The 230,686-nt window shown below is 36.9% G+C and carries 235 protein-coding genes, 3 tRNA genes, 1 other RNA gene, 4 pseudogenes and 4 riboswitches; of the genes and pseudogenes, 192 read left to right on the top strand and 51 right to left on the bottom strand.

Translation table 11 applies throughout. The features are described from left to right. From cysT to ACLHDF_RS17925, 9 genes are all read left to right on the top strand, one after another. The coding region (gene cysT / locus ACLHDF_RS17885) for a sulfate ABC transporter permease subunit CysT (protein WP_413920050.1) at positions 1-569 on the top strand (569 nt) is incomplete at its 5' end. A 12-nt stretch (positions 570-581) separates the two neighbouring features. Further along, a complete protein-coding gene (gene cysW / locus ACLHDF_RS17890) occupies positions 582-1,448 on the top strand; it encodes a sulfate ABC transporter permease subunit CysW (RefSeq protein WP_413920051.1) in 867 nt (288 codons plus the stop codon). Between the two features lie 19 nt (positions 1,449-1,467). After that, positions 1,468-2,541, top strand: coding sequence for a sulfate/molybdate ABC transporter ATP-binding protein (locus ACLHDF_RS17895; protein WP_413920052.1), 1,074 nt, complete (start codon positions 1,468-1,470; stop codon positions 2,539-2,541). A 107-nt stretch (positions 2,542-2,648) separates the two neighbouring features. Beyond that, positions 2,649-3,644: a ketoacyl-ACP synthase III gene (locus ACLHDF_RS17900; protein WP_413920053.1), complete on the top strand. Its 996-nt coding sequence runs from the start codon at positions 2,649-2,651 to the stop codon at positions 3,642-3,644. A gap of 82 nt (positions 3,645-3,726) precedes the next feature. Then, complete coding sequence (locus ACLHDF_RS17905) at positions 3,727-4,395, top strand: response regulator transcription factor (RefSeq protein ID WP_413920054.1); 669 nt, start codon at positions 3,727-3,729, stop codon at positions 4,393-4,395. Next, a complete protein-coding gene (locus ACLHDF_RS17910; protein ID WP_413920055.1) occupies positions 4,392-5,756 on the top strand; it encodes an ATP-binding protein in 1,365 nt (454 codons plus the stop codon). Before ACLHDF_RS17905 ends, ACLHDF_RS17910 begins: the two co-directional genes overlap by 4 nt. An 85-nt stretch (positions 5,757-5,841) precedes the next feature. Continuing rightward, positions 5,842-6,777, top strand: coding sequence for an ATP-binding cassette domain-containing protein (locus ACLHDF_RS17915; protein ID WP_413920056.1), 936 nt, complete (start codon positions 5,842-5,844; stop codon positions 6,775-6,777). Beyond that, positions 6,752-7,459, top strand: coding sequence for an ABC transporter permease (locus tag ACLHDF_RS17920; protein WP_413920057.1), 708 nt, complete (start codon positions 6,752-6,754; stop codon positions 7,457-7,459). Before ACLHDF_RS17915 ends, ACLHDF_RS17920 begins: the two co-directional genes overlap by 26 nt. Then, the gene (locus ACLHDF_RS17925; RefSeq protein WP_413920058.1) at positions 7,460-8,194 is read left to right on the top strand and encodes an ABC transporter permease; all 735 of its coding nucleotides are present in this window, start codon (positions 7,460-7,462) and stop codon (positions 8,192-8,194) included. It abuts the gene before it with no gap. A 31-nt stretch (positions 8,195-8,225) separates the two neighbouring features. On the opposite strand, the gene ACLHDF_RS17930 is transcribed toward ACLHDF_RS17925, so the two are convergent. Beyond that, positions 8,226-9,065 carry a YitT family protein gene (locus ACLHDF_RS17930; RefSeq protein WP_221782907.1) on the bottom strand — a complete coding sequence of 280 codons (840 nt, stop codon included), beginning with the start codon at positions 9,063-9,065 and terminating at the stop codon, positions 8,226-8,228. A gap of 248 nt (positions 9,066-9,313) precedes the next feature. On the opposite strand from ACLHDF_RS17930, the gene ACLHDF_RS17935 reads away from it, so the two are divergent. From ACLHDF_RS17935 to ACLHDF_RS17985, 11 genes are all read left to right on the top strand, one after another. Then, on the top strand, positions 9,314-9,667 hold the full coding sequence (locus ACLHDF_RS17935; protein WP_413920059.1) for a YolD-like family protein: 354 nt from the start codon (positions 9,314-9,316) through the stop codon (positions 9,665-9,667). A 127-nt stretch (positions 9,668-9,794) separates the two neighbouring features. Continuing rightward, positions 9,795-9,935: a hypothetical protein gene (locus ACLHDF_RS17940; protein ID WP_013056833.1), complete on the top strand. Its 141-nt coding sequence runs from the start codon at positions 9,795-9,797 to the stop codon at positions 9,933-9,935. Between the two features lie 381 nt (positions 9,936-10,316). After that, the gene (locus ACLHDF_RS17945; protein ID WP_413920060.1) at positions 10,317-11,069 is read left to right on the top strand and encodes a DeoR/GlpR family DNA-binding transcription regulator; all 753 of its coding nucleotides are present in this window, start codon (positions 10,317-10,319) and stop codon (positions 11,067-11,069) included. Continuing rightward, complete coding sequence (gene pfkB, locus ACLHDF_RS17950) at positions 11,066-11,980, top strand: 1-phosphofructokinase (protein WP_413920061.1); 915 nt, start codon at positions 11,066-11,068, stop codon at positions 11,978-11,980. Before ACLHDF_RS17945 ends, pfkB begins: the two co-directional genes overlap by 4 nt. A 12-nt stretch (positions 11,981-11,992) precedes the next feature. After that, entirely contained in the window at positions 11,993-13,864 is a 1,872-nt protein-coding gene (locus ACLHDF_RS17955) for a fructose-specific PTS transporter subunit EIIC (RefSeq protein ID WP_413920062.1), read from the top strand. A 195-nt stretch (positions 13,865-14,059) separates the two neighbouring features. Further along, complete coding sequence (locus ACLHDF_RS17960) at positions 14,060-15,442, top strand: aspartate kinase (protein WP_413920063.1); 1,383 nt, start codon at positions 14,060-14,062, stop codon at positions 15,440-15,442. 114 nt (positions 15,443-15,556) lie between these two features. Then, positions 15,557-16,042, top strand: coding sequence for a YusW family protein (locus ACLHDF_RS17965; protein WP_413920064.1), 486 nt, complete (start codon positions 15,557-15,559; stop codon positions 16,040-16,042). 172 nt (positions 16,043-16,214) lie between these two features. Further along, a complete protein-coding gene (locus ACLHDF_RS17970; protein WP_413920065.1) occupies positions 16,215-16,349 on the top strand; it encodes a hypothetical protein in 135 nt (44 codons plus the stop codon). Between the two features lie 143 nt (positions 16,350-16,492). Then, the gene (locus tag ACLHDF_RS17975) at positions 16,493-17,083 is read left to right on the top strand and encodes a superoxide dismutase family protein (protein WP_413920066.1); all 591 of its coding nucleotides are present in this window, start codon (positions 16,493-16,495) and stop codon (positions 17,081-17,083) included. A 117-nt stretch (positions 17,084-17,200) separates the two neighbouring features. Then, positions 17,201-17,461, top strand: a complete 261-nt coding sequence (locus ACLHDF_RS17980; RefSeq protein ID WP_413920067.1) for an NAD(P)-binding protein — start codon at positions 17,201-17,203, stop codon at positions 17,459-17,461. A gap of 496 nt (positions 17,462-17,957) precedes the next feature. Next, a complete protein-coding gene (locus ACLHDF_RS17985) occupies positions 17,958-18,491 on the top strand; it encodes a hypothetical protein (RefSeq protein WP_413920068.1) in 534 nt (177 codons plus the stop codon). A gap of 136 nt (positions 18,492-18,627) precedes the next feature. Here ACLHDF_RS17985 and ACLHDF_RS17990 read toward each other — a convergent pair whose 3' ends face one another. Continuing rightward, complete coding sequence (locus tag ACLHDF_RS17990) at positions 18,628-19,860, bottom strand: helix-turn-helix domain-containing protein (RefSeq protein ID WP_413920069.1); 1,233 nt, start codon at positions 19,858-19,860, stop codon at positions 18,628-18,630. Positions 19,861-20,167: 307 nt separating this feature from the next. Between ACLHDF_RS17990 and ACLHDF_RS17995 the strand changes: the two genes are divergently transcribed. Genes ACLHDF_RS17995 through ACLHDF_RS18005 form a run of 3 tightly spaced genes read left to right on the top strand, consistent with a single transcriptional unit; the run spans position 20,168 to position 22,676 of the window. Beyond that, complete coding sequence (locus ACLHDF_RS17995) at positions 20,168-20,947, top strand: SDR family NAD(P)-dependent oxidoreductase (protein WP_413920070.1); 780 nt, start codon at positions 20,168-20,170, stop codon at positions 20,945-20,947. A 12-nt stretch (positions 20,948-20,959) separates the two neighbouring features. After that, positions 20,960-21,262 carry an ArsR/SmtB family transcription factor gene (locus ACLHDF_RS18000; protein ID WP_413920071.1) on the top strand — a complete coding sequence of 101 codons (303 nt, stop codon included), beginning with the start codon at positions 20,960-20,962 and terminating at the stop codon, positions 21,260-21,262. A gap of 13 nt (positions 21,263-21,275) precedes the next feature. After that, positions 21,276-22,676: an aldehyde dehydrogenase gene (locus ACLHDF_RS18005; RefSeq protein ID WP_413920072.1), complete on the top strand. Its 1,401-nt coding sequence runs from the start codon at positions 21,276-21,278 to the stop codon at positions 22,674-22,676. Positions 22,677-22,702: 26 nt separating this feature from the next. Here the strand turns inward: ACLHDF_RS18005 and tenA are convergent, their stop codons facing one another. Then, positions 22,703-23,392 carry a thiaminase II gene (gene tenA / locus ACLHDF_RS18010; protein ID WP_413920073.1) on the bottom strand — a complete coding sequence of 230 codons (690 nt, stop codon included), beginning with the start codon at positions 23,390-23,392 and terminating at the stop codon, positions 22,703-22,705. Positions 23,393-23,487: 95 nt separating this feature from the next. Beyond that, positions 23,488-23,586: riboswitch (TPP riboswitch) on the bottom strand. 226 nt (positions 23,587-23,812) lie between these two features. Here tenA and ACLHDF_RS18015 point away from each other — a divergent pair. From ACLHDF_RS18015 to ACLHDF_RS18025, 3 genes are all read left to right on the top strand, one after another. Further along, complete coding sequence (locus ACLHDF_RS18015) at positions 23,813-24,559, top strand: TspO/MBR family protein (RefSeq protein WP_413920074.1); 747 nt, start codon at positions 23,813-23,815, stop codon at positions 24,557-24,559. Positions 24,560-24,865: 306 nt separating this feature from the next. Then, the gene (locus ACLHDF_RS18020) at positions 24,866-25,048 is read left to right on the top strand and encodes a hypothetical protein (protein ID WP_251396572.1); all 183 of its coding nucleotides are present in this window, start codon (positions 24,866-24,868) and stop codon (positions 25,046-25,048) included. Positions 25,049-25,218: 170 nt separating this feature from the next. Further along, positions 25,219-26,553 carry a sodium-dependent transporter gene (locus tag ACLHDF_RS18025; protein WP_413920075.1) on the top strand — a complete coding sequence of 445 codons (1,335 nt, stop codon included), beginning with the start codon at positions 25,219-25,221 and terminating at the stop codon, positions 26,551-26,553. A 29-nt stretch (positions 26,554-26,582) separates the two neighbouring features. Here the strand turns inward: ACLHDF_RS18025 and ACLHDF_RS18030 are convergent, their stop codons facing one another. Beyond that, positions 26,583-27,158: a cell wall hydrolase gene (locus tag ACLHDF_RS18030; protein WP_413920076.1), complete on the bottom strand. Its 576-nt coding sequence runs from the start codon at positions 27,156-27,158 to the stop codon at positions 26,583-26,585. Positions 27,159-27,410: 252 nt separating this feature from the next. Between ACLHDF_RS18030 and ACLHDF_RS18035 the strand changes: the two genes are divergently transcribed. The 5 genes from ACLHDF_RS18035 to ACLHDF_RS18055 all read left to right on the top strand — a co-directional run bounded on the left by ACLHDF_RS18035 (position 27,411) and on the right by ACLHDF_RS18055 (position 32,301). Next, a complete protein-coding gene (locus tag ACLHDF_RS18035; RefSeq protein ID WP_413920077.1) occupies positions 27,411-28,442 on the top strand; it encodes a LacI family DNA-binding transcriptional regulator in 1,032 nt (343 codons plus the stop codon). Between the two features lie 88 nt (positions 28,443-28,530). Then, positions 28,531-29,256 carry a ThuA domain-containing protein gene (locus ACLHDF_RS18040; RefSeq protein WP_413920078.1) on the top strand — a complete coding sequence of 242 codons (726 nt, stop codon included), beginning with the start codon at positions 28,531-28,533 and terminating at the stop codon, positions 29,254-29,256. A gap of 32 nt (positions 29,257-29,288) precedes the next feature. Further along, positions 29,289-30,314 (top strand): Gfo/Idh/MocA family protein, encoded by a 1,026-nt coding sequence (locus tag ACLHDF_RS18045; protein WP_413920079.1) that lies wholly within the window; start codon positions 29,289-29,291, stop codon positions 30,312-30,314. A gap of 12 nt (positions 30,315-30,326) precedes the next feature. Further along, positions 30,327-31,331 carry a Gfo/Idh/MocA family protein gene (locus ACLHDF_RS18050; protein WP_413920080.1) on the top strand — a complete coding sequence of 335 codons (1,005 nt, stop codon included), beginning with the start codon at positions 30,327-30,329 and terminating at the stop codon, positions 31,329-31,331. A gap of 1 nt (position 31,332) precedes the next feature. Beyond that, the gene (locus ACLHDF_RS18055; RefSeq protein ID WP_413920081.1) at positions 31,333-32,301 is read left to right on the top strand and encodes a sugar phosphate isomerase/epimerase family protein; all 969 of its coding nucleotides are present in this window, start codon (positions 31,333-31,335) and stop codon (positions 32,299-32,301) included. Positions 32,302-32,369: 68 nt separating this feature from the next. Here ACLHDF_RS18055 and ACLHDF_RS18060 read toward each other — a convergent pair whose 3' ends face one another. Continuing rightward, positions 32,370-32,978: a DNA-3-methyladenine glycosylase gene (locus ACLHDF_RS18060; RefSeq protein ID WP_413920082.1), complete on the bottom strand. Its 609-nt coding sequence runs from the start codon at positions 32,976-32,978 to the stop codon at positions 32,370-32,372. A 472-nt stretch (positions 32,979-33,450) separates the two neighbouring features. Between ACLHDF_RS18060 and ACLHDF_RS18065 the strand changes: the two genes are divergently transcribed. Beyond that, a complete protein-coding gene (locus ACLHDF_RS18065; RefSeq protein ID WP_413920083.1) occupies positions 33,451-34,962 on the top strand; it encodes a UDP-N-acetylmuramoyl-L-alanyl-D-glutamate--2,6-diaminopimelate ligase in 1,512 nt (503 codons plus the stop codon). Between the two features lie 104 nt (positions 34,963-35,066). Here ACLHDF_RS18065 and ACLHDF_RS18070 read toward each other — a convergent pair whose 3' ends face one another. Continuing rightward, positions 35,067-35,573 carry a hypothetical protein gene (locus ACLHDF_RS18070; protein ID WP_413920084.1) on the bottom strand — a complete coding sequence of 169 codons (507 nt, stop codon included), beginning with the start codon at positions 35,571-35,573 and terminating at the stop codon, positions 35,067-35,069. A 172-nt stretch (positions 35,574-35,745) separates the two neighbouring features. Between ACLHDF_RS18070 and ACLHDF_RS18075 the strand changes: the two genes are divergently transcribed. From ACLHDF_RS18075 to thiE, 5 genes are all read left to right on the top strand, one after another. After that, the gene (locus ACLHDF_RS18075; RefSeq protein ID WP_413920289.1) at positions 35,746-36,207 is read left to right on the top strand and encodes a GNAT family N-acetyltransferase; all 462 of its coding nucleotides are present in this window, start codon (positions 35,746-35,748) and stop codon (positions 36,205-36,207) included. A gap of 256 nt (positions 36,208-36,463) precedes the next feature. Beyond that, complete coding sequence (locus tag ACLHDF_RS18080) at positions 36,464-37,063, top strand: TetR/AcrR family transcriptional regulator (protein ID WP_413920085.1); 600 nt, start codon at positions 36,464-36,466, stop codon at positions 37,061-37,063. 96 nt (positions 37,064-37,159) lie between these two features. Next, complete coding sequence (locus ACLHDF_RS18085) at positions 37,160-38,371, top strand: MFS transporter (protein WP_413920086.1); 1,212 nt, start codon at positions 37,160-37,162, stop codon at positions 38,369-38,371. A 194-nt stretch (positions 38,372-38,565) separates the two neighbouring features. Then, positions 38,566-38,674, top strand: a riboswitch (TPP riboswitch). A gap of 73 nt (positions 38,675-38,747) precedes the next feature. Then, entirely contained in the window at positions 38,748-39,554 is an 807-nt protein-coding gene (thiM, locus tag ACLHDF_RS18090) for a hydroxyethylthiazole kinase (protein ID WP_413920087.1), read from the top strand. Positions 39,555-39,567: 13 nt separating this feature from the next. Then, a complete protein-coding gene (gene thiE / locus ACLHDF_RS18095) occupies positions 39,568-40,212 on the top strand; it encodes a thiamine phosphate synthase (protein ID WP_413920088.1) in 645 nt (214 codons plus the stop codon). A 30-nt stretch (positions 40,213-40,242) separates the two neighbouring features. On the opposite strand, the gene ACLHDF_RS18100 is transcribed toward thiE, so the two are convergent. The 3 genes from ACLHDF_RS18100 to ACLHDF_RS18110 form a co-directional block, all read right to left on the bottom strand. After that, positions 40,243-40,671, bottom strand: a complete 429-nt coding sequence (locus ACLHDF_RS18100) for a pyridoxamine 5'-phosphate oxidase family protein (protein ID WP_413920089.1) — start codon at positions 40,669-40,671, stop codon at positions 40,243-40,245. 146 nt (positions 40,672-40,817) lie between these two features. Beyond that, a non-coding RNA gene (gene ssrS / locus ACLHDF_RS18105) (6S RNA) lies at positions 40,818-40,995 on the bottom strand. A gap of 109 nt (positions 40,996-41,104) precedes the next feature. After that, positions 41,105-41,467 (bottom strand): hypothetical protein, encoded by a 363-nt coding sequence (locus tag ACLHDF_RS18110; protein ID WP_413920090.1) that lies wholly within the window; start codon positions 41,465-41,467, stop codon positions 41,105-41,107. Positions 41,468-41,552: 85 nt separating this feature from the next. On the opposite strand from ACLHDF_RS18110, the gene ACLHDF_RS18115 reads away from it, so the two are divergent. Further along, the gene (locus ACLHDF_RS18115) at positions 41,553-42,005 is read left to right on the top strand and encodes a helix-turn-helix transcriptional regulator (protein WP_413920091.1); all 453 of its coding nucleotides are present in this window, start codon (positions 41,553-41,555) and stop codon (positions 42,003-42,005) included. 27 nt (positions 42,006-42,032) lie between these two features. Here ACLHDF_RS18115 and ACLHDF_RS18120 read toward each other — a convergent pair whose 3' ends face one another. Both ACLHDF_RS18120 and ACLHDF_RS18125 read right to left on the bottom strand, forming a co-directional pair. Then, positions 42,033-43,223, bottom strand: a complete 1,191-nt coding sequence (locus ACLHDF_RS18120) for an anti-sigma factor (RefSeq protein ID WP_413920092.1) — start codon at positions 43,221-43,223, stop codon at positions 42,033-42,035. Continuing rightward, positions 43,220-43,714, bottom strand: a complete 495-nt coding sequence (locus tag ACLHDF_RS18125; RefSeq protein ID WP_413920093.1) for an RNA polymerase sigma factor — start codon at positions 43,712-43,714, stop codon at positions 43,220-43,222. The genes ACLHDF_RS18120 and ACLHDF_RS18125 overlap by 4 nt, the downstream gene beginning before the upstream one ends. Before the next feature lie 421 nt (positions 43,715-44,135). Between ACLHDF_RS18125 and ACLHDF_RS18130 the strand changes: the two genes are divergently transcribed. From ACLHDF_RS18130 to ACLHDF_RS18145, 4 genes are all read left to right on the top strand, one after another. Next, positions 44,136-44,366, top strand: a complete 231-nt coding sequence (locus ACLHDF_RS18130) for a YkvS family protein (RefSeq protein ID WP_013056869.1) — start codon at positions 44,136-44,138, stop codon at positions 44,364-44,366. A gap of 131 nt (positions 44,367-44,497) precedes the next feature. After that, the gene (locus ACLHDF_RS18135) at positions 44,498-45,412 is read left to right on the top strand and encodes an ATP-binding protein (RefSeq protein ID WP_413920094.1); all 915 of its coding nucleotides are present in this window, start codon (positions 44,498-44,500) and stop codon (positions 45,410-45,412) included. A gap of 11 nt (positions 45,413-45,423) precedes the next feature. Beyond that, complete coding sequence (locus ACLHDF_RS18140) at positions 45,424-47,340, top strand: vWA domain-containing protein (protein ID WP_413920095.1); 1,917 nt, start codon at positions 45,424-45,426, stop codon at positions 47,338-47,340. Positions 47,341-47,438: 98 nt separating this feature from the next. After that, positions 47,439-48,350 carry an EamA family transporter gene (locus tag ACLHDF_RS18145; RefSeq protein WP_413920096.1) on the top strand — a complete coding sequence of 304 codons (912 nt, stop codon included), beginning with the start codon at positions 47,439-47,441 and terminating at the stop codon, positions 48,348-48,350. A 36-nt stretch (positions 48,351-48,386) separates the two neighbouring features. Here the strand turns inward: ACLHDF_RS18145 and ACLHDF_RS18150 are convergent, their stop codons facing one another. Next, the gene (locus tag ACLHDF_RS18150) at positions 48,387-51,491 is read right to left on the bottom strand and encodes a glycoside hydrolase family 2 TIM barrel-domain containing protein (protein WP_413920097.1); all 3,105 of its coding nucleotides are present in this window, start codon (positions 51,489-51,491) and stop codon (positions 48,387-48,389) included. Between the two features lie 129 nt (positions 51,492-51,620). Between ACLHDF_RS18150 and ACLHDF_RS18155 the strand changes: the two genes are divergently transcribed. From ACLHDF_RS18155 to ACLHDF_RS18170, 4 genes are all read left to right on the top strand, one after another. Further along, on the top strand, positions 51,621-52,448 hold the full coding sequence (locus tag ACLHDF_RS18155) for an AraC family transcriptional regulator (RefSeq protein WP_413920098.1): 828 nt from the start codon (positions 51,621-51,623) through the stop codon (positions 52,446-52,448). Between the two features lie 146 nt (positions 52,449-52,594). After that, the gene (locus ACLHDF_RS18160) at positions 52,595-53,071 is read left to right on the top strand and encodes a site-2 protease family protein (RefSeq protein WP_413920099.1); all 477 of its coding nucleotides are present in this window, start codon (positions 52,595-52,597) and stop codon (positions 53,069-53,071) included. 159 nt (positions 53,072-53,230) lie between these two features. Continuing rightward, entirely contained in the window at positions 53,231-53,713 is a 483-nt protein-coding gene (locus ACLHDF_RS18165) for a GNAT family N-acetyltransferase (RefSeq protein WP_413920100.1), read from the top strand. Positions 53,714-53,731: 18 nt separating this feature from the next. Further along, a complete protein-coding gene (locus ACLHDF_RS18170; RefSeq protein WP_413920101.1) occupies positions 53,732-54,517 on the top strand; it encodes an ABC transporter ATP-binding protein in 786 nt (261 codons plus the stop codon). 1 nt (position 54,518) lies between these two features. Here the strand turns inward: ACLHDF_RS18170 and ACLHDF_RS18175 are convergent, their stop codons facing one another. The 3 genes from ACLHDF_RS18175 to ACLHDF_RS18185 all read right to left on the bottom strand — a co-directional run bounded on the left by ACLHDF_RS18175 (position 54,519) and on the right by ACLHDF_RS18185 (position 57,337). Next, the gene (locus ACLHDF_RS18175) at positions 54,519-54,713 is read right to left on the bottom strand and encodes a hypothetical protein (RefSeq protein ID WP_413920102.1); all 195 of its coding nucleotides are present in this window, start codon (positions 54,711-54,713) and stop codon (positions 54,519-54,521) included. 101 nt (positions 54,714-54,814) lie between these two features. Further along, the gene (locus ACLHDF_RS18180; RefSeq protein WP_413920103.1) at positions 54,815-55,357 is read right to left on the bottom strand and encodes a GNAT family N-acetyltransferase; all 543 of its coding nucleotides are present in this window, start codon (positions 55,355-55,357) and stop codon (positions 54,815-54,817) included. A gap of 102 nt (positions 55,358-55,459) precedes the next feature. Further along, positions 55,460-57,337: a prenyltransferase/squalene oxidase repeat-containing protein gene (locus ACLHDF_RS18185; protein ID WP_413920104.1), complete on the bottom strand. Its 1,878-nt coding sequence runs from the start codon at positions 57,335-57,337 to the stop codon at positions 55,460-55,462. Positions 57,338-57,479: 142 nt separating this feature from the next. Here ACLHDF_RS18185 and ACLHDF_RS18190 point away from each other — a divergent pair, with 142 nt between their 5' ends. The 3 genes from ACLHDF_RS18190 (at position 57,480) to ACLHDF_RS18200 (ending at position 60,426) form a co-directional block, all read left to right on the top strand. After that, on the top strand, positions 57,480-58,520 hold the full coding sequence (locus ACLHDF_RS18190) for a C45 family autoproteolytic acyltransferase/hydolase (protein WP_413920105.1): 1,041 nt from the start codon (positions 57,480-57,482) through the stop codon (positions 58,518-58,520). Between the two features lie 11 nt (positions 58,521-58,531). After that, on the top strand, positions 58,532-60,034 hold the full coding sequence (locus ACLHDF_RS18195; RefSeq protein ID WP_413920106.1) for an NAD(P)H-hydrate dehydratase: 1,503 nt from the start codon (positions 58,532-58,534) through the stop codon (positions 60,032-60,034). Positions 60,035-60,147: 113 nt separating this feature from the next. Next, positions 60,148-60,426, top strand: coding sequence for a hypothetical protein (locus ACLHDF_RS18200; RefSeq protein WP_413920107.1), 279 nt, complete (start codon positions 60,148-60,150; stop codon positions 60,424-60,426). A gap of 39 nt (positions 60,427-60,465) precedes the next feature. On the opposite strand, the gene ACLHDF_RS18205 is transcribed toward ACLHDF_RS18200, so the two are convergent. The 3 genes from ACLHDF_RS18205 to ACLHDF_RS18215 form a co-directional block, all read right to left on the bottom strand. Beyond that, the gene (locus ACLHDF_RS18205) at positions 60,466-61,356 is read right to left on the bottom strand and encodes a PhzF family phenazine biosynthesis isomerase (RefSeq protein WP_413920108.1); all 891 of its coding nucleotides are present in this window, start codon (positions 61,354-61,356) and stop codon (positions 60,466-60,468) included. A 165-nt stretch (positions 61,357-61,521) separates the two neighbouring features. After that, entirely contained in the window at positions 61,522-62,163 is a 642-nt protein-coding gene (locus ACLHDF_RS18210; protein WP_413920109.1) for a hypothetical protein, read from the bottom strand. 162 nt (positions 62,164-62,325) lie between these two features. Beyond that, positions 62,326-63,099, bottom strand: a complete 774-nt coding sequence (locus tag ACLHDF_RS18215; RefSeq protein WP_413920110.1) for a sulfite exporter TauE/SafE family protein — start codon at positions 63,097-63,099, stop codon at positions 62,326-62,328. A gap of 122 nt (positions 63,100-63,221) precedes the next feature. On the opposite strand from ACLHDF_RS18215, the gene ACLHDF_RS18220 reads away from it, so the two are divergent. Next, positions 63,222-63,989 carry a TrmB family transcriptional regulator gene (locus ACLHDF_RS18220; RefSeq protein ID WP_413920111.1) on the top strand — a complete coding sequence of 256 codons (768 nt, stop codon included), beginning with the start codon at positions 63,222-63,224 and terminating at the stop codon, positions 63,987-63,989. Positions 63,990-64,280: 291 nt separating this feature from the next. On the opposite strand, the gene ACLHDF_RS18225 is transcribed toward ACLHDF_RS18220, so the two are convergent. After that, complete coding sequence (locus ACLHDF_RS18225; protein ID WP_413920112.1) at positions 64,281-64,907, bottom strand: FMN-dependent NADH-azoreductase; 627 nt, start codon at positions 64,905-64,907, stop codon at positions 64,281-64,283. A gap of 198 nt (positions 64,908-65,105) precedes the next feature. Between ACLHDF_RS18225 and ACLHDF_RS18230 the strand changes: the two genes are divergently transcribed. The 3 genes and pseudogenes from ACLHDF_RS18230 (at position 65,106) to ACLHDF_RS18240 (ending at position 66,857) form a co-directional block, all read left to right on the top strand. Continuing rightward, entirely contained in the window at positions 65,106-65,291 is a 186-nt protein-coding gene (locus tag ACLHDF_RS18230) for an SDR family NAD(P)-dependent oxidoreductase (RefSeq protein ID WP_413920113.1), read from the top strand. After that, a pseudogene (locus ACLHDF_RS18235) lies at positions 65,239-65,784 on the top strand (winged helix-turn-helix domain-containing protein); the annotation flags it as partial. The gene ACLHDF_RS18230 and the pseudogene ACLHDF_RS18235, both read left to right, overlap by 53 nt. After that, positions 65,781-66,857, top strand: coding sequence for an ATP-binding protein (locus tag ACLHDF_RS18240; protein WP_413920114.1), 1,077 nt, complete (start codon positions 65,781-65,783; stop codon positions 66,855-66,857). The pseudogene ACLHDF_RS18235 and the gene ACLHDF_RS18240, both read left to right, overlap by 4 nt. Here the strand turns inward: ACLHDF_RS18240 and ACLHDF_RS18245 are convergent. After that, positions 66,848-68,133: pseudogene (locus ACLHDF_RS18245) on the bottom strand (PLP-dependent aminotransferase family protein). The gene ACLHDF_RS18240 and the pseudogene ACLHDF_RS18245 sit on opposite strands and share 10 nt — an antisense overlap. Before the next feature lie 103 nt (positions 68,134-68,236). On the opposite strand from ACLHDF_RS18245, the gene ACLHDF_RS18250 reads away from it, so the two are divergent. The 5 genes from ACLHDF_RS18250 to ACLHDF_RS18270 all read left to right on the top strand — a co-directional run bounded on the left by ACLHDF_RS18250 (position 68,237) and on the right by ACLHDF_RS18270 (position 71,389). Further along, positions 68,237-68,845 carry a LysE/ArgO family amino acid transporter gene (locus ACLHDF_RS18250; protein WP_413920115.1) on the top strand — a complete coding sequence of 203 codons (609 nt, stop codon included), beginning with the start codon at positions 68,237-68,239 and terminating at the stop codon, positions 68,843-68,845. Positions 68,846-68,916: 71 nt separating this feature from the next. Further along, entirely contained in the window at positions 68,917-69,345 is a 429-nt protein-coding gene (fosB, locus tag ACLHDF_RS18255; protein WP_413920116.1) for a metallothiol transferase FosB, read from the top strand. A gap of 115 nt (positions 69,346-69,460) precedes the next feature. After that, complete coding sequence (locus ACLHDF_RS18260; RefSeq protein WP_413920117.1) at positions 69,461-69,658, top strand: hypothetical protein; 198 nt, start codon at positions 69,461-69,463, stop codon at positions 69,656-69,658. Between the two features lie 831 nt (positions 69,659-70,489). Then, positions 70,490-70,633: an anti-repressor SinI family protein gene (locus ACLHDF_RS18265; protein ID WP_413920118.1), complete on the top strand. Its 144-nt coding sequence runs from the start codon at positions 70,490-70,492 to the stop codon at positions 70,631-70,633. Between the two features lie 423 nt (positions 70,634-71,056). Continuing rightward, positions 71,057-71,389, top strand: coding sequence for a helix-turn-helix domain-containing protein (locus ACLHDF_RS18270; RefSeq protein WP_413920119.1), 333 nt, complete (start codon positions 71,057-71,059; stop codon positions 71,387-71,389). Between the two features lie 340 nt (positions 71,390-71,729). Here ACLHDF_RS18270 and ACLHDF_RS18275 read toward each other — a convergent pair whose 3' ends face one another. Beyond that, entirely contained in the window at positions 71,730-71,876 is a 147-nt protein-coding gene (locus tag ACLHDF_RS18275; protein WP_413920120.1) for an anti-repressor SinI family protein, read from the bottom strand. A gap of 24 nt (positions 71,877-71,900) precedes the next feature. Continuing rightward, positions 71,901-71,999: riboswitch (cyclic di-GMP riboswitch) on the bottom strand. 420 nt (positions 72,000-72,419) lie between these two features. On the opposite strand from ACLHDF_RS18275, the gene ACLHDF_RS18280 reads away from it, so the two are divergent. From ACLHDF_RS18280 to ACLHDF_RS18450, 35 genes are all read left to right on the top strand, one after another. After that, positions 72,420-73,679: a fibronectin type III domain-containing protein gene (locus ACLHDF_RS18280; protein ID WP_413920121.1), complete on the top strand. Its 1,260-nt coding sequence runs from the start codon at positions 72,420-72,422 to the stop codon at positions 73,677-73,679. A gap of 18 nt (positions 73,680-73,697) precedes the next feature. Next, positions 73,698-76,439: a hypothetical protein gene (locus tag ACLHDF_RS18285; RefSeq protein WP_413920122.1), complete on the top strand. Its 2,742-nt coding sequence runs from the start codon at positions 73,698-73,700 to the stop codon at positions 76,437-76,439. 463 nt (positions 76,440-76,902) lie between these two features. Beyond that, positions 76,903-77,631, top strand: a complete 729-nt coding sequence (locus ACLHDF_RS18290) for a YveK family protein (RefSeq protein ID WP_413920123.1) — start codon at positions 76,903-76,905, stop codon at positions 77,629-77,631. Continuing rightward, positions 77,621-78,280: a CpsD/CapB family tyrosine-protein kinase gene (locus ACLHDF_RS18295; protein WP_413920124.1), complete on the top strand. Its 660-nt coding sequence runs from the start codon at positions 77,621-77,623 to the stop codon at positions 78,278-78,280. The genes ACLHDF_RS18290 and ACLHDF_RS18295 overlap by 11 nt, the downstream gene beginning before the upstream one ends. Positions 78,281-78,562: 282 nt before the next feature. Beyond that, positions 78,563-78,727, top strand: coding sequence for a hypothetical protein (locus tag ACLHDF_RS18300; protein ID WP_413920125.1), 165 nt, complete (start codon positions 78,563-78,565; stop codon positions 78,725-78,727). Between the two features lie 16 nt (positions 78,728-78,743). Further along, the gene (locus ACLHDF_RS18305; RefSeq protein WP_413920126.1) at positions 78,744-80,576 is read left to right on the top strand and encodes a polysaccharide biosynthesis protein; all 1,833 of its coding nucleotides are present in this window, start codon (positions 78,744-78,746) and stop codon (positions 80,574-80,576) included. A 43-nt stretch (positions 80,577-80,619) separates the two neighbouring features. After that, positions 80,620-81,771 carry a glycosyltransferase family 4 protein gene (locus ACLHDF_RS18310; RefSeq protein WP_413920127.1) on the top strand — a complete coding sequence of 384 codons (1,152 nt, stop codon included), beginning with the start codon at positions 80,620-80,622 and terminating at the stop codon, positions 81,769-81,771. Continuing rightward, positions 81,756-82,874, top strand: coding sequence for a glycosyltransferase family 1 protein (locus ACLHDF_RS18315; RefSeq protein ID WP_413920128.1), 1,119 nt, complete (start codon positions 81,756-81,758; stop codon positions 82,872-82,874). Before ACLHDF_RS18310 ends, ACLHDF_RS18315 begins: the two co-directional genes overlap by 16 nt. Then, positions 82,871-83,755, top strand: coding sequence for a glycosyltransferase family 2 protein (locus tag ACLHDF_RS18320; protein ID WP_413920129.1), 885 nt, complete (start codon positions 82,871-82,873; stop codon positions 83,753-83,755). Before ACLHDF_RS18315 ends, ACLHDF_RS18320 begins: the two co-directional genes overlap by 4 nt. A gap of 50 nt (positions 83,756-83,805) precedes the next feature. Continuing rightward, positions 83,806-84,879: an EpsG family protein gene (locus tag ACLHDF_RS18325; protein ID WP_413920130.1), complete on the top strand. Its 1,074-nt coding sequence runs from the start codon at positions 83,806-83,808 to the stop codon at positions 84,877-84,879. Between the two features lie 70 nt (positions 84,880-84,949). Then, on the top strand, positions 84,950-86,032 hold the full coding sequence (gene galE, locus ACLHDF_RS18330; RefSeq protein WP_413920131.1) for a UDP-glucose 4-epimerase GalE: 1,083 nt from the start codon (positions 84,950-84,952) through the stop codon (positions 86,030-86,032). Between the two features lie 9 nt (positions 86,033-86,041). Beyond that, positions 86,042-86,194: a hypothetical protein gene (locus tag ACLHDF_RS18335; RefSeq protein ID WP_413920132.1), complete on the top strand. Its 153-nt coding sequence runs from the start codon at positions 86,042-86,044 to the stop codon at positions 86,192-86,194. A 45-nt stretch (positions 86,195-86,239) separates the two neighbouring features. Further along, a complete protein-coding gene (locus tag ACLHDF_RS18340; protein ID WP_413920133.1) occupies positions 86,240-86,839 on the top strand; it encodes a sugar transferase in 600 nt (199 codons plus the stop codon). Between the two features lies 1 nt (position 86,840). After that, positions 86,841-87,464 (top strand): acetyltransferase, encoded by a 624-nt coding sequence (locus ACLHDF_RS18345; RefSeq protein ID WP_413920134.1) that lies wholly within the window; start codon positions 86,841-86,843, stop codon positions 87,462-87,464. 22 nt (positions 87,465-87,486) lie between these two features. Next, entirely contained in the window at positions 87,487-88,671 is a 1,185-nt protein-coding gene (locus tag ACLHDF_RS18350) for a DegT/DnrJ/EryC1/StrS family aminotransferase (RefSeq protein WP_413920135.1), read from the top strand. A gap of 20 nt (positions 88,672-88,691) precedes the next feature. Next, positions 88,692-89,042 (top strand): helix-turn-helix domain-containing protein, encoded by a 351-nt coding sequence (locus ACLHDF_RS18355; RefSeq protein ID WP_413920136.1) that lies wholly within the window; start codon positions 88,692-88,694, stop codon positions 89,040-89,042. Positions 89,043-89,085: 43 nt separating this feature from the next. Next, positions 89,086-90,198 (top strand): glycosyltransferase family 1 protein, encoded by a 1,113-nt coding sequence (locus ACLHDF_RS18360; protein ID WP_413920137.1) that lies wholly within the window; start codon positions 89,086-89,088, stop codon positions 90,196-90,198. A gap of 14 nt (positions 90,199-90,212) precedes the next feature. Continuing rightward, positions 90,213-91,391, top strand: coding sequence for a glycosyltransferase (locus ACLHDF_RS18365; RefSeq protein WP_413920138.1), 1,179 nt, complete (start codon positions 90,213-90,215; stop codon positions 91,389-91,391). A gap of 76 nt (positions 91,392-91,467) precedes the next feature. After that, positions 91,468-92,481 (top strand): polysaccharide pyruvyl transferase family protein, encoded by a 1,014-nt coding sequence (locus ACLHDF_RS18370; RefSeq protein ID WP_413920139.1) that lies wholly within the window; start codon positions 91,468-91,470, stop codon positions 92,479-92,481. Continuing rightward, positions 92,478-93,743: a peptidase gene (locus ACLHDF_RS18375; protein WP_413920140.1), complete on the top strand. Its 1,266-nt coding sequence runs from the start codon at positions 92,478-92,480 to the stop codon at positions 93,741-93,743. The genes ACLHDF_RS18370 and ACLHDF_RS18375 overlap by 4 nt, the downstream gene beginning before the upstream one ends. 17 nt (positions 93,744-93,760) lie before the next feature. Beyond that, complete coding sequence (locus ACLHDF_RS18380) at positions 93,761-95,314, top strand: lipopolysaccharide biosynthesis protein (protein WP_413920141.1); 1,554 nt, start codon at positions 93,761-93,763, stop codon at positions 95,312-95,314. Positions 95,315-96,679: 1,365 nt separating this feature from the next. Beyond that, on the top strand, positions 96,680-98,617 hold the full coding sequence (locus ACLHDF_RS18385) for a lasso peptide isopeptide bond-forming cyclase (protein WP_413920142.1): 1,938 nt from the start codon (positions 96,680-96,682) through the stop codon (positions 98,615-98,617). A 14-nt stretch (positions 98,618-98,631) separates the two neighbouring features. Then, the gene (locus ACLHDF_RS18390; RefSeq protein ID WP_318618549.1) at positions 98,632-98,757 is read left to right on the top strand and encodes a paeninodin family lasso peptide; all 126 of its coding nucleotides are present in this window, start codon (positions 98,632-98,634) and stop codon (positions 98,755-98,757) included. Positions 98,758-99,470: 713 nt separating this feature from the next. Then, positions 99,471-100,415 carry an aldolase gene (locus ACLHDF_RS18395; RefSeq protein WP_413920143.1) on the top strand — a complete coding sequence of 315 codons (945 nt, stop codon included), beginning with the start codon at positions 99,471-99,473 and terminating at the stop codon, positions 100,413-100,415. After that, the gene (locus ACLHDF_RS18400; protein WP_413920144.1) at positions 100,408-100,713 is read left to right on the top strand and encodes a lasso peptide biosynthesis PqqD family chaperone; all 306 of its coding nucleotides are present in this window, start codon (positions 100,408-100,410) and stop codon (positions 100,711-100,713) included. Before ACLHDF_RS18395 ends, ACLHDF_RS18400 begins: the two co-directional genes overlap by 8 nt. A 31-nt stretch (positions 100,714-100,744) precedes the next feature. Further along, a complete protein-coding gene (locus ACLHDF_RS18405) occupies positions 100,745-101,227 on the top strand; it encodes a lasso peptide biosynthesis B2 protein (RefSeq protein ID WP_318618552.1) in 483 nt (160 codons plus the stop codon). Further along, positions 101,220-102,401, top strand: coding sequence for a nucleotidyltransferase family protein (locus ACLHDF_RS18410; RefSeq protein WP_413920145.1), 1,182 nt, complete (start codon positions 101,220-101,222; stop codon positions 102,399-102,401). The genes ACLHDF_RS18405 and ACLHDF_RS18410 overlap by 8 nt, the downstream gene beginning before the upstream one ends. A gap of 11 nt (positions 102,402-102,412) precedes the next feature. Beyond that, on the top strand, positions 102,413-104,212 hold the full coding sequence (locus ACLHDF_RS18415; protein ID WP_413920146.1) for an ABC transporter ATP-binding protein: 1,800 nt from the start codon (positions 102,413-102,415) through the stop codon (positions 104,210-104,212). A gap of 112 nt (positions 104,213-104,324) precedes the next feature. Beyond that, positions 104,325-104,528, top strand: a complete 204-nt coding sequence (locus tag ACLHDF_RS18420) for a hypothetical protein (protein WP_318618555.1) — start codon at positions 104,325-104,327, stop codon at positions 104,526-104,528. A gap of 110 nt (positions 104,529-104,638) precedes the next feature. Next, complete coding sequence (locus ACLHDF_RS18425) at positions 104,639-105,424, top strand: hypothetical protein (protein ID WP_413920147.1); 786 nt, start codon at positions 104,639-104,641, stop codon at positions 105,422-105,424. Further along, complete coding sequence (locus tag ACLHDF_RS18430; protein ID WP_413920148.1) at positions 105,421-105,690, top strand: PqqD family protein; 270 nt, start codon at positions 105,421-105,423, stop codon at positions 105,688-105,690. Before ACLHDF_RS18425 ends, ACLHDF_RS18430 begins: the two co-directional genes overlap by 4 nt. After that, positions 105,680-106,138: a signal peptidase I gene (locus ACLHDF_RS18435; RefSeq protein ID WP_413920290.1), complete on the top strand. Its 459-nt coding sequence runs from the start codon at positions 105,680-105,682 to the stop codon at positions 106,136-106,138. Before ACLHDF_RS18430 ends, ACLHDF_RS18435 begins: the two co-directional genes overlap by 11 nt. A 15-nt stretch (positions 106,139-106,153) precedes the next feature. Next, positions 106,154-107,965, top strand: coding sequence for an ABC transporter ATP-binding protein (locus tag ACLHDF_RS18440; RefSeq protein WP_413920149.1), 1,812 nt, complete (start codon positions 106,154-106,156; stop codon positions 107,963-107,965). A gap of 18 nt (positions 107,966-107,983) precedes the next feature. Beyond that, positions 107,984-109,087, top strand: coding sequence for a nucleotidyltransferase family protein (locus ACLHDF_RS18445; protein ID WP_413920150.1), 1,104 nt, complete (start codon positions 107,984-107,986; stop codon positions 109,085-109,087). Between the two features lie 74 nt (positions 109,088-109,161). Further along, positions 109,162-110,097, top strand: a complete 936-nt coding sequence (locus ACLHDF_RS18450) for a metallophosphoesterase (RefSeq protein WP_413920151.1) — start codon at positions 109,162-109,164, stop codon at positions 110,095-110,097. A gap of 76 nt (positions 110,098-110,173) precedes the next feature. Here ACLHDF_RS18450 and ACLHDF_RS18455 read toward each other — a convergent pair whose 3' ends face one another. After that, the gene (locus tag ACLHDF_RS18455; RefSeq protein WP_413920152.1) at positions 110,174-111,325 is read right to left on the bottom strand and encodes an FAD-dependent monooxygenase; all 1,152 of its coding nucleotides are present in this window, start codon (positions 111,323-111,325) and stop codon (positions 110,174-110,176) included. A gap of 345 nt (positions 111,326-111,670) precedes the next feature. On the opposite strand from ACLHDF_RS18455, the gene ACLHDF_RS18460 reads away from it, so the two are divergent. The 8 genes from ACLHDF_RS18460 to ACLHDF_RS18495 all read left to right on the top strand — a co-directional run bounded on the left by ACLHDF_RS18460 (position 111,671) and on the right by ACLHDF_RS18495 (position 120,455). Further along, entirely contained in the window at positions 111,671-112,066 is a 396-nt protein-coding gene (locus ACLHDF_RS18460) for a hypothetical protein (protein WP_413920153.1), read from the top strand. A gap of 224 nt (positions 112,067-112,290) precedes the next feature. After that, entirely contained in the window at positions 112,291-113,043 is a 753-nt protein-coding gene (locus ACLHDF_RS18465) for an NUDIX domain-containing protein (protein WP_413920154.1), read from the top strand. A gap of 70 nt (positions 113,044-113,113) precedes the next feature. Then, a complete protein-coding gene (locus ACLHDF_RS18470) occupies positions 113,114-113,662 on the top strand; it encodes a cysteine hydrolase family protein (RefSeq protein WP_413920155.1) in 549 nt (182 codons plus the stop codon). A gap of 23 nt (positions 113,663-113,685) precedes the next feature. Continuing rightward, on the top strand, positions 113,686-115,155 hold the full coding sequence (locus ACLHDF_RS18475) for a nicotinate phosphoribosyltransferase (RefSeq protein WP_413920156.1): 1,470 nt from the start codon (positions 113,686-113,688) through the stop codon (positions 115,153-115,155). 15 nt (positions 115,156-115,170) lie between these two features. Further along, a complete protein-coding gene (gene nadD / locus ACLHDF_RS18480; RefSeq protein WP_413920157.1) occupies positions 115,171-115,851 on the top strand; it encodes a nicotinate (nicotinamide) nucleotide adenylyltransferase in 681 nt (226 codons plus the stop codon). A gap of 34 nt (positions 115,852-115,885) precedes the next feature. Then, positions 115,886-116,707 carry an ammonia-dependent NAD(+) synthetase gene (nadE, locus tag ACLHDF_RS18485; RefSeq protein WP_413920158.1) on the top strand — a complete coding sequence of 274 codons (822 nt, stop codon included), beginning with the start codon at positions 115,886-115,888 and terminating at the stop codon, positions 116,705-116,707. 160 nt (positions 116,708-116,867) lie between these two features. After that, positions 116,868-117,305, top strand: a complete 438-nt coding sequence (locus ACLHDF_RS18490; RefSeq protein WP_413920159.1) for a S1 domain-containing RNA-binding protein — start codon at positions 116,868-116,870, stop codon at positions 117,303-117,305. Positions 117,306-118,043: 738 nt separating this feature from the next. Next, positions 118,044-120,455, top strand: coding sequence for a S8 family serine peptidase (locus tag ACLHDF_RS18495; RefSeq protein WP_413920160.1), 2,412 nt, complete (start codon positions 118,044-118,046; stop codon positions 120,453-120,455). A gap of 39 nt (positions 120,456-120,494) precedes the next feature. Here the strand turns inward: ACLHDF_RS18495 and ACLHDF_RS18500 are convergent, their stop codons facing one another. Then, positions 120,495-121,271 (bottom strand): 3-hydroxybutyrate dehydrogenase, encoded by a 777-nt coding sequence (locus tag ACLHDF_RS18500; RefSeq protein ID WP_413920161.1) that lies wholly within the window; start codon positions 121,269-121,271, stop codon positions 120,495-120,497. A gap of 82 nt (positions 121,272-121,353) precedes the next feature. Beyond that, entirely contained in the window at positions 121,354-121,635 is a 282-nt protein-coding gene (locus ACLHDF_RS18505; RefSeq protein ID WP_413920162.1) for an acylphosphatase, read from the bottom strand. A 140-nt stretch (positions 121,636-121,775) separates the two neighbouring features. Between ACLHDF_RS18505 and ACLHDF_RS18510 the strand changes: the two genes are divergently transcribed. Beyond that, the gene (locus ACLHDF_RS18510) at positions 121,776-122,993 is read left to right on the top strand and encodes an MFS transporter (protein ID WP_413920163.1); all 1,218 of its coding nucleotides are present in this window, start codon (positions 121,776-121,778) and stop codon (positions 122,991-122,993) included. Between the two features lie 132 nt (positions 122,994-123,125). Next, positions 123,126-124,136 carry an LLM class flavin-dependent oxidoreductase gene (locus tag ACLHDF_RS18515; RefSeq protein WP_413920164.1) on the top strand — a complete coding sequence of 337 codons (1,011 nt, stop codon included), beginning with the start codon at positions 123,126-123,128 and terminating at the stop codon, positions 124,134-124,136. Between the two features lie 683 nt (positions 124,137-124,819). Here the strand turns inward: ACLHDF_RS18515 and ACLHDF_RS18520 are convergent. After that, positions 124,820-125,005 (bottom strand): type Z 30S ribosomal protein S14, encoded by a 186-nt coding sequence (locus ACLHDF_RS18520; RefSeq protein ID WP_413920165.1) that lies wholly within the window; start codon positions 125,003-125,005, stop codon positions 124,820-124,822. A gap of 214 nt (positions 125,006-125,219) precedes the next feature. Here ACLHDF_RS18520 and ACLHDF_RS18525 point away from each other — a divergent pair, with 214 nt between their 5' ends. The 8 genes from ACLHDF_RS18525 (at position 125,220) to ACLHDF_RS18560 (ending at position 131,743) form a co-directional block, all read left to right on the top strand. Then, complete coding sequence (locus ACLHDF_RS18525) at positions 125,220-125,375, top strand: hypothetical protein (RefSeq protein ID WP_413920166.1); 156 nt, start codon at positions 125,220-125,222, stop codon at positions 125,373-125,375. 316 nt (positions 125,376-125,691) lie between these two features. Continuing rightward, on the top strand, positions 125,692-125,871 hold the full coding sequence (locus ACLHDF_RS18530; RefSeq protein ID WP_413920167.1) for a DUF3954 domain-containing protein: 180 nt from the start codon (positions 125,692-125,694) through the stop codon (positions 125,869-125,871). Between the two features lie 513 nt (positions 125,872-126,384). Then, positions 126,385-126,891 carry a CBO0543 family protein gene (locus ACLHDF_RS18535; protein WP_413920168.1) on the top strand — a complete coding sequence of 169 codons (507 nt, stop codon included), beginning with the start codon at positions 126,385-126,387 and terminating at the stop codon, positions 126,889-126,891. 1,177 nt (positions 126,892-128,068) lie between these two features. Then, positions 128,069-128,317: a hypothetical protein gene (locus ACLHDF_RS18540; RefSeq protein WP_413920169.1), complete on the top strand. Its 249-nt coding sequence runs from the start codon at positions 128,069-128,071 to the stop codon at positions 128,315-128,317. Positions 128,318-128,422: 105 nt separating this feature from the next. Beyond that, positions 128,423-128,917 (top strand): hypothetical protein, encoded by a 495-nt coding sequence (locus ACLHDF_RS18545; protein ID WP_413920170.1) that lies wholly within the window; start codon positions 128,423-128,425, stop codon positions 128,915-128,917. A gap of 503 nt (positions 128,918-129,420) precedes the next feature. Next, positions 129,421-130,050 carry an alpha/beta family hydrolase gene (locus tag ACLHDF_RS18550; RefSeq protein ID WP_413920171.1) on the top strand — a complete coding sequence of 210 codons (630 nt, stop codon included), beginning with the start codon at positions 129,421-129,423 and terminating at the stop codon, positions 130,048-130,050. Between the two features lie 27 nt (positions 130,051-130,077). Then, the gene (locus ACLHDF_RS18555) at positions 130,078-130,794 is read left to right on the top strand and encodes an AraC family transcriptional regulator (protein WP_413920172.1); all 717 of its coding nucleotides are present in this window, start codon (positions 130,078-130,080) and stop codon (positions 130,792-130,794) included. Between the two features lie 64 nt (positions 130,795-130,858). Continuing rightward, positions 130,859-131,743 (top strand): DMT family transporter, encoded by an 885-nt coding sequence (locus ACLHDF_RS18560; RefSeq protein ID WP_413920173.1) that lies wholly within the window; start codon positions 130,859-130,861, stop codon positions 131,741-131,743. Between the two features lie 37 nt (positions 131,744-131,780). Here the strand turns inward: ACLHDF_RS18560 and ACLHDF_RS18565 are convergent, their stop codons facing one another. Then, positions 131,781-133,400, bottom strand: a complete 1,620-nt coding sequence (locus ACLHDF_RS18565; RefSeq protein WP_413920174.1) for an ABC-F family ATP-binding cassette domain-containing protein — start codon at positions 133,398-133,400, stop codon at positions 131,781-131,783. A 501-nt stretch (positions 133,401-133,901) separates the two neighbouring features. Here ACLHDF_RS18565 and ACLHDF_RS18570 point away from each other — a divergent pair. Genes ACLHDF_RS18570 through ACLHDF_RS18580 form a run of 3 tightly spaced genes read left to right on the top strand, consistent with a single transcriptional unit; the run spans position 133,902 to position 137,808 of the window. Beyond that, on the top strand, positions 133,902-135,479 hold the full coding sequence (locus ACLHDF_RS18570) for a spore germination protein (RefSeq protein WP_413920175.1): 1,578 nt from the start codon (positions 133,902-133,904) through the stop codon (positions 135,477-135,479). 3 nt (positions 135,480-135,482) lie between these two features. After that, a complete protein-coding gene (locus ACLHDF_RS18575; protein ID WP_413920176.1) occupies positions 135,483-136,610 on the top strand; it encodes a spore germination protein in 1,128 nt (375 codons plus the stop codon). Further along, a complete protein-coding gene (locus ACLHDF_RS18580; RefSeq protein ID WP_413920177.1) occupies positions 136,594-137,808 on the top strand; it encodes a Ger(x)C family spore germination protein in 1,215 nt (404 codons plus the stop codon). The genes ACLHDF_RS18575 and ACLHDF_RS18580 overlap by 17 nt, the downstream gene beginning before the upstream one ends. 154 nt (positions 137,809-137,962) lie before the next feature. Here ACLHDF_RS18580 and ACLHDF_RS18585 read toward each other — a convergent pair whose 3' ends face one another. After that, positions 137,963-138,403, bottom strand: coding sequence for a YtoQ family protein (locus ACLHDF_RS18585; RefSeq protein ID WP_025752263.1), 441 nt, complete (start codon positions 138,401-138,403; stop codon positions 137,963-137,965). 179 nt (positions 138,404-138,582) lie between these two features. Between ACLHDF_RS18585 and ACLHDF_RS18590 the strand changes: the two genes are divergently transcribed. The 3 genes from ACLHDF_RS18590 to ACLHDF_RS18600 all read left to right on the top strand — a co-directional run bounded on the left by ACLHDF_RS18590 (position 138,583) and on the right by ACLHDF_RS18600 (position 141,860). After that, the gene (locus ACLHDF_RS18590; RefSeq protein WP_413920178.1) at positions 138,583-139,497 is read left to right on the top strand and encodes an ABC transporter ATP-binding protein; all 915 of its coding nucleotides are present in this window, start codon (positions 138,583-138,585) and stop codon (positions 139,495-139,497) included. After that, positions 139,490-140,257, top strand: a complete 768-nt coding sequence (locus ACLHDF_RS18595; RefSeq protein ID WP_413920179.1) for an ABC transporter permease — start codon at positions 139,490-139,492, stop codon at positions 140,255-140,257. Before ACLHDF_RS18590 ends, ACLHDF_RS18595 begins: the two co-directional genes overlap by 8 nt. Before the next feature lie 101 nt (positions 140,258-140,358). Beyond that, positions 140,359-140,465, top strand: a riboswitch (SAM riboswitch). 84 nt (positions 140,466-140,549) lie between these two features. After that, positions 140,550-141,860, top strand: coding sequence for a Na+/H+ antiporter NhaC family protein (locus ACLHDF_RS18600; RefSeq protein WP_413920180.1), 1,311 nt, complete (start codon positions 140,550-140,552; stop codon positions 141,858-141,860). Between the two features lie 39 nt (positions 141,861-141,899). Here the strand turns inward: ACLHDF_RS18600 and ACLHDF_RS18605 are convergent, their stop codons facing one another. Next, the gene (locus tag ACLHDF_RS18605) at positions 141,900-142,028 is read right to left on the bottom strand and encodes a hypothetical protein (protein ID WP_413920181.1); all 129 of its coding nucleotides are present in this window, start codon (positions 142,026-142,028) and stop codon (positions 141,900-141,902) included. Positions 142,029-142,152: 124 nt separating this feature from the next. On the opposite strand from ACLHDF_RS18605, the gene ACLHDF_RS18610 reads away from it, so the two are divergent. The 18 genes from ACLHDF_RS18610 to ACLHDF_RS18695 all read left to right on the top strand — a co-directional run bounded on the left by ACLHDF_RS18610 (position 142,153) and on the right by ACLHDF_RS18695 (position 158,518). Then, positions 142,153-143,112: a LacI family DNA-binding transcriptional regulator gene (locus ACLHDF_RS18610; protein WP_413920182.1), complete on the top strand. Its 960-nt coding sequence runs from the start codon at positions 142,153-142,155 to the stop codon at positions 143,110-143,112. An 84-nt stretch (positions 143,113-143,196) separates the two neighbouring features. Further along, on the top strand, positions 143,197-143,445 hold the full coding sequence (locus ACLHDF_RS18615) for a transcriptional regulator SplA domain-containing protein (protein WP_016764006.1): 249 nt from the start codon (positions 143,197-143,199) through the stop codon (positions 143,443-143,445). Positions 143,446-143,555: 110 nt separating this feature from the next. Beyond that, positions 143,556-144,584: a spore photoproduct lyase gene (splB, locus tag ACLHDF_RS18620; protein ID WP_413920291.1), complete on the top strand. Its 1,029-nt coding sequence runs from the start codon at positions 143,556-143,558 to the stop codon at positions 144,582-144,584. Between the two features lie 151 nt (positions 144,585-144,735). Continuing rightward, positions 144,736-145,179 carry a hypothetical protein gene (locus ACLHDF_RS18625; RefSeq protein WP_413920183.1) on the top strand — a complete coding sequence of 148 codons (444 nt, stop codon included), beginning with the start codon at positions 144,736-144,738 and terminating at the stop codon, positions 145,177-145,179. A gap of 100 nt (positions 145,180-145,279) precedes the next feature. Then, a complete protein-coding gene (locus ACLHDF_RS18630) occupies positions 145,280-145,516 on the top strand; it encodes a hypothetical protein (RefSeq protein ID WP_413920184.1) in 237 nt (78 codons plus the stop codon). Between the two features lie 173 nt (positions 145,517-145,689). After that, on the top strand, positions 145,690-147,345 hold the full coding sequence (locus ACLHDF_RS18635; protein ID WP_413920185.1) for a DUF2339 domain-containing protein: 1,656 nt from the start codon (positions 145,690-145,692) through the stop codon (positions 147,343-147,345). Between the two features lie 127 nt (positions 147,346-147,472). Continuing rightward, positions 147,473-149,554, top strand: a complete 2,082-nt coding sequence (locus tag ACLHDF_RS18640) for a DNA topoisomerase III (RefSeq protein ID WP_413920186.1) — start codon at positions 147,473-147,475, stop codon at positions 149,552-149,554. An 83-nt stretch (positions 149,555-149,637) separates the two neighbouring features. After that, the gene (locus ACLHDF_RS18645) at positions 149,638-149,889 is read left to right on the top strand and encodes a YrvL family regulatory protein (RefSeq protein ID WP_413920187.1); all 252 of its coding nucleotides are present in this window, start codon (positions 149,638-149,640) and stop codon (positions 149,887-149,889) included. A gap of 443 nt (positions 149,890-150,332) precedes the next feature. Beyond that, positions 150,333-151,667: an FAD-dependent oxidoreductase gene (locus ACLHDF_RS18650; protein ID WP_413920188.1), complete on the top strand. Its 1,335-nt coding sequence runs from the start codon at positions 150,333-150,335 to the stop codon at positions 151,665-151,667. A gap of 471 nt (positions 151,668-152,138) precedes the next feature. Then, positions 152,139-152,408, top strand: a complete 270-nt coding sequence (locus tag ACLHDF_RS18655; protein WP_413920189.1) for a hypothetical protein — start codon at positions 152,139-152,141, stop codon at positions 152,406-152,408. A 209-nt stretch (positions 152,409-152,617) separates the two neighbouring features. Then, positions 152,618-153,757, top strand: a complete 1,140-nt coding sequence (locus ACLHDF_RS18660; protein ID WP_413920190.1) for a zinc-dependent alcohol dehydrogenase — start codon at positions 152,618-152,620, stop codon at positions 153,755-153,757. Between the two features lie 214 nt (positions 153,758-153,971). After that, complete coding sequence (locus ACLHDF_RS18665; protein ID WP_413920292.1) at positions 153,972-155,366, top strand: phospholipase D-like domain-containing protein; 1,395 nt, start codon at positions 153,972-153,974, stop codon at positions 155,364-155,366. Between the two features lie 242 nt (positions 155,367-155,608). Further along, positions 155,609-155,682: transfer RNA gene (locus tag ACLHDF_RS18670), tRNA-Trp, on the top strand. A gap of 26 nt (positions 155,683-155,708) precedes the next feature. After that, positions 155,709-155,790: transfer RNA gene (locus ACLHDF_RS18675), tRNA-Leu, on the top strand. Between the two features lie 23 nt (positions 155,791-155,813). After that, positions 155,814-155,885, top strand: a tRNA-Gly gene (locus ACLHDF_RS18680). A 214-nt stretch (positions 155,886-156,099) separates the two neighbouring features. Next, positions 156,100-157,500, top strand: a complete 1,401-nt coding sequence (locus ACLHDF_RS18685) for a Na+/H+ antiporter NhaC family protein (RefSeq protein WP_413920191.1) — start codon at positions 156,100-156,102, stop codon at positions 157,498-157,500. A 190-nt stretch (positions 157,501-157,690) separates the two neighbouring features. After that, positions 157,691-158,203 carry a GNAT family N-acetyltransferase gene (locus ACLHDF_RS18690; RefSeq protein WP_413920192.1) on the top strand — a complete coding sequence of 171 codons (513 nt, stop codon included), beginning with the start codon at positions 157,691-157,693 and terminating at the stop codon, positions 158,201-158,203. 192 nt (positions 158,204-158,395) lie between these two features. Continuing rightward, positions 158,396-158,518, top strand: a complete 123-nt coding sequence (locus ACLHDF_RS18695) for a YjcZ family sporulation protein (RefSeq protein ID WP_013083059.1) — start codon at positions 158,396-158,398, stop codon at positions 158,516-158,518. A gap of 73 nt (positions 158,519-158,591) precedes the next feature. Here the strand turns inward: ACLHDF_RS18695 and ACLHDF_RS18700 are convergent, their stop codons facing one another. After that, positions 158,592-159,530, bottom strand: a complete 939-nt coding sequence (locus tag ACLHDF_RS18700; protein WP_413920193.1) for a VanW family protein — start codon at positions 159,528-159,530, stop codon at positions 158,592-158,594. A gap of 178 nt (positions 159,531-159,708) precedes the next feature. On the opposite strand from ACLHDF_RS18700, the gene ACLHDF_RS18705 reads away from it, so the two are divergent. Together ACLHDF_RS18705 and ACLHDF_RS18710 are read left to right on the top strand one after the other, a co-directional pair. Beyond that, positions 159,709-160,524: a hypothetical protein gene (locus ACLHDF_RS18705; protein ID WP_413920194.1), complete on the top strand. Its 816-nt coding sequence runs from the start codon at positions 159,709-159,711 to the stop codon at positions 160,522-160,524. 387 nt (positions 160,525-160,911) lie between these two features. Further along, positions 160,912-161,145, top strand: a complete 234-nt coding sequence (locus tag ACLHDF_RS18710; protein WP_413920195.1) for a hypothetical protein — start codon at positions 160,912-160,914, stop codon at positions 161,143-161,145. Between the two features lie 110 nt (positions 161,146-161,255). Here the strand turns inward: ACLHDF_RS18710 and ACLHDF_RS18715 are convergent, their stop codons facing one another. From ACLHDF_RS18715 to ACLHDF_RS18740, 6 genes are all read right to left on the bottom strand, one after another. After that, positions 161,256-161,549, bottom strand: a complete 294-nt coding sequence (locus tag ACLHDF_RS18715) for a hypothetical protein (protein WP_413920196.1) — start codon at positions 161,547-161,549, stop codon at positions 161,256-161,258. A 68-nt stretch (positions 161,550-161,617) separates the two neighbouring features. After that, positions 161,618-161,929, bottom strand: coding sequence for a DUF3231 family protein (locus ACLHDF_RS18720; RefSeq protein ID WP_413920197.1), 312 nt, complete (start codon positions 161,927-161,929; stop codon positions 161,618-161,620). Between the two features lie 501 nt (positions 161,930-162,430). Next, positions 162,431-162,688 carry a hypothetical protein gene (locus tag ACLHDF_RS18725; protein ID WP_413920198.1) on the bottom strand — a complete coding sequence of 86 codons (258 nt, stop codon included), beginning with the start codon at positions 162,686-162,688 and terminating at the stop codon, positions 162,431-162,433. 242 nt (positions 162,689-162,930) lie between these two features. Next, complete coding sequence (locus tag ACLHDF_RS18730; RefSeq protein ID WP_013056955.1) at positions 162,931-163,257, bottom strand: general stress protein; 327 nt, start codon at positions 163,255-163,257, stop codon at positions 162,931-162,933. Between the two features lie 174 nt (positions 163,258-163,431). After that, a complete protein-coding gene (locus tag ACLHDF_RS18735; protein ID WP_413920199.1) occupies positions 163,432-163,641 on the bottom strand; it encodes a hypothetical protein in 210 nt (69 codons plus the stop codon). Between the two features lie 280 nt (positions 163,642-163,921). After that, positions 163,922-164,341: a hypothetical protein gene (locus ACLHDF_RS18740; RefSeq protein WP_413920200.1), complete on the bottom strand. Its 420-nt coding sequence runs from the start codon at positions 164,339-164,341 to the stop codon at positions 163,922-163,924. 292 nt (positions 164,342-164,633) lie between these two features. On the opposite strand from ACLHDF_RS18740, the gene recQ reads away from it, so the two are divergent. The 9 genes from recQ to ACLHDF_RS18785 all read left to right on the top strand — a co-directional run bounded on the left by recQ (position 164,634) and on the right by ACLHDF_RS18785 (position 176,699). After that, positions 164,634-166,769: a DNA helicase RecQ gene (recQ, locus tag ACLHDF_RS18745; protein WP_413920201.1), complete on the top strand. Its 2,136-nt coding sequence runs from the start codon at positions 164,634-164,636 to the stop codon at positions 166,767-166,769. Positions 166,770-166,881: 112 nt separating this feature from the next. Beyond that, positions 166,882-168,258 (top strand): sigma-54 interaction domain-containing protein, encoded by a 1,377-nt coding sequence (locus ACLHDF_RS18750; RefSeq protein WP_413920202.1) that lies wholly within the window; start codon positions 166,882-166,884, stop codon positions 168,256-168,258. 218 nt (positions 168,259-168,476) lie between these two features. Next, a complete protein-coding gene (speB, locus tag ACLHDF_RS18755) occupies positions 168,477-169,460 on the top strand; it encodes an agmatinase (RefSeq protein ID WP_413920203.1) in 984 nt (327 codons plus the stop codon). An 82-nt stretch (positions 169,461-169,542) separates the two neighbouring features. Continuing rightward, positions 169,543-170,991, top strand: coding sequence for an aldehyde dehydrogenase family protein (locus ACLHDF_RS18760; RefSeq protein WP_413920204.1), 1,449 nt, complete (start codon positions 169,543-169,545; stop codon positions 170,989-170,991). 20 nt (positions 170,992-171,011) lie between these two features. Beyond that, complete coding sequence (locus ACLHDF_RS18765; protein ID WP_413920205.1) at positions 171,012-172,373, top strand: purine-cytosine permease family protein; 1,362 nt, start codon at positions 171,012-171,014, stop codon at positions 172,371-172,373. 71 nt (positions 172,374-172,444) lie between these two features. Then, positions 172,445-172,570 (top strand): hypothetical protein, encoded by a 126-nt coding sequence (locus ACLHDF_RS18770; protein ID WP_413920206.1) that lies wholly within the window; start codon positions 172,445-172,447, stop codon positions 172,568-172,570. 57 nt (positions 172,571-172,627) lie between these two features. Beyond that, positions 172,628-175,240 carry a helicase-related protein gene (locus ACLHDF_RS18775; protein WP_413920207.1) on the top strand — a complete coding sequence of 871 codons (2,613 nt, stop codon included), beginning with the start codon at positions 172,628-172,630 and terminating at the stop codon, positions 175,238-175,240. 62 nt (positions 175,241-175,302) lie between these two features. Continuing rightward, positions 175,303-175,494: a hypothetical protein gene (locus tag ACLHDF_RS18780; protein ID WP_413920208.1), complete on the top strand. Its 192-nt coding sequence runs from the start codon at positions 175,303-175,305 to the stop codon at positions 175,492-175,494. 281 nt (positions 175,495-175,775) lie between these two features. Continuing rightward, complete coding sequence (locus ACLHDF_RS18785; RefSeq protein WP_413920209.1) at positions 175,776-176,699, top strand: 1,4-dihydroxy-2-naphthoate polyprenyltransferase; 924 nt, start codon at positions 175,776-175,778, stop codon at positions 176,697-176,699. Positions 176,700-176,740: 41 nt separating this feature from the next. On the opposite strand, the gene ACLHDF_RS18790 is transcribed toward ACLHDF_RS18785, so the two are convergent. Continuing rightward, positions 176,741-177,916: an alanyl-tRNA editing protein gene (locus ACLHDF_RS18790; protein ID WP_413920210.1), complete on the bottom strand. Its 1,176-nt coding sequence runs from the start codon at positions 177,914-177,916 to the stop codon at positions 176,741-176,743. A gap of 110 nt (positions 177,917-178,026) precedes the next feature. Here ACLHDF_RS18790 and ACLHDF_RS18795 point away from each other — a divergent pair, with 110 nt between their 5' ends. The 3 genes from ACLHDF_RS18795 (at position 178,027) to ACLHDF_RS18805 (ending at position 182,027) form a co-directional block, all read left to right on the top strand. Next, complete coding sequence (locus tag ACLHDF_RS18795; protein ID WP_413920211.1) at positions 178,027-180,168, top strand: YhgE/Pip family protein; 2,142 nt, start codon at positions 178,027-178,029, stop codon at positions 180,166-180,168. 64 nt (positions 180,169-180,232) lie between these two features. Then, complete coding sequence (locus ACLHDF_RS18800; RefSeq protein ID WP_028413413.1) at positions 180,233-180,610, top strand: PH domain-containing protein; 378 nt, start codon at positions 180,233-180,235, stop codon at positions 180,608-180,610. A 217-nt stretch (positions 180,611-180,827) separates the two neighbouring features. Beyond that, the gene (locus ACLHDF_RS18805) at positions 180,828-182,027 is read left to right on the top strand and encodes an MFS transporter (RefSeq protein ID WP_413920212.1); all 1,200 of its coding nucleotides are present in this window, start codon (positions 180,828-180,830) and stop codon (positions 182,025-182,027) included. A gap of 70 nt (positions 182,028-182,097) precedes the next feature. Here the strand turns inward: ACLHDF_RS18805 and ACLHDF_RS18810 are convergent, their stop codons facing one another. Continuing rightward, on the bottom strand, positions 182,098-182,970 hold the full coding sequence (locus tag ACLHDF_RS18810) for a selenium metabolism-associated LysR family transcriptional regulator (protein WP_413920213.1): 873 nt from the start codon (positions 182,968-182,970) through the stop codon (positions 182,098-182,100). 335 nt (positions 182,971-183,305) lie between these two features. Here ACLHDF_RS18810 and ACLHDF_RS18815 point away from each other — a divergent pair. The 5 genes and pseudogenes from ACLHDF_RS18815 to ACLHDF_RS18835 all read left to right on the top strand — a co-directional run bounded on the left by ACLHDF_RS18815 (position 183,306) and on the right by ACLHDF_RS18835 (position 187,050). Continuing rightward, a pseudogene (locus tag ACLHDF_RS18815) lies at positions 183,306-183,695 on the top strand (GntR family transcriptional regulator). Beyond that, positions 183,688-184,585 (top strand): annotated as a pseudogene (locus tag ACLHDF_RS18820) (ABC transporter ATP-binding protein). Before ACLHDF_RS18815 ends, ACLHDF_RS18820 begins: the two co-directional pseudogenes overlap by 8 nt. Before the next feature lie 178 nt (positions 184,586-184,763). After that, positions 184,764-185,351 (top strand): hypothetical protein, encoded by a 588-nt coding sequence (locus ACLHDF_RS18825; protein WP_413920214.1) that lies wholly within the window; start codon positions 184,764-184,766, stop codon positions 185,349-185,351. 87 nt (positions 185,352-185,438) lie between these two features. Further along, positions 185,439-186,569 carry a DUF6449 domain-containing protein gene (locus ACLHDF_RS18830; RefSeq protein ID WP_413920215.1) on the top strand — a complete coding sequence of 377 codons (1,131 nt, stop codon included), beginning with the start codon at positions 185,439-185,441 and terminating at the stop codon, positions 186,567-186,569. A gap of 16 nt (positions 186,570-186,585) precedes the next feature. Then, complete coding sequence (locus ACLHDF_RS18835; protein WP_413920216.1) at positions 186,586-187,050, top strand: RNA polymerase sigma factor; 465 nt, start codon at positions 186,586-186,588, stop codon at positions 187,048-187,050. Positions 187,051-187,110: 60 nt separating this feature from the next. Here the strand turns inward: ACLHDF_RS18835 and ACLHDF_RS18840 are convergent, their stop codons facing one another. Further along, positions 187,111-187,689, bottom strand: coding sequence for a DedA family protein (locus tag ACLHDF_RS18840; RefSeq protein WP_413920217.1), 579 nt, complete (start codon positions 187,687-187,689; stop codon positions 187,111-187,113). 164 nt (positions 187,690-187,853) lie between these two features. On the opposite strand from ACLHDF_RS18840, the gene ACLHDF_RS18845 reads away from it, so the two are divergent. Both ACLHDF_RS18845 and ACLHDF_RS18850 read left to right on the top strand, forming a co-directional pair. Further along, entirely contained in the window at positions 187,854-189,062 is a 1,209-nt protein-coding gene (locus tag ACLHDF_RS18845) for a DNA polymerase IV (protein WP_413920218.1), read from the top strand. Positions 189,063-189,218: 156 nt separating this feature from the next. Continuing rightward, complete coding sequence (locus tag ACLHDF_RS18850) at positions 189,219-189,638, top strand: organic hydroperoxide resistance protein (RefSeq protein ID WP_413920219.1); 420 nt, start codon at positions 189,219-189,221, stop codon at positions 189,636-189,638. Positions 189,639-189,699: 61 nt separating this feature from the next. Here the strand turns inward: ACLHDF_RS18850 and ACLHDF_RS18855 are convergent, their stop codons facing one another. Beyond that, positions 189,700-190,149 (bottom strand): MarR family winged helix-turn-helix transcriptional regulator, encoded by a 450-nt coding sequence (locus tag ACLHDF_RS18855; protein ID WP_013083086.1) that lies wholly within the window; start codon positions 190,147-190,149, stop codon positions 189,700-189,702. A gap of 144 nt (positions 190,150-190,293) precedes the next feature. On the opposite strand from ACLHDF_RS18855, the gene ACLHDF_RS18860 reads away from it, so the two are divergent. The 4 genes from ACLHDF_RS18860 to ACLHDF_RS18875 all read left to right on the top strand — a co-directional run bounded on the left by ACLHDF_RS18860 (position 190,294) and on the right by ACLHDF_RS18875 (position 192,477). Further along, positions 190,294-190,503, top strand: a complete 210-nt coding sequence (locus ACLHDF_RS18860; RefSeq protein ID WP_413920220.1) for a cold-inducible protein YdjO-related protein — start codon at positions 190,294-190,296, stop codon at positions 190,501-190,503. 290 nt (positions 190,504-190,793) lie between these two features. Then, positions 190,794-191,615 carry an MBL fold metallo-hydrolase gene (locus tag ACLHDF_RS18865; RefSeq protein ID WP_413920221.1) on the top strand — a complete coding sequence of 274 codons (822 nt, stop codon included), beginning with the start codon at positions 190,794-190,796 and terminating at the stop codon, positions 191,613-191,615. Between the two features lie 176 nt (positions 191,616-191,791). Further along, positions 191,792-191,998, top strand: coding sequence for a zinc ribbon domain-containing protein (locus ACLHDF_RS18870; RefSeq protein ID WP_413920222.1), 207 nt, complete (start codon positions 191,792-191,794; stop codon positions 191,996-191,998). Between the two features lie 2 nt (positions 191,999-192,000). Further along, positions 192,001-192,477 carry a GNAT family N-acetyltransferase gene (locus ACLHDF_RS18875; RefSeq protein WP_413920223.1) on the top strand — a complete coding sequence of 159 codons (477 nt, stop codon included), beginning with the start codon at positions 192,001-192,003 and terminating at the stop codon, positions 192,475-192,477. A gap of 20 nt (positions 192,478-192,497) precedes the next feature. Here ACLHDF_RS18875 and ACLHDF_RS18880 read toward each other — a convergent pair whose 3' ends face one another. After that, positions 192,498-193,511, bottom strand: coding sequence for a LysM peptidoglycan-binding domain-containing protein (locus tag ACLHDF_RS18880; RefSeq protein ID WP_413920224.1), 1,014 nt, complete (start codon positions 193,509-193,511; stop codon positions 192,498-192,500). Between the two features lie 320 nt (positions 193,512-193,831). On the opposite strand from ACLHDF_RS18880, the gene ACLHDF_RS18885 reads away from it, so the two are divergent. The 3 genes from ACLHDF_RS18885 to ACLHDF_RS18895 all read left to right on the top strand — a co-directional run bounded on the left by ACLHDF_RS18885 (position 193,832) and on the right by ACLHDF_RS18895 (position 197,670). Further along, positions 193,832-196,363, top strand: a complete 2,532-nt coding sequence (locus ACLHDF_RS18885) for an AAA domain-containing protein (RefSeq protein ID WP_413920225.1) — start codon at positions 193,832-193,834, stop codon at positions 196,361-196,363. 99 nt (positions 196,364-196,462) lie between these two features. Further along, positions 196,463-196,855, top strand: a complete 393-nt coding sequence (locus tag ACLHDF_RS18890) for a B12-binding domain-containing protein (RefSeq protein ID WP_413920226.1) — start codon at positions 196,463-196,465, stop codon at positions 196,853-196,855. A 374-nt stretch (positions 196,856-197,229) separates the two neighbouring features. Then, a complete protein-coding gene (locus ACLHDF_RS18895) occupies positions 197,230-197,670 on the top strand; it encodes a hypothetical protein (RefSeq protein WP_413920227.1) in 441 nt (146 codons plus the stop codon). Here ACLHDF_RS18895 and ACLHDF_RS18900 read toward each other — a convergent pair. Beyond that, positions 197,667-201,227 carry a CheR family methyltransferase gene (locus ACLHDF_RS18900; RefSeq protein ID WP_413920228.1) on the bottom strand — a complete coding sequence of 1,187 codons (3,561 nt, stop codon included), beginning with the start codon at positions 201,225-201,227 and terminating at the stop codon, positions 197,667-197,669. The two genes, ACLHDF_RS18895 and ACLHDF_RS18900, sit on opposite strands and share 4 nt — an antisense overlap. A 450-nt stretch (positions 201,228-201,677) precedes the next feature. Between ACLHDF_RS18900 and proC the strand changes: the two genes are divergently transcribed. The 5 genes from proC to ACLHDF_RS18925 all read left to right on the top strand — a co-directional run bounded on the left by proC (position 201,678) and on the right by ACLHDF_RS18925 (position 206,057). Then, complete coding sequence (gene proC / locus ACLHDF_RS18905; protein WP_413920229.1) at positions 201,678-202,520, top strand: pyrroline-5-carboxylate reductase; 843 nt, start codon at positions 201,678-201,680, stop codon at positions 202,518-202,520. 94 nt (positions 202,521-202,614) lie between these two features. Beyond that, positions 202,615-203,721 carry a glutamate 5-kinase gene (gene proB / locus ACLHDF_RS18910; protein ID WP_413920230.1) on the top strand — a complete coding sequence of 369 codons (1,107 nt, stop codon included), beginning with the start codon at positions 202,615-202,617 and terminating at the stop codon, positions 203,719-203,721. Between the two features lie 114 nt (positions 203,722-203,835). Further along, positions 203,836-205,098: a glutamate-5-semialdehyde dehydrogenase gene (locus tag ACLHDF_RS18915; protein WP_413920231.1), complete on the top strand. Its 1,263-nt coding sequence runs from the start codon at positions 203,836-203,838 to the stop codon at positions 205,096-205,098. Positions 205,099-205,459: 361 nt separating this feature from the next. Next, positions 205,460-205,657, top strand: coding sequence for a cold-shock protein (locus tag ACLHDF_RS18920; RefSeq protein WP_013056990.1), 198 nt, complete (start codon positions 205,460-205,462; stop codon positions 205,655-205,657). Between the two features lie 37 nt (positions 205,658-205,694). Then, positions 205,695-206,057 carry a VOC family protein gene (locus ACLHDF_RS18925; protein WP_413920232.1) on the top strand — a complete coding sequence of 121 codons (363 nt, stop codon included), beginning with the start codon at positions 205,695-205,697 and terminating at the stop codon, positions 206,055-206,057. Positions 206,058-206,079: 22 nt separating this feature from the next. Here the strand turns inward: ACLHDF_RS18925 and ACLHDF_RS18930 are convergent, their stop codons facing one another. Further along, complete coding sequence (locus tag ACLHDF_RS18930; RefSeq protein ID WP_413920233.1) at positions 206,080-206,685, bottom strand: RraA family protein; 606 nt, start codon at positions 206,683-206,685, stop codon at positions 206,080-206,082. A 569-nt stretch (positions 206,686-207,254) separates the two neighbouring features. On the opposite strand from ACLHDF_RS18930, the gene ACLHDF_RS18935 reads away from it, so the two are divergent. Both ACLHDF_RS18935 and ACLHDF_RS18940 read left to right on the top strand, forming a co-directional pair. Beyond that, a complete protein-coding gene (locus ACLHDF_RS18935) occupies positions 207,255-207,710 on the top strand; it encodes a hypothetical protein (RefSeq protein WP_013056993.1) in 456 nt (151 codons plus the stop codon). Next, a complete protein-coding gene (locus ACLHDF_RS18940; RefSeq protein WP_013056994.1) occupies positions 207,698-207,997 on the top strand; it encodes a YxcD family protein in 300 nt (99 codons plus the stop codon). The genes ACLHDF_RS18935 and ACLHDF_RS18940 overlap by 13 nt, the downstream gene beginning before the upstream one ends. A gap of 47 nt (positions 207,998-208,044) precedes the next feature. On the opposite strand, the gene ACLHDF_RS18945 is transcribed toward ACLHDF_RS18940, so the two are convergent. Beyond that, complete coding sequence (locus ACLHDF_RS18945; RefSeq protein ID WP_413920234.1) at positions 208,045-210,216, bottom strand: MMPL family transporter; 2,172 nt, start codon at positions 210,214-210,216, stop codon at positions 208,045-208,047. 207 nt (positions 210,217-210,423) lie between these two features. On the opposite strand from ACLHDF_RS18945, the gene ACLHDF_RS18950 reads away from it, so the two are divergent. The 3 genes from ACLHDF_RS18950 (at position 210,424) to ACLHDF_RS18960 (ending at position 212,650) form a co-directional block, all read left to right on the top strand. After that, a complete protein-coding gene (locus ACLHDF_RS18950; protein ID WP_413920235.1) occupies positions 210,424-211,284 on the top strand; it encodes a dimethylarginine dimethylaminohydrolase family protein in 861 nt (286 codons plus the stop codon). Positions 211,285-211,409: 125 nt separating this feature from the next. Continuing rightward, complete coding sequence (locus ACLHDF_RS18955; RefSeq protein ID WP_413920236.1) at positions 211,410-211,613, top strand: small, acid-soluble spore protein, alpha/beta type; 204 nt, start codon at positions 211,410-211,412, stop codon at positions 211,611-211,613. A 188-nt stretch (positions 211,614-211,801) separates the two neighbouring features. After that, positions 211,802-212,650 (top strand): YihY/virulence factor BrkB family protein, encoded by an 849-nt coding sequence (locus ACLHDF_RS18960; RefSeq protein WP_413920237.1) that lies wholly within the window; start codon positions 211,802-211,804, stop codon positions 212,648-212,650. 32 nt (positions 212,651-212,682) lie between these two features. Here the strand turns inward: ACLHDF_RS18960 and ACLHDF_RS18965 are convergent, their stop codons facing one another. Next, positions 212,683-212,958 carry a hypothetical protein gene (locus ACLHDF_RS18965; RefSeq protein WP_413920238.1) on the bottom strand — a complete coding sequence of 92 codons (276 nt, stop codon included), beginning with the start codon at positions 212,956-212,958 and terminating at the stop codon, positions 212,683-212,685. A gap of 192 nt (positions 212,959-213,150) precedes the next feature. Here ACLHDF_RS18965 and ACLHDF_RS18970 point away from each other — a divergent pair, with 192 nt between their 5' ends. From ACLHDF_RS18970 to ACLHDF_RS18990, 5 genes are all read left to right on the top strand, one after another. Further along, on the top strand, positions 213,151-214,083 hold the full coding sequence (locus ACLHDF_RS18970) for an alpha/beta hydrolase (protein WP_413920239.1): 933 nt from the start codon (positions 213,151-213,153) through the stop codon (positions 214,081-214,083). Positions 214,084-214,487: 404 nt separating this feature from the next. Further along, a complete protein-coding gene (locus tag ACLHDF_RS18975) occupies positions 214,488-214,991 on the top strand; it encodes a tyrosine-type recombinase/integrase (RefSeq protein ID WP_413920240.1) in 504 nt (167 codons plus the stop codon). Then, the gene (locus ACLHDF_RS18980) at positions 214,985-215,488 is read left to right on the top strand and encodes a tyrosine-type recombinase/integrase (RefSeq protein ID WP_413920241.1); all 504 of its coding nucleotides are present in this window, start codon (positions 214,985-214,987) and stop codon (positions 215,486-215,488) included. The genes ACLHDF_RS18975 and ACLHDF_RS18980 overlap by 7 nt, the downstream gene beginning before the upstream one ends. A 155-nt stretch (positions 215,489-215,643) precedes the next feature. Beyond that, entirely contained in the window at positions 215,644-215,811 is a 168-nt protein-coding gene (locus tag ACLHDF_RS18985; protein ID WP_413920242.1) for a phage holin family protein, read from the top strand. Positions 215,812-216,027: 216 nt separating this feature from the next. Further along, on the top strand, positions 216,028-216,255 hold the full coding sequence (locus ACLHDF_RS18990; protein ID WP_413920243.1) for a hypothetical protein: 228 nt from the start codon (positions 216,028-216,030) through the stop codon (positions 216,253-216,255). Between the two features lie 15 nt (positions 216,256-216,270). Here ACLHDF_RS18990 and ACLHDF_RS18995 read toward each other — a convergent pair whose 3' ends face one another. Both ACLHDF_RS18995 and ACLHDF_RS19000 read right to left on the bottom strand, forming a co-directional pair. Beyond that, the gene (locus tag ACLHDF_RS18995; protein ID WP_413920244.1) at positions 216,271-216,744 is read right to left on the bottom strand and encodes a hypothetical protein; all 474 of its coding nucleotides are present in this window, start codon (positions 216,742-216,744) and stop codon (positions 216,271-216,273) included. Further along, positions 216,737-217,027, bottom strand: a complete 291-nt coding sequence (locus tag ACLHDF_RS19000; protein ID WP_413920245.1) for a hypothetical protein — start codon at positions 217,025-217,027, stop codon at positions 216,737-216,739. Before ACLHDF_RS19000 ends, ACLHDF_RS18995 begins: the two co-directional genes overlap by 8 nt. A 106-nt stretch (positions 217,028-217,133) precedes the next feature. On the opposite strand from ACLHDF_RS19000, the gene ACLHDF_RS19005 reads away from it, so the two are divergent. Further along, on the top strand, positions 217,134-217,325 hold the full coding sequence (locus tag ACLHDF_RS19005) for a hypothetical protein (protein WP_413920246.1): 192 nt from the start codon (positions 217,134-217,136) through the stop codon (positions 217,323-217,325). Between the two features lie 72 nt (positions 217,326-217,397). Here ACLHDF_RS19005 and ACLHDF_RS19010 read toward each other — a convergent pair whose 3' ends face one another. Next, positions 217,398-217,643: a hypothetical protein gene (locus ACLHDF_RS19010; protein WP_413920247.1), complete on the bottom strand. Its 246-nt coding sequence runs from the start codon at positions 217,641-217,643 to the stop codon at positions 217,398-217,400. Between the two features lie 239 nt (positions 217,644-217,882). On the opposite strand from ACLHDF_RS19010, the gene ACLHDF_RS19015 reads away from it, so the two are divergent. The 3 genes from ACLHDF_RS19015 to ACLHDF_RS19025 all read left to right on the top strand — a co-directional run bounded on the left by ACLHDF_RS19015 (position 217,883) and on the right by ACLHDF_RS19025 (position 220,975). Then, on the top strand, positions 217,883-218,272 hold the full coding sequence (locus ACLHDF_RS19015; RefSeq protein WP_413920248.1) for a hypothetical protein: 390 nt from the start codon (positions 217,883-217,885) through the stop codon (positions 218,270-218,272). Positions 218,273-219,371: 1,099 nt separating this feature from the next. After that, positions 219,372-219,629 (top strand): hypothetical protein, encoded by a 258-nt coding sequence (locus ACLHDF_RS19020; protein ID WP_368895586.1) that lies wholly within the window; start codon positions 219,372-219,374, stop codon positions 219,627-219,629. Positions 219,630-220,084: 455 nt separating this feature from the next. Then, positions 220,085-220,975, top strand: a complete 891-nt coding sequence (locus ACLHDF_RS19025; RefSeq protein ID WP_413920249.1) for a transcriptional regulator — start codon at positions 220,085-220,087, stop codon at positions 220,973-220,975. A 269-nt stretch (positions 220,976-221,244) separates the two neighbouring features. Here the strand turns inward: ACLHDF_RS19025 and ACLHDF_RS19030 are convergent, their stop codons facing one another. From ACLHDF_RS19030 to ACLHDF_RS19045, 4 genes are all read right to left on the bottom strand, one after another. Continuing rightward, on the bottom strand, positions 221,245-222,435 hold the full coding sequence (locus ACLHDF_RS19030) for a tyrosine-type recombinase/integrase (protein ID WP_413920250.1): 1,191 nt from the start codon (positions 222,433-222,435) through the stop codon (positions 221,245-221,247). 148 nt (positions 222,436-222,583) lie between these two features. Beyond that, positions 222,584-223,276, bottom strand: a complete 693-nt coding sequence (locus ACLHDF_RS19035) for a DUF3862 domain-containing protein (protein WP_413920251.1) — start codon at positions 223,274-223,276, stop codon at positions 222,584-222,586. A 174-nt stretch (positions 223,277-223,450) separates the two neighbouring features. Continuing rightward, a complete protein-coding gene (locus ACLHDF_RS19040; RefSeq protein WP_413920252.1) occupies positions 223,451-223,960 on the bottom strand; it encodes an ImmA/IrrE family metallo-endopeptidase in 510 nt (169 codons plus the stop codon). 298 nt (positions 223,961-224,258) lie between these two features. After that, entirely contained in the window at positions 224,259-224,618 is a 360-nt protein-coding gene (locus tag ACLHDF_RS19045; RefSeq protein ID WP_275799651.1) for a helix-turn-helix domain-containing protein, read from the bottom strand. Between the two features lie 160 nt (positions 224,619-224,778). On the opposite strand from ACLHDF_RS19045, the gene ACLHDF_RS19050 reads away from it, so the two are divergent. From ACLHDF_RS19050 to ACLHDF_RS19095, 10 genes are all read left to right on the top strand, one after another. Further along, positions 224,779-224,994: a helix-turn-helix transcriptional regulator gene (locus tag ACLHDF_RS19050; RefSeq protein ID WP_413920253.1), complete on the top strand. Its 216-nt coding sequence runs from the start codon at positions 224,779-224,781 to the stop codon at positions 224,992-224,994. 204 nt (positions 224,995-225,198) lie between these two features. Beyond that, the gene (locus ACLHDF_RS19055) at positions 225,199-225,471 is read left to right on the top strand and encodes a helix-turn-helix domain-containing protein (protein WP_412033975.1); all 273 of its coding nucleotides are present in this window, start codon (positions 225,199-225,201) and stop codon (positions 225,469-225,471) included. 161 nt (positions 225,472-225,632) lie between these two features. Beyond that, positions 225,633-226,145, top strand: coding sequence for a helix-turn-helix transcriptional regulator (locus ACLHDF_RS19060; RefSeq protein ID WP_413920254.1), 513 nt, complete (start codon positions 225,633-225,635; stop codon positions 226,143-226,145). 13 nt (positions 226,146-226,158) lie between these two features. Further along, the gene (locus ACLHDF_RS19065; protein WP_413920255.1) at positions 226,159-226,437 is read left to right on the top strand and encodes a hypothetical protein; all 279 of its coding nucleotides are present in this window, start codon (positions 226,159-226,161) and stop codon (positions 226,435-226,437) included. Continuing rightward, positions 226,430-226,567, top strand: coding sequence for a hypothetical protein (locus ACLHDF_RS19070; protein WP_354328608.1), 138 nt, complete (start codon positions 226,430-226,432; stop codon positions 226,565-226,567). Before ACLHDF_RS19065 ends, ACLHDF_RS19070 begins: the two co-directional genes overlap by 8 nt. A gap of 197 nt (positions 226,568-226,764) precedes the next feature. Next, entirely contained in the window at positions 226,765-226,983 is a 219-nt protein-coding gene (locus tag ACLHDF_RS19075) for a YqaI family protein (protein ID WP_413920256.1), read from the top strand. 102 nt (positions 226,984-227,085) lie between these two features. Beyond that, the gene (locus tag ACLHDF_RS19080; RefSeq protein WP_413920257.1) at positions 227,086-228,024 is read left to right on the top strand and encodes a YqaJ viral recombinase family protein; all 939 of its coding nucleotides are present in this window, start codon (positions 227,086-227,088) and stop codon (positions 228,022-228,024) included. 13 nt (positions 228,025-228,037) lie between these two features. Continuing rightward, the gene (locus ACLHDF_RS19085; protein WP_413920258.1) at positions 228,038-228,973 is read left to right on the top strand and encodes a recombinase RecT; all 936 of its coding nucleotides are present in this window, start codon (positions 228,038-228,040) and stop codon (positions 228,971-228,973) included. Between the two features lie 179 nt (positions 228,974-229,152). Beyond that, positions 229,153-229,908 (top strand): DnaD domain-containing protein, encoded by a 756-nt coding sequence (locus ACLHDF_RS19090; protein WP_413920259.1) that lies wholly within the window; start codon positions 229,153-229,155, stop codon positions 229,906-229,908. A 73-nt stretch (positions 229,909-229,981) separates the two neighbouring features. Then, positions 229,982-230,677, top strand: a complete 696-nt coding sequence (locus ACLHDF_RS19095) for an ATP-binding protein IstB (RefSeq protein WP_413920260.1) — start codon at positions 229,982-229,984, stop codon at positions 230,675-230,677. Positions 230,678-230,686 lie beyond the last annotated feature (9 nt).

The following is a 230,686-nucleotide window of genomic DNA, read 5'->3' on the forward strand; positions in this document are numbered from 1 at the left end:
TGAGATATCATTTTCCCGGAAAGAGGTTTATTGACGGACTTGTGGATTTACCGTTTGCCTTACCAACAGCTGTTGCAGGCATTGCCTTGACTACCCTTTACGTCCCTAAAGGATGGATTGGTCAATTATTTACGTTTAAAATCGCATTTACGCCTATCGGAATTATTATCGTTCTTACGTTTATAGGTCTGCCGTTTGTGGTCCGAATGGTGCAGCCGGTATTGCAAAACTTTAATGCAGAGATAGAAGAAGCATCCGCTAGTTTAGGAGCCAGTCGAATGCAAACATTCGGAAAAGTTATTTTCCCGGAGCTGGTGCCTGCTATTTTAACTGGTTTTTCTCTTTCATTCGCAAGAGCGCTTGGAGAATACGGTTCGGTTGTTTTTATTGCTGGAAATATGCCGATGAAAACTGAAATTACGCCGCTTATTATTATGACAAAACTCGAGCAGTACGATTATGCTGGCGCTACTGCTATTGCATCAGTCATGCTCGTTGTATCATTTTTTCTGTTATTACTTATTAATATTATTCAATGGTGGACAAATCGTAAATTTGTACATAGTTAAGGAGGGATGACATTGGCAGGACATGTTCCAATGCAGCATGCAAAAACGACTGTTAAACTTAATCATTCTAGTTTAAAAGAGCCCAAAGTCGTCCAGTGGCTGCTTACATTTATTGCACTGGCTTTTTTAGCTCTATTCTTAGTGCTTCCGCTCATCACCATTTTTATGACAGCTTTTCAAAAAGGGTGGGAAACGTATCTCGCTACGATTACAAATCCGGATGCTTTGGCTGCTATTAAACTAACGCTAATTGTGGTGCTTATTACTGTTCCTTTAAATGCCGTTTTCGGCGTGGTAGCTGCATGGTTAATTACAAAGTTTGATTTTAAAGGAAAGAATATTTTAATTACGCTTATTGATTTACCATTTGCTGTTTCACCTGTTATTGCTGGATTGGTTTTTATTTTATTATTTGGTGCACAAGGGTTATTCGGAGAATGGTTGTTTAATCAAGATATTAAAATTGTCTTTGCTATTCCCGGTATTATATTAGCTACTCTTTTTGTAACGATTCCGTTTGTTGCCAAAGAATTGATTCCACTCATGCAAGCTCAAGGGTCAGCCGAAGAAGAAGCGTCGTTAACGTTAGGAGCCAGCGGTTTCAAAACCTTTTTCTTGGTGACATTACCTAATATTAAATGGGGATTATTATATGGCATCATTTTATGTAATGCGCGCGCAATGGGAGAGTTTGGAGCTGTTTCTGTTGTATCGGGGCACATTCGAGGAGTGACAAATACGATGCCTCTTCATATTGAAATTCTCTACAATGAATATCAATTTGCAGCAGCGTTTGCGGTAGCATCTTTAATGTCAATTTTAGCTATTTTTACATTAATTATAAAAAATATTATTGAGTGGAAAGTCAAACATATTTAAATAAGAAGGAGCTTATGAGATGAGTATCCATATTAAGCACGTATCAAAGAACTTTGGTGATTTTAAAGCGCTGGATTCTATTAACATTGATATTCAAACGGGCGAATTAGTAGCTTTACTCGGTCCGTCCGGTTCTGGAAAAACATCTTTGCTTCGTATCATTGCCGGTCTTGAACATCTTGATCAAGGAGCTATTTTATTTGATGGAAAGGAAATTACGCACATAAATCCAAAAGAGCGAAATGTAGGGTTTGTTTTTCAACACTATGCTTTGTTCAGGCATATGACTGTGTTTGATAACATTGCGTATGGTTTAAAAGTACGACCTAAAAAAACAAGGCCTTCTAAAACAGACATTAACAGGAGAGTAACCGAGCTGCTGCAGCTTGTTAAACTAGAGCCGCTTGCAAATCGCTATCCCTCTCAATTATCGGGCGGACAGCGTCAGCGAGTAGCGCTTGCTCGAGCGTTAGCAGTAGAACCGAAAGTACTACTATTAGATGAACCTTTTGGAGCTTTGGATGCGAAAGTTCGCAAGGATTTACGCAGATGGCTGCGTAAATTGCATAATGACTTTCATATTACGAGCATTTTCGTTACGCATGATCAAGAAGAAGCTTTAGATGTGGCCGATCGTATTGTTGTGATGAACAACGGAAAAATTGAGCAGATTGGAAGTCCTGAGGAAGTATATGATCATCCTAACAGTCCATTTGTGTACGATTTTTTAGGGAACGTCAATTTATTCAAGGGCCGCATTCATAAAGGCAGACTAAAACAAGGAAGCTTTGAAATGGATGTTCCAGAATTTAGCGGAAGAAATGAAGAAGCAGCTGTTGGTTATGTGCGACCTCATGATATTCACCTTGAAAAGGTAAACACAAGCGCAGATGCCGTTTCTGCAACCGTTAGCCATATTCATGTGATAGGACCTATCGTACAAATTGAATTAGAAAGAGAAGATGCAGAAGAATTTTTAGAAGCTGAATTAAGCAAAGAGCATTATAAAACACTCAGCCTTCAAGTCGGAGATCAGGTGTATGTAAAGCCTAAGCAGCTAAAAGTATTTATTCCAGAAGATTATTCTATTTGATAAAAAGCGTAAAGGGTATGCCTTTGCGCTTTTTATCTATTAAAAATTAGTACCAGATATTAAAAGTAGGTGTTATAATTAAGTATCAACTTATTTGAGGTGGAGAAATGATACAATCAAAAGCTAGAATCACAGGCATGGGGACGTATACACCAAAGCAAAAATTAACGAACGACCATTTAAAAGAAATGGTTGATACAAATGACGAATGGATTGTGCAGCGTACGGGAATGAAAGAACGACGAATTGTGGGGGAAGGCGAATACACGTCTACGCTTGCCATTCGAGCAGTTGGAAATTTGCTTAACCGATATGCTGTAGAAATAAAAGATGTAGATGCAATTATTGTTTCGACAACAACGCCGGATCACTTTTTTCCTAGCGTAGCATGTCAGGTTCAAGAATATTTTCATATTGAGCAAGCTGCAGCATTTGACTTAAGCGCTGCATGCGCCGGGTTTACATATGGCCTTCATATGGCCAATGGCTTAGTGACAGCAGGACTGCATAAAAAGATTTTAGTTATCGGTGCGGAAGTTATGTCGAAAATTACAGATTATACGGACCGGGCAACATGCGTACTGTTTGGTGATGGAGCGGGAGCCATGCTTGTAGAGTACGATAAGCATAACCCAAGTTTCTTAGGATGTCACTACGGAACAGACGGAAGCGGAGGGGGAAATTTATATCGTTCTAACTTATCTAACACTCTTTCAGGAAAAGAAATTAACTCGAGCGGGAATTTAGTTCAAAACGGGCGTGAAGTATATCGTTTTGCCGTCCGAACGGTTCCAAAAGGAGTAGAAGCCTTATTGCAAAATACACCTATTTCTCTTTCTGATGTAAATTGGTTTATTCCGCACAGCGCAAACCTTCGAATGATTGAAGCTATTTGTGCTAAAACAGGTGTTTCAATGGATAAAACGTTAACGAGTGTGCAATACTGCGGAAATACATCTTCAGCTTCTATTCCGCTTGCTTTAAACGAAGGAATACTGACAGGAAAAGTACAGGATAATGACCTCCTTATTCTCTATGGATTTGGGGGAGGATTAACGCACTGCGGCTTGTTAATTAAATGGACGTGTAAAGAAAAAAGCTAAAAGGCATCGCCTTTTAGCTTTTTTGTCTTTTACTGCTAAGAAGAATTCGATAAAATGGAAAAAGAAGTAAAGGGGTGTGCATATGAATTACGTTTTATACATTGAAGACAATGAAGAAATTGGATTAATGATTCAAAATGAGCTTAAAAAGAAAAACTATGAAGTTACTTGGTTACAATCAGGAGATATCGCCAGTCAGTTTATTGAACAAGCGGATATTGTCATTTTAGATGTAATGCTTCCTGGATTAGATGGATTTACAGTGGGAAAAAAGCTTAAAAAACTAGCACCTGATGTCCCAATTTTAATGCTATCGGCTCGTACAGCTTTAGAAGATAAGATTATGGGGCTAGAGTTTGCCGATGACTATGTCACAAAGCCCTTTCATCCAGAAGAGCTGCTTGCAAGGCTTGAAGTATTGTTAAGAAGATTTTCAAGAAAGAAAGAAGAGCTTTTTTTAAAACATTTGCATATTTCGATGAGAGACTATCGCGTGATGAATAGAGAGACAAGTGAAGAAATTAGTTTAACAGGTAAGCAATTTCATATTTTTACTTATTTCCTTCAGCATTTAAATCAAATTTTAACAAAAGAACAAATTTATGAAGGGGTATGGAAAGAGCGTTATATAGAAGGTGATAAAACATTAATGGTACATATTCGCTATTTGCGAGAAAAATTGGAGAAAAATGCAGCTAAGCCTGAAATTATTGAAACAATACGAGGGATTGGCTACAGGGTGAAGCAATGAACGTTAAACAGTCTCTTATCACGAAGTATATCTTAATTATGATTGCAGCTGTACTAATTATACCGGTATCATTTTTTGCAGGCTCATGGCTGATCACCGTTCCTTTTATGCATATTCAAGGATTATTAAATGAAGAGTATAAAGGAAAAAGCTACTACGAACAAATGTGGAATGAAGAAGCCCAAAAGCTAGAAGGAGCAAATGAGAAAACAATTAATCAAAAGCTAAAATTATTAAAAGAAAAATACCCTGAAGCTTCAATGTTCTGGGTAAACGAAGCTGGACAAACGCAACTTCCCCTTCCTTACCATAAATCACTTCCGAAGCAATGGTCATCTTCTTATACGGCTGAATTTATAAAAATTCGATATGGAAACGACCCGTATACGGTTCTTGCCTTTATCGGAACAGATAAAAAGCAGGGTTTTATGGTAGTTGAAGTCCCGGAAAAAGCCGTTGAGCTGCCTATTCAGAAGCTAGATCCAGCCTACTATAATATTTATTTAGGGTTTGTTTTTATAATTGTGCTTTCTTTTATTGTGCTTTCTCTACTGTTTTTCCTTCGAATTCGAAAAAGGCTGCGATCGTTACAAGCTGCTATGAATATCAAAGACGAACGAGGAATTCCTTTACCTGTTGTATCTGGGTTCACGGATGAGATTGGGCAGCTAGAACAATCGTTTAATCAAATGGTTAAACAGCTTCATGAAAGCCGGGACCGGGAGCAGCAAGAAGAACAGCTGCGGCAAGACTTAATTATGAGTCTATCGCATGACTTAAGAACACCGCTCACGACTGTTCGAACTCATATTTATCAGCTGAAAAACGAAGAAATGGCCTTGAACGTTCAACAATCTCTTGAAGTAATTGATACGAAAGTAGAATTTGTCAGCAGTTTAATAGATAATTTATTTTCCTATACGCTGCTGTTAAATGGAAAATATCCGTATCGAGAAGAGGAGATCGATATGGTTCGATTTCTTCGAAAAAGCATTGCACAGTGGTATCCACTATTTGAAGAAGAGCATATGGAAGTGGATATTCAACTGCCTTCTCAGTCCATATATTGGCGCGGAGATGTTCAGTGGTTAGAAAGAATAGTAGATAATTTATGTCAAAATGTCATTCGTCATGCCAAAGAAGGTCGCTTTATTGGTTTTTGTCTTGTTCAAGATAACGGTTCATCTTCTCTTATCATTTTTGATAAAGGGTCAGGCTTTAAAAAGAATAGCCATACGAAGCAAAACGGTGTAGGTCTAGCGATTGTGGATGCGATGATTAAAGAAATGGGGTTAACGTGGTCAATTCATTCTACAAAACATGGAACGGATATTCAAATTGTGTACAAAGCGAGTGATTAATTCACTCGCTTTTTTAAACGAATTTTAACCTTTCTTTTCCTTCCTCTTAACTTTGGCTGTTTATAGTAAAGGAGAGGTGATAAAAGTGGAAATTGTTAAAACGACTCAGCTGATAAAAGTATTTAAAGGAGCAGAAGCTGTAAATGAAGTGAATTTATCCATTAAAGAAGGAGAAATCTACGGGTTTTTAGGACCCAACGGAGCAGGGAAGACGACAACGATTCGAATGCTGCTCGGGCTAATGAAGCCAACAAGAGGGGAAATCGAGCTGTTTGGAGAAAGAATAAAAAATCACAGGCAGCATATTCAAGCCTTAAAAAAGATAGGTTCACTTGTAGAGAGCCCTTCCTATTATGCGCATTTAACTGCAAGAGAAAATCTAGAGGTACTTCGCAAAATACTGGGTGTAGCTAAAGACAGAGTGGAAGAAGTACTAGATATCGTAAAATTAACGAAAGAAGCAAATCGTCCAGTCAAAGGCTTCTCTCTTGGGATGAAGCAGCGTCTTGGCATTGCTTCTGCCCTTCTCGGAAATCCTCGTTTATTGATCTTAGATGAACCAACCAACGGACTAGATCCTGCAGGAATTCAAGAAATTCGTTCGTTAATCAAAGAAATGCCAAAAAAAAATGGAGTTACCGTGTTAATTTCAAGTCATTTACTTTATGAAATTGACCACTTAGCGACTCAAGTAGGCATTATTACAAAGGGAAAAATGCTATTTAATGGATCAATTGAATCGCTTCGCAAAAAGGCCAAACATCAAGTGGCATTTACAATAGGAGAGATAGAAAAAGCAAAAACGATACTATTAACCAACGGATTTGTACCTACTATCGATAGAAACAGTCTCCTTCTAGAGTATATTGATCATGAGCAAGTGGCACATCTCGTTTATCAGCTCGTGCAAGAAAATGTCTCTATCTATCGCGTTGAAGAAAAAACAAAATCACTAGAAGATATCTTTTTAAAGCTGACGAGCGAGGAGAATGGATATGTTCACAAAAATACTGCAGGGTGAGTGTATAAAGTTAAAAAGAAAATGGCTCTGGTTTTTACTATTTTTAGGTCCAGCGGGTGTAATTGGCTTAACGCTAGTTGATTATAGCGTTCGATATGAATATCTAATTCAGCAAAATCCGAATGTGTGGGAAGGTCTTTTGCATGAACTAAACATCACGCTTCCAATAGCTTTTTTACTGGGAGGAACGATTCTTGCTTCAAATGTAGCGCATATTGAATATCATAGAAGCTCATGGAAGCAGCTGCTGAGCTTACCTGTGAGCAGACTGAGTGTTTATACAGCAAAATTTGTAGTAGTTATGTTTATGCTACTTATCGCTTCTGCTGTTCTATTAATCGGTATAGTTGGGCTAGGGTGGTGGTTAGGATTTGGTCTGCCTCCTTCTTGGAAAACTCTTTTTGTTTATACCTTTTATCCGTTCTTTTCGGCTATTCCGTTTGTAGCTATTCAAATATGGCTATCTATGCTTTTTAAAAATCAAAGCCGTTCTCTTGCACTAGGTATTGTGATGAGTGTGACAATGAGTGGTATGAGAGAATTGCCGAGCTGGTTTTTCTGGCAATGGCCAATGCTAGTGTTTTCCGATTATCGGAATACGTATATGATAACAGGTGTAATTATCGGCTTTTTTTTATATGCTGCAGGTGCTCTTCACTTTATCAAAAAGGATGTGGCCTAAATGTTGTGGCCATTATGCAAGATAGAATGGTTTAAATTGTTTAAAACAAAAGCCTGGACTTACCTTTTTGTTAGTCCCATTCTTATCGCTGCTATCCTTTTTGTAGGTGATCAGGCAATGCCAAGCGGGAGGATGAAATGGTTAATGGCAGATGCTTTGATTGCCAATGTTCACGGCTTACTGTTTTATCCGTTAATTGGCGGGTTAGTAACATCGTTCATCTGTCGGTACGAACACGAAGCGGGAGGGTGGAAGCAATTATTATCTCTTCCTGTGACAAGAACATCAGTATACGGAGCAAAATTGATTACAGCAGCAGCTTTCATGGGAATTCTTCAAGTGCTTGCATTTGTTGTTTTATTAGGAGTTAGCATGTTGAAAGACTATCCAAATGCTATTCCACTAAAAATGATAGCTGGAAATATGCTAGGCGGCTGGGTTGCAGTGTTGCCAATTCTAGCGTTTATGCTAGCTGTGTCAATGGCACTTTCTAGTTTTGGAGCATCTTTAACAGTCAACGTCATTTTAACACTACCGAATTTATTCGTTGCTAATTCTGAACGATTTGGCCCCTGGTACCCATGGACTCAGCCAATGTATGGAATGTTAGGTGTAACCGGAAAAGCATCATGGGGGTTGATGCTGACTACACAGAATTTCTTAGTGGTTGTTATAAGCAGCTTTCTGCTTTTTGTAGCAGCAGGTTTACTGTATTTTCAGCGCAAACATATATAATAGAAAAAACCCGCTTTTTTACAGCGGGTTTTCAACTGGCTTTTGGAATGGTAAAACCTACTCCAAAGACGTCGCGCACGTCGTGTACGACCACAAAAGCTTGTTCGTCGACTTTATGAATAATGCGCTTTAATTCTAGCAGTTCTTGTTTGTTCACAACTACGTACAATACGTCTTTTGCTTCTTTTGTATAGCTTCCATGAGCAGAAAAAACAGTGACGCCGCGCTGCATCTTTTTATTGACTTGTTCGGCTACTTCAGCTGAACGATGTGAAATAATAGTGATTGCTTTGCGAGGGTTGAGTCCTTCAATGATATAATCCAGCACCTTCGTTCCGATGTAAAGAGAAATAACCGTATACATCGTCTTTTCTCCACCGATGACAAAATAAGCGCTTGCTACAACTAATAAATCAATTGCTAGCATCGTTTTGCTAATATTCCAGTCTAGATATTGATTAGCTAAGCGGGCAATAACTGCAGAGCCTCCGGAAGTTCCGCCGCCTCTAAACACAAGTCCGAGTCCTACACCAGCAAAAATACCAGCAAAAATAGCCCCCAGTAGCGTATCGTCAAGAGGATTTCCCAGCCCTTCAGTTATATGTAGGAATAGAGACGTGAAAATAATACATATAATTGTGTAAACAATCACACGTTTATGAAGCAATTTGTATCCGATCAGTACCAGCAAACCGTTTAATATAAAGTTTGTGATACCCGGAGACCACCCTAATACATAATAGGTAATCATTGTGACACCGGTTACGCCGCCTTCTGCTAATTCATTTGGAATAGCAAAGTAATTAATGGCCAGTGCGAAAATGAGGCTCCCTAGAATAATGAGTATAATTTCTTTTATTTTATTAATCATGAACGTTACCTCCAATCATCAAAAACTCCGAAAACACAGTCATGACAATGTATTATACCAACTCTAGAGACCGAATTAAAGATGAGATATTATTATTTTTTTAAAAATCAGTTTCTGCTAGTAACATAAAATCTTTTGACAGTTTTTATGGAGTATGAAAAAATGAATTGTTTGCTTTTATTTTGATTAAAAAGTTTTGCAATGAGAATGTTCGTTCGGTAAAATAGAAGCAAGAGTCAAGGGGGAGAATGAACGTGTATCAAGATGAATTAAAACAGTATGCGAAGCTAGTAATGCCCGAGCATTTAGAGAAAATGAAGAAAATGTACAGTCCCGAGGCGCATAAGCAGTCCTTAGGGTTGAAAAAAGAAAAGATTAAGCATATTGAAAATGTCATTATGAACAGTTACTCGGAGCATCATCCAGTAACGCTTCACGTCTATGAAGCAGGACATATTCAAAGGTATGAACGAGTGACGATCGATAAAGTCTCGCTGCAGTCGAATACGCTGATGGTCACAGGCCCTTTTTATACATATTCGATTCGAGCGGATGCAGTAATTGAAGCAAATGTATGGGAAGATGAAAGCTACTCTAGCTAAGAGTAGCTTTTTTGTTCGTTTTGTATCTTTTTTTTAACGCTTGCATACAATACATAAAAGCATATTCCGCGAGTAGTAACAGTAACTTCTAGCTACTAGGAAATTTTAATTAAAGAAGGGATATTGTATGCAAAATGAAAAAACTCAAGTAAGAGAAATCGAATTAACGCAGTTCATTAAAAAAAGACTCGTTCGTTTTATCTCAAGTTTAGCTATTTCTTCTGCCCTTGCTTCCATATTATATATGCTTCTGTTTTTATTTAAATGAGGAGTCACTTCGAGTTGTCCAAAAAGATGGACAACTTTTTTGGTGTATAGGCTCTCATTAGATTAGGACAAGCTAAGCTTGATTCAGTCAGGAAATATTTAATCGGTCAAGAAATAGTCAAAAACAGTCATAGCTAACTGAGTAGAAGAAACCCTTTACATATAATGAGAAAAGTAGACAAATTCTTGAATTACCAGCTTATTTCCTTTTGCATTAACTATTGTTAAAACAAATACAAATCTAATTGTTCGTTCAAAAAACTTTATTTTGTAATTAAAAAATGAATGTTTTTGATTTTTTATGATTGATTTTGAGTGTAAACCATGATAAAGTAAGTACATGAAATAAATGAAAACGCTTTTTTGAAAAAGGAGCTAGAACATGTTAACGCCGGAGAGACATCAACTAATCTTAAAACTTTTAAAAGAGAAAGAACTTGTAAAAGTACAAGAGTTTATCGAAGTTACAGGCGCTTCGGAATCCACAATTAGAAGAGACTTAAGTCAACTAGAAGAAGAGCAAATGCTCAAACGTGTTCACGGTGGCGCTTCGCTTGTTCGCAGTAAACGAATCGAACTGAGCGTTATCGAAAAATCTGCTAAAAATGTTCAAGATAAACGAAACATTGCAGAGTATGCGGCTTCAATTATAAATGAAGGTGACTGTATCTTTTTAGATGCAGGAACTACAACGTATGAAATGATTCCGTTTTTAAAACAAAAAGATGTAGTCGTGGTGACAAATGGTTTAATGCATTTAAACCCGATGCTAGAACAAGGTATCACCCTCTATTTAATTGGAGGATCTGTTAAACATAAAACGGGCGCTTTAATTGGCAATGGAGCCCTTTTAAGCCTTGAGCAGTATCGTTTTGACAAGTGCTTTATGGGAGCAAATGGAATTCATCATCAATATGGGTATACAACTCCTGATCCAGAGGAAGCATTGATCAAGCAAACGGCGATGAAGCTGTCTAGAGAATCTTATATTTTGTCAGATTCTACTAAATTTTTTGAAACAAGCTTTGCGAAAATAGCCGATTTACATGAAGCAAAAATTATAACAAATGACGTACCTAGCGATGTACTTATACAGTATGCAAACAAAACAGACATAAAGGTTGTGAAATCATGATTTATACATGTACGTTGAACCCATCCGTTGATTACGTAGTACATGTTTCAGCATTCGAAGAAGGCGGGCTTAACCGCACAACGAATGAAGCGAAGTTTCCAGGAGGAAAAGGCATTAACGTCTCTCGTGTTTTAAAACGATTAGGTGTTGATAATAAAGCTCTCGGTTTTGTAGCTGGCTTTACAGGAACCTATATCGAAGACTATTTGAAAGCCGAAAATATCGAAACAGCTTTTACAAGAATAGATGGAGATACGCGTATTAACGTAAAGTTAAAAACAGAAAAAGAAACAGAAATTAATGGTCAAGGACCCGCTATTACAGACGAAGCGCTTCAGTCTTTATTGGCTCAAGTAAAGCAAATGACTGAAGGCGATATCTTCGTATTAGCAGGAAGTATACCGAAAACGCTTCCAAATTCTATTTATGAAACGTTAACTGAACTAGCAGCGGCGAACGGAGTAAAAGTAGTAGTAGATGCAAGTGGAAAAACCTTGCTAGACGTTGTGTCTCACAAGCCGTTTTTTATCAAACCGAATCATCATGAACTTGCAGAATTGTTTGATGTAGAAGTAAATAGTGCAGAAGATGCACTAGTATACGGTAAAAAGTTGGTTGAAAAAGGAGCGCAAAACGTCGTTGTATCCATGGCAGGCGATGGAGCACTTCTTATTAACGAAAGCGGTGTCTACAGTGCCACAGTCCCTAAAGGAACGGTGAAAAATTCCGTTGGAGCTGGCGATTCACTTGTAGCTGGGTTTATTGCTTCTTACGTAAAACAAGGTGATTTATTAGAAGCTTTTCAAACAGGAGTAGCTTCAGGAAGTGCCACAGCATTCTCACTTGAATTATGTACAGCAGAAGATGTAAAGACGCTTCGTGAACAAGTGTCAATCACAAAGGTAGAGTAGGGGGAAACGAGAATGAGAATTACTGAATTACTAAAAAAAGATACAATCATTCTTGATTTAAAAAGCACATCAAAAGCTGATGTTATTGATGAATTAGTTGGAAAATTAGACGAAGCTGGTCGCTTAAGCGACCGAGCTGGCTATAAAGAGGCAATTTTAAACCGTGAATCTCAAAGTACAACGGGAATTGGGGAAGGCATTGCCATTCCACATGCGAAAACAAGCTCGGTAAAAACACCGGCCATTGCATTTGGACGCTCAACAGAAGGTATTGATTATGAGTCATTAGACGGACAGCCTGCACACTTATTCTTCATGATTGCAGCGAGTGAAGGAGCGAATAATGCTCACTTAGAAACATTATCTCGTTTGTCTACGTTATTAATGGACGAATCGTTCCGAAAAACGTTGCTAACAGCGTCATCAATTGATGAAGTCATTAAAGCAATTGATGATAAAGAAACTGAAAATGAAGCGCCGGAAGAAGAAGTAGATACAGCTTCAGATCAATTAGTGCTTGCTGTAACGGCTTGTCCAACAGGAATTGCACACACATATATGGCAGCGGACAGCTTAAAAGCAAAAGCGAAAGACATGAATGTGACAATCAAAGTTGAAACAAACGGTTCAAGCGGTGTTAAAAACGCGTTGACGAAGGAAGAAATTGAAAACGCTACCGCTATTATTGTTGCAGCAGACAAGCAAGTAGAAATGGAACGTTTTGCAGGAAAAAAAGTCATTCAAGTTCCAGTAGCTGAAGGAATTCGCAAGCCTGAGGAATTGATTAACCGCGCGTTAAAAGGAGATGCTCCTGTATACAGCGGCGGCGGTGGCAGCAAAGAAGGCGGAGCAAGTAAAGGATCAGAGCGTACAGGGTTTTACAAACACCTAATGAGCGGTGTATCAGCAATGCTTCCGTTTGTTGTAGGGGGCGGGATCTTAATTGCCATTTCATTTATGTTTGGTATTCACTCGGCAGAGCCGAAAGATCCAACGTACAATGCGTTTGCAGCGGCGCTAAAAACAATTGGCGGAGATAATGCATTCTTCTTACTTGTACCGGTACTAGCAGGGTTCATCGCAATGAGTATTGCTGATCGTCCTGGTTTAGCTCCTGGTATGGTTGCAGGTCTTTTAGCAGCTTCTGGCGGCGGCGGTTTCTTAGGTGGTTTAATCGCTGGTTTCTTAGCGGGTTATGTAGTAGTAGGATTAAAGAAATTATTCAGCGGTTTACCGCAAGCGCTTGATGGAATTAAACCAGTTCTTCTTTATCCGCTATTTGGGATTTTTATCTCAGGACTGATTATGCTTTATGTTGTAAATGAACCAGTCAGTGCAATTAACAAAGGCTTAACGCACTGGTTAAGTGGATTTGGTACAGGTAACTTAGTATTATTAGGTATTATTTTAGGCGGTATGATGGCAATTGATATGGGTGGTCCTATTAATAAAGCAGCCTTTACATTTGGTATTGCAATGATTGATGCTGGAAACTATGCACCTCATGCAGCGATTATGGCAGGCGGTATGGTTCCACCATTAGGTATGGCTATTGCGACAACATTATTCAAAAATAAATTTACTCGCCAAGAGCGTGAAACAGGTAAAACATGTTATGTAATGGGTCTTTCGTTTATCACAGAAGGTGCGATTCCATTCGCAGCAGCTGACCCAGGCCGCGTTATTCCTGCATCGGTTATCGGTGCTGCAGTAGCAGGTGCTTTAACAATGATGTTCCACATCGGTTTACCAGCACCACACGGCGGTGTATTCGTTATCGGAATTGTACAAGGAAACCCTCTTTTATATGCACTAGCAATCTTAATTGGTGCAATTGTAACAGCGGTTCTTGTAGGTGTATTAAAAAAGCCAAAAGCAGAATAACAAATAAAGACTGATTTTACATGACGTAAAATCAGTCTTTTTGTGTTTTTGTGGTAGACATTTGTTCTTTATGGGAGTACAATTACGTTAGTATTCCTTTAATTTTTAGAAAAGTTAGATAGATAAGCTTTTCTACTTGATAAAATATGTTACAATAATCGAATATTAAAAACAAAGTAAGGAAGTGTCTCAAACATGAAGGTTGCGAAGTTTGGCGGGAGTTCAGTTGCAAGCGCAGAGAAGTTTAAACAGGTTGCGCATATTGTAACGTCTGATAAAGAGAGAAAGCTAGTAGTTGTATCAGCTCCAGGCAAGCGATACGGAGAAGATACGAAAATGACAGATTTGCTAATCGCACTTTCTGCCAAAATACAGCTCGGAGAAGATTATGTAGATGAGTTTGGGCAAGTAATTGATCGCTATCGTGAAATCGTTGTTGACTTGTCTATACCTGAGACGATTATCACTGACATTATTACGAATTTACAATTACTTATTGATTTACATAAAAACGATCCGTTTCGCTTATTAGACTGTCTAAAAGCAAGCGGAGAAGATAATAATGCGAAGGTAATGGCTGCTTATCTAAATCATTTAGGGTTTGAAGCTCATTATGTAAATCCGAAAGAAGCAGGTATTTTTGTTTCCGATGAACCAGGAAGAGCAAGAGTGCTTCCGCTGTCTTATGAAAAACTGCCGAAGCTAAGAGAGCGTTCGGGTATTCTGGTGATTCCGGGATTCTTTGGCTACTCTGAAGAAGGGAACATGGTTACGTTCTCGCGCGGTGGGTCAGACATCACGGGTTCAATTGTAGCAGCTGGAGTGAAAGCTGATTTGTATGAAAACTTTACTGACGTAGATGCTATTTACAGCGTGGATCCAAGACTTGTGGAAAAGCCTAATGAAATGAAAGAAGTAACATACAGAGAAATGCGTGAACTATCCTATGCAGGTTTTTCGGTATTCCATGATGAAGCGTTAGAGCCGGTCTATAAATTAGGCATTCCTGTATGTGTAAAGAATACAAATAACCCTGAAGCAAAAGGTACATTTATTGTAGCTGAGCGTCCTCACGGGGATACGCCGGTGGTTGGAATCGCTGGGGACAAAGGCTTTTGTAACATTCACGTGAGCAAATACTTATTAAACCGCGAAATTGGTTTTGGTAGAAGATTGCTTGAAATTTTAGAAGATGAAGGTATTTCATACGAGCATACTCCTTCAGGAATTGATAATATCTCTGTCATTATGCGCGAGCACCAGCTTACACCCGATGTGGAAAAGCGTGTATTTGCTCGAATTGAAAACGAACTTGAAGTAGATGAAATCTTTATTGAACGTGATCTTGCTATGGTTATGGTAGTAGGAGAAGGAATGAATAGCACAGTAGGAATCGCGGCAAAAGCTACAGAAGCTTTTGCACGTGCTGAAGTGAATCTTGAAATGATTAACCAAGGTTCTTCTGAGGTAAGCATGATGTTTGGTGTAAAAGCAGACGCCTTGGATCGTGCTGTTCAAGCTCTTTATAATACGTATTTTAACAGCATGTACAGTATTTCTTATTCTAATGTAAAATAAACAGGACGAAAAACCCCGCTTTTTTTAGAGAGCGGGATTTTTTAGTGAAGGCGTATAAAAGTTGAATTTGTGGACATAAAGGGAAGGAAGAGTGAAGTAAAAGGAGGAAATACAGTGAAGAAACGACTCTTTTTCATATTCATTTTCCTTGTAGGTATTAGCGTACTTTCAGCATGCCACAATGATGATGCAGCACCGGCAAGAGAAGCTCAAAATAAACAAGGCGTGACAAATGGCGGAACACCGATGAGCTATGATACTCAAAGTGAAAACACATCTTTTAACTTTTCAAAATTTGATTTAGAAGTGGACTATAAGGGTCTCAATAATGACTATGAAGCCGATTATGAAAATGAAAATGATGAGATAGAGGCAAAAGTGGATGATAATATTAACGATGAACACTTGAACGGAGACGAAGCATTTAATAAATTATCTTCAAAATTTAAAAAGTTAAATTTTGATCAACGCACGCCCAATGAAGATGTAAAAAAGGAAGTAATCGATGCGTTTGGTCTAAAAAAAGATTTTCAATCTTTTGAGCTAGAAGTTCGCTTTTCGAACGGAACGGAAAAAGAATACAATTTTAAACAAAAGTAAGACGTTAAAGCTAAGAAAAAAGTGAAAACACGAGCGAGGCTGGGATAAAGGTATTTTAGTTAAAGGAAAATCCGAACGGTGAATCGAGATTCTTGATTAAGAATCAAACTCGCTCGGATTTTTTTATGGTGCTGGTTAACGTAGGTTTCATGTATTCAGTTGCTTCTAGCGGTTGATTGGAGGGCAAGGCGAAGACTCCTGCGGGAAAAGCGGAAGAGGTGAGATCCCACAGGAGCGCAAGCGACGAGGAGGCTCATCGGCCGCCCGCGGAAAGCGACGTTTTGTACGGAAATCAACAGCGGTGTAACAAGCAATCCCTACTAGCTCATTTATCCCATTTGTTCGTCTTTAGATTGGATTGATGAGTTATGTCTCAATCTCATTTTTGATGTCTAAAAAAAGGAGAATAGTGAAAGGATGGTGATAAATAAGCAAAAGGAGGAATCACGGATGCAAAAGTGGATAATGAATGGATGCGTAGTCTTTATCCTATTACTGCTGGGAGCATGCAGCATGGTAAAAGAGCAAAATAACGCTCATGAAAACCATCTGAAAACAGAGGAAGTGAAAGAAACAAGCGAAGTATCAGTAGAACCTGTTAAAGTGGATTTAACGAATACATCGGGCAAAAAAGTAGGAGAGGCTACACTGTCAGAAGCAAAGAACGGTGTGCAAATTAAATTGACTGCTCAAGGACTTTCACCGGGAAGACACGGATTTCATATTCATGAAATAGGAAAATGCGAGGTGCCGGATTTTAAAACAGCTGGTGCCCATTTTAATCCTTTTAAACGTGAACACGGTTTTAAAAATACAAAAGGTCCGCATGCAGGTGATTTGCCTAATCTAGAAGTTGCACCAAATGGCAAAGTAAATACAGAAATTTTTGCTTCTCTGGTCACGCTGCAAGAAGGAAAGCCAAATTCTCTTTTGGATATGGATGGATCCGCATTAGTAATACATGATAAAGTCGACGACTACACAACTGACCCTTCAGGAAACTCAGGAGATCGAGTTGTTTGTGGAGTAATTACAAAATAAGCCAAGAAGCTGTGAGATCATTCACGGCTTTTTTATTGCAGTAACGAGACGCTTCTAAATTGCGGTGAGCTTCTTTTTTTTTGCACAATAGAAGAAAGAGCTAAAGAAGGTGAAGACATGCATAAGCAAGTTGTGGTAATAGGCGGAGGAATAGGTGGGTTAACAGCGGGAGCGCTTCTGCCTAAACATGACTATGTAGTGCCGGTTTTAGAAGCTTCTCGAGAGTGGGGAGGCTGTGCCGGCAAATTTCAGCGCCATTTCTATACGTTTCCTGTTGGAGCTACGCTTGGAATGGGGTTCGAGAGCGGAGGGATACATGAACGAATCAACGCGTACCTTGGCCTAAAATTGAAAAGATTTCTCTTGAGAAAATCATGAAAGTTCATCTTCCCCATTGTACACTGATTTATTATCAAGACCGATATGAGCATATTTCCTATCTTCAAAAAGAATTTTCTCATAAAGCGAAGAATATTAGGAGCTTTTATGAAAATGTTTTTACAATTGCCAAAGAAATTCGCAAGCTCATGCAGTATATCTTCCGGTTCTTCCTCCTCTGACAATCGGTGAGTGGAGCAGAGTGGTAAGTTCGTTAAATCTTGGGTCTGTAAAGCTGTTGTCTTATTGTTATCAATCGTTTAGTTATTTACTAAAAAAACACAGTTTGGTAGACGAAACGGACTTTCTTCATTTTATTGATGGGCAATTAATAGACAGCATGCAGACAACAAGTGAGAACTGTTAACGTGCATCAGACGTTCTATGCAACACGCCGATTCAAAGTTTAAAGTCTTTATTACATGATGAGGATTACCAACATATCCATAAGCGGGCAAAAGAAAAAGGCGAGCTTCCGCAGTGGGGAACGTTTTCGATGTATTTTGCGATTGATGAGAAGCATATACCGCAAAAGGTAGAGATATTTCAGCAAATACTTCAATCCGAACAAGGTGAGATGACGGAAGGAAATCATTTATTTGTCTCCGTTTCTCATCCTGATGATCGTTTTCGCGCGCCTGAAGGTAAACGTACAATTACAGCTTCTACTCACATTGAGCTTAGCAAGTGGGGTAACAAAGACGACTATGATATTCAAAAACAAGTTCTTGAGAAAAAGATGATAGTAGGAATTAAAACGATTATTCCTAACATTGAAGAAGCAAAGCATCAAATTTCAGGAGCTCCTAAGGCATTGGAAAGGTTCACTTCCCGGCCGAACGGCGGAGTGGGAGGCTTTCCGCAAACGCTAGATCATGCTTTATTTAACAGTATTTCGCATCGATCTGGTTTACAAGAGCTGTGGCTATGCGGAGATACAGTATTTCCAGGAGCGGGCACTATAGGCGTATCCGTAAGCGGCTATCATGTTTTTCAAAGTATAACGTCTCATCACCACAAATTACCTTAACAGCTTTTACATACATTTAAAAATGAAGAGAAGAGTTGGAATGGCACGCCTTCGAGAAATAAACGTACCTTATTTATAAAATCTATTGTTCATACCATCAAAAAACACCGGCCCTATTACCATAGAGCCGGTGTTTTCAGGAGAGAAACAGCTTCCACCACTTCCGTTTTCGCTTCATGTCAGCAGCGGCGGTTTGCCTAAAGGTTTGGACAAAATCACTAAACATTTCTTCGCGTTCAGCTACGCTTTGACGATGAAGCTTACGTTCTTTCTCCATTTCTTTTAAATAATAGACTCGCTCTTCATTCATCGAATCAATTAAATCACGAAGTTCTTCTGTTGTATTGGTTGATGAATTGTTTAATTTTTCAACCATAAATTTTACTTGGTTCATAGCAACAGTAGAATTGCTTGAGAATCGATCTAATAAGTACTGCATTTCTTTAGAGGATTCATCGGTATTCTCCATTACATCTTTCATGAATAAGCGCATATCCTCCGTTTTTTCTTCAGCAATTGTTGAATAATCTTCAATCAGAGAAGTAACTTCATCAAATGCTTTTTCGTTAGAACGGATAATTTTTTTAGACATATTTTCTACATCTCTTGCGCTGCGTTCTGAAGACTCAGAAATGTATGCGCCGACCGATTCCACCATTTCTACAGTTTGAGTAGCGCTTTTTTCGAGCTCTCTTTTCACTTCTCCGACAATTTCTTCGCGAACTTCATTTCGCATTCCTTCGCGCATTTCTTTTAACAAATCAGCTTTAAACGTATCAAGTACCTCAAACACATCTTCATAGCGGCGAACAGCTTCTACTAATTCCCCTTGAAGCATCTCTTTTTCATTCACAACAAGGTCGTTTGGTTTCGGCTCTTCAATAGAAGCAGAAATGGCCTGCTTTTCTGCTTCGGTAGCTAATCGTGCTTCAGGTATAGGAGGGGTCTTCGCTTGCTTATTTTCTGAAATGCTTTCCTGCTGTTCGGCAGCTTTTTTCTTTTCTTGCCTCATTTGTTTATTGGAATGTTCTTGAAAATCAATGACGTTTTCTTTTTTAGCTGTTTTCAACTGTGCCGGTTCTTCCTCTTTTGAAACCGCTGCCTCTGATTCCATCACTAAATGCTCCTGTTCTTCTTGCTCCTTGATAAGCAGCTGAACATACTCTTTCACTTCATCTAACGTACATTGTTCATCAAACAGCTGTTTAATATCATTAAACAATTCAATTTGTTCCTCTGTATAGACACGGGCTCCATCTACTCGTTCAATTGTTAAATAGCTGCCCAATAATTTTTCCCATTGTTTTAGCGTTTTCTTTTCTACCTCTAATTGATCACTTACTTTTTTAATTGTATATGTCTCCATCATTTTTCATTTCCTCCTTTATCTATTTTCATCCAACTATGTAATGGATTATTTGTTGTATGTTGTATTCACCATATCTTCACTTGTTTTCCTGCTAGGTGACAAAGGTTGTCAAAACTAGACGACATTAGCCTTCTATGTAAAGAAAGCGCATATTTTGTAAAAAAATGTACGGAATGCGGAGATAGAAAAAATGGCAAATACAATAGAAAAGGAGAATATAGAAAACAGTTGACGGGAAAAAATGAATCTTATAAGATAAGTTTAAATGTTTAAGTGCTTGAACGTATAAACCTAAGGGGTGAACACTATGTCACAGCATTATGCGCTCATCACCGGTGCTTCGGGAGGAATAGGAAAAGAGTTAGCTTATCAATTTTCCAAGGATGGGTACCCTTTAATTTTAGTTGCCAGAAGCACTGATAAACTAAAAGCTATTAAAGAGAATTTAAAATCTGCTTATGATATTGAAGTGATAACGCTTGTAAAGGATTTATCGAAAGAAGAAGATATACAGTCACTCTATGACGAGCTTAAAAGCAAAGAAATATACATTGATTATTTAGTGAACAATGCTGGCTTTGGGCTATATGGGAAATTTGTTGACACAGCTTTAAATGAAGAATTAAACATGATTGACTTAAATATTCGAGCATTAACTCATTTAACAAAATTATTTTTACCTGATATGGTCAAAAGAAATCACGGGAAAATTTTGAACATTGCGTCTGTTGCTGCATTTATGCCGGGTCCGCTTATGACGGTATATTACGCAACGAAAGCGTACGTATTATCTTTTACCGAGGCCCTTGAAAATGAATTAAAAGGTACCAATGTAACAGTAAGTGCTCTATGCCCAGGTCCAACTAAAACTGGTTTTAGCGACCGAGCCCAGCTAAGCAACTCCAAGCTCTTTCAAAGCGGTGCAATGGGTGTAGAAACAGTTGCTAAAGTCGGCTATAAAAAATTTATGAAAGGGCAGACGGTTATCGTACCAGGAGTACAGTTTCGTCTCGCCACGTTCGTTCCGCGCTTCGTGCCAAGAAAGTGGCTTGCATCCATTGTCCGCAGAACACAAGAAATTAAATAGAGGAGAATATACATGAGTGAAAAAGCAGTCGAGTTATTTCGTGCCAGCATTCCTATTTTTCAAGCGCTAAGCGATTCAGCAAGACAAGATATTATTTTGCTGCTCGCGGAAAAAGAGCCTTTAACCGTTAATGAAATTGCAAACGAGTCTACACTATCACGACCGGCAATTTCGCATCATTTAAAAATTTTACGGGATCAAAAGCTTGTACAAATTGAACAAAAAGGAACGCAGAGATATTATTCATTAGCTTTAAACGAGGCAGTCGCGCTATTAAAAAGCTTGCTTGCTACAGTTGAAGCCGAATGTTTATAGGGAGATGAAAGGGATGAACCACGAGCAATTCTATATCACAGATGAAACGGTCATTGAGCATATTGTCTCTACACAAAAGCAATATTTCTATGCACAAAAGACAAAGAGTATGGACAGCCGTATTCAAGCGCTAAATAAGCTCAGAGACGTAGTCAAACAAAACGAGCAGAGAATTATGGATGCTTTAAAACACGATTTAAATAAATCTGAAGTAGAGGCTTACACGTCGGAAATTGGGATTTTACTAGAGGAAATTCGATTTACGCTTAAACATTTAGCAAAATGGATGAAGCCTAAAAAAGTAAAAACCGCTTTAACACACGTTGGTTCCAAAGGGAAAATCGTTCCGGAACCGTACGGAGTCGCTTTAATTATTGCCCCGTGGAACTATCCGTTTCAATTAGCGCTGTCTCCTTTAGTAGGAGCGATTGCCGCTGGAAACACGGCGATTATTAAACCGTCTGAATTAACCCCTAGCATATCTCGCGTTATACAAGAATTACTAGCTGAAGCGTTTGATCCAGCATTTGTAACGGTAATTGAAGGCGCTGTAGAGACCACAAGCTTGCTTTTAAAACAGCCGCTTGATTATATTTTCTTTACGGGAAGTGTAAATGTAGGGAAAATTATTATGCAGGAAGCAGGTAAGCAGCTCATCCCCGTCACGCTTGAGCTAGGCGGGAAAAGTCCGTGTATTGTACACGAAGATGCAAACCTAGATCTTGCAGCAAAGCGGATTATGTTTGGTAAAGGAATAAATGCAGGACAAACGTGCGTTGCTCCTGATTATTTACTCGTTCATAAAAAAGTGAAAGCGCAGCTAGTGGAGAAACTTCGCGAAGCGATTTCTCAATTTTACGGTAGTAATCCGCTTGAAAGCGACCGCTACGGCCGCATTGTCAGTGAGCGCCATTTTACTCGGTTAGTTGAGTTTTTAAAAGAAGAAAACGCTGCAATTGGAGGTGGATACAATAAGGACACGCTAACAATAGAACCTACGGTGTTAAGTGAAGTAAGCTGGAAATCAGACGTCATGCAAGAAGAAATCTTTGGACCGATTCTTCCTTTGATTGAATATGAAACGTTAGATCAAGTCATTCACAAAGTTCAAGAAAAAGCTAAGCCGTTAGCTCTTTACTTATTTACAGAAAGTGAAGGTGTAAAAAACGTCATAACGGAGCGTCTTTCATTTGGAGGAGGCTGTATAAATGATACGCTTATGCATATCGCTACGCCATATTTACCGTTTGGCGGAGTAGGAGAAAGCGGCACGGGTCAATATCATGGAGAAGACAGCTTCCGGACATTTTCTCATTTTAAAAGCATACTGTCTCAAACAACCAAGTTTGATTTGGCATTCCGCTATCCTTCGGAGAAACAAAACTTGAAAATGATTAAAAAATTATTAAAATAAAAAAGCCTCCCGTGAGGCTTTTTTTATTATTTTGAAAGTGAAAGCTGAGAAAGCGGCCATTTTTCTTGCGTATAAGCCATTTCCCAAAACAAATACTCGAGTTCACAGCTTTTAATGAAATGATCTTTCATACGATTACGTTCTTCTTCAGTCGCTTGTTCTGCGAGTTCATCAAGCTTGTTACAAAACCATTGCGTTGTATCGTTCATTTCTTCATTATTATAAAACTGAATCCATTCATAAAAAGGATGAGAAGGAGATGGATTTACTTGTTCCGTAATGCGTTGTCCTATTTCAACGTACGTCCATGGACATGGAAGAAGCACAGCAATGATTTCCGCTAAGCTGCCTGTATGCGCAACGCTCATCATATGGTTAATGTAGTGGCTGGCCGTCGGTGAAAGCGTCTCAGTGTGAAGGTCTTCATAGCGTACACCTGCTACTTCACAAAAATTATTGTGAGGGTGTACTTCACTATGTAATACCGTAGAAATGCCGGCATTAAAGGCTTCCATTTCGGTACGTGTGCGGCATTTTGTTAAAGCAGCGCCGTAAATGCGGACAAATGCTGTTAAGTATTCGTAGTCTTGAGAAACGTAGTGAATAAGCGCTTCTTTTGGCACGTTTCCTTCAGCGATTCCTTTAATAAAAGGATGGTTAAAAATCGCTTCGTAAATATAGTTTGCTTCTTGTCTTAATTGAGATGAAAATGACATCAAAATCCTCCTTTAATATGAGGAAGTCACAAACAAGCATATAAAGGAAATAAAAAACACTCCGTTTATAAACGGAGTGGCAAAGGACAGTAAAAAACTGAACATTGCCACTTTCCTACGCTGGTATGAGCCAGATCAGGTTCAAAGGGATCAAGAAAACTTGTCTCAGCCGGTGGGCACCCCTAGTGGACTTCCTGTTAATCTATGTTTAACTTACCATATATTCTGAAAAATAGAAAGCATTATGGGAGATTGTACAATAACTGTTTTTATTCTTTAAAGAGGTACCTTCTTTAAGCTATTTTTAATCGTTTTTGTTTAAAAATGCATATTTTTAGGGAAGAAGAGGTATTAATGAAGGAAAGAGCCGTTTTCGTCTCCGAAACATTCCCATATAAATAGAAGAAAGGAGAGAATAAAATGGCAAAATTTCGTTTGTATGCTGTATTAAATGTAGTAGGCTTGCTCATTACACTGATTGTGAATTATTTAGCAAATGCCATTCCGATAGGAGGTAAAACAACAGCAGAGGCTTCTGCACAAGTTCCTACATTGTTTACACCAGGCGGTTATGCCTTTGCTATTTGGGGCGTCATTTATTTATTATTAGCTATTTGGGTTGTACGCCAATTCTTTGCAAGAGAAGATCAAAAGGAAATATACGCACGTATCGGCATTTGGTTTTTTCTAAACTGTTTGTTAAATAGTGCATGGATTTTTATTTTCCAAAATGATTACTATAAGCTGTCACTTTTAGTTATGCTCTTTATTTTAGGTACATTAATGATTGTGTACTCCATTATTCAGCATTCTCGGATGACGACGTGGTTTATGCGCTTGCCAATTTCTCTTTATCTTGGCTGGATTTCTGTTGCGACTATTGTTAATGTGTTTGTCGTATTTCAAGCGAATGGAATACAGCACTTGCTTGGTCTAAATGAGTTAGCTTGGACGATTATTATGCTGCTAGTGGGAGCTGCACTGGGCAGTACGTTTACATTAAAAAACCGAGACGCTGTTTATCCGCTTGTTTTTATTTGGGCTTATGTTGCCATTGCGGTGAAACAAAGTGGAAATCAGCCGATTGTCATTACCGTCATCATTTCAGTTGTTTTATTAGCAATTGCTATTATTGTAGGGTTGATTAAACGCTATAGACGTTTTTAAAAAGAAGCTCTAGCTTTTTTATAAGCTAGAGCTTTTTATGATGCTCTTTTGATTGTAAAAAAGCAGCTGTAAAAGCAATTAAGCTAATTAAAATACCAAAAGGAACAACAATTGGTACGAATGATAAGATAAATGTCATAAGTGTAACCTCCATGTTGCATCGGTGCATAATGAAAAATTCAACTTTTTTAAATTGAAGTTCCGCTATTATAGTATGCTAGGCTTTATGTTTGGAGCCTATATGTTTAGAAATAAATGAAAAAGGCAAAACACGTTACATATAGGTTAGATATAGGAGGAGTTAAAGTGGAAACATATATCGTGGCTTACACAGATAAAGATGATATGGAATATAAACAAGTAACGTGCGAGAGTTATGAGGATGCAGAGCGTACGGTTCTTCGTTTAGAAAGAGAAGGGCATATGCATATTGAAGAAATATCAAATCACGAAGCTTATCGTGGAGATGAATCATCGTACAGAGAATAATAGTTGAATAAAAAGACCGAGCCTAAAATGAAGAAGCCGCTGCTTCTTCATTTTTTTTTATACATATCATTTTATAGAAAAAAGTAAAACGGGAATGATTTTCTTCTGCATTTATGGTACAGTACTAATCAGGTGAGTTTTGAGTTTAGAAGAGGAGAGAGTAACATTATATGAGTAAAGGAAATCAGTGGTCTTCACGCCTCGGTTTTATTTTAGCATCTGCTGGGGCAGCAATTGGTCTAGGAGCGATATGGAAATTTCCATACGTAACGGGAACCAGTGGCGGTGGAGCGTTTTTTGCGTTGTTTATTTTATTTACGATTTTTATTGGACTGCCTCTGCTGTTGGCAGAATTTGTCATTGGAAGACATGCAGGAAAAGAAGCGATTAGTGCTTATAAGGCAATTGCTCCAAAGTCCGCTTGGGTATGGATTGGCAGGCTAGGAGTACTCAGCTGTGTCGTGTTGCTTTCCTTTTACAGCGTCGTTGGCGGCTGGGTGATTTTATATACGATTATGAGCGTAACCGGTATGCTAAGCGGAAAAGAGTACGGGCCGCTCTTTAATGCCGTCATTAGTCAACCTTATGTTGTATTAGGCGCACAGGCGCTGTTTTTATTAATTACAGTGTTTGTTATTTCAAAAGGCGTACAAAAAGGAATAGAGCGTGCTAATAAATACATGATGCCGCTATTATTTATCTGTTTTATCATTATTGTTGTTCGCTCTTTAACATTAGACGGGGCTTTAGAAGGAGTGAAGTTCTTTTTAAAACCGGATTTTTCAGCCATTACAGGGTCATCTATTCTTTATGCGCTTGGCCAGTCGTTTTTCTCGCTTTGCGTGGGGTTATCCTGCATGGTGACATATAGCTCTTATTTAGGGAAAAAAGTAAGCTTGACGCGTTCTGCAGGCACCATCGCAATTTTGAACTTATTTGTTTCACTGCTAGCGGGCTTAGCTATTTTTCCGGCTGTTTTTTCGTTTGGATTAAAGCCAACCGAAGGGCCTGGACTTTTGTTTGTTGTTTTGCCAACAGTATTTGAGAAGATGCCGTTTGGTACCGTCTTTTTAGCACTGTTTTTAATTTTATTTCTGTTTGCTACGCTTACGTCTGCTTTTTCACTGCTAGAAATTATTGTAGCTGCTTTAACCAAAGACGATCAAACAAAACGAACTCGCTACGCTTCTTTATCAGGGGTTCTTGTGTTTATAGTAGGCATTCCATCAGCACTTTCGTTTGGTGTGCTAAAACACATCTCGCTTTTTGGCAGAAGTATATTTGACGTAGCTGACTTTTTTGTGAGCAATTTAATGCTGCCTCTTGGAAGTCTAGCCATTGCAATTTTTGTGACGTTTAAAATGAAAAAAGAAGCCGTGTATGAAGAGTTTATTTCGGGAAGCACAACAGGCGCTAAGTTATTTAACGCATGGTTCTTTTTAGTTAAATACGTATTGCCTATTATTATTATAGCTGTACTATTAAGCTTACTTGTTGCATATTAAAAAAAGCACTCATCTGAGTGCTTTTTTGTTTATTTTGCAAAAACGTGATGTCCGATTGTGATCGTAACCTGTTTTTGACGAAGCCATTGGTCGCTTGTTTTATCTGGATTAAAGAAAAATAATGAACCTTTTCCTTGACCTCTAAAAGCTAGTGCTTCATTTACAGCTTTTTTCGCTTCGGCATCCGCTGCTTTATTAATTTCTCCGTTTTGTACAGGTGTAAACTGTGTACCTTGATAAATCACGTCGTGAATAGAGTTTGGGAAAGAATCGCTATCCACTCGATTTAAGACGACTGTCGCTACAGCCACTTTACCAGCGTAAGGTTCACCTTTTGCTTCAGCTTGTACAAGGCGAGCTAACAACTCTTTATCACTTTCACTAATAGAGTTAGGGATTGTTAATGTTTCATTTGCATTAATAGAGTCGGTAGATTTGTGGTTCGCTTCTTTTAATTGTTTAACAGTAACGCCGTATTCAGCGCCAATTTTGTAAAGAGTCTCTCCAGCTTTTACACGATGAGTTGTTTCATCTGCATTTGCCCCGTGACTCATTCCGAACATAGGAACTGCTAGTGCTCCAATAATTGCTAGTTTCTTAAACATAAAGTAAGTACCTCCTGAAATCCTTTTGAACGCCCCTTATATTATACGGATCAGTGCGTGCTGTGCACCGAGCTTTATATGTACGTTTCAAAGATTAACAGGTGTCAATACATCTTGTCACTGCGTAAAACATACCAATCTAGGAAGATATTATAATAGTTAACAGATAATTTGAAAAATACATTGACTGATAATAAAGTAGTGAATTATAATGAACGAGTAAATAGTTAACCGTTTAACTGGAGAGATTTTATGGGAGAAAAGATAACGATTCGTGATGTAGCAAAGCGTGCAGGGGTGTCTGCAGCTTCAGTATCTTACGTCTTAAACGGAATTAACAAAGTATCCGATGAAACAAAAGAGCGAATTTTAACAGCGGTAAAAGAATTAAACTACGAACCGAATTTAACCGCCGTTAGTCTTTCGAAACAAAAGTCAAATATGATTGGCGTTATGTTTCCACTTACGGATGATTCGCTTTCTACTATATTTAAAGATAACCATTATTACAGCGAAATGATTAGTGGGATTGAATATGTTATCCGTAAGCATGGTTATGACTTAGTCATATCTGGAGTGAGTAGCCCAGCTGATTGCCTAAAATGGATTCGAACGAGAAATATTGATGGTCTTCTGTTTTTAGGAGTCTTCCCGCATCGATTGTATGAAAAAATGAAAGCGTTATCGAATCCCGTTGTGCTAGTAGATACATACGAAAGGTACGAACGTGATTATCATCATATTTCTGTAGACGATGAGTATGGAGGATATCTAGCTACAAAACATTTAGTGGATTTGGGGCACCAAGAAATTGCCTTTGTCGCTCATCACCTCGTCAATAGTCCAGTGGATAAGAAGAGGTATATAGGCTACGAGAAAGCGTTAAAAGAAGCGGGCATTACACCATCAAAGACGTTTGTTTTTGAAGCGAACGAAAGCTCATTTGATAACGGATACAATTTAGGAAATAAGCTGCTGCAAGATCATAAGGATATTCGGGCGGTTTTTGCATCCTCTGATACGCTGGCGCTTGGAATTATGAAAGCGCTACAAGAAAAGGGGAAAAGAATTCCGGGGGACTACTCAATCGTAGGGTTTGATGACATAACGTTTAGTAGCTATGCATCTCCAAGTTTAACAACAATCCGTCAAGATGTATTTAACAAAGGAGTAGTAGCCGCAACGTCTGTTATTCAAGCAATTGAACGCCGTTTCAGCACGCTGCAGCATGTAAAATTATCGGTTGAACTTATTATTCGAGATTCAACTGCTAAGCGCTGGTGAACCACAGTAAGTTAACCGGTTAACCAAAGTTTAGTATTCATAAAAAAAGGGGATATAAATTAGCATTTACAAAAAAGGGGATATGAAAATGATTAATGTTACAGTATGGAATGAAAATCGTCATGAACAGAAAAATCCGGTTGTAAGAGAAATTTACTCTGAAGGCATCCACGGTGCCATCGCTTCTTTTTTAGAAGAAGGAGGATTTCGTACGCACACTGCAACTTTAGACGAAGTAGAACATGGCTTGACTGATGAAGTATTGAATCAAACGGATGTTTTAGTTTGGTGGGGACATTTAGCACATGACGAAGTAAAAGATGACATCGTTGAGAAAGTAAAGCAGCGCGTACTAGACGGTATGGGGCTTATTGTCTTACACTCAGGTCACTTTTCTAAGATTTTTAAGACGTTAATGGGCACAAGCTGCGACTTAAAGTGGCGTGAAGCGGATGAAAAAGAGCGTTTATGGGTAGTAGAACCAAGCCATCCAATTGTTGAAGGCATTGGTGAATTCATCGAGCTTGAGCGTGAAGAAATGTACGGAGAGCACTTTGATATTCCAGCGCCTGATGAACTGATTTTTACAAGCTGGTTCGAAGGCGGAGAAATTTTCAGAAGCGGCTGTACGTATAAACGAGGAAACGGAAAAGTATTTTATTTCAGACCTGGACATGAAACATATCCAACATATCATAACAAAGACATTCAGCGTGTCATTATGAATGCTATTAAATGGGCGAAGCCAGCAGAGAGAAAACGCCCTGTTTACGGTAATGCGCAACCGCTTGAATCAATCGCTGTTAAAAACTAATTAATGATGCTTAAGCAAAGGGGATAGGAAAGATGGCAAAAGTAAAAATCGGAGTTATTGGGTGTGGAAGCATTGCGCAACACCGTCACTTACCAGAATATAAAATGAACGAACAAGTAGAATTAGTAGCCGTCTGCGATATAAATGCAGAACGTGCAAACAGTGTAGCACAGCAGTACGGTGTAAAAGCTTACACAAACTATGAAGAACTTTTAGCAAGCGGTACAGTGGAAGCAGTGAGTGTATGTACACCGAACTATCTTCATGCACCTATTTCGGTTGCAGCTTTAAACAGCGGAGTTCATGTCCTATGTGAAAAGCCGATGGCAACATCAGAAGAAGAAGCGAAAGCGATGATTGAAGCAGCAAAAACAAACGGTAAAAAACTAATGATCGGACATAATCAGCGCTTTGTAGCTTCCCATCAAAAAGCTCGTGAACTTATTGAAAAAGGGGAAATCGGTAAAGTTTACAGTTTCCGTACGGCTTTTGGCCATGGGGGTCCTGAAGGTTGGAGCGTGGACGGAAAAGAAAGCTGGTTCTTCAAAAAAGACGAAGCATTTATTGGTGCTATGGGAGATTTAGGTGTTCATAAAACCGATATGCTTCGCTACATATTGAGTGAAGAAATTGTAGAAGTTGGTGCATTTGTGGAAAGCAATGCAAAAGACTTTGCAAACGTAGACGACAACGCTGTGTGCGTATTAAAAACGGAAAGCGGGATTATCGGTACGCTTGCGGCAAGCTGGGCTTACAATGGAAAAGAAGATAACTCTACGATTGTTTACGGCGAGAAAGGGATTCTTCGTTTAGAAGATGATCCGACGTATTCATTAGTTGCACAATATGCAACAGGTGAAGTAGTAAACTATGAATTAGGAAAAATTCAGTCAAACGATGAAGGCGGACAAAGCAATTCTCACGTGATTGAACAATTTCTAGAAGCAGTTGTAGAAGATAAAGATTCTCCTGTTCCTGGTGAAGAAGGATTAAAATCACTTGCTGTTATTTTAGCAGCTTTAAAATCAAGTCAAACAAAACAAATTACGCGCGTGTAAGAGGTGGAAAACGTGAGAATTGGCATAATCGGAGCAGGAGGGATTGCTGTAAGCAGACATATCCCAGCATTCAAACAACTAGGTGATGAATGTGTGATTTGGGGGCTTAGCGATATCAATAGTGAAAGAGCCACAGAGGTAGCCAATGAACATAACATCCCTCACGTATTTGTTGATTATAAAGATATGTTTAAAGAAGTGGATGCTGTATGTATTTGTACACCAAATAAATTTCATGCCGAGTTTGCAGTAGAAGCGCTAAAAGCAGGCGTTCACGTCCTATGTGAAAAGCCAATGGCGATGTCTAAAGAGCAAGGTGAAGAAATGCTTGCTGCTGCTAGAGAGTCAGGTAAGCAGTTAGCGATTGCGTATCATTATCGATTCATGAAAGAAGCGCAGGCCGCAAAAAAAATGATGACAGAGATAGGACGCCCTCTAGTTGCACGTGTCAGAGCCATGCGTCGCCGAAAAGTTCCCGGTTGGGGCGTATTTACGAACAAAGACCTTCAAGGCGGAGGCAGCTTAATTGATTACGGCTGCCACTTGCTTGATTTAACGCTTTGGCTAATGGGAAATCCAAAGCATACTGAAGTGCTTGGAAGCACGTATAATGAACTGAGTAAAACGCCTAATCAATTAAATCAATGGGGAACATTTGATCATGAAACATTCAGCGTGGATGATCATGTAACGGCCTATATTAAATTTGAAAATGGAGCGTCGCTTCTTTTAGAAACTTCTTGGGCAGCTAATATCAAAGATGATGAAGAGCACGTAAGCATATCAGGAGTAGATGGAGGTTTAAGCGTATTTCCTTTTGAACTATACACGTCTAAAAACGGTATGCTCATGAACAGTACGTCACCTTGGATGGATGGAGAAAATGATTACAGCTTAAGTCAGGCTAAAAATTTCATTGAAGCGTGTAAAGGAAATGCTGAATTAGTAGTAAAGCCAGAAGAAGCGCTTCAAGTCTCAGCAATTATTGACGAAATATATCGCACAGGGGGAAACTAAAATGAAACTTGGAGTATTCACAGTCTTATTTGCGGATCTTTCTTTTGAAGAGATGTTAGATAAAGTAAAAGCAGCAGGTCTTCATGCTGTTGAAATCGGAACGGGGGGCTATCCTGGAAACAGTCATTGTCCGCTAGATGATTTGCTTGAAGATGAAGGAAAAAGAGCAGCGTATATGAAGCAGGTAAAAGACCGAGGGCTTACAATCAGCGCGTTTAGCTGCCACGGTAATCCCATTTCACCTGAGGCAAGCTTTGCAAAAGAATCTGACGAAACGCTTCGCAAAACTATCCAACTAGCATCATTGTTAGATGTCCCAGTTGTTAACTGCTTCTCTGGAACAGCAGGAGATCACGAAGAAGCCAAGTATCCAAACTGGCCTGTTACACCTTGGCCTAATGAATATGGAGACGTATTGAATTGGCAGTGGGAAAATAAGCTTGTTCCTTATTGGAAAGAAATTGGAGAGCTAGCGGAGCAGCATAATGTGAAAATCGGTTTAGAACTTCACGGTGGATTTTTAGTACATACTCCGTATACCCTACTAAAGCTTCGCGAAAAAACAAGTCCAGCCATTGGCGCTAATCTTGATCCAAGTCATTTATGGTGGCAAGGAATCGACCCGGTAGGAGCGATTAAAATTTTAGCAAAAGAAAATGCGATTCATCATTTCCATGCAAAGGATACGTACTTGGACCAAGATAATATTAATATGTATGGCCTGACGGACATGCAGCCATACGGAGAAGTTCAAACTCGTGCATGGACATTTAGATCAGTAGGATGCGGACATGATGTAAAAGAGTGGTCCGATATGATGAGTGCACTTCGCACATACGGATATGATTATGTAGTCAGCATTGAGCATGAAGACCCAATCATGTCGATTGAAGAAGGATTTAAACGTGCAGTTACGAACTTACAAAGTGTATTAGTTGAAGAAACTCCGTCACAAATGTGGTGGGCGTAAACAAAAAGAAGCATCTCTAAAAAGAGGTGCTTCTTTTATGTGCGTTAATATATCAATTAGCCTTTTCTTTACCTGAATTTCGATACAAATGGGTGATTGGTAACCCAAAAGCGCCAAGGGTAATCCTTCGCTTCACCAGAATTATCAATGCCAACGCGAGGTCCGGCGGAAATCTCTGAAGGAGTGAAGCCGCGAGCAATATAAAGAGGAGGATTAGTTAAATCATGGCCGTACAAATCCATTGAAACTCCTAGTGCTTTTGTTAGTTTCCCAGGACCGTTTGTCCAATTTATTTCGTTTTCCATCCCTCGACGTCTCGTTTTCATCAAATCTTTGCCGCTAAATGGCTCAATGGCACGAATGAGGACACCTTCTGGACAATCGATGTCGCTGCTTACAACATTGAGTAAACAATGTGTATGCATCGTATGCGTATAGGCATGGCCAGGAGGACCGAACATTACTTCCGTTCTTTTTGTACGCCGGTTATTAAAGCTATGAGCTGCTCGGTCAAAAGGCCCTTTATAAGCTTCCGTTTCTACAATAAAACCAGATGCAGTTCCTTCCGGCGTTTCGTGAACAAGAAGACATCCTAACAGCGACTGAGCTAATTCAAGTGTAGGCTGCTGATAAAATAAAAGAGGAAGTGGTTCAATCGCTAAAAGAGAACGCGTCATTTGGTATAGTCCATCCTTTCAAAGCAGAGTCATTCACGCTTTTATGCGCTCCTTTTATTATGATGTTTTCTTTATTATTTTGCAAAGAGAGGGACTGATTAATAAAGTAATCTCCCTTCCGTTACGCTCGGGCATTTTCTCCAGCATGCTTCAACTTGTCTTATAAAAGCACTTTATTTTAAAGAATGGTTTCGTTTTGCACAGTTAAGGGGAATGTCTTACTACAATACTTTACTTTTGCTGCTGGTACGATAGACAATAAGCAGTTCATCCATATTTTACATGCTTTTAGTTTTAAAAAATAGTGATCTGTCTTTTCTTTATTTTCGTTCTACATATGAAAGCAAAATAAAAATAGTGAATTGTAGAAAAGTCTTTATAAATGGAAATAAAGAAAAAATATCCTTCAAAGAGTATTTAAGGAATTTTAGAACATATTAAAAATAAAATTTATACACTGTGAGGAATAGCTATGAACATCCACTTTGATACATTAACGAACTTATCAATTAACTATATTTTCGGACCTGCATCTCAGACGATTACCCATCTAACATATCATTCAAAGCAGGTTCACGACGGATCAGTATTTTTTAGTATAAAAGGTGAAAATGAGGATGGACATCAGTATATTAAAGAAGCTATAGCTAGAGGGGCAGTAGCGGTATTTGGAACAAGTGTTGAGGAGCTTCGTCTTTTGAGCACCCGGTATTCTCACTGTACGTTTTTAGCAGTTAAAGACGTTCGCAAAGTAATGGCTTCTTTTTCTAAAATGTATTTTGATCATACAGATGAAAAAATCGAGACAATTGGCGTTACGGGGACAAATGGTAAAACAACCGTAGCAGCTTACGTAAGGTCGCTTTTAACTCTTCTAAAATTGCCGACAGGATCGATTGGAACGACCAGCATTTGGTCATCGAAGGAGAAGTTAGTTTATAAAAAAAGTACGCCTACAACACCTGAATCGACAGACTTGCACAAAATTTTTTATGATTTGTATACAAGAGGCGATGAAGCGGCAGTGATGGAAGTATCTTCAATTGCTATTGATCAACAGCGAATAGAAAATATTTATTTTGATGTAGCCATTCATACAAACTTATCAGAAGAGCATTTAGAGTATCATAAAACGTTTGAGCACTATAAAAAATGCAAGATGAAATTATTTCAACAGGCAAAACACGCCGTTATTAATATAGATGATCAGGACATGGGGAAAGATTTAAGTAAAGCATTTAAAGGACCTAAAGTCACGTATAGCTTATTGAACAATGCGGAAGCAACTCTGCAAGCAAAGAACATTAATGGCAAAGAAGGAGGATCTTTCTTTGATTTACTCTATAAAGGGCAGTCATACAAAGTAGCAGTACCTGTATATGGTGATTATAATATTGCTAACGTGCTAGCGGCCGTGGGCACAGCTCTTCACTTTGAATATCACATTGAAGATATTATTAGCCTGCTTCCTCAATTGGAAAGTCCAGAAGGACGCTTTCAAGTGATAGAAGGTCCGAATAACCAAAAAGTAATACTGGACTACGCTCATACGCCTGTTGCTCTTACTCGCTTAGTAGAAGAAGTAAAAAAGATGGATTATAATCAGCTGATTGTCATGATTGGAGGGATTGGCATTCGAGATTTTAATAAAATGCCCAAAATGGCACATGCTATTGAAGGGAAAGCTGATGAAATTATCGTAACGGTGGATCACCCAGGTCATCATGATCCGAACAAAATCGTAGATCAAGTGATAACGGGTTTTTCAAATCCGAGCGCAAGCAATATTCACAGAGCTCCCACTCGAACAGAAGGAGTATTAAAGTCGCTTTCTTTAGGAAAGCCGAATGATATTATTTTACTTACAAGCGGCTGTATTAACGGCTGTATTAACGGTGCTCAGCTTGTAAAAGGAAACGAAATTCCGCATTCAGATGAAGAAATTATCGCTTCTTATTATGCGTCTTTAAGCAATATTTCTTAATGTTTATCTTCATTTATCAAACGTGTATCAAACGTGGAAAAAATGAAATACCATACAAAAGAAGGCCTCTTACTATTTTTAGAGACCTTCTTTTTGCATCAAAACTATAGGCTGTTTTCCGGCTGTGTTTTTGGTTCTTCAATTTTTACATCATGTTCTTTAGCCAGTTTTTTAATAGCTGCATTGTAATCGCGTATGCCTTTTCGGGCTTCATCAAGCATAGCATTTGCCTCAGCAATAAGGTTGTGGTCCTGCTTTTCTAAAGCGCTGACAATTTTAATAAAAGCATTATACTGAGTATTGGCAGCTTTTATATAGCCTTCATGAACCTTTCGAAGATCGTCGGTTTCTACATCGATATTTTCCAGTTCGTCAACAAATTTACGATAGGTAGGGATCACTTCACTCGTCATCGTATCGTACATAACAGCGTCACTTGTGTAGTTAGCGCCTGTAACAGAATCGTATGCGTCAATCGCTTCTTTTTCAAGCTGAGCGGCTTTTTTTAGATCTTGATTGTTATAGTCAATTAAATCATCTTGAACAGGGTCACTAAAGCAGGCAGACAATAAAAACAAAAGAGGGATAAGACAAAATAAAACTTTCTTCAACGAATTTCACCTCCGTTTAACAATGTATGAAAGATCTGCTTGGCAAAGTCGGGTTTCATACACGGAGAAAAAGAAGAAAATGTATAAAGGATTTTTGAAGGTAGACAGTGAATCTATTCATCAAGAGAGTTTTAGTTTACTGCTGTATGATAGAAGAAAGGAAGAAAAGATGATTAAAATAAAGAGAGACAATTTAACGAACAATGAAGTTATTGAATTAGTAAGTTCTCACCTCCAAGGAATGAACTTACATTCGCCGCCTGAAAGTATTCATGCTCTAGATATCGAAAGCTTAAAACAACATGATATTACGTTTTGGAGCGTGTGGGAAGGCAGTCAGCTAGCAGGGTGCGGGGCTATAAAAGAGCTAGATGAGCATCACGGAGAAGTTAAATCGATGCGAACAGCCACCGCTCATTTGCGAAAAGGAGTTGCTAGAGAACTGCTGCAGTACATAATAAATGAAGCACAAAAACGAGGATATCGACGCTTAAGCTTAGAAACAGGATCTGCACCTGCTTTTGAACCGGCTAGAAAGCTGTACGCCAGTTTTGGATTTTACCAATGCGAACCGTTTTCTACCTATAAAGAAGATCCATATAGTGTATTTATGACAAAAGAATTGAATGATTAAAAGACAGGAAAGAAGGCGCAGATGAGTTTTTTATTTGTACGCAAGCTGTGCGGGCAAGCAGCTGTCATTTATCCTGTTAGCAAGTAAGCTTTTTAGGCAAAGCCTTTTTAAAAGGCTTTGTTTTGTCATGATCCATATAAGAAGGTATAACCTCGGTTTTTTCACTAGACAAAAAGGTTTTTCCTATGTAGTATAAGTGTCAGATAATACAAAACGAATGTTCAGTATAAAAAATGTGCAGGGCGGTGGAAATAGCTTGAACAAAAAAAAGCTTCAAAGTGAACAAACAAAAAGAAAAGTGGCAGATGCTGCTAAAGCATTGTTTTCTCAAAAAGGCTATAAAGCTACGTCTATTGAAGAAATTGTAGAAGCTACTGGAAGCAGTAAAGGGAATATTTATTATCACTTTAAAAGTAAAGAAGGGCTGTTTCTTTATTTAATAGACGAATGGGATCTTGAGTGGGAACGAAACTGGAAGGAAAGAGAGTCTCTTTATAAAACAACAAGAGATAAGCTTTTTGGAATTGCGGAGCAAATTATTTTAGATGATTTAAATCATCCTCTTACGAAAGCCGCCGATGAATTTTTTAACAACGAGGAAAAGGGCAGCGATATCGAAGAGCGAATTGATGAGATGGTGAAACGGCACGTAGATTTTAACCGTAAACTTTTGCAAAAAGGCATCGACGAAGGTGAGTTTTCTCATAAAAATGCAGAACAGCTTGCGGTGGTTTTAGAAGGGCTGTTTGTTGGAATGAGCCGCATGTCTCGAAAAACGAGCACGGAAAATGCTCTGCAGCTTTACCATTCAGCAATTGACGTATTTTTAAACGGAATTATAGCAAGGTCTTCTTAAATGATCGGGGATGCTTATTTCGGCAATGAGTAATCCCTCATTATTTTGCATGTTTATAGACCGAACGTTCAGTATTTTTATAATCAGGAGGTTTATATGTCATTATTGTTAAGAAATCGAGCGGCAATTTTGCTGCTCATGCTGAATATTTTTATTATCTTTACGGGAATTGGTCTCGTTATTCCGATTATGCCAACATATATGACGGAGCTTCATATCAGTGGCAGCGTGATGGGGCTTTTAGTAGCGGTGTTTTCGTTAACTCAATTTCTATTTTCACCTTTAGCGGGCCGGTTATCGGATTCGTTAGGGAGAAAGAAAATTATCGTAGCGGGAATGATTGTTTTTGCCCTGTCTGAATGGTTCTTTGGTTCAGTGAGTACACCTCTTTTATTATTTGTATCCAGAATGTTAGGCGGGGTCGGGGCCGCGCTTATTATGCCTGCTGTTATGGCCTATACAGCGGACGTGACGTCTGCTAAAGAACGCGCTAAAGGAATGGGCTATGTGACGGCGGCAATTACAACAGGATTTATTATAGGCCCTGGTATCGGAGGCTTTTTAGCTGAGTACGGCGTGCGCGTACCGTTTTATATGGCCGCGGTAGCAGGTGGCTTAGCCGCAGTGATTACACTAATTGTTTTGCCAGAGTCCCGTTCTGTACAAGATTCTGTAAGCAAAGAGAGTCCAAAACAAGAGCGCCTGCTGCTGCAGCTTATGAATTCCTATAAAGAACCTTATTTTTTAAGTTTAATTATCGTTTTTGTCACATCGTTTGGATTATCTAATTATGAAACAATTTTTTCACTATTTGTTGATCATAAATTTAGCTTTACACCAAAAGATATTGCGTTCGTCATTACGTTCGGCTCTATTGCAGGAGCTGTGGTGCAGGTTACGATTTTTGGCTGGATTTTAAATAAGTTTGGTGAGAAAAAAGTGATTTCGTTTTGCTTGATGATGACAGGACTTTTTATTTTACTTACGCTATTTGTGCATACGTACTGGCTTATTATTGTTGTGACATTTATTGTCTTTTTAGCAACAGATATTTTACGTCCGGCAATCAGCACGCAAATGTCGATGATGGCACAAGACGATCAAGGGTATGTAGCTGGACTAAACTCTGCTTATACAAGTCTTGGGAACATTATTGGACCGGTTGTAGCAGGCTTTCTATTTGATATAAACATTAATTATCCATACGTATCAGCTGCGCTTGTTCTGCTGCTTTGTTTTCTTCTATCATTAAGAGCGGGTAAAGACCGAAAAACAGCTGTGAGAAATCAAGCGGTTCAAGAGAAATAAGCAGAAAGAAAAAAGCGCTGAAATTCCTTGAAAATAGAAGAACTCTAGTAGTGTACCGGAGGTCTTTTAATTATTGCTTTTAGTAAAGGTGTAAAATTTATAACAGCACTCAGCCTATAGACAAACTTTATTTAATAGGCAAGACAGCGAAATGGTTGCAAATAAAAAAGGTTAATAGTAAACTTTAAACGTAATAAGAATAGTTTGGGAGCTTGCGCGGGGCAGGCTGAGAGTACAGGGACGCCTGTTGACCATTTGAACCTGTTGGATAATGCCAGCGCAGGGAATGTGAGTACATACCAAAGCACTTTGCGCATGCAAGGTGTTTTTTGTCTTTTTTTGCAGGGTTAAAACTAAATGAAAAGAGTGAGAGAACATGGATATTAGTAAAATTTCAGCTCAATTAGAAAAAGTAAGAGACTCAAGCCCGCTTGTTCATAATATTACGAATGTTGTGGTAACTAATTTTACAGCAAATGGACTGCTTGCACTAGGAGCTTCACCTGTTATGGCTTATGCGAAGGAAGAAGTGGCTGACATGGCTCGAATCGCTGGAGCGCTTGTCTTAAATATGGGTACACTGACGGCTCGAGAAGTGGAAGCGATGAGACTGGCAGGGAAATCAGCAAACGAAAATGGTGTGCCGGTTATTTTCGATCCTGTAGGAGCAGGAGCGACGCCGTTTCGTACAGAAGTGGCGCGTCAGCTTGTAGAAGAATTAAATATCGCAGTTATTCGCGGTAACGCTGCTGAAGTTGCAAATGTAGTAGGCGAGTCATGGCTCATTAAAGGTGTTGATTCATTAGGAGGTCAAGGAGATGTCATTGAACTTGCTGAGAAAGCAGCTAGCAAATTGAATACAGTGATCGTTATCACGGGTAAGCAAGATGTAATCACAGATGGAAATACAACGTATACAGTAGACAACGGTCACCCGTTATTTACAAAGGTGACGGGTACCGGATGTTTGCTGACATCAATTATAGGAGCTTTCGCCGCTGTAGAAAAAGAATATGTTGAGGCAAGCGTTGCTGCTTTAAGTTTTTATGGAGTGGCAGGTGAAATTGCCGCCGCGAAAAAAGGTGAAGAAGGCCCGGGAAGCTTTCAAATTGAGCTGTTAAATCAGCTTCATCTCCTATCTGGACAGGATATAGAATCTTTTGCAAGAGTACATCAACGTTAAAAGGAGCCAGAAAATGACAAACGAAGAAATCAAAAAGCTGCTTGGAGTTTATTTTATAATGGGCAGCAATAACTGTACAAAAGATCCGCGAGAAGTGTTAAAAGAAGCAATTGAAGGCGGTATTACCGTGTTTCAATTTCGCGAAAAAGGTGAAGGCGCGCTGAGGGGAGAAGCGAAATATCAGCTCGCGAAAGAACTGCAGCAAATTTGTCAACAGCACAACATTCCTTTTGTTGTGAATGATGATCTTGATTTAGCGATTCGCTTACAAGCAGATGGCGTTCATATTGGACAAGAAGATGAAAAAGCTCATATTGTTCGAGAGAAAATAGGAAAAGGAATTGTCGGCGTCTCGGTTCATAATATACAAGAGCTGAAGCAGGCCATGAAAGACGGAGCGGATTATGTAGGAATGGGACCTATTTTTCCTACTTCCACAAAAAAAGACGCAAAAGCAGTGCAAGGTACAAAATTAATTGAAGAAGTGCGAAACCAAGATATTGGCTTTCCAATTGTAGGAATCGGTGGTATCACGCCTGAAAATGCTAGACAAGTAGTAGAGGCAGGTGCAGATGGAGTTTCTATTATTACCGCAATTAGCTTAGCAGCGTTTCCAAAAGAAAAAGCAGCTCAATTAAAAGCAGCAGTAGGAAAATAAAAAAGCGCACATTGTGCGCTTTTTTTGCTATTATAACTGAACAGTTTGAGGAGTTTCTTCGCCTTCATTCATAAAGCGAATTTCGTTCGGCGTAATTTCAAGAACAACATACTCAGGGTCATTTGGACCGTCAAACCACTCTTTCATATGGTCGTTCCATATACGTTCTTTTAACTGGTTACCCGTACGAAGAACAGCTGTACCAGATAATTCTAAGTATTGATCGCCATATCCTTCGCCGCTGTAGCCCAATAGTACGTGTACGTTCGGATTGGCTTCGATTTCTTCCGCCTTATGTGTATTAATATTTGTTGGTGTGTAAAGAGCGATACCATCTTCATCGCTGAAAAATGTCATATAGCGAGAGTGGGGTTTATTGTTTACAACTGTGGCTAATGTTCCTACACGATTTCCTTCTAATACTTCATTTACTTTTTTTGCAATTTTTTGTTCATTCATTTTATCCATCTCCTTTATTACTTTTTATATTCCTCCATCGAAGATAAATAAAACATACATGTCTAAAAAAAATATAATTTAACAATAATTTTATTATGTAAACTAATAAAAAAGAAAATAAAAAAGCTAGCTACAGCTAACTAAAAAATAAGCCCGCACTGCCGTAACCCTAAGTGTCTTAAATACCCAGATCTACTAGGTGGGTGCCCTCATAGCCGGGTTTAGCGTCCCAAGAAGGGCATGCTATCTGCAGCTAAATTTTGAGCTCCCTTATAACACTCAAAGGTTTAAGACAACATGAGTATACGCACAGCGCAGGTATGTATAACAAATGTAAATAAAATGCCGATATATAAATGTTTTCTAATTAATCAACTTTCATCGTACAAGAAATGATTATAAAGGAATAATGAATGGAACGCAAGACTTTTATTTAAAGTTTTTCTTCTCTAACATCTTGGCGGTTAAGCAGCAGCAAAATAAGAAAGGGACCGGCAACCGGAATGAAACATAAGAGAAGATGAGACCGGGACGCTATCTTTTCTTTTGTCATAACGGCGTAAGAAAGCCACGTTAAAACAAAAAAATCAGCGGTCATCACGCTAACAAGCTGTGACTGCGTAAAAGCTTCTCCATAAGCTTTTATTGAACCCATAGACAGTCCGTATACATAACACGCAATAGTGATCGCTAAGCATAGTCCAGTCCATTGATAAGAAGAAATGATAGCAATGAAACGCGAAGGAATACGTGAACGAGTTCTAACTTCTTGTCCTTTCCAGTGGTAATAGAGCAAAAGAGAAACGCTTGAAACTCTTCTTTAATTAGGTGTAATATTACACTAAAGACATGTGCGTGTACAGAAAGAAAGGGCTGTAAAAATGAATAAACAAGAAGTGATTAAATCAGTATCGGATAAAATGCGATTGATTCGTTTAGAAAGAAACTATTCACAAGACAGAATGGCTGAAGTCATTGGTATTTCTAAAAAAACATTGGTGCAAATTGAAAAAGGACGCACGGAAGCTGGGTGGACAACGACTGTTGCAGTATGCGGCTTGTTTCGTGACAGTGAAATTCTTCAATCAGTTTTAGGAGACGTTCCTTTAGAAGTAGTAGAAATCGTTGCTCATAACGGTGTATCTTCTCCAAAGGATAAAACGCTTGGAGGAAGGGTATGGTGGAAAGAGATTCAAAAAGAAGGTTCTTTTCGGCTGCAGCAAAATATGATTAGTCAGCACTACCGTATTTTAGATGACCAAGACTATCGATGGTTCAGTTCATTTGATAGAAGTGAAACGGTAGAAAGGTTTGAGGAATTAACGAAGGAATAAAAACAAGCACTTGCTTTCAAGTGCTTGCTACTGATTCATTAACGTACCGGATGAAGGGCGACTGAACCAATTCCAAAGCTCTACATCTCCAAGTGACGCATACGTGATAGACGGATCATTTTTTAATTTCAGAAGCTTTTTTGTAGGTCCTGTAATCACAACGCCGTACACGCCGACTCCATGTTTTTTTACATAAGAATATCGCTGCTTTAGCAACAAATCGGAATGGTCTAGCTGACGAACTTTTTGGACCGTTTCTTCATTATCGGCTAATAGTTTCATCATATTTAAAACGTTCGACTTGCTAGTAGAGTGCGTTTGATTTTCATTGTGATCGTAAGGTAAGTCTAAAAACTCTGGAAAGCCAAACGTTGATGTTAAGTCAATTAATGGTTCATCTTTTGTGCTTGTTTTTTGTTCGTTCCCCGTATTAAGCGCATACCAAGAGGTAGAAAAATCACGACTGTCGATGGCGCTCATTTTTTGCTGAACTTCTTTTAGTGAATACGTATCATCAAAAGAAATAGCGACTTCGCTTACCGTTCCTTTTGGTAGATTTTCTAACGCTTTCCATGTTTCGTTCGTCCATTCCTTATACTCTTGCGCATGCTGCTTTAGTTTTTGGGGATCAGGATAGACAAAGGAAAGGTTGAGATCATATTTACCGCCAGAAAATTCTTTTTCTACACCGCTTGTTTTATCAAACAGCTGATGAAATGTAAACGTCCCAATCGCCTGCTCTTCACGTCCAATTTGCTTGTAAGCTTCCATTTGCGACTGCATACGGAAAAAGGACTGTGTATCAGAAGTCGTTTCACGTATATGAACGTTTGGAAAAGCAGATTCGATAGCCGCTTGATTCACGCTGTTTATGTATTCGGTTTTTGATTGATGGTAATATACAATAGATAAAAAGCTGCCAATGATCCATAGCAGAACTACAGAGCTAATGACAGTTGTCACATTTGAAAGACGCTGCTTCCATTTGGCAATATAAATGGACTTTTTCACTTTTTTATTATCCAACATCGTATCGTCACTTGGTGGAGTAGTTGATGGATTTGATGACAACGGTTCATCTTCGGTTAGCAAGTGCTCTAAATAAGCTGAGCATACTTCACAGTTTTCCGTATGTTCTTCAAGTGTTTCTGCTTCTTTGTCTGTCAAAGTGCCGTTTTTATATTTTTCCCATTGATGCTTCATATCTTGACAGCTCATCCGTCCTCTTCCTTTCTTTTTTTCAATTGTTGACGACCACGATACAAGTCCATTTTCACTTTTGACAGAGTAAAGCCAGTCATTTCTGCAATCTCTTCATATGTGAAGCCATGATAATCTCGTAACAATACAATATTCTGCTTAGCCGGAGGCAAAGCAGATACATCAGAAAGCCAGCTGTCGATTTCACTTTGAATCATCACTTGCTCTTCAGCACTCGGCTGAGGAGTAAAGTGCCATTCTTCTATTTCAACAGTAGGGCGTTTTTTTTCTTTTCGATACCAGTCAATAAAGGCGTGATAAGCAATTTTGAACAGCCAAGGCTTCACTTCCTCGCCTTTATATGTTTCTAAATGTAAAAGTGCTCGGTAAAAGGTCTCCTGCATTAAATCTTCCGCTGATTCTTTTCTGCGAGTAAGAGAGAGAAGATAGCGCAGCAAATCATGCATATGCTGTTTATAAATGTGTTCAAAGTTATGCTGGTGTGCCATTTTCTCCCCCTTTCATTTAATCAACGCAATTGATGGATAAAAGTTTCGGTTTTTTTATCAAAAATCGTATGTAATAGATAAAAGATGCCTAAAATACGATATATAGCTTATCATACTAAAAAGAAAATCATATGAAATTCGACATAATTCCGTTTATTTTTTCATTTTTTTAAAAAACTAAAGGGTAATTGGTGTTCGAAGGAAACAGAAAATGTTATGATAGAACAAGGATGTGCTCTTACAAAAAACAGCTACATACATAATAAAAAATACAGCGTTTGTTTGCAAAATAAAAATGGACAAACACATGGTGTTTAACCATGGATGTTTGTGGGAAAATAAACTAAGTATTTTCAACAAAAAGTAAATAAAATTGTGTTTTCACTTATAAAAAACACGGTAAATTGGAAAAGGTGGGGTCATGATGGACGTAGAAAATACACAAGGTACAGAAGAACAAGCACCTAAAGTCAAGGCAGCTAAAGTTGGCGATACTATTCAGCCTAAAAAAGGCGACTATAAAGGATTCAAAGGAATTGTTATGGTAGTGCGAGACAATTCGGTTATCGTAGATTTTGGGAAAGATGCTGAAACTGGCGAATCCATGAAAACAGTCGTTAATCATAAAAACTATAAAATCGTAAAAAAGTAGGTGAATAACCTACTTTTTTTTACTGAATATATGTTTAAAGACTGCGATTTTTCTATCGGAAACCCACGAAAAATGCGTAGGTAAAGCAATTCTTTGAGAAGAAGAATATTTTTTAGTAAACTATAGAAAGTATGCAGAAAGAAAGGATTTTTGTTATGTCAATTCAATTATCACAATTATCATTACCAAAAGAGGTTCTTTCGCTTTTAGCGAATCGTAAATATGAAAATCTGTCCGATGCTGATCAGCTATTAATTGGAAAAGGCGGCTATACAGCAGAAGAAGCAGATATTTTAGAAGATGCCATTATTGCCTTAGCACTAGGGAAAAACGTACTTTTAAAAGGACCTACAGGTTCAGGTAAAACAAAGCTTGCTGAAACGCTGTCACATTTATTTTCTCAGCCTATGCACAGCGTTAACTGTTCGGTTGATTTAGATGCAGAAGCGTTGCTCGGATTTAAAACAATTTCTGAACAAGAAGGTAAAACAGGTATCGAGTTTGTTGAAGGACCTGTTATTCAAGCAATGAAAAAAGGCCATTTATTATATATTGATGAAATTAACATGGCTAAACCTGAAACGCTTCCTATTTTAAACGGGGTACTTGATTACCGAAAAATGATTACTAACCCATTCACTGGAGACGTAGTACGCGGTCAGCAAACGTTCGGCGTAGTAGCGGCTATTAATGAAGGGTATGTGGGGACTGTTCCATTAAACGAAGCGTTAAAAAATCGTTTTGTTGTTATTGAAGTGCCGTATATTCAAGGAAGCAGCTTAAAACAAGTTCTGATGTCTCAGTCTCAGTTAAAAGACGAAAAATTAATTGATAAATTTGTCACGCTCTCTGCAGATTTAATTACTCAAGTTCAAAGCGGCCATGTATCAGAAGAAGCTGCGTCTATTCGTGCGCTTATCGATACGTGTGATTTAGCTCTTTATATGCCGCCTCTTCGCGCGATTAAACGCGGTATTATTGAAAAGCTAGAAGATGAAAGGGAAAAAGCCGCCATTCAAAATATTGCTGAAACATTATTTGAGTAAGGAGTGGCGCTATGCGATTTATTAAATTTAACGACAAAAATGTAGATTCCTTTCTCTATATGGAGCTGGCAGATTTAACGAAAACATTAACAAAAAATGATGAAATTGAAGTAGAGTATCGCGTTTCTTCTTATTATGACCCTGTACACGGTATTATTTATCTCAGTCACTTTTGGGATAATCGTCCAGAAGAAGACAAAGTGTATGGCTTAAAAAGTGATGTGTTTTTAAGAAGTATTGGAAGCTATAAGCATTCAAACTTTAAAGAGATTAATGCATACTTAAAGAAAATAAATAAAACGTCTGTACCTAGCTTAGCTAGGCAGCTGTTTATGCTGTTTGAAGATATTCGCTTAGAAGAATTATGTAAACGTGAACGTCCTGGAACGAAAAAAGCCTTCGCAGTCAGAAGACAGCTCTATAGAAAATATTTTGCTACGCAAATGAGCGCGAACTTAACAAAAAGTGTTTATACGGATGCACTGTTTAACGGTATCTATTTGCTATTGACGACTGAAAATCCGTTTGAAGAAATTCCGTCAATGAGTGAGTCGATTAACTTAGCAATGCCTTTTATTCGCAGACAGCTAACAAATGTATATGAAGCTAAAACAACAAAAGACGTATCGCGCATTTGTCTTGAACTTGTAGATGTTTTTGATGATATTATCGAAAAAGATATGCTTAATACTTATTTCTTCTTGGCTGAACTCCAGTATGATCAGTTAGAAGAAGGGTTAACATTTGAAGAATTAAAACGCAAAGATTCATTAGTGAACGATGATATTTTAGAGCATGAAAAAGACGGAGACGAAGATATTCACGAAGAGAAAATGGAAATGTGGCATAGAGAGACAAGCGAAGCGACGCAAAGTTTTCTACAGTTTGATATGGATCAAGGTTCAAAAACAGACATGCTAGGCGATGGTGTTCGTGAAGGCGACGATGGAGATCAAGCAATGGGAATGGTGCAAGGATCTTCTCAAAAAACATCGCGAAACGATTATTCTCAAATCGAAGCCATGGAGCAAACGCATCCCGAAAAAGACGGGGAAGCAGATTATGAGTATGGGAAAGAAAATAAGCATGCCTATGCTGTTTTCGTAGATTCTAAACTTCCGAGCGACGATCACGTTGTTCAGTATGATGAGAATAAAAAAATCATTGCATCGTATCAAAAGAAATTAAAGCAAATGATTGAAAAAACGCTTGAACATAAAAAGACGCTTCCTAGAAGCGAGCTGCACTTTGGCCGATTAAATAAAAAACTTCTCAAGCTCTGGACGGATGATAACCCTCGGTTGTTTTATAAAAAAGACGAAGATTCTGCCCAAATTGATGCTGTCTTTTCTCTTTTAGTTGACTGTTCTGCATCGATGTACGACAAAATGGATGAAACGAAGCTTGGGATTACACTATTTCATGAAGCGTTAAAATCTGTTATGGTGCCTCACCAAATTGTAGGTTTTTGGGAAGATACAAATGATGCTACCGAAACGAGCCAACCTAACTACTTGCAGACGGTTATGGACTTTCAAGCATCATTAAAGCGTAAAAGCGGTCCTGAAATTATGCAGCTTGAACCTGAAGAAGACAACCGTGATGGATTTGCCATTCGTCATATGACACGCCGCTTGCTTCAGCGTTCTGAGCAACAGAAATTTTTACTTGTGTTTTCAGACGGTGAACCAGCCGCTATGGGATATGAACAAAATGGCATTGTAGATACGCACGAAGCGGTCTTAGAAGCGCGCAAGCACGGAATTGAAGTCATCAACGTTTTCTTATCTAACGGTGAAATTGACGAAGGACAGAAGAAAACCATTCAAAATATGTACGGGAAATATAGTATTCTAGTACCAAACATCGAAGAACTTCCCGATGTGCTATTTCCTTTACTCAAGAAATTACTTCATAAAAGTATTTAAAAAAGTCGAAGCATAGTGCTTCGACTTTTTTTGCTATTGACCGTTAACGAGGAGCGCGGTAAGTTAAATATATATATATAAGAGAGAAGGAATGGCAAGTGGAAGGAGTTCAAACGTCATCTAAAAGAGCATGGGGGTTGCTGCTTGTAATCATCGGCGCTACGATGTGGGGAGTATCTGGCACGGTAGCTCAATATTTATTTCAGCATAAGGGCTTTAACGCAGAGTGGCTGGTCGCCGTTCGTATGCTAGTATCCGGATTGCTGCTTTTGGCAATAGCCTCTAAGCAGCGCAATATTTTTGCGATTTGGAAAACAAAAGAAGAGAGGACTTCACTGCTTTTGTTTGGTGTAATCGGTATGCTCGGCGTGCAGTATACATACTTTGCAGCTATTGAGGCAGGAAATGCTGCTACAGCTACAGTGCTTCAATATACGTCGCCAATATTTATTATTGGCTATTTAGCCGTGCAAGCAAGAAAGTGGCCCGTGAAAGTAGAAATGATTTCTGTTGTGCTCGTCATAACGGGGACATTTTTTCTTGCAACAAGTGGAAATTTCAACGAGCTGTCTATTACAGGGTGGGCATTGTTTTGGGGGATTGGAGCAGCTGTAACGTCTGCTTTTTATACGCTTCAGCCTAAACGTCTTCTTGCGAAATGGAGCTCAATTGAAGTAGTAGGTTGGGGAATGGTGATAGGCGGCGTAAGTTTTTCATTTATTCATCCACCGTGGCATATAGCCGGTGAGTGGTCGCCGTTGTCTCTGTGTGCGGTGCTATTTGTGATTATCTTCGGCACGCTCATTGCATTTTATTGTTATTTAGAAAGTTTGAAGCACATTAGCGCTTCTGAAGCAATTGTTCTTGCGTCAGCAGAGCCTTTATCGGCAGCGGCGCTCTCTGTTCTGTGGCTTCATGTGACATTTGGATGGACGGAGTGGTTAGGTACAATTCTTATTATCGCTACGGTATTTTTGCTTTCTCAGCGAAAACCAGAGGCTACATCATAAGTAAAAAGGACTTTCCAACGAAAGTCCTTTTTACTTTTATAGAGGTTTTAGCGTAAATGTATTTGTGTAGGAGCGGTTAGCATATAGTGTGTAATCGGGGTGTGTTTTAGCTCCCCAGCTGTCGTCTCCGCCAACGCCCATTTGCTTGTAGTTAACCCGCACGGTTACTAAATCGCTTGACGGTAATTTGTAAAAATGATCGTAAGCTTCCAGCTCAAAAGGTGAGTAAGGTAAAGCGTTCAGCTCAACTGTTGGCAGACCTTTTAGCAAAAAGCCGCGTCCTTGCTTGTTTGTAATAGTGGCCCATCTAACGTCCGTTTTATTTCCACATTCTTGAGGACGTAAATACGGTGTAACTTGCTCTTTTACACGGCCTTTATGAAGGCCGAGCTTTGCTCCAGTTTTACGATCCCAATAATTTTCATGAGGGCCTCTTCCGTACCATGTTAAAGCATCAAAAGACTCATCCATCGTAAACAGCATGCCGATTTCCGGAATTTCTGGCATTGTCTCAGAAGGTGTTAAAGATTGTTCAATCTTCATTTCACCATCGTTATACAGCGTATACGTTACATAGCAAGAAGGAAGAGAGTTGCCTAAAGACAGCTCAACCGAAATGATAACAAAGTCAATTTGCGGCTGAACACTTACTTTTTGCACATGCTGATCTAAACTTGCTTGACGCCACGTTTGACATCTTTCATGTAATTTGTTTCCGAGGTCATTATCGGTTACGGCACGCCAAAAGTTCGGACGGAAACCCGACGCAAGCAGCTCGCTATGCTCATAGCTGTAAGAGATAAACTGCCCTTTTTGTTTGTCAAACATAGCCGTGAAGTTAGCGCCTGTAACTGTAAGCGTTTGTTCATTTTGGTCAACGGTTAAAGCAGGATAAACAGCTTTTACGGAAGGTACAGCGGCTTGCGCAGGCAGTACAAACTGTTCGTGCGCTACTTCGTATCCAGCTGAAGCCCAAGCCGTATCTTTGGCTAATATCAGAGAAAGAGTTAAAACAAATTCATCAGTTTCATTTTCTTGCTGATAAAGAGGATAAGAAAGCGTCATTTCATCTGTATCATCAGGAGCTACATCTAAAAGAGACGCATGTTTTTCAATGAGTTCACCGTTTTTTTCAACAGTCCAAACAAAATCATATGCATTCAAGTTTGTAAACAGGTGTTTATTTTGAACAGCAAACTTTCCTTTTGCAGCGTCGATTGCTGTCCACTTTACAGGCTGATAGCATTTTTTTACTTCTGCAATTTTAGGGCTAGCTGTCCCATCAGCAAAGATTAAGCCGTTTCCGCAGAAATTCCCATCGTTAGGAGTATCGCCAAAATCTCCGCCGTAAGCTAAGTAAGGTGTACCGTCTTCTGCTGTTGTTTGAAGAGCTTGATCTTTCCAGTCCCATATAAAACCGCCTTGCAAGATTGGATATTGATCAAACAGCTCCCAGTATTTGTACAGATTTCCGCAAGAATTACCCATTGCATGACTGTATTCACACAAAATATAAGGTTTTTTTGGATTCATTAATGCATAGCGTTCTACATCTGCTGGCTTAACGTACATCGTGCTTTCTATATCAGAAGCATCATAGTCACGGTGATGGAAAATTCCTTCATAATGAACAAGGCGCGTGGAATCTTTTTCTTTAAAAAAAGTATACATATGCTTAAAATTTTCTCCGCCAAATGATTCATTGCCAAGCGACCAAATAATGATAGAAGGGTGGTTTTTATCACGTTCGTACATAGAACGACAGCGATCTAATACGTTTTCTTTCCACTCAGGCTTGCTTCCTGGAACAGCTTTTTGTTCACCTTCTTGTAAATAAGTCCACGTGCCGTGCGTTTCTAAATTGGTTTCGTCAATCACATACAGTCCGTATTCATCACATAGTTCATACCATACTGAATCATTGGGATAATGAGATGTACGTACCGCGTTAATATTGTGCTGTTTCATAAGCAAAATGTCGTGAATCATATCTTCTCGCGTGATGCCTGCCCGTCCTTTTACTGAATCAAATTCGTGGCGATTCACTCCGCAAAGTACGATGCGCTTGCCGTTGATTGTCATAAGTCCATTCTTTAGTTCAAACGTACGGAAGCCGACTTTACAGCTTTCTGTTTCAATAACGGAACCAGCAGAATTCTTTAAGCTAAGTACAAGCGTATACAAATTAGGGCTTTCTGCGCTCCATTTTGCAGGGTTTTTAATGTGTGTACGCAAGGAAATTGTATGGTGGTCGCTCACACTTAGATTTGTTTGCAACGGAGCTTGGAGTACTTCTTGATGATTCGCGTCATACAGCATGGCTTCGAATGTTAGGTCTTGAGTACCTTGCTGAAAGTAATTCAAAACATCAGCTGAAACGGTGAGTTCACCATCCTGGTAGTTGTCATCAAGCTGCGAGCGAACGCTAAAGTCATAGATGTGAACCGGTGGAGTAGAATAGAGGTACACATCTCGGAAAATACCGCTCATTCGCCAAAAGTCTTGATCTTCAAGCCAGCTTGCATCACTCCAGCGATATACTTCTACTGCTATCGTGTTTTCACCTTCTTGAAGGTAAGAAGTGACATCAAATTCAGCTGGAGTAAAGCTGTCTTCGCTGTATCCAACAAACTCACCGTTGACCCATACGTAAAAAGCAGATTCGACGCCTTGGAAGCTGATGTACACCGGCTGGTCTTTCCATTCTGACTTAGGTGTAAATGTACGAATATACTGACCTACAGGGTTATATTTAGTCGGTGCAAAAGGAGGTTCGAGCTCTTCGTTTTCAACCCAAGGATACGTCACGTTTGTATATTGAGGATAATCATATCCCTGTAATTGCCAGTGTGAAGGAACTGAAATGGAGTCCCATTTCTCATATGAAAACTCGGGAGCGAAAAAGTTTTTGACACGGCCATCTGCGTTTTCAGCAAAATGAAAATACCAGCTGCCGTTTAAGCTTTGATAGTAAACAGAAGATTTTCTATCATTTTTTAAGGCTTCTTCGACCGTTTGATAAGGCATAAGTAAAGCGTGTGCTTTAGAACGGTTTAACTGAAAAATCTCAGGGTTGTTATTCCATTCAGGATATCCGTTTGCAGGTGCTGTATAATTAAATTTCTTGCCGGTTTTTAACATGTCGATCCCTCATCTCTAAAGTGCTAGTTTATTATTTTATATAAAAATGATAACGTTTTCTGAAAACCTTATCAATCTAATTATTTTCATGATAATATAACTATATTCACATAAAAAGGGGGAAGTAATATGGACCGTATGTACTTTCCGGCTCTTTCAGATGAAGATATGAAACTGCCATTTTATGTTACAAGCGCTGGAAAATGGAGACATCAAACGCATATTAAACGTCAGGGAGAGTTTCCTGATTATCAATGGATTCAATGTATAAAAGGGAGAGGAGAGCTTCGTGTAAATGAAGAAGTTTATATTATAAAAGAAAATGAAGGGATGTTTCTGACTCCGCATGTTCCGCATGAATATTACCCCATTACAAGCGAATGGCAAGTATGCTGGGTTTCTTTTAACGGCAACGTGATTGATGATATCATGCTTTCTCTTCAATTTACTACTTCTGGAAAAATCGTCCTTACACATGCTAAAAGTCTTTACAGAATGCTTCAAGAGCTAATGAATCGATTAGAAGAAAATCATACATCTAGCACCATGCACTGCTCTGAACTAATATATAGTGTCATTTTGAAACTTAGGCAAGACAGCGTATATATAGAAAGTAAAAGTCGTTTGCAGCAAATTACTCAGTTAAACCCAGTTCTTCGTTATATCGAGAAATACTATCATCAACCGTTAACGCTAGAAGTATTGGCGAAGCAGCTCAGCGTAACGGAGCAGTATACGTGTTTGCTTTTTCAACAATCTCTTGGTATCCGCCCTTTTGAATACGTAACGCGTGTACGCATTCAAAAAGCAAAGAAACTGCTGCTTAAAAACAACCATGTCTCTGTACAAGACATAGCAAGGCAAGTGGGGTATGAACATCCAAGCTATTTTATCAAGCGCTTCAAAGAACAGGAGAACGTTACTCCAACTGTTTTTCGGAAAATGTATTTTTCATAAGTTACATACATGAATTTTTACCTAAGATATAAGACCTGCGGTTGACGCTAGTCATTTTGTATGAGTTTTAAAAAAGAATTTAAATAGAGTTTTAAGTGAAAATGGGGAGGAAAAGTAGAGAAAGGAAGCAAAAAGGAGGGATAAGCGTGTTTGGGTTAAATGATCTTCCAAAGTTTGTGTGGTCATTCTGTCTTGTATTGCCGCTTGTATCATTTGTTCATCAGCTGGGGCATTCCGTCATGGCAATTCTTTTCGGAGGGAAGGTCGATTTTACTATAGGGAGAGGGAAAACTATTCTTAAAATGGGGAAGTTTAAAATTAAGTCAGTGTATTTTTTAGACTCGTTTTGTAAATATGAAAATCTTAAGAACGACAGTCGCTTTTCTCATGCAGTGGTGTATGCGGGTGGTGTGCTGTTTAATATTCTTACTATTTTTATAATAAATGGATTAATTATGGCTAATATTCTGTCTGAAGATATATTTTGCTATCAATTTGTTTATTTTTCAGTCTATTATGTTATTTTCTCACTGCTGCCAATTCAATATACAGAGACATCTGCAAGCGATGGACGTGCTATATATAACGTATTACGGTACGGGAAAACGTGTGATCCAGATTAAAGGGCTGTGTGTAGCAGCCTTTTTTGGTGCATTTTTTTCTGTTCCAACTAAAGAAGGAAAGGAAAACTTTACGAAAAGAAAAGAGTAGCGGATAATAAAGATATTACGCTATGAAATGTTAGAAAGGAGAGGGTTCATACGATTATTGAGACAGAACGAATGAAGCTGCGAGTCATGACTGAAAGCGATGCAGGCAATTTACTAAAAATCTTTGGAGATGCTGAAGCGATGAAGTATTATTCTTCTACTAAAAATGAACAAGATACACGTCGCTGGATTCAATGGATGAAGCAGCATTATCAAACGTATGGCATTAGCATGTGGGTCGCTGAGGATAAGCAGAAAGGAGAGTTTCTAGGGCAGTGCGGCATGGTTCTTCAAAAAGTAGACGGCGAGGTAGATCCAGAACTTGGCTATTTATTTTTACGCAGCCGCTGGGGAAAAGGATATGCAAGTGAAGCAGCAAAAGCCTGCCTAGATTACGGCCTCCATACGCTGAAATTTCAGAAGATTATATCATTAATAGACCCTGCCAATTCCCCATCGATTAAAGTGGCTGAAAGAATTGGTATGAAAACAGAAAAGCAAGTTAACAAATGGAAGAAATCTCTAGTCTGTTATAGTATATATAATGAAAAATGAGAATAAAGGAGTGTTAGCGTGATTAATATTAAGAATATTTCGGTAAAAAGAGCAGAAAAAGAAATTTTAAAAAACGTGTCGTGGTCAGTTAAAAAAGGAGAACATTGGTGTTTGCTTGGGTTAAATGGTTCCGGAAAAACAACGCTTTTAAATACAATCAACGGATATGTCTGGCCTACAAAAGGTCAGGTAGAAGTCCTTTCAAAGAGATTTGGAGAAACAAATCTATCCGAGCTCAGAAAAGAAATTGGATGGGTAAGCTCTTCACTTCAACAGCGGTTTCGAGATGATGACACGGTTTTAGAAATGGTTTTAAGCGGAAAGTTTGCATCTATTGGTCTATATGAACAAGTGGAGCAAAAAGATATGAACCAAGCCTTAGAATTAATGCAGCTGCTAAAGTGTGAAAACTTACAAAATCAGGCGTACGGAACGCTTTCTCAAGGAGAGCGTCAGCGAGTGCTAATCGCTCGAGCTCTTATGGCTTTACCAAAGCTTTTAATACTTGATGAGCCATGTACAGGTCTAGATATAATGGCTCGAGAACAGCTTCTTCAGCTGATTGCAAAAATGGCAGAGCAGCCAAAAGCTCCTACGCTTATCTATGTTACCCACCATGTAGAAGAAATTTTGCCGTGCTTTACCCATACGCTTTGTATGCGTCAAGGAGAAGTGTTTTCCTCTGGAAAAACGAAAGACCAGCTCACTGAGCCGCATCTTTCTAAATTTTTTAATCACTCCGTAGAGATTCAGCAGCAGAAGGAACGTACTTGGCTATCACTAAAAGAACCGGTAAAAAGCTGATTTAGCGTCGAGAAATCTTCTTACATACCATGGGGAAAAGAACGCTGCTTGCAATGGAAACAAGCTCATTGTGGAGATGATGTTTACATGCTACATAGATAGTGGTGCTGCAAATAATATCAATCAGTAAAAAAGCAGCGACGTCATTTTTATCAATGGTTACAAACACAAAAGAAGAGGAATCATAAGTTGTCATCGTTAGCTCCTTTGGCTATATAGTTATGTTACTTTATTCACAAAAGGCTTGGGCTATACGAACTTTTAAAAAAGTAAAATGATAACAGCTGATTCTTTCTTCTACAACTGGTAATACTCTTGTTCGAGTATACTCATGATAATATCTGTCTGAAATGCTTCTTCAATAAAAGCACCTTCACGCTCCATTCCTTCTTTTACAAAGCCACATTTTTCATAACAAGCGATGGCTCTATGGTTGTACTCGAGCACCCGTAAATCAATTCTGTGCAAGTTAAGGTGTTCAAAGGCGTAGGCAAGTACCAATTTTGTAACTTCAGTGCCGAGCCCTTGATTCCAAACGGAAGAATCAAATAAACCAATTGCATACCGTGCGCGCCGGTCGTATTCGTTAACGGTCAGCCGGGCTTCTCCAATAAAACGCTGCTGATATTCAATACACCAATTCAGCTTTTGTGACTTTATGTACTCGATGTGCCGCTCGGCATCTTGTAGTGTAAGAGGTTTTAAGTTTCGAGTATCGCCTCCGTACATACGAATAAGTTCTTTTGTCTGCTTGCATGCTAAATAATCATTCACGTCCCTGTCTTTTGGTTTTCTTAGCAGCACATTTTTTCCTTTTAAAAGTGGTGAAACATTAATCATTTCATGCATCCTTTCTTTATTAACATTTAAAAAGTATTCCACTTGTTTCCTGAAAAAACCTGCTTTTATGTATAAAAAGGAACAGCTGTAGGCGCTGTTCCTTTATGAAGAATGTTTTTTTACGTAGTGGGCAAGTGCAAGAAGAGGAAAAATATCATTGTAGCTGTGATACTTAATATAAAATTGTCCAGGAAGACCAATTCCCGTTGGGTAATGAATTTGCTGCTCTGTGAGATTTGGATTCATCAAAAATACAATTCCTTTTTCAACGGCTCGATCTTTTAATGGACATACTGTCAATAAAGCATCAAGAGCCCAAGCCGTTTGAGAAGGAGTGCTAAACGATAAAGGCACATATTTTTTCAGAGAAGCGCTATAGCATGATTCTCCGAATCCACCGTCTTCTTGTTGAATGCTTTTAAGCCAGTTAATAGCTTTAATGATACGCGGATCAGAAGCAGAAACTCCTACAGCACGCAGTCCTGTAATAGCGGCCCAAGTTCCATAAATATAGCAAACTCCCCAGCGGCCGTACCAGCTCCCATTATCCAATTGATGATCAAACAGCCATTTTACTGCAGCTTTAATCGAAGGATGAGACTTATTCATACCGGCAAAGTTCCCTAGACACTCAAGCACTCGACCGGTTAAATCAGCAGTAGCCGGGTCCGTCGCTGCATCTTTTGCATTTTCAAGCGGCAGATAAGTAAATAAAACCGAATCGGTATTTTTTTCAAATGCAGCAAAACCGCCGTCTTTGTTTTGCATGGACAACAGCCAGTTGATGCCTCTTTGCCAAGACTCCAAATAATTTGTCTCCGTTTGAGCTCTTCTAGAAAGGGCTCTAATAGCGGCTGACGTATCGTCTAAGTCAGGGTTATTCGTATTAATGTCGGAAAAACCCCAGCCTCCAGGTACTGTATTTGGGTTATGAAACTGCCAATCTCCAAGCTTTGTATGCTGTCTTTTCTTTAAGTAGCCGGTTGTGCCTTTAATCATAGGATGTTGCTGCGGTACACCTGCTTCCTGTAGAGCGTAAGATAGCAGCGCCGTGTCCCAAACGGTTGACGTTGAGTTTTCTACATGTGCGTGGCCGCTGCATGTACTAATTAGTGAACAAATACCGTCGATTGCTTTTTTAATCACAAACGAATCTTTTTTATAGCCAAGAGCGAGAAGACCGTAAATCATAAAAAAAGTAGAAGTGGCGTAGCTGTAAAGGGTTCCATCCTTTTCAATTCTTTCTAGCATGTAACGCTCGGCTGCTTGATAACCAAGCTTGTGGATGTAAGAAGGTAAAGAAGCCAGCTGCTTTAAATGGTCGACTAAAAAAATAGAAGCACGTGATTCTTGAGTAGTTTCATCCGATTCCTGTTTCTTTGTTCTTACATCTAAATGAGAAAGAGAAGGTGTATGCCTAGAGGTAAGTGAAAATTTTTTATTGCCTGCTACCATCATCGGAACGAAGTGAATTCTGGCATAGGTGCTTAATTCATAAAAGTTAAGTGGTACATAGGTAGGCACGAGCAAAAGAGAAAGCGGCAGGTAAAACAGCTTCGGCCATTCATATACGCCGTTAACAGAAAGCATCCATCTTGTTAGAAAATGAGCGCGAGAGATGCCTCCTGAATCAATAATATACCTTTCTGCTTTTCGTAACACCCGGTCGTTTTTTTGGTAATAACCTGAATATAAAAGGGCTGTATAAGCTTGAATAGTGGCCGATAAGTTATGTTCTTCATCATCAAACAACGTCCAAAGACCATCTTCGTTTTGAAGGGAAACAATTCGTTCGGTTAACTGTTTAATCAACACTTCTTTATCTAAATCAAAGGTGCGAAGAAGCATAATTAAAAACGAATCAGGCATAACGCCTGTTTCAAAACAGTAGCGAAATGACCCGTCATTTTTTTGTGTTGGGCGCAGATAGGCGATTCTTCGCTGAATCTCTAGCTGAACTTCCTTTAGCAATATGATCACCTCTTATGATAATGCTTTTCAATCTTTCGACCTGTTTCTTTATAACTGTATTCAAAGGAAGAGAGTTCTATGAGAGGAGAAAGTTGCAAAGAATAGAGCGCTTGCTGCACAATAAAGATACTGGGAAATTGGAGTGATACAAGTGAAAGAAATACAGGTAGAAGTCATTCAAGGGCGAGGTTCTTACCGAGAGCTTGGTGAAATGCAAGGGAAATTGCATAAAGGAACAAGGCTGTTTGAAAATCATCAAAAAAGAAGAAAACGTTCATTACGAAGCTATCAAACGATAGCAAAAGAAGTTCGTCATTATTACGACTTATTTGCCCCTGGACTGTGGAGTGAGCTAGTGGGCTTAGCAGAAGGCTTAGAGTGGCGTCTTGAAGATGTTATTCATGAGTACAGCGGGTATCAGCAAGAGTGGAAAAAAACGGGGTGTTCTGCTCTTATGCAGCACGGCGTGTACGTGCGAAATTACGATTATCATCCGAAGACGTACGAAGGTCGATTTTTGCTTTTTCAGCCAAATGAAGGATATGCAAGCGTCGGGTTTGGAACGAGAATGGTTGGGCGAATGGATGGAATGAATGAAAAAGGATTAGCAATTGGCTATCATTTTGTCAATCGCCGCCGTCAAACGAACGGATTTATCTGCTGTACGCTCGCTCGGTTTATTTTAGAAACATGCCAAACGACAGAAGAGGCTGTTGCCGTTTTGGAAAGAGCACCGCACCGTCATGCGTTTAATTATTCAATTTATGACCGCAACGGGCAGGGAGCGGTAGTGGAGGCTTCTGGACGAGGTGTTTACGTACAAAGAGGAACGATGATGGGATGTACGAACCATTTTGATCAGCTGGTCGAAGAAAATCGTCATCATTTGATAGAGTCAAAAGAAAGGCTCGATCATATTCGAGATCATATCGAAAAAAAGCTATCGCCTCTTGAAGCTTTCTCTTTATTTAATGAAGATGAATACGGTATTTTTAAAGAAGATTATCGGAACTCTGCCGGAACGCTTCATACAGTGGCGTATGTACCGGAGACACTGCAAGTCATTGTGGGGATTGGACGAAAAGCAAAACCTCTTATTTTCTCGTTTGAAGATTGGGTGAAAGGAGAACAATTAACTATAACGAAAATAAAAGGAACGGTAAATACAGACGAACCATTTCCGTTTCAGTAAGGAGCAGCATAATGAGAATTGTAACGAATCAAGAGATGTATCAAGTAGATGATTATATGATGAATACAATTGGGATGAGTGAAGAGTCCCTTATGGAAAATGCCGGACAAGCTGCTGCAAACGTGCTGAGTGAGCGAATAGAAAAATATGAAAAAATAGGGCTGCTTATAGGAACGGGAAACAACGGAGGAGACGGCTTTGTTATTGCCCGTGCGCTGAAGTCAAAAGGATATGAAGTTGATGTCTGGGTAGTTCCTGTGCGGGAAAAAATAAAAGGCGCAGCCAAAAAAGCAATGATCATCTATGAAAATGCTGGATTCACTTGGCAATCAGCAGGAGACAACTTCTCCGCGAAAAAGTATACCGTTATCATTGACTGTCTATTAGGAATAGGAGTAAAAGGCAGCATTAAACCTCCTTATGATGACATTATCAAAGAAATAAATGATTCTAAGGCTTACATATACAGCATCGATGTTCCAAGTGGAGTAATGGAACAGAAGCAAGAGCTTACGATCCGTGCAGATGCTACAATTACGCTTCAGCAGCCGAAAATCACGGCATTTATATATCCAAGCAAAGAAAGCTACGGTGAATTGATTGTTGTAGATATCGGTGTACCGCCGCTAGCAATTGAAAAAAGTTCATGTTTTAAGGAGGTATGGTCAACTCAGAAGGTTAAACAATCTTTTCCCATTCGGAAAGCTTCGTCCAATAAAGGTTCACATGGAAAAGGAATTGTAATAGGAGGTTCACTTCAAACACCTGGAGCGCCGATGTTAACTTCTAAAGCAGCGCTCGCAAGCGGAGCAGGGCTTTTAACTCTTGCTGTTCCGAGTGAGATTCATGCGATTGCAGCTGCGCACATGTTGGAAGTGATGTATAAACCATGTCCAAGCAAGGATGGCTTTTTTTCAGGCGAGCTTTCTTTCGTAGAAGCGAAGTATGATGCGATTGCAGTCGGACCAGGACTTGGGAGAACGAAAGAAACGAAGAAAGTTGTCGAACAAGTGCTTCAACAGCCGGTTTCCGTTGTGATTGACGCGGATGCTCTTTTTTACCTTCCGGATTTAGAAAAAGAAGTAAAAGAAAGAGAACACGCAACGATTTTAACACCTCACCCCGGAGAGATGGCAAGACTCGTGGACACAACAATCGCAGAAGTAGAAGCAAATCGATTTTCAATATCCAGGCAATATGCGGTTGAAAAGGGTGTATATCTTGTCTTAAAAGGTCCAAACACGATTGTTACAACACCTGACGGAAAACAATATGTAAATACAACTGGAAACGCAGGACTTGCCAAAGGTGGAACGGGTGACACATTAACAGGGATCATCCTCGCTTTTATCATGCAGCATGATTCTCTTCAAGAGGCAATCAGTAATGCGGTATATGTTCACGGAAAAGCAGCTGATTTGCTACTCGATAGGGGTCATACAACGGTAGATATGTTAGCAAGCGACGTAATTTCTGCACTCCCCGCAGTCTTTGGGCAGCTGAGTGAAAAGTAATTCCTTCTATATTATTAAAATTTGTTGACAAAATCCTTCAAAAAGTTGTCAAAACTCTTTGTAAATGATAACGTTATTTTACGTAAGATTTTACATAGAAAGAAAGTGATGTTGTGTACTACTCAATGAGACCAAGAGGCATTCATTTAGCTGTGCCTACACTTTTCTTCTTTATCACAGTCGTGTTATTTGCGATAATGCAGTTTGGTTTTTATCTAGATTCCAGCATTCTTCGTAAAATTTGGGTCATCATTATGGCTTTATTGCCCATTGCTGGACTAATCACGGCTATTAAAGGTAGAAGAGGAAGCGCAAAGCCGTGGTTAATTATAGGGAATGTGATTCTTATTTTAACCGTTACAATAATGAGCGTACAAGCTATTATTTATTAAACAAAAAACGTGTTCGCCTTATGGGCGGACACGTTTTTATTAGGAAAAAGAAATGGTTTGCTTTGTTACATAGACTGCTTCTCCAGCGATTACCACACCATACGTATGCTCTTTTTTTGTGATTTCTACATGAACAACGCCATCTCTATCCATTTCCTGTCCTTGCTCAATAACAAATTGCCAGCGGTCGTTTTCTTGCTGATCAACATACGTCGCATAATAGGCGCCCATTACGCCGGACGCTGTTCCAGTTACAGCGTCTTCTACCGTACCTGAAAATGGTGAAGAGAAATGTCTTCCATGCATATGGGCTTCTGGGTGAATCGTTTCAAAACAAAAGGGATGAATAGACGCTTTGGGCATATCTGTTAAAATATGCGGGAAATCTTCTTGATTAGGCTTCATCTTCTTGCAGGCATCTAAATTTTTTAAAGGTACAATAAGCGTCCAATTCCCTGTACTTCCATATACAATAGGAAGTCTTTGATCAAACTCATCAACATGAAGATTAAGAGCTTTTGCCAGTTTTTGTTTTGATCCTGAAAACGGATGAAACTGTGGAGAAGCTTGAGCCATTGTGATAACAGGTTGTCCGTTCCGGTTTTGTACAGTCATCGGCAAAATTCCAGCATTGGTTTCAACTGTAAATTTAGTTTTTGGAAGTTTGTTTTCACTATGTAAAGCATAAAGGGAAGCGACGGTAGCATGCCCACACAAATCTGCTTCTTGTCCAGGTGTAAAGTATCGAATTCGTAAATCAGCACGGGCAGAGCTCATGATAAAAGCAGTTTCATTAAATTGTGCTTGATAAGCAATGTTCTGCATTTCTTCAGCTGAAAAATCATCTCCGTTAAACACAATTCCCGCAGGATTTCCTTTATTGGGGCGCGTGCTAAACGCATCGTATTGATAAACAATCGCTTCTTTCATAGAAATCATCTCCATTTTTTTAGAATAATCTGTATTATATCATTGTATGAAAACTTTAACTATTACTGATTGAATACTCAGCCATTAGAGTAGTGAAGTAGCCGGAGGCTATCTAGAATAAAAAAACAGCAGTTTTTACCTGCTGCTTTTCGCCTTATAAAACTATCATTGCATCACGGCATTTATTCCTTCTTTTCTAACGCCTAGCATGTGAGTAGCTTTTTTATCAATATCTTTAGCTGTATTGGAAGAAATGACGCCTACGCCGCTTAAGTCATAGGCAAGACTTGTAACAAGCAGTTGCTCTCTTTGTGCTAGCGTAGCGCATGTAAGAGCAACAGTTTTAGCATGAACGCCACTCATATTTAACTCATCAGTAGAAGAAGCTGCTTCTTGATAAAGAGAATCATATCCCCCAAATCCCACTTGCGCAATTAGAAAGTCATAGATGTCATCGGCATCTTTTTTAGAAGGCTGAGAAAAAGCTCTTTGAAATTTATTGCGCGGTAAAAATTTTAATGCTGCCTGTCTGCCATCTTCATAGATTTTTTCTTGTATTTCTTTACCGGCTCTTTCGTCGCCTTTTTTCTGCGCTGCATCTAGCTGCTTACGATATTTTTGAATAACGACTCCATCCTGCTGATTGTTTCCCTCTTTGAAAGTAGCTGCTGCTTTTGGCACATCCGATGTTGCTAGAGTTTCAGTAGCGTTCTCTGAAGAAGAAAAGAACGTATTTTTGACAAAAATAAGTGCAAAAATCAGCAAAATAAACCATAAAAACCCAAATTCCTTAAACAAAATGATCACATCTGTATATTATTTCCAATTGTGTAAAAAAACATCGAACAGTATACAACAATTTTAGTGTTTTTAACACATTTACCCAAAAATAAGAAAATAGTAAGAGGTGGTTTTATTAATATAATAGATATATAGGTTCATTGTTATGGTTCTACAGAAATGATTAATCTATTTATACTGATTCACATAATCGAATATATTTTTGCTAATAAGACTTAAAGTAACAAGGATAAAAAGCGTTCGGACGTACGTCACGCCTTTTGATAAAGCGACATTTGATCCAACAAATGAGCCTACAATCATCGCAAACCCCATAATTAATCCGTAAGAAAACACAACAGAATCAAAATATAAAAACACAAGCAAAGCACCTAAATTACTGCCGAAATTTAAAAACTTTGCGCTGCCTGCTGACTGCAAGAAATCAAACCCCATAAATAAAAAAGCAAATAAAATAAATGAACCTGTTCCTGCTCCTAAAAATCCATCATAAAAACCAATAATAAAAATAAGTGCGGTAAAGAAAATAAGCTTTTTGATAGATAACGGCTTATACGTAGACGTGGTGCCCCAGTTTTTTTTGAAGATTGTATAAATAGCAACTAAAACAAGGAGAATCAAAATAACCGGTTTCAAAAAAGCAGAGGACAGAAAATGAACGATGATTGAACCTCCTAAAGAACCGATAAATACAAAAGGAAACCATTTACCTACGACGCGGAAATCGACTTTTCCGGATTTGACAAATCGAATGGTACTCGTTAATACGCCCATCGTTCCAGCTAATTTATTTGTAGCTAAGGCAGCAGCGGGAGGCAGGCCTAAAAATAAAAGAGCGGGTGTAGAAATTAAACCGCCTCCGCCAACTACGGAGTCAATGAATGCAGCTAAAAAACCAAATAGTAAAAGCAAAAGGACAACCTGTAAACTTAATTCTTCCATAAAGCACCTTCCTCATGTCATAATATATAGTAACTACTTAAATAGTAACTATATAAAAAGCAGTTGTAAATATGTAAATGAAGAAAATTTCAAATAACTTAAAAAACAAGGAGGTCCTCTCTATGGAGAATATTATTAAGCAGCTTCAGTCACTTGGGTTTAATCAGTATGAATCAAAAGCATACGTGACACTTGTCAAAAAAGGATCTTCTACTGCCTATAGCATTAGTAAACATTCAGGTGTGCCAAGAGCGCGTGTATACGATATTTTACAAACGCTTGAGGAAAAGGGCATGGTGTTAAAAGAAGAGCGTAATGATGGTACTGAGTACACCCCGCTGCCCGTCGATGCTTTTTTGCATTCGCTGCAAAAAAAATGGAGTGAAACATATGAAGACGTTAGCGAAACGCTTAAACGTTTTGAAGCTGCGGAGTCTATAGCAGAAAGCCGAGTTATGACGATGAAAGGAGAAAAGGCCATTCTTGCTTTTTGTGAGTCGCTAATGCTGAAAGCAAAAAATAAAATTGTCATCTCCCTTTGGCCTGATATTTACAATGAGTTGAAACCTCTTTTATTGCAGTTAAGAGAGAGTGTAACACTAAAAGGAATTGTGTTTGAACAAAGTGAAGTGATGGAGGAATTTGACCGACACCGTCATACAAGTTATACCGAAAATATTGGGAATCAAAACTGGTTTATTATATCTGTTGATAGCCAAGAAACGATTTATGGTCATAAAGAAATGGCTTACTATACTAATAACGCAGTCAACATTAATTTACTTGAAAATTATATTTGGCATGATATCCTCGTTAACAGACTTGTAGAAAAAAGTGATCGGGAAATGGACAGGTGGATTGAAAGGGAAAGAGAAAGCTTTTTTGCGTAGAAAAGAGATTGAGGCATAATTACATCAATCCAATCTATAGACGAACAAATTGGATACATGGGCCAGTAGGTATCACTTGTTAAACCGCTGTTGATTAAAGGACAAGACTTCGCTTTCCATAGGAGCCTTCGCCTTGCTCTTTAATTAACAGCAAGAAGCTACTACATATATGAAACGTATGTTCACCATCACCATGAAAAAATCCGAACGAGTTGGATTCTTCATCAAGAATCTAGATTCATCGTTCGGATCTTCCTTTAACTAAAATACGTTTGTTCAAGCCTCTTTGTACTAAAAGGTTTGTGCAAGTTTTTTTGCTTCTGCTATTCCTTTTTCTTTAATTTCCTGGGCTTTATCGGGCATTGCATTATGCCCTTCCACAAAGATGCCGTCTAACGAAGGTACTCCGAAGAAATTCATCATAATACCAATATAACGATGTCCCATTTCCATATCAGCTGCAGGACCTTCAGAATAAATGCCTCCGCGTGCTTGAATATGAAGCGCTTTTTTATCCGTTAATAGCCCAACAGGACCTTCTGCCGTGTACTTGAACGATTTACCCGCCACGGCTACAGAGTCTAAATAAGCTTTCATAACCGGTGGAAACGAAAAGTTCCACATAGGTGTTACAAAGACATATTTGTCTGCTGTTACAAACTGTTCGCTCAATTCTGCAAGGCGATTGACCTTTTCCTGTTCATGTGAAGAGAGTTCCGAGCCAGACTGAAGTTTACCCCAGCCGCTAAATACATCTGCATCAATGTGAGGGATATTTTCTTTGTAAAGGTCAATATGTACAACTTCGTCACTTGCATTGTGTTCTTTGTAAGCGTCGATAAATGCTTTTCCAGTTGTCATACTGAATGATTGAGACTCATCGTGAGGATGAGCTGTAATATAAAGTACTTTTGCCACGTTTTATCATCTCTTTCTTGTTTGAAATAATGTACTGTCTTATCGTTATCACTCATACAAAAAACTATACGTGATTTGTCCAGCAAGATGAAAAAGAGCGCAAGAAAAGGATATTTATATAGAAAATAATGGTATAATTGATATCTGACTATTTACATAACACATGTGTGTAACAGAAAGTAAATAAGAGGTGTGGACATGAAAGAAAAATGGATAATCGTTACGGGGGCAGGCTCCGGAATTGGCAAAGAAATTGTAAAAGAGTCTGTTTCAAACTCCTATTCAGTTATTGCTTGTGATATTAATGATGGAGCTTTGAGGCGGCTAGCTGAAGATACAAAAGGTCATATTGGACATTATGATGCCGCAGATGAATGGAATTGATGCTGCTTTTAAAATACGTGAAGAAAAAAACATGCCCATTATTATGCTGTCAGCTAAGTCAGAAGATATGGACAAGATTTCTGGTTTAACAGCAGGCGCAGATGACTACTTAACAAAACCATTTAATCCTCTCGAGCTCATAGCACGAGTTAAATCACAGATTAGACGCTATAAAAAATACAATGAACGTGCTGAGCGTGAAATTATTCAAATTGGCGATTTAGAAATTAACCGCAGTACCCGCCTCGTCTTTGTGCGAAATCAAGAGATTCGCTTAACACCAAAAGAGTTTGATATTTTAGAGCTGCTCGCACGTAACAAAGGAACGGTGATGAGTATGGGGAAAATATATGAAGCCGTATGGCAAGAAGATGCGTTTAAATCAGATAGTACTGTAATGGTCCATATCACAAAGATTCGTGAAAAAATTGAGGATGACCCGAAAAAGCCCATTTATATTAAAACAATATGGGGCGTAGGATACAGGATATGAGAAGAATAAGTGTAAAGCTTCTTCTCGCTGTCATTATAAGTTTTTTGGCTACCAATTTAATTTTCATTTTAATTGCTAGGCTTGTTTTGAGCACGTATATACAAGAAGAGAAAATGAATATCCCTGCATATAATGTATTGGCGTTTGGGCTTTTCTTTATCGCCGTTGTGGTCTTTGTTTTTGTTTTTTTAGTACTTATTCGTTCCCATATTCGTTATCTTAAAGAAATCTCTGAACAAGTTCAAAAGATCTCAAATGGAGATTTAGGCGCAACCATCCATGTACGAGGAAAAGATGAGCTAGCTGAATTAAGTCAAAATATTAACAAAATGTCTGCGCAGCTTCGTGCAAAATTTGATCGTGAACGAGAAATCGAACAAGTAAAAAATGAGTTAATATCCAGTGTGTCTCACGATTTGCGTACGCCATTAACGTCTATTGTGGGATATCTCGATTTAATCAAAAAAAGAGAAAATATAGATAATGAAACATTAGATAGCTATTTATATATTGTTGATTCAAAAGCAAATTATTTAACTGATTTAATAGAAGAATTGTTTGACTATACAAAATTAACGAGTCCCGATTTTCAGCTTCAACGAAATGAAGTGGATATCAAACGTTTGCTTCAGCAGGTAATAGGAGAGTATGAGCCGATTTTAAAAAGAGAAGGCATTGACGTTCACACTGACTTTGCTTGTGAATGGAATGTAGTCATTGATGTAGAAAAAATGGTAAGGGTATTTCAAAACTTGCTCGAAAATGCCAAAAAATACAGCAAAAAGCCTTCCGTATTAGAGGTGAATCAGAAAGTTCAAAAGGATTCAATAGTTATTTCCTTTACAAACAGCATTAGCATCAGTGAGAAAATTGAGGTAGAAAAATTGTTTGATCGATTTTATCGAGGTGATGAATCAAGAACGGACGCGAATGGTTCAGGTTTAGGACTGGCCATTGCAAAACAAATTATTCAGCTGCATCAAGGAGAGATACGAGCAAAGCAGCAGCACGATAGGCTCACTTTTTTGATAAAGCTGCCGTTAACACAAGAAAGCCTTGAGAATCACATGTAAAGATTCTTAAGGCTTTTTGCTACTATTTTGATGCCGTATTCAAATTCTGCAAGCGTCGCATAAGCAAAGGATATTCTGATATGCTGTGCCGTTTCATGATCATATAATGGGCCTGGATTTAAAAGAACGCCTTGGTCTAGACAGTGCTTAAATAATTTCCGCATCGAAACAGGCTTATGCAGCGTAAGCCAAAAATAAAAACCTCCGTTCGGAGCATCCCACGTAGCGAAACTTTTCAAATACTTCTCTAAAAAAGCCTGCGTTTGCTGAGATTTTTCTTTTAATTTATGGCGTACGCTGGTAACGTGCTTGTCATAGATTCCTGTCTTAAGAGCTTCAGCAGCTGCCCATTGTGATAAGGAACTGGCGCCGGTGAATGAAACCAAAGCTCTCCGTACGCATCATCTTCAATGATAGGCAAATGCATCATTTCACACTGAAGAAGCAGTTCTTTACGTCTTTGTTCGTTCATCGTCACATTGGTGGGGTTATGAAAGTTCGGTATCGTATACAAAACTGTGCCTTTTTCTTTTTCATGCTGGTCTTTTAAGGAAGATAAACAAATTCCTTCTTTGTCCAATGACACGCCCGTTAATTTCATGTTCGCGGACTGAAACAATGGTAGAGAATAAAGATAAGAAGGCTTTTCAGCTAAAATATTGGCACCTGGAGGCAGCAGGCCGATTGAAATTAATTGAAGCGCTTGAATTGAGCCAGATACAATTAAAATAGATGAAGGAGACGTTTCAATTCCCCGTTTTTTTAAATGCTTCGCTAACTCTTTTCGCAGTTCATCGCTGCCTTTTGGATGCTCATAGCCCAAGTGTACGTTTCTATGTTTCATTCCGCTAAACAGCTCCGAAAGCTGATCAGAAGGAAGCAGGTCGGATGCTAACTCTCCAGTTCCTAAACGAATAATGCCCTGTTGAAATTCAGCTTCGTTAATACGGCGGATAGTCGGAGAATTTGGTTGGTATATTCCTGCTTCTACATAAGAGTTCCAGTTCATGTGAGAAGTTGATGCTAATAAGCTCCACGTATTGTTAATGACCTTGGTTCCGGCGCCTTTGTTTCCACTGAGCAGTCCTTCAGCAATCAAGTCGTCGGTTGCCGTCACCACCGTGCTTCTGTTTACAGAAAAGGCAGCAGCTAAATGGCGCTGCGAAGGGATTTTAGTTCCAATAGGCCACTCTCCATTTGTGATTTTCTCTTTCATGTACTCTTGAATTTGTTTGTGCATTGGCTTTTTATCAGCCGGATCTGGAGTCCAGTTCATGTGATACCACCTTTTTGGAATTTGGTTGGTATTATAAATCAAAACTTGGATGGAGACAACAGGTTATGTCAATTGTAAGATGAAAGAGAAAGGAGAGAGTAACATGTTTACAGTGGTTATACATGCTTTGTTGTTAGCGTTTGGCTTGATTTTACCTTTGGGGGTACAAAATGTGTTTGTTTTTAATCAAGGAGCAAATCAACGAACGTTCAAACAGGCGCTTCCCGTAGTGGTGACGGCTTCTGTTTGTGATACGATTTTAATTGTGGTAGCAGTGTTGGGAGTTTCAGTAGTAGTTGCTGCTTTTTCATTTTTTCAAACGCTTATTTTTGGAATTGGCCTTCTTTTTTTAGCGTATATGGGATTTGTAACATGGAAGAACGAACCTTCGAAAACGTCATTAAAGGAAGGAATGACGGTAAAAGCGCAGATTCTATTTGCTGCTTCTGTATCTTTACTAAATCCTCACGCGCTGATGGATATTATGGGCGTAATCGGAACAAATTCTCTACTGTACAGCGGGAAGGAAAAATGGGTCTTTACGCTGGTGACGATATCGGTTTCATGGATATGGTTTTTATCCTTAGCTTTTGCAGGAAAAGCAGTAGGAAAAATGGATTCAAATGGGGAAATAATGATTTGGGTGAATAAGATTTCTGCATGTATGATTTGGGGAGTGGCTCTTTACATGGCAAAAAGCATTCTTTTTTAGTAGAATAGATGCTAAAAGGAAAGTTATGTAATATAAAAAAGTACTTTTTTTCTAGAAAGCGAGGTTAAAAGATGATTCAAGGAATTAATCACATGTGCTTTTCTGTGTCAAATTTAGAACAATCCATCACCTTTTATCAGAAAGTGTTAGGAGCGGAACTTTTAGTGAAAGGAAAATCCACCGCTTACTTTAATCTGAATGGATTGTGGCTGGCGCTAAACGAAGAAAAAAATATCCCTAGATCAGACATTCAGCATTCGTATACTCATTTGGCATTTTCTCTTTCAATGGAAAGCTTTGATGAAGCAAAAGAACTGTTAAAACAGCATAATGTAACAATATTACCAGGAAGAAATCGCGACGATAGAGACAAAAAATCTATTTATTTTACGGACCCAGACGGTCATAAATTTGAATTTCATACTGGTACGCTCCAAGACCGTTTAACGTATTATCGAGAAGCAAAGCCTCATATGGAATTTTATTCGCTAGAAGAGTAATACTAAAATAGTTATATAAGGTAACAATTCTATTACATTCGTGTTCTTCTTGCATTTACCGTTAAAAGAAAGGCGCTGTTGTGATATAATGGAAAAAAAGTGAGGAGGAGGAAGAATGTATACCGCAAAACAGATGAAATTTGGTTCGCATATTGTCATAGGCGTACTTTTCGGCATACTAGCTGCGATGTTAATCGGCACTTTCTATCAAAATGTACCGGGTGTATTGCCATACGGTATGATTAGTGGACTTGCAGTAGGGCTAGTAGCAGATACATATTATGCAACTAAAACAAAAATAAAGGCTATCTAATATAGAGAGTAAGAAAAAGCAGTGAAGATGTAGCTTCACTGCTTTTTAATATTCCAAAATTATATCACTCAAAAAGCACTACTTCGAATCCGTTTCCGCGGTAACAGGTCAGAAGCGTATACAGTTCTGCACGGTGGTGGTATAAGTGAGACTGAATTTCAAGCAGCCATTCAAAGTGTGTATACGTGCATCCCCCAATAGATTGTTTGTATTGAAAATAGCTTTTGTTCATCAAAGGAATAGTAGGCTGTTTTTAGCTGATTGAATCCCTCTATTAAAGCTATTTTGAGTTCAAGCTTTGTATAAGCTGGATGCTGCAGGTAAAGGTTATTCATTTTATCTTCAGAGTAGCCTAAAGAAATATGATAGTCTGCAGTATAAGTGCAGCAGCTCTTGAATAGACCGCATGTGAGGGAAGAGACGATAAGCAAGCTCTTCTTCTGTAACTTCATCAATGATTGCGGTTAGAGAATGGATTTCAATTTTAATACGTGTATTAGGAAACTAATTATCGTAAATAGTTTGTAAATAATAGATTATTTCTATCTTTTCGTCGCATGCTGGCAGATAGGCCTTAAGGGCAATTTACCAGCATACATATAGAGAAAAGGTATAGAATAATTCTTGATCTATGACGCCTTTATAGTTTTATAATATTTATTATGAGAATAATAGACAAAAAATTTAAAAAATAATGAGTTTATTGGAAAAAGTAGTCGAATGTTCTAGTAATATCCATTATACTGTAAAGTAACAGGGGGAAATAAGGACTTTTGTTTTGAAACACTTTCAGAAAGCGTTACCAAAGATATGGTGAAGGAGACTGGAATGATGAGCGTGAATGATAAAAGTACTATTGATTTAGAATGGATTCATTTAATGCAAGAAGCTCGAAATCAGGGGGTTAGCATACAAGAAGTTAAGGAATTTCTTTTAAATGCAAACCAATTCCATAAGAAAAAATATAATAAATGAGAAGTTTAGTTACTGCATAAACTGTCTATCTAGCTTACATTCGTTCAGATATTTAAGAGTATATAGTTTCAAAACATGTTGTTAATCTTGTTGAACAGTAGAGAAAGACAGGAGAGACTATTATAGGCGGATAGCCCAATAGAATCCGCTTCCTTTTATTATTTTAGCAGGGATGGGGATGGTGAAAGATACTTCTTCTATATAATTATACCCACTAAAAAAATTTCACTGTATAATTACAATTGCTCTAACATATTGCTTTTGTAAAACAGATAATTAATATCTTATTTGGAATACGTAATAAGGCTATTTCGATCCATTTAACCAGGTTTTCATAGTCCAACAATAATTAAATTTGTGATAGGATTTAGGGTAGAACTGTGGTACAATTATCCCTACAAGCATTTATTAAGGGTGATAAATATGACAATTGGTCAACGTATCCGAGAACTTCGAAAGAAACAAGGAATATCATTAACTGAACTTGCTAACCGTGCGGGAGTAGCTAAGTCCTATATCTCTTCTGTTGAAAGAGATATTCAATTAAACCCATCTATTCAATTTTTAAATAAGATTTCAACCTCTTTACATGTCAGTGTGGATAAATTAATTCATGATTCTTCCGAGAGTGATAGCTCAATCGCAATAGATAGTGAATGGTTAGATTTAGCAAAAGAGGCAGCTGAATCCGGTATAAGTAAAGAGCAGTTCAAACAGTTTCTTGAATTTCAAAAGTGGCAGCGTTCGAATCAGTGAACCCCAAATCATCTGTTTTAAAGGGCAGTAGAAACTGATTGATTATAACTGCCCCTAAAGGTTCTGCATGAGTAGTAAAGAAAGTTATTATTAAGTAAATTTAAAATAATCCCTTCGTTTAGTTCAATGATGTAAAAGACAACTGCTTTTAACCTCATCTCCTTTCCTTCTTTTTATCTACCCGTACTATTACATGCTTTTCTCTTTCTTTTTTTCTTGAAAGTCAAAAACTAAAGTATAACAAGTTTAATAATGAATATACTCTTTTAATAGTTCTCAGCTCAAAAAAAAGAATCTAATTCCTATTTGAATTAAATCCCTCGTATCCGCATTTTAACTTTCAGCTGTGTTTGTTATAAGTGATAAACCTTCTTATTTCTTCAATAGGAATTCCCATTTTATATGCGGCCTGCATAAGTTCGATCCATTCTTCATCTAGCTTCTCTTCTTTTTCACTCTTTGTAACCATTTTAATCTGATTCAGCATTCTTCTACCTCCAGCTATTCTCTATCAGGTAACCCAGCTATCATAATCTTTTATATTTAAATTCAAGACCTTAGACCTGCGGCTTTGCGTCCTGCTCTTTCAAACAGTTTGCTCTTTTCTGAATCATTTGTATTATGATTATTTTACTACAAGAAAAGACGTAAGTGTGTCGCAATTTGTCGTTTTTATAATGATTAGACGAAAAAGATGTAATGAGGTGTAGAAAGTCGCTTCTCTATAATTTTTAATAATTAAGTAACTTTTATGTGCTGGAAAAATTAATAATTTTGTCTATATAGGTGATTGTACAAGCGCTTTTTAAAATTATGCATATCATGTATAAAGGACTACTAAAAATAAAATTTATATAATTATTAAGTATTCAGTGCTCCGTTGAAAAAAATCTTTTAGAAGTATGATTTAAGTAATCCCTTTACACAAATAGAAGAATTATTATGTAATTAGCAATTTAGGTAAGAGGAGGTAGAGAAAGCAGATAATAATGAATTATTTGCAGAATTTATTAAATGGAGGGCAGTTTTGATGTCATTAGAAATTGTAATTAGACGAGGGCCAAAAGCTAATCTTTCTATATTAGCTAAAGGTGAATTCGGTTTGTGTAACGATACAAGTGAATTGTATATCGGTACAGCTGAGGGTAATAAACTTTTAGAAAATGGAGCAGAAATAAAAATTGTTGATCAGATAATAACAAATATTAAGACTGACATGCTTCAAGGAATAAACGGATTAAACGAAAAAATCAAACTTTATATGGACAAGACACAAACCTCTGATTCAGCGGATTTTGAAATAACAATTATAGATAGCACGATAAATGAGAAAATAACGGTTAATAATAAATTAGTTCAAGTATATACACAAGGTCTACAACAGGATATTTTAGAAACAAATGCTCAGGCTCTTATCTATGATGCATCAAGTAACATGTTTAAAAATCAAGCATTGTCAGCAGGCTGTGTAACTTTAGCTGATTTCCCTTTGCAGTCTGTTAAGCGACTAATGCCTTATGACGTAACTAATTTAATAGTCACAGATGCCTCTCGAACTAGTTTAACGCTTTCATGGAATGCGAGTGAATCGGCAGACGTCAAAAATTATAATATATATTCGGGGGCATCCTTAATTGGCACTACTACAGCAACCACTTTCACCGCAACAAATCTAACCCCTTCAACAAATTATAGTATTACTGTAAAATCTCAAAATGTGCGGGGTATTGAAGGATATGGAACTTTAATCAATACAAGAACATTGGGGGATTTTACATATGCAAAATTAGCTAATACTGACTATGTAGAAGTACCCCCCATAAGCTTTACATCTATAGAGTTGATCATAAAATTTTCAACTGCAAAAAATGCCTGGACGAATATAATTGTTGAAAGTTTAAAATCAAATCCTTCTTATAACTTATACTCTCAATTTAGTGGAACACAGTATGCACGACTAGGTTTTGGTGATATGTATGTAAATGGTGTTTTAAAACCAGACAGAAATTATGCAACTATACCAGAGAATACAAAAGTAGTCATTCGATTAGACACATCGGGAGAAACACTTGTAACAGACAAATGGAATATATTTGCTTCTAGGGCTGGAACATCCGTTATAAGAGGGAATATTTATAGAGTGAAATTTTACAAAACAGATGATAAAGGTAAACAGGTGCTTGTATCAGATTATGATTTCTCTTATCAAGTAACCGATAGTAAAATTGTTGATCTTATGGGCAATAACGAACCTATGGTATTGCATGGAGGTTCATTTATTGCTAACTAATAAAAGGGGATGCTGTTTATGGATGGAAAGATTAAGAAACTGATAGACAGTGAAGGGATAGACGCTTTCCCTGTTACAATTGCTGATGCGGTATTTATGGATGAAACTACCAATCTCACAGAGAGACTAAAAACGATTAGTGCGGGTTCAGCATCAACCTATGTGATAGATATTGAAAGATTTGGAATAACACAAGATATCCCTTCAAAGCCTTATAAAAATGCAGACTATGAAAAAGCGTATGCAAACGTATTGGGAATTAATAGAGCGATTAAATACGCAAGTGTCAATGGCTTTACTGCAATAGTTCTACCTAAAGGAGATTATGCTATTTGCTATCCTCAAACAATTTTTATGGCAAGTAATATGACCCTAAACCTCAATGGGTCGACTTTAAAAGTAATTTATGATTCCGATAATAAATCACCGTACGATATAAGAACAGGAACAGATTACTATAATTTTGCTGGGATATCTTTTACGTTTAGCAGGGTAAATCATGCACATATTATAAATGGTAAGATTATAGGTGATGTATATGACCGGAGCTTTGTTAATCCAAATGAGAAATCAGTTGAAGGCAGTTATGGAGTATCTTTTACTGACGGTTCCAGTTACTGTTCCGTTAGTCATTGCGACATTAGCGGATACATGGGTGATAATATAAATCTGACTTCACAAGGTATAATTAGAAGTGCTCCTACAGGAGCAGTATTGGGAGACATAGATAGTAAAGGTGCCGTTATATCAGCAACTACTACAGTTGTAACAAACCTTATTACAATACCTGCCTCACCGGATGGTTTTCCATTTAAAGTCTTTTCTATGGCTGGACAAGGTTATTCTAGACAAACAAGTCTGAATAAAAAGGAATTTGATGTTTTTTACTACAGAGCGGACGATACCTATATAGGTGTTTTAAGAAATATGAGAGTTCACTTTCCAATATCTATACCTCCTGCTGCAGCAAAATATAGATTGAAATTCTATAATGAAACAGACCCTGCTAAAAATTTTAATATTCTTATCGATTACGGCGGAGTGCCGAGTCATAACGTTATTGAATATAATGAAATTTATAATGGACACCGAGGCGGTATAACAATGGGCGGCAGTTACTGTGTCGTAAGAAATAACCGAATAAGAAACAATGGTAAATTCAGTAATACTTTTTTGGATGGTGCTCCTGCATTTAATGATACGACTAGATATGCTATAAACCAAGAAGATTCTTACGGAGATAACAGCATTATTAAAAATAATTTAATAACAGGGGGTTTTCATGGTATTCTTACACGCGGCTACTCAGTGCTTATAGATGGAAATGTCATTACCAATATGGACGTTTATGGAGTCGTTATATACGATCAACAATATACCAACCTTAAAGCAAATTACATCCGTAGAGCTGGAATTCTCCTATTTGGAGCTTCTGGTCATCAAAATGCTGCTGTAAATATCGCAGGAAACTATATACAAGGTTCGTTTGATGTAAGTAATACTACTTACGATGTAATTTGTGAAGGGAACTACTTTGTGGATACTATTGGGAGCTTAGGGGATGCTAAATATGAGAATAATATTGTTAGACTAGTAAATGTCACAGGTGCCTCAATTCCTACTGGAACCAGAATTAAAAATAATCTCTTTTATGCTAAACCAAAAGATGTTGTTAAACCAGAAATTGTTATTAACACTGTTGGACCATTCAAAAACAATGAGTTTAATGGACTTACGATAAAGTTTAATAGGACGGATAGAATGGTGCTCAATTTAAATGAGTGTAAGTTTACTAATTGTGATATTACCAATCAGTATAACTATAATTCTATTATTCTAGAAAATTGTGATTTAAAAGACACAGTATTGAAACCTACTAACATAAATGGATCTAACAATAATAATTTCTATACTTTAACTAATTGTAACATTGAATCAACACAATTAATCAACTTTTTTTATCTGTTATCGAACGTAACTAATGGCGGTTCTGTTATATCTCTAGAAAACTGTAATTTATCAATAAGTAATAGTGATTTTAAAGCCATATTTGATAACAAATATCCTACTAACTCTATTTCTGCAATAGTAAAAAATAATTATATAGAGTATAAAGGCGTAACAACTCTGATTGCATCCTACTACGATAGCAGCACGAAAGTAAATAGTTCTATCGTTGCTAACAATAAACTTAAGAATATCTCATTTTTACCTCTAATAGGCGATAAATATGCTAATTATGACCCTGAAGTGTCAAATATTAAAGAGCCTGATAGCGGATATTTTAATATAGGGAACATAGTTATAAATGCTTCGCCTGCTTCTGGAAAGAGTTTGGGGTGGATATGCGTAAAGGCTGGTATAGCAAATAATGTGGTGTGGAGTCCGTCTACATCATTTACTATTGGAACTAAAATTTATTCAGGAACTAAAATATACGAGGCACAAAATAGCGGTTATTCAGCAAGTGATTTTCCAGAGTTTCCTTCTAATCTTAATACTAAAGTTATTGATACAAAGGGGGTACCAACATGGTCTTCTAAGTCAGTTAAAGTAGGTGATATGGTACTACCTAACACCCCTAACGGCTTCTATTACGAGTGCATAACTGCTGGAACTACGGGTGATAAAGAGCCTATGTGGATACCAACTGTTGATACAATTTCTGACGGAACAGTCGTTTGGAAAGCAATGAAGATTATTACGTGGAAAAACATTGGAGATAAGGCTGTTTTCAATCCATATGGTTTAATTAATTAGTAGTAAGCAACGAGATTTATTTAATAAGTATTTTAGATGAAGTTAAGGGATCAAGTGTTCAATTTTAATATTTTCTTATAAATGAAATTTACAAATACTTGTATATTTCTAGACGCTTTGTTCCCTTGCTTCTCTCTAATATATACATAGTAAATAGTCGTAGGTTTTAGTAATTAATATGATATTCAACTGTTCTTTATAGAAAACTAATAAGTAGTATAAAATTTTTTAGGTTGGGAATACAAATTTAACAGAACTTAAGATATTTTTTTAAGAAGAATAGATTAGTATTGACTTGTTCTTTATAAAGAATTAAAATGAGATAGAACTTACTTATCAAAGTCTATTAGTATGTATACAACTAAAAAGTATAAAGTTTACTGATTTTTTGTTCGTTATAAAGAATTTCAAACTTTGATATCAACAATATGTAGAAAATATCATTAAAGTAAAGGTGGTTCTAATGAGTACAATGGAACAAAAAAATTTTCTCCAGCAACCAAAGGGAAAAGACATTAATTTAAAAGAATACTATGAAGTCATAAAAAGACGTATTTGGATTGTAGTTATCGTTACTATTCTTACCACGCTAGCTGGCCTTTTCTATAGTCATCAGAATAATACAGTATTTTATCAAGCTTCCACAAGAGTGATTGTAGATGTAGATACTCAGAAAATGAGTACGCTTCTAGTGATGGTTAAAGATTCGGTCGTGATGGAAAAAGTAACAAAACAGTTAAATTTACAGCAGTCTGCAGAAGCCACAGCAGGTCAAGTGCAAGTGGCAAGCATTGACAGCTCCCAAGTGATTAGTCTTTCTGCAACAAGTACAGACCCATCAACTGCTATTAAAATTGCTAATACCACAGCCAAAGTATTTAAAGAGGAAGTAGGGAATATCCTAAATATTAAAGGGGTACAGTTATTATCACCAGCAAAGAATGCTTCCCCTGTTGATGGAAACCAAAACCGTATCATCATGATTGCTTTGATTGCAGGGGGTGTAATAGGCATTGGTTTGACCTTCTTATTGGATTCTTTAGATGGAAAAGTTAAAAAAGACAGTGAAGCGGAACGAATATTAGGTGTACCGGTAATAGGAACCATTTCTAATATGAACAAACAAAAATTAAAATCATCTACTAAAACAGAAACAGAAGTAGAATTAAGGAGTGAGACTGTTGGCAGCTAATAAAAAATCTCAAGGAAAAGCGTTGAAAAAACTAATCCTTCTTACTCATTCCCACCCTAATTCCATTGTTTCTGATCAATTTCGTACGATTAGAGCAAATCTTCACTTTTTAACAAAGGAAAAAACATGCAAGCTTATTCTTATCACTTCTCCTGAAACGGGAGAAGGAAAATCAACTACGGCAGCTAACTTAGCTGTTTCCATGGCTCAGCAAAAAGAAAGAATTCTATTAATTGATGCAAATCTAAGGGATCCAGCGATTCCAGATATTTTTAATATCCCAAACAATGGTGGATTAACTGATATACTGATAGATGAAGAAAGTTTTGAAGAAGTTGTACATCAAAATAGAATAGAAAATTTAGACATCTTAACAAGCGGTTCTGTTCTTTCTCATTTTGTAGAGTTATTAGGCAATCAGAAGATGAAAAACTTGCTGACTACATTGTCTGCTTTTTATGATACCATACTAATTGACGCGCCTTCTGTATTAACATCTCCTGAAACGAGAGTATTATCAACATACTGTGAAGGGGTGATATTAATTTTGAAGCGAGGTAAAACAAAGATAGAGAAAATAGAGGAAGCAAAAAGAGTTCTGGATATTGCCGAAGCTAAACTAGTAGGCGTGGTTATGAATGAAAAATAAAGCTATATTTTTTTGTGTCTATGTTCTTAATTAAGAACAATATTATTCTCTAAAGGTTTGTTTAATAAAATAGTTTGGTGATGCCTACTTGCCGTTATCAACGAAGGCACTCGATCATGCTGTGGGTTGAAAGATACCTTAGACGCAAGTCGTCGAAAGTGTGGTGTGAGGCTGGGTTAGATGCCCGTCTTAATTTGTATAAAGCTTTTATGTATATGGTTTTACAAAAACCTTATACATAAGGGCTTTATTATTTTTATAGTGAAGGAGATGCAAAGTAAAATGAAGACCTTCAATAATCAGCCAAAATCCACTAAAAAAGCTGTAAGGTACATTAAGCAAGATGCGTCTAAAGAGCAGCTGATTGAAATTAAAAAACTGTTTGATACTACGATTCAAAAAAGGATAAAAGCTCTTGAGTTAGACAACCAGAAAATCATCAGCTAAAGGAGGGAGAACGTGTATGACTTATCGCCAAAGGTTGTCTTTATTTATTGTAATTGATTCTTGCATTGTGATGTTGGCCATTTTTATGAGCCGTTTTCTTGTAGACGCAAGTATTTACGTAATCACCTTTCCTGTCGTTGTAAGTTCACTTGCATTTTTGCTTAGTCATCATTTTTTCTCGATTAGGTTCAAACTTTATAAAAAATCTTGGGAGTATGCAAGTATTGGAGAGCTAGTAATTATTTTTAAAGTTGTCTCTTATTCTATTCTCTGTGCCGCGATCATTCAGCAATTGGTTTTTAAAGAAACATTTTTTAGACTGCTGGTTGTGACGTGGCTGCTTCATATGTTGTTAATGGGCGGGTCACGATTTGTGTGGAGAATGTATCAGGATTCCATTATAAACAAATCAAGCAATAAAAAAAGAACGTTAATTATTGGCGCTGGATCCGCTGGTACCATGGTAGCCAGACAGCTTTTAAAGAAAAATGGAAGCAATCTTTTCCCAGTGGGCTTTATTGATGATGACGTAAAAAAGCATCATCTTGATATTTTAGGCATTCCTGTACTAGGTGGAGTAGGAAATATAGAGGAAGCTGTCAAAAAGTTCGCTATTGAAAATATCATCATCTCGATTCCTTCCCTTAGCAAAAAGGAATTAAACATTATCTTTCAAGAATGTGCTAAGACAAAAGCGAAAACTCAAACCTTGCCAATGCTTGAGCATCTCGTTACAGGAAAAGTTTCAGTGAATCAGTTTCGAGATGTGCAAGTAGAAGATCTTTTAGGAAGAGACCCTGTCGAAATGGATGTTGAAAGTATATCGGATTATGTTACGAATAAAGTAGTTTTAGTGACTGGAGCCGGCGGGTCAATCGGCTCTGAGATTTCCAGACAAATCTCAAAGTTTAATCCGAAAAAGCTCATTTTGCTCGGTCATGGTGAAAATAGTATTTACTCCATTGAAATGGAACTGAAAAATAAGTTTACAGAGACACGTATCGAATTTACAACCGAGATTGCCGATTTACAGGATACTAAGAGAATGATGTCGGTGATGAATGTACATAATCCGGACGTTGTATATCATGCTGCAGCTCATAAACATGTACCGCTAATGGAACGAAATCCAGAAGAAGCTGTTAAGAATAATATAATTGGAACCATGAATGTTGCAAAAGCAGCAAGCTGGCATGGCGTAGGAACTTTTGTCATGATTTCCAGTGATAAAGCAGTAAATCCAACGAGTGTGATGGGAGCAACGAAAAGGCTGGCAGAAATGATTATTCAAGGAATGGATGCACAAAGCGCTACAAAATTTGTTGCTGTTCGATTTGGTAACGTATTAGGAAGCCGGGGGAGCGTCATTCCATTATTTAAAAAACAAATTGAAAAAGGCGGACCGGTAACCGTCACACACCCGGATATGGTTCGTTACTTTATGACGATTCCAGAAGCATCAAAATTAGTGATTCAAGCCGGAGCATTAGCCGGCGGCGGAGAAATCTTTGTTTTAGATATGGGAGAACCAGTAAAAATAGTAGATCTTGCTAAAAATTTAATAAAGCTATCTGGAAATTCAATTGAAGAAATTGGCTTGGAATTTACAGGTATGAGACCAGGCGAAAAGCTGTTTGAAGAATTGTTGAAAGAAGATGAAATTCATGAGCAGCAAGTATATCCAAAGATCTATGTTGGAAAAACAGCAGAACTGTATTTAGAAGAAATCAATGAAATCATTGCAACGTATGAGAATCTAGATCAAGAAACTTTAAGACAAGCGCTACTAAACTTGGCAAATAATAATCTGACTTCTACTTCTAAACAAATTGTCTCTGTTTCAAGTTGAAGAAGCTGGAGGAGAATAAACATTATGCATATAGGTGATATACATGTCTAACAAAGTGCTGTTTTGTGCAACCGTTGACTTTCATTTTCAAGCATTTCATCTGCCTTATATGAAATGGTTTAAAGAACAAGGCTGGGAAGTTCATGTAGCCGCAAGCGGGAACATGGAACTTCCTTATGTAGATCAAAAATATAACATTTCCATTCAACGATTACCTTTTCATACGGGAAATATAAAAGCTTATAGAGAATTAAAAACAGTAATAGACGAAAATAAATATAATATTATTCACTGTCATACTCCAATGGGCGGCGTATTAGCCCGTTTGGCAGCACGAAAAGCAAGGAAACAAGGAACCAAAGTTATTTACACTGCTCACGGTTTCCATTTTTGCAAAGGTGCACCTCCTGTGAACTGGCTTCTTTATTATCCTATAGAAAAAACGCTGGCCCATTATACGGACTGCTTAATCACAATTAACCAAGAAGATTATCAATTGGCAACTCAGCATTTCAAAGCAAAACGTATTGAACATGTACATGGAGTGGGAATCAACACGGAGATGTTTAAACCGGCAAATAAAAAAGAAAAAACCCAACTTAAAAAGTCATTCGGGTATCATCCAGATGATTTTTTATTATTTTATGCTGCAGAATTTAATAAAAATAAAAATCAGCAGCTTCTTCTTCAATCGCTAGCACTTATAAAAGATGAAATTCCACATGCAAAGCTCCTCTTGGCAGGTAAGGGACCTTTGTTAGAAAACTGCCGAGAACTAGCCGCAAATCTTGGAATTTTCCATATGGTTGAGTTTTTAGGCTATCGAAATGATCTTCAGAAAATTGTTCCAATGTGTGACGTTGCAGTAGCGTCAAGTCTTCGTGAAGGGTTACCTGTAAATATTATGGAAGCTATGGCTTGCGGACTACCGGTAGTAGCCCTTGACAACAGGGGTCATAGGGAGCTTGTTCACAACAATAAAAATGGTTGGGTTATTGACAGCGCTAGCAGAGTTGAGTTTGCAAGCAAAATAAAGGCTCTCGCTAAAATTGAAGGCGTTAAACATAAGCTTGGGATAAATGGAAGAGAAATGATTTTGAAAAAATACAGTATTGATAAAGTATTAATAGAAAAAAGCAGAATTTATAAATCCTACACGGAGGAAACGGAGGGTGTTAAGTGGGCAATCCATTAAGGGTCTTACATGTTGTAGTCAATATGAATCGAGGCGGTGCTGAGACATTGATAATGAACTTATATCGAAATATAGATCGCTCCAAGGTTCAATTTGACTTTTTGACGTGTAAAGCGGGAGTTTTTGACTCGGAAATAGCAGAAATGGGCGGGAAGGTTTATAGACTTCCATATGTAACAGACGTAGGTCACACTACTTATGTGAAAAAGCTGAATCAATTTTTCAAAGAAAATTCTCATTATAGAATCGTTCATTCTCACATGGACAAAATGAGTGGGTTAGTCCTTCGCGCGGCAGAAAAAGCAAATATCCCAGTAAGAATAGCACATAGTCATAATACTCAAAGTGAGGGAGGACTGGCATCGAAGGTTTATAAATGGTACGCAGGTAGTAACATTAAACGCTCTGCTACTCACTTGTATGCTTGCTCAAATGCTGCTGCCCAATGGTTATTTAAAAATCAATCTAGCGTAACATTCATTCTGAAAAATGGGATTGAATGTGATAAATTCAAGTTTTCATCAGGTGTTCGAGAACAAATTCGAAAAGAATTACAGCTGGATAAAGAATCACTGGTTATTGGACATGTTGGAAGGTTTAATCATCAAAAAAATCACTTATTCTTGCTAGAGGTGTTTGCTCAATTAATTAAAGTTGTGCCAAATGCTAAGCTTATATTAGTTGGAGGGGGCACATTACATTCAAACATTGAAGAAAAAATAACGGAGTTACAAGTGGAAGAGAAAGTAAAGCTATTAGGAGTGAGAGAAGATATCCACCTTTTGCTTCAAGCATTTGACGTATTTGTTTTCCCATCTCTGCATGAAGGGCTTCCGGTAACTCTTATAGAGGCTCAAGGAGCAGGGCTGCCCTGTATTATTTCTGATGCAATAACAAAAGAAGTGGATATGGGCATTGATCTAGTTCAATCCCTCCCTTTAACTGATAAAAATGTGTGGGTTGAGACCTTGGTAAATGTAATGAATAGGGATTCACCTAGGAAAATATCGGAGAAAGCTTTAAATCAGAAAGGCTATAATATACGCAAAACAGCTGAATTAATTCAAAAATCGTATATAGAGATAGGAGGAGAGGTTAGTTGAAAAAATTAACAGTTTTTACTCCAACTTATAATCGAGCATATTGCATTCATCAATGTTACGAGAGTTTAAAGAGACAAACTTGCAAAGATTTTATATGGCTAATTATTGATGACGGGTCAACGGATAATACAAAAGGGATTGTTAATGGATGGATTGATGAAAATATCATTCAAATAAAATATCATTGGCAAGATAATCAAGGGATGCATGGTGCACATAACACGGCTTATGAACTTATTGATACAGAGCTAAACGTTTGTATTGATTCTGATGACTATATGCCGGATGATGCGGTGGAAAAGATTATTGATACTTGGAAGAAGTATGGAAGTAATGAAGTTAGTGGTATCGTTGGCTTGGATGCTAACCATAAAAATGAAATCATTGGTACACGGTTGCCGCAGCATATTAAACGTTCTACGTTGTTCGATTTATATAACAAGTACGGTGTAACAGGTGACAAAAAGCTAGTTTATCGAACTGAATTAACTAAGCAATATCCGTACCCTTTATTTGAGAATGAGAGATATGTAGGATTAGCTTATAAATATCATATGATTGATAAACAATACGAAATGATATTGATGAACGAAATAATATGTTGTGTGGAATACCTAGAAGATGGATCATCCCGAAACATGCTACATCAGTATCGCAAAAACCCAAGGGGCTTTGCTTTTTATCGAAAGGAAATGATGAAACTCCCGTTTGGTAGTTCTTCATTTAAGTTCAGACAGGCCATTCACTATGTATCAAGCAGTTTAATAAGTAAAAATTGGCACTTTCTGCAAGATACACCTAGTAAAGGTTTAACCCTTTTGGCAATACCTCTAGGTATAGTCTTATATTTTTATATTACAACAAAAACAAGGATTGCTTAAAGTTAAAATACTATGATGATCCTTGTTTTTGATTTGAAAGGATTTATCATATGACTTTTCTTTGGATTAATCTTGCTTTAGTATTTATTACTGCGTTTTTTGCTAGATATTTTGCAACCATTCTCATTAAAAATAATTCTACAGTTTTAGTAAAGCCAAATAAGGTTTTGATGTTCGGGGCAATGTTCATACTGGTAGCTATAGCAGGTCTCAGGTCAAATATAGGTGATACTTTTAATTATGTAGACATTTATACATCCAATGATTTTACTTGGAATTATATTTTAAGCCACAAAGATATTGGCTTTGGGATTCTTCAAAGGCAATTAAAAAAGATATCAGAAGACCCGCAAATACTAATATTTACCACCGCTTTAATTACAAACGTATTTATCATTCTAGTTTTATATAAGTATTCAAGGATGTTTGAGATAAGCGTTTATGTGTATATAACAGGTGGTTTGTTTTTAGTCACAATGAACGGAATTAGACAAACACTAGCGGCAGCAATTATCTTCACAGCAACAAAGTTTCTAATGGAAGGAAGCTGGAAACGCTACTTTTTAGTAATAATCTTTGCTTCTTTTTTTCATCAAAGTGCGCTTATATTACTTCCAATGTACTTTGTAGTAAGGTGTAAAGCCTGGTCAAAAGCTACAGTAGCGCTCGTTCTATTAGCAATCATCATAGTTTTAGGATTTAATCAATTTTCTTCCATTTTATTTTCTGCGATTGAGGATACTCAGTATAGTGACTATAAAGGCGTTAATGAAGGTGGAGCCAATATTCTAAGAGTAGCGGTAGAATCAGTACCTTTATTCATTGCCTTTTTAGGAAGAGATAAATTAAAGGAAATATTTCCCGGAAGTGATTATATAGTAAATATGGCCTTGCTTGGCTTTGTGTTTATGCTAATTTCAACTCAAAATTGGATTTTTGCTAGATTTTCTATCTATTTCGGGTTATATCAGTTAATTCTTATTTCTTGGATTGTGAAGTTATTTAGAAAAAGGGATGAAAAGCTCATTTATTACGGAATTTTAGTTTGTTATTTTATTTATTATTATTATGAAAATGTAATTACCTTGAATATTCTCTATAAAAGCAATTACTTGAGCTGGTAGTGAAATAGTTGAGAAGCTAATTTTTATCTATCTTTCGACGCGTTTTTTTAAGAAATGGAGGGGTTAATAAATGACAATTCTTGTTACAGGAGGAGCAGGCTATATCGGGAGTCATACGTGTGTAGAACTATTAAATGAAGGACATGAAATCATTGTTGTAGATAACTTTTCCAACAGCAAACTAGAATCATTAAAGCGCGTATCTGAAATAACGGGAAAGGTATTCAAAATTTACAATGTAGATTTACTGAATCAAAAAGGACTTGAAGAAGTATTTTCCGAAAATAAAATTGAGGCAGTCATTCACTTTGCAGGACTCAAAGCCGTAGGTGAGTCTGTATCCATTCCTCTTTGGTATTATCACAATAATCTTACGGGTACGTTTATACTTTGTGAATTGATGAAAAAATACGGAGTGAAAAACCTTGTATTCAGTTCATCAGCAACCGTATATGGATCAACGAATCAAGTTCCTATCTCTGAAGACGCACCAATAGGAGCAGTAAATCCATACGGCCGCACAAAGCAAATGATTGAGGAGATCTTGCGAGATTTATATATTTCAGATCAGACTTGGAGTATTGCTCTTTTAAGATATTTTAATCCGATTGGTGCTCATGAAAGCGGATTGATTGGAGAAGATCCGAATGGGACTCCAAACAACTTAATGCCGTATATTTCACAAGTAGCAGTCGGCAAATTACAGAGCTTGAACGTATTTGGAAGTGATTATTCAACAAAAGACGGAACAGGAGTTAGAGACTACATCCATGTTGTTGACCTGGCAAAAGGGCATTTAAAAGCTTTAAAGAAAGTGCAATTTTCAAAAGGTGTGGATGCTTATAATCTCGGAACAGGCAAAGGTTATAGTGTATTAGAAATGGTTAAAGCATTTGAAATGGCTTCTGGAAAAAAGGTTTCTTATACCTTTACGGACCGGCGCTCAGGAGATGCAGCTATTTGTTTTGCGGATGCTTCAAAAGCAAAAGCTGAACTTGGCTGGGTTGCCGCTAAAGGAATCAGTGAAATGTGCGAGGACACCTGGAGATGGCAGAAAAATAACCCAAATGGATATGATAAGGAACAGGACAACTTAATCGAACATAACTTTCCGGTGCTTACCTCTGCAGCGGATTTTTTAGTGTCTAATTAAGGAGACATTTTGATGAAGATATCTAATATCCTTACTGAAAAACAATTGCAGGAAATTTTAATCAGTATTTATGAAAAAGGAAATCAATCTATCGATATTAAACCAACAGATATCGTAAATGATATTAAGCAAACTATATTAACCATTTACTCTTCAAGTTAGATAAATAAGAAGGTAATAGTAAAAAAGAAATAGAGGGTATGAATGATGAAACGAGTAATGGATTTAGTCACTTCATTGACTTTATTAACGTTATTCTCTCCGGTTATGTTGTTCACTGCCATAGTTGTCCGGTTAAAGATGGGCGCTCCTGTTTTGTTTAAACAGCAACGGCCCGGAAAAGATGGCAAGCCATTTTATCTTTATAAATTTCGTACAATGGCTAATTTAGAGGACAAGCAAGGCAACTTGCTGTCTGATCAAGTACGCTTAACAGGCACTGGAAAGTTTCTTAGAAAGCACAGCTTAGATGAACTTCCGCAGCTTATCAATGTAGTAAAAGGGGACATGAGCTTAGTTGGGCCGAGACCATTATTGATGGAGTATTTGTCTCTTTATACAGAAGAACAAATGCTTAGACATAATGTGAGACCAGGAATTACAGGATGGGCTCAAGTGAATGGAAGAAATGCTATTACATGGGAAGAAAAATTCAAACTGGATACATGGTATGTAAGAAATCAAAGTATGTTTCTTGATTTTAAAATTTTACTTTTCACGGTTCTTAAAGTTGTGAAAAAAGAAGGAATTACTCAGCAAGGTCATGTAACGATAGAAAAATTTAAAGGAACGAAAGATGTGATATGACGTGAAAGTTATCGTATTGGGCAATGGTGGACATAGCAAGGTCATTCAAGAAATGATCTCTTCTTTACGTAATCACGAAATTATCGCTATTTTAGATGATAGATATGAAGAACAGAAAGAAAAGAATGCAATAGTTTACGCTCCTTTGTCTTCTTTAAATGCGCTGATTGATAAAGACGTAAAAGTTGTCATTGCGATTGGCAGCAACATAGTAAGAAAAAGGTTAGCCGAAACATTAAAATTACGAACAGACCAGTATTTATCAGTTATCCATCCAACAGCAGTTATAAGTTCAACAGCTATTATCGGAAATGGAACGGTTGTAATGCCAAATGCGGTGATTAATGCAGACGCTGAAATTGGAGAGCATTGTATTATTAACACAGGAGCCATTGTTGAGCATGACAATAGAATTGCAAACTATGCCCATATCTCACCTAATGCTACACTAACCGGCAATGTTTCGGTCGGTGAAGGTGTACATATAGGGGCATCCGCTACCATTATTCCGGGAATGAAAATTGGTCAGTGGTCAGTGATTGGAGCCGGCTCGACTGTTATTCAGCATATTTCTTCTCATTGCAAAGCGGTGGGGTGTCCAACACGAATCATTCATAAGAATTAAAGAAAATATAGTAGTAAAGGTGATGACTTTAATGACCAAATCGAGAATATATCTTTCTCCGCCTCATATGAGCGGAGATGAGCAAGGATATATACATGAAGCATTTGAAAGTAATTGGATTGCCCCTCTAGGACCCAATATAGATGGTTTTGAAAAAGAGCTTGCCTCTTATGTAGGAGTCAGTGAAGCTGTTGCAGTAAGTTCAGGAACCGCAGCGATTCATTTGGCTCTTTCTTTATTAGGCGTAACAAAAGGAGACACTGTATTTTGTTCAACGCTTACCTTTATAGCTAGTGCAAATCCTATTATCTACCAAGGGGCTGAGCCGATATTTATTGACTCGGAGCCAGAAACCTGGAATATGTCACCACAAGCATTAAAAAGAGCGTTACAGGATGCTTCTATACAAGGAATACTTCCGAAAGCAGTGATCGTTGTAAATTTATATGGTCAAAGCGCAAAAATGGATGAGATTCTTTCGCTATGTAATCAATATAATATCCCTGTCATTGAAGACGCAGCTGAATCACTTGGGTCTACCTATAAAGGAAAAGCAAGCGGTACTTTTGGCAAGTTCGGCGTGTATTCTTTTAATGGAAATAAAATTATTACGACATCCGGTGGAGGAATGCTTGTTTCGAATGATGTGGCCGCTTTGCAACAAGCTCGCTTTTTAGCAACTCAAGCGCGTGATTCAGCAGCTCACTATCAGCACAGCCAGCTTGGATACAATTATCGAATGAGTAATATTCTAGCAGGAATTGGAAGAGCGCAATTGCAAGTATTAGAGAACCGAGTAGAGGCAAGAAGACAGATTTTTGAACGTTATTATCAAGAGTTGGCCGGATTAACAGGTATTACATTCATGCCAGAGCTATCAAACACAAAAACAAATCGCTGGCTTACCGTTTTAACTATTAATGAAAAAGAAGCGGGAATATCTGCAGCACAGTTAGTACAAGCGTTCACTGAGCAAAACATTGAAGCGCGTCCCGTATGGAAACCGCTTCATATGCAGCCTCTTTTCCAAGGAGCACATTACTATCAGCATAGTGAAAATGATGATGTAGCCCAGCAATTATTTCAAACAGGCATCTGTCTTCCATCAGGTTCAAATATGACGGAAGATGACCAAAATAGAGTTATTAAATGTCTTAAAAAAGGGTTGAATAGAACCTTGTATATGGAAAGGATCGTCCAATATTAGAAAACATGAGGTATGAATAAATGATCGGAGAAAAAATTCATAAAATTCGCAAAAAAAAGGGCCTTACATTATCTGAACTCGCTGAAAGAGCCAATATGTCTAAGTCTTATTTAAGCAATATCGAACGTAATTTAAATGATAATCCTTCTATACAGGTAACAGAGAGAATTGCGGCTGTTTTAGGTGTAGATTTATATACACTTATCGAAATCAAACATGAACCTTCACATTTTTTAGAGAGTGAATGGCTTCATTTTGTAAACGAATTAAAAAAATCAGGAGTTCGAAAAGAACAGCTTCGAGAATATAAAGTCATTATTGAGTTTATAAAATGGCAGAATGAGAAAGCAGAAGATAAAAGCAATTCATAAATGGACAGTAACCTTTCTATTATACATTCAAAGGAAGAGATCTATGAGTAATACAAAGTCAATAAGAATCCTTCAAGTTGTTGGGGCTATGAATAGAGCGGGAACGGAAACGATGTTAATGAACATCTACAGAAATATCGATCGCAGCAAAGTCCAGTTTGACTTTATTTCATATAGTCAAAAGGATGCCCATTATGATCAAGAAATAAAACAATTGGGTGGTAGGGTCATAAAGCTATCAAAAACACAATCGATAAAGGAAATTTACGATGCCATAAAGGAATATGGACCTTATGATGCTGTCCATGCACATACTTTATTTCATTGTGGAATTGTCATTATGGCAGCTTTCTTAGCAGGTGTAAAAGTAAGAGTATCCCATGCTCACACAACTTTAGACAGCAATGATCATTTTATAAAAAAAGTCTATATTAATTTAATGAGATTTATGATTAATGCTTTTTCAACGAATTTATTAGCATGCAGTAACGGAGCAGGGAGCTACTTATTTGGAGAAAAAAGCTTGACCAGAAAAAGTTACTCCTATTTTCCCAACGTAATTGATTATTCATCTTTCTTAAAACATCCTCAAACAGAAGTTAATAGATTTAAAGATGAAGAGGGGATAAAAAAGAAAATAATCATTGGACACATTGGAAGATTTATGGAGGCAAAGAATCATGCATTTTTATTACAAATCATGAAAAGTATTATTAAAGAGAATCCTGACGCTAAGCTGTTATTAGTCGGAGATGGAGTTTTAAAACAACAAATCGAAGAACAGGCTAAAAAAGAAGGAATACATAACAGCATTAAATTCATGGGAATAAGAAAGGACATACCAACTATGTTTCATAGTATGGATGTCTTTGTGTTTCCCTCTTTATATGAAGGCCTAGGACTAGTGCTGTTAGAAGCTCAAGCAAGCGGGTTACCATGTGTGGTATCAGAAGCTATTCAGCCAGAAGCTGATTTGAGTATAGGGTTAGTGTCAAGACTTTCGCTATCGGATGGCCCTGATGTGTGGGCCGATAAAATAATAGAACAAGTAAATAAAAAGGAAAAAGATACAAATGTTATTATTAACGGCTTTGAAAAAAGTGGATATTCGCTAAAGTTAGGGATTGCCAAGCTAATGAATATTTACAAATCATAATAATGGAGGAACATATGAAAAAGGTATTGATCGCCTCCTTTGACATGGAAGTTGGCGGAGTGGAAAGAAGTCTTATCAGCATGCTAAATAACTTTGACTATCAAAATTATCGTATTGATTTGATGTTATACAGTCATACCGGAGATTTTATGAACTTGCTCCCGAACCAACCAAACTTACTAGAAGAATCTGCAGCTTATAAAACCTTTCGAATGTCGATAGGGCAAATTTTAAAGTCCGGAAAAATGTCATTAGGACTAGTGAGATTGATGGCAAAGTATAAAGCAAATTTAAGCACGTCTTCAGAAAAGGGATATAAGCAGATGCAATATATGTGGAAGTATTCATTGCCTTTTCTGCCAAAGCACAAAAAGAAATACGATCTTGCAATCAGTTATTTATGGCCTCATTACTTTGTCGCAGAGAAAGTAGAAGCAAAGACAAAAATTGCTTGGATACACACTGATTTTTCTACGGTGGATACAGACGAAAAAGTAGATATTCAAATGTGGAATAAATTTGATTACATTGTAGCAGTATCGGAAGAATGCAAAAATGCATTTATTCAAAAATACCCCAGTCTAGAAAAAAAGGTCATTGTTATTGAGAACATTACTTCTCCAGATTTTATTGAGACTTTAGCTAATGAAGAAGTGGATAATCCTATGTTGGGTGACCAAAGGTTTAAAATTATCACGGTAGCAAGACTATCTCATGCAAAAGGAATTGATAATGCAGTTTTAACTTTAAAAAAATTAAAGGATAAAGGTTATGAAAATATCGCGTGGTACGTAATTGGATATGGCGGAGATGAAAGTATGCTTAAAACGTTGATATCAGAGAATGGCTTAGATGATTGCTTTATATTGTTAGGAAAAAAAATAAATCCATACCCATATATGAAAGCATGTGACTTATACGTACAACCATCAAGGTATGAAGGAAAAGCGGTTACAGTAACAGAAGCTAAAATTTTAGGAAAACCCATCTTAATAACAAACTATCCAACTGCTAAAAGTCAGCTAAAGGATAGAGTTGATGGGTGTATATGTCCTATGGGAGTTAATGGGATTTTTCAAGGAATACAGGAACTTATCAATGATAAATCATTGAGAGAAAAAATAGCGGATAATGCAAAACAGCACAATCACAACAATAATGATGAGATTGAAAAAATATACAAATTGATTTGAAAGTAAAAGGTTAATATTCAAATAACTTTAAAAAAATAACAAAAATATTTTATAAATATACTCGGAGGGATTATTAATGGATAATGTATTATTGCTAGATACATCAGTAGGGTCACTTAATAAGGGCGATGACATAATAATGACATGTGTAAGATATCATTTGTCAGAAATAGTAGAAGACGATTATTTATTAACGTTGCCAACTCATGTTTCACCCTTCAGTTGGTATCAAGTTGCAAGAAATTCGAATAGAGTAAAAATTTATAGTGAGGCTAAACATAAATTTGTAGGAGGCACAAACTTATTAACGATGGATATGTTAACTCACTTTCCTCAATGGAATATTAATATTTTTAACTGTGGACCTTTAAAAGGAAGTATTTTGCTTGGTGTTGGCGCAGGTAAAGGTAACAAGATAACTAAATATACAAAAATGTTATATAAAAAAGTCTTATCACATGAATATATTCATAGTGCTAGAGATGAAAGAACAAAAGCATTGTTAGAAGAAATGGGATTTAAAGCTTTAAATACAGGGTGTGCTACGCTGTGGTCCCTTACACCAGAATTTTGCAAAGGTATTCCAACCGAAAAATCAGATTCAGTTGTATTTACACTTAGTCATCATTCTAAAGATTACATAAAAGACCAATTATTGATAGACGTACTAAATAGAAACTATAAGAATGTATATTTTTGGGTTCAAGATAAAAAAGATTTAAACTACCTTAAAACTTTAGATAACATAAAAAATATAAAAATTGTTCCGCCTACTCTTGAGTCATTTCAAGAAATACTCAGTACTGATATTGATTATATTGGTACACGTCTACATGGCGGAATTTTTGCAATGCGAAACAAAATACGTTCAATTATTATAGGAATAGATGAAAGGGCTCGTGGGATGGGTGAAACATATAATTTAAACCAAATTGATAGAAATAATCTTGATAATCTAGAAAAAATGATTAACTCTTCCATAGTTACAGATGTAAATGTAAATTTTGATATTGTAAATATGTGGCGAGATCAGTTTAAATCTCCACAAAAAGTTATGGATAAAGCAACTAAAAAGAGGGCCATGAAATGAAAAGTATAATTCTTGATAAATTAATTGTAAAAGATAACAGGGTTGATTATTTTTTTAGTGTAGATGGTAATCTACAGAAATATTTCAAAAAAACTAACCATATGTTTGTAGAATATAATTATGATCTTTCTAATATTCCAAGAAGCATTCTAGTTATTCCGTTTATTTCTAATGTAATTCCTCTAATATGGATTACTAACTCAACTATCATAGTAGATGAATTAGATCAATCTTTCTATAAATGTTTAGATAAAATAAGGGTTGCATATCAAAACATGTTCCCTCATGTTAAATTTAAAGGTAACGTTTTTGTGAAGAAGATTGTGGATAACGTGTATGTCCCTGAACATGAGGCGGCTTCTTTATTCAGCGGAGGTCTTGATGCACTTACTACATTTATAAGAACAAAAGATAAAAATCCAATCTTGATTACAGAATACGGTTGGCATGGAGATGATGTTCAACATAGTGACGTATGGGAAGCAGATAAAGAAAATGCGATAAAATTTGCAAAAAGTTATGGACTAAAAAATATTCTTATACAATCCAATTACGGTACATTTATAATTGCAGGAAATATCGATAATGATTTCCGCAAAAAGTTAGGTGATACATGGTGGCATGGATTACATCATAGCTTGGCTATTATATCCGCAGCTATTCCTGTAGCTTATAAACTTAAGGTGAAATGTATATATATTGCAAGTTCTTTCTCAGTTAGATTCCAACTTCCTTGTGCATCTGACCCAACCGTAGACAATGAAATAAGATATGCTTCAGGTCAGGTTTTTCATGACGGTTATGAACTTACAAGGCAGGACAAGGTTAAGATTGTGAGTGATTATTATTCAGCCACCAAAGAACCTGTTACCATTAGAGTATGTTTTAAAAGTGAAGAAAACTGTTGTAAATGTGAAAAATGTTTAAGAACTATTCTAGGAATAGTAGCCGAAGGAAGAAATCCTCATGACTTTGGGTTTGATATCCCTAATAACCTTTCCGAGTATGTTAAATCGTTTTTAAATGATAATGTGAAATTTTTTACTGTTTCAAATATTAATTCTTGGACCCTAATTCAGAACCGAATGAAGGAGAATTACACGGAAGTACAATCTAAGTATGTATTAAATTGGTTTTTAGATTATAGTTTCGTAGAGCAGCGTAAAAAATTATTACTAAAATATAGAGTAACAAAGTTTTTTCCAATTTTAAAAAGAAAGATTAGTAGTAAGTTAAACAGAATATTAGAGCAAAATAATTAAAAATAGAAGGCGTAAATATGAGAATCCAAAATTCAATAAAAAATATGGTCTTTGGTCTTTCTGGACAAATAATTAGTATGGTAATAGGTATTATTGTTCGAACAGTCTTTATTTACACACTGGGAGTTGAGTACTTAGGTATAGAAGGGCTATTTACAAGTATTTTATTAATGTTATCACTCGCTAACTTAGGTTTTGACACTGCAATAATTTATAGCTTATATAAACCTTTAGCTGAAAATGATGTTTACAAAATACAAGCCTTGATGAATTTATATAGAAATGCTTATAGAATAATTGGTGTAATTGTCCTAATCATTGGACTCTCGTTATTCCCGTTTCTTCCATATTTAATGAATGGTAAAATCAATATAAACAATATTAATTTAATTTATCTATTGTTCTTAATCCAGTCAGTTTCTTCTTATTATTTTGCGTATAAGCATTCAGTCATTATTGCTGATCAACGGAATCATGTTATTTCTAAAATACACAGTGTTTTTATTATTATATCTAATTTTATCCAAATAATTCTATTGTTAATTGTAAGTAATTATATACTAATACTTACAATTCAGATTGGATTTAGAATATTTGAAAACATATATATTAGAAATAAGGCAAACGAGTTGTATCCATATTTAAAAGCTCGTAATAATGCAAGCTTAACTCCAAAAGATAAAAAACAGTTTTATGAGAATTTATATTCTCTTTTTTTATATAGAATCAGTGGAGTTGTAATAAATGGAACTGATAACATTATCATATCTACATTTGTGGGAATTACTTGGGTAGGTATCTATTCGAATTACTTGTTAATTATTACTACACTAACAACTCTTTTGAGTTATTTTTTCTACTCAGTAACTGCAAGTGTTGGAAATTTAAATGTAAATGAAAGCAAGGAAAAAAAGTATTTTATATTTCGGGTTATTAACTTTACAAGCTTTTGGTTATATGGTTTTTGTACAGTTTGTCTCTGGAATTTGGTAAATCCATTTATATCATTATGGTTAGGTGAGCAATATCTCTTGAATAAATTTATTGTCTTTACAATATTATTAAATTTTTATACAACTGGTATGCAAAATGCTTCTACGACTTTTAGAGAAACTACGGGTCTTTTTAAAAAAGGTAAATATAGACCCGTTATTGCTGCTTTAATAAATATATGTGTATCAATTGTTCTTACACAATTAATAGGAATATCTGGAGTTTTTTTAGGAACAGTAATTAGTAGATTATGTACATTTTTTTGGTACGATCCTTATATAATATTTAAGAATGTATTTCATAGACCAGTCAAGTTTTACTATCTTAAGTATATCTTTTTTATAATGTTAGTAATTGGTTCTTGTATAATTTCTGATTTTATTATCAGCTATATGCATGTTAATAATTCATTAATAAACCTAGTTATATGGGGGATTGTATGTTTGATTGTACCTAATTTCTTTTTCTTTTTAATATTTAGAAAATCTAATGAGTTTATTTACTTATGGAATATAGTTAAACTACTTACTAATAACGTGTCAACTACACTGTTTGATAAAAAAATTTACAACATATAGATTTAATAAATTGTAAGATTTTTCTTTTAATGTTAAATAAGTCAAGAGATTTTTACAGGTTTCATGTAGGATACTTGATATGGAATTCTATCTTAGAGGAACCTTGAAAAACTTGCTATGCTAATTGAATGCAGACTTATGTCACTTTATAAAATATTTTATACCAAGCATCTTAATGCAAATTGAGATGCTTTTTATTTTAAGGTAAGACAAGAGTTAGTGATGTATAACGCTAATTTGTAATAACTATATTAATATCTATAACTTGTATATAAAATTGTTTTACTTAATTTATTTTGTTTTTTAGTATTTATAATGGCATCTATGAGTTTACGGCCTTCAGGATTGTTACTAATGAAGAAATCTCTATTTTAATGGAATACTTGCTTTAGGGATAAGTTGTCTAATTGCTTTTATTTTAAGTATTACAGTTTCTTATCTAGCATGGCGTTTGATAGAAGTTCCTTTTACGAAGTTTGGAAGGAAACTAGCTACAAGAACTACGGTTAAACCATCAGGGACAAAAAAACATACAGATACTGAAGTATACAGTTCTAAATAAAGGAACAATTAACATTGCGAAACAGTAATGCTTTAACCGGGAAATTTTTTTTACATAACTATTCTTTTGAGATTTAAATTTTTTAATAAGTTACATATATAAATGAAAGATTGTAATTTTAGCATTTTATTAAGTACAAGGTATTTTAAAATTATAACTTTAAATTCATTTAAAAATGGAAATGAATTTTTTAGTAAAGACTTATCTTTTAAACCTCATCAGATTGCTTGATATTAATGAATTTTCTCTATAAGGGTTTGCGTTAAGGTGTAATCTACCCTATAAAGAATCATTTTAAAAATACCATATTGCTTTATTTTTTATAAGTATGCTGGAATGGTAAAATTTAATAAGCATTTTTAGTGATTGATGATTTTTTTGTTTTATACGGACATGTCTACCGTTAAAATCTATTTATTTAGGGATTTAGCTAAGAACTATTCATAACAAAAATATTCACTCTGTCTGGCATGTTTAAGTCAACTAGATATTTATGAGCTGCTCTGTAAAAGCATTATCATTATTATTTTATTGTTGAGAAAATAATTACAAGTAAGGAAAATAAATTTAGTGTTGTATTCCTAATGAAAATATAGTATTGTTCTTTATGTAGAACAATACTGTTTCCACCCATACTTTAAAAATAAAAATTTGAGATTCTAAACTTAATTTTTAAGCAGTTATTCTTAACTAAAGTTAAGTATATAGTTTTCTACAACTATTTGGTTCTTTATAAAGAACGAAAGAATATGCTTTATTTTAAATATGTTAAACTTAAATTTTTTGAATCGGAGAGAAAAACAATGAGTGTAATTGCTGGCATCTATCATTCTAATAATGAACCTGTACCTTTAGAATATTGTAAAGGGATTATGGAGGTCTTAAAGCATTACCCAGCTGATGATATTCAAATATGGCATAAAGAAAATGTGTTTCTGGGTTGCCATGCACAGTGGATCACACCAGAATCTATTAGAGAACAACTTCCTTATTATGATTATGATAGACAGTTAACTATCACAGCAGATGCTATTATTGATAATCGTGATGAATTGTTTGAGCAACTACAGGTTGAACGATCCCAAAGAAAAACGATGCCGGATAGCCATTTGATCTTACTTGCATACCAAAAATGGGAAGAAGAAACACCAAAGTATTTAGTAGGCGATTTTACATTCATGATTTGGGATGAAAAGAGGAAAAAGTTTTTTGGGGCTAGAGATTTTTCCGGAGCAAGAACTTTATATTTCTATCACAGCCAGCAGCATTTTGCATTTTGTACAATTACGCAGCCGTTATTTAAATTGCCATATATAACAAATCAGTTAAATGAACAATGGCTTGCAGAATTTTTAGCTATACCGTGGAACTTTGAATCAGTAGACACTGATTCAACTGTTTACAAAGACATTCAGCAAATTCCTCCGTCACATAGCATTTCTGTTTATGATGGAAAAGTAAGGCTTTCAAGATACAGCACTTTAAAAGCAGGACAGCGACTAAAGCTAAAGACAAATGAAGAATATGAAGAAGCATTTCGTGATGTTTTTCAAAGTGCAGTTACAGCACGGTTGCGTACTCACCATCAAGTAGGTGCCCATTTAAGTGGAGGGTTGGATTCGGGTTCTGTTGCTAGCTTTGCCGCGAATTCTTTAAAGAGAGAAAATAAGCAATTACATACATTCAGTTATATTCCAGTAAAGAATTTTGTAGATTGGACGCCTAAAAGCAGAGTAGCAAACGAAAAACCATTGATTGAATCCACGGTTCAATATGTAGGAAATATTAATGATCGCTATTATGATTTTGAAGGAAGAAGTCCACTAACGGAAGTTGATGATTGGCTTGATGTGCTGGAAATGCCTTATAAATTTTTTGAAAATACATTTTGGCTAAAAGGGATTTATGAAGAAGCACATAAGCAAGGAGTTAGAGTACTTTTAAACGGACAAAGAGGAAACTGGACTGTGTCGTGGGGGCATGCAATAGACTATCAGGCTATGCTTTTGAAAAAGCTAAAATTGATACGGTTTTATCGTGAAGTAGATTTGTACAGTAAAAACCTAGGCGTTAAAAGATCTCGTGTTTTCTCAGCAGTGCGTAAAAAGGCGTTTCCTTTGCTGAATCAATCAGCTTTCTCAAGAAATGATAGTCAATTCCCTTTGATGATCAACTCTGAATTTGCGAAAAAATGGAATGTGTTTGAAAAACTTAAACAACATGATATCGATTTAACGGGAAACTCTATCACAAATGCATACGAAGTGAAAAAGAAGCAGTTTGAGCAACTGTATTATTGGAATATTACCGGTACATACGGATCGAAACTATCCTTACGTTATTCAGTGTGGGATCGTGATCCAACAAACGATTTAAGGGTTATTCAATTTTGCTTATCAGTACCAGAAGAACAGTATGTTCAAGATGGCATAGCCAGATCTCTTATACGAAGATCTACAAAAAATTTGCTTCCTGATAATATCAGATTGAACCAGCGGACTCGAGGCGTGCAAGGAGCAGATGGGATTCACCGCATGATTCCGTCCTGGGGAAATTTTATGAAAGAACTTCAACAGTTAATCGCCGATCCAAATGTTACAGAGTTCTTAAACTTAAAATCCATTAGGGAAGCGATTGAAAAACTTGGAGATAAACCGCGGCCTGAGCATGTGTATGATTTAGATTTTAGATTGTTAATGCGCAGCTTAATCTTTTATCGTTTTATTAAAAATTTCGCTTGAAAGGGGGTGACAACATGAAAAAAGAGTGGAAAACGCCAGTATTAGAAGTGCTTGATGTTAACATGACAATGGCAGGACCGGGAATTAAAATTCCTGATGCTGTTCAACCGGATGTGGATGAAATGGTTCACCACAGCTAATTGATTGAATTTCTTATAAAATAGTAAGTATAAGAGGTTTTAGTTTCATTTTGAATACTATCCTTTTTATTTATTGCGTAACGGGTAACTTAAAGTTAGGGGGCTTTCATAGTTCCCTAATTTCTTTTAATCTTAAAAGAATTCAACAAAGATTTTTATTCAGATAGGCATCCTCTAAATGTTTAATCTCCTACACTAAGTTTTTTCACATCATTATTTTATATTTTACGTTTATTTTAAAAAGAATAAAATAATTAGTATATTCTTGACTTTAAAATTCATTATAAGATATTTAGTATGATTGCTTATTTATTATAAGAAAGATATTCAATAGACGCCAGTTTATGCTTACCTTTTAAGAAAAAGTAAATAAATAACTCTATGTGATTGACACTATAGAAAAAAGATGATAATTTGAGTTATAAGTTGTTCTTTATAAAGAATAAAATAATCAAACTGTAAATTACTTAGTTAATATTGATTAAAAATCCTAAATTTTTTTATGTTATTTGTTCTTTATAGTGAACTCGTATATTGGGATTATTATTTTATAACCAATATATTTTAAAGATATTATGAAAAAACAATGAGAAAATTCTTGATTTTTTTCGGTGTTAAAATCATTAATAATTTGGATGAACCATTCTAAAAAAAGACAGAGCCAGTTTGTCAATTAATTTTACTAATATATAACAAACAGGGAGACATATTAGATGAAAGATACCTTAAATAAAATTGTTTATAAAGGGTTTGGATTAAATATAAGCAGCGAAATTCCTTTACCAGAATTACTTGAAATGAGTGTATCTGAGGGGGCAGCAGAAGTTGTAATTAAATTAGCTGATTTAACAACATTATGGTCAGAAGTGTCTGGTTCTAATAAGTATGTAGTTGTAAAAGAGCAGCTATGCATATTTAAGGTTCCTAACATTGCTATTTATTTGGTTGAGGAAGGAAACAAGGTAATCGTTTCACCTTTGGAGGGTTCTAGCGAAGATCAAATCAGACTTTATATCCTCGGCAGTTGTATGGGAGCATTATTGATGCAAAGAAAAATTCTTCCCTTGCACGGTAGCGCTATAGCCATAGATGGAAAGGCGTATGCAATAGTAGGTGATTCTGGTGCGGGAAAATCGACTCTTGCTTCTGCTTTTTTAAAGAAGGGATATCAACTTCTTAGTGATGATGTTATACCAGTAACTTTTAATGAAGAGAATATTCCTGTTGTAGCACCAGCTTATCCTCAACAAAAACTATGGTTAGAAAGCTTAAATCAATTTGGAATGGAATCAAAGGACTATAGTCCAATCTTTAATAGGGAAACCAAGTTCACTGTTCCAGTTAAGAATCAGTTTGCTGAGAAAATACTACCTCTTGCAGGTGTTTTCGAATTAGTGAAAACAGACGACCATGAAATTGAGATCCAACCTATTGAAAATTTAGAGCGATTACATATGTTGCTTAACCATACTTACCGTAGTTTCCTAATTGATAGGTTAGGGTTAATGGAATGGCATTTTAATACTTCGGCAAGAATTGTCAGCAAAATTGATCTTTATCAATTGCGCCGACCAGCATCCAGTTTTACTGCTCGCGATTTAACAGGCTTAATTTTAACTACATTAACATTAAAAAAGGGAGAGAAAGTAAATGGTTAAAAATGAATATATTTCAATAAATCAATTAGTTAGTCAAGAAGCAGGAAACATTGTAAGTGATATGGATGGAGAAAAAGTAATGTTAAGTATTGATAATGGAAAATATTATAATTTAGGTGAACTTGGCGGTCAAATATGGGAGAAAATCAAAGAACCTCTTTCTATTCTAGAATTAATCCATACATTAATGGCTGAGTACGATGTAGAACTGAATGTATGTAAGGAGCAAGTTATTTCCTTTTTGAGCCTATTGTTAAAAGAAGGCTTAATTAAGGTTGAAGATAAGATTAATTCATAGTTTTATGCTTTTCTAGATTTAGGAGGAAACAATGAACATTTTAAAGAAAGTAGGAGCATTTTTTGCATTGAACACGACAACAAAATGGCTGCTTGTCGAAGCTTTTATTTATTTAGGGTGGGCACGTTTTCTTAAAACGTTACCCTTTTCCAAGATAGCCCCTTCGTTAGGGAAACACATGAAAGAAACGACTTTAATTTCTGATTCATCAAATCAGCACGTTTTAAAAAATGTCTCTCAAGCTATTCATATTATGAGCCGTTATACTTTTTGGGAAAGCCAATGTCTCGTTAAAGCAATTGCGGGAATGAAAATGTTGGAAAAGCGTGAAATTGAAAGTACTCTTTACTTAGGTACTGCCAAAGATGAACATGGAAAGTTCATTGCGCATGCTTGGTTGCGCAGCGGCTCGTTCTACATTTCCGGTGCAGAAGGTAAGGGGAAATTTGCGGTTATCGCTAAATTTGCGAAAGAAATTAGCGCTAAAAAAGCCAAAGGAGAAAATTATGGATAACACTCTCAACGTAGTGCGTATCCCTAAAGAGTTAAGATTAATTCTTGAATTAATGAAAGAAGGGAATCACCAATACGTACAAAAACATCAAGAATCATTATGCAGGGACATTGATTGGAACTTTTTTATAAAGCTTACAATACATCACCGTGTATATCCTCTATTGAACTTCAAAATCAAAATGTTAGATGAAAGTTTAGTTCCAGCTTATGTGTTTCAATTCTTGAATCACCAATATAAAAAGAATACTTTTCAAATGCTTCGTTTAAGTGCGGAGATGGAACGTGTGAGTAAGCTCTTTTCTGAACAGAATATACGTACGGTTTTTTTGAAGGGACCTGTTTTAGCTCAGGATCTGTACGGAGATCTTTCCCTTCGTACTTCTAGTGATTTAGATATTCTCATTCCAATCGAGAAACTTGAGAAAGCAGAAGAACTGTTGCTGGCACTTGGTTATGAAAAAGATGACTATATTGAAACTGTATTAAATGATTGGCGGTGGAGACATCATCATGTGACCTATATTCATCCCCGGACAAAAATGAAACTTGAAATTCATTGGCGGTTACATCCTGGACCGGGGAAAGAGCCAAGTTTTAATGAATTATGGGAAAGAAAAAGTAAAAGTGAACTTACAAGTTATCCTGTTTATTTGCTAGGGACAGAAGATTTGTTTTTATTTCTTGTCTCTCATGGAGCACGTCATGGATGGTCACGTCTCCGGTGGTTGGTTGATATTCGACAACTTATGAGACAAAGGGTTGATTGGATAAAGCTTTATAATTTATTTAAAACCTATCATAATCCTCATGTAGGAGGGCAAGCTGTCATTTTGGCTTCACAGCTATTAAATACGCAGATTGTAGAAGAAATAAAGCCTTTATTAGTGGATAAACGATCAAAAGAGTTGGCTCAAGAGGCAATATTTTACCTTGAAAATATGGTTAATTTACATACTGATCCAGTACCTGAAGAAGTGTCTGAGTACCATAAACGTCATTTATTTTCATTAATGTCAGTTGAGCAAAAGCTTTTCTTTATTATGAGCTTTTTTCATCCTTACCCTGAAGATGCCGATACATTACCGCTACCAAAAAAACTACATTTCTTGTATTTTCCATTGCGTCCCCTCTTATGGGTGTGGAGAAAGACAAGGAAACGTGCCTTATCCTAGGGGGGACACTCATGAAACATCTCTTTTACTTTTTAAAGCAGATCCACGCTTATTCTGGAAATATTCTCTATATAAATCTCTTGATGATGGTTTTTATTAGTTTACTTGAAGGCATTGGAATTTTATTATTAGTTCCTATGATCAGTATAAGTGGCATTGCGAGTTTGGACGCGGGAGGAACATCAACATCTATCTCAAACATGTTTGTATTTCTACAGAACTTTCCCAGTATGCTAGGTTTACCTGTGGTATTAGGTATATATGTTTTGCTGGTAATCGGTCAAAATTTACTGCAGCGGCGGGTAACGATTAAAAATATGATCATTCAGCAGGAGTTTTTTCGATATATTCGTTTAGAAACCTATGATGCCTTGCTTCATTCGAATTGGAATCTTTTTGTTAAAAAAAGAAAATCCGATCTCATTAATTTGTTAACTGTAGAAATTGCACGCGTTAGTGTAGGAACAAACTCGTTTTTGCAATTTATGGCTTCCCTAGTTTTTACGTTCATACAAATTGGCATAGCTTTCTGGCTTTCACCTAATATAACACTTTTCGTATTAATCTGTGGTTTAGTCATTATCTTTTTAAATCGTACATTTCTTAAAAGATCATTGGCACTAGGAAAAAGAAATGTTGAATTAGGAAAGAATTATTTTGCGGGCCTAACAGATCAGATAAACGGGATTAAAGACATTAAAAGCAACACATTAGAAGAAAGCAGAATGGACTGGTACCGATCAATAACCAAAGGTATGCAGGATGAACAAGTTGAACATACAAAACTGAAAACAACCTCACAATCTTATTATAAAATCTCATCTGCTGTACTAGTTGCTGCTTTTATATATGCTGCAGTGAAGTTGTTTCATGCTGAAGCAAGCCAATTAATGCTTATCATTCTTATTTTTTCAAGATTATGGCCAAAAGTCGCCGGTATTCAAGCTTCTATGGAACAAATAGCGACAACTCTTCCAGCATTTAAAGCTGTGAAAGCTTTGCAAGATGAATGCAGAAATGCAAAAGAGTTTGAAAAAGGAGCTAATCAGCGTATTCAACCGATTCAATTTGTAAAAGACATCGAGTGCCGCAACGTTTATTTTCGCTATAATCAAGATGCATCTTACGCTTTACAACATATTAATTTGATCATTCCTTCTAATCAAATGACAGCTTTTGTAGGTCGGTCCGGCGCGGGGAAAAGCACGCTGATAGATTTGTTGATGGGACTTAATCAGCCTGAAAAAGGACAGGTTTTAATTGATGGAATTCCGTTATCGAAAGATAATTTATTATCATTAAGACGGGCTATTAGCTATGTTCCGCAAGATCCTTTTTTGTTTAATGCGAGTATAAGAGAAAATTTATTATTGGTGGAACCCAACGCAAGCGAACAGCAAATGTGGGAAGCGCTGGAGTTTTCATCTGCTGGGGAATTTGTAAGAAGGCTCCCGCAAGGTCTTGATTCATTAATCGGAGACCGGGGAATCAAGCTTTCGGGCGGAGAAAGGCAGCGGCTTGTGTTAGCCCGCGCTATTTTGCGCAATCCATCTATTCTCGTCTTGGACGAAGCAACGAGCGCGCTTGACACAGAAAATGAAGCAAAAATTCAAGAAGCATTAGAACGATTAAAAGGAAAGATGACGATTATTGTCATTGCTCATCGTTTGTCTACGATTCGCAATGCTGACCAGGTTATTGTGCTAGAGCAGGGCAAGATTATTCAACAGGGCGGTTTTACTCAGCTCGCTGAAGAAAAGAGTAATACGTTTAGTAAATTGCTAGGAAAGCAAATGGAAGCTGTTCAGTAGAAGATTCCTGAATAACGACTAGATCCACACCACAAGTGAGACAAGACAGCAATAGTTTAAATTTTTTGATTTAAAGTTCTTAATAAAGAACAAACTTAAAGGAGGTGATCATATGCACGAGAAGACCTATAGCGCTCCAGAAGTTTTAAATCATCAGCCAATCCGTTTTGAAACAGCTCAAAGCTGGAATCCAGGGAAAGGGAACCTAGATCATCCTGGAACAGGAAACGGTGGTTCTAACTGGCCATCTACTAATCCAAATCCTACTCCAGGAGGTGCAGGTGCCCCAGGAAATGGAAATGGGAAAAGTAAATAAAATACTTTTTTCAGCTATTTTATTTACTTAATACAGCAATATATAAAGCAGAAAGTCAATGGTTTTCCATTGACTGCTGTTTTAAGAGAAATTGATTGAGGAGACGAATAATGAAGACGCTGCATACAAAAATAGGGGATCACTATATTGATATTGAAACAGAATTTGATGATGTATGGAAAATAATTAATCAATATTTTTCATGTGTTAGTATAGCGGGAAACCGGCCGGATATTACGGTCACAATCACAAATGACTATGGTGTTTCTTTTAAAGATTATGAAGTCGCTATAGAAGAGAAACTCAATACAATTACTTTTAAAAGAGCAGACTATTTAATTGAAGTAGATTCAGAGTATCAATGGGCTAACGTAGCTATCCACGATGGCTTAGCTTTAAAACATGCTCTTATGAATTTATACAGCTCGTTTATTGTTCATCATAACTGGGGGATTCTCCTTCATTCATCGTGCGTTATTAACAATGATAAGGCGCATATATTTACAGGGCATTCAGGAGCCGGAAAGTCGACTGCGGCAAAGCTCTCAATGCCAAGGGAACTTCTTTCTGATGAAGCTACCATTTTAAAAATTACAGAAGAGAGTGTCATAGCTTTTAACTCGCCATTTCGAAGTGAGTTAAAAGCCAAGGGAAGTGAAAAAACCACATCTTTAAAAAGCATTCAGCTATTACATCAGGCATTATCTAATCAGCGGATAGAGGTAAAGAGAATAGAAGCGTGGATGAAGCTGATAGATAAAGTATTTTACTGGTCTTATAAACCTGAAGAAACGAAAAAAATAATGAGCTTGTTACAATTGTTAGTTAAACAAGTGCCTGTGTATGAGCTTCATTTTCAAAAAAATAATACATTTTGGGAGTTGATGTCATCGTGACAAGTTATATTCAAAAAGGCGAATATGAAGTAATGGAAATAGATTCAGAGTGGGTGATTTTAAATTCGCATGCATACACAGTAACCACTTTAAACGAAGTAGGAGGCTACTGTTGGAAGGTAATAGAAAATAAAAAAAAGCTTGCTGAAATTATTGAAGCTGTTGCAACTCATTATAGTACAGAAGCTGAATTAATTGAAGCAGATATACGGCATTTTTTAAATCAGTTAATTGATTGCGGCCTTGTTGAACAGTATGCAAGCTAATGATAAGCAAGGGCATATATTAAAAGCTTTGATTGATCGAAATGGATCGCTTGAACTTCCCGCTGAAGGAACGAGTATGTATCCTCTTATTAAACAAGGAGATATTTGCCGGTTTACTTCAATAAAGCATTCTCCGTTAAGAAGAGGAGACATTGTTTTATTCGAAAGTCCAGCTAATAAACTTATTGCTCATCGATTTTTAAACTGTGCTTATGTTCAAGAAGAAGAATGTTATATTTTCAAAGGTGATACGAACTATGGGCTGGATGCTCTTATTACGGGAGAAAAGATCATAGGAAAGCTTGTTGCTATTCAAAAAAAATCAGTTACTATTCAAGAAAAAAATGTAGCTGCTGTTTTATGGGGAAAGCTTATTCTTGCTTTTCCTATTCTATCAGTGCTATTACGAAAGTATATAAACTATCAAGAATGGAAAAAAACAGATTGAAAGGAGGATGTCGTCATGGTTAGTTTAAAAGCGATAAAGCAATTCGACATCCGCGAGTATATTTCTATCAAAGAGACAAAAAACATTGTTCAGTGGCTCTGGCCATATGTAATGAAGCATAAAGGTACTTATGTTGGTCTGTTTGTTTTGTTATTTGTTGAAATTACTCTTACTTTAATATCTGCATGGTTTATTGGAAACATTACCGATGCGGCTGTTCATGGTAATTTTGAACGGCTTAAGTGGCTAGTCGCTATCGGTGTAGGGTTGTCAGTAACAAGTATTACAGCTAATTTTATTGATACATATCTTGAAACGATTGCGGTCAATGCCGTCAAGCGAGACTTAAATTTGGATTTATATAAACACATTTTACTTTTACGAGAACGAGACGTCTCAAATTTACATTCCGGCGAATTGTTGTCTCATTTCACTAACGATATACATAATGTCGAAGGTGTAATTGGACGAGGTTTAATCAATCTAGTTAGGTTTCCAATCATTTCTATCGCTGCATTTATCTATTTAGTTCAAATTAATTGGAAATTATCGTTATTAATTGTCCTCGTATCTCCTATTGCGATTGCTGGTGGAGCTATATTCGGGATTTTACTTCGAAATAATAGCCGCGTCATGAATGAATTAATTAGCAATATTATTAAAAAGCTGAATGATACGTTTCACGGCTTTACTGTGATTCGATCTTTTACATTAGAAAAGCTGTTTTATAGAGATTATAGACAAAAGAATGAACGGCTTTATTCATTGGAAATGAGAGAGGCAAAGTTAAGAGGCTGGTTTTATGCCGGAAGCGAGGCAGTTGGAGCCATTGCGTTTCTTATTAGCTTAATTATAGGTGCTTTTTTTGTAACAGATAAAATTATTACGATTGGTGCATTATTAACATTTATCAATCTTGTGAACCAATTGATTTCTCCATTGACAGGACTAGCTGGACAGTGGGCTGGCTATCAGCGGTCTGTTTCGGCGTTGGAAAGAATTACTAAACTGTTGAATTACCCGACTCAAGCAAAGGTGCTGCCTCACTATACTTCCGCAATGCTTGTTCAAAAGGATATACAGGTTAGAAATCTCACATTTAGTTATGATGAGAACACGACTGTATTCAAAGATTTTAATCTATATATTCCTGCTGGCAAAGCAGTAGCGCTAGTTGGCCCAAGCGGCGCCGGAAAATCAACGCTCTTTAATTTGCTTCAACATTTTTATGAACCTCAATTTGGCACTATTGCTATCGATGGGCGTTCAATTGACGAATTAACCATTTCAGAACTAAGAAGTTCAATTGCGTACGTTCCTCAAGAGACATTTCTTTTTAGCGGTACGATAAAAGATAATTTAATGATAGCAAGACCCTTGGCTACGGAAGAAGAAATGATTAAAGCCGCTGCTTATGCAAATATTCATGATCACATCATGACGCTGCCTAACGGCTATGACACAGAAGTCGGAGAAAGAGGAGCTAAGCTGTCAGGAGGACAAAGACAGCGATTAGCTATTGCAAGAGCCATTTTAAAAGATGCGCCTATTCTTCTATTAGACGAAGCTACTTCAGCACTGGACAGTGAAACGGAACATTTGGTAAAAGAAGCATTGGACCGCTTAATGGTAAATCGTACAACTATCATAATTGCGCATCGTTTGTCTACAATTCAACATGCAGATCTCATTGTGGTGATGGATAAAGGAGAAGTTGTCCAAAAAGGCACCCATGAAGAGTTAATGAGACAAAGGGGAATGTACGGCAGATTAAATAAAGCACAAGAAATCAGTGAACAGAAGCCAATCATGCTGAAAGCTAAATAATAGGAAGGAAGAAGTGCTTTGCTCGATAAACTCATAACATACCTTTACGATTCTAACGCCGATCTACCAAGTCATGCTGATTTTTATCATGAAGTGATACAAGAGGTTGAATTATATTTCATTTCGCCACAAGTCTACTCCTTATTGAAAGAAAAAGGAAAGCTAGGAAACACTCCTTTATTTTTTCAAACAAGACTTAGGCAAAAATATCAAGAAACATTATATCAAAATTTATTTATTAAAAATCAAACGGATCATATTATTCGGAAATTTGAAGAAGAACAGATAGAAGTAATACCTCTTAAAGGAGTTTACTTTGCTGAAAAGTATTTTGGTCACATAGGTGCTAGAGGGACTTCAGATATCGATATCTTAGTTAAAAGGAAAGATATCAATAAAGCAACAGAAGCAGTAAAATCCATGAATTTTGAAATTGAAGAAGAATTTATTCCTTCTCACTTTCACAGCAGTTTTAGTAAAGAAATTCCTGGATCTGCTATCCCATTTACAGTGGAAATTCATTGGGATATATTAAAGGAAAAAACCGCTAATTTCAACATTCAAGAGTTTTGGGATAAAGCAGTAAGCTTAGAAGGCTTTCAGTTTGTAAAGGCTTTATCCGACTATCATGCGTTTTATATGATATGTCTTCACGGTTGGAGGCATAATTTAGATTCGCCTAAGCATTTTTTAGATATTATTCAAATGATTGATGTTTTAAAAGATAAGATAAGCTATAAAACTCTCTTTAAGGATGCAAAGCGTCATCAAACATATAAAAGGATGGTTCGAACATTGTCCATCGTGTATAGCCAGTACAGCATGTTGGACGATATAAAAGAATTAAGTTCTATTGAAAATCAATTTAAGGATTCCATGTCTTCAACATTGGCACAAGAAAAGAAAGGAATCAAAAAATATTTTACCTTTATGGATTATCAATTCCTCAGCTATGATTCAATTTGGCACAGCTTAAGTGAAATGCGCAGCTGGTTATTACCGAATAGATTTGAAGTAACTTCTCAGTTAAAAGAGACATCAAGACAGCATTCTTACTTTTATAGTTTATTTATTTTATATAAGCAAAGATGTAATAGTGTGGTAAAAGCTCTATGGTCTTAAGGTTCGCATTTATGGAGATTTTAACTTACAAGCCTGTACTATTTTTTAATCTTCATACATTGGAGGGGATGCTAGTGAGAAAGTTGAAAGGAAAAGTGATGGCAGCCTCTTTCTTTTTAATTGTTGTATTGATGGGATATACATTTTGGGATAATCAACGAATCACTATAGTTAAGCAAGATGTAGTAATTGAACATCTTCCTAAAGAGCTTGAAGGCTTTTCTATTGTTCAAATTACAGATTTACACGAAAAAGAATTTGGAGAAAATCAAGAAAGACTAATAAACGCTATTAATTCTATTCCTTATGATGCTATTGTTTTTACAGGTGACATGATGAAAAATAATAGTAAAAATGCCATGCCGTTTTATACGTTAATAGAAGGTATTGAAAATAAACAACATGCTTTATTTGTACCCGGAAATACAGACCCTAAAAGCTATCGTACCTCTTCAGATAATCTTGAAAAAAGTGAATTTATTAAAAATATGGAAAAGAAAGGAGTTAGGCTGCTTGATTCCACGTATACAGTAAAGCGAGGAAACGTTCATGCCCAGTTTGTTAATTTTGAGTGGTCGTTAAAAACAGAGAATAAGTCAAAAATCAATGAAAATTTTTTATCAAAGAACGAAAATTATCCAAAAAAGGAAACCTCAGATCTTATTATTGGGTTGAATCACTTTCCAGTAGTTGATTCTCACATCGATGCTCTTCTTAGAGATCCCAGCGTTACATTTAGGTATTACGATTTGATTATGGCTGGACATTATCATGGAGGACAATTTCGTATCCCTTTTTTCGGCGCACTCTTTGTTCCGGAAGCTTGGTATGAAAAGAGCGGTCTGTTTCCTCCACAAGACCGAGTTAAAGGCCTCTGGGAATACAAACATATTAAGCAATATGTCAGTGCAGGCTTAGGAAGCAATGGCCCCATCCCATTTTTGAATTTTCGACTCTTTGCCCCCCCTGAAATCAACGTACTAACATTTAAAAGTGGGAAAACTGAGTGAGAAATAATAAAAGTGTTGAACGGAATTTGAACAATCTGCTTATAAATTATGAGGTTCATTAACAATAAAGCTACGCTCAATAAGGAGGTAGCTTCTTGTTAGTGTATTGAAAAAGAGGAAGCCTTTCTCCTTCAAGCTTTAAAGGAGCTGAAAAATTTTCTAAAAAAGAAGCTTCGGCCACGATTTGTTGTTCCTGCAAATCTTTTACTATTTTTCTTCTCGCATTTTCAAATTCTTTTAATTGTCCTGCTTCTAAGGAACCTTGAGAAATTAATTTAGGCAAAATCTGAGAAAGAACTTCAGCATCCATTATAGCAGCATTCATACCATATGCACCGGTTGGAGTCATGGTATGCGCGGCATCTCCTATAATTGCTAATCCATCTTTTACCCAAGTATTACAGTGAGAACTATATACAGACAATAAAATGAAATCTTTCCATGAATGAAGGTTCTGCTCAATACTTTCTTTTAATTGAGGAAATGCCAGAATTAGCTGATCAAGAAAAGGCTGTATAGACTGCTTCTTTAAAGAAGTATAGGACCCTTCTTTTATATTCCATCCTATTTGAATAAAGCCGCCTGTCTGCGTAAACAGTGCCATTTGCTGATTGTTCACTACTGTAAAGCGAATAGTAGGTTCCCATTTTTTAGGAGTAGGGATTTTCGCCCAAAGTAAGTCATATCCGTGATGTTTGATCTCATTTTTTATATGTGCAAGCTTGCGTACAGCTGAATGACGGCCGTCCGCACCAATAATTAGTTTGCTTTGAATAGTGATATCTTTTCCGTCTTTTTGTATAGCTTTTATCCCTATATAGTGACCATGGGCACTTTTTATCAACTCCGTTACTTTTGTGCCTAGCATAAGTTTGTAGGAGGGCTGGATACTTGCTTGGTTATTTATTGATTGAAGAAGGTGCTGCTGTGGAACATGAATTCCTGCATGTCCATTCTCAGGTTCTATTGTTTTAAATATATGTCCATCTTTCCAGTATTCGACTCTAGACATTCGAAGGAGGCCTAAGCTTTCGATTTCTTCAAATATATGGTGTTTCTTAAGAATCATTTCTCCATCTTCATTTAAATGTTCGCCCCGAAATTCTTTTCCGAGTTTATCAGATCTCTCTATGAGTATAGTTGATATATTTTGTTTAGCTAATAAATAGGCCAGTAGAGCACCGCCTGGTCCGCTTCCTATTATACACACATCCGTTTGATAGTTCATTTTCTTCACCTTGTTTGTTATATGCAATTAAGTTACTTTAAGTAAGTATATTAACTTTTATAAATGTTAATGTCAACTTTTTTATAGTTTTTCTTTATCTATAGAATTCGTTCTTTGGATAAAACATAAATAAGGTCTTCCATAATCACAGTCAAAGATTAAGATTTATGGTAAACTAAAATATGCAAATTATTTTGAATAATTTGTATTAAAAGATAAAACTTCAAAACTGTTGAGAAAAAGCACGGTTGGAAAGCAGCAGGATTTTTAGCAAGAAGTGTATCTGTTACATAGAGAGCGTCTCTGAAAATTCTGGCAAACTCCAATTTTGACTGGAGGATGATTATGACAAAAATAGAACATTATATCCAAACATTGGGTAACAGTGCAGATTTACTAACGAAAAGACAGACAAGCATTTACTTCGAAAAACTTTCAACCACCTTTCCTTTTTTAACAATCATGCAAATTAATTGGAGAAAAGTATTAATTAAAAAGTCCACGCGGCATATTGAAGAAATCAAAAAGTGGCTTCAAGAGATGAATATAAAAGAACATCAAGTTGTTTTATTTTGGAAACGAGCAACTAAAGCGGTAAGTGTCGATTTAGCTCAAGTGTTACTGTTTCTCCAACAAACAGCTGATCTTACAGAAGAAGCCTTTATTTACTGTCCGTCTGTTGACTATGTAATTGAATATTTTAAAGACGGTAAAATGATGATTGGTTTAGCAGCACGTTAATAAAAAGGAAAAAAGAAAGCTGAGGGAAGAGGCGAATTAGAACCTCTTTACTCAGCTTTTTATGCATATAAAATCTAAAAAATACGAAACATAACGTTATTTACAACATAAATTACCTTCTCTTTATAATTAATGGGAAAAGTATTGACATTTTCCATAAAACAAATATAATTAACATTAATCATATTGTTAATTGTAAAAAGAGTGATCAGGAGAAATGATGAATGTCGAACAAAAAAGAATACCCTAGACCCTATGGTTATACGTCAGATATTGCTGTATTTACGATTGTGACGGAAGAAAAAGAACCATACAAACCACCTAAAATGAATTTGAAATTAATGCTTATCCAACGAGCAATGCTTAACGCAGAGGGAGAGGAAAACAGCGAAGCAGGAAAGTGGGCGCTTCCTGGCGGATTTGTCCATCCTGATGAATCAGCTTTTGAAGCAGCTAAAAGAGAGCTAGAAGAAGAAACGGGCGTAACAGATATTCATTTAAAACACTATGGTGTCTATGATGAACCCGGCAGAGACGATAGAGGATGGGTGATTACAAACGCACATTATGCAATCGTGCCAGAAGATAGTTTACTAAAGCGAAAAGCGAATGATGATGCTGCTCGAGTTGAATTATTTAAAATAGATGAAATCTGTTCATTGCCTTTAGCTTTTGATCATGAAATCATCATTCGAGATGCAATTAAGGAAATTAAAAAAGATTTATTGCAAACAACTATTGCTCAGAAGTTTCTACCTTCTCAGTTTACATATTCTGAGCTGCAGGCTGTGCTTCTTACCGTAACGGATGATGCGGCGATTAAAAGTGATCAAGCGTTTGCACGAAAAATAAGAATGCTGCCATTTATCGAAGAAGTAGACGGAAAAACAACTACGAGAACGTCTAAAAAACCAACAAAGCTCTACCGATTTGTTGAGATGAATGTGATGAAGCCAATCTATACAGCGCGTTATTAAAAGAAAAGATGCTAATTTAAATAATTAACAATATGTTAACTGTTAATTTTATTTATGAGGGGGAAACATAATGAAAAAAGCACTGATTAATATCGATTATACATATGATTTTGTAGCTGAAAACGGAGCTTTGACGTGCGGAGAACCAGGGCAAAAAATTGAAACGCCCATAAGCGATATCACGCGTCAATTTATTGAGCAAGGCGAGTATGTGGTGTTTGCCATTGATTTTCATAAAGAAAATGATTCTTTACATCCAGAATCAGCGCTGTTTCCGTCTCATAATATTGAAGGTTCTGCAGGAAGAGAGCTATACGGAAAGTTAAATGATCTATATAACGTGTATCAATCAAAGGAAAATGTAGAATGGATGAATAAAACGAGATACAGCGCATTTGCTGGAACAGATCTGGAGATTAAACTGCGAGAAAGAAAAATTACCGATGTCTACTTAGCAGGTGTATGCACGGATATCTGTGTACTTCATACAGCAGTAGATGCCTATAATAAAGGCTTTGCTATTTACATTTGTGAAGAAGCTGTAGCGAGTTTTAACCAAAAAGGTCATAAGTGGGCGCTTGAACATTTTAAATCTTGCCTCGGGGCAGAAATTATTTAAGGACATAAAAGTGGAGGAAATCAATGAATATGTTTACAGATGACAGCGTAATGCTACACACCGATTTATATCAAATTAATATGGGAGAAACGTATTGGGAAGATAATATTCATCAAAAGAAAGCAGTTTTTGAAGTTTTCTTCCGCAAGCTACCTTTTGGGAATGGGTATGCTGTTTTTGCAGGATTAGAAAGAATTATTGAATATATTAAAGCATTTAAATTTAGCGAATCTGATTTAACGTACTTGCACGAAGAATTAGGTTTTAAAGAAGACTATTTAGCCTACTTAAAAGACCTTACGTTTACTGGCACCATTCGATGTATGCGTGAAGGTGAGCTTGTGTTTCATAATGAACCAATTCTACGTGTAGAAGCGCCATTAATTGAAGCTCAGCTAGTAGAAACAGCCATTTTGAATATTGTGAATTACCAAACGCTGATTGCGACGAAAGCAGCGCGAATTAAACATGTAGTAGGAGATCAAGTGGCAATGGAGTTTGGAACACGACGTGCTCAAGAAATGGACGCTGCCATTTGGGGAACAAGAGCAGCCTATATCGGAGGATTTGGTGCTACTTCTAACGTGCGAGCAGGAAAAAAATTTGGAATTCCAGTTGCAGGAACGCATGCTCATGCGATGGTGCAAGCTTATAAAGACGAATACATTGCATTTCATAAATATGCTCGTCGCCATAAAAACTGTGTGTTTCTAGTTGACACGTACGATACGTTAAAATCAGGGGTGCCTAATGCCATTAAAGTAGCAAAAGAATTAGGCGATAAAATTAAATTTACGGCAATTCGTTTAGACAGCGGCGACTTAACCTATTTGTCTAAAAAAGCTCGTCAAATGTTAGATGAAGCAGGTTTTACAGAGACAAAAATTGTTGCTTCTAATGATTTAGATGAAGATACGATTATGCATTTAAAATCGCAAGGGGCACAAATAGACATGTGGGGGATTGGTACTAAGCTAATCACTGCATATGACCAGCCGGCGCTTGGAGCAGTGTATAAACTCGTCTCTATTGAAGGAGAAAATGGCGAGATGATGGATACGATTAAAATTAGCGCAAATCCTGAAAAGGTAAGTACACCAGGGTTGAAACGAGTATATCGTATTATTAATAATTTGAACGGAAAATCTGAAGGGGACTACATCACTATGGAAGACGAAGATCCTCAAAGTGAAGAACGTTTAAAAATGTTCCATCCTGTTCATACATTTATCAGTAAATTTGTCACAAATTTTGAGGCAAAAGAACTCCATCATGATATTTTTGTAAACGGAAAGCTTGTTTATGAAACAGAAGAACTTCAAGAAATTCAGCAGTACGTAAAAGATAATTTAGAGCTGCTTTGGGATGAATATAAGCGTACGCGCAACCCTGAAGAATATCCAGTGGATTTAAGTGAGAAATGTTGGGAAAATAAAACGCGTCAAATTGCGTACGTAAAACAAAAGGTCGCGGAAGCCCTAAATAAAAAATAGTAGGGAGCTGGGGACATGTCAAATACGCTTGCTTATTTTCAACAGCTAAATCCTGAAAAGAAAATAGATAAGCTTTTAGAAAAGGGAGCGAAAATTGGAATTTATGGTTCTTCTTTTGATCCGGTTACCAATGTTCATCTTTGGACGGCTTCAACGGTCGCTCATCGAAAGAAGTTAGATGCTATTATCTTTTTACCTTCATCTCACAAACGAACAGATAAAAAGCTGCAGACATCCGATGAACATCGTGTAAATATGGTTAGCTTAGCGATCAAAGACAACCCAAAATTTTTGCTCGACACGTATGAGCTAGACGTATTGCCCGGCTATCATTACACATACTACACTATGCAGCATTTTAAAAAATTGCTCCCGCAAGCTGACTTGTTTTTTATCATGGGAGCCGACTTGCTTCAAGATATTGGTGAAGGCAAGTGGAAGAAAGCAGATGAACTTATTAGCGAAAACCAGTTTATTATTATGGCAAGAGAGGGAATAGACATGTTGAAAGCTATTAGTCATTCTCCTTTGCTTCGAAATTATGATGACGGACGGTTTCAGCTTCTTGATAAAGGGCTAGCGATGGAAATCAGCTCTACTTATATTCGTCAAGAATTTGCCCGGGGCGGAGAACCGAGATATTTAATGCCTGATCTCTGTTATTTTTATAGTAAAAAACATGGATTGTATCAGTAAGAAATCTACATATAATGGAAGGAGAGCATGTATCATGTCAGATATGCAAGAAAAAATAAGAAAAGAGTTACATGTAAAATCTGAAATTGACCCAGCGCAAGAAATTCGTGCCCGCGTTGATTTTCTGAAAAACTACCTAAAGTCAGCAAATGCAAAAGGTTTTGTATTAGGTATAAGCGGAGGGCAAGACTCTAGCTTGGCAGGACGATTGGCTCAGATTGCTGTCGATGAGCTGCAAAAAGAAGAATATGAAGCAAAATTTGTAGCGGTTCGTTTGCCTCATGGCACGCAGCATGATGAAGCCGATGCGAAGGCGTCGCTAGAATTTATTAAACCAAATGAAAAGTATACGTTTAATATCAAAAACACGGTGGAAGCATTTGAAAGTTCATTTACAGGTGCCACGGATATAGCGCTGTCTGATTTTCATAAAGGAAATGTAAAAGCACGTACACGTATGATTGTACAGTATGCAATCGGAGGAGAAAACGGCCTTTTAGTTATCGGAACCGATCATGCTGCGGAAGCAGTAACAGGCTTTTTTACAAAATACGGAGACGGCGGAGCAGACGTGCTGCCTCTAACGGGATTAACAAAACGTCAAGGAAAAGCATTGCTAAAAGAATTAGGTGCAGATAAGCGATTGTACGAAAAAGTACCAACAGCTGACTTGTTAGATAATAGTCCTGGTCAAGCTGACGAGACGGAACTAGGAATTTCTTATGATGAGCTAGACGATTATTTAGAAGGAAAAGAAGTATCACAAGAAGCAGCTGAAAAAATTGAGCATCGCTATCGTATTACTGAACATAAGCGTCAGTTACCGGCTAGCATGTTTGATGAATGGTGGAAATGAGGAAAAGGCCCCTATTAGATGTAGCTAATAGGGGCATTCTTTTCGACTGATTTTAAAAAAATGTAATTTAACTAAGTGTTTTCTCATAACATACTTTGTTATCTTTACGCACTTTGGTATAATGAAGTGCTTTGAATATTATTGAGGAGGAACATTTTTTATGGCAATTGAAGTAGGTAGCAAGGTACAAGGGAAAGTAACAGGTATTACTAATTTTGGAGCATTTGTAGAATTACCTGGAGGTCAAACTGGGCTTGTACATATTAGTGAGGTAGCTGACAGCTATGTAAAAGACATTAATGATCACCTTAAAGTTGGTCAAGAAGTTGAAGTGAAAGTCGTTAATGAGAAAGACGGAAAAATTGGATTATCCATTAAAAAAGCGGTAGATAAACCTGAAAGACCCTCATCTTCTTATTCACAACGCCCGCCGCGTCAGCCAAGAAATAATGATAATCGTTCTAAAAGTAATTTCCAACCAAAGGAAAACTTCGAACAAAAAATGGCGCGTTTCTTAAAAGATAGTGAAGATAATTTATCTACGCTAAAGCGCAGCACTGAATCAAAACGAGGTGGTAGGGGAGGAAGACGTGGATAAATCCCTTCCACTATAACTACTTTATTATAAAAAAGAAGCAAGCCAGTAAAAAATGGCTTGCTTCTTTTTTATAATAGCTTAGTATATGCGGTAGAAGAGTAAAGAGAAGATTAGGTACTTACTTGGTTGTAAAGTAGATGCCAATAGTGACAAGTGATGAGAGAAGATCAAGAATGAGTAGGATGAAATTTAAATCAATCATAATCATACCTCCCTTTTTACGAGCGTTGACGTTAGTATCTGCACGAATCACCTTTATTATTCATAATTTTTAGAAGTTTCTTTTAACTAGTTGCAACATTTTTTATTAAACTAAACTATGTTCTAAATAATAACATTAATAATAAAAACGCTTATAAGAACTATTTTCTTAGAATAATAAAAAAATTCTTTAAGCAAATGAATGTAAAGTAGGAATGAATTCTTGATAGCAATGGCTAAATTAACAGAAATTCGTCGGTATTCTTGTATATTCATCTAATCTCTTCATAATTTTAGGAATAAAAAAGTTTGCAAAAGATGAAAAACAGACAAAATTCTTCATTTCTTGAGCATTAGTGCTTAGTTTGCAAGAATATACAAAATGATTCAATAGACTCAAGGATTTTATAGTAATATATAGAACTTCCATACTATTCTAATTTTTAGCTCACTAGCTAAGTGAAAGATGCGTGTGTTCTGGGGATTAAGACATACATAGTAGCACGAATTATAGAGAGAAATGGAGAGGGAAGAACAATGAAAAAAGTATCAATTCGGGCTGTATTAAGTACGGTAGCATTTTCGGTTGCTTTATCTTCTTTTGCAATGGGAGCATCCGCTAACGGAAATTCAAAGCCAGCGCTTGAACCGTCATTAGTTAAAATTCAAGGAGACTATAACTTAAAGTCAGCAAAAAAAGTAAAAGTTATTGTGGAGTTAAATGAAGAATCTGTAGCGGAAGCGAAGAAAAAAGGAGTAGCACAAAACAAAGGAAAGATTAAAAAAGCGCGCGACGAAGTGAAAAAAGAGCTTTCAAAAGCTTCTAAAACTTCTAAGGTAAAGCGAGAATATGACCAGGTGTTTTCAGGATTTTCAGCGGAACTTCCGGCAAATGATCTTGAAAAATTAGCAAGTTTGCCTGGGGTAAAAGCTATTTATCCGAGCGTTGAATATCACACAACGGAAGTGAAATCAAAAGAAGTGAGCGCGGAGGAATACGGATCTGAAATGGATAAGAGCATCTACTATGTAGGAGCAGATCAAGCGTGGAAATCAGGATATACAGGTAAAAATATGACTGTAGCCGTTATTGATACAGGCGTCGATTACGACCACCCGGATTTAAAGTCAGCGTTTGAGAAATATAAAGGATGGGATTTTGTTGATGACGACAAAGACCCTCAAGAAACGCCGACTGGGGATCCAAAAGGCGAAGCGACAACGCATGGGACGCACGTAGCGGGAACAATTGCAGCGGACGGGAAAATTAAAGGGATAGCGCCTGACGCTCATTTACTTGCTTATCGTGTATTAGGCCCAGGAGGAACGGGAACAACAGAAGATGTGATAGCCGGTATTGAACGAGCGGTAGAGGACGGGGCGGATATAATGAATCTGTCGCTTGGAGATACGATTAATAATCCTGATTTGGCAACGAGTATTGCGTTAGATTGGGCAATGGAAGAAGGAGTAGTTGCCGTTACATCAAATGGAAACAGTGGACCAGCTAACTGGACGGTAGGCTCTCCGGGAACGTCTCGTGAAGCTATTTCAGTTGGTGCAACTCAGCTTCCTTATAATTTGTATAAAACGACATTAACTGTAGATAACGCAAGCTATGCTTCAGCTGAAGTAATGGGGTTTCCAAATGATAAGGCATTACTAGATGCAAGCGGTAAAAATTATGAATTTGTACCTGTCGGACTTGGAAAACCAGAAGACTTTGAAGGGAAAGATGTAAAAGAAAAAGTAGCGGTTATTTCTCGAGGTGACATTGCATTTGTAGATAAGGTTGACAATGCAAAAAAAGCTGGTGCTGTTGCCACGGTGATTTACAACAATGTAGAAGGAACGATTCCTGATATTCCAGGTACATCTTTGCCAAGTATTCGCCTATCGAAAGCCGATGGACAAGCTTTGGTAGCTTCTTTAGCAAAAGGATCTGGCACGGGCTCTTTTGCTGCAGCGTTTGATCAGACAGTTGATGAAACAATGGCTGACTTTTCATCTCGCGGACCGGTTGTGGATACGTGGATGATTAAACCAGACATTTCAGCACCTGGAGTAGATATTATCAGCACGGTGCCAACAAATGATCCAAGCAACCCTCATGGATATGGATCAAAACAAGGAACAAGTATGGCCGCACCGCATGTAGCAGGAGCAGCAGCGTTAATTTTACAGGCGCATCCAAATTATAAAGTAGAAGACGTAAAAGCATCTCTAATGAACACAACGGAACTGCTTCGTGATCGCAATGGGCTGATTTATCCTCATAATACGCAAGGTGCAGGAAGCATGCGTATAGTAGATGCAATTAAAGCGAAAACTCTTATTACACCAGGAAGTCATTCGTACGGTGTATTTTATAAAGATAAAGGGAAACAAGTAGAAAAACAAAGCTTCAATATTAAAAATTTATCAAATCACAGTCAAAAATACTCGATCAAAGTAAAGTTTAAGAAAAGCCATCAAGCAATTGACGTTAAATTAACAAATGATTTAGTCATTAATGCAGGAAAAACACAAAAAGTAAATCTAAATGTAAAAGTAGATGCAGGGAAATTATCTCCTGGCTATTACGAAGGTACAATTACCGTAAGTAACAATAAAGAAACGTATGATGTTCCAACAATCTTATTTGTAAAAGAGCCGGATTATCCTCGCGTCACTTCTGCTTATGTAGATGTGCTTGGGAACGGATCATTTGAATACGGCAGTTATTTACCAGGGGGAGCAGAGAAGCTTAGCTATTACATTTACGATGCAACGTTAGAAAAAGGGGAATTGTTAAGTTCGTATACGAATGTAGCAAAAGGATTCTCTAGCGCAACGTGGGACGGGAAAATTAATGGTCAAGCCCTGCCAGCGGGAACGTATTATTTATATGCGGAAGCAGTGAAAGCAGGACAAACGACGGGTTCTTTAGGAGAATTTGAAATTAAATAAATAAAAAAGAGAGTGCCAGTCTAACTGACACTCTCTTTTTTATTGAGCCGTATACCCTCCATCGATTACAGCAGCTTGGCCGGTTACGCCTTTTGCCAAATCACTTGCTAAAAACATTGCATAATCTGCAATTTCATCGACAGCAAGCAAGCGTTTTTGAGGAACAAGAGGATAAATGACTTCTTCTAGTACTTTTTCAAGCGCTACATTTCGCGTACGCGCTAAATCTTTTAATTGATTTTGAACAAGCGGCGTATCAACATAACCAGGACAAATAGCATTTACCGTAATGCCGTGCTCTGCACCTTCAAGAGCAGCCACTTTCGTTAAGCCAATCACGCCGTGCTTGGCACTGTTGTATGCCGCTTTTCCTGAGAAACCGATCAATCCATTAATGGAAGACATGTTCAAAATACGGCCGAATTTTTGCTTTTTCATAATAGGAAACGCATGCTTAGTCGCAACAAAAGGTGCAACAAGCATAATTTTCGTTAAAAGTTCAAATTTTTCAGTAGGAAATTCTTCGAGCGGGGAAACAAATTGCATGCCAGCATTGTTAATCAATACATCAAGGCGTCCATATGTTTCAACCGTTTGAGCAATCATTTGTTCAATATCACTTTCGTTTGTTACATCTGCTTTAATGCCCAATGCCTCATAGCCTTTTGTCTTCAATTTTTCTGCTGCTTTCATAACTCCATCTTCATTCAAGTCAGTTAAGACAACAGTCGCTCCGTCTTCAGCAAAGCGCTCACCAATTTGATAACCAATACCTTGAGCTGCACCTGTAATTAACACAATTTTGTTTTCAACCATCGTTTTTCCCCCTTCTATGTAGATGATATAAAATCGCTTACTTTTCCATTTTATCAAAAATTATCTTGATTTAGCGAGTTTTTTAACTGTACTTCACGCGAAAAGAATGGGTGTGTGAAGGGGTGTTTACTATCTTTACTTCCACATCGGTAACAGAAGCGAACGGAGAGGGACCTCTTTTAATCTCGTTAATAAATTTTTGGATGTCTTTTTCTTCACCTTCAGCATCAATTTCTACTTTTTGATCGTCTCGATTTCGTACCCATCCGTTAATGGAACATTCGATTGCTTTTAGCTGCGTGTAGTGTCGGAAACCTACCCCTTGAACGCGTCCATCTACAATCATATGCACATGTTTTTTCACTGTTCTCACCTCACAGGCAATTTTCCCTTTTTTATAAAAAGAAAACAACTACAATCTCAACTTTCGCTGTATAATAGAGAAAGACATTGTAAGACTTTAACAGTTATAATGTAGATTAAATTAAGAAAGAAGGGTTATGAATGCAAGCAGCAGCAAGAACGCAGCAAGCGCAGCCGGCGACGATTTACCGTATTTTATTTGCTATTAGTCTAGGACATTTTCTAAATGATTGTATGCAGTCCGTTATACCGGCACTTTTTCCTGTCCTTGAAAAATCGATGAATTTAAACTACACGCAAATCGGTTGGATTGCTTTTGCTTTAAACATGACATCATCGATTATGCAGCCGGTCTTCGGTGTATTTGCCGATAAGCGTCCCTCGCCATTTTTATTGCCAATTGCAATGTGCCTAAGCATGATTGGTATGGTTGGACTCGCTTTAGCGCCAAATTTTTATTTTGTGATTATATCTGTCTTATTTGTAGGATTCGGATCAGCTATTTTTCACCCGGAAGGTTCTCGCGTAGCGTATATGGCAGCAGGAGGAAAGAGGGGGCTGGCACAGTCTATTTACCAAGTTGGTGGAAATACCGGACAGTCGATGGCGCCTCTGTTTACGGCATTTATCTTTATCGGACTTGGCCAGTTTGGAACGATTTGGTTTACATTAATTGCAGGTATCGGCGTAGTGGTTTTGTATGGCGTTTCTAAATGGTATAAATCAGAGTTAGCTACTCGCCAACGCTTGAAGAAAAAGCAATCAGATGCTTCATTTACGATGAACAAGCAAATTATTTTCGCGGTTGGACTTTTAATTTTTCTTGTTTTTGCACGTTCATGGTACGGAGCAGGCATACTCAATTTCTTTCAGTTTTATATCATTGAAAAATTTAATTTACCTATCAAAAGCGCTCAGCTTTACGTTTTTTTATTTATGATTGCAGGAGTATTTGGAACATTCTTTGGGGGTCCGCTTGCCGATCGTTTCGGAAAACGAAATATTTTATTGTTTTCTATGTTAGGGTCAGTACCATTTACTTTATTGCTGCCTCATGTTTCTCTGGGAGTCGCAGCACCTCTTTTAGTGCTAATCGGCTTTATTCTTCAGTCAAGCTTCAGCGTCACGGTCGTTTATGCTCAGGAACTGATGCCGGGGAAAATCGGATTGGTTTCCGGATTGATTGTAGGGCTTGCTTTTGGAATGGGAGCTTTAGGAGCTGTTATATTCGGTAAATTGGCCGATGTATTCAGCCTTCAGTTTATTATGCTGTTTTGTAGCTATCTTCCTATTCTAGGGTTGTTAACATGGCTGTTGCCGAGTGATAAGCGTGTGAAAGAAATGCACGCAACAAAATAAGAAAAGGAAAAAGCAAACGCTGCTTAGCGTTTGCTTTTTTTCTATGAGCGTGAAGCAAATTTCAAGACGAATTCATATTTTTCTCCTACAATAGAGACAATAGAAACTGAAAATCGAAAGGAAGAATCACCTATGATTAAGCTAAGCGTATTGGATCAGTCTCCTGTTTCAAGCGGGTCAACTCCAAAGGAAGCGTTAGAACGTACGGTGGAGCTGGCTAAATTAACGGAAGAGTTAGGCTACCACCGCTTTTGGGTAGCGGAACATCATAATACGAACGGTCTTGCAGGCTCATCTCCGACACTTTTAATGACGCACTTGGCTTCTCAGACGAGCCGAATCCGAATTGGGTCCGGAGGAGTTCTTCTTCCTCAATACAGCCCGTATAAAGTAGCAGAAGATGCTCAACTGCTTGAAAATCTGTTTCCTAATCGAATTGATTTAGGTCTTGGACGCTCACCGGGAGGAGATGCGCTGACTCGATTAGCGCTTACAGATGGAGCCCGTAAAAGCCTCAATGAATTTCCGCGTCAAATTCAGGCGTTAAAAGGACATCTTGAGCATAATTTGCCGTCTGATCATCCGTATTACGGGGTGACAGCTTATCCGTTAAGTGAAACAAAGCCAGAACTGTGGCATCTTGGTATTAACAAAAGAGGAGCAAGGTCAGCCGCTGAACTAGGCATCTCTTTTACGTTTGGACATTTCATTTATTCAGTTGGTGGACAAGAAGCCATTCGTCATTATAAACAAGAATTTATCCCTTCTTCGTATCAATCAAAGGCTAAAACCAACGTATGTGTATTTGTTGTATGCGCTGAAACAACAGAGGAAGCCGAGAAGCACGCTAAAACGTTGGATGATTGGCTGTTGAAAGTAGCCAAAGGTGGAGACACAACAATTTCATCGATAGAAGAAGTGTACAATCGTTCTTATTCAGAAGAAGAGCTCAAAAAAATGAGCAGCAATCGTCCACGTATGATCGTAGGAAATCCCGCTGAAGTAAAAAAAGAATTAATTCAGCTGCAGCAAAAATACAGTAATGAGGAATTTTTAATCATTACAAATATCCACGACTATGAAGCGAAAAAAAAGTCTTATGAATTGCTTGTAGAGCTATTTCCTCAACCCTCATTTTTTTAAGAAAAAGATGGGGGTTGTGAGGGGATAATAGGCGCTTGCTCTATTTTTGCCCTACTAATTACTTAGATAATCGTCTAACTTAGTAATGTTTTCATTAAGAGGTAATTTTTCTATAACTAGCGGATCATATCCTATTAAGCAACCACCGTAAAAATGCAAACAACATATTTTTCTTTATACCAATCTAGTGCTTCTTGTAAAACTGCTTCTTTTACATTTAAAAAAGAAGCAGTTTTATATCGACTTGTACAATTTTTGTAAAAGGCGATCCTATTTCCCTTAGCTTAATAAATAGGTTCTCCGAATACTGCTATTCCATTGCCGGAGCTACACTAGGAACTTATAGCTACTTATCTTTAGGGAGGTCGCATGTAAATATAAATAAAAAGCCCCTTCTTAAAAGCAGAGATTATTAAAGTGCTGATATAAGTGCGTTTTATAAATTTTCATTCTAAATATCTAAGGTTAAGAAGAAAAAAGAGATGCCTGGCTAAAACATCTAAGTGAAATACATGGATTACCAATATACTATAAGTAAGCCCCTTTTAGAACATAAAAAAGGTTCCTGCTAGAAGTAGTCTTGATAAAATCAATATGAGCAAGTAATGTATTAGAACTAAGACAAAGATATAACTATGTATATTTTAGAATAATAAAAAACCCTCCAAAAATAAGGAGGGTTTTTACCAGCTTGCTTTTTTAACTCCAGGAATTTGTCCTTTATAGGCAAGTTCACGGAAGCAAATTCGACAAAGCTTAAATTTACGTAAAACGGAATGAGGGCGTCCACAACGCTCACATCGTGTATATTCTCGTACTTTAAATTTTTGATCATTTGAATGTTTTTCAATTAGGGCTTTTTTAGCCATAGTGTTGCCTCCCTTTAATTAATGTATGATGTGGGATAGCGAAGTTATAATATTATATCTCAAAATCAGATGAATTTCATTGGTAATTTTTAGGCGTGTTTAAGGCGTAAAAAGTAAGGTGGGGGGATGATTTAATGGACATCATGATTGGTGAAAAATATAAGATAACATTAGATTCACGTAACGTTATTTTAAAAAGGATAAAGAAGGTAATATGACTGCAGAAGAGACCTTCAAACGAATTAGTTATTACAACACTCTTAATGGAGCTTTAAATGCTCTCATAGAGAAAGAAATCAAGGACAGTGACGCAATTAGTCTGGAAGAGTTGAAAAAGCATATAGCAGGTGTAAAAGAGGATATTTTTTAAGCTTTGAAGTCGGTGAAGGTTGAAAGTGCGGTAAATGTGTAAAAGGAGGGCTTATTGTCCACAGCTTAATGGGCTCTCCAACTGCTTCGATTCCGAAGTCATAGCTACACTTGGGACGTATAACGACTTAGCTTTCGGTTGGCCCCATGTAGGGATAAATAAAAAAGACGCTTGGTCGGAAGCGTCATATGGATAAAAAGGTAAAATAATTTTATAAAAGGTAGTAATTCCATTATACAATACCTTTTACGAAATTTAACCAGGAACATCTTCCCAGTGAGTTTACTGAAATTATAATATGAGAAGGTATTTTCTGGTGAGTGTAAATACAGAGAAAATGACCGCTGAAATAGATTTGATGAATAATAAAAAAATGTACGTAGTGAAAGATGACCAGTTGATTGAACATAATCTACCACATTATGGAGAAGTTGTTGTAACGATGATTAGTGGAAAAACCGCATTTATTGATACAAAGATTAAAAGAAAGATTTAAGGAGGTGCCTCTGACGGGATTCGAACCCGCACTCCTTTCGTAAGCATAGGCTAGGGGAGAACACGCTTCCCTACGGATTTTCACCTGCCTCAGCTAATTTGCTTTTCGGTGCTTCTGAAACCCTTGCCTTGCGATCCGGTGGCTACAATTGTTTTCTGGCGCTCTTCCCTTCTAAAGCCACAGAGGCATTTTTTGTCGATTATATGAAGGGAAAGTGATTTTATCAACAAGTTTTTTAATATCTAAGCCTTAACGGAGAAACAGAGGGCACTGGGTAAGCAATAGCTTATTTAGTGTCCTTTTTATTTTATAAAAGGGAATATGACCATGAATCCAACTCTACGTAGCCAGTTGAAGCGATGGAAGAAAGGTAAGGACGCGGCTGAAAAAGGGAGAAAACGTAATAAAAGAAGAAAAATCGTTATCAGAAAAAGATAATTAAGGAAGGATAGAGAATTATTACATTGATTATTTTCTATAGAGTATACTATCCTTTGGAAGGAGTGAATTTTAATGAAGAAGAAAAATTTTGATAAAAATTTTTTGCGTGTAATTTTAATTACGAACCTACTTGTCATAATCCCTCTTATCCTTAGGAAACCGCCAATAAAAGATTGGCTATTGGTATATATATATAATGCTGCTACGAATGGTATAGTCGATAAGGCTCTTACTACCTATAAAATAGTTCAATATCCATCCCGGTTTTTACCAAGATTATTTAGAACCCACATTTTATTTGATTATTTAATATACCCAACCTTTACAGTCCTATATAACCAAATGACAATAAAAGATAAGCCTTTTGCTATTATTTATAAACTGGTTCTAATTACGTTTCCTGCTTTTTTGGTTGAGTTATGGGCAGTTAAAAAAACAGATTTAATCAAATGGAATAAAGGCTGGAAATGGTACCATACATTTGGCGGTGTTATTATTAAATCTTTAATTACAAGATCATTTATTGGAGCTGTAAGGCGTATTGATAGTAAACAGCAAAAGATTACACCAAAAAGTTAAAGTATGACCGTTATATGTATGGGAGAAAAGTGAGAGGATTATGAATGAAAGACGAAAGGTTATTTGGTATTAAGGATGTTATTATGGTATTAACGAAAAATACTTAGTATAAGAAATATCAAGTAGGTAACTTTATAACTGTTGGTTAGTAGTTTAAGGTCCTACTAATTAATATCCTTTTTTCTCTATTGTAGACGCAGCACCTTTGCTCAGGGTGCTGTTTTCTATTTTACGTATAAACTTTAAAAAGAAACACATACTATATATAAATGATCCACTGTTCCCTTAGTTGGTGAATGGTTTCTCCTTTCAAAGAAGAAGTTTTTAAGAGCACCCTTTTCTAAGGGTGTTTTTATTTTAAAACATGTTAAACAAATGTTTCCAGTGTAAATGGAAATCAGTAATTTAACCCCTTATGATCTTGTTTATTATAAAGGGCTTTTATTATGAAATTTCAAAGTGGATTTGGATTTCCGCTGCCAAAACTAGGTTCTGCAGGAGTAGTTGAACTAGGAATCGTAGCAGAAGAGTCTTGAGAACTTGTTGTTGAATTCGAGTTAGGGCTAGCATTTGATCCCAAGCTTGTTTGTGGATTAGAATTTGTACTTGTCATGGGGCATACTTGGCCTACGTTGCCAAGAATAATGGTTCTCCCCGGTACATTACCAATTGTAAGTGAATTGATATAAGCAGGTATATGTTTTCACCCTTTCATTATTAATGAAGAAAATAGAATGTAGCTTAAAGTATGTTTAGGTTGTCAAATTTGTATAGACGGGCTAGAAAAATTGGCCAACTTATTATTACAATTTTAAAAATGTATAATTTTTAAAAAGGAATCCATACTATACGTAAACAGCTGACTCCTTTGGCTGAAGAATCGTAACTCCTTAAAACAGTATCGTTTAAAAAACATCCTTCTTTAGGGGTGTTTTTTAATTTAAGGTATAATTCTTGTGAAGATAGTTAATCATAGGTTTGTTAGCTAACTCCTTTCAGCTAGCTAGAGTCTACATTATGCATTGCTATTGTCTAATAAGAGGCACCTCACAAATGGGGTGTTTTTTTATTTCGTGCAATCAATAAAAAGACTATGATTCAAACTAAAAGAAAAGCTTTCATACCTTAGTCTTAATGAGAGCTTTTCTTTACAAGTTAAAACAAAGTAGGTGATTACATGTTTTACTCTAACTTTTATACTCCTTTTAACCATGCTTTCTACCCTTATTTCATGCCCTCTTTTGGACGTCCAACTGGATATGTACTTTCAGCTGAAGGGGAAGTTGATAACTGGTGGGGAAATTATCCTTTAGGGAATCCTGCTAAAGCCCCAAAACATCTTCCGTATGGAGGTGTATTTCAAGGAGTTGGTGGGCCCATACCAACTGCAGGCAGTCTTGTTCCTTACAGCCTAAGGACTTATTAGTAAAATATAAGGAATTAAAGGATGCTGATTCATCAGTGTCTTTTTTACTTTTAGAAAGAGGTAATTTGTCATACCTTGTCGTATTAATATGCAAGGAGGGATAGTATGAATAACAAAATCAATAAAAATGAAGTAGAAGAAATTATTGAATTTTGTACGGAATTAAGAAGCAACTATCTTGGAATGAAAAATGAGGAGAAAAAAATTTTAAAGCAACAAAATGCTTTTTTAATTAGTGTTCTCGAAAAAATGCATCGAGAATTTGTATGGTTAAAACAAAATAACTATAATTTTGCAAATCCACGCATACCAGATCACATATCTACAAAAGGTCCTGTACTGGGGAAGTCTAAGGAAGGATCAAACATTTATGTTTATGATATTGAAAGTGGATATTTAGTAGAAACTGCAAGGTATGATGAATTTAAGCAGTATCCTATACAAAGTTTAAAAATTATTGAAGAAGGACTTTTTGAAGTTGCAATGGAAGGACTGGTGTATGCAAAAGGACTTTTAGAAGAGCGTAACTATAAAATTAATAAAAGAATAACTGATTTGAAATCACAACTTAAGAAATACGATGAACTATTAAATGACTGATAAGCAGTAAAGAAACGCTTTACATATAGCAATAAATAACATTATATAGATGAGGGATGCTGCTTAGTCAGTGTCCTTTTTTATTTGGAAGGATAATTAATGCAATCATCAAACATAAAGTATAGGTTTGCCACTGGCTGTTATTTCACCATTCAAGCAGATGATCCAACAAAGGTAAATGCTACATTGCATATTAAGTGGTATGCATATCCTTTATTGCTTTGGAAGAAAGTATATGAAACATCTTTATTGAAAGTTAAAATAGTACCCTGATTATTCCTTCTAGCTTAAAGATAGGTAATAGGGCAAAAATATTTGCCCTATTTTGCCCCACGTAATTTAATTTATAATGATATGTTATGAAAATTAGAACCTACTAAAAGATAATTAAATAGCTCTACAATAGCTGAATCACACACTATAAAACCCGCTTGTTTTTTTAAGAGAAAGATGAGGTTTTTTTACGAAATTAAATGTTAGAATATTTAAAAAGGAGGAGTAATATGCACATAGATAAGAAAAGTGTAAGCAACCAAACTCATACAATTACCTATACACACATTAAAACGGGAGGATCAAGCATTTGTTTTATGTTTTCAGGCCTAGGCTATACATATGAAAAGCCGCTATTGTATTATATAACGATGCTTATGTTAAAACACGGGACTGATGTTGTTCATATTCACTATACATATCCAAAAGAGCTGATAACAAAATCTACAAATGAGATCTCAGACTTTATGATGCAAGATATTGATTTAGTTCTAAATGATGTTTTATCTCACGATGACTATACGAATATCATATTTGCTGGGAAATCAATTGGCACAATTCCGCTGATTCAGCGAATTATGAGAGATGAAGCCTACAAAGACGCAGTGATGCTTTTACTGACGCCGCTTTTAACCAGATCAGAACTATTTGAAAGCATACGAAAAAGCGAACATAAAGGTCTTGTTGTAATAGGGAGTCGTGATCACTATTATAATGAATCAGTCTACCAATTAAAAACAAACACAATGAATATTGCAGTCATCGAAAATGCCGATCATTCATTGGATGTTTTGTATTCTCCGGTGGAATCGTTAAAGGCGTTGGAAACCGTTTTGAACGGCATAGAAAGGCTTCTATGAAATAGAAGATAAGGAAAGGAGAACGAAATGGATACGCTACGTGAAATTATTTGCGAAAAAAGAGCCTACACCTATTCACCTCATACTCATGATCATAACTACAGTCAGCTTCTGTTTCCGCTAGCGGGGGTTCTTGATATTCAAGCAAGTGAGCAGCACTTAACACTGCAAGAAGGGTGCTTTTACATTCCGCCTCGTCAGCTGCATACGTATCAAGCTAAACATACAAATGAATGTTTGGTCGTTGATATTCCTTTGAAGTTTACAGAAAGTGCCCACCTTTCTCAAAAAGCAGCTTTTATTCAATGGGATTCAACATGGAAAGCAATTCGCTACCTGTTCCTTGATCAGCTTCAGAAAAAAAGTGAAAAAGGGGCACTTGGAGATTTAGTGCGTTACGTTCAGCATTATTTGCCAAAAGAACAAACGTTTAAATCTATTGATTACCTTCATGCTAACTTTAATCAAGAGCTAAACATAGAAAGCCTTGCTAAGTTGGAAAATTATCACCCTGTTTATTTTTCCACTTGGTTTAAACAAAAAACGGGTTACTCGCCTCAAAGTTATGTAGCGCATATACGTTTAAATAAAGCAAAAGAACTATTAAAAGAGACCAGCTACTCGGTAACTTATATTGCGCATGAAGTGGGCTATCACAGCTTGTCTTCATTCACTAAATGGTTTGCAAAACAAGAAGGAATCTCACCTAAGCAATATCGAAGTATCTTAAAAACAGACAAGTAACATCATAAAAGTGGAAAAACTTTTTTCTTTCTTTTAGTTATGATAAAAGAAAGGAGATGGAAACATGAATCATTCATTATCAAAAATAATTATTTTATGTGCCGCTGTATTATGGGGAACAACAGGAACTGCCCAAGCTTTAGCATCTGCTGAAGCGCATTCTGTAGCGATTGGAGCCGTACGTTTAGCTGTAGGGGGACTGTCACTTCTTGCAGCTTGTCTTATTCAAAAAAAGAAAGTGGATGTAAAACAGCTTCCTATTCTACCTCTAACGGTTGCTGCAGTAAGTATGGCCGTTTATCAGCCGCTGTTTTTTTCAGCTGTTATCAAAACGGGTGTTGCAGTAGGAACGATGGTGGCAATCGGCAGTGCCCCGGTTTTGTCAGGAGTGTTAGATTACATAGTGTATCGCAAAAAACCTACTAAAAAATGGTTGCTTGCAACGTGTACTGGTATTATAGGATGCTGCTGTTTATTGTTAAAAGAAGATAGTCAAATCGATATGATAGGTTTGGGTATGGCGATAGGAGCAGGGGCGTCTTTTGCTTGCTACACGACTGTTAATAAAAGCATTGTTCAGCATGTTGATCCGCAAGTGGGTGCTTCTCTTGTATTCACAGCGGCCGCTGTTTTGCTGATTCCATGCTGGTTTATGTATGATATGAGCTGGCTGATCTCTTTAAATGGAATAGGCATTGCTCTTCACTTAGGAATACTTACTACGGCTCTCGCTTATGTATTATTTTCTACAGCGCTTAAGTCGGTGCGTGCGTCTACCGCCGTGACGTTATCGTTAGCAGAGCCCGTTACCGCTTTTTTACTGGGTGTATTTTTGCTGGGGGAATCCCTGACTTTGGTAAACATATGCGGAGCAGCACTAGTGTTTGCTAGCTTAGCTTTTTTGACCTATTCTCCGAAGTCATCGCTGAATCAAGAGGTGCATATATAAAAACATCCCCTTTCTTTAAAGAAAGGGGATGTTTTTATTAAGCGTACATGCTAGCTACTTGTTTTTGAAGAGCGCTGTCTTCTAAATATTCATCATACGTCATTTGTTTGTCAATTACTCCGTTTGGCGTAATTTCAATTACACGATTTGCAATCGTTTCAACGAACTGATGATCATGAGATGTGAAAATCATTGAACCTTTGTAGCTGATAAGTCCATTGTTTAGTGCCGTGATTGATTCTAAGTCAAGGTGATTCGTAGGATCGTCTAGTAAAAGAACGTTTGAACCGCTTAGCATCATTTTAGAAAGCATACAGCGAACTTTTTCTCCTCCGGAAAGAACGTTTGCTTTTTTCAATACTTCTTCACCAGAGAATAGCATTCTACCTAAGAAACCGCGTAAGAAGCTTTCGCTTTGGTCATTAGGTGAATACTGACGCAGCCAGTCTACTAAGTTTAAATCTCCGTTTTCAAAGTACTCGGAGTTGTCTTTTGGGAAAAAGGCTTGAGACGTTGTCACACCCCATTTGTACGTGCCGCTGTCTGCTTCCATTTCACCCATTAAAATCTTCATTAATGTTGAATTTGCAAGTTCGTTGCGTCCTACAAGAGCAATTTTGTCATCTTTATTCATAATAAAGCTTACGTTATCAAGCACTTTTACGCCGTCAATTGTTTTTGTTAAACCTTCAACGCGAAGTACGTCATTTCCAATTTCACGTTCCGGCGTGAAGTTTACGTATGGATAACGACGAGAAGAAGGGCGGATGTCATCTAATGAAATTTTATCAAGCAATTTTTTACGAGACGTTGCTTGTTTTGATTTCGATGCATTTGCGCTAAAGCGAGCGATAAAGGCTTGAAGCTCTTTAATTTTTTCTTCTTTTTTCTTGTTCGCATCTGACGCCATTTTTTGTGCTAATTGACTTGATTCATACCAGAAATCATAGTTACCAACGTAGATTTGGATTTTACTGAAGTCAAGGTCAGCAATGTGCGTACATACTTTATTTAAGAAGTGACGGTCATGCGATACAACAATGACTGTGTTTTCAAAGTTAATTAAGAACTCTTCTAACCATTGAATTGCTTGGATATCCAAGTTATTCGTAGGCTCATCTAAAAGTAATACATCAGGTTTTCCGAATAAAGCTTGCGCAAGAAGCACTTTTACTTTTTCACTACCTGTTAGTTCAGCCATTTTTTTGGCATGAAGATCTTCAGAAATACCTAATCCTTTTAAAAGAATAGCTGCTTCCGATTCTGCTTCCCAACCGTTTAATTCAGCGAATTCACCTTCAAGCTCAGCTGCTTTCATTCCGTCTTCATCTGTGAAGTCTGCTTTCATATAAATAGCATCTTTTTCTTGCATAACTTCATAAAGGCGAGCGTGCCCCATAATAACGGTTTTCATAACTTCTTGATCTTCATATTCGAAGTGGTTCTGTTTTAAGACAGCAAGGCGTTCGCCAGGGCCCATATGTACATCACCAGTCTGAGATTCAATTTCACCAGATAAAATTTTTAAAAACGTTGATTTTCCAGCACCGTTTGCGCCGATTAATCCATAACAGTTACCAGGCGTGAACTTAATATTCACATCTTCAAATAACTTTCGGTCGCCAAATCGTAAACTTACATTACTAACTGTAATCATGTATGAGCAGTCCTCCAAATTCAATATCTATAAAATTATACCATTCTTTTTATATAAGAGCGATACGAATACACTATTTCAAACATAAAGTGTAACTGACACTTTAAGTGCTCGTCAACCATTTAAGGGATTTTTTGAGCGGTAAAGCCTGATTGTTCTAGCATTCACCAAAACATTGAGCGGCAAACCAGCACGTCTAAGCCTTCGGTAAGCAGCTCTTTTTTTTTAGATAGATGTTGTATTCCTTTGTATAAGAAACAAAAAGAAGAATAATACTACCTGGTAAATAAAAGAATTTCTATGAAGTAAACAATGATATTTTACGGCTGCTTATTTCTAGAATTGCTTTGTTATAGACATAAATAGGGTGATTATCATGTGGAAATTAATTGTTTCCTATCTTCCAGAAGGGCCGGTTTTTATACAAGCAGTTCTGGTTTTTTTCATCCCGTATATAATCTACAAATTATTAAGCGGGATTCGTAATTCAGAGGAAGAGTGATGAAAGTGAAAAAGTGGAGATCAACAATAAAAAAAATAGGAAACCATGCGAATGACAAGGAAAACAAACAGGAATTTACACCTCAAAATTCATCTAATCATGTTACTGATCATTTAGCTTTAACTCTAGAAGTAGTTAGAAATGAAATTGGTCATAACTCCGACGTTCATTTTCGGGAGTTTATTATAGGACGCACCGGCATTCAGGCAGCTATTATTTTTGTAGAAGGGCTATCCGATAAAGAGCTTATTGAAAAACATATTTTGTCATCATTGATGGCGGATTTTTCAAAAGAATACCAACAGGATCAGCTTTACGTAAAAGAAAATCTTTCAAAGCAGTTTATTAAAAGCCAAGTGTTATCAATCGGTGATGTAGAAGAGGTTCATTCCATTAAAGAATTAACATCAAAAGTTTTAACGGGATCTACAGCGCTTTTAATTGACGGGTTATCACTTGCCTTAATTCTTGGTACAAGCAAAGTAAAAACAAGGACGATTGAAGAGCCCGTATCAGAAGCATTAGTGAGAGGTCCAAGAGTAGGCTTCACTGAATCTTTAAGCGATAATACTTCTCTATTAAGAGGAAGCGGAGATATTGAAAATTTGTCGCTAGTGAAATTTCAAGTAGGAAAGCGTTCCAAAAAAGACTTAGTTGTTGCTTACATAAAGGAGATTGTTGATCCAGAACTAGTTGAAGAAGTAGAAAAACGAATTAAAAAAATTGATCTTGATAATGTGCCGGAGTCAGGATATGTTGAACAGCTTATTGAAGATAATTACCTTAGCCCCTTTCCTCAGGTACAGAATACGGAGCGGCCCGATCGTGTAATTGCTGCTTTGATGGAAGGGAGAGTAGCCATTTTATTAGACGGGACGCCTTTTGCTTTGATTGCCCCAGTTACGTTTAGCATGATGTTACAGTCACCGGAAGATTATTATGAAAGGTGGATTCCCGGTACATTCATTCGTTTTCTTCGTTATATCGCAGTGGTTCTTTCCCTTTTTACACCGGCTTTGTATATTGCGTTTATTTCATTTCATCCAGGATTAATTCCGACTAAGTTAGCTATTTCTATTATAGGATCAAGGTCTGGTGTTCCGTTTCCAGCCCTTATCGAAGCCTTATTTATGGAACTATCCATCGAAATTTTGAGAGAAGCCGGACTCCGATTACCGAAACCAATTGGTCCAGCAATGGGCATTGTCGGTGGGTTAATCATTGGAGAAGCTGCGGTGCAGGCAGGAATCGTTAGCCCTATTTTGGTCATTGTAGTGGCGTTGACTGCCATTTCATCGTTTTCTATTCCGCAATATAGTGTAGGAATTACATTGCGTATTCTTCGCTTTGTAGCCATGCTTTGTGCGGCCATACTTGGATTATATGGCGTCATCTTATTTTTCCTTTTCCTGATGAGCCATTTAGTGAAACTAAAAAGTTTCGGCGTACCTTATATGAGTCCAGCTGTTCCTTATCGTTTAAGTGAGTGGAAAGACTTGATAGGCCGTATGCCTCTGATGATGATGAAACGACGTCCAAAGATGATGCACACCAAAGACCCTCTACGAAAAGGGTAGCTTATGATGAAAGGAAATGGGCCGTTAGAAATGATAAATTCAAAAGATCGTATCACGACGCCTCAAACAACTATTATTATTACCAACTTTATACTTGGAACGGGGATTCTTACCTTGCCCCGGGCAGCTGCGGAAAAAGTGAAAACACCAGATGTTTGGTTAACTGTTATTTTAGGGGGGATAGTTACCATGATAGCAGGGGTAATCATGGTGAAATTAAGTCAACGCTTCCCTGAAAAAACCTTTTATCAATACAGTCAAGAAATTGTAGGGAAATGGACAGGAAAGTTATTTAGTTTCCTCATGATAGGTTATTTTTTGACACTTGGTGGGTTTCATGCTCGTTCATTGGCAGAAGTAACAGGGTATCTATTGTTGGAAGGAACCCCCAAATGGGCTATTATTATGCCATTTATGTGGGCAAGTCTCTATCTCATAAGAGGGGGAATAAATCCAATTGCCCGTATATTTGAGATTATATTACCTATTACGGTTATTCTTTTTTTACTTGTTGCCTTTATGAGTATCAAAATATTTGAAGTAGATAATCTGCGCCCGGTACTAGGTTCAGGTATCACGCCGGCGCTAAAAGGGATAAAGACAACAGCTCTTGCATTTACTGGGCCTGAATTTATGCTTTTAATATTGGCATTCATGAAAGAGCCAAACAAAGCAGTAAAAGCTGTACTAGTTGGTACTGCCATTCCTTTGTTTCTTTATGTTATTACCGTCGTGATGGTTATTGGAGCGTTCTCAGTGGATGGAGTCGTTACGAGAACATGGCCTACGCTAGATTTGATACGAAGTTATGAATTAACTGGGTTAATCTTTGAACGGTTTGATTCCTTGTTGCTGGTGGTATGGATTATGCAAATGTTCACTTCTTTTAATGTTAACCATTACGCTGCTTCATTAGGGCTATCTCAACTTTTCCAAAAGAACGTTCATCCATTTATGTATGGTGTGCTTCCAGTTATTTATCTCATTTCCATGATCCCTAGAAATATCAATGATGTATTTAAATTAGGAGATATGGTTGGCAACGCTGCCCTGATTTTATTTGGTTTTTTGCCGTTGCTGCTTCTTATCATTTCAAAAATAAAGGGGAGAAAGTATGAGACAAGCCTCTAATCACGTACAATTCTTCTTATCGGTTTTACTTTCTGTTTTTTTACTCTTTTCTCTGGCGGGCTGTTGGAGTAGTCATGAAATTGAAGAACGAAGTTTAGGAGTAGCTGTGGCTCTTGATAAAGCTAAGGAGTCCATAACTGAAAAAGAATTTGATGAACAAGAAGAAGAGTATCCCAAAAAGAACTTGATTACGTCAACCTACCAACTGATCACCCCACAAGTGGCAAGTTCAACAACTGTCCAAGGAGGGTCCCAGCAGAAGGCTTACGTGAATATGGCTGAAACGGGAGATTCCATTCATCAAATGGCCCGTGAATTATCATTGAGAAGAGAGACTTCCATTGCCAGCCAACATCTAAAAGTAATTATTATTGGCGAGGCTCTTGCACGAACGTATAGCTTAGGAAAATTAGTGAATCAATTTCTTCGTGATAATGAGATTAGACCAAGCTGTCTTGTACTTATTAGTAAAGGGAGAGCTAGCGACGGGTTAGAATCGAAGACAGCAGGAGAGATCCCGGCATTTCGTTTGTCTGGAATGGTGGAAAATGCGTATCGAACAACGAGAATTTTACCTCCCATGTCGCTCATTAAATTAGAGAGCAATATTCAATCAGGGACTAGTTTTCTATTGCAAAATGTATTATCCGCAAATGGAGAAATCAAATTTGCTGGTGCGGCCATAATTAAAGGGAAAACAAACAAAATGATTGGTTTTTTGAATGAAGAAGAACTAGATGGTCTGACTTGGATCACAGGAAAAGGGAAAGGCGGGCTAGTGAAAAGCTTTGATAAAAAGACCGGTCAGCTGATTGTATATGAAATAGAATCTATGAAAAGTCATATTGAACCTCATATTAAAGGAAATAACATCTCCTTCAATGTGCATATTGAATCAGAGGGAAGGCTATCTGAAAATTGGGTGGTCTCAGGAAATCCTTTAAAAAATCAATTTTTACAGAAGGTGCAAAAAAACTCAGAAAAAAAAGTGAAGCAACTCGTAAGAAACACGGTAGAAAAAATGCAAAAAGAATATAAAGTCGATGTGGCCGGGTTCGGAAATCAATTGAGAATTAAGAGGCCCAGAGTATGGATGAGGGTTAAAGACAATTGGGATCAAACGTTTAGTGAAGTTCCAATTAACTATGATGTGAAATTAACGATTAAAGATTATGGAACGTCAGGATCAAAAAAGTGAGTAGCTAAGTATAATTTTGTTTGTTTTGATGCTAAAAATGAAAGAAGCTCAAAGGAATAACCTTAGAGCTTTCTAAAAAAATATTTCCTCCTAGTAAGGAACTTGAGGGATAAATGAAAAATAAGAGCTGTCCAGAACCGACAGCTCTTATTTGTTATTCAAAAATATAAGCTAGCGCTTGAAGAGCTTGTTCTGGCGTTTCGACTACAACTTGCGCTTTATTTGATAGTTCTTTAAGCGGGTGGTGCAGTTTTTCAGGGCGAACCAAAATTAGCGGTTTATCTAATGCAATGGCTGTCGCCGCATCCATTGCGCTGTTCCACTGCTTGTATTTTTCGCCAAATAAAGCAATGACCACATCAGATTTTTTAAGCAGCACCTGCGTACGTAAATTATTAATTTGAGAAGCAGCTTCATCTTTTAAGACAGCGTTGGGCTGTTTTCCTAAAATTTCTTCTCCAATGTTGTCGGAGCGGTCATGGTCTGTCATCGGACCCACAAACGTAAGGGGAAGGTTTAATTGTTCGGCTTGGTTTTTAATTTCATCTCGCCAGTTATCGTGAATTTGCCCAGCGAGGTATACGGTTAAGTTCATTATGTAAAAGTCCTCCTCTAACTAATATTTAATATTTGTTTTATTTTAGCAAATGTAAGCGGATAATACGAATGATTTGAATGGGGTGCTTTACCAAAAAAATAAGGTTATGGTAGACAAATAGATAAAAAAGAGAAACAATAGAAGGCGTATTGCTAATTATAGAAAGGATGTACATGATGACAGAAACAGTGCTACAAGTAGATCATGTCAGTAAAGTAATTGGGAAGAAAACCATTTTGCATGATGTATCCTTATCGGTTAAGCGCGGTGAAATTTTTGGGTTACTTGGTCCAAACGGATCGGGAAAAACAACCTTAATTCGTACCGTAGTAGGACTGATTAAGGAAACAAATGGAACGATTACCGTCAATGGCTTTCCTTTAAAAGAACAGTTTACATCAGCCATGAAGTCAATTGGAGCGATTATTGAAAACCCGGAGTTTTATGATTATCTGACGGGCTATCAAAATTTAAAACACTTTGCGAATATGCATGAAGGCATCACACCCGAACGTTTAGACGAAGTGATTGCTTTAGTAAAGCTTGAAAACAGCATTCATGCAAAAGTGAAGACGTATTCTCTTGGAATGAGGCAGCGTTTAGGAGTAGCTCAAGCTATCTTACATAAGCCCGCATTGCTTTTACTCGACGAACCAACAAATGGACTAGACCCAGCGGGAATGAGAGAATTTCGTACATATTTACAAACACTTTGTACAGAAGAAGGAATTTCAATCTTAATCGCGAGCCACTTATTAAAAGAAGTAGAAGCACTATGTGACCGCGTTGGTATTATTCAAGACGGTGAGTTAAAAGCCATTCAAGATCTATCTCCAAATCGTCAAGATCAAGGAATGTATGTAGAATTTGAAGTGTCTGACGCGCAAAAAGCAGCGGATCTTTTATCACAAGAATTTGAAGTAACAACAATGAGAGACAATAGTATCGACATAGCGATTGTGAAAGAGCAAATTCCAGCTGTGAATAGAAAATTAGTGAACAGCGACATTTTAGTTTACCGAATTACTCCTGTTTATGAGACGCTTGAAGATTCGTTTATGTCTGTTACGGAAGGAGAGCACCATGCTTAAGTTAATTCAAAATGAACACATGAAATGGTTTCACAAAAGAAGTACAAAAATCACGTTTATTACAATCGGTATCTTAACTCTTTGTATGGCTCTTTTAATGAAGAAAGTGGCAAACAGTGCAGGAACAGAAGAAAACATTTTGAACTTCCTGTCATTTAGTTCAGGTATGCTGATTCTTGTTCAATTTTTCGCGCTTGCTGTAGGAGGATCGATGGTTTCAAAAGAGTTTGAAGCAGGTACTATTAAGCTTCTTTTAATTCGCCCAGCTAGACGCTCAACGATTTTAATGTCCAAGTACATAACGCTCATTTTAATTAGCTTGTATTATTTACTGAGCTATTTACTTTTTTCGTTTGTATGGGGAGCGCTGTTCTTTGGGTTTACCAGTTTAGAAGGAGATGCGCAGCTGCTTAAAAATATTACGCTTACGTATGACAGTGCGTATATGGAAACGTTCATGATGATGACGTTCGCTTTTATGCTGTCTTCTTTATTTAGAAACAGCGCGCTTGCTTCAAGTCTAGCTATTGTCGTAAGTATCGGTGCGAAAGCTGTAACCCGACTAGTGTCGGAGCTAGGTTTATGGTGGGGGAAGTTTTTACTGTTCGCCAACACGGACTTTATACAGTATATGGACGGAATGAAGCCTATGTTTGACGGAATGACGATTCCATTTTCAATCTTTATTTTAGTAGCGCATTTTGTATTCTTTATGGGCGTAGCATGGGTAGCGTTTTTAAAGCGAGACGTAGCTAATTGATGTAAGAATTTTCAAACTATATATTTTTCTAAAATAGCATTTGACAATTAAATAAAAAGAGATTACATTAGTGAAAGACTATTTTTAAAACAACTATAAACTTCTTATCAAGAGAGACGGAGGGACTGGCCCGGTGATGTCTCGGCAACTGGCTGTAAGCAGTGCGGTGCCAAATCCAGCAGGCGATGTTTCGTTTGGAAGATGAGAAGGGTAATCTTATGATACAAATAAGAGACCTTTTCTTATCAATAAGAAGAGGTCTTTTTTAATATGTAAACAAGAGGTGTTAAGAATGGAACAACAAAAAGGAAACGGCTGGGCGCTGTTGCCGCTGGGCGTCTTTTTAGTCCTGTTTGTCGGATCAGGAATTATAACGGGAGATTTTTATAAGCTGCCTGTATTAGTAGCCATTATTATTGCGGCCATTGTGGCGCTGGCTATGAACCGAAAAGATTCACTTAATGTAAAAGTTGAACGCTTTGCTAAAGGAGCAGGGCATCCTGATATCATTATTATGGTGCTTATTTTTATTTTAGCAGGTGCATTTTCTGAAGTTGCTAAAGGCATGGGAGCTGTGGATTCAACGGTAAACTTAGCGCTTTCTGTTCTTCCGCAAAGCTTAGTCGTAGCAGGAATATTTGTTATTGGCGCATTCATTTCAATTTCAATGGGAACATCAATGGGAACGATTGCTGCGCTAGGGCCTATCGCTGTAGGAATCAGTGAGCAAGCGCATGTTTCTGTTACATTAGCAATAGCCGCCGTTATTGGCGGTGCGATGTTTGGTGATAATTTATCCGTTGTTTCTGATACGACCATTGCAGCAGTTCGTACGCAGCAAACAAATATGACAGATAAATTAAAAGTAAACTTTTTTATTGTACTACCTGCAGCGATCGTTACGGTGATTTTATTGCTTGTAATGACGCTTGGCAACGCGTCTTCAGTAGAAATTAAAGATTTTAGCTGGTTTAAAATCTTGCCTTATATCGGCGTACTAGTAGCCGCAATATTTGGCGCAAACGTATTAAGTATTTTAACCGGAGGAATTGTACTAGCCGGCGTGATTGGATTAGCTGACGGAAGCTACACGCTTTCTTCTCTTGCCAAAACTGTGACAGAAGGTATTGGTGGAATGTCGGAATTAATTATTTTATCTCTTTTAATTGGCGGAATGGTTGAGCTAATTCGTTATAACGGCGGTATTAATTTCTTATTAAACTTATTAACACGACGCATTCAAACAAAAAAAGGCGGAGAATTCAGTATCGCTGGATTAGTAAGTTTAACAAATTTAGCAACGGCTAATAATACGATTTCAATTATTACGGCAGGTCCGTTAGCGAAAGAAATTTCTGATAAGTATTCAATTGATAATCGTAAATCAGCCAGTCTGCTCGACTTGTTTTCATGCAGCGTTCAAGGTCTTATCCCTTACGGTGCACAAATGCTTCTAGCAGCAGGATTTGCTAAAGTTTCACCGATTGAGATTATTCCATTTACATTCTATCCAATGTTAACAGCGGTTTGCGGTATTATTGCAATTGTAATTGGGTTTCCTCGTTTAAATAAAAAGTCAAAGTCATCTAAAGAAGCTGCGTAATATCAAGCCCTTAAAAAGAATGTTCTTTTTAAGGGTTTTTTACTGTTTGAAGAAATCAACCGGCATTTCTTTATCTAACTCCTTCCAAAGCGTCTCATTTTGTTTAAGTGCATAAGCCGCTCCTCCAATCTCAATTCCGCATAATAAAATGAATAATAAAATACCCATGAAATGACCTCCTTACGTAAATGAATAAAAACACGATTGTAACGGGTTTAGCTTATTGCTATTTCACTTTATAATGAGAATAAAGTATGAAACGCGTTTCAGCGCAAGAGAAAAAGGTGAAAACATGACAAATATCCGAGATATCGCAAAAAAAGCTGGTGTATCTGTTTCAACTGTATCCCGAGTGCTAAATCATCATCCGTATGTAAAAGAAGAAAAACGCCGGCTAGTAGAGCAGGTTATTCAAGAACTTAATTATGAACAAAATATTAATGCAGTTCATTTATCAAAAGGTAAAACAAATATGATTGCCGTTGTCTTGCCTTTTATCAACCATCCGTATTTCAGTCTGCTTTTAGAAGGAGTGGCATCTCAAGCGTTAGAAAAGCAGTATCAGCTTGTTATTTGTCAGACGAACTATGATGTAAAAAAAGAAGAAGAAGCGCTTCATATGCTAAAAACAAAGCAAGTTGATGGAGTCATTATTTGTTCTAGAGCAAGCAGCTGGAGCACAATTGAATATTATCAGCAGTACGGGCCGATAGCCGTGTGCGAAAACGTACAGAATCGTTCGATTCGCTCCGTATACGTTGATCATTATGTAGCCTTTAAGCAGGCGCTTATGTATTTAAAAGAAAAAGGATATACGGAAATTGGCTATTGTATTGGAAGAATGACGGGTACAAATAGTCAACAGAGGCAACAAGCATACAAAGAATATATAGAGAGAATAAATCAGCCTTATCATTCAGAATGGGTTTTTCAAGGCTGTTTGAACGTGACAGATGGTGAAAAAGTGGTAAAAAAATTAGTGCAGATGAAAAATCGGCCTCAGGCGCTTTTAGTAACAAACGATCAAGTAGCTATCGGAATAAAAGCTCAGTGCGAACAAGCTGGTATTTCAGTTCCTGGCGATTTAGCTATCATTGGTTTTGATAATCATCCACTTTCTTCTTATTTACAAATCACAACGATAGAACTTCCTCTTAAAGAGATGGGAGAAACACTTTTTACATTAGTCGGAAACAAGGTGACTCAGAAAATTGAGCTCCCTTTTCGATTGATCGAGCGTAAAAGTGTATAACTCTTCAGGGTCTTACGACGTGTTTTTACCGGATAAAATGAGTAAAAGCGGACATCATACGAGTAAAGAAAGAAGAAAAGGATGATGATCGTGGAGAAAAAAGAATATCAAGTTGGAGATCAAGTATTTGTTATTTACCGAAATCCTCATACGGCAAATGTTGCTAATATCAATCAAGCCGAAATTGTTGAGCATCCTGAAAACAAAGGTGAAAAAGCGCTGTTTTTACATGAGTCTTATCATTTATTAGCTGAAGATGATGCCGTGTATTCAACGTATGAAGAAGCAGAAAAAATGTATAACAAGATATTTGATTATGAACAATATGATTGACACAGGGTTCTTCTAAACGAAGAGCCTTTTTTTTTGAAAAATAATTGCCAAGGATAGAGTCTTTTTGTTTTTCAAACGCTACTAGTATCAGAAAAAAGGAAGTGTACATGATGATAAAACCTTTTGTACCTCAGTTAGTATACATTGAGCCTGGAGCAATGGAGTACCCGCTTGGTGTTCAATTAAAAGAAAAATTTGAAAATATGGGAATTGAAATTCGTCAAACAACTTCTCATAATCAAGTGCGTAATATACCGGGAAAAAACGATTTGCAAAAATATCGCAATGCCAAATCGACTTTAGTAGTTGGCGTGCGTAAAACGTTGAAATTTGATACATCTAAACCTTCGGCAGAATATGCAATACCTTTTGCAACAGGATGTATGGGGCACTGTCACTATTGTTATTTGCAAACAACAATGGGAAGCAAACCATATATTCGCACGTACGTGAATGTTGAAGAAATATTAGATCAAGCAGAGCAATATATGCAGGAAAGAGCTCCTCAAATAACGCGTTTTGAAGCGGCTTGTACATCCGATATCGTGGGAATTGATCACTTAACACATTCGTTAAAGCGTGCTATTGAATATTTTGGGGAAAGTGAACTTGGTCAACTGCGCTTTGTAACTAAATTTCATCACGTGGATCATTTGTTGGATGCTAAGCATAATGGCCGCACACGCTTTCGCTTTAGCATAAATGCAGATTATGTTATTAAAAACTTTGAACCTGGTACATCTCCTCTTGATTATCGAATTGAAGCTGCCAATAAAGTCGCAAAAGCTGGATATCCACTTGGCTTTATTGTTGCGCCTATTTACATTCATGAAGGATGGCAAGAGGGATATCGTCAGTTGTTTGAAAAGCTTGATGCCTCTATACCTGAGACATCAAGAGATGATATTACGTTTGAAATGATTCAACATCGCTTTACCAAGCCAGCCAAACGGGTGATTGAGAAAAATTATCCGAAAACAAAGCTGGAGATGAATGAAGAAAAGCGTCGCTACAAATGGGGACGTTATGGGATTGGAAAGTATGTATATGCAAAAGATGAAGAACAAGAATTAAGAGAGACATTGGAATATTACATTGATCAATATTTTCCAAATGCGAAAATCGAGTATTTTACGTAATTATTCTACAGTAATTGAAAAGTTATTTTAAAACGTTAGTCAAAATAGCTTTTCAATTTTTAATGTTAAAAATAAATTGCTTGCTAATAAGTTGAAAAAAGAGGTTATTTTTATCTGTTGTCGTATTAGATATATAAGGGAGGTGACTGAGATGTTAAAAAACGAAGAGTTTGCGCTAACCAAAGAACTGACAAAAGAACAGCAGGAAGCTGCAAGAAATTTTATTCAGGTATTGTTCAATGAAGATTTATCTGAATTTTGGAACATATTATGTGATATCGATAAGTCTCGCATTTATGGCTTGTATGAAGCGAACAATTATTATGATTCAGATATTGAATTTCATGGGTTTGTACAGGAAATTAGAGATAATGTAAGAGCTGTTTATGCGCCTCTTCAAGTGCAAGGGGGTATTTCGACGAAGGTTCGATATACAAATGAAGGAAAGATGTATGTATACATATTAGGAAGTGGCGAAAACCCGAAGGTATATCCTGTTGGATTAATGCCTGAGACATACATCGAAGAAGAACGTTTTTCTCAGCGGCTTCAAATTAGCATTTATAACGATGAGTTTCGAAACGTTGCACTATAGACAACCTATTAGTGGGAAAATAAAGAATAATAAAATTAATTTGTTAAAATAGCAATATTCGGGGTATGTAATAGGTATATGATGAAAAGGGGTGAAAGAAATGCATTATTATCGTATTTCAGAGGGGGACCATGAAGAGTATTGTGAAACAATTCTGCTTCATGAAAAGAAGTTTTGCAAAAATACATTTCAATCTATGGTGCGAGAAGCAATGAACAATAAGCCAGGTAAAATTGACCGCGTAGATATTGTTAAATATTTAATTGGGCATCACAGTTTTCAAGTAGCCCACATTGAAGCGGGGTTTCATAGTACATATAGTGAGAAAGTGACATAAAAAAATACAGCACATCCTATACAACGAACTTTTCTTTTGAAAAGGGCGCTGTATTTTTTTTGCTGTAAATAGAATGTTTCTAATGGTTATTCCTTTTAATGGTATAATAGTTAATTTGTGTAAGATATACATATAAAAAAAACAAATGCTTTAAAGAGAAAGGGTGAGGAAATATGGAAAAAGAAAGGATAGAAGAACTTGAGCGGAAAATAAGTAGTTTAGAAGAAGACGTAGCCAAGCTAAAGTCGATCGTATCTAAAACGAATTCTCCTAGACCAAAAGCAGTTCACGCTTCTCCTCAGCAGCGTCAGGAGACCGCTAAACGTCCTGCTCAAACAGTAGCTAAAAGCTCACAGAAAATAGAAGAGCCTGTTGATTGGGAAAAAGTTCTTTTTCAAACATGGCTGCCGAGAATTTTTATATTTGTATTTATTATTGGCGTGTTATGGGGATTTAAAGCAGCCTCTGACTACGGATTAATGGATGAAAAAGCAAAGGTTGTTCTCGGCTTTGTTGTTTCGATAGGTTTTGCTGTGACAGGTCATTTCCAAATTAAAAAGGAAAGGTTGGTACTGGGGCAAGTACTTGTAGGGGGAGCTATTCCTATTCTCATGTTAACGACGTTTGCGATGCATAGCCTGTATCATTTAGCAGGACCAATGCTCGCTTTTATACTAAATGCGAGTTGGATTATCCTAGGGATTATCGCGACAGTCTTTTATCGTTCGCAGGCGTTAGGCATTATTAGCGCAGTGGGAGGCGTACTAGTTCCTTTTCTTATTGAAAGTAATTCGCCTAATGGACTCGTTTTCATTGGCTATGAAACGCTTCTGTATATTGCCTTTTTATATGTGGCATTTAAACAAAAATATTCAATTTTGTATGTACTTTCGGCGGTATTATTAAATCTTACACTCCTCATTTATTACTCGTTTGTTGGTGATAATGGTGTAAAAGAGTTATTAGGTATGGCGATTGTTATTCAGCATTTATGCTTAATTTCTAGTTTTTTTCTAACACAGTCCGTGCTGCAAGTATATGCGTTTACCCTTTTATCGAGTTTAGCAGTTACGTACGGCTGGATGCTCGCCGTTTTTAACCACAGCACGACAACAATGGTGCTGCTTGCTTTAGTTATTATTTACGCATTAGGTGTTTATCTAGTAAGAAGTTCTAAAGAAAGATTTGAATTTTTTATTACTTATTTAATTGTTGTAGTAGCGTTTTTTATTTATCAGCTCATCGATTTAAGAGAAGGAGTCATTTTATATGTTATTCAAGGGCTCGCTGTTTACTATATAGCGATGACGTATAAAAATATACTTCATCAACTATTTTCCTATACGATTTATATACTGAGCGCAATATATATATTAGTTACGCCAATCGAACAAGTGCTGTCTCTTCCTACATTAAATTGGCTTGTTGTGTTAGCTTCTATGTTAGTATTTATATGGATCAGCATTCAAAAAACAGAAAAAGATGAGCATGATACGTTCAAAATTGGGGGAAGTATTGTTTTTTCTATTCTTTCTTTAATTTTTGCAACGGAAGTTACGGTCGCTAGCACCAATCAGCTTTCTGCTAATACACAAACACTTATTATGACGGCCGTTTGGCTAGGGCTGTCCATTACTGCATTCGTTATAGGATCACTTCAAATGTTTAAAACAGCGACGTATATCGGCGTGGGCATTTTGTTCTTAATACTCTTTAAACTTGTTTTATATGATTTACCTTTTATCCCAATGGCTATACGTGCCTTGCTATTTATCGTCTTAGGGGCTATCGGTTTAATTATCTCGCGCCTATTTTATAAAAAGAAGTAGCTGGAAGCTGAAGAGAAGTTCTTCAGCTTTATTTATTATAATATTATTATGTAAACTTACTCTTGAAGTCGTACAAAGGGTATACAATCATGTATAATGGAACAAGTGAATTGGAGGTATACATAAAATGAAATCACTTGTATTAGCGGAAAAACCAAGTGTAGCACGTGACCTTGCGCGCGTACTTGGCAGCACACAAACAAAAAAAGGGTATATTGAAGGGCCAAAGTATGTCGTAACATGGGCACTCGGTCATTTAGTTGAATTACAAACACCTGAGGATTATGATAACCAATATAAAACATGGCGATTAGAAGATCTACCAATTATGCCTGAGAAAATGAAATTAAAAGTAATTCGTAAAGTAAGTTCGCAGTTTCGTACAGTATCCGATTTAGCGAAAAGAAAGGATATTGGTGAGTTAATTATAGCAACTGATGCAGGGCGTGAAGGAGAGCTTGTTGCACGTTGGATTATGGAAAAGGTACGCTGGAACAAGCCGTTTAAACGCCTTTGGATTTCGTCTCAAACGGACAAAGCAATTCGTGATGGGTTTAAACAGCTAAAACCGGGAAAAGAATTTAATCGTTTGTACGAATCAGCGGTTTGCCGTTCAGAAGCCGATTGGCTTATCGGTTTGAACGTAACGAGAGCGTTGACGACTAAATACGAAGAACCATTATCGGCAGGACGGGTACAAACACCGACACTCGCGATGATTATTGAGCGTGAACAGGTAATTAACACATTTAAATCTAGTGAATATTGGACGCTTACAGCTCAGTTTTCGTCGTTTGAAGCAGCTTGGCAAAAGGGCAATGAAAAGCGCATTTTTGATGAAAAACGTGCAAAAGAGCTACACTCAAAATTATCAGGTGAAGCAGTTGTGAAAACAATCAAGCGCAAGATGCATAAAGAAGCGCAGCCGCTTCCTTATGACTTAAATGAATTGCAGCGTGATGCTAACAAGCGTTTTAACTTCTCTGCTAAGAAGACATTAAATGTACTTCAAAAGCTATATGAACAGCATAAGTTAGTAACGTATCCACGTACAGATTCTCGTTATTTAACAACAGATATGGTTTCAACAATGAAAGAGCGCTTGGAAAGTATCTCTGCTGTATATAAAGAAGAAGTTCGTCCGATTTTAAGAAATGCACAGTTGCCAAAGCGAGTAGTTAATAACGAAAAAGTAAGTGATCATCATGCTATTATCGTAACGGATCAGCCTGTGTTTTTACAGGACTTATCAGCCGATGAACGAAAACTGTATGACTTGATCGCAAAGCGATTTATTTCATTATTTTATCCTGCATATGAGTATGAAGTGGTTAAAGCAGAGCTTGAAGTAAATGGGGAGCAGTTAGTAGCAAGCGGAAAGCAAGTCGTAAATGCAGGCTTCAAAAAAGTGTCTGGTGGAGAATCAGAGGTTACGGTGAAACTACCTGATATTAAAGAAGGCAACAAGGTGCTTATTCAAAATGTAACGATGAAAAGTGCATTTACAGAGCCGCCGCAGCGCTATACAGAAGCGGATCTTCTTGGACAAATGGAAAAACATAATTTAGGTACGCCAGCAACCCGTGCAGATATCATTGAAAAGCTTCTGCAAAATGAATCCATTGATCGTCAAAATAACCGTCTGCATGCAACCAAAAAAGGGAAGCAGCTGATTGACTTAGTAGCAGATGAGCTAAAGTCTCCTGAGCTTACGGCTAAGTGGGAACGTGACTTAGAAGCAATTGCTAAAGGGAAAGGAAATGCAAAAGAGTTTTTAACGAATATTCGTCAACAAACAGAAAAGCTAGTTAAGCAAGTAAAAACAAGTAATCAAACGTACAAACCTCATAATTTAACGGGTTCTAAATGCCCGGAATGCGGTTCATTCTTGAAAGAAAAGAAAACAAAGCAAGGTAGAGTACTTGTTTGTTCAAGTCTTGAGTGCAGCTATAGACGAGCGAAGGACCCTAAACTATCAAATCGCCGCTGTCCGCAGTGTCATAAGCGAATGGAAATTCATTCAGGAAAAGCAGGTACGTATTTCCAATGTCGCTCATGTCAAGTAGTAGAAAAAGCTGAAGACAAAAAGAAAAAGATTTCAAAGCGAGAGGAACGAAAGCTTCTTAACAAATATAACGATGACGGAGCATTTGGTTCAAGCTTGGGTGATGCCTTGAAACAAGCCCTTCAAGATAAAAAAGATAAGTAACGTAGGAAAGTGCGATACCATGGTATCGCACTTTTTTGGTATATGGTGGTTTAAGTGATGAGCAAGCGAGGTGGCGTGTAATAATGAAAAGAAGAAGCAGGGGAATGGATCGTTTAGTCGCGTTCTTTATAGCAGGAGTAATGGTACTAATCATTTTAGCTACCTTAATGGGAAGCTACTTTTTTGGTTTTATAGGCTTCTTTAAAGTGATGGGAGTGGAATATGAGTCTTACTGGGCCATATGTCTATTTCTACTTTTTATTTTTATCTTTGACTCTATAACAGAGCTTTTTTCAAAGGCATTTATTTTTTATGAAGAACGCTGGACTGAATAAAGTCCTCTTTGTAACACTTGTAGCTTTCATTGATATATTCTTTACTTTTCTAGCGGTTTATACAGCAGACTTGCTTGTGAGTGGCATTTCTGTATCTTAGGATTATCCATCCTGTTTTTTTGTTAGAGAATGCAATGGATAGTAAGTTTCTAAGTAAAAAATATGCTGATGAAAAAATTCATCAGCAAACATACGGCCGTAAATCCACCAGCAAAAAAACGCTGCTTAAAAATGTGTTATATCAAGTTTTAAAGCTATTTGAACCAGCCTGTAACATATTTTTTTAAAAAAAGTATGTGATTTTTTTCACATATCTCTTGAAAAAGGACAAACATGTTTGTATAATAAGAATTGTAAAAGATATGTGAAATATTTCACAATATATGTGAATAAATTCACAAAATCATATTTTATTTTCTATAATCCTAAGGGGGATATCATCTATGAAAATTGCAGTAGTAGGGTGTACACATGCAGGAACAGCAGCAGTAAAAAATATGGCAAAACTTTATCCAGAAGCTAAAATTACAGTTTATGAACGAAATGATAATGTTTCATTTTTGTCTTGTGGAATTGCGCTCTATGTAGGCGGAGTCGTAAAAGATGCAAATGGTTTATTTTACTCTTCACCGTCTGAATTGCAAGAGATGGGTATAAATATGAAAATGAAACATGAAGTTACGAATATTGATACAGATAGTAAAAAAATCGCTGTACGAAATTTAGAAACAAACAGAGAATTTGAAGATACATTTGATAAATTAGTTATGACAACTGGATCATGGCCGATTATTCCAAACCTTGAAGGCATCGATTTAAATAATGTTGTACTTTGTAAAAACTATCAGCATGCCAACCATATTATTGAAAAAGCGAAGCAAGCGAAGAAAATAGCTGTAATTGGCGCGGGTTACATTGGTGCCGAATTAGTAGAAGCGTTTGAAGTATATGGGAAAGAAGTCACATTTATTGATAGTGCCGATCGTATTTTAAATAAATATCTTGATCCAGAATTTACAACCTTGATGGAAACAGAATTTAAAAAACGCGGAGTTAAGCTAGCATTAAATCAAGCGGTCACTAAATTTGTAGGCAGTGAGGGATCTGTTGAAAAAGTAGTTACGACTGAAGGAGAATATGAAGCAGATCTTGTTATTTTGTGTGTTGGCTTCCGTCCAAATACAGATTTAGTAAAAGGACAAGTGGACATGCTTCCAAACGGCGCAATTGTGGTTGATGAATATATGCAAACAAGCAAAAAAGATGTATTTGCTGCCGGAGACAGCTGTGCCATTTACTACAATCCGATTAAGAAACATGCCTATATTCCGCTTGCTACAAATGCGGTTAGAATGGGAACGTTAGTAGCTCAAAATCTTGTTAAACCAACGCTTAAGTATATGGGAACACAAGGGACATCAGGCTTGCATATTTATGATTACAATGTTGCATCTACCGGTATAACAGAAACAGCAGCTTCTCTTTTGGATATGAATGTGAAAAACATCACAATATCAGAGAATAACCGACCAGAATTCATGCCAACATACGAAAATATTACGTTAAAAGTAGTATATGAAGAAAAAACGAGACGAATCGTAGGAGCTCAGGTTATTTCTAAAATTGATGCTACTCAAGCAATCAATACACTTTCTGTATGCATACAACAGGAAATGACGATCGATGAGCTTGGGTTCATGGACTTTTTCTTTCAACCGCACTTTAATAAGCCTTGGCATTTCTTAAATCAAGCAGGACTTCAGGCGCTTCAAGCATAAAAAAGCAGGTGACTACCTGCTTTTTTTATGTAGATTTTATTCCTTTTTTACTTTTATTTTAGCAGGTCTAAAGCGAATCCAGCTTATGATAAGGATAAAACAAAAGCAGCTGAAACAATCTTTCCAAAAGCTTTATCTAAAAGTTTTTCGTTTCTTTTTATGAGAGTTTTGATCTGATTTTTTTATTTTCATCCACATAATCTATGCACAAATAATCAAAGAGGAAGGAAGCAAGTGCAGGCGGTCAGCCCTTATATATTTTGACGTTCAGGCAAGCTATTTCCATGATGTCCGCTAAAAAATATACATTAATATAAAATGTGGAAAACATTTAATTATATAAAATGAATTATAAATAATTATAGGGTTTGTTATAAGGAATATTCACACAGCTTTAACCTATTTAAGCGTCGTATGAATAAGTGGAAAAATGCCACACTAAAGAGTGAACAAATGGAAAGGAGCACTATGATGAAAAAATTCCCATATAACAAAGATAAGCAACAATCGTTTCAAGCAGCACAGCAGGGACATAAAGAAGCTGTAGATGCATATGCACAGGCAAATGAAGCTAAAAATGATGCATCATATGGACATGAAGTAAAGCAAGCGATAGGTGAAATAAATGAAGCTTCTCAACAAATTGAGAACGCGCTTGAAAATGCTTCTGAAACACAGCGTCAGCGTCTAACAGAGTATCAGCAGGATATCAAAGATATGGAGAACGACCTTAATCAATAAAAGAGCTGCTATTTTATCTAGAGCAGGTTCACAATCGTGTATAAATTGTAAAAGCAGAAGATAATGAACTTCTGCTTTTTTCGTTGTGTAAGAAGTATTTACGCTCATTTTTTAATCTAAAGGAAGGCTAAATAAATTTTTAGCCATAATATATACATATTTTGGGTTGTTAAGGGTATAGAGTAATAATTTAATTAAGGAGGATGATTATGAAAGCAGTAACTTTTCAAGGTCCAAAGGATATCCAAGTAAAAGAAGTAGAAGATCCATCTTTGAAGAAAAAAGACGACATTATTGTTAGAATCACCTCTACAGCCATTTGCGGTTCGGATTTACATATCTACCAAGGTGCTCTGCCTGCTGAAAAAGGATACGTTATTGGGCATGAACCAATGGGAATTGTAGAAGAAGTGGGACCAGAGGTAACAAAAGTAAAAAAAGGAGACAGAGTAGTTTTACCATTCAATATTTCGTGCGGTACCTGTTATTATTGCCAGCATGATTTAGAAAGTCAATGTGATAACTCTAACCCTAATAAGGAAATCGATACAGGAGGATACTTCGGGTTCACTGAACGATACGGGAATCACCCCGGAGGACAGGCTGAACTATTACGTGTTCCTTTTGGGAATTTTATGCCATTTGTAATTCCACCCTCCTGTGAGCTTGAAGACGAGGCATTGTTATTTATGTCTGATGTTCTGCCAACCGCTTATTGGAGTGTAGAAAATTCCGGAGTTGGATCTGGGGATACAGTAGTGGTTCTTGGCAGCGGCCCCATTGGATTAATGACTCAAAAGTTTACATGGATGAAAGGTGCTAAACGAGTCATTGCTGTTGATAATGTTCCATATAGATTAAAACGAGCTAAGCAAATGAATAACGTAGAGTGCTTTAATTTTGATAAATACGACGATATGGGAAGCTATATTAGAGAGGTAACTGGTGGGGGAGCAGATGTTGTAATTGATTGTGTAGGAATGGATGGAAAGAAATCACCAGTAGAAGCGATTGAACAAAAACTAAAGCTGCAAGGAGGAACGTTAAGTGCTATTCAAATTGCACTAAAAGCAGTAAGGAAATTTGGCACAATTCAGCTAACAGGTGTATATGGATCGATATATAATATGTTTCCTCTTGGGAACATTTTTGAAAGAAACATCACTTTAAAAATGGGACAGGCTCCAGTAATTCATTATATGCCCGAATTATTCAAAAAAATTAAAGATAGAGAGTTTGATCCTACAGAAATAATTTCTCATAGAATCCCTCTTGATCAAGCGAGTGAAGCCTATAAAATATTTAGCAATCATCAGGATGAATGTACAAAAGTTATCTTAAAACCATAATAAAGCATATATATTTGAAAAAGCTTCCTTCTTAGAAGGAAGCTTTTTTGATTTAAGGTTGAGAGAAACGGATATAGATAATAGTTGTTGAAATCTTCATTCCATTCTTCTTTTATAAGGTATAGAAGTTAAAAAAGTAAGAATCCTAATAGAAAGGAAACGATAAGAATGGAAAGGGATTGTGACAGGAAACATGCTAATAAATATACTAATGATGATTGTCGTATTGTATTTCATATATGTGTTCGTAACTGCAGTGGCACTGTTTTATATCCCTTTGTACAAAGGAAAAGACGTAAAAGTAATGAATACAGAGAATTTCTTTGGAAAAAAAGAATCGACAGACCGAGTTATGCTTTTAGAAAACGGTTATTTTTCAGGGCTCGTTCGGATGCAGATGGTTCAAGAAGCGAGGCATACAATCGATATTGCGTACTTTTCCATTGGTAAAGGTCGTTCCTCGGATTTACTTATGGGCGCTTTATTTGAAGCTGCGGATCGAGGTATACGTATTCGAGTGCTGTTAGACGGGATCTCTCATGGGTTAAAAGGCAAGAGAAAAAATGTTCTTTATGCTCTAGCTTTTCATAATAATATTGAATTAAAGTACTATGAGCCCTTTAATGTTTTTAAACCTTGGACATGGCATAATCGTCTTCACGATAAAATAATAGTAGTCGATGGTCAATTAGGTATTATCGGAGGACGAAATATTGGAGATAAATACTTAGCCAGTCAACCAGATAAAAATTTTGTCTATGACCGTGATGTGCTAATTTATAATACAAAGCAAGAAAGTCACAGCGTCATTCTCTCAATGGAGAAGTATGTAGAGAAATTATGGAATCACCCGTATACACGCAAAGCTTTTCCAAAGCTCAAGAAAACTAAACAATTTCGTGGCCTTTCAGGAAAGAAATTGTTAATAGATCAATACGAAGAGGCTAAAAAAGCAAACGAACCTTTTGTTCATCCTTATATCGTATGGAGAGAATCAACGATGCCTACAAGAAAGGTTTCTTTTATTGCAAATCCTATCGAAAGAATGAACAAAAGCCCTTATATATGGAAAACATTTATTAAGCTTTCCCAACAAGCTGAAAAATCCATTGTCGTTCAGAGTCCTTATATCGTTCCAACAAAAGAGATGGAACAGTATATAGATAAGCGATTAAAACCCAAAGTGCAAAGAATTATTTTAACTAATTCTATTACATCCACTCCAAATGCTATGGCTTTTTCTGCATACTTGGGAGTAAAGAATCGCGTCATAAAAGCTGGGTTAAAGCTTTATGAATATCAAAAGCCTTATTCGGTTCACGGGAAATCTGTTGTTTATGATCAGCGTTTGAGTGCAGTGGGTTCTTTTAACTTAGATTCACGATCTGTATTTCTAAATACTGAATCCATGGTTATGATAGATAGTGAAGAGTTTGCGGCTGAGCTAACAGAAGCTATTGAAATTAAAATTTCTCACAGTATGCTTGTAGGAAACGAGGGGGAATCTGTGGATTTCAATACGGATTCTCAAAAAAGCGTCCCTCCTATAAAATCTGCACTCCTACATACTCTTTCAGTCTTCACGAGATTTTGGAGACATTTTGTATAGGGCCGTGTCTTGTCTAAAAAAGAAACTTTTACAGAAGAGCCTCTAAAAATAAATAGTGAAGATTAAAAGATAATACGGCTGGTGGGGGTGGAGTGTAAAAATTTTTTATATGCCTCACACCTTTTTCGGAAATCGCTGGTACTAGTCGTGATTCATAAAAAGACCTATTGACGAAATTTCATATATGTTTTATTATAGAATCGCGTCGTTAATAAACGAGGTTCTGTTGAAAGAATGATTTTAGGGGCATAGTTTAAAGGTAGAACTACGGTCTCCAAAACCGTCAGTGTGGGTTCGATTCCTACTGCCCCTGCCATTTTGGAGTTATTTTTTTATTTACACGCGGGTGTGGCGGAATTGGCAGACGCGCTAGACTTAGGATCTAGTGTCTTATGACGTGGGGGTTCAAGTCCCTTCACCCGCATCTTTACTTAATTTCATATATGCGCGGAAGTAGTTCAGTGGTAGAACACCACCTTGCCAAGGTGGGGGTCGCGAGTTCGAACCTCGTCTTCCGCTTCATTTTAAAAGCAGTTTGCACATGCAAACTGCTTTTTTGTTGTAGAAATAAAGGGTTTTATGCTGCTGTTTTTAATGAGAAATAATTTATTAAAGCAGTGCTGCTTATACGTTTTGTTTTCGTGAATATAGACATAATATTGGGGTTACATTAAAAGCTAATGAACTATACGTGAAGACATCTAATATGTTTTTTTAGATAGGGGAGAGTCCTATGGAATCTAGTTGGTTTTCAATTATACCATTTTTAATTGTTATTCCAATAGCTATTTTCACCAAACAAGTACTGCCAGGGCTGTTTTTGGGCTTATTAGTAGGCGCTTATTTGATTGATCATTCTATTGTCGGAGGTGTTGAAAAGTTACTTCATTACGTTGTACAAGCTCTTAGAGATAAAAGTAATATAGAAATCGTCGTCTTTTTATACGCGTTTTCCGGGCTTATCGGAATGATTAAGATGGCTGGAGGAGTTAAAGGGTTTGTAGAAACAGCTGCAGAAAGAATTGATACAAGAAAAAAAGCACTTATTTTAACCTATGTTTCAACCATCGGAACATTCAGTGCTCCTACATTTCGCTTTGTGACGATAGCGCCCATCATGAGAGCACTACTGAAGAAGGTGAAAATGACAACAGCAGAGCTAGGGTTTGTTATTGAAACAACTGCTACTCCTGTCATCGTCTTAATTCCTGTGGCAACGGCATTTGTAGGGTATATGGTATCAATCATTCAAATGGCGATTGATCATCAAGGCATAAAACAAGATGCTTATTCTTTATTTATTCAAAGCATTCCTTATAATTTCTTTTCGATTGTGATTATTTTAGTAGGAATTTATTTAAGCTTTTTTCATCATTCAACATCTACTGCTCCTACGAAGCTGGAGGAAGAAGACGAAAAAGATTGGCATGATTGTCATCCATGTGTGTCGAAGGATTTGCCTTCTAAGCCTTGGAATCTGCTAGTACCTTTACTTGTTGTGATTTCACTCACTTTACTTTTAACGTGGTGGAGTGGCCACCATAGGAGTGACAACTTTTTTGAAGCGTTTATTAAAGCAGACGTCCTAGAAGCGATGGTAGTAGCTTTGGTTATGACTACGTTAATCACCCTCATTTTTTTCTTGTTTCAGCGCTTTACATTACATGATTTGCTTAATGGCTTTATCACAGGAGGCAATGACTTAATGTCTGTTATTTTGTTGTTATCCGTAGTATGGGGATTATCCGCTGTTACAGAAGACTTAGGTTTTTCGGATTTCGTGACGGCACATTCCAAGTGGATTCCTCAAATGTTTGTCACACCTTTTATGTTCGTGTTTGGAGCTGCTATTTCTTACTTTATCGGGTCTGCTTGGGGAACGTGGGGAATTTTAATGCCGCTTGGCGTATCGCTTGCAAGTTCTGCAGATCTTTCTTTGCCGCTGATTATCGGGGCAGTATTTGCAAGCGGTTCATTTGGAGCGTTTTCTTCACCTTTAAGCGACGATACGAATACTATCGCCAAAATATTAGATTTATCTGTTATTGAATATGCCAAGTATAAATTAAAGCCAGCTTTAATTGCAGCGGGAATAACGGTGGCTTTCTATCTTGTTGTATCTTTCTTGTTTTGAATGAGGGGAATAGCCATCTATTATCAATTTTTTACTTTTTTCTCTTTTATTTTTCTTTTTCGCAGATTCACTTTATCTTTTTTTGAAGAAGAGTTAATAAAAACAATAGCACCTTGGTGCAAAGAGGTTTTTCTATCCTCACTATCGAAACAAGCGTAGAGAAAGATGCTGTAAAATAGGGGAGAATTACATGAACATTGAGACTAACAGATTACTAATACGCAAATTTAAATATGAAGATTGGCAGGATGTCTACAAATACACATCTGATACTAATGTCATGAATTACCTACCAGAAGGTGTTTTTAGTAAGGATGATGCGAAGAAATTTGTAAATGAAAATATAAAAGGAAACGAAAAAAACTTTCCAGTTGTATTAAAAAATGAAAAAATCATAATCGGTCATATCGTCTTTTTTAACTATTTTGGTAACCATACTTATGAAATTGGCTGGGTGTTTAATTCTGAATATCAGCAGAAAGGATACGCTTCGGAAGCGGCAAAAGCCATAGTGGACTACGGCTTTAACACAATGAAATTACATCGGATTATTGCTACTTGTCAACCCGAGAATGCGCCTTCTTATCGGGTTATGGAGAAGATTGGGATGAGAAGAGAAGGGGATTTCAAAAAATGTATTCCAACTGAAAAAGGATGGTGGGATGAATATTATTACGCGATTTTAAAGGAAGAGTGGAAATGAGCTTCACTTTTGTGGAAAGTTTTACATTTTATGAGTTGTAAAAACGAAAACAAGCCTAATTTTTAAAAAGTGAGCAGAATAACAAACCAAAACGTCTATTCAGACATACAATAACCTATCCATGAGAAACACCCCATGTTTGAACCTTCTTTGTTTTAGTAACAGAAAATTACGGTGAAAGGGAGTGCTTGTATGTCTAATGCTGGATGTGGATTCGGTTCTGGTTTCGCTTTATTAGTTGTATTATTTATCCTATTAGTAATTATCGGATGTAGCTGTTATAGCGGTGGTTATGGTGGCTACTACGGCTGCTAATTATATCACTGAATAGCCTAAAGAACCTTCTTTAGGCTTTTTTGTTTTCATTATAAAAAACAGGAAGAGATGATTAACGGACAGGCTCATTATGAACATGCGATTCAGCTTTTTTCTCTTTTGGCAACTGGTCATTAGAAGCCAAAGGCACGCGACGAGGCTCGTATTCAATCGTGTCAGTCGAATAAACGGCTACGCTTACAACGCCCCCGCGTACTTGCGCTCGAATCAGTAAGGGATCGCTGTAGGTATTTTTAAAATGAAAGTCAGGTCCATGCCAGCTAACGGTAGCGTCTCGCCCAGGAGGTACGTAGGAAACACTGCGGCTGTGTGAGTAACGCTGCGTGATGGTTACACCAGCGCTATCGACGGCGTTAAATAAAGTAGAAGAAACTTGGCAAATTCCTCCTCCAACTCCTTCAGAATACTCTCCTTTTACAATGATTGGCGCACGCATATACCCTTTTGCCGCCGTTCTTTTTCCGACGGTTTGATTAAAAGAGAAAACTTCCCCAGGAAATACGACGCTGCTGTCTAGTGATTCAACCGCAAGAGAAATATTGTGAGATCGATTTTCATTATGAGGATTAAATACCGTATGATAATGACCGATTTGCTTAATTCGAATTGTTGCAAGCAGCTCCTTATCTACACGAGGCGGAACAGGAAGCGTCGGGACTTCTAATGTTGACGTACCGCTGTTAAAAAAATAAGTATAAAATTTCTCTGCAAAATTTTTATGATATAGTTTGACCCCCGCTTGTTCAGGAACAATTTGTCCGCTTTTATCAATGCGGGCATTTATGGGCTCTCTATATGTTTTTTTATCCAATTCTTTAAGAAGAAGATTGTATCGATCATGATCAACCATAGGTACAGGAAGAAGAGGCACTGTCACTTTGTCCCGTTCAACCCGATAAATTGGTTTACCGTCATGAGTAATAGATAGGTGATCCTGTGCAGAAAGAGGTTGAATAAGCATTAAAAGTCCAATCATCCAAGTGAAATTCATATCATATACCTCGCTTTCACCTGTTAGTATGAATAAAATGAACTGTTTAATGTATAGGATTCGTAAGCTCTTTTCAGTATTATTTTCCATGAGCTGAGCGTGTAAAAATTTCTATTTATAATTGTATGCGTACCTTCGCATATTACATAGAGAAACTACAAGGTAATGAGGGTAGACAATGACAAAATTAATGATTTTAGTCTTTATGCTTATTAGTTTTTCTGTACATCCCCAAAAGATGAAAGCAGAAGAAAACCTTACGTACTTTCCGGTGAGTGACACAGGAAAAGTATTGAAGTGGAAACGTGTAGAAAACTTACTGCCGAAGGGTAAAAAATTTAAAGTTATCGATGTAGAAACCGGTTTTTACTTTTATGTACAGCGAAGAGCCGGTTCACATCATGCGGATGTTCAGCCCCTTACACGTCAAGATACGAAAGTGATGAAGCATTTATATAATGGAAAATGGAGCTGGAACCGAAGAGCTGTTCTCATTCCGTCTAAAGGCCAAATGCTTGCAGCTTCCATGAATGGAATGCCTCATGGAGCCGGTGCCCTTGACAATGGGTTCCCCGGCCATTTTTGCATTCATTTTGCAGGAAGTACGACCCACAAGTCTCAAAATGTGGATCCAGGTCATCAGTTAATGGTGTTAAAAGCAGGGGGAAAGCTCGATGAATACGCATTAAAAGCTGAACCGCGAGAAGTCGTAAATATGTTTTTAACAGGATTAAAGCAAGATGACGATGCCTTGATGCAGCCGGTTTTGCGTGTGAAGCAAGATCAGAAGTTATGGGCAAAACTGCATAGTATCTCTACCATTTATTATAAAACGGACTTATTTCATGCAAAAAGATATAAAACAAAAGAGAAAATCGCCGTAGATTGTCTTATTTATTACGAAGGCAAAGGGGCTCAAAAGACAACAATGGTCTTTACTTTAAAAAGAAATCCCTTAACAAACGGGTGGGAAATTTCTTCTCTGAGATTGTAAAGCCTGATTATTTCTTAAAAAACACATCTGACAGAAAGCAGATGTGTTTTTTAGTATTTGTTTAGCTCTTTAGCCGTTCGCGATATTATAGTGGAAAAACGCGTTTACATACGATAGAAAAGAATAAAAAAGGGTATAAGTAATAATATTACTCTTTCTGCAAATAACTCGACAGCACGAAAGGAGAGGGTATTTATTTTTTCATATTGGTTTAGTCGCTTAGTCGCTGCAGATCCTGAACGAAAAAGGCTCAATACAGCTTCTAAAGCTACAATCAGCATAATTACAGCGGTAGTGACTATGATGATTACATTAAAAGCAGCGGAAAGTTAACAAATTACCGCTGCTATTTTAGCGGGCGTAATCGGCCTGATAGGTATATTGGTTGTGAATGATGAAACAACGAAAGCAAAAAATGAAGTAGAATTTCATGGTGTAGTAAAGAAAGTGGAAGAGAAAGTAGCAAGCAATTTTACTCAGCTTGAAAAAGCTTTACGAGGAGAAAGAGGAATGTATGTGTACACGCTTGAAGATATTAGACAAAAGGTCGAACAATCTTTGGATTATTTTGATACCGTCCGTTCAATAAAGAAACTTACAGCATCTGCAGCTGCTACATAACATTTATTACGTATGGAAAATTAACCAATCGGTTGTTCACTTGGCCAAAGAGCTAGGAGCAGAAGAAATAAGTAATGAAGACTAAAAACCAGCGAAATATTCGCTGGTTTTTAGTCTGATGAATAAGGAGACGTATCTCTTCTAATCGTTCTCCACGTGGTTTTAAGGCCGGCATAGCTGCCAATTGCGGCGTAGCCATAGAAATATCCCATAAACAATCCTGCAATTATATGATGAGGGTGACTAATAAGTACTGAAAAAAGCACGCCAACAGCTAAAGCAATAGTCGGGACATATTGCTTTTTAGGATGGAAAAGCCATTTGACCAACTGGGTGACGATTAACACAATTGGAACACCAATAACAGCGTCCCAAAAATTTGTATGAATTGTCGGGAAATCCATATTCAAGCACCTCGTTAAATGTGTTAGATGTAAGGTTTATCTATGTTGTTTACCTTAGGACACCTCAATTAGTTATGAGGGGATCCAGGTGGATAATAATAAGGTGGAATTTTAAGCCATCCTTTTTGCTGCATTAAACTTTTCACTTTTGATCCCAATATCACCTTTTTAGTGTGGAACTTCAACCACATTAATCCAATATTGGTTCTAATAGATTGTCCCATATTAGTGCTGCACATTACGATATTAGAGGCAATTTTTACAGATATTAAGTTAGCGATCTCAGAATCCGTGGCTTTTGCTCCTAATGGAATACTGTTAGGGTTGGATTTCGGCTTGGTAGCCGGTATTTCAGGAAGTGGAATTCCTTCTTTAATCATTAATTTTTTAGTGTATCAATCTGAGATTCAGCCAAGGTTTTTGAGTCTTGAGTAAGCTTAAGTAGTTGTGGTATTAAGACAAGTTTCTAAAGCTGATATTTCTTCTGCTAAAGCAGTGAAATACAACCAACATCCCATAGCCTCACCAATATGTGGACGAGTGGCGAATCATCTGTAGAAGAGTTCTTTATATAATCAAGTAGTGTCACAATGACATTAATCATAATATTTCACTCTTTATATATAGTTTATGCATCTTCATTATTACCCTCAGTAGAAAATGATAAACAAAACTAAAGTACTGTTACTTATAGAATTCGTTATTATGAGTAAAAGGGAAAGTATCTGATGAGCAATTTATAATAGTGATCGTACATTTACTGTCACCACATCTGAGTTATAAAATTCGTTGAAATTCGTGATAAATATGCTGGTGCTAGAAAATGAAATAAAGATAAAAAAATCTCCTTGCTCATGAAGGAGATTTTTTTATCTCAAATATTATATATTTTTTCTTCGATGCTCTCTCCATAAAAAAGTTAGTTCTTCTGACCAATATTTATAATCAAATACTGCGATATTTTTGCTAGGCATAAACACATTTAACAGCCAATTAACCCTCAATCTATCTCTGACGCCTATCGTTTTATCATTTTTACAGCAGCCTTCATCACAAGGTCTATCGTGTATCTTATAAGGAATATTTTTAACAACTAACCCATTTTTTATATGTTTTGTGTACTCAGTTCCTATAATCAATTTATCACTCCTCGCACTAACTCTTATCTTCATAATCATATGTACGGATGCCTTCTTTAATCATACCCATTTCATTTTTTAATTGGTCATAAACAAATTAAAACACCATATAAAAAAGGCAGCCAATAAAAGTTGACTACTCATCTCTGCAATATAAATGAGAATAGGGAAAGTATTTCCCAATGAAAAGATAAGTGGGACAGAAGACAAAAATAAAAAAGCCCTGTTGTAGGGCTTTTAGGTCAAGCAACTTTTGATGCAACAACAATTACTTTACCGTGATCCAGTTCTTCTTCATAACGCTCAGCTTCCGGCTGCGATAATCCTAATGAACGCATTTTGGCACGAAGTTCGTCTCCTCTAGAACGAAATACATTCGCAATCGCATCAAAAACACCTTGTTCAGAAAGGCCGATATTGTTTGTATTTGTTGCAGCTGTTAAATCCTCAGAGCGATCTTGATGGTGTGCAAGTAAATAAACTTCGTCTTTTGTAAATCCTTCACGTAAAAATTGTTCGATTGTATCTTTTGCCTGTACGCCATTTTCAACTACTTTTACATTTACCATTTCAAAAAACCTCCTTATATGATAGACAACTTTCTAGAATACGCTTAGTAATGAAGAGAAATTTAATTAACTTATCCTCTTGCTTTGTGTATACACGACATTTCAATTATTAAAACCTATTTCTATAAAATCAGGTTAAAAAATCTAATATACAAGGGAGATAAAAAACCTCTGTCATTTGTGAGGAGCGCCTGGCAAATAATAAGCAGGAGGGTACTTTAGCTCGTCTTTTTCTTGCATCAATTTTTTGATTGTTACTCCAACCAATACTTTTTCGGTATGAAATTTAAGCCACATCGTTCTAAGATCTCCGTGGATAGCTTGGCTAATGTTTGTACTGCACATCACAATATTCGAAGCTGCTTTTACTGAAATTAAATGCAAAATATCCCTCTTGGTTGCTTTTGCACCAAGAGGGATATCTAAAGATATATCGCAACAAGTGTGGTCATAATCGTAGCAAATATTTCTTCCTATGATAGTAGGGTGTGAGAGAAATATCATTACGAAGATCCTTGTACAGATGATGTTTTGTATGAAAATGAAAATTCTGCGCTTATTTTCTTGATTTTTTTATCCTTCAAAGTATAGTATGAATTCCAAAAAAGCCTGGGCCTTAACTAGTTAAGGCCCAGGCTTTTTGCATACATAAAAATAGAGAAGTTTAAGATGAAAGACGTTCTTTTTGTTTTTCATAAACAGAAGTAGACTCGTTCCATGTATAGCGACCATCTTGCAATTGAATGGTTGCGCTGAACGGACATTCTATTGACGTTTCTGTATCATTTAAACTGCTTTCAAGTAAACTTTTTTTGAAGCGAAGCAAATCTTCTTTTGAAGCAACTCGAAAAACCATTTCTAACATAAGATCATCATCCGCTGCATTGTGTAATTGACTGATACTTTTGCGGAATTCTTTATTATATTGAAGCATAATTTTAATATCTGCTACGCAAGCAACACCAAACACATCTTTTACAACAGACTCAACCGTTAACTGCGTTGTCGAAGCATATGTTGAAATATTACGCTGGGGATTTTCTAAATAATAAATGGTTTCTACAGGATGTCTCGTGATAAGCACCTCTTTCCTACTCTTAAGTATACAGGAAAAAAGAATGAAATGGGAAAAGATTTTTAGGGAAGGGAGCCCTTACATGTATATAGGGTGTTTGTAATAGGAAAAAGGGTTATAAATTGAGGACCCTTCGCTTACTATTTTTGATATTCGAGTACAGTTATCTTGCAATATTCTTAAATCAACGAATTCTGTGCAACTTCCTCTAAGATTTGATAAAATAAAACCCTACGTCTCAATTCCTTCTATTGGATTCCTCAACTACTATTTCTACTTATTTTTAAAGGAGGACGCTATTTTGCAATTTGAACAAGCATTAACACATTTACAGTCCTATTTTGGCTATGATTCATTTCGAAAAGGGCAGGAAGAGTCGATTCGTTATGTTTTAGAAGGGCACAATACCGCTTGTATTATGCCAACGGGAGGGGGGAAATCGCTTTGTTATCAGATTCCTTCATTATTATTAGAAGGAACAACATTGGTTATTTCTCCTTTAATATCATTGATGAAAGACCAAGTGGACACCTTAAACGCAGTCGGTATTCCAGCCACATATATTAACAGCTCGCTGACGCACACGGAGGTACAGCAGCGCTTAGAAGAAGTAGCACTTGGCGAATATAAGTTACTTTATGTAGCGCCGGAACGACTGGAGTCTCCACAATTTTCAGAGCAGCTTCAAATGCTTCCTATCCCGCTTGTAGCGGTAGATGAAGCGCACTGTATTTCACAGTGGGGGCATGACTTTAGACCAAGTTATTTGCGCATCAGTGAACTAATTAGCAAGCTGTCTAACGCTCCGATTGTGATGGGGCTGACGGCTACGGCGACGCCTCAAGTACGTGAAGATATTTGCCGAGCTCTTCATATTGATGAAGAGTATACGGTGATGACTGGGTTTGAACGTGAAAATTTATCGTTCGCTGTTATAAAAGGTCAGGATCGAATCAGTTACATCGATCAATATATTCGTAAAAATGACCAAGAAGCAGGCATCATTTATGCCGCTACGCGTAAAGATGTTGAAGAACTTCATGCTAGGTTGCAAAAGTCAGGAATTAACGTATCAAAATACCATGCTGGTATGAGCACAAACAGCCGTGATGAAGAGCAGAACCGCTTTCTTCAAGATGATGTTCAAGTGATGGTCGCTACTTCTGCTTTTGGAATGGGGATTGATAAATCAAATATTCGATTTGTTCTTCATTATCAGCTTCCAAAAAATATGGAAAGTTATTATCAAGAAGCAGGACGTGCTGGTCGTGACGGACTTCCAAGTGAGTGTATTGTGCTTTATTCTCCTCAAGATATCCGCGTGCAGCGCTTTTTGATTGAACAGTCAACCTCGAATCCTAAAAAGCAGATTCAAGACCTTGAAAAGCTGCAAAATATGGTGAACTACTGTCATACAGAAGGCTGCTTGCAAGCATATATTCTTCATTATTTTGGAGAAAACGAAGCGCATGAGTGCGGTCGCTGCAGCAACTGTACGGATGAGCGCGTGGAAATAGACGTAACGGTCGATACGCAAAAAGTATTGTCTTGTATGATTCGAATGGGCGAACGTTTCGGTAAAATGATGATTGCTCAAGTATTAACGGGTTCTCGAAATAAAAAAGTAGTTGATTTTGGTTTTGATAAACTGAAAACATACGGCGTCATGAGCGATCGGTCGGCTAAAGAAGTGAGCGATTTTATTGAGTATTTGATTTCAGAACAGTTTATTTTAGTAGGACAAGGTTCATTTCCTACCTTATCAGTAGCCGCTAAAGGAAAAGGTGTTCTTCTTGGCGCGGAAAAAGTGATGAGAAAAGAACAAATGGAGGTGAAGCAAATCGTCCAAGATGATGAGCTGTTTGCTCATTTGCGTTCCGTTCGAAAGCAGTTAGCAGACGAAGCAGGCGTGCCTCCTTTTGTCATTTTCTCAGACGACACTCTTCATGATATGTGTGCAAAACTTCCGGTGACGCTTGAGCAGTTCGCCACTGTAAAAGGAGTCGGAGAGCAAAAACAAGAGCGGTACGGAGAACGATTCATATCCGAAATCAAACAGTTTTGTGAAGAACACCCAGATCGAAAGCGAGAAGTGTCAGCTCCTGCTCCGAAAAAAGCAAGAGCTTCATCTAAAGAAGGATCTCATTTGGTATCGTATGAGCTATTTCAGCAAGGGAAATCATTAGATGAAATTGCCGCAGAACGTGAATTGAGCCGCATTACAATTGAAAACCATTTGTTTAAATGCGCAGAAGAAGAAAAAGAAATCGACTGGTCACCTTTTCTTTCTGGTGAAGAAGAACAGCTTATTTTACAAGCTGCTTCGTCAGTAGGTCATGAAAAGTTAAAGCCAATAAAAGAAGAGTTACCTGAAAATATCACTTATTTTATGATTAAAATAGCGTTATTTAAACAAAAAATGAAACAGCTATCTTAAACAAAAAGCTCCTATTAAAGGAGCTTTTTGTGTTGAGTAAGCAGGTTTACTGATAAAATAAAAGATATAAATGTTAGAAAAATCAAATTTAAAAAAGGAGGACTGAATAGAGATGATTGAACGAGAGCTTGAAGCTATTTTGCATGCTTCTCACGATAATATTGTTATCACCGATGAAAAAGGACTTGTTTTACGAGCAAGTCAAAACTGCCGTGATATATATGGGCGTGACGTGTCAGAGTTGGTCGGACAAAGCGTCTACGACTTGCAAAAACGCGGGATATTTTCACCTTCCGTTACGATTGAAGTGTTAAAGAAAAAGAAAGAAATACAGCTAATGCAAAAAACAGAAACGGGAAAAGTTGTAATGGCAACCGGTATTCCCGTTTACGATGAAAATCATTGCATGAAAAGAGTAATTAGCTTTTCACATGATTTAACAGAGCTTCAGCGCTTAAAAGAAGATTATCAGCAGCTCGAAGTTAAAATGAAAACATATCAGCTAGAAATGGAAGGGCTTCGTGAACAGCAGTCGAATGAGATGATCATACGAAGTCAAGCTATGAAAAAGGTATGGTCCATTATTAATCGCGTTGCAGACAGTGATGCAACAGTTGTTTTATTAGGTGAATCGGGTGTTGGTAAAACGGCTTTTGCTCGTGCTTTACATTATGGAAGTGAACGAAAAGAAGAGCCGTTTATTGAAATCAACTGCGGGGCCATTCCATCTAGTTTGTTTGAATCTGAAATGTTTGGCTACGAAGCAGGATCTTTTACAGGTGCAAGTACAAAAGGAAAGATAGGAAAGTTTGAATTAGCTCATAACGGCACGCTTTTTTTAGATGAAATAGGAGAACTGCCTCTTGATATGCAAGTGAAGCTGTTAAAGGTGCTGCAAGAAAAAACAGTGACCAAAATTGGCAGTGAACGTGCCAAACACGTAAACTTCAGGCTGATTGTAGCAACAAATCAGCCGCTTGAGAAAATGGTCAGAAAAGGAACGTTTCGCGAAGATTTATTTTATCGTTTACACGTTATTCCAATTATAGTTCCTCCACTTCGTGAGCGAAAAGAAGACATCACGGCACTGCTTTATCATGTGTTACATAAACAAAATAAAAAATATAACATGAAGAAATTTTTTCATACAGAAGCATTAAATCAATTGGTTGAATATCAATGGCCCGGAAATGTACGCGAGCTTGAAAATACGATTGAACGCCTTGTGTTAACAACGGATGAAAACAGCATTTCTCCTCAAGACCTGCCTTTTTATTCAGAAAATATCAAAAATGAGAAAGAAGAATGGGAGTCTCTTGACACGTTAACCTCTCAGGGAATGACGCTTCAGCAAGCACTTGCAGAAGTGGAGAAAAATTGGCTGATTCGCGCTTATCGCCAGTGTCAAACAACGTATGAAATGGCAAATGCATTAGGGATTAGCCAGCCTACGGTTGTAAGGCGTTTACGAAAGTACAATATTAAATAATGAGATTTTAATTCAAAATGAATTAATTGATTCAATTATGAATCAATTTTCTTATTTTGATTCTATTATGAATTAAAAACAGTACATAATTGCACGAAATAGGGCGATGAAAATTGGCATGCATTTTGCATTAATAACAAGTATCTAAACAAAAAGCGTCAGATATTTAAAAGGAGAATATGGCGCTAATGAATGAAACCCATTAGGAGGAATAAATCATGCCAAAATATCAGCCGAAAAATTCATTTGAATCTCCGCGTTTTTGCGGACCTCGAACATTTATGAGACTTCCGTATGTAGAACAAGTAAATTCTGAGATGGATTTTATTGTGACGGGTATTCCATTTGATTCAGGACAATCTTTTCGAACAGGAGCACGTTTTGGTCCGGAAGCTATTCGAGATTTCTCCATTTTGCTTCGTCCGTATAACCCAGAACAAAAGATTAATATTTTTGATTACATTTCAGGCGTGGACTACGGTGATTTGGCAGTGGTTCCTGGGTACATTTTAGAAACATATAAAAAAATTGAAGAAGGGCTAACGCCGGTTGTGAATGAAGGAATTATTCCTATTTCACTAGGCGGTGATCATTCGATGACGCTCGGTGAACTTCGTGCCATCGCGAAAAAGCACGGACCGGTAGCGCTTTTACAGTTTGATGCTCATTCTGATACGTGGGATAGTTATTTTGAACAAAAATATAATCACGGCACGGTATTCAGACGAGCAATTGAAGAAGGGTTAATCGATGTGTCGCGTTCCATTCAAATCGGTATGCGAGGCGGTCTATATGGCATTGAAGATTTAGAAGATGCAAAGAAATTAGGCTTAGCTCTGTATACGACAAATGAATACAAAAAACTGGGCGTTGAAAGAATGCTAGATATTATTCATGAGCGTGTAGGTAAAGGGCCTGTGTTTCTGTCTTTTGACATTGACTTTTTAGATCCAGTTTACGCACCGGGAACAGGAACACCTGAAGTATCAGGTGCAAGTATTGAGGATGCACTTCAATTCGTTCGAGGATTAACAAATATTGATTTTGTCGGCTTTGATTTAGTAGAAGTACTGCCTGCTTATGACCATGGCCAAATTACAGCAGCGGCGGCAGCTAATATTGTCTATGAATTTATCACGCTTATTGCGTTAAGAAAAAAAGCAAAAGAAGAAGAAGCGCTGTTAATGAAAGCACACGACTGAATATAAACAAGACGGTAAAAGTGGGAAGGTAATATTATCTTCCCACTTTTATATAAGAGCTCTCTATAAGGAGTGTTTTACTATGAAAGGGCAAGCAAATGTAAAAATAGATAAGAAACAAGGAAAAACATTTAAAAGAGAAATTATCAACCCAGCGACCAATCAGGTAATAGCAGAAGTTTTTGATTCGTCGCTTCAACAAGTAGAAGAAGCAGTAGATAAAGCAAAACGAGCTTTTGAGCACAGTGAATGGAAGAAAAATAAATCATTGCGTATCCGGGTGCTTACGAAACTCGCAAACTTATTAGAAAAAGAAGCGAGTATATTTGCCGAAACAGAAACGTTAAATACAGGCAAACCGATAAGAGAAGCGCAGTTGGATACCGAAGATACGATTAATTGTTTAAGATATTACGCAAATTTAATAGAAGAAAATCAGCCGTGGACAAAGGACATGTTCGACGATACAAACAGTAAAATCATTCAAGAACCTATTGGGATATGCGCGCTAATCGTTCCTTGGAATTTTCCTTTGCTGCTTGGCATGTGGAAGCTGGCTCCTGCATTAGCAGCCGGAAATACGGTGGTGTTTAAGCCGTCAGAATTAACGCCACTTTCTTTTTTAAAGTTAGCTTCATTATGTAAAAAAGCTGGTATACCAGAAGGGGTGTTTAATTTACTTACAGGAGACAGTGAAGTGGGAAGTGCGCTTGTTGAACATAAAGGCGTAGCCAAAGTCTCTTTTACAGGAGGATCAGAAACAGGCAAACGTATTTACCAGCAGTGCGCAAAAGAGATGAAAAGAGTTTCGCTTGAACTGGGAGGGAAATCTCCGCTTCTTATTTTTGAAGACAGTGAAATTGATATTGCAGTAGACTGGACAACGTTTGGCTCGTTTTTTAACCAAGGGCAAGTGTGTGTAGCTTCGTCGCGTATACTCGTACATCAATCTATTTATAAGCCGTTTCTTTCTGCTCTTACAGAGGCCGTTGCTGCTATAAAAATTGGTAATCCCTTAAAGGAAGAAACGGAGATGGGTCCGGTTATTAGCAAGGAGCATCTGAATAAAATACGGAATTTTATCAAGCTAGGTCAAGAAGAAGGCGCGAATTTATTAACAGGAGGAACGTTAATCGACTGCGAAGGTGGAAACTATATAACGCCGGCTGTGCTCGTTGATGTGAAGCAGCATATGAAAGTCGTACAAGAAGAAATATTCGGTCCAGTCATTACGGTTCAATCTTTTTCAAGTGAAGAAGAAGCTATAGCACTTGCCAATGGCACTAGATTTGGTTTAGCAGCAGGAATTTTAACGAATGATGTAGCGAAAGCAGAGCGAGTGGCTGAACATCTTCAAGCGGGAACGGTTTGGATCAACGGCTATCATACACCTCATATTGAGACTGCGTGGGGTGGTTTCAAAGAAAGCGGTATTGGCCGAGAGTTAGGCCCATCCGGCTTAGCTGCTTTTACCGAAACAAAACATGTGAATACAAATGCCAAGTTAGCTCGAGCCAATTGGTATCAATAAAAGTGAAAGGTGGAAAAGGGATGACAACAAAAAGTGGCCTTGCCCATGATAATGTGCAGCCGATTGCAGCAGATAAAAGAAGTATGGGCTTCTTCTCTACATTTTCGATGTGGATAGGAGCTAACGTGGTAGTAACGACCGTTTTTACGGGAATGCTGTTTGTACCCGATATGACATTTTTAAAGGCATTATTTATTATTGTGCTTGGCTCTTTAGTTGGTGCCATACCACTCGTGCTAATGGGGAATATCGGAACTCGAACCGGTCTTCCAACTATGGTTTTGATGAGACCTGCCTTTGGACAAAGAGGAGCTATGCTTCCTGCTGCTGTTAATCTTATTACATTAATAGGCTGGGCTTGGATTCAAGCCTACATGGCTGGGCTAAGTTTAAATCATGCCATTACCTTTTTGACCGGTTACAGCAACGTCAATCTATTTACAATCCTTACTCAAGTGTTGGTAGTAGCTATTTCTATATACGGACATAAAGGCATTGAAGCAACGGAAAAATTAGTAGCTACGCTTATGGTCATTTTAGCAACCGTTGTATTTAGCTATTTGTTTATCGAATTTGATGCAGCAAAATTAATTCAAATGAAAGCAAGCGAAAATCCTGGCATTACAGGAATGTTAGCTTTTGATATTGTAGTAGCTACAGCTTTTACGTGGATTCCCATTGTTTGTGATTATAACCGAAACTGTAAATCTGAAAAAACGGGAATTGCGGGAACTTATTTAGGGTATAACGTCGCGACTTTAATTGCGATGGGGTTAGGCGCAACGGTTTCCGGTTTTTCGATTCTCGGAAATATGACGCAAACGTATGACCCAGTAAATTTAATTGGAGCATATAGCCCGCTGTTAGGATTAGTAGCAGCCATCGTGATTTTTTTATCGGTACTGTCCACGAACGTAATGGTATTGTATAGCGCGACGATGTCTTATTTGTCTATTTTTCCAAAGCAGCGGTTCTGGATACCGGCCCTAACGATGGGAGTTGTCACAGTCCTGGGCTCTTTATTAAAAGAGTGGTTAATGACAAATTTTCAAAGCTTCTTGCTTATGATTGGCGTATTATTTATTCCCATTATTGCGATTGTTCTTGTTGATTATTATCTCATTCGCCGAAAGCACTACGATGTTTCGGCCATTTTAGAAAAACAAAATAAAATGTACTGGTATACAAAAGGATTTAACCTTCATGTGTATGTGTCTTACATAGTGGGTGCTGTATTTGCCTACTATTTCACCTATGTTTACCCGATAGCCACAGGTGCAACGATTGCAGCTTTTTTATTTACAGGTGTTTTACATGTATTGTTAACCAAACTTTCGCAGCTCTCGATCTCTTATTCAAAGGGAGCCGACAGAAATGCTTGATATGCGCTTGAAATAGATCGAATTATCTGAAAACAATATCATCAAAAGGCTCCTATTTATAGGAGCTTTTTGTGTTGATAAAGGAGGGTTTTACTATAACAAGACAAGCAGATGTAGAAATAAATGAAAAAGAAGTAAAAGCAGAGAGAAGAAAGGTTCTTAATCCAGCGATCCATAAAGTAATTACATGCATTTGATTCTGTCAGGGTTCTTTCCTATAATAAATGTAGGAAAACTTTCCAAAGGAGAATTTTATGCTCGAATTAAAGGCTATTCAAAGCAGGGCCATAGAAAAAACTAAGCATACATTACTACAGGATATAAAGAGCGTACTAGGTGAACAAGCTGAATGTCCGGATTTAGAGACTTATTTAACAGATAGGCACTCTTTTATTAAAAAAGCCTGGGGGGCTACGTGGGGAAAGTTAGTTGTTTCTTCTGTATCTAAGAAAAACAGAAAGTTGTATTTAACAGAGAGAGGCTTTGAGATAAAAGGGTATAAACCTCAAGCTATAGATAAGTTATTTGCTAAAGAAACTAGAAAAGGTATAGAGTTTGATGCTTTTTCTTGGTTAGAAAAGCAATATGGAAATGGCAATAGAGCTGACTGGCTATCACTATACGAACAGGCAAGAGCGGAATTTGCTAAAAAAGAAGAAGAAAGAAAAGAAAAAGAAAGGCAGCAAAGTATTAACGATAGAAAAGCCAGATACCAATTACGGTTAAATTTAGAATCAGCTCCTATTTTGGAATCAAATAAAGAGCTGTATTACCTACATATAAGAGAACAGTTTTCATATCAACTGTCAAAAGACATTAAAACAAACTCAAAGTATATTGAAAACTATGCGCCGCATACTGAGCTTGAAGATGAATTAATAGCAAACGGTGATTTAACACGCTATGATTATGAAACGGTTAATGACTTTTTTCAAGAACTTACCGGTAACGTAAGCTCAGAATTAGACAGATATTCAACGATTATATTGTTTGAAACATATGAAGATGTATACGAGGTATTTATTACAGATAAGATTTATGAAATCATTCCAAATATGATTATGAATGACCTTCCTATTCCATTTAAAGAAGAATATAAATCCTATACAAATGCTTCGGTAACACGGATGGATATTATAAAAGCACTTAGAAGCGATTTATCTGATTTGGTCTATGAATATAAAAAAATGCTCGTAGAAGAAAAGCTATCGGATGTACTAGAAGTTTCAGATCACGATTTAACAATGGAAGAACATAAAGAGCGATATAAACAGCAGCTGGAAGAAAGACGATTACTACAAGAACGTGAGCTTGAAGAAAAGAAAAAGATTATTGAGGAAGAACAAAGACAATTAAATTATATTTTTGGTGCAGAATACGAGATGGACCCAAGAAAAGAAACGGAATACATCCTTCATCTCGGTGATACAAACACAGGAAAAACGTATACCGCATTAAAGTCATTAAAAAAAGCTGCTTCCGGTAATTATTTAGCACCACTTCGCCTGCTAGCTTTAGAAGTTTTTGAAAAGCTAAACAGAGACGGAGTTGCTTGTTCGCTAAAAACAGGTGAAGAAGAAAAGATGGTTGAAGGCGCTCAGCATACGGCCGGTACCGTAGAGATGTTTAGCGAATTAGAACATGGCGATGTAACAGTAATTGATGAAGCACAGATGATTCAAGACAGAGACCGAGGGTTTTCATGGTATAAAGCCATTACCCGAGCCAATGCCAAACAAGTTCATGTGATCGGGAGTTTAAGCATTCGAAGTATGTTAGAAGAGATGCTAGACGGTGTTATCTCAGAAATTCATGAATACGAAAGAGATATACCTTTAAAAGTAGATCTGCGAAAATTTAAAATTGAACAAGTGAAACCCGCAGATGCTTTAATTGTTTTCTCACGTAAAAAAGTACTGCAGACAGCGGCTAAGCTAGAAAAAGATGGTCATAAAGTTAGCGTGATCTACGGAAGTATGCCGCCTGAAACGAGAAGAAAACAAATTGAGCAGTTCATCAATAGAGAAACAAATGTCATTGTGTCTACGGATGCAATTGGAATGGGATTAAATCTTCCAATTAGACGAATTGTCCTTTTAGAAAACATGAAATTTGACGGGCAAAAGAGGAGATTATTGACTTCTCAAGAGCTAAAGCAGATTGCAGGTCGTGCTGGAAGGAAGGGTCTCTATAATGTGGGAGAAGTTGCATTCGCTAAAGATGCAAAGCAAATGAGAGAACTGTTATTTTCAACAGATGAGCAAATCAGTAAATTTTCAATTGCTCCTACTTCAGATATGCTCAAAAGATTTAAAGAATACCATCATGACCTCGGAACGTTCTTTGACATGTGGGCTAAATTTAAAAATCCAAAAGGTACACAAAAATCAAATTTGGCACAAGAACGGGAGCTTTATGATGAAGTGAAAGACACGCTAGTTGAGGCGAAAATGCCAATTGTTGATTTATATGGTTACTTGCAGCTGCCGTTTTCAGCAAAAGAAAGCCTTTTGAAAAAACAGTGGGTTGCTAGCATGAATGCGATTGTTAACAGGGAAGAATTACCTGAACCAAGGATGGTAGAGAGTTCATTAGAAAACTTAGAGCTGTCTTATAAGGCTATTGGTCTGCATCTTTTATTTTTATATCGAATGGATAGAAGACCAGAAGCTATTTACTGGGAGCGTGTCCGAGAAGAACTTACAAACAAAATACATGATGTATTAAAGAAAGATATGAAAAAATTTAAAAGAACGTGCAGTGCGTGTTCAAAAGAACTTCCTTGGAATCATGAGCATGCTATATGCGATTCGTGTTTTCATAAAAGATTTCGCAGAAGATATGGAGACGACTACGATTTTAATTAATAAGGTGTAGTGATAAAAAGAGGCTGGGACAAACGTATTTTAGTTGAAGGAAGATCCGAACGATGAATCGTTCGGATTTTTTCATGGTGATGGTGAACGTAGGTTTCATGTATGTAGTTGCTTCTAGCTGTGGATTGGAGGACAAGGTGAAGACTCCTGCGGAAAGCGAAATCTTGCACGGAAATCGACAGCGATGTACCAAGCAGTCCAGCTCATGTATCCCATTTGATCGTCTTTCGATTGGATTGATGTAGTTATGTCTCAATCTTATTTTTTGTATAAGCTTTTAATCTTTTTGCTATTAAATTTCTGCATGAAAGCAGATTTTTGTAGAAAAAAGTCGGAAATGTATAAGCGGTCATCTTGTAAAAAGAGCAATAAATTATTATGATATAAGGTGGAACTTATATTTTAAAGGGTTCCGTGATTTTTTGTTGGGCGGACGTGTATTGTATTAGAGTAAGTTTGCTATCATTCATTATGTTAAAAGCAGCACTTTTAAATAGAGATACAGTTCGTAATAGAAGGGAAGAGGATGATGACAAGTCATAACAGAGAAAACAAAGCTGCAGTCGGGCAGTACAGTAAAGGGAAGATTTTGTGGCAATTAACGCGTCCTCATACACTAACAGCATCGTTTGTACCGGTTTTAATTGGAACAGTTCTAGCCATGTTTTATGGCCATGTGAACGTTTGGATGTTTCTTGCGATGCTTTTTTCATGTTTGTGGATTCAAATTGCGACGAACTTATTTAACGAGTACTATGATTTTAAACGTGGATTAGACACAGAAGACTCCGTAGGAATCGGAGGAGCCATCGTCAGACACGGAATGAAACCGAAAACGGTGTTAAATTTAGCGCTGATTTCTTATGGAATTGCTCTTATTTTAGGCGTATATATATGTGCAAACAGCAGCTGGTGGCTTGCTTTAGTTGGATTAGTAGGTATGGCGATTGGTTATTTGTATACAGGTGGACCGCTTCCGATTGCGTATACACCGTTTGGAGAATTATTCTCAGGTCTGTGTATGGGCGCCATGTTCGTGTTGATTTCATTTTTTATTCAAACAAATACCGTAACGTCTGAAAGTATTTTTGTATCACTTCCGATTGCGATTTTAGTAGGCGCGATTAATTTGTCTAACAACATTCGTGATATAGAAGAAGACACAAAAGGTGGACGACGTACGCTAGCTATTTTATTAGGTTCTAAAAACGCGATTAGGTTTTTAGCTGCTTTGTTTGGCATTGCGTATATTTGGACCGTTGCATTAGTGCTATTCTTCGATATTAGCCCTTGGATTTTCTTAGTGTTTCTTAGTGCACCTAAGCCAATTCAAGCCGTACAAGCATTTGTACGTGGAGAGCTTATTGCGATGAAAGCAACAGCGCAAACAAATACGTTTTTTGGATTTACCTTATCAATTGGTTTATTAATTGGTTATTTAGTAAGCTGATTGGGTGGAAAAAGCCTGTCTCTTTGGAGACAGGCTTTTTACTATGCTTGAGTTACTTTTTCTTTTACTGCGCTAATAAATGCGTTCATATTTTCTGGAGATGAAAAGCTGGCTTGAGCTTGTTTTGGTCCGCCGCCGCCTTTTCCATCGTAAAGCGGAAGCAGCTCTTTATAAAGCTCTCCGCATTTTACCTCACTGCCGCTGTGAGCAAGTAAGACTTTTTGATCACCTGAAAAAGAAAAAAGAAGCGTCGTATCAGGTGCTTGAAGCAGCTGTTTTGTCAAAGCCTGCACATCTTTTAATGTGCGATTTTCAAAGTGACGGAACAGGAATGATCCTTCTTTCTTTGCTTCTAATTCACTGGCTAAATAAGCCGCATTTTCATTCTTTAATTCTTCTAGTTGTTTTTGCAGTTCTTTTTGTTCAGTCTCCAATTTTTTAATTCTTTCTATAACTAATTCACGGCTTGTGCTGAATTTATTGCTAAGTTCTGCTACGATTTCTTGAGACTGCTGATAATCAGCTAATGCGCGCATACCGCATTTGAAAAAGAGGCGTGTATTGCCGCGCTGCTTTTCTGTTTTCGTAAGTTTAATGATGCCAAGTTCTCCAATTTGGTTCACATGTGTACCGCAGCAGGCAGAAACATCGATGCCTTCAATTTCCACGATGCGTACAATTTCGTCTTCTAGCTCGGGCACTTTGCGAAGCGCAAGAGTATGTAAGTCTTCCTTTTTCACTTCGTAAGTTTTAATGTGACGATTGCTGTAAATAGCATCATTTACAATTTTTTCAATGTGTAATAGCTGCTCAAGGGATAATTGAGGTACATTCAGGTCAATAGAGACAGCTTCGCTTCCTAAATGAAAGCTAACGGTGTGAATATCATATGTATCGATTAACAGAGCTGAAAGTAAGTGCTGTCCGCTATGCTGCTGCATATGATCAAAGCGGCGAGTCCAGTCGATTTCACACATTACGTTCGTTTGTGCAGGGAGTGTATCGACGATATGATATACTTCTCCATTTTCTTCATAAACATCTTTTACGTCAATTCCAGCAATATTACCATAGTCAGAAGGCTGTCCGCCACCTTCAGGATAAAAAGCCGTTTTCTTTAGGGTTAATGCATAGCCATTTGAAAGAGGGCGCGTCTCTATCACTTCTGTTTCCCATGTGCTTAGATAGGGATCGCTATAATAAAGTCTTTCTGTCATGTTCATCATCCTTTCTATTAAAACCATATCTAACTTTTTCTATAGTATCAGAAATATGTTTCTTCGAACATGGATAAGCTAACTTGTAACGATAAAACTAGGTGGGACATATGAAAAATACTGTTTATATTTATACGCGGGATTTAAAAAGAATTTTCACCAATTGGGCAATGATTATCATTGTGCTGACGCTTATGATTCTGCCGTCTTTTTACGCATGGTTTAATATAAAAGCATCTTGGGATCCATACGGGCGGACTGAAGGTATTGCAATTGCAGTAACGAGCGAAGATGAAGGTTCTACGATAAGAGGTCAGCACGTGAACGTGGGAAAAGATATTATTGCAACGTTAAAGAAAAATAAAACGCTTGGATGGACGTTTGTTTCAAAAGAAAAAGCTGATCACGGAGTAAAGCATGGAGACTACTATGCAAGTATTGTTATTCCAAAAGATTTTTCACAAAAGCTTGGTACAGTGCTTCAAGATCGTGTAGAAAAACCGGTCATTATTTACAAAGTGAACGAAAAAATAAACGCAGTGGCACCTAAAATTACAAGTAAAGGAGCCAGCAGCTTAACACAACAGGTTAGTGAAAAATTCGTCAAAACAGCGAATGGAGCCATTTTTTCAGTGTTTAACGAACTAGGTATCACACTGCAGCGGGATTTGCCGACCATCCAACAGGTTGAACAACGAATTTTTGAGCTTGAGAATCGTCTTCCTGAAATTAAAAAAGTCATTAATGAAGCGAACGACACCACTCAAAAAGCAGGAGCTATTGTATCAAAAGCTCAGGCTGCTCTTCCAGAAGTAGAGAGATTAACAGCTGACGGCGCACAGATGACTCAGCAGCTAAATATCTTTTTAACTAAAAGCGAACAAGTTTTAAAAACAGCTGAACCGACTATTAACGAAACGTTGCATCGTGTTCAACAACGAGCTATCCGGGTTCAAGAGTTGAAAAAACAGCTGATAGAAAAAGATATAGCACCGGCTGAAGCCAGCGCAACAGCAGAACAGCTAAAAGTGCAGTTAACAAAACAAATTGCTGATACAGGAGAGATCGTTACGCTTCTTACGGATTTAAATACATTATCTCAGCGGAACGTTCTTTCACCTGTTGTTAATGACATAAAAAGTGTAAACACACTTTTACAGCAGCAGCTGTCGGATGTAAACAGCTTGCAGCAACAAGCTGGAGATGTTCCAAATCAAAGCGCGCTTGAGAGATTCAGTTCTCGCACCGACCAAGCTGTTTCCAAATTAAATACGTTAACGAATTCGTATTCTTCTACGATTGTGCCCGCTGTTGAACAAGCCATCAAAGAAGCGAGAAATAAAACAGCAAGCGCAAACTCATTGCTTAATGAAGCCAATAAAAGCATGCCGGATGTTTCTAACATATTGTCTAAAACAGCGAGTGGCATCGTGTTAGGGCAGCAGGAGCTTGCAAAAATAGCAAAAGACTTTCCGCGAATCGAACAAAACGTACACAATATAGCGGAGAAGATACGAGAATTTCAGCGAAAAGAAAATATTGAAGATATTATTAATTTGTTAAAAAACGATGTGCAAAAAGAAAGTGACTTTTTTGCTAAACCGGTTCTTTTGAAAGAAGAAAGACTTTATCCCATTCCGAACTACGGCTCGGCTATGTCACCGTTTTACACAACGCTTTGCTTGTGGGTTGGAGCTTTACTGCTAGTTTCGATTTTAAGCGTAGAAGTATCGGATGAAGAGCGGTTCAAAAGCTATGAAGTTTATTTCGGAAGACTTTTGACTTTTTTATCTATTGCTCTTGTGCAAGCCTTTATTGTGACGATAGGCGATTTATTTTTAATCAATACGTATGTCGCAGATAAAGTGCCTTTTATCTTTTTAGGCTTGCTTTGCAGCTTCGTATTTATGACGATTGTATATACGCTCGTTGCGATATTTGGTAATGCAGGAAAAGCGATGGCGATTGTTTTACTTGTGCTTCAGCTATCCGCTGCAGGCGGTACATTTCCCATTCAAGTCGTGCCGGCTTTTTTTCAAGCAATCAATCCGTTTTTACCATTTACCTATGCAATAAGCATGATGAGAGAAGTTGTAGGTGGCATGTTAGCTGATATTGTAAGAAAAGACGTTACGGTTCTTCTTGGCATGTGGCTTGGCGTGCTGCTCATTGGCGTTTTTCTTCATAAGCCTCTTAGTAAAACGAGTGCAAAATTAACAAAAAAAGCGCGTGAAAGTAAATTAATTCATTAAAAAATCGTTTTGGGTTTCCAGATAGAATAAAATACGGTAGTGTAGATATAAAGGAGTGATAAGCATGGGTATATTAGATGGACTATTAGGAAATGCATCAGAAGCAGATATAAGAGGAACGGAAAAAGATTTACAAAACATTTTAATTGCGAATGAGCGAGTAGAACAAGCGTATAAAGTCATCCGCGATTTAATGGTGTTTACGACGAAACGCTTAATTATCGTTGATAAGCAAGGGGTAACGGGAAAGAAAACAGATTATCATTCCATTCCTTATAAGACGATTACACATTTTAGCGTAGAAACGGCTGGAACGTTCGACTTAGATGCGGAATTAAATATTTGGGTATCGGGTTCTAGTGCGCCGATTTCAAAAGAATTTCGTAAAGATAAAAGCATTTACGACGTGCAAAAAGTATTAGCATCTTATGTGTTAAATTAAAAAAGTTGAGCCATGAAAAAGTGGCTCAACTTTTTTTATGTTTGTGTAAATTGAGAAAGGATAACGGCTCCCTTCTCGCATGCAGCTGTTGAGAAATACTCAAGGTGTTGTCAGTTCACTCATTACTGAAATGCATGAAAACGATTTACATAATGAATTATACAGAATAAAAAAACCGTGATATGCTTTTTTTAGAGAAAAAAGGAAGTGAACAACTGTGAGCTATACCGTAATTGGAACATCAGCTTTTCGCAAAACAAATGTTGCGCTTTTTGCAGCAGGCTTCAACACATTTTCAATTTTATATTGTACACAGGCTATTTTACCTGAATTTTCTAGAGAATTTGGGATATCCCCAGCGTTTGCCAGCTTGTCTCTTTCGTTAACAACCATCACGCTTGCGGTTAGCATGCTTTTTTTAGGCTCTTTATCAGAAGTGTGGGGACGAAAGAAACTGATGGGCCTATCGTTAATTTTTGCGTCATTGCTATGCATCATGACAGCATTTAGCTCTACCTTTGAAACACTGCTAATCTTTCGCGTCATTCAAGGAATCGTTTTAGCAGGGTTGCCTTCTGTGGCTATGGCTTACCTTGGAGAAGAGATTGAACCAGGAAGTTTAGGAAAAGCGATGGGGATTTACATAAGCGGAAACGCCTTTGGAGGCGTAGCGGGAAGGCTTATGACAGGAGTGCTCACGGAATATTTCAACTGGTCGGTAGCACTTGATGTTGTAAGTGCAATCAGCTTATTAGCTACATTTGTTTTTTTTACGAACTTGCCTGATTCACAAAATTTTACTTCACGATCCTTTGAACTTCGTCAGCTTACCGCCTCTCTTCGCAGTCATCTTCAAGATAAAGGAATGCTCTGTCTTTATGCTATTGGTTTTGCACTGCTTGGAAGTAATGTAGCTTTATACAACTATATTGGATACGCTTTATCCGCTCCTCCCTATTCTTGGAATCATACACTTGTAAGTTTTATTTTTGTTATTTTCTTTGTTGGAGTATTAAGCTCAGTCTGGATGGGGACGCTGGCGGATCGATATGGTCGGAAGAAAGTGCTGTTATGTACGATTGCTGTTACGCTGATGGGTTCAATCATAACGCTGCATCCAGTTTTATGGATTAAAATTACCGGGCTATTGCTGCTTACCTTCGGCTTTTTCGGAAGTCACTCCATCGCAAGCAGCTGGGTGGGAAGAAGAGCAACTCATGACAAAGCTCAGGCTTCGTCTTTGTATTTGTTTTTTTACTATGCAGGATCAAGCGTTGGAGGGACTGTGGCTGGATTATGCTGGAGTGCGTACGGCTGGAAAGGTGTTATTGCTCTAATTGGTGTGTTTCTTACAACAGCCCTTTTCTTAGCTGTTCGTTTGTCAAAAATGCCGGCTCAGCAGACGCGCTTTCACTAATAAAGAACGTAAAGGTATGTATGGCTATTGAGTAAAAAAAGACTTTCCACGCTGAGTGGAAAGTCTTTTTTTAGTTTAAAAGCTGAATAAAAAGCTCTGCTACTTTCTTATGTGCACTGTTAGCAGGATAAATATAAGAAAAACGGCGCTTAAAAGGAGCGGTGTTAACATTGAGAATTGATAGGTGCTTTTGTTCTACATCCTCTTTAATGGCGCAAAGCGATAGCACAGACAGTCCTAAATTATGAACGATGGCTTCTTTAATTCCTTGATTGCTGCTGATCGTTAGCATGCTTTTCATTTTTAAACCGTTAGACATTAAAACGTGATCTAAATATTCTCTTGTTCCAGAACCTTTTTCACGTGCTACCCACCGCTGATTTTGTAAATCATCAATTTCTACTTTTGTAAGCTGAGCCAAAGGGTGATCGACTGAGGCAACGATGGCAAGTTCATCGTCCATAAAGGACTGAATATGTAAATCTGACTCTTCTGTGTGACCTTCAATAAGCCCTACGTCTACTTTAAAATGACGAACAAGCTGAGCAATTTCTTTTGTGTTACCAATAGTCACTTCCACATCAATATCAGGGTATTGTTCACGAAGTTTTGCTAAAAAGGAAGGAAGAATATATTCTCCAATCGTAAAACTGGCGCCAATCGTTAGCATTCCTTTTACACGATGATGATGTTCATAGATATCTCGTTTTGTATGCTCATATATTTGAATCATTTGTTTAGCACGATCGTATAAAATTTCGCCGCTGGGTGTGATTTTTAACATTTTAGGTGAACGCAAGAATAGGGAAGTTTGAAATTCTTTTTCGAGATTTTTGATGTGTACGCTTACGCTTGGCTGTGAAATCATCAATTTTTCCGCAGCTTTTGTAAAGCTTTGCTCTTCTACAACAGAAACAAATGTCTTTAACGCATCATAGTACATAGAGTATGGCTCCTTTTATATTAAAAAAATTAATTGTAAACATTATAAAACATTACTATTGTAATAACTAGAGGCACTTGGTTAAGAAAAGTAAAACAGGGTGATGACTTAAAGGGGTCTTGTATCATCGACGTGTTTATAAGGAAGGCGGCGAACGCAACTCGGTTACAGGTGATTGGGTTATTGTCGCTTTATCTATAAAGCTACTAAACACTTTTTTGTCATCTATTTGTAACAAAAGTAAAAATATAATATTAACTGTAATATGATGAGTAATACAGTTGATACACTTAGTACACACATCATGATTTTTGGTGAATGAAGGGAGGCAGACTATGTTTGATTTAGATATTCGTAGTCGCAAGCCGATATACGAGCAATTAGTAGATAAATTGAAAGAGCTTATTATTCATGAAGTCTTTAAGGCCGATCAAAAGCTTCCATCTGTTCGGCTGCTAGCAAAAGAATTAACGATTAATCCAAATACAATTCAAAAAGCGTATCGTGAACTGGAACATCAGAACTATATTTATTAAGTTTCAGGAAAAGGAAGTTTCGTAACGCCTCAAGTTGATACACTAAATAACGAGAAGGTGAAAAAGATGAAAGAAGAACTAGTAAAACTGTTGGCAGAAGCTATGTATTTAGGGATGGATAAAGATGAAATTCTATCACTTATTTCACAGGCTGAAAAAGCAGTAAAAGGAGGAAGCGATAGTGATTGAACTGAAGGCGATAAAAAAGAGTTTGAAGAAATGGAAGCTCTGAGAGACGTCACGCATTCTATAAAAAAAGGATCTATTTACGGACTGCTTGGCTCTAACGGGGCAGGGAAAACAACGCTATTAAAAGTCATTGCAGGTATTTACAAGCAAGATCACGGGAAGGTCGCAATAGACGGTGAGGAAGTGTTTGAAAACGTTGGTTTAAAAGAACGTCTTATTTTTATGCCAGATTCTCTTTATTTCTTCCCTTAAACAACGATTAAGCAATTAGCATCTTTTTATAGAAGCGTCTATCGACTTGGAACGAAGAGCGGTTTCAAAAATTAAAAGAGGCCTTTCCAATTCAATTACATAAAAAGGTACATAGAATATCCAAGGGAATGCAGCGTCAAGTAGGTTTTTTGTTAGCGCTGTCTGCTATGCCCGATGTACTTATCTTGGATGAGCCACTCGATGGGTTAGATGCGGTAATGCGTCAAAAAATTAAAAACCTTCTTGTTCAAGTCGTGGCAGAACGGGAAATGACGATTTTAATTTCATCACATAACTTACGAGAAGTGGAAGATCTTTGTGATCATGTAGGCATTTTGCATCGTGGTCAATTATTAATTGAAAAAGAGCTGGATGATTTAAAATCAGATGTGCACAAAATTCAAGTCGCATTTGAAGGAGACGTGCCGCTAGCGCTTTACGACACGCTAGACATTTTATATCAAGAAAAACGAGGAAGCGTCTTGCTTTGTATTGTTCGAGGAAAAGAAAATCACTTAGTAAACAAAGTTCGATCGTACGAGCCTTTAATTTTTGACATCTTGCCACTTACGCTGGAAGAAATCTTTATTTATGAAATGGGGGATGTGGGTTATGCAATCGAAAACATCATCGTTTAATCGCGGCATGTTGATTCAATCCATGAGAAACGTGGGATAGATTGGACTTGTATACTTGCTAATACTGCTGTTCGCTTTACCTTTACAACTGATTTTCACTTTCACAGGAAAGGTAGAGCCTTATATAGAGAAACCAGATACGTTATTTGAGGTACTTGATGGGCTGGAATTTGTATTTATGTTTGTTATACCGGTGTTACTTGGTATTTTCCTATTTAGATATATACAAACGAAGATCGCGGCCGATTATATTCAAAGTTTACCAATTAAACGTTCTACCCTGTTTCATCAAAATATGCTCCTAGGAGCGTTGATTTTAGTTGTTCCTATTTTAATTACGAGAGTGGTTACTTTTGCCGTTAAAGGAGTTTTAACTGTTGAGAATGTTTATACAACGGAAGATGTTATAAGCTGGGTCGGGTACAGTATTCTAATTAACTTATTTGTGCTAACTGGAACTGTTTTAGCGGGAATGTTCACCGGAATGTCTGTCCTGCAAGGCATCTTTTTATACGTTCTATTTCTTCTCCCAGACGGACTCTCTTATTTAGCTATATCGAATGTAAAGTTATACTGGTACGGCTATGCGTATGATTATTATATGAGCAAAAATATTGACAGGCTTGTTCCGTTTTTACACGTAGTGCAAATGGTAGCTCATAAAAGCTTTTCTACTAGTGTATTTGTTTATATTGGACTGATTATCTTATTTTACATTATTGCTTTAATCACCTACCAAAAAAGAAGAGTAGAAGCTGCTACGTAAACCATTTCAGTTGGTTGGTTAAAACCGGTGTTCGTATACGGAGTGACGGCTTGTTCACTGATGCTGGGGGGGTTTTACTTCGGTAGCATGAAAGGTGAATTTTCATGGATGGTTGTGGGCTATATTATTGGTTCATTAATAGGCTATGTAGTTGCTCAAATCATTTTAAATAAAACGTGGCGGATCTTTACGAAATGGAAAGGGTATCTAGGCTTTGTTATAGCTGCAGCTATTGTTGGCTTTATCATTCATTTAGATGTGTTTGGCCACTCTACTAAAGTGCCGGCAGTTTCAGAGATTGAAAGTGTGTATTTCGATGAAGACATATATCGATTGACGGATAAACCTGAAAACTATGCAAATGGAATGAATGGCTATTATGAAGAGCCATATTATTATACAAGCAAAGAAACAATTAAGAGCGTTCGTCAGCTGCAAAAACAAATTACAGCATCCAAAGATAAGAAGCTGGATCCTGATAAGCAAAGTGAAATAGAGGGCAGAAATGGAAAAATAGCTGTATTTGCTTATAAATTGAAAAATGGAAAACAAATAGTTCGAGAATACTTTATTCCATTTTCAGACTATAAAGCTTTTTATAAAGAAATTGCGGAAACAAAAGAATACAAAGAAAATTTTCACCTGCTTTTACGAACAAAAAATACGGATAAAATGAAAAGCGTAAGTTTTTCTGTTCCAAGAAAATCAAATTCCATTAATATTACAAATCCAGAAAAAGTGCAAGAGCTTATACATGTAGTCAAACAGTCGATGATGAACGAAAAGTTTGATGAAATGTACAGCACAAAAGAAAGCTGGGCATCAATTGAGTTTATGGATGGAAAAGGACAGTATGTACAAACTGCATCTTGGGATAAGTCTTACAGCGAAGTAGAAGCATGGCTGAAAAAAGAGCATTTATATGAACGTGCTCGCCTCATGCCAAAGGACTTAGAAAAAACCAAAGTTTTTAAAAATTCTTCGCATCTTAAAAACGATTATCGTCTTCAAGAAGATTTTACATCTCTGACGGCGGATGAGAAATCAATTAAAGTAAAAAACAATCAGCAGGTAGAAACACTTCTTCAATGTGCGAACTTACGAGACACGGGAGATTATCTTGTTGCTTTTTATTACAAAGATCAAGTAGATACTCCGCAGATTTATATGTTGAATGAAAATGAGCTGCCAAACGAACTAAAAGAAAAACTAAAATAACAAGGGCGAATTTATTATGTGCGGCGAGGAATTACAAGATTATTTAAATCAGGTGCTGGCTTATTTATTAAAAAATGGCGTGAATAGACAAGACGCCGAAGATATTATGCAAGAAGTAGCGTTAAAGTATTTGGAAAAACAAGAAATGGTTGATCCTGAAAAAATAAAAGCGTGGATGTTTCGCGTCGCATTAAAAAAACGGTGTGATTTAGGAAGGTGTAAAAGGGTGAAAGACCGCTATACGTCTTCTTACAAAGAAGAGCCCGTTATGTATACGCCTATTCAACAGGTGCTTAGAAATGGAGAAGCGGCTGAATGTCAGGCGACTTTAAATAAATTGAATCCTAACTATCGCAATATGCTTTTATTAAAATATGGATTTGGATTTAAACATAAAGAAATTGCCGAGCTATTAAATATGCAGATGACTACGTTAAAATCGGCTCTTTACCGCGCGCAAATACTTTGTAAAGGGATATAATGAAGTCATTTAATATAAATGAAACAGCAGCAGTTTGTGAAAAAGAACTTTTTACACAAACTACTGCTGTTTTTTTCGTATTTTTCTTCTCTGCACAGCATAGATAATCAAACTGATTGCACAAAAGGCTAAAGTGATTTCAATCACATCAGTATAAGAAGATGTCGTATTAAAAAAAGAACCGAAAATAAATAAAGCCAGCGTCCAGATAAAACCGAAGGAAAATGAAACTTTAATATAATGACGATGCTTCATTCCGCTTGCTCCGAGAAAAAAAGGCATCACATGTCGCATTCCTGGTAAAAAATAGCTTGCAATGATGGCATGAGAACCATATTCTTGAATCGTTTGCTCGACTTTCATCACATTTTTTTCCCATCGCGGCCGTTTTAATAGCGCAAGCGCCTGAGCTGAAAAAAGACTGGCTATCAAAAATTTAAGGTACAAGCTAATCATCATGCCGCTATACGTAAGGATAAAAGCTGGAATATATTGAACGGATGAAGACGTAGCCTGACTACCTGCAAGCATAATGTATACGGGGTCAGGAATCGGAGTAAGGTTTGCTCCGACTAAAATGATAAAAAAGAAATATCCGTAGCCTAATTCGTTAATGGCTCCGATAAGCTGATCAATCACGTTTTCTTCCTCCTTTCTTCATTAGAATACGAGAGAGTCACACACAGTGTTCGCTAAAAATAAAAATAAAGTATAGGGACGCACAACTTAGAAAAAAAGAGTTATAATAAATAAGAATGTACGTTCTTCTTTCGGGGATTAATTATACAAGAAGAGGTGATAGTATGAAAATGATGTACCCTAAAAACGGCAAAGTTATTCTTCATATTGATGCCAATGCTTTTTATGCATCTGTTGAAACCGCACATGATCATACGCTCAAAGCTAAACCTCTTGCTATTGCTGGCAATCCAAAAGAACGAAGAGGAATTGTTGTAACCTGTAACTATATTGCTCGTAAACGCGGAGTCTATGCGCCAATGCCTCTTTGGGAAGCGAAAAGAAAATGCCCTGAGCTCGTTGTTATAAAACCTAACTTTCCATTATATCGCCAAGTGTCCAAAAACATGTTTGATTATTTAGTAACTATTTCACCTCTCTTAGAGCCTGCTTCCATTGATGAAGGCTATTTGGATATTACAAACTGTGCTGAATTAGGCTCTCCTCTTGATATAGCAAAGTCAATTCAGCAGCATTTAATACAAACGTTGCAAATTCCTGTGTCCATTGGAATCGCACCGAATAAATTTCTAGCCAAAACGGCAAGTGATATGCAAAAACCTTTAGGGATTACCGTTCTTCGAAAAAGAGATGTACAAACAGTTCTTTGGCCCAAGGCCGTAGAGGAAATGCATGGAATCGGTAAAAAGACAGCTGAAAAGCTAAATGCGGCTAAGATCGTGACCATCGGTGATCTAGCAAACGCGGCTCCCGGCCTTCTTAAACAAACTCTTGGAGTAAAAGGAGAAGTTATGAGAGATCGAGCGTGGGGCCAAGATGATCGACAGGTGAATCCTGATCGTCAATCACAGTTTAAATCTGTTGGAAACTCTACGACGCTATCTCAAAATGCAGTAGATGAACACGAAGTTCTGCCTATTTTAAATAAACTATCGCATTCTGTAAGTTCTCGTATGAAAGCAAAAAAAGTTGTAAGCAAAACGATTCAATTAACGATACGATATAGTGATTTTAAAACCATTACTCGAAGTCAAACCATTTCTAAAGCAATTAGCGAGCCAAATGATCTTTTTCATTACAGTGTGGTATTATTTCAAAAGCATTGGAACGGAGAACCAATTCGTTTATTGGGCGTAGCCGCTCTTCAAGTGAGCCATCAGCTCCAAGAAGAAGAACAGCTAGATTTGTTTACATATGGAGAGCAAGCAAAAAAAGAGCCTTTATACAAAGCGGTCGAAAGTTTGCGTGAAAAATATGGAGATAGCATTATTCAAAACGGTTTAAAAAAACAAAGAGGAAAAAAAGAGAGGTAACTCTCTTTTTTTGTATAAAATAATAGGTTTACACTCATTATAGAAGGGGAACTACATTACTATCACGGTAATCGATATGATTACAAAATGAATTTGATTGCGAACTTTTTAATTGTTTGCAATGAAATTACATAAAATAATCTATGAGGTGATCTTATGTCAGACGTACTATTTACATCTAAAGCAACAGCCGTTGGAGGCCGAGATGGTCGAGTTAAATCAGATGATGGTATTATTGATTTAACCCTTGTAAATCCTTCTCCAAATAACAAAAAAGAAGGAACAAATCCCGAGCAGCTGTTTGCAGCAGGATATTCTGCTTGTTTTGACGGTGCTTTAAATTTAATCGCTAAAAAACAAAAAAAAGATATTGATTCGTCTATTACTGCAGAAGTAAGTCTACTAAAAGACCAAACTGATGATGGCTTTAAAATTGGCGTGGTGTTGAACGCTCATATCAAAGGCGTTTCACAAGAAGTAGCGGAGAAGCTAGTAGAAGATGCACATCAATTCTGTCCCTATTCTAAAGCAACGCGTGGAAATGTTAGCGTAACGTTAAATACAACGGCTGAGTAAGTAAAAAAACGCTTGGATTCGTCCTAAATCCAAGCGTTTTTTATGTGCAATTTTATAAGGTCTATTTTTGATTGTACGTATGCAATGACTGCAATAACTCCTGCAGCGTTTCTTTCAGCTTTTCTAATTCTCCTTGTGACTTATTTGTCATACTAAAAACTTCTTCTGGAATATGACAAGCTTTATCGCGTAATTTTTTTCCTTTTTCGGTTAAACTAATAAAAACGACACGTTCATCTTCATGAGAACGCTGACGAATCACTAATTCTTGATCCTGCATTCTTTTTAACATAGGTGTCAGGGTACCTGAATCTAAATACAGAAGTTCTCCCATTTTTTTTACGCTGAGCGTTTCATGTTCCCATAAAACAAGGAGGGCTAAATACTGCGGATAGGTTACTCCTAATTTATCGAGCAGCGGCTTGTACACCTTTGTAATTTCTCGAGATGTGGCGTAAATTGAGAAGCAAAGCTGATTTTCTAGCTGTAGCTGCTTATACAGTTGCTCCATTCATGTCGCCTCCAATCTATTGTTTTTTATTTAATTATACACAATTAAATAGTGGTGTCCAATAACGCGGGATTAAAAAGTAAGTAAGCCGTAAATAAAAAATGGGAATTTTACATATACTAAGAAAAAAAGGGAGCTGTGCACATGTATTTTGCAAAAAAAGCCGTAGAAGAAGAAGTAAATCAAATGATGGATACGAATGTATATGCGTGTCAATCTGAATCATGTAATGGATGGATGAGAGAAGATTTTGTTACGGTTGATTATAATTGTCCGATGTGCGGAACAGAAATGTCGCAGGAAGTACGCGAGCTGCCGAAAATTAAGTACGATCATCAATTTTATAATAAATAAAAAAGAAGCGACTGCTTCTTTTTTATTTTTCACTAAAATTTCATTAAGCTGAGCTAGACTAAGAACCAACATATTTTGAAGGTGAGGAATATCAGAATGAATCAAGGGAACTTTTTGAAAGGTTTATTTTGGGGGACCTTATTTAGTATTCCTATTTGGATTTCATTGTTTGGCTGGTTCCGCATTTTATCACATCTTGCATAGTTTCGTTTTATAAAACGCAATACGCGCCGTTATGTTTCTATTTCCGATATAATAAAGGTGATAGAAAAAATAAGGAGCTGTTCTCTATGATTCAATATAAAACGGAGCAAATGACGGTTTTTGAAAGCGCACTATTTCAAACAACATCGGCAGTGATTGAAACAAAAGACTGTGTAATCGTTGTCGATCCAACATGGCTTCCTCATGAAATTAATGAAATTAAACAACATGTTCAAACAATCTTAAATCGGCGTAAACTGTATGTATTTTTTACTCACGGAGATTTTGACCACGTCATTGGATATGGCGCCTTCTTAGGATTAAATGCTACCTTTATCGGAAGCAAATTTTTAGAACATCATCCTGACAAAGAAGAAAAAGTTCAAATGATTAAGCAGTTTGATCATGACTATTATATAAAAAGATCTCATGATATTATATTCCCGAAACTGGATATTGTCATAACCGAAAATGAACAGCACATTACCTTAGGCGAAACATCTATTACATGTTATTTTGCAAAAGGTCATACGAACGATGGACTGTTCATGATTGTCAATAATTCGATATGGATCGCAGGGGATTATTTATCTGATTTTGAATATCCGTACATATATGAAAGTGTAAACGATTACCGCGACACGCTTGCTACTGCTCGACACATTTTAGCTAAGCATCAACATTTAACGCTAGTTCCTGGGCACGGGAAAACGACACATCACAGAGCTGAGATTCAAAGACGAGTCGATATGGCCAGCTCTTATTTAGATGAACTGCAAGCTGCTGTGAAAGAAGATAGTAAAGAGGCGCTTGATGAGTTAAATGATAAACTGGCGTTTCCATCTGATTTCACTGCACAATGTCATCAAAAAAACGTTGACATTATGAAAAGAGAACTACTGTCATAGAAACTCAGTGTGTAGTTATAACATTGGTACTAAAAGTAAGAAACCGCATCTTATATTCCTAAGTAATGGAAGATGTGGTTTTCTTTATTCCTTTATTTGTAAATTAAATGAAACTTTTTCCTTTTGTATCCGTTTATATAAGTAAGAAAGTATTTGGTTTAAAAAGGAGTATGAACATGGGGAAAAACGGTTGTATAAAATGTGGACACACAGAAGCAAAAACAAAAGAAATTGCTACAATAGGCACAGGGCTGTCTAGATACTTAGATGTTCAGCACAATCACTTTACGATTGTATATTGCACCAGCTGCGGGTATTCGGAGCTGTATAATAAATCATCTTCAAGAGGCAGCAATATTCTTGATTTATTTTTTGGAGGATAAAAATGAGCATTAACCTTATTGAAATTGAAAAAATCAGGCGCGCTTCCTATTTGAATCTGTTATTAATAGGTGATGAAGACGAAAAAATGGTGAAGTCATATATAAACGAAGGTGCCTTATTTACCATTGTGTATGAAAAGAAGGAGATAGGGGTTGTACAGTGCCTCATGGATGAAAAGAAAGCGACAGTAGAAGTAAAGAATATCAGCTTAAAAGAAGCATACAGAGGAAAAGGAATCGGCAGCAAAGTCATTAAAAAGCTACAAGTATTGTATGAACGTAACCAGTATTCTAAAATGATTGTAGGAACAGCGGATTCCAGTCTTGAAAACATAGCATTTTATAAAAAGGCAGGCTTTTATGAGTCAGGTGTAAAAAAGAATTTCTTTTTGCAGTACGTTCCACCGATTTATGAGAATGGCTTACAAGCTATTGATATGATTATGTTTGAAAAAATATTAAAAAGCAGAAGCGATTAATACGCTTCTGCTTTTAGTGATTAATTTAAAATTTGAAGTTTTACCGTTTTGCGTCCCCAATTTAAAGCAGAGCTTTGTGATGCCATAAATAAATCAACGCGAGTACCTTTAATGGCACCACCAGTATCTCCAGCAATCGCTTCTCCGTAACCTTCTACGTATACACGAGAACCTAATGGAATCACGCGAGGATCAACTGCAATTACTTTTCGATTAGGATTTGACCTTAAATCGATGCCTGTAGCAGTGATTCCGCTGCAGCCCGCACAGTAAGCAGTATAAGCTGTTGCTTCAACCGTAATCTCTTTTGAAACCGACTTACTTTCCTGCGCTGGAGCAGGTGCCGGTGTTGAAGTCGATGGGATTGAAGGAGCAGTAGTCGCTGGCGTTGATGGTTTCGCCTGAGCTGCTGCTTGCCCACCTACTTGTAGCACTTGGTTAATATAAATTGTATTAGACGATAAGTTATTCCACTGTTTTAATTGAGAAATTGAAATGCCGTGTCGCTGTGCTACGCTCCACATTGTATCTCCAGGCTGAACTTTGTAACTTTTACTGTTGCTCGGAGCCGGGGATGTTTGTGTTTCGTTTGTTTTTTCCTGCACAGGTGCTGATGAAACCGTTCCTGCTCCGCTTATTTTTAGTACTTGATTCACATAAATTAAATGACTAGATAAATTATTCCACTCTTTTAGCTGCTGTACAGAAGTACCGTTATTTTTAGCGATACGATAAAGCGTGTCACCTGATTTTACTGTATATGTATGATTTGAAGTTGTCGTGGTTGGAGTTGAACTAGATGAAGAGTCAGTAGATGTAGAGCCGATTTTTAATGTTTGGTTTGCATAAATTAGTGTGGAAGAAAGACCGTTCCACCTTTTTAAATCTTCAACTGTTACATTATGCTGCTGTGAAATGCTAAATAACGTTTCTCCAGCTTTTACTTTATGCGTGTCTGTGTCAGCCGATGCTGCGTCTGCGATTCCAATTGATACTAAAGCTGTTGCCCCTAATGTAAAAATATGTTTTTTCATCTAATATTTCTCCTTTATTCCCAATAGTTGTCTCTTATTCTATCAGCAATATGTAACAAACTCATGACAAAAAGGTGGGTTTTATATTACAAGTTTGTAACAATACGTCTAAAGTTATAGAAAAAACGCAAAAAATCTGCAAAAAATGCACTTTTTCTACGATTATCATGAAAAAAGTCTTAATTTGTCTATAGCGATAGGGCAGTAAAAAACGTATTCTGCTTTCAAAAAAATGAAGGAGAAAGAAGCTATGCTATATTCAAATGACATGATAGAATAGACAAGTTAGAAATGAACGGATAAAAGGGAGTTAGACATCTATGAAAAAACGCTCTATCTCTTCATATTTAAAAGGATGGGTGCGTGCACTTTCCATTGAGATTAACTATATGAAGAAACACGGCGGAGAAAAGTATACGGTAGGAAAAGGAGAGTACTTAGGGCAGCAGGGGGATGCGTACCTTTACCGGTTTGAACGCACAGCCGATTTATACCTTTTCGATGGAGCCCAGGTGCGCCTTATCCACCAGCATAAAGAGAGTAAAGGAGAAGTTATCGGAACGGAAGGCTTTGATTTGTACCTTAAAACAGATACATTTATTGGACAAGAAGTAGACGAACTCGATATATATAACGAACCGTGGGAATTAGTGCAGGCTCTTATTGATAGACTTACGGAAGCGAAAGATTACAAACAAAAAGTAGTGAGAATCAAACGTCTTATGAGAGGCGATAGTCCTGTTCGTCATAAGGAGCATACGCCTAAGAATGCTCTTCATGAAGTGCTGTTACGAGCGCGTTATAACCGTACCACGTATATTTGGGGACCTCCTGGAACAGGAAAAACATACACACTTTCCAAAATTGCAGCAAGCTACTACAGGAAATCAAAGCGGATCCTTTTATTATCTCAAAGTAACGCAGCGGTGGATGGTTTGCTTCAAGAAACTGCCCGTCAGCTGAAGAAGAAAGAAGTTTGGAAAAAAGGAAAACTCATTCGATACGGAGCAACAAAAAGCAGCGGCTTAGAAAATATTAAAGTAGAAGAAGTAATTGAAGAAGATGATCCAGATTTAGCTCAGGAGATGCGTCATTTACAAGAAGAGCGAGTTTACTTAAGTAGGTACCCGAATAGAGCTCATCAACTTCAGCAAGTTAACAAAAAGCTAAGCGCCCTTCGTAACAAGTGGATTGAAGCGGAGAAAAATGTTTTTGATCAAGCTTATATTGTTGGCACTACTTTATCAAAAGCGGCTATTGACCGATTACTTTATCAAAGTGAATTTGATATGGTTGTGGTAGACGAAATTAGCATGGCGTATGCGCCGCAAATTGCTTTTGCAGCCACGTTAGGAAAACGAATTGTTGTATGCGGCGATTTTAAACAGCTTCCCCCGATATCTCAATCTTCTCACACTGAAGTGAAGAAGTGGCTGCAGCAAGATTTATTTGAACAGACGGGTCTTGTGGAACAAGTAGAAAGCGGTGAGATGCACTCCCATCTTTTTATGTTAACGAAACAAAGAAGAATGCATAAAGATATCTCAGCTTTTACAAATCGCTATATTTACAGCAACCGAGTAGCAGATCATCACTCTGTTACAAATCGAGAAGTAGTGGCAAGCAGCCGGCCGTTTGCTCATGAAGCAGCGCTTATGCTTAACATTGGTCATTTGCATTCTTCCGCTATGCGAGATGTTGCTTCTGGCTCACGCTATAATGTGATAACGGCTGTTTTGGCGGTAAGTTTGATGCTGCGAGCAAGAAAAGCTTCTTCGGCTAATCTTGGCTATGTTACCCCTTATAAGTCTCAGGCTAAATTGATTAATGCATTTCTTCAAGACATTGAACCAACTAGCGATATAATTGCAGCAACTGTACACAAATTTCAAGGTGCTGAACGAGATATAATGATTTTTGACACGGTTGATACAAAGCCGCAGTCGAAACTAGGCTTACTTTTAACAAATGAAAATAGCGACCGACTAGTAAATGTAGCGGTGACGCGTTCAAAAGGTAAATTTATTATGATTTCAGACGAAGCGTTTATCCAACAACGTGTACCAAAGGAACGAGCGTTATGGAAGTTAGTGAATCACTTTAACGAAAATCAAAAAGTATACCAACCTCAGCAATTTTTAAAAGAAGTGATTCAACATCCAAAATTAATTTGGTATCATCCATCTAACAGCAGTCAGTTAAAAAAAGACTTATCTCAAGCTCGGCAGCAGATTTTATTATGTATTCCTTATGCTTCGCTTGTCCCTCAAGAAATATGGGATATGCTGAATTTTTTTAAAGGTGAAATGACCGTTCTTACACATGAACCAAAAGAAGTTCGAATTGGCGGTGCCCGTGTCATTTCATCTGCTGTTCCGATGTCGCTGCTTATCATCGATGAATCCACTATATGGATTAATATGCCTTATGGCGGAAAGAATGAAGCGTTTATGGCAGCTAGAATTGAGTCAAAGCTAGGCGCGAAGCAGCTTATTCGGTCAATTGACTTTACGGAAGATAAAACGAGAAATCAAGAAACGAAAATGTATATAGAAACAAATAAACCGCACTACTCTTTGAGGAAGTACCTTCACAGCTGGGATCGCTGTGAATCTTGTCAGCATATGCGAGAAGTAGAGATAACAAAAAAAGGAAAAGTAAGGTTTATTTGTTATTATTGCGGGAAAACAAGTGGGGCAACACGTTTACTAATAGAAAAATATTTAAACTACGTACATGGTGTATGTAAAGCATGCAAGCAGCCGATGAACGTAGATTACGATGAAAATAAAGGCGTCTACGCATTTTGTCCATCCTGTAAAAAGGAAGTTTTGCCTAGAGACTTATTGTAACTTTAAGAAAAGAGTGTGATCTTATCGTTTACTCTCGTAATGTCGCGGCTTTAGCTGACTCTTTGCTAGAAGGAGACGTTCAAAAGAGCTGGCTGCTCATTGCTATATATAGAAGAAGGTCATTCTTCAACTAGCATATACACATTTCTGACAGAAGTGATGTATGAAATAGGGCAAAGGTGGCAAGAAAATAAAATTTCAGTAGCAGACGAGCATTTGGCTACTGCGACTTGTGATTATGTGTTAACTCGCTTTCAGCTTTCACAGCAGCCATTGCTTCAGCGTCGTCGAGCACTTCTTTTTTGCATTGAAGGAGAAGAGCATTACCTGGGGATTAAAATGATTGCAGGGCTTATAAATGAACAAGGGTGGGAAGTTAAAAACTTAGGAGCAAACTTGCCGCTACCGTTCGTTTTAAAAAGTATTGAGAAGTGGTACCCTGACGTAGTATGTTTGTCTGTCTCGCAAGTACATTTGCTGCCAGATTTATAAAATTATATTGCTGAGATTGAAAATATGCCGCAAAATCCTCTTGTATTAGTAGGCAGCAGGCTTCTCAATACGCACGATTTGTCGGCTACAGGATCTTCAAAAACCATATCATATCCAAGCCTTTAACGAATGGCTTCTAATCAACAATAAAGAAAGTTCGAAGCAAGATAAAATTCTAGTAATGGGGGAAGAAATATGATCAGTTTGCCGATTCAACATATTCCGGTTCCAATGTTTTTGCTTAATAAAGACAACGAAATAATTGAATTTACACGAAGCGTCACGAAAAACTTCCCACTGTTCAGAACTTTTTAGATTTAGTTGATGATGATAGTCAAGAAAAAGTAAAAAGAGCACTTCAGGGGAAGGAAGAAGTGCGAATAGAAGTAAATATGCGCACGTTTTCTAACCCTGTTGCTCTTTTTGATTTTCATTTCAAGCCTGAAGCCTATCATTCGCTTCATGCCGTTTTCTGCTACCCTATTCATGAACATATCACGAGCGTTCAATCAACACTTCAACAGTTTCGCTCTATGCTTACGCAAGACTCATCACAAGTAAACCAAGATTTTTCAGTAAGAGAACCAGATGTAGAAACGGCGAAAAGAATGCAGCTAGTCGATCTTCAGCGTCATTTTCGAGAAATGAAAACAAATGTGCTAACCATTCAAGACCTCCTGAGCATTATCCGCTCAGACGTAATTGAAGCAGGCAAAGGAGAATATATTGAATTGGTCTCTACACATTTGTTTGACATTCAAGATTTAATTGATCAGGAACTTGACTGCTTACGACAGAAGAACAAAGTACATTAAGAAAGCGGTAAGCGGATTTCTACCGTTGTTCCTTTTCCTTCTTCACTATCATATGAAATGCTTCCTTTATGATTACTTATGATTTTGTGACTTACCATCAATCCTAATCCCGTTCCTTTTTCTTTTGTTGTATAGAAAGGTTCGCTAATTCGTGTTAATCGATCTTTCGGCATGCCTTTTCCTTCATCTATTATTTGGATGACTACTTGATCTGTATCTGGATCAAATTTAGATACTACCAGAATAGACCCTGGGTCATCCATCGCTTCAATAGAGTTTTTCACTATGTTGATAAATACTTGTTTTATATCTTTTTCAATACAGTGAACGACGGGTAATTTTTCTTCAAAATTGGTTGAAATGGTAATGTTTTTAAGAATAGCCTGTGTATGCAACAGCGTGCACACGTCTTGAAGAATTAAATTCACCTGTTTGTTTTCATATTTTACGACTTCGGGTTTAGCTAAAATGAGCAGTTCACTAATAATCAGTTCTAAGCGGTTAAACTCTGACATCATGACATCCATATATTCTTTTTTATACGCTTCTTCTTGCATCATAAGCTGTAAAAAGCCTTTTAATGATGTAAGAGGGTTTCGTATTTCATGGGCAATGCCAGCAGCAAGCTGTTCAAGTGCTGAAAGCATCTCTGAATTTTTGAGCATCATTTCCGACTGTTTGCGCTGAGAAATGTCTTCGCTTAGCCCGATATAATGGATGATTTCATTTTGAACATTTTTAACAGGCATCAACGCTAACTGTTCCCAAACGGTTTCTCCATCCTCTTGAACGTAGGAAATTTCTCCGTTCCATTTTTCTCCTCTGTACACTTCGTTCCAAATTTTAGGGAATCTTTTAACACCCAGCTTTTTGGTATATAAGTCATAGAGATGTAGCCCAAATACCTCCTGCGGCGCATGCTTTTGTTCCATAAATTTTTGATTAATGTACTTAATTTTACCTTGATGATCCGTAATGAAAATGCCTGTAGGACTATGAGCTACTGCAAATGATGTAATAGCCAATTCTTCATTTGATCGTTTAATTTCTGTAATGTTAATAAACGTAATAACTACCCCGTTAATTAGATTCTCATTCGTACGATAAGGCATCATTTTCATGCTGTACCATTGGTTATCGTAGCTTTGAATTTCTTTTTGAAGCGTATTATTTGTTCTTAAAACATGCCTTGCATCTTCTATTAGATGATCATATCTAAAGTTATGTGAGATATGAAAGAAAGGTCTTCCGATATCTTGATGAAGAACATTGATTACTTTTTTCGTTTCGGGCGTAAATAATTTAATATTCAGTTGCTCATCTAAAAAGATGGTGGCAATAGTTGTACTAATTAATAAATTATCAATATCGTTATTTAAGTCCGTTAATTCTTCAATTTTCCGCTCGTATTGGTTGTTAACACTGATTAATTCTTCATTAACAGACTGCAATTCTTCATTTGTGGACTGCAGCTCTTCGTTAGAAGCGATCAGTTCTTCGTTCGTGGACTTTAGCTCCTCATTTGCTGTTTCTAGCTCTTCAATCGTCGTTTGCAAATGTTGTTGTGTGTAATGAAGCTCTTGTTCTAAATCTACTACAAGCTCACTAATAGAGCTTGTTTGATTAAGAAACAGGGGCTCTTCTTTATCAATAATAGCACCGTCTGTCTGTTCATCAAACATAAGTAAGTAAAGAGAGTGATTTGTTGGAAGAGCAGATATCGTAATATTAAAACGGCGCTGAACATTATTTATGACAAACTCAATGTGCTGACAGCATACGCTCATACCTTGTTCTTTTACTCGTTTAATAGCTGCTCCAATGGCTAAAGAAACGTGAACAGGAACCATTTTGAAAATAGTATAATTAATTTTCCCTATAGGAACGTTAATAAGCTGAGTTGCTTCTTTTGAACAAAATATCACTTCATTGTATTCATTTAATACAAGACAAGGACTCATAAAGTGATCAATCATTGACTGATACATCTCATCTAGTTGAAGTGAAGGAAGCGGTTTATAAAGTTGACTAGGCAGAGGCGCGCTAGAAAAATCACTTTCATGCAATTTTACTTTTGAAAGGTTAAAAGCACCTGTAATTTGCCGGCTAGCCTGTCCGGAACGCTTAAATATTTTCCACTTACTATTGATAGGACGAAACAAATCAGACAAATTGCCTGTTGTTTCACTAGGACCTAAAAAAAGTACGCCTTCTTCTGTCAAAGAAAAATGAAAAAGAGACAAGATGCGCTGCTGCAGTTCAGCTTGAAAATAAATCATCATATTTCGACAGCTAATTAAGTCGACATTTACAAATGGCGAGTCTTTTCCTATATTATGTGGAGCAAAAACAATCATTTTGCGGATTGTTTTTTTAACTTGGTAACCACCGTGTTTTGTTTGCTCAAAATATTCATTAATCTGAGCTGGTGAGAAAGAATGAACTTCCGCTTCTTCGTATATACCTTGACTAGCTCTTTTGATTGCATGACAATCGATGTCCGTAGCAAAGATTCGGACATCGAAATAACGGTTGATTGTTGATAAATAATCGTGAAGCAAAATAGCTAATGTGTATGCTTCTTGACCAGTAGAACAACCTGCTACCCAGATGCGGATTTCATCTTCTTGGCTATGAATCTTTCTTTCAATTAATTGAGGAATTACTTGTTCTTCAATAATAGAGAATGCTTCTTTATCTCTAAGAAATTGTGTAACTCCAATCAGAAGGTCTCGCTGTAGTTCGACGATTTCTTCGGCCTCTTTACATAAATAGTCCCGGTACTCTTCCATGGTTTGAGATGGGGGATCGAGTAAAGCCATTCTCTTTTCAAGTCGTCTCAACACTGTGTTTTTTTTGTACATAGAGAAGTCAATGCCTGTTTTCTTCTTTATTAATGAATAAATATATTGCAGCGTTTCTTCATTATATGTAAAATCAGTTTGACTGACATGCGTTTGCACAAGGTCAGGCATATCAGCAGGAGAAAGAATATAATCAGCAAGGTGTGCATCAATAGCGCTTACAGGCATATCTCTATACTTTGCTGTGCTTTCACCTTGTACAAGTACAGTGCCGCCGTACTCTCGTATCGTTTTTGCTCCTCCTGTTCCATCATTTCCTTTTCCTGATAAAATAATGGCTGTACACCGGTGTTTTTTTGCGGCAGCAAGAGAATGAAAAAAGGTGTCAATTGGATACTTTACCTGATCATTTTCTTCATAAGGACGAAGGCGAAGAGTATGATTAATCACGGTTACATAATGATGGGGAGGGTTTAAATAAATTGTGTTTTCTTGTAAAGTCATCCCGTCTTGTGTCAGTTCGATATTCATTCCTGTTTTCTTTGCTAAAAGTTCTGGCATAAAACTTTTATATTTAGAGGAAAGGTGCTGCACAATAATAAACGCCATTCCATTTGGTGAAGGCATATTAGCGAAAAACTGCTCAATAGCTTCTAACCCTCCGGCAGAAGCGCCAATTCCCACAACGTGTAAATCCTGTTTCTCTATTCCTTCTAAAGACGATGGAACTGTAGAAAACGAGTTGTTCTTCATAATAGAACCTCCAATAATGTTTAGACACTTCGTAGATTGTATGTCGTTTTGTCTATTTTAATGTCGACAGTACTGCGTGGTTTACATCAAAAGTAAATTTTTCTAAAAAAACCAAGATGCTGGTACATAGGTGCATTTTAGCAAACCTATTATATTGTTCAAATAATGTTTTCAAAATCCCTCTATTTTTCGTAAAAAAATTTAACGTCCAAACTATATAGTATGCCCCGATTTTCTTTATATAAACGTATTTTTATAAAAAAAATCGTTTTTTTTTGCAGAAAAATTTATTTAAAAAAGTTTTGTTTACGCTTACATACCCATAAGGTTATACGCTCAAGGAGGAAAAAAACGGTTAAATTCAACTTGACACTCTTTTTCAGCATGTTACTATAGGAACCGTTGAAAGAAACGAGAACAAAAATACGAACAAATGACAGGGGAGATTTGATGGATCAAAAACAAAAAGTTGCTTTTTTAGGTGCTGGATCGATGGCAGAAGCAATGATTTCTGGTATGGTCAATGCAAAGAAATTACCTGCTGAAAATATTATCGTAACAAATCGAAGCAATGATGCGCGACTGCACGAACTTAAAAATAGATATGGTATTAAAACCGTAAAGCGCAACGAGCTGGAAACAGACGACATTGACGTTTTTATTTTAGCGATGAAGCCAAAAGGTGCTGAAGAGGCATTAAACGAATTAAAGCCTCAAATCAACAAAGATCAGCTCGTCCTATCTGTTCTTGCAGGAATTTCCTCTTCTTACATGGAAGAGTTATTGCATAATGAACAGCAGGTCATTCGAGTGATGCCGAATACATCAGGCATGATTCAGCAATCAGCAACGGCTATATCTCCAGGTCAATATGCTGCAATGGATGCTGTGTTAACAGCAAAAGAGCTGCTTTCTGCAATTGGAAAAGTATACGTGATTGATGAGTCTCAAATGGACATTTTCACAGGAATTGCCGGAAGTGGACCCGCTTATTTTTATTTCCTTATGGAGCATATTGAAAAAGCAGCCAAAGAAGAAGGTCTCGATCCTGAGCTAGCACGTGAAATTGGCGCCCAAACCATTTACGGTGCAGCAAGAATGATGATGGAAAGAGATGAAACGCCGACGGAGCTCCGTGAAAATGTGACGTCTCCAAACGGTACAACAGCAGCTGGTTTAGACGCCTTAGCTAAACACGGCGGCGGAGAAGCAATGATGCAAGCAGTTAAAGGAGCATCAAAGCGTTCAAAAGAAATGAGTGCTCAACTACAAAAAGTGGCAAGTACTAATTAATTCGTCACTTATCTTCTTCGTGAATTCCTCACCACAAAAAAATAATCAACAATTATAAACAAAAAAACTTAAAGAACACACTAGGAGTGATTTGATGAGTCCCGACAATAAGAAGCGGGTGGTAATTAAAATTGGAAGTAGTTCATTAACAAGTTCGCACGGTGAAATCAGCAGACGGAAGCTCGAGCGCCTTGTGGACCAAGTCGTAGACTTAAAAGACAGCGGTCATGAAGTGCTATTGGTTTCATCAGGAGCTGTAGCTGCGGGATACCGCAAGCTTGGCTGCTTAGAACGCCCTAGCTCTTTACCTGAAAAACAAGCAGCTGCGTCAATCGGTCAAGGACTGTTAATGGAGGCTTATTCGGAACTGTTTCTATCACACGGATATGTTGCTTCTCAAATTTTAATTACGAGAGATGATTTTTCAGACGAAAATCGTTACAACAATGCACGGAATACGATTAATGTGCTCTTAGAACGCGGCATTGTGCCAATTGTTAATGAGAATGACACGGTAACCATCAATCGATTAAAATTTGGCGATAATGATACGCTTTCAGCCAAAGTTGCTGGATTAGTGGATTCTGACCTGCTTATTATTTTATCGGATATCGATGGGTTATACAGCGCGGATCCTCGCCAAGACCCAAGTGCAAAATTAGTTCCTCATGTAGGAGAAATCACACAAGAAATCGAAGAATCAGCAGGAGATTCAGGAAGTTCAGTTGGAACAGGCGGTATGCGCTCGAAAATTGACGCGTTCAAAATCGCTATGGCGTCGGGGATTCCAGCATTTTTAGGAAGAGCCGGCGTGCCGAACATTTTAACACAAGCAGTTGATGGCGATGCAACAGGAACGTACTTTGAATCTGAAGACGATTCTGCGAATCTTAACCAGAAAAAGCAGTGGATTGCGTTTAACTCTGGTCCTGAAGGGGAAATAGTAGTCGAAGATGCCGCAAAACATGCAATTATTGAAGACAAAGAGCCTTTACTTCGCGAGCATGTTAAGTATATTAAAGGCCACTTTAGAGAACGAGCAGTTGTACGTATTCTAGATAAAGACGAAAATGAGCTGGCTCTTGGCGTGACAAACTATTCATCTGATGAACTTGCACAGAATGAGCCAATTGATCAACCGATTGTAGACAGCGAAGGCCTGGTATGTCACTTAGAAATTCCAGTGCCAGTCGGTTTGTAAGCAAACATGCTATAAAGAAAAGGAGCCTTTCCTTTTCTTTGCATGATTGCTTTTACCTCTTATGCCTCACACTTTAAAATCAAACAAAACTAAAATGAATCCAGGAGTGATTTGGTGTTACAAACTAATGAAAAGTATTCAGTAGAAGAACAAGCTATTTTTGCAAAAAAAGCAGCTAAGCAATTAAGTTTACTAACAACAGAACAAAAAAACAATGCGCTGTTAACGATTGCTTCTACACTTGAAACCAATATGGAATATATTTTAAAAGCAAATGAAGTAGACTTAAAAAATGGGAAAGAAAAAGGTTTTGACGAAGCGTTAATGGATCGTCTTGCTCTTTCAGCGGAACGTGTAAAAGAATTTGCAAATGGTCTTCGCGAAGTTGCTGAGCTAGATGATCCAACAGGAGATATTTTATCAAGCTGGACATTGGAGAACGGTTTAGATGTGAAGCAAGTACGCGTGCCTCTGGGCGTTATCGGAATGATTTATGAAGCACGTCCAAACGTAACGGTAGATGCAACAGGGCTAGCGTTGAAATCTGGAAACGCCATTGTGTTAAAAGGCGGCTCTTCAGCTATTTCATCTAACCAAGCTATCGTGGACATCATCCATAAAGCTCTTGATGAAACTCCAATTCCTAAAGAATCGGTACAGTTTATTTCAAGTACAGATCGCGCGGCTACGCAAGAATTATTTACAATGAAAGAGCATATCGACGTGCTAATTCCGCGCGGTGGAGCTTCACTAATTCAAGCTGTCGTCAATAACGCAACGGTTCCCGTATTGGAAACGGGAGTTGGAAACTGCCATATTTATATTGATGAACAAGCTGATGTTAAGAAGGCAATTCCGATTTTGATTAACGCAAAAACAGATCGACCTGCCGTGTGTAACGCAGCAGAAACGGTTCTTGTACACAAGAAGTGGCTCCATTCTCATAAAGATGAATTAATTCAAGCATTCAACGATTACAATATTGAAGTGTATGGAGACAAAGCAGCAGTAGCTGAAATTCCTGGAGCAAAACCAGCGTCTGAAAAAGACTGGGCTGAAGAGTATTTGCGTTTAGCTATTGCGATGAAAGTAGTAGAGAGTGTGGATGAAGCTATTGATCACATTGAAACATATGGCACAAAACACTCTGAAGCCATTATTTCGGAAGATGAACAAGTCGTTTCGCGCTTTATGTCGTTAGTGGATGCAGCCGCATTATATCATAATGCATCTACGCGTTTTACTGACGGCGGAGCTTTAGGGTTTGGAGCTGAAATTGGGATTTCGACTCAAAAGCTTCATGCACGCGGGCCAATGGGACTTCCTGCGCTTACGACAATTAAATATATTATGAGTGGAAACGGACAAACTCGATAAGCATTGAAAAGCGAGCAAAATCATGTGCTCGCTTTTTTTCTTTTTACGCAAAACAAACCAAGTAAATGGAAGCTGATTTGTAAAAAATTATAAACTCTGTTATAATAGTAAAATATATAATTTTTGTGATCTTCATTTTTGTTCTTTTCAGACTATCCCGTTGTTTTAAGAAAAGCAACTGTTATCTGCTTTGTTATGACTTCATTTTATTTTAGTCTTTCAAGACGCCGTATTATTCCTCAAAGATTGATTTACGGATGTATAGTATCACTTTATCTTGCACCATTTACCACATTTACACACTAAGTTAATCTTCATTTATTATCCACTTAAAAAGTACTGTTTAAAGGAGACGATGTGTATGTATAATCGTAAAAATTTAGAGCCGGCTGTTATTGAAGAAACAAAAGTTTGGGAATGTACATCAGATACGTGTAATTGTTGGGTTCGAGATAACTTTAAAAGCGGAGACCAGCCAACTTGTCCAATTTGCAAAAGCGAAATGAAGCAAGCTGTAAAAGAACTGCAGGTTATTCATAATCCTAGAGTCATTGATTAATAACTTTTAAAAAAACGTTTTTGAAAGGGGTTTGTGGATGTTTCTAGGAATTGATCATGTTCAGCTTCTTGGTCCAGAAGGATGTGAGCAAGAAGCAATGAATTTTTATGAAAATCTTTTAGGAATGAAAACTGTTCCTAAGCCGGAAAATCTAAGGCACAGAGGCGGCATATGGTTTCAATGTGGTACTCAAGAAGTGCATATTAGTATTCAAAATGACTACATACCTGCTAAAAAAGCGCATCCTGCTTTTGTTGTGGAAGATATCAAGACGCTTAGACGTAAGTTAGCACATTCAGGTTGCATTCTTTTTGAAGAAGAGCCTATTGCAGGGAGAGAGCGTTTTTTTGTCCACGACCCGTTCGGAAATCGATTGGAATTTTTACAATATGACAAATAAAAGACCTCCAAGCGGAGGTCTTTTATTTTAGAGCTTTATCTAAATACGTATACACGGTTTCTTTGCTAATTAATACTTCTTTCTCTCTGTCTTTATCTTTTTGCCACTTTTCCTGGGCTTTTGCTAATACTTCTTTCACTTCATCCTTAGGAATGACAATGACTCCGCCATCGTCGCCTGCAATAAAATCACCAGGACGGATCTTCACGCCCCCGCAGGAAATGGTTTCATTTACCTTTCCTTTATCTTTTTTGCTACTTGCTGCGATTGTAGAGCCCTTGCAAAATACGGGGAAGTCGAGTTTTTCAATATCTTCCTGATCACGTATAACACCATCTAGTACAATGCCGTTTATTCCAACAAGCTTTACCATTGCTACGACAAAGTCCCCTGCTAAAGCACGATTACAGTAGCTTTTTCCATCAATAACGAGCACACTTCCAGGCTCTGCTATTCGAATTGCTTCAAGCACTGAATAATTATTTCCAGCGGGCGTATCTACGGTAAGAGCTGGCCCAAATAGTTTGTAATGGCGCTGCAATGGTTTAATAGAAGAATCTAAGTGGTTGGCACCTTCCATTGCATCTGATAAATTTGCTGTTGATAGTGGCAGCTGTTCATTCAACATCGTATCGCTCCTTTTTGGTTGTAGTCTATCTATACATATAAGAGAAAGCTCTTATTTATGAGAGGATAGGTAAATGGCAAGAAGTATTAACGGAAAATTGGCTATAAACGTGCCATGTTAGAAGTAAGTTTTCAGAGCCAATCCCTATGCGATTTACTATATCGTTGAGGCACTGTGTTCTGTATGGTATTCGTCATATAAGCACCTATATCCTTTATTACCAATAAGGGCGAAGTTAGGGTATAAAGCCACTATTAAAAGAGTGGAGTAACTAAAGAACTTTACAAAAGTTACTTTGGATAATGTTTTGGGCAAAGTATAAGAGAAGCTATATTTAATGAAGACGAAGGGTCTTCGTTAGTTTTATAAGCGTCCCCGATTTATACCTAAATGCTCTCATATACATACGAAATGCGTGCAAATATTTAATCCTGTGAACATTTAAAGGAGGTTGAGGCATTTTTATATAAAAAAGTGAAACCTTTTGGTATGATGAAACGTAGGAACATATATGGAAATCATATATGAAAAAACATATGTGACGTTAGTCATTTAGTGGAGGGAAAGCAATGGTAAAAAAATTATTGGCCGCATTTATCGCATTAGCGGTTGTGTTTTCACCAGTCGGTGGATCACTTATTCATGACGGTTCAAACGTAGCAAGTGCAAAAGGGTATAAATCCGGAAAGCGCTCTTTTGACAGCGGAAGCAATAACCAATCAAGCTTATTTAAAAATAATAACAGCAACTCAGTTAAGCAAAACAATACGTCTAAAAACTCATCATCTAAAAGTACAGCCGCTAGCTCAAAGCGCGGTGGCTTAATGAAAGGTCTTTTAATGGGAGGAATTGCGGGTTTATTATTTGGAAGCTTACTATCTAGCTTAGGACCATTAGGCCCGATTTTAGGCTTTATGGTAAACATGCTTGTAATCGTAGCTTTAATTCTTCTTGTAGTAAAATTATTCCAAAGTGTACGTAGCAACAAGCGTAAAAATGAGGAAGTGAAATCTTGGAGACAATAAAAATTTCTGAACAAGATATTATCAATGCGATGTGTTTGTATATCGCAGAAAAAAAACAAGTTCAACCTCAAGAAGTAGAGATTGAACTAATGTATGATGATGACTACGGTTTTTCAGCAGAGTCATATGTACATGATCGTAAGCAGGTTCATATTACTTTGAATATTATTGAAGCGCTGCGCTTTTGGCTGGATACAGAAATGAACGTAGACCCATATGCAGCAGGGCTAGAACTTGAATTAGACGATGAAGAAGGCATTATTGCTTTTGCTAAATTAAGTCGATAAACGTGTCGTCAATAAAAAATCCCGCTCAAACTGAACGGGGTTTTTTATTATGATTTTAACTGTTTGTTGGGACTGGATTTATCGCGTTTTTTAGTGAAAAACCACCAGTTGGCATCTCCAAGCAATTTCATAAGAGAAGGGACAAGAAGCATTCTGACAATCGTTGCGTCAATAAATATAGCTAAGGCAATTCCTACACCCATTTGTTTAACAGGCGTTACATCTGTAAAAGCGAAGGCTCCTGTAATTACAATCATAATTAAAGCAGCGCTTGTGATGATTTTACTAGTAGAAGCTAATCCTTCTACCGTTGCCACATTATTATCTTTAGTTTGATGATACACTTCGTGAATGCGCGAAATCAAAAAGACTTCGTAGTCCATGCTAAGCCCAAATACAAGGCCGAAAACAAAGACTGGCAGTACTAAAGCAATATTGGATTCGGTAAAACCTAAATGTCCATTTTGAAACAACCATACAAGCAAACCAAACGTAGCTGTTAAGCTTAAGATATCCATAATGATAGCTTTTAAAGGAATGAGTACAGAACGAAAAGCAATCATTAAAATGATATACGTTGAAAATAAAACAAGAGCTAAACCATACGGAGCTTTTTTATAAATTTCATCGAATATTTCTTGTTCGAATTTCGGATAACCGCCAATATGAACGGTAAAAGGTGAATGTTTACCTTTCCATTTTCGAACAAAGTCTTTCGCTTGATCTGAATTTTGGTCTGTATCTAGCGTAGCTTTCATGAGCATATAATGTCCGTTAATGAACGAATCTACAGCTGGCTTTGTCTGTGCGCTTATCTGTGGGTTTTTCAGCATAGCTTGCAGCTGATCACTTGATTTTACGTTTAAAGCGGTAGAAATAGAATCGACTTGCTTAACTAACGAATCTTCTTTTAATTGTTTTATAAAAGCAAAGGCATTTTTTAAAGGTTTTTCATTCAGCATAGCTTGCTTATCTTCTAACACAAAATATACGTCTGCTGTGTTTTTATTTATAAACGTATCGTTATACGTGTCAAAAGCTTGACGTGACTCGTATTTTGTTGGCAGCGCTTCTGAAGACGGTATTTCTAAATGCATGTCTCGAACGGGAATAAGTGCTACTAATAGAATAACGAGAGAAACAATAGTCATGGTCACAGGCTTTTTCATGACAAATGTAGCAAATGAACGCCATCTAGACTGACCGCCTTGTTCGCTGATTTTCAAGATGCGCAAACGATTAATGCGTGTACCTAATATAGCCAGTATGGAAGGAAGCAGCGTAAGAGCGGAAAGTACAGCAATAAAAACAACAGCCATTCCTCCAAGAGCAACGTTTTGAAAAATATCGACTTGAATAAACAGCATCCCCGCTAACCCAATAAAGACGCATAATCCAGAGAAGATGACCGAGCGTCCGGCTGTTTGAATCGTGATTTTTATTGCTTGTTCCACTGATTTTGTTTGAATTTCTTTTTTAAAGCGATTAATAAATAAAAGAGCAAAGTCAATACTAAGAGCTAATCCAATCATTGGAATCACGTTTAAAATAAAGATGGATAGCTCTGTATACGGATGAAAGAAATAAACAACACCCATTGCGGTAACGACGGTTACAATTCCTATCATAAGAGGGATTGCAGCGGCTATCACGCCTCCAAAAGCTAAAAGGAGCACAATTAAAGCAACAGGAATGCCAATTGCTTCCGCTTTTGCTAAATCAGCTTGGCTTGCTGTATTCATATCTTTTTCAATAATAGGACCACCGGTTAATTTTACATTAACTTCTTTTTCTTTAGCTGAAAGCTTTTTTATCTTTTCTACTCGTTTATCCATCGTTCCATCATCGTGATTAAAGTGGATAATTCCATACGCCGTGCTTCCTTTTATCATCTTGTTAGAAGCCATTGGTATGTCGACTTTCGACGCGTCTGATTTATCTTTCGCTTTTTGCATATATTGAGTGATTGTTTTCTGGAAATTTTTGTCGGAAACTCCGTCTTTTTTTTCAAACAAAACGATAATCTGAGATTCGCTAACGTCAAATTTATTAACTAAAAGCTGCTCGGTATCCTTATACATCCCTTTCATTTCAAATCCATTTCCTCCTAGCACAGAAGGAAGCTTAGCGGCATAAAAGCCAAATCCAACAATTAGGAGCATCCACAGTATTAATAAAATTTTCCTGCTCGCATATAATGCGTTCGCTACTTTATTCATATTAACCTCCAATTTTTTGTACAGTTACTAGGCTATTTTATACTAACAGTTATTGTAATTAGAAGAAGTATTGTGTTTTTTTGTTTTTCTTGCATGAAAAAGCTTTTTATATAGAGACGTAGGCTCTTTTCTCCAGCAAAATCGTGTTTATGTTTCAGGTGGTTTAGGGAACACTGTACATAAATGCACGAAGGGGGATTAAAAAAGATGCAAATGAAACAACCAGCTAAAATGACGAATAGTTATGGGTGTAAAAATGAGTATGATACTTTAAAACGTGTGATTGTTTGCCCACCTACATATATGAAAATTGAGGAAATTATTAATGAAACACAAAAGCATTATGCGGATGAAAATATTGACGAGAGCCTGGCTTCAAAGCAGCATCGCCAATTTGTCGAATGTCTTCAAGCAGAAGGAATAGAAGTCATCAGGCTATCTGCACAAGAACAATTTCCAGAACAAGTATTTACGCGAGATATCGGTTATACGCTGGGAGATACCATTATTGTCACGAAAATGGGCAGCGAGATTCGAGGTGGAGAAGAGCAAGTGCTAGCAGAGTGGCTGCAGCAGCAAAGTATTCCTTTTCACCAGGTACCGGACCATCCCATTGAAGGTGGAGATGTGCTGATTGATGGACAAGCTATTTTTATTGCGCTCAGTGACCGTACAAGTAAAGAAGGCGTGGAGCATATCCAGGAGCTGCTTCCTTCGTATGAAGTTGTTCCCATTCCTATTGATCGCTCTTATCTTCATCTCGATTGTGTGTTAAATATTTTATCACCTACAGAAGCGCTAGTATTTTCACCAGCTTTACATAAAAAAGAATTAAATTTACTTCGCATGAAATATGACTTAATTGAAGTAACGAAAAAAGAGCAGTTTACGATGGGAACAAATGTATTATCAATCGGTAATCAACGAGTGATTAGCCTGCCGATGAATACAGAAGTGAATGAGGAGTTAAGAAAACGAGGATATAAAGTAATTGAAGTCGACATATCTGAAATTATTAAATCTGGTGGTTCTTTCCGCTGCTGCACAATGCCTCTTGAACGAGTGTAAAAAAACTTAAAGAGAAAAAAGATCTCGGCGATAGCCAGGGATCTTTTTTTGAAGGATGTTGTATAAAACTGCAAGTGAAAGGAACATTAACCTATATAAGCTGTTGAAGGAAAGGAGTGATAAATATGGCAAATCGTAATCCTATTTTAGTTCAAGGTGCTGAACAGCTTCTTGATCAATTAAAAACGGAAATTGCGGGAAGACTTAACGTTCAGCTTGGCGCTGAACAAACGGCTCGTGCAAATGGTTCTGTTGGTGGAGAAATGACGAAACACCTTGTGGCAATGGCACAGCAGCAATTAAGCGGAGCACAAGGACACGTTCGCTAGTGTGCTCTACATAAACACTCTGATAAAAAGTTCCGGCTCTTTTGAGCCGGAACTTTTTTGTATAGGAAACGTAATTTTACTTGCTCTTGGTAGTTTGATTTGAGCTTTTGCTTAAAATTCTCTACTTTCAAGGTTGAAAAGTGCATAAAATGGGAAAAGAACAAAAAAAGAGAAAGTAGAGGTTTATCATGAAAAAGCTATTATCATTTGGAAAAAGTCTTGGTAAAGAAATTCAAGAAGACCAAGCAACGGGACTAGCGGCCGAGCAAGCCTATTATTATATGCTATCATTATTTCCTATGCTTATTTTACTGATATCGATTGTTCCGTATCTATCTATTAAACCAGAAGAAGCAATCGATGTCCTTCAAAGCGTTATGCCTGGAGAAACGGCTGCAATCTTTAAAGATAACGTAGCTCAATTTGTAAGCCAACCAAACGGCGGATTATTGACTGTAGGTATTTTAGGAACCATTTGGTCCGCTTCAAACGGTATGAATGCCTTTATCCGTGCAATGAACCAAGCCTACGATGTGAAAGAACAGCGCTCGTTTATTAAAGTAAGAGGCTTGTCCATTCTTTTAACAATTGGATTAATTGTAACAATTGTTGTATCGCTTCTTTTGCCAGTGTTTGGAGGAGTTTTGTTAAATTGGATAAGCGAATGGTTTTCTCTTCCTTCGGGTACAACAGTGGTTCTAAATATTCTACGCTGGATTATTGGTGTCGGTATCATGGTACTTGTTTTATCCGTATTATATAGATTAGCTCCAAACAAAACGTTTCCTTTTGCCCATGTATGGCCCGGAGCACTGGCTGCTACGCTGTTATGGCAGCTGACATCTTTAGGGTTTTCATTTTACGTAAGCAACTTTGGCAATTATTCTGCTACGTATGGAAGCTTAGGGGGCGTTATTGTTCTGATGCTTTGGCTGTTTTTAACGGGGTTAATTCTAGTTATTGGAGGAGAGATCAACGCTATTTATCACCGCAACAAAACGTCTGCTCCTCCTAAAGATACGTCTCAAGCTATGTAATAAAAAAGGAAACCTTTATCGAGGTTTCCTTTTTAACGTTTAAAGCTATTAACAAGCTGTTTAAATGAGTTGGCTGTATATTTGACCGAATCTTTTTTGTACTGTACATCGGTTTTAATCGCTGTTTGTGTTACTTTTAAATGATTTGTTTTTTCTTTGATATGATCGGCTTCGTTTTGAAGATGTTGGGAAGTGGTATTTACAGAGTTCACAGTTGGCTTGATTTTTTTATTAAATGATACGCTTGCGTAAATGAGATACGCAAGTGATGCCAAAACAACAGCTAAGCTTATATACACAATAATCATGGTTGCGCCCTCCTTTGTACGTATTTATATAGGTGAGAATACGATATATACATCTATCATCCTCTTTATTTAATTGTTATACCCATTTTCAATAAAAGCAAACAAAAGCTTGTATAAAAGACAATATATTGGATTTTTTCTGAAATTTCATTCATTATTACATATAGAGTTATTTTGAAAGGAGAGAGAAGAATGCCTTTAGATCCGCATATTCAAATATTTCTAAATCAGTATAATGAAATGCTTCGTCCTTCTTTAGAGGACGTTACACCCCCGCAGCTAAGAGAAATGGAAAAGATGTCTTTAACTCCTTCAAAAGAAGTGGTTAAAAAAGTATATAATAAAGAAATCGAATTAAATGAACGTACTCTCACTATACGAGTGTATGAACCTGAAGGAACAGGACCATTTCCAGCTCTTGTTTATTACCACGGAGGAGGCTGGGTATTAGGAAGCCTGGATAGTCATGACTCCATATGCAGATCTTATGCAAATGAAGCAAACTGTATTGTGGTGTCTGTTGATTACCGCCTTGCTCCTGAAAATAAATTTCCCGCCGCAGTAAATGATGCCTACGATGCTTTGGACTGGATTTCAGCTCATGCCTCGCAATTAAATATCGATTCAAACAAAATTGCCGTTGGAGGGGATAGCGCCGGTGGAAACCTTGCTGCGGTTGTAAGCATTTTAGTAAAAGAAAGGCAAGGTCCATCCATTGTTCATCAGCTGCTTATTTATCCGTCTGTAGGATTTAAAAATCAGCACCCTGCATCTATGAAAGAAAACGCCGAAGGATATCTTCTTTCAAAAGATCTAATGAATTGGTTTCGCCTACAGTACTTAAATAATAAAGAAGAAGAACAGCATCCCTATAACGCCCCGGTATTACTAGAAGATTTATCAAGTCTACCAAGCGCTACCATTATTACAGCACAGTATGACCCTTTAAGAGATAGCGGAAAAGACTACGCGGATGCATTAAAAAATCATGGTGTTCCCGTCATCTATGAAAATTACGAAACAATGATTCACGGTTTTTTAGGATTTCACGAATTTATTCCGCTAGCTCAGCAGGCGATCAATAAAAGTGCAGCTCAACTGCGTCAAGTATTTGATTCTGTTTAAAATGCAAAGATATAGAATCTCATAAACCATATGAACTTGGGAGAAAAACAGTACATCGGTGTGCTGTTTTTCTTTATTGGCAGAGAGAAAAGGTTAAAAAGAGTTTCAAAAAATAGCCCATTATCTCTTTTAAAGTCATTTTGTTTGAAGTATAGTAGAAAAGTAGGATAAAAACATTTGTTGACATTAAGTAAGGTGATTTTTTGAATGATAAAAAACAAGTAGATCAGCTGATTCGAGATCTGCGAAAGGTTGCGGAAATGACAAAAATCACTTGCTAAATGTTGATATAATAGGGTTTTTAGAGATAGAGTCAAATTACCTATGAGTCAAATTTTGTCCTAGATAAAAAAACCACCTGAATTTTCAAGGCAACTTCCATTTGTAAAGGAGGTTGCCTTTTTATGTGTGCAAAAAGATTGAGAAAAGGAACAAAGCTAAACCAAGTTAATCTAAGTGATGCAAAGGACAGAATAATAAAGATAAAAATGCTCGAAGGCATGGCACAGTCCACTATTAATCAGTACAACATAGTATTCAATGATCTAATCAAATTTTTTGGAGAAGAGAAGTTAAACGTTTCGGTTGACCTGAATAATGCCAGAGACTTTGTAGATTGGCTACTACATGAAAAATCTGATGAGAAAAGTAGGTTTAAACAAGTGGCTAAAAAGGGAGTTAAGCCCTCTAGTGCTAACAACTATCTACAAAAATTACGTGCGGCTTTTAACATTCTAATACGTAAAGAAATATTGAATGAAAATGTTTTTAGTCAAATCAAGAACAGTAAATTTCAGAAAAAAAAGGTTGAGGTTTTAACTGTAGAGGAGGTAAAGCGAATTTTTGATGCTTTTAATAAGAGCTACTACGTCAATTTAGATCTTATGTACTCTTACATACCTTGTTAGACACATTAGGAAGAGTCGAAGAAACAGTTTATTTAAAAAAGCAGGATGTGGACTTTGAAAAAAGATCCATAACATTTCAAAATACAAAATCAAAGAAGTTTAGGATAGTTCCTGTTTCGATTAAAACTACACAACTTCTCCAAGAACTCATCGCAGATAATGAAGAGTTATTCGGTAGCGAATATATTTTTCTAACGAATGATGGAAATAGATTGCGACCAAGTACATTCAGAGCGTATTTAGAAAAGGTCTTGAAAAACACAGGTATCAATAAACGATTTCATCCTCATCTGTGTCGCCATACTGGATCTGAAATGTTTCTACGGCAATCGGGTAACATCAGAGTCTTGCAACAGCTCTTAGGTCATTCTGAGTTATCTATTACAGCTAAGGTGTACGCTCATGTATTGGATACCACAATTAGAGATGAACATAAGAAATATTCGGCGATAAATCTGATAGAACACCATAAAGAAAAAATTGTTAAATGGAAATAAAAATAGTTAATTTGGAAAAAAGGAGAGCAGATGCTCACAACATCTACTCTCCATCTTGCATAGTCAAATACACAAGATTTACGCAATAAAAGTATGTGGTAATAATTATAAAAAACAATAATGTCATAAGCTTATTTGACTATGAGCAATTGATATTGCTTTATTTAATGACGTTCCAGCAGCTAAAACTAGCTATATTTTATATCGTGATGGTAGGGTTATCGATTCTTGAGAATTTGGGTCAAATGAATGCCTCACTGCCTAAATTCATTCATGAAAACCTGGAAGTTCTTAAGCAAAAAGGAGAACATACGGATTCATAAAAAAAGGGATGCTTGTGTAAGCATCCCTTAGTCTGATACAATTTAATAGGTCATAACACTAATTTAGGTTTGTAATAACTTGAAAAAATGCCGTCATTACTCCATTAATCCTTATTCGAGGAATGGAGTTTTGGCGGTGTTTTTTGTTTTTCTCACTCTCACCAATTGAGGAGGATTTTTTTGTAGTATATTAGATTTAAAAAAGGAGTTTTCTAGGTGAGTGAGAAAATATCCAGATTACTTCCAACAATTATAATATGTAGTAGCTTGTTGGTTTCGTGTAGTAACGGTGATAAGGAAGTTAGTAGTACAAATGAGAAGGTTTCAATACAAAAAGAAATTAACCAAGCTGAAAAATATATAAGCAACAAAGAATATTCTAAAGTTGAAGATCTTAAAAGCCAGATATACGAAAAAGATGGAAAGATAGATTCTAAAGATTAATAGAAATTTGATGGACTATATAGTATATCGAAGTTGTTGGCTAGGCATTAGTTCTAGGGCATATGCTACATCCTGTAATTCTGGGTTATTAGGTAAATCATAAGGGTCTACGGACTCAAAATATTGGATTTGTTCATCTGTTAAAAGGTCAAGTGGAATACATACATCTACAATTGCTCTAATAATAGTTATACCTATTTTTTTTGCTAAGTACGGTCTATGATTACCTCCATTACCAACGCAAAACTCACCGTTTGGAAATAAAGTTAGATTAATATCCATATGAGAGGAACCAGTTGTTACATATCCGTGAGTTTCTATTGATTTAAGAAGACGACTTAGCTTTTCTTCAGACAAAACGTTATCATGGGTCAAGCCTTTTATTCTTGAAACTGGCACCAGCATTGAGCCAACATGATGAATTAAATAGTTTCTGCCATAAATTTTTGTATAGTCATCGTGAAATTTGTAACCTGTGTAATCAATCATCATAATCGCCTTCTTTACGTTTGCCGTTGCCTTTTTTGTAATTTTTCATATGTGAAGAAGCAGACGATAATTTTGACACAATGTAACCTTGTGGATCAGCACGCAAGTTATTATTTTCAAGACTCTCAATTTTATCATTTGCAAACATGTTAGCAACTCTTGCTAGGTGATCAATTGTATCCATAAGTTCTGGATAATCATGATAATTAGAAATAGCAGTAGAGTGAATTTCTTGTAAATCATCACGAATCTTTTTTAAGGTTTCAATATCAAATCTGCTCATCAGTATCATCTCCCGTTGTCTTAAATACAATAAATAATATTAAGCCCATTGTGAAATTAGAACATAGTATTTACTTTTAATAATATCTAGAAAGGTTGGTTGTATAATGACCGATGAACTTTATCAGAAAATATTAAATGGAGAACTCAGTGACGAAGAAATATTACAAATTAATGAAGCAGATGATGAATCTTTAGCTAGTAAACAACGAGTAATGTTGGCTGAGTATTTAATGAGTTTACAAGTTTTAACCAAGAATGAAGCTTATCAAGTTACTTTTGAATATATCAATTATTAGTTTACATTCTATCAAAAGTGTATGTAAATTATAGGTTGTAATAAAAAGCATCCTTATATGTAAGGATGCTTTTCAAAGTGTATTTGTATTTCCACTTCCTAAAGTAGGCGTCTGAGTAGGTGTTGAACTAGGTGACTGTTGAGAAGAAGTGTTTTGAGAGCCTGTTACTGAACCTGAATTAGGACTTACATTTGATCCCGAACCTGTTTGTGAATTGGATTCTGTACTTGTAACGGGACACACTTGATTTACATTTCCAAAAATAAAAGTCCCTCCAGAAATGTTACCAATCGTAAGGGAATTGATTTTAGCTACCATACGTTCTCATCCTTTCATTGATGAAGAAAATAGAATACACATTAGCATATGTTTAGCTTGTCAATTATGTATAGACGGGCTAGAGAAATAGGCGAGGTTATTATTGTTATAACTTCATAAGTTGAATTCGGATTTACCTATGTCGGAAAGAATCTTGAAAATTGATTAATATTTAAAAAAAGTGAGAATAACTAGCCTTTTGTAGAATAAAATAGTCAACACAAAAGGTGGGAATATTAATGGGGAAAAGTAAAAACTGGATGGATGCTTATGTTTCTAAAGTTTCAGGAAAACATTTCGAATTGGTATCGGTTCAAAGTGTCATTGATTCTTTTATTGACATGTTAAATGTAAAATTAAATGAAAACCAACAACAAGAAGTTGAATTTATTAAAGAGGAAGGCAAAATTTCATTTCCAGATTGTTCAGTTTTTTTAAAAGTTCAAGGATCTATATTGAGTTTGAGTAAAGTTTTAAAATCTAACAATCAAGTTGCTGGTGGAATTAAAATCTTTGATATAGGTTTAGCTTATCATTTGAAAACTGGTTCAAAGTTGATTGAAGAGGTTGAAACTATACCTGAAGCATTAGATAGGGCACTAAGTTATTTGCTTGTAGAGCTGAAGTAAAAGTTAATATTTTTATAAGTTTAAGTCACTCAATCAGAGTGGCTTTTTATTATGTAGAAGTTAATATGCTCAAACATAAAATCATTATTAAGAATGGAGCAGCTAAAAGTTATATTGATTAGTGACAGCTAAAAATATTCTTATAGTAATATCTGAAGAAGGATTATTGCATTTTATGTCGAAATTATAGGCAGAAAGTTGGTGATTAGAGGATGAAAGTTAAATTTGATTTTAAAATACTAAATGTTATAGAGGAAAACAGTGTAAAGTCCTACAGTGTGCAATGCTCAAGTGAGAATTTCCGACGTGTTATTAAAGCACGATATGATGGAAGTGTATATATACCAGATTACCATCAACAATTATGGAACATACCATCTCATGAAAGGACGTTTCTTGATATCCAGCTTGCAGATTTCATCATAAAAAATGAGAAACGCAAAGTATAGATGATTTCGCATTTGAGCATAATATTAATGCTCAGTACTTCTTTTCCTGACGAATCGTTTTCTCCTTTAACATGTTAAGTTTATAAAAAGCACCCTTCGCTTGGGTGTTTTTTATTATGTTCAAGTAATAAAAAGTCGTTGAAAACGATGATTCACAATTAAAGAAAAACTTTCATACCTTAATTAAGGCTTTTTTTACAAGTGGAAACAAAGTAGGTGATTAAATGTTCTATTCTAATTTTTATACTCCTTTTAACTATGCTTTCTACCCTTATTTCATGCCTTCTTTTGGACGCCCTACTGGATATGTACTGAAGTCTAGTGGTGAAGTTGAAAGTTGGTGGGGAAATTACCCATTGGGGTATCCTGCGAAGGCTCCAAAATTTTTGGGTGGAGGACAGGCGCCTATTTCAGGACCTGCAATACCTTTCAGTTTTAGAGGCTACTATTGAACTGATTACAAGGGTACTGCCGTAAAAGGTAAGAAAGATACGTACAAAATTAAAGCAGTATTTAAAGCGACTGGAAGAGATGATATTTAATTCAGTCGAGAAAGTCGATCATAGGGTCGACTTTTTATTTTAGGTAGTTAACAAGTTTGATTTAATTAAAGAAGGGAAAATAATAGGTAACTAAAAGGAGGTGGAGTTATGGATTATAAACAAAAAGATTATTATATCAGTGCAAAAGAAAATGAGTATTATAAAGTACTAAATGTAGTAGATCATATGTTAGAGGAAGCGCAAAGTAATAATAAATATCCAGTGTGGGGTGAAAAACTAAGAACTGAGTTAAAAGAAAGTGCTGGTAATAACCTTACTCCATGGCATTTTAATATGATAATATCTACACTTTTAGATTATGTACCTGAAGAAGTAAAGAATAAATCTAATGCTAAGTCACTCTGAATGAGTGGCTTTTTATTATGTCTATAGTATGCAAATTAAAATATGTGCTAAATAATAAATGGTAAAAAAGGTGGCTGAACAATATGCCTAAAAATTCACCTAAGATATGCAATGCGGAGGAATGTACGTCAATTAACTTATAATCAATTACATATCGTGACAAGTACAAAAAAGATAATCATAGAGAGTACAAGGAACAGAGAGTAGATAAGGAAGGGTACAGTAAAACTTTATATTACTGTGATCAAGTAATGACTGCTGTGCAAAGGGGTGATATGTCTAAAGATGAGGCTGGAGGTTGTTTGAAATAATTCAATTATAATTTGAAGAATTTCATTGGAATATTTTTCTTTATTCTATTGATAAAAAAACTATCTAAATGGTACAATGTACTTATAAATATATCATGGAACGTTGTTATGACAGGTTTTATTGACATTAAGTAAGGTGATTTTTTGAATGATAAAAAACAAGTAGGTCAGCTGATTCAAGATCTGCGAAAGATTGCGGAAATGACAACTGTCGAGTTATCAGAAGGAATTTGTACAGAAGAAGAGCTACATCGATTTGAACAAGGTGAAATTCATGCAAGCAGTGAAGTTCTCTATTATTTGTCGAAACGTTTAGGAGTTCCGATGAATTATTTCTTTGAAGCAGGAGAGCTAACGCCCAACGATTATTCAAAAGAAATTAAATCGACCATTAGGCATTATATACGAAAACGCGATTATGAAACAGTTTTACATATGGTAAACAAAGAAAAAGATAATCCTATGTTTCAAGATCCTTTTCACGCACAATTTTTCCTATGGCACGAGGCCATATGTGATTATTATATCGGAAATAAATTTGAACAAGCGCTTCGTAAATTGGAAAAAGCAATTGCGTTCACGCGTACAAGCGAACAATTTTATTCAGAAAAAGAGATTGCTATTTTAAATAGTATTGCCATCATTTATGAAGAAGAAGGTCATTTAAAAAAAGCGTTCAGTACGTTTATGGAAGGATTGCAGCATATCGCTTTGCTCCCTAAGTTAAAAGATCCTCTTGTGAAAATTCGAATTTTGTATGGACTATCGCATGCGCTTTTGCAAATGGAACGTTACGAAAAGTCGGTTAAATATGCACAAGCAGGACTAGAGCTGTGTATTCAGCATGAGACGCTTTATTTATTAGGGGAGCTACATTATCAAATTGGAGAAGCACTGTGTCAGCTTGGTGAGCGTAAAGACGGAGTAGCCTACCTCAAAAAGGCTATTACTGTTTTTGAAATTGAGCAAAACGAAGCGTTTGTAACCATTATTCAAGAAGAGATGTCTAAATATCAAGAGATAAAGAAGAGCTGATCAGCTCTTCTTTTTTATCTCCAATACACTGGATGTGGGTAAAACGGACGAGGGCGAGGGTAAAAGTAAGGAGGATGGTAATAAATAGGACGCGGGTAAGGGTAAGGATAAAATGGACGGGGATATGGATAATAACCATAAGGGAGTCTTTCGTCAGTTTCATGAGGATTCAAATAATACCTATTGATATAAGATAAAACCCTTATTTATAAGGGTTTAGGTAGTAAAAAATTAAGTAATGACCGCAAATTGACCACCAACTATATAATTTAGAGGTTTTCAGAGACACTTCTCATGAATTCACTAAATCGTTGAGAAGTTTTTTCTTTCATGCTATTTGTCATATGAGCATAGATATTCATTGTTGTTTGAATGTTACTATGACCGAGAATTTCTTGAATCTCTTTAACACCAACACCAGCTTCGATTAAGAGCGAAGTAGTTGTATGACGTAAAGAGTGGGGTGTAACAATTTTATTCAAAGATGTCTTCTTAAGTAAACGGATCATTCGATATCCTATAGTTTGAGGTAGTTCTGGATTTCCACTAGGTTTTGCAATTACAAAGTTCTCGTCACGATAATCTTTTCCTGTAAGGAGCTTAACTTTTGTCTGCTCAACTTTATGTTTCTGTAAAATTCTCTTAAGAAATGGATCCATTGATAGAACCCGAATAGAACTTTCTGTTTTTGGAGTTAGCAATTCGTGTTCGCCAATCATGTTTCTTGGGTTATACAAGGTTTTTGTGATACTAATAGTCGATTCTTCAAAATTAATGTCTGACCATTTTAAAGCTAATAACTCTCCAGAACGCATTCCTGTGTACGCCAAAAGAGAAAACATTTGATAATCTAAATATAAACCGTTATTTTTAGCAGCCTGAAGAAATTCCAATAGCTCATCCTTTTCTAAAAATTTTACTTCTTCTCCAGTATTTTCGATGTCTTCAATAGTTTTTTGTTTCTTAGGCATTTTAGCTAATGAAGCGGGGTTTTGATGGATGAGATCTAACTCTAAAGCGTACTTGAAAATCATGTTGGCTACCGCCTGGATACTTGTAAGAGTGTTATGAGCGTAGCCTCTTTCATGTAACGTATTCAGCACATTTTGATACGTATTTCGTTTAATTTTATTAATTTTTAGAGAGCCTAGAAAATGATTTAAGTGTTTTAGGTTTTTTTTACGGTTTAATACTGTACTAACTTTGACAGTTTTTTCATAGGATCTCAGCCATTCATCTGCTAAATCAGCGAATAGTACATCTTTTGTAGGAAATTGAACACCTTTATACAGTTGGTTTTTTAATTTGGTGTAAGCTTCAACAGCTTCTTGACGTGTAGCAAAGCCTCTACGAGTTGTCTGCTTTCTTTTTCCCGTTACAGGATCTACACCAATATCAATCTTGAACATCCATGTATAGCCGGACTTAGCTGTTTTAGATTTTACTTTACGTAAGTGCAAGATAGACGCCTCCTTAGAATTTTATTTGAATCGACCACAGTTAGTTATAATATAAAAATCACCTCCACAAGGGGAATATACGTTCTGTAGAAAGGTGAAAGAAAAGCCCTTTCTGTAGGGCTTCTCTTATTTGTTGAGAATAGAATATTTACTTCAAGCCTATTTGAGTTTTATTCACTAACTTATCACCTTGGAACATGAATGAAGCATTTGCCCCAAGATCACCTTCACCAGTATAGGAAACCATGATAGTGTGAAGGCTTGTTCCTTTTTCTCCTGACTCTGAAGCAACTTCACCTTCACCACCAACAATTTTCGAAACTTCTTCGTAACTCATATTATTCTGTATTTTATCAAATTCACTTTTCGTGATTGTAACATCAGAGTTACCACCCAAACCGAATTGTGCTTTATTCATTAACTTTCCACCTTGGAACATCATTGAAGAATTAGCCCCAAATGATCCATCGGCTTCGAATGAATACATTACTGTATATAAAGAAGTTCCTTTTTCACCTGATTCAGAAAGGATTTCTCCTTCGCTGCCAATGATCTTTACAACTTCCTCATACGTCATACCATCTTTAATTTGTTCAAATTTTTCTTTAGTTAGAACTCCATCATCGGCTGATTTAGTTGTTTCCTCACTTGTTTCGGTTTCGCTATTTGTTACTTCAGTAGCATCGTTAGAATCAGTTGCTTCTTCTTTTGTAGGTTGTGTACTTGCTGTTTTGGATGTGTCTTTATTTTCTTCATTTCCGCTTGTAACAACTGCAATCACAACAATTAAAGCTATAATTCCGATGAAGCCCAAACAGCCAATCTTAAAAAATTTTTTCATACATCTTACTCCCTTATATAAAGTATTTATGTATATAGGCTTATTAGCCTGTAACATCTGAAAATAATACTAGACAATCAAATTTCTCATTATAATAATATATAACTAGTTAATTCTCAAAAAAAAATAAAAATGAGATATTTTCCCAGTGGAAAGAATAAAAAATATATGGGATTAATATCTTGACATTACTGGGAGTAAAGCACGAAATAGACGTCCTCTTCTATGAGATTGCCTTATCTGAATAGACTCAATTCTTTCCTCGCAAATGTCAGTGGATACCCCAAAAACTTCAGCAGTGTACTCAACATCTTTGAAATTTATATAAGAGAGCATGTGATAAGGGATAGCTGAATATTTTATAAAATTTTCAGCTTGATTTTCTTGAAGTTCACGTAGAGGAATTGGCATACCTTTTCTTTGTCTGCCTTCATGCATCAGACCATGACATAATTCATGATGAAAGTTTCTTTTTAGATCACGTCTAGATTCTTTTGATAAAAACAAGACAATAGTTCCATCAATGTTAACGGAATAATTTCTCCCATTCCTAATAACAATTTCAAAGCCAAAACATTTGGATATATTGGAAATAGTTAAATCTGTCGGAGTTAATATACCTTTTTTTATGTATTCATTTGAGATCCATTCCTCTAGGTGGGTAGGTACATATTCTAAATCCACTTACAATACACTCCTTAAAAAATAGCAATAAGAGAAAGTATGTTCTTATTTTGAGTAAAAAAATAGGGCAATTTAGCATAAAGAAGAACACGGACGAACCCCAATCACTTTCTCAATCACTAAAAGCCTTTAAACCCTTATGTATCAAGGGATTTAACAATTGTAAGAAAGGAAAATCTCAATCACTTTCTCACACAAATCCCAATCACTTTCTCAATCTATATTAATAACAGCATTTATTAATAACAACAATATAACAAGAAAGAAGAAGCGAGCAAAACACTATTAATAATTTTGATTAAGAATCTTTTTCGCTACGCTTCTTTTTTTTGGCTAATAAGAATTCAGCATATTCTCTGACTTCTTCTTCAATCTCCTCAAAGTCTTCTTCAGAAAGACTATCCATATCATAGAACCACATGCCTTGAACTTTTTCTTTACCTTCAGCATGTTCATGACGTCCCAAGATATAATCTACTGAAACATCATAGAGATTGGCGATTTTAACAAGCATCTCACTATCTGGTTGACGTAAACCATATTCCCAGTTTGCATAAGTAGAAACGGTTTTAATTCCTAGCTTTTTAGCAACTAAAGATTTAGTCCAACCTTTTCGTTCTCTTAAGAACTCTAATCTTTTACCGGTTATGTTTTCCATAGTTAACACCTATTTTTCATTTTATGTGTAAATTTTAACACGTTGCGAATATAAAAAATAACTTTTTACACAAAAAGAATAAAAAACCGTTGACTTACTCATTGTGTGTAAGTTATTATGAATTTAAGGGTTACACAAAACGAGTAAGGAGGTTGTGGAAATGAGTCTACAGAAATTAAAAGAAGCTCGATTGGCACAAGGTATTTCGCAAACATTTATGGCAAAAAAACTTGGTTATAGTTATCCAAGTGGTTATGCAAATATCGAAACTGGCAGGAACAAACTTAGTCTTGCAAATGCTAAAAAAATAGCCGATATCCTTCAAATGGATGTTAACGAACTTTTTTTTTGGGAAAGAGTTACACGAAATGAGTAAGTGTTTTTTCTCTCCAGGAGGTGATCTCAAAATATGACGTGGCAAAAAATTGCTCAAATATTGGTTCGTAGTCACAACATCCAACGTCTTCATTTTGGGGTTAAGTATCTACCTGTTACAAGAATCTATTAAATCAATCAAACAAAAAGGTGGTATTCGCAAATGAATAATTCAATCAATTTCTCAATCGACATGGCACCGCTTATGGAACGATTAAATAAGCTTGAAGAACGGATCATTCAATCCTCGCAGAAATCCTGGTTAGATGAGTATCCAAACATGCTGACAGTATCCGATCTGATGGAGATTTTAGGTATCAAACGCACAAAAGCATCTGAATTGCTGAACCGTGAAGATTTTCCGGTTTTCAGACTGGCTGGTACTAAAATTCCAAAACATTTATTCATTCGTTGGATAGAAAGCCATACAGAATGGCTTGAAAAAAACACAAATTTTTCTACTGCAAAAGCCATTTAATAAGGCGCTTCTAGTATAAGGGTAACATGCAAGTAATCTATAAAAACAGGAACGAAATATGGTTGCAATATTAGAAACTTACATTCGAGTAGAAGTTTTCTTATAAATCTCATTTTAAAGCAAATAAATCTAAATAATGGTAAAGGTTGGAGGGGTTGTAAATGGATATTGGTAAGCATTTGAAGGAGCTAAGAAAGCCTGATTCACAGCAACAACTAGCATTGGAACTTAATCTTTCGAGGGAAGCGGTTTCGGCTTATGAAACAGAACGTACTAAGCTTCCGGTAGATATCGCACAACGGGTGATGGAAAAGTACGATGATCCATGGTTTGCGATCAATATTGCAAATAAGTATACAGGTGGTGCTTGGGTTCAGAAATTGGATGGAGAGTTTGCAGAACTGAATCGTGGAAATGTCGTTCTCAAAACTGTTGAAGAGCTAGAGGAAGCTATTGAATCTATTGAAAAGGCACCTTTCGTTAAACACCCAAAAGCTTTGGCAGCATACGAAATGCAGGATGTCCAAAAATCTCTTCTTCAAGTAATAGATTCTATTGTTGCTGCAAGCCATTTAGTAGCAGTTAGTTGCCAAGAGTACGGATTTAGTTGGAATGAGTTATGGGATGACCATAACAGAAAGTTAATCTCTAACGGATATGTCAGTACTCAATAAGGGGGCTAGCAAATTGAATACAGTTAGAAAACAACAACTTAAGACTTACATAAGTGAAGAAGCTATCATCTTAGAGGAAGCTGGCTGGGCAGTTATTGAAGCCATTAATCTAAATGCTAATATGCAAGAACTACAGGAAGAAGCGTTTGACACCGTACTTGCAGCTAGGGAATTCCAGAAGCACTCATTAAGTCGAGTAGAACGGATTGTAGGAGGTATGAAAAGCAAAGGGTTTGATGTTTATATCGTACCACGTTACCTCAAGTTTAAGGAGGAGACAAGCTATGTATAAGTTGCCAATGATGAAAGCAAGCGAAGTCAGTAAGTGGTGTAAAACATTAAAAGGGAAGCCAGTTTTGCTTTTGGATATTGAACGTAGAATTCGGCAAAACATGTGGGCAAATAAAAAAACAGCTAGCTAATGGCGTAGCTAACTGTTCGTTTCGAATTACTAGATTACAAGTAGATTATACCACATTACATAAGTGGGCGACAAGCATTGTTCTTGTCGTCATGGTCAGGAAAATCCTTCATTTATCGGTCCTTAACCGTAAAGGCACAACTCATTTTCCTGGTCATGACGATGCGAACAGATAGCATCAGAAAGTAGGTGAATAACATGCGTGTAGAACATCCTGAAATCACTCAAGTAAATCGTACAGGCTATGTAAATATGGTGGCTCAATCTGAACATGCTGGAGTTGATTATTTCGGAACTGAAATTCTTAGCGGTGATGAAGTCGTAACAGATGATAACACGGGTGAAGTGGTCTTGAAAGAAGATTTGGAAAAGTACTTGGAAGAAGAGTACGGCTTCAAATTTACAACAGCAGAATAAAAAAGCCTGCACGGCCAGGTGCAGACTTTAAATGTTAAAGAATTTTAAGGTACTTACAGTTTATAAAAAAACTTTATAAAAAGCAAATGGAGGGTGAGATCAATGCAAGCTGAAATCTTAATACCTACATCCAACATGAGTGAAGCTGAATGGTTAGAACATCGACAAAAAGGCATTGGCGGATCAGATGCTGGTGCCATTGCTGGATTAAGTAAATGGAAATCACCAATTGGAGTTTATCTTGATAAGATTGGCGAATCACCTTCTGAAAGTAGTAGCAGTGAAGCAGCATATTTTGGGCATGTTCTTGAAGATGTCGTAGCACAAGAATTTTCTAAGCGAACAGGTTTAAAAGTTCGAAAACGTCAAGCGATACTTCAACACCCAAAACATAGCTTCATGTTAGCTAATGTAGATCGTTTAATCATTGGCAAAAAAGAAGGGCTGGAATGCAAAACAGCTAGTGAATATCTGAAAAATGATTGGGAAGAGGAAGAAATTCCAGCACAATACTTGCTTCAATGTCAGCACTATATGGCTGTTACTGACTATGAAGCCTGGTGGATTGCTGTTTTAATAGGTGGAAATAAATTTGTTCATAAAAAAATAGAGCGTGATGAAGAAATTATTAACTATCTGATTGAGATTGAATCTGATTTTTGGAATAATCACGTGCTTAAGAAAAATCCTCCTGCATTTGATGGTTCGGAAGCTTCAACTAATTTATTAAAAGCAGTGTATCCACAAGGGAATATTAGCTTAGAACCTGTTGAATTAGCTCCTGAAGCATCTGACTTAATTTCAAACTATGAACAAGCAAAAGTAGAAGAAAAAGAAGCTTCTGAACGTCGTAAAGAGGCTGAAAATAAATTGAAATCATTACTTGGAGAACACGAAGTAGCATATGCAAGTGATCGTTTAATCACTTGGAAAACCATTAGTAGCTCACGTGTTAACTCCAAGCTATTAAAAGAAAAATATCCAGAGGTGTACGAAGAAGTAGCTTCAAGTTCGTTATCTCGTAGATTTGGAATTAAATAAGGAGGACATAAAGTTGGCAACTAACAATTCAGTTAAAAATCAATTAGCGCAACGAAAAAACAACGTAGCAAAAACGGAGGACACAGGCTTTCAAGGTCAGCTAGTTACAATATTTAAACAACAATTTAAAGCAATTACTTCTATTGCACCAAAGCATGTAACTCCTGAGCGTTTAATACGTATCGGAATGAACGCAGCAAGTCGTAACCCTAAGTTAATGGAATGCTCTCCAGAATCAATTGTAGGAGCTGTAGTTAACTGTTCAGTACTTGGCGTTGAGCCCAATTTATTAGGACATGCTTACATTGTTCCTTTTTTCAATGGATCAACAAAACGTATGGAAGCTCAATTTCAATTAGGTTATCGAGGCCTTATTGATTTAGCTAGGCGTACAGGTGAAATTACAAGCGTATACGCTCATGAAGTATATGAGGGTGACGAGTTTGAATATAGCTATGGTTTAGATAAGGATTTAAAGCATAAGCCTATCGGTGAAGAAGATGAAAGTAAAATTACTCATTTTTACGCAGTGTACAAATTAAAAGATGGAGCATTTGACTTTATTGTAATGAGCCGTAAGCAGGTAGAAAAACATAGAGATCGATTTACAAAAAGCCAAAAAAACGGCAACGTATTTGGACCTTGGAAAGATCACTTTACTGAAATGGCTAAGAAAACAGTTCTTATCAAACTTTTAAAAACGGCTCCTATCTCAATTGAACAGCAAGAGACAAGAACAGTTATGGAAGGCTTACAATACGATAATTCTGTTAGCAAGGTCAAAGAAGGACAATTTGGTGATGGATTTATCGATGCTGAATATCAGGTTGAGGAAGATATGGGAAACTACCAATCTCAGCAAGAAGTACCAGGAGAAAAGCCAAGCGCCTTTGACTTTGGAGGAGAGGAAATTGATATCAAAGATGAGGATTTACCGTTTGATAAATGAGAGAAGAACACATAGCATTCCCTCACTGCTATAAATTTTTAGCGAAAAACAAAAAGCAATATGAAAGCTATATTCAAGGCTTCCTTAATCTATACCATCCGGATCTGAAAATGGTCAGGATTGAAAAGTACTATGTAATCAGCGTTAAGAAATAGCACCTAAAGGAGTGAGTACGGGGCATGAGTCAAGTAACAACGGGGTTTGTCATCCAGCCCCGGCTATCTTTCCAAAACAAACGTGATCAAGTGTTATATAACTTTTTTGTCAGTGAAGCAAATTTTGCATCAAATACTTACTGCGAACGTGGCCAGTTGAAAATAAGAGTTAAGGATTTAACAGATGTGTTTGGCCATACTGACAATATTCTTAGAGCTTGTATTAAAAGGTTAGTTGATGACGGATTCATCACAAAAAAGCGTTTAAAAGGTAGTGAGGGCTTGCTGATAACAGTTAATAACTACGACGAATATCAAACACTAGCAAGTTATCAAAAAAATAAAAATGAGGTTCCTGAAAATCTAAAGCAACCTACGATGGAAAAGAATAACGTTTTTACTTTTTTTGAGACAACTTTTGGGGGAGCTTTATCACCAAAAATGGCACAGGATATTGGCAACTGGGTAGATGATTTTAACGGAAATGAAGATGTTGTAATAGCAGCTATGAAACTAGCTATTAGGAAGAAGAAAGCCTTCTGGGGTTATGTCCAACCTATATTAGTCGATTGGCACAATAAAGGTGTCCATACCTTAGAAGATGTAAGGAATTTGCAGAACCAATCAAGGAGGGAGAAAAGTGATAAGCCTAAAGAAGTCATTGCAAACACTAGCCAAGGAGCGTCCGGAATTTCAGAAGAGACTCAACGACTTGAGAGAATTGCACAAGAAAAAGGACTTGTTACAGGGGAGATACGAGATACTTACGTCGATTTCTGAGGAATGTCCGTATCAAAAATGTGATGGGACAGGCCAGTATTTAGTGAAGGATTGGAAAGAAAGCAGGGAATTCATGAATCCTTGTCCTTGCCGATCTGATAACGCTGTGAAGAAGAAGCTGCTAAAAGCTCGTATTCCTGAAGAATTTGTACAAGCTACTATTTCATCCTTTGATATTAGCTTATACAAAAAGCAAAAAGAGAAAGAACGTGCAGCTATTGCTAAACGAGCGTCAGCTAACTTTGTCCAAAACTTTAACCAAATGCAAGGACAAGGAAAAGGATTGTATCTATACAGTGATACAAAAGGGTCAGGTAAAACAAGGCTAATGGCTAGTATTGTAAATGCTTTAACAGCAATCTATGACAAACCTGGTGAACCATTAAGTATATTATTCTCTCCAACAATTGATTTGCTTGATGATATTAAAAAGACTTTCAGTGATGACAGCAAGGTTAAGACGTCGGATCTGATCGAAACCATTAAAAGTGTAGATATTTTGGCTTTAGATGATATTGGGGTTGAAAAAGTAACAAGTTTCGTAGAAGAGAAGTTTTCTGGCATTATGGATTATCGCTTAACAAATAAAAAGATAACTCTGTTTACATCCAACCTTTCAATTGATGATCTAGATATCAAATACAAAGAAGGTCGTGTGAGTAGCCGTATTGAAAAGATGGCGTTTCCTATCTATATGCCAGATGAAAAGATACGAAGCTATTTAGCTCAGCAGGAAAACGAAGATTTGCAGTCGCTTTTATATAGATAAAGGGGGATT

Origin of the sequence: Priestia megaterium (assembly GCF_046599315.1) — a bacterium.
Lineage (GTDB): Bacteria > Bacillota > Bacilli > Bacillales > Bacillaceae_H > Priestia > Priestia megaterium_F.

Bases quoted from the DNA above. Each gene is read 5' to 3' on its own strand.
- ACLHDF_RS18950 (WP_413920235.1), top strand. From the start codon at position 210,424: ATGCAAATGAAACAACCAGCTAAAATGACGAATAGTTATGGGTGTAAA.
- ACLHDF_RS18220 (WP_413920111.1), top strand. From the start codon at position 63,222: ATGGAGAATATTATTAAGCAGCTTCAGTCACTTGGGTTTAATCAGTAT.
- ACLHDF_RS18510 (WP_413920163.1), top strand. From the start codon at position 121,776: ATGCAAGCAGCAGCAAGAACGCAGCAAGCGCAGCCGGCGACGATTTAC.
- ACLHDF_RS19055 (WP_412033975.1), top strand. From the start codon at position 225,199: ATGGAACGATTAAATAAGCTTGAAGAACGGATCATTCAATCCTCGCAG.
- ACLHDF_RS18570 (WP_413920175.1), top strand. From the start codon at position 133,902: ATGAAAGTGAAAAAGTGGAGATCAACAATAAAAAAAATAGGAAACCAT.
- ACLHDF_RS18405 (WP_318618552.1), top strand. From the start codon at position 100,745: ATGAACATTTTAAAGAAAGTAGGAGCATTTTTTGCATTGAACACGACA.
- ACLHDF_RS18100 (WP_413920089.1), bottom strand. From the start codon at position 40,671: ATGAATGAACAAAAAATTGCAAAAAAAGTAAATGAAGTATTAGAAGGA.
- ACLHDF_RS18165 (WP_413920100.1), top strand. From the start codon at position 53,231: ATGAAGCTGCGAGTCATGACTGAAAGCGATGCAGGCAATTTACTAAAA.
- ACLHDF_RS18615 (WP_016764006.1), top strand. From the start codon at position 143,197: ATGATCGTGGAGAAAAAAGAATATCAAGTTGGAGATCAAGTATTTGTT.
- ACLHDF_RS17980 (WP_413920067.1), top strand. From the start codon at position 17,201: ATGCATAAGCAAGTTGTGGTAATAGGCGGAGGAATAGGTGGGTTAACA.
- ACLHDF_RS17975 (WP_413920066.1), top strand. From the start codon at position 16,493: ATGCAAAAGTGGATAATGAATGGATGCGTAGTCTTTATCCTATTACTG.
- ACLHDF_RS19010 (WP_413920247.1), bottom strand. From the start codon at position 217,643: ATGGTAGCTAAAATCAATTCCCTTACGATTGGTAACATTTCTGGAGGG.
- ACLHDF_RS18830 (WP_413920215.1), top strand. From the start codon at position 185,439: ATGAAAGGTGAATTTTCATGGATGGTTGTGGGCTATATTATTGGTTCA.
- ACLHDF_RS18540 (WP_413920169.1), top strand. From the start codon at position 128,069: ATGTTTTACTCTAACTTTTATACTCCTTTTAACCATGCTTTCTACCCT.
- ACLHDF_RS18925 (WP_413920232.1), top strand. From the start codon at position 205,695: ATGTTTCTAGGAATTGATCATGTTCAGCTTCTTGGTCCAGAAGGATGT.
- ACLHDF_RS18440 (WP_413920149.1), top strand. From the start codon at position 106,154: ATGGTTAGTTTAAAAGCGATAAAGCAATTCGACATCCGCGAGTATATT.
- ACLHDF_RS18360 (WP_413920137.1), top strand. From the start codon at position 89,086: ATGAGTAATACAAAGTCAATAAGAATCCTTCAAGTTGTTGGGGCTATG.
- ACLHDF_RS19060 (WP_413920254.1), top strand. From the start codon at position 225,633: ATGGATATTGGTAAGCATTTGAAGGAGCTAAGAAAGCCTGATTCACAG.
- ACLHDF_RS18005 (WP_413920072.1), top strand. From the start codon at position 21,276: ATGAACCACGAGCAATTCTATATCACAGATGAAACGGTCATTGAGCAT.
- ACLHDF_RS18125 (WP_413920093.1), bottom strand. From the start codon at position 43,714: ATGGCACACCAGCATAACTTTGAACACATTTATAAACAGCATATGCAT.
- ACLHDF_RS18520 (WP_413920165.1), bottom strand. From the start codon at position 125,005: ATGGCTAAAAAAGCCCTAATTGAAAAACATTCAAATGATCAAAAATTT.
- ACLHDF_RS17935 (WP_413920059.1), top strand. From the start codon at position 9,314: ATGAACGTGTATCAAGATGAATTAAAACAGTATGCGAAGCTAGTAATG.
- ACLHDF_RS18250 (WP_413920115.1), top strand. From the start codon at position 68,237: ATGTTTACAGTGGTTATACATGCTTTGTTGTTAGCGTTTGGCTTGATT.
- ACLHDF_RS18455 (WP_413920152.1), bottom strand. From the start codon at position 111,325: ATGAACTATCAAACGGATGTGTGTATAATAGGAAGCGGACCAGGCGGT.
- ACLHDF_RS17905 (WP_413920054.1), top strand. From the start codon at position 3,727: ATGAATTACGTTTTATACATTGAAGACAATGAAGAAATTGGATTAATG.
- proB (WP_413920230.1), top strand. From the start codon at position 202,615: ATGAGTCCCGACAATAAGAAGCGGGTGGTAATTAAAATTGGAAGTAGT.
- ACLHDF_RS18260 (WP_413920117.1), top strand. From the start codon at position 69,461: ATGTATACCGCAAAACAGATGAAATTTGGTTCGCATATTGTCATAGGC.
- ACLHDF_RS19070 (WP_354328608.1), top strand. From the start codon at position 226,430: ATGTATAAGTTGCCAATGATGAAAGCAAGCGAAGTCAGTAAGTGGTGT.
- ACLHDF_RS18580 (WP_413920177.1), top strand. From the start codon at position 136,594: ATGAGACAAGCCTCTAATCACGTACAATTCTTCTTATCGGTTTTACTT.
- ACLHDF_RS18380 (WP_413920141.1), top strand. From the start codon at position 93,761: ATGAGAATCCAAAATTCAATAAAAAATATGGTCTTTGGTCTTTCTGGA.
- ACLHDF_RS18150 (WP_413920097.1), bottom strand. From the start codon at position 51,491: ATGTTAAAAACCGGCAAGAAATTTAATTATACAGCACCTGCAAACGGA.
- ACLHDF_RS18370 (WP_413920139.1), top strand. From the start codon at position 91,468: ATGGATAATGTATTATTGCTAGATACATCAGTAGGGTCACTTAATAAG.
- ACLHDF_RS18385 (WP_413920142.1), top strand. From the start codon at position 96,680: ATGAGTGTAATTGCTGGCATCTATCATTCTAATAATGAACCTGTACCT.
- ACLHDF_RS18780 (WP_413920208.1), top strand. From the start codon at position 175,303: ATGAATCGTTCGGATTTTTTCATGGTGATGGTGAACGTAGGTTTCATG.
- ACLHDF_RS18085 (WP_413920086.1), top strand. From the start codon at position 37,160: ATGTCATTATTGTTAAGAAATCGAGCGGCAATTTTGCTGCTCATGCTG.
- ACLHDF_RS17895 (WP_413920052.1), top strand. From the start codon at position 1,468: ATGAGTATCCATATTAAGCACGTATCAAAGAACTTTGGTGATTTTAAA.
- ACLHDF_RS17920 (WP_413920057.1), top strand. From the start codon at position 6,752: ATGTTCACAAAAATACTGCAGGGTGAGTGTATAAAGTTAAAAAGAAAA.
- ACLHDF_RS18535 (WP_413920168.1), top strand. From the start codon at position 126,385: ATGAAGAAGAAAAATTTTGATAAAAATTTTTTGCGTGTAATTTTAATT.
- ACLHDF_RS18785 (WP_413920209.1), top strand. From the start codon at position 175,776: ATGATGACAAGTCATAACAGAGAAAACAAAGCTGCAGTCGGGCAGTAC.
- ACLHDF_RS18880 (WP_413920224.1), bottom strand. From the start codon at position 193,511: ATGAAAAAACATATTTTTACATTAGGGGCAACAGCTTTAGTATCAATT.
- ACLHDF_RS18610 (WP_413920182.1), top strand. From the start codon at position 142,153: ATGACAAATATCCGAGATATCGCAAAAAAAGCTGGTGTATCTGTTTCA.
- speB (WP_413920203.1), top strand. From the start codon at position 168,477: ATGCCAAAATATCAGCCGAAAAATTCATTTGAATCTCCGCGTTTTTGC.
- nadD (WP_413920157.1), top strand. From the start codon at position 115,171: ATGTCAAATACGCTTGCTTATTTTCAACAGCTAAATCCTGAAAAGAAA.
- ACLHDF_RS18140 (WP_413920095.1), top strand. From the start codon at position 45,424: ATGCGATTTATTAAATTTAACGACAAAAATGTAGATTCCTTTCTCTAT.
- ACLHDF_RS18695 (WP_013083059.1), top strand. From the start codon at position 158,396: ATGTCTAATGCTGGATGTGGATTCGGTTCTGGTTTCGCTTTATTAGTT.
- ACLHDF_RS18135 (WP_413920094.1), top strand. From the start codon at position 44,498: ATGCAGAAAGAAAGGATTTTTGTTATGTCAATTCAATTATCACAATTA.
- ACLHDF_RS18355 (WP_413920136.1), top strand. From the start codon at position 88,692: ATGATCGGAGAAAAAATTCATAAAATTCGCAAAAAAAAGGGCCTTACA.
- ACLHDF_RS18410 (WP_413920145.1), top strand. From the start codon at position 101,220: ATGGATAACACTCTCAACGTAGTGCGTATCCCTAAAGAGTTAAGATTA.
- ACLHDF_RS18065 (WP_413920083.1), top strand. From the start codon at position 33,451: ATGAACATCCACTTTGATACATTAACGAACTTATCAATTAACTATATT.
- ACLHDF_RS18920 (WP_013056990.1), top strand. From the start codon at position 205,460: ATGTATAATCGTAAAAATTTAGAGCCGGCTGTTATTGAAGAAACAAAA.
- ACLHDF_RS18750 (WP_413920202.1), top strand. From the start codon at position 166,882: ATGATTGAACGAGAGCTTGAAGCTATTTTGCATGCTTCTCACGATAAT.
- ACLHDF_RS18550 (WP_413920171.1), top strand. From the start codon at position 129,421: ATGCACATAGATAAGAAAAGTGTAAGCAACCAAACTCATACAATTACC.
- ACLHDF_RS18155 (WP_413920098.1), top strand. From the start codon at position 51,621: ATGGACCGTATGTACTTTCCGGCTCTTTCAGATGAAGATATGAAACTG.
- ACLHDF_RS18955 (WP_413920236.1), top strand. From the start codon at position 211,410: ATGGCAAATCGTAATCCTATTTTAGTTCAAGGTGCTGAACAGCTTCTT.
- ACLHDF_RS18605 (WP_413920181.1), bottom strand. From the start codon at position 142,028: ATGGGTATTTTATTATTCATTTTATTATGCGGAATTGAGATTGGAGGA.
- ACLHDF_RS19035 (WP_413920251.1), bottom strand. From the start codon at position 223,276: ATGAAAAAATTTTTTAAGATTGGCTGTTTGGGCTTCATCGGAATTATA.
- ACLHDF_RS18635 (WP_413920185.1), top strand. From the start codon at position 145,690: ATGGAAAAAGAAAGGATAGAAGAACTTGAGCGGAAAATAAGTAGTTTA.
- ACLHDF_RS18400 (WP_413920144.1), top strand. From the start codon at position 100,408: ATGGTTAAAAATGAATATATTTCAATAAATCAATTAGTTAGTCAAGAA.
- proC (WP_413920229.1), top strand. From the start codon at position 201,678: ATGGATCAAAAACAAAAAGTTGCTTTTTTAGGTGCTGGATCGATGGCA.
- ACLHDF_RS17900 (WP_413920053.1), top strand. From the start codon at position 2,649: ATGATACAATCAAAAGCTAGAATCACAGGCATGGGGACGTATACACCA.
- ACLHDF_RS18175 (WP_413920102.1), bottom strand. From the start codon at position 54,713: ATGACAACTTATGATTCCTCTTCTTTTGTGTTTGTAACCATTGATAAA.
- ACLHDF_RS18240 (WP_413920114.1), top strand. From the start codon at position 65,781: ATGAGAAGAATAAGTGTAAAGCTTCTTCTCGCTGTCATTATAAGTTTT.
- ACLHDF_RS18590 (WP_413920178.1), top strand. From the start codon at position 138,583: ATGACAGAAACAGTGCTACAAGTAGATCATGTCAGTAAAGTAATTGGG.
- ACLHDF_RS18795 (WP_413920211.1), top strand. From the start codon at position 178,027: ATGAAAAATACTGTTTATATTTATACGCGGGATTTAAAAAGAATTTTC.
- ACLHDF_RS18265 (WP_413920118.1), top strand. From the start codon at position 70,490: ATGAGCGTGAATGATAAAAGTACTATTGATTTAGAATGGATTCATTTA.
- ACLHDF_RS18395 (WP_413920143.1), top strand. From the start codon at position 99,471: ATGAAAGATACCTTAAATAAAATTGTTTATAAAGGGTTTGGATTAAAT.
- ACLHDF_RS18340 (WP_413920133.1), top strand. From the start codon at position 86,240: ATGAAACGAGTAATGGATTTAGTCACTTCATTGACTTTATTAACGTTA.
- ACLHDF_RS18560 (WP_413920173.1), top strand. From the start codon at position 130,859: ATGAATCATTCATTATCAAAAATAATTATTTTATGTGCCGCTGTATTA.
- ACLHDF_RS19080 (WP_413920257.1), top strand. From the start codon at position 227,086: ATGCAAGCTGAAATCTTAATACCTACATCCAACATGAGTGAAGCTGAA.
- ACLHDF_RS19075 (WP_413920256.1), top strand. From the start codon at position 226,765: ATGCGTGTAGAACATCCTGAAATCACTCAAGTAAATCGTACAGGCTAT.
- ACLHDF_RS18705 (WP_413920194.1), top strand. From the start codon at position 159,709: ATGACAAAATTAATGATTTTAGTCTTTATGCTTATTAGTTTTTCTGTA.
- ACLHDF_RS18965 (WP_413920238.1), bottom strand. From the start codon at position 212,958: ATGATTATTGTGTATATAAGCTTAGCTGTTGTTTTGGCATCACTTGCG.
- ACLHDF_RS19000 (WP_413920245.1), bottom strand. From the start codon at position 217,027: ATGAGCAGATTTGATATTGAAACCTTAAAAAAGATTCGTGATGATTTA.
- ACLHDF_RS18470 (WP_413920155.1), top strand. From the start codon at position 113,114: ATGAAAAAAGCACTGATTAATATCGATTATACATATGATTTTGTAGCT.
- ACLHDF_RS18855 (WP_013083086.1), bottom strand. From the start codon at position 190,149: ATGGAGCAACTGTATAAGCAGCTACAGCTAGAAAATCAGCTTTGCTTC.
- ACLHDF_RS17945 (WP_413920060.1), top strand. From the start codon at position 10,317: ATGTTAACGCCGGAGAGACATCAACTAATCTTAAAACTTTTAAAAGAG.
- pfkB (WP_413920061.1), top strand. From the start codon at position 11,066: ATGATTTATACATGTACGTTGAACCCATCCGTTGATTACGTAGTACAT.
- ACLHDF_RS18490 (WP_413920159.1), top strand. From the start codon at position 116,868: ATGGCAATTGAAGTAGGTAGCAAGGTACAAGGGAAAGTAACAGGTATT.
- ACLHDF_RS18270 (WP_413920119.1), top strand. From the start codon at position 71,057: ATGACAATTGGTCAACGTATCCGAGAACTTCGAAAGAAACAAGGAATA.
- ACLHDF_RS17910 (WP_413920055.1), top strand. From the start codon at position 4,392: ATGAACGTTAAACAGTCTCTTATCACGAAGTATATCTTAATTATGATT.
- ACLHDF_RS18130 (WP_013056869.1), top strand. From the start codon at position 44,136: ATGATGGACGTAGAAAATACACAAGGTACAGAAGAACAAGCACCTAAA.
- ACLHDF_RS19090 (WP_413920259.1), top strand. From the start codon at position 229,153: ATGAGTCAAGTAACAACGGGGTTTGTCATCCAGCCCCGGCTATCTTTC.
- ACLHDF_RS19045 (WP_275799651.1), bottom strand. From the start codon at position 224,618: ATGGAAAACATAACCGGTAAAAGATTAGAGTTCTTAAGAGAACGAAAA.
- ACLHDF_RS18700 (WP_413920193.1), bottom strand. From the start codon at position 159,530: ATGAATTTCACTTGGATGATTGGACTTTTAATGCTTATTCAACCTCTT.
- ACLHDF_RS18810 (WP_413920213.1), bottom strand. From the start codon at position 182,970: ATGTACTATGATGCGTTAAAGACATTTGTTTCTGTTGTAGAAGAGCAA.
- ACLHDF_RS18465 (WP_413920154.1), top strand. From the start codon at position 112,291: ATGTCGAACAAAAAAGAATACCCTAGACCCTATGGTTATACGTCAGAT.
- ACLHDF_RS18630 (WP_413920184.1), top strand. From the start codon at position 145,280: ATGCATTATTATCGTATTTCAGAGGGGGACCATGAAGAGTATTGTGAA.
- ACLHDF_RS18040 (WP_413920078.1), top strand. From the start codon at position 28,531: ATGATTAATGTTACAGTATGGAATGAAAATCGTCATGAACAGAAAAAT.
- ACLHDF_RS18790 (WP_413920210.1), bottom strand. From the start codon at position 177,916: ATGACAGAAAGACTTTATTATAGCGATCCCTATCTAAGCACATGGGAA.
- ACLHDF_RS18365 (WP_413920138.1), top strand. From the start codon at position 90,213: ATGAAAAAGGTATTGATCGCCTCCTTTGACATGGAAGTTGGCGGAGTG.
- ACLHDF_RS17925 (WP_413920058.1), top strand. From the start codon at position 7,460: ATGTTGTGGCCATTATGCAAGATAGAATGGTTTAAATTGTTTAAAACA.
- ACLHDF_RS18715 (WP_413920196.1), bottom strand. From the start codon at position 161,549: ATGGATTTCCCGACAATTCATACAAATTTTTGGGACGCTGTTATTGGT.
- ACLHDF_RS18375 (WP_413920140.1), top strand. From the start codon at position 92,478: ATGAAAAGTATAATTCTTGATAAATTAATTGTAAAAGATAACAGGGTT.
- ACLHDF_RS18595 (WP_413920179.1), top strand. From the start codon at position 139,490: ATGCTTAAGTTAATTCAAAATGAACACATGAAATGGTTTCACAAAAGA.
- ACLHDF_RS18865 (WP_413920221.1), top strand. From the start codon at position 190,794: ATGATTCAATATAAAACGGAGCAAATGACGGTTTTTGAAAGCGCACTA.
- ACLHDF_RS19005 (WP_413920246.1), top strand. From the start codon at position 217,134: ATGACCGATGAACTTTATCAGAAAATATTAAATGGAGAACTCAGTGAC.
- ACLHDF_RS18290 (WP_413920123.1), top strand. From the start codon at position 76,903: ATGAGTACAATGGAACAAAAAAATTTTCTCCAGCAACCAAAGGGAAAA.
- ACLHDF_RS19015 (WP_413920248.1), top strand. From the start codon at position 217,883: ATGGGGAAAAGTAAAAACTGGATGGATGCTTATGTTTCTAAAGTTTCA.
- ACLHDF_RS17990 (WP_413920069.1), bottom strand. From the start codon at position 19,860: ATGATGGAGACATATACAATTAAAAAAGTAAGTGATCAATTAGAGGTA.
- ACLHDF_RS18835 (WP_413920216.1), top strand. From the start codon at position 186,586: ATGTGCGGCGAGGAATTACAAGATTATTTAAATCAGGTGCTGGCTTAT.
- ACLHDF_RS18310 (WP_413920127.1), top strand. From the start codon at position 80,620: ATGTCTAACAAAGTGCTGTTTTGTGCAACCGTTGACTTTCATTTTCAA.
- ACLHDF_RS18945 (WP_413920234.1), bottom strand. From the start codon at position 210,216: ATGAATAAAGTAGCGAACGCATTATATGCGAGCAGGAAAATTTTATTA.
- ACLHDF_RS17995 (WP_413920070.1), top strand. From the start codon at position 20,168: ATGTCACAGCATTATGCGCTCATCACCGGTGCTTCGGGAGGAATAGGA.
- ACLHDF_RS18120 (WP_413920092.1), bottom strand. From the start codon at position 43,223: ATGAGCTGTCAAGATATGAAGCATCAATGGGAAAAATATAAAAACGGC.
- ACLHDF_RS18230 (WP_413920113.1), top strand. From the start codon at position 65,106: ATGAAAGAAAAATGGATAATCGTTACGGGGGCAGGCTCCGGAATTGGC.
- ACLHDF_RS18460 (WP_413920153.1), top strand. From the start codon at position 111,671: ATGACAAAAATAGAACATTATATCCAAACATTGGGTAACAGTGCAGAT.
- ACLHDF_RS18960 (WP_413920237.1), top strand. From the start codon at position 211,802: ATGAAAAAGCTATTATCATTTGGAAAAAGTCTTGGTAAAGAAATTCAA.
- ACLHDF_RS18575 (WP_413920176.1), top strand. From the start codon at position 135,483: ATGATGAAAGGAAATGGGCCGTTAGAAATGATAAATTCAAAAGATCGT.
- ACLHDF_RS18060 (WP_413920082.1), bottom strand. From the start codon at position 32,978: ATGACGCGTTCTCTTTTAGCGATTGAACCACTTCCTCTTTTATTTTAT.
- ACLHDF_RS18115 (WP_413920091.1), top strand. From the start codon at position 41,553: ATGAATAAACAAGAAGTGATTAAATCAGTATCGGATAAAATGCGATTG.
- ACLHDF_RS18655 (WP_413920189.1), top strand. From the start codon at position 152,139: ATGAAAAAATTCCCATATAACAAAGATAAGCAACAATCGTTTCAAGCA.
- ACLHDF_RS18275 (WP_413920120.1), bottom strand. From the start codon at position 71,876: ATGCTGAATCAGATTAAAATGGTTACAAAGAGTGAAAAAGAAGAGAAG.
- ACLHDF_RS18285 (WP_413920122.1), top strand. From the start codon at position 73,698: ATGGATGGAAAGATTAAGAAACTGATAGACAGTGAAGGGATAGACGCT.
- ACLHDF_RS18685 (WP_413920191.1), top strand. From the start codon at position 156,100: ATGGAATCTAGTTGGTTTTCAATTATACCATTTTTAATTGTTATTCCA.
- thiM (WP_413920087.1), top strand. From the start codon at position 38,748: ATGGATATTAGTAAAATTTCAGCTCAATTAGAAAAAGTAAGAGACTCA.
- ACLHDF_RS18555 (WP_413920172.1), top strand. From the start codon at position 130,078: ATGGATACGCTACGTGAAATTATTTGCGAAAAAAGAGCCTACACCTAT.
- ACLHDF_RS18930 (WP_413920233.1), bottom strand. From the start codon at position 206,685: ATGTTGAATGAACAGCTGCCACTATCAACAGCAAATTTATCAGATGCA.
- ACLHDF_RS18730 (WP_013056955.1), bottom strand. From the start codon at position 163,257: ATGGTAAATGTAAAAGTAGTTGAAAATGGCGTACAGGCAAAAGATACA.
- ACLHDF_RS18035 (WP_413920077.1), top strand. From the start codon at position 27,411: ATGGGAGAAAAGATAACGATTCGTGATGTAGCAAAGCGTGCAGGGGTG.
- galE (WP_413920131.1), top strand. From the start codon at position 84,950: ATGACAATTCTTGTTACAGGAGGAGCAGGCTATATCGGGAGTCATACG.
- ACLHDF_RS18995 (WP_413920244.1), bottom strand. From the start codon at position 216,744: ATGATTGATTACACAGGTTACAAATTTCACGATGACTATACAAAAATT.
- ACLHDF_RS17940 (WP_013056833.1), top strand. From the start codon at position 9,795: ATGCAAAATGAAAAAACTCAAGTAAGAGAAATCGAATTAACGCAGTTC.
- ACLHDF_RS18650 (WP_413920188.1), top strand. From the start codon at position 150,333: ATGAAAATTGCAGTAGTAGGGTGTACACATGCAGGAACAGCAGCAGTA.
- ACLHDF_RS18565 (WP_413920174.1), bottom strand. From the start codon at position 133,400: ATGATTACAGTTAGTAATGTAAGTTTACGATTTGGCGACCGAAAGTTA.
- ACLHDF_RS18180 (WP_413920103.1), bottom strand. From the start codon at position 55,357: ATGATTAATGTTTCACCACTTTTAAAAGGAAAAAATGTGCTGCTAAGA.
- ACLHDF_RS18415 (WP_413920146.1), top strand. From the start codon at position 102,413: ATGAAACATCTCTTTTACTTTTTAAAGCAGATCCACGCTTATTCTGGA.
- ACLHDF_RS17955 (WP_413920062.1), top strand. From the start codon at position 11,993: ATGAGAATTACTGAATTACTAAAAAAAGATACAATCATTCTTGATTTA.
- ACLHDF_RS18350 (WP_413920135.1), top strand. From the start codon at position 87,487: ATGACTTTAATGACCAAATCGAGAATATATCTTTCTCCGCCTCATATG.
- tenA (WP_413920073.1), bottom strand. From the start codon at position 23,392: ATGTCATTTTCATCTCAATTAAGACAAGAAGCAAACTATATTTACGAA.
- ACLHDF_RS18205 (WP_413920108.1), bottom strand. From the start codon at position 61,356: ATGAAAGAAGCGATTGTTTATCAATACGATGCGTTTAGCACGCGCCCC.
- ACLHDF_RS18525 (WP_413920166.1), top strand. From the start codon at position 125,220: ATGACTGCAGAAGAGACCTTCAAACGAATTAGTTATTACAACACTCTT.
- ACLHDF_RS18645 (WP_413920187.1), top strand. From the start codon at position 149,638: ATGAAAAGAAGAAGCAGGGGAATGGATCGTTTAGTCGCGTTCTTTATA.
- splB (WP_413920291.1), top strand. From the start codon at position 143,556: ATGATAAAACCTTTTGTACCTCAGTTAGTATACATTGAGCCTGGAGCA.
- ACLHDF_RS18545 (WP_413920170.1), top strand. From the start codon at position 128,423: ATGAATAACAAAATCAATAAAAATGAAGTAGAAGAAATTATTGAATTT.
- ACLHDF_RS18975 (WP_413920240.1), top strand. From the start codon at position 214,488: ATGTGTGCAAAAAGATTGAGAAAAGGAACAAAGCTAAACCAAGTTAAT.
- nadE (WP_413920158.1), top strand. From the start codon at position 115,886: ATGTCAGATATGCAAGAAAAAATAAGAAAAGAGTTACATGTAAAATCT.
- ACLHDF_RS18495 (WP_413920160.1), top strand. From the start codon at position 118,044: ATGAAAAAAGTATCAATTCGGGCTGTATTAAGTACGGTAGCATTTTCG.
- ACLHDF_RS18970 (WP_413920239.1), top strand. From the start codon at position 213,151: ATGCCTTTAGATCCGCATATTCAAATATTTCTAAATCAGTATAATGAA.
- ACLHDF_RS18280 (WP_413920121.1), top strand. From the start codon at position 72,420: ATGTCATTAGAAATTGTAATTAGACGAGGGCCAAAAGCTAATCTTTCT.
- ACLHDF_RS18585 (WP_025752263.1), bottom strand. From the start codon at position 138,403: ATGAACTTAACCGTATACCTCGCTGGGCAAATTCACGATAACTGGCGA.
- ACLHDF_RS18885 (WP_413920225.1), top strand. From the start codon at position 193,832: ATGAAAAAACGCTCTATCTCTTCATATTTAAAAGGATGGGTGCGTGCA.
- ACLHDF_RS18640 (WP_413920186.1), top strand. From the start codon at position 147,473: ATGAAATCACTTGTATTAGCGGAAAAACCAAGTGTAGCACGTGACCTT.
- ACLHDF_RS18625 (WP_413920183.1), top strand. From the start codon at position 144,736: ATGTTAAAAAACGAAGAGTTTGCGCTAACCAAAGAACTGACAAAAGAA.
- ACLHDF_RS18045 (WP_413920079.1), top strand. From the start codon at position 29,289: ATGGCAAAAGTAAAAATCGGAGTTATTGGGTGTGGAAGCATTGCGCAA.
- ACLHDF_RS18850 (WP_413920219.1), top strand. From the start codon at position 189,219: ATGTCAGACGTACTATTTACATCTAAAGCAACAGCCGTTGGAGGCCGA.
- ACLHDF_RS18825 (WP_413920214.1), top strand. From the start codon at position 184,764: ATGTTTGTTATACCGGTGTTACTTGGTATTTTCCTATTTAGATATATA.
- ACLHDF_RS18000 (WP_413920071.1), top strand. From the start codon at position 20,960: ATGAGTGAAAAAGCAGTCGAGTTATTTCGTGCCAGCATTCCTATTTTT.
- ACLHDF_RS18195 (WP_413920106.1), top strand. From the start codon at position 58,532: ATGAGAATTGTAACGAATCAAGAGATGTATCAAGTAGATGATTATATG.
- ACLHDF_RS18055 (WP_413920081.1), top strand. From the start codon at position 31,333: ATGAAACTTGGAGTATTCACAGTCTTATTTGCGGATCTTTCTTTTGAA.
- ACLHDF_RS19020 (WP_368895586.1), top strand. From the start codon at position 219,372: ATGGATTATAAACAAAAAGATTATTATATCAGTGCAAAAGAAAATGAG.
- ACLHDF_RS19050 (WP_413920253.1), top strand. From the start codon at position 224,779: ATGAGTCTACAGAAATTAAAAGAAGCTCGATTGGCACAAGGTATTTCG.
- ACLHDF_RS17930 (WP_221782907.1), bottom strand. From the start codon at position 9,065: ATGATTAATAAAATAAAAGAAATTATACTCATTATTCTAGGGAGCCTC.
- ACLHDF_RS18325 (WP_413920130.1), top strand. From the start codon at position 83,806: ATGACTTTTCTTTGGATTAATCTTGCTTTAGTATTTATTACTGCGTTT.
- ACLHDF_RS18845 (WP_413920218.1), top strand. From the start codon at position 187,854: ATGAAAATGATGTACCCTAAAAACGGCAAAGTTATTCTTCATATTGAT.
- ACLHDF_RS18015 (WP_413920074.1), top strand. From the start codon at position 23,813: ATGGCAAAATTTCGTTTGTATGCTGTATTAAATGTAGTAGGCTTGCTC.
- ACLHDF_RS18515 (WP_413920164.1), top strand. From the start codon at position 123,126: ATGATTAAGCTAAGCGTATTGGATCAGTCTCCTGTTTCAAGCGGGTCA.
- ACLHDF_RS18660 (WP_413920190.1), top strand. From the start codon at position 152,618: ATGAAAGCAGTAACTTTTCAAGGTCCAAAGGATATCCAAGTAAAAGAA.
- ACLHDF_RS18900 (WP_413920228.1), bottom strand. From the start codon at position 201,227: ATGAAGAACAACTCGTTTTCTACAGTTCCATCGTCTTTAGAAGGAATA.
- ACLHDF_RS18765 (WP_413920205.1), top strand. From the start codon at position 171,012: ATGACAACAAAAAGTGGCCTTGCCCATGATAATGTGCAGCCGATTGCA.
- ACLHDF_RS17960 (WP_413920063.1), top strand. From the start codon at position 14,060: ATGAAGGTTGCGAAGTTTGGCGGGAGTTCAGTTGCAAGCGCAGAGAAG.
- ACLHDF_RS18030 (WP_413920076.1), bottom strand. From the start codon at position 27,158: ATGTTTAAGAAACTAGCAATTATTGGAGCACTAGCAGTTCCTATGTTC.
- ACLHDF_RS18500 (WP_413920161.1), bottom strand. From the start codon at position 121,271: ATGGTTGAAAACAAAATTGTGTTAATTACAGGTGCAGCTCAAGGTATT.
- ACLHDF_RS18425 (WP_413920147.1), top strand. From the start codon at position 104,639: ATGAAGACGCTGCATACAAAAATAGGGGATCACTATATTGATATTGAA.
- ACLHDF_RS18690 (WP_413920192.1), top strand. From the start codon at position 157,691: ATGAACATTGAGACTAACAGATTACTAATACGCAAATTTAAATATGAA.
- ACLHDF_RS17985 (WP_413920068.1), top strand. From the start codon at position 17,958: ATGTATTTTGCGATTGATGAGAAGCATATACCGCAAAAGGTAGAGATA.
- ACLHDF_RS18935 (WP_013056993.1), top strand. From the start codon at position 207,255: ATGGTAAAAAAATTATTGGCCGCATTTATCGCATTAGCGGTTGTGTTT.
- thiE (WP_413920088.1), top strand. From the start codon at position 39,568: ATGACAAACGAAGAAATCAAAAAGCTGCTTGGAGTTTATTTTATAATG.
- ACLHDF_RS18665 (WP_413920292.1), top strand. From the start codon at position 153,972: ATGATTGTCGTATTGTATTTCATATATGTGTTCGTAACTGCAGTGGCA.
- ACLHDF_RS18305 (WP_413920126.1), top strand. From the start codon at position 78,744: ATGACTTATCGCCAAAGGTTGTCTTTATTTATTGTAATTGATTCTTGC.
- ACLHDF_RS18870 (WP_413920222.1), top strand. From the start codon at position 191,792: ATGGGGAAAAACGGTTGTATAAAATGTGGACACACAGAAGCAAAAACA.
- ACLHDF_RS18775 (WP_413920207.1), top strand. From the start codon at position 172,628: ATGCTCGAATTAAAGGCTATTCAAAGCAGGGCCATAGAAAAAACTAAG.
- ACLHDF_RS18420 (WP_318618555.1), top strand. From the start codon at position 104,325: ATGCACGAGAAGACCTATAGCGCTCCAGAAGTTTTAAATCATCAGCCA.
- ACLHDF_RS18600 (WP_413920180.1), top strand. From the start codon at position 140,550: ATGGAACAACAAAAAGGAAACGGCTGGGCGCTGTTGCCGCTGGGCGTC.
- ACLHDF_RS18435 (WP_413920290.1), top strand. From the start codon at position 105,680: ATGCAAGCTAATGATAAGCAAGGGCATATATTAAAAGCTTTGATTGAT.
- ACLHDF_RS18475 (WP_413920156.1), top strand. From the start codon at position 113,686: ATGAATATGTTTACAGATGACAGCGTAATGCTACACACCGATTTATAT.
- ACLHDF_RS18390 (WP_318618549.1), top strand. From the start codon at position 98,632: ATGAAAAAAGAGTGGAAAACGCCAGTATTAGAAGTGCTTGATGTTAAC.
- ACLHDF_RS18300 (WP_413920125.1), top strand. From the start codon at position 78,563: ATGAAGACCTTCAATAATCAGCCAAAATCCACTAAAAAAGCTGTAAGG.
- ACLHDF_RS18025 (WP_413920075.1), top strand. From the start codon at position 25,219: ATGAGTAAAGGAAATCAGTGGTCTTCACGCCTCGGTTTTATTTTAGCA.
- ACLHDF_RS18860 (WP_413920220.1), top strand. From the start codon at position 190,294: ATGTATTTTGCAAAAAAAGCCGTAGAAGAAGAAGTAAATCAAATGATG.
- ACLHDF_RS19095 (WP_413920260.1), top strand. From the start codon at position 229,982: ATGAATCCTTGTCCTTGCCGATCTGATAACGCTGTGAAGAAGAAGCTG.
- fosB (WP_413920116.1), top strand. From the start codon at position 68,917: ATGATTCAAGGAATTAATCACATGTGCTTTTCTGTGTCAAATTTAGAA.
- ACLHDF_RS18800 (WP_028413413.1), top strand. From the start codon at position 180,233: ATGGGTATATTAGATGGACTATTAGGAAATGCATCAGAAGCAGATATA.
- ACLHDF_RS18215 (WP_413920110.1), bottom strand. From the start codon at position 63,099: ATGGAAGAATTAAGTTTACAGGTTGTCCTTTTGCTTTTACTATTTGGT.
- ACLHDF_RS18760 (WP_413920204.1), top strand. From the start codon at position 169,543: ATGAAAGGGCAAGCAAATGTAAAAATAGATAAGAAACAAGGAAAAACA.
- ACLHDF_RS18875 (WP_413920223.1), top strand. From the start codon at position 192,001: ATGAGCATTAACCTTATTGAAATTGAAAAAATCAGGCGCGCTTCCTAT.
- ACLHDF_RS18720 (WP_413920197.1), bottom strand. From the start codon at position 161,929: ATGATTAAAGAAGGAATTCCACTTCCTGAAATACCGGCTACCAAGCCG.